The organism is uncultured Psychromonas sp., from assembly GCF_947489755.1.
Lineage (GTDB): Bacteria > Pseudomonadota > Gammaproteobacteria > Enterobacterales > Psychromonadaceae > Psychromonas.
Genome location: NZ_CANLFB010000002.1, coordinates 1 through 230,686, shown reverse-complemented (window position 1 = coordinate 230,686; position 230,686 = coordinate 1). Strand labels below are relative to the sequence as shown.

Here is a 230,686-nt window from a genome sequence, read left to right as displayed (position 1 = left end):
CAAAATGCCTCGAATATTGATATCCCTATTATGGTTATTAAGGGTGGCGCAGACACGGTTGTAACAGAACAAGGCCAAGATGCATTTTTTGCCAATACAAAACATTGCAAGGGTAATAAGTTGATACGTATAGAAGGTGCTCGACATGAACTACTGTTAGAGCAAGACCAATACAGAATACCAGCAATAAACGAAGTACTCGATTTCTTTCAACAATCTCAACAAGGTAAACTGTCATGTATAAAATAGCCATCTCAGATCTTGATGGAACCTTACTTGGACCAGACCATAAAGTGTCAAGTAAAACTACAGAAAGTATTCAGCAATGGAGAAACAGTGGTAGAAAGTTTGTTATCGCCACTGGACGCCATTACATAGAGGCCAAAAAAATTCAAGATGAGTTAGGTGCACCAATTCCTCTGATCACTTCAAATGGGGCGCGTATACATGATCAACACGGCCATATTATTTTAAAGCAGAACTTACCTACTGATATCGCAACGGCTATCTGTGAAAGTAGTTTCGATCCATCGGTACAAATAAACTTATTTACAGATCAAGCATGGTTCGCTAACTTTTCAATACAAGCGTTAACAGGCATGAGCATTGATACAGACTTTCATTGCCAAGCAACTGACTTAAAAGTAATCGACAAATCAAACACTATTAAAATATTTTTTTGGGGAGATAGAGAAAAGTTAGATGTGATTTATAAAACATTACACGCACAGTTTGCAGATAGGATTAACCTGACTTTCTCATTAGATAAATGCTTAGAGGTCATGGAAGCGAATACCAATAAAGGTGCAGCGGTAAATGCCGTTCTGAAGACAATGAATTTAACCACCCAACAAGCAATTGCTTTTGGTGATGGAATGAATGACGTTGAAATGTTAAAAATGGTTGGTAAACCTATATTAATGGCTAACTCACAACAAGATCTTTTAAATGCACTGCCTGATGCCGAAATTACTCAATCATCCAAAGAGCATGGTGTTGCGATTAAGATGGATGCGATTTTAAGCGTTGCTTTAAATTAAATAATTAAGCGCGAATAGTAGAGCATATAAACCTTTAAATACCTAAACGTTTCAATCTAAAATATTAAAGCCCCATTCCGTATCAATAACAGAATGGGGCTTTTCACTAAGCTGCGTACGTAAGCTATAAAACTAATCAGTTATTATTGCTCATCACGCTGAAAAACTAAATCAGTTGCTGTTGAAGCGGCTTCAACAAAGTAATAACCATCAACACTGAAACCTTTTAATTGTTCAATATCAGTTATTTCATTTTCCATAATATAGCGTGTCATTAAACCACGTGCTTTTTTCGCATAGAAGCTAATAACTTTGTACTGTCCATTTTTTTGATCTTTAAAAATAGGCGTTATCACTGTCGCTTTTAACGCTTTAGTTTTAACCGCTTTAAAGTACTCATTAGACGCTAAGTTAACTAAATAGGCAGAATCTTGAGCGGCTAGCTGTTTGTTTAATTGCTCAGTGATTAAATCACCCCAGAATTGATAAAGGTTAGTACCACGTTCATTATCTAAACGAGTGCCCATTTCAAGTCTGTATGCGAGCATTAAATCTAAAGGACGTAATAAACCATATAAACCAGATAGAATGCGTAAATTCTGTTGTGAATATTGCAATGCCGTTTCATTTAACGTTTCAGCATCTAAACCAGTATAAACATCACCTTTAAAGGCGAACAAACATTGTTTAGCATCTTTAGTTAATGAAAAAGGTGTTTTCCATTCTGCAAAACGCGCGACATTTAAGCCTGCAATTTTATCGCTGACTTTCATTAATGAAGCAATATCTTGCATTGATAATTCTTGACAACGATTTATTAATAACTGACTTTGCTTTAATAAATTTGCTTCTGTAAATTCAGAAGTCGTCGCCGGTGTTTCAAAATCTAATGTTTTTGCCGGAGAGATAACAACTATCATATTTTTTCCTAATCTATCAATATCAGTTAATGGTTAAATGACTTAAAGTGTTGGGTGTTGATTCAGTGCCCATTTCCAATTTAATCATTAAACGTAAATCATTTTCTGAATCCGCATGCGCTAATGCTTCAACATAACTTATTCTACCATCTGAATATAATTTAAATAGAGCTTGGTCAAAGGTTTGCATTCCGTGCTCTGTTGATGAGGTCATGATTTCTTTGAGATCATATAATTCACCTTTACGAATTGCATTGGCAACCGTCGGCGTATTAAACAAAATTTCAAAAGCCGCTCTGCTTCCTTTCCCGTCTGGTGTAGGAATTAATTGTTGAGCCACAATCGCTTTTAAATTAACAGACAAATCATACAAGAATTGACGATGAACTTCTTTAGGCACTAAATGTAAAATACGGTCTAACGCTTGGTTTGCATTATTTGCATGTAAAGTTGCCATACAAAGATGCCCTGTTCCAGCAAAGTTTAATGCAAACTCCATTGTTTCACGGGTTCTAATCTCACCTTGAACAATGACATCAGGTGCTTGTCGTAATGAATTACGTAATGCTTCCTCAAAAGAATCTGTATCTAACCCTACTTCTCTTTGCGTAATAACAGAACGAGCATGTTCATGTATAAATTCAATCGGATCTTCAACAGTAAAAATATGCCCCGATGCATGTGTATTACGGTAGCCAATCATTGCTGCTTGTGTGCTTGACTTACCTGCCCCTGTCGCTCCAACAAATAAGATTAAGCCACGTTTAGCCATGCAGGCATCTTTTAATTGTTCAGGTAATAGTAAGTCATTAAAAGTAGGAATTTTTTCTTGGATCCGACGCACCACAATACCAGGGGAGTCTTTTTGCATAAAAGCACTAATACGAAAACGCCCGATACTTGGAATATGCAGAGCAAAGTTAGCTTCTTTTTTACGTTTAAATTCAATGAAGCTATCTTCATCCAATGCGCTTTCTAATAAATCATAAATATCATCGGCCATAAGGTCATCTTCTGATAACGACTCTAACCGACCATTTAATTTAATCGTTGGTGGAAGACCAACAGAAATATATAAGTCAGATCCTTTTGATTTATCTAAGTAACCTAATAATTTCTCTAACATAACAACCTCTTAAAATGTTTTAGGATCCATCGCTTTTGATGCTGCATCTTCATAAGATGCAACTCCTTGAGCAACTAAATCACGAAGACATTGATCAAGTGTTTGCATGCCATGTATTTTACCCGTTTGAATAACCGAGTACATTTGTGCGACTTTATCTTCTCGGATTAAGTTACGAATAGCTGGAACACCAATCATAATTTCATGTGCAGCTACTCGTCCCCCTCCATTTTTCTTCAGTAATGTTTGTGAAATAACGGCACGGAGCGACTCAGATAACATTGAACGTACCATTGCTTTTTCTGCAGCAGGAAATACATCAACAATACGACTAATGGTTTTAGCAGCCGAAGTTGTGTGTAAGGTACCAAAGACTAAGTGACCTGTTTCAGCGGCGGTTAATGCCAAACGAATTGTTTCAAGATCACGCATCTCACCAATGAGAATAACATCGGGATCTTCACGCAATGCACTACGTAGTGCCATATCAAAACTTAACGTATCTTTATGAATTTCACGTTGGTTAATTAATGATTTTTTAGTGGAGTGAACAAACTCGATAGGATCTTCAATGGTTAGGATATGTTCATTTCGAGTCTCATTAATGTAGTCAACCATTGCCGCAAGTGTCGTCGATTTACCCGAACCGGTTGGGCCTGTCACTAATACTAAACCACGAGGATAATCTGAAATATCTTTAAAGATAGCAGGTGCGTTAATGTCATCTAATGTTAATACTTCACTAGGGATGGTACGAAATACAGCCGCTGCACCACGATTTTGATTAAAGGCATTAACACGAAAACGTGCTAGTTCTTTAATTTCAAAAGAAAAATCGGTTTCAAGCTGCTCTTCAAAATCCTTACGCTGCTTATCATTCATGATGTCATATATTAAACTATGTACTTCTTTATGCTCTAATGCAGGCATATTTATTTTACGTACTTCACCATCTACACGAATCATTGGAGGAACACCTGCAGAAAGGTGTAGATCTGATGCTTTATGCTTTACACTAAAGGCTAATAATTCCGTTATATCCATAATTTAAAATCCTAATAATATGACTAATATACCTAACAATATCGTAGCTGTTGAACAAAAAATAGCTCAAGCTAGTATCAATGCACAACGCCAAGACGCTGTGCGGTTATTAGCAGTCAGTAAAACCAAACCGGTTTCATTAATTAAACAAGCATTTGCACAAGGTTTATCTCACTTTGGAGAAAATTATGTGCAAGAAAGTATAGAAAAAATCCAACAAATCAAAACAGATAGTGATTTTGATAGACCAATTCATTGGTATTTTATCGGTCCACTACAATCCAACAAGACTCGCCCAGTGGCGGAAAACTTTGATTGGGTACAAAGTGTAGACCGTTTAAAGATAGCACAAAGATTAAATGAACAACGTCCAGAAAGCCTGCCAGTTCTCAATATTTGCTTACAAGTTAATATTAGCGGAGAAGAAAGCAAATCGGGTACTACTTTATCACAAGTAATTGAATTAGCATCACAAGTGCAAGATCTTCCACGGTTAAAACTTCGTGGTATTATGGCCATCCCACAAAAGAGCGATGACCCAGAAGTTGTCGAGCAACAATTTTTAGCATTACATAAAATATATCAAACATTACAACAGCAGTATCCCGATATTGATACCTTATCCATGGGTATGAGCGGTGACTTAGAAAGTGCAATTAAATGCGGCAGTACGATGGTTCGTATTGGTACTGATATTTTTGGTTCAAGATAAAAATTAATAGTAAGGAATAATAAAATGCAACATAAAAACATTACCTTCATTGGTGCAGGCAACATGGCAGGTAGCATCATTAATGGTTTAGTTAAGAGCGGCTACCCAGCAAAACAAATATGTGCTTCTGCGCCAAGCCTCACTAATACACAAAAACTAGCTGACGATCTTTCTATTTTAAACAGCCAAGATAATAATCAATCTGCGCAATGGGCTGATGTTGTTGTATTAGGTGTCAAACCACAAATGATGGCAGCTGTTTGTCAGACTTTAGTCGATGCAGGTGTTGATTTTGCTAATAAATTAGTTATCTCGATTGCTGCGGGTGTTTCTGTGGCACGACTACAATCAATATTAGGTGAGAATACGGCGGTGATCCGCACCATGCCAAATACCCCCTCATTACTGCAAAAAGGCATGACAGGCTTATTCGCCTCACAACAAGTGTCAAAAGAAGATAAAGCATTTTCTGGTGAATTAATGGCTGCTGTCGGTGAGATAGTTTGGGTAGAAGAAGAAACTCAAATTAATGGCGTGATTGCAGCAGCGGGTTCAGCCCCTGCTTATTTCTTCTTATTCATGGAAGCAATGCAAACTAAAGCAATGGAAATGGGCTTTAGTGAAGAAGATGCACGCTTACTAGTGCAACAAGCCGCGATTGGTAGTGCTGAAATGGTAAAACAAAATCCACAATTGGATTTAGCAACACTGCGTAATAACGTCATTTCAAAAGGTGGCACAACGGCAGAAGCGGTGCGTACTTTTAACGAATTAGATTTGCCAGAAATTGTAGGGAAAGCAATGCAAGCAGCATCAGACCGTGGCGCTGAAATGGAAAAATTGTTTTAATAGCTGTATTTAATGATTCTATATTTAATAGTTCTGACTTTTAAAGTCAATAGTGTGAAAACTTGAGTTTAATGGCATCGTATTAAAAGTGCGGAACTTGATAAATCAAAATATTTAATAGTTGTATAAAAAGGTAGTAAATAAATGAATGCTGTTAATTTTTTAATCGATACTGTGTTTGACCTGTATTTGATGATTGTATTGTTACGAGTTTGGTTACAATTAGCTCGAGCGGATTTTTATAATCCGTTTAGCCAATTTATTGTAAAAGCAACTCAACCTATTGTCGCGCCATTACGTCGTTTCATACCAGGTTATGGTGGTTTAGATATTGCGACTATATTGTTTGCGTTTGTTGTCGCGGCAGGAAAGATATTAGTTTTGAGTGCCATATTAAATTACTCAATTGACCCGATGATTATATTAATCTCAGCGTTGTTTATTTTGATCACAGCAGTGTTCAAACTATTATTCTGGGTATTAGTGATACGCGCAATCTTAAGCTGGGTAAGTAAAGGTCAAAACCCAATTGAAGCTGTAATGATTCAATTAACTGAACCATTATTAAGCCCTGTTCGTCGCATTATTCCTTCAATGGGTGGTTTAGACTTATCAATGCTTGTTGTATTACTGGGACTTCAGTTTGTAGAAAAACTAGTGACTGACTTACTTGCACAGTTATTAGGCTAAATGACAATTAATGTCAAAAGCAATAATAGTCAAAGTATTAACAATCAAATAATTGTAATGAGCACATTTAAATGAGCGACTATTATTCATATCAAGGCGAAGATTTATTGCTTCGCCTTTATCTACAACCTAAAGCGAGCCGAGATCAGTTTGTTGGCCAGCATGGTGAAGAGTTGAAAATAGCGATTACTGCACCACCTGTTGATGGTAAAGCTAATGCACATTTAGTGAAGTTCTTAAGTAAACAATTTAACGTAGCAAAAAGTGCAATTACTGTAGAAAAAGGCTTACAAAGTCGACATAAATTAGTTCGAATTAAACAACCTAAAAACCTACCTTCACTTTTTTCGCAATAAGGGATTATATGTTTCGCTCAATGATGATATTTAAAACGTTATTTTTAAGTCTACTGCTATTAAACAGTTCAATGGTAACAGCTGAGCAGTTTAAAAAGTTTGCAAACCTTGAAGTCCATTATATGGCTATTCCAAGTACCTTTATTCAGCCAGAAACGGCAACACAATACAAAATAACACGAAGCAAAAATAATGGGTTATTAAATATTTCGATACTTGATACGAGACAAAATAACCAAGCGGTTGCTGCCACGTTGAAAGGCACAGGCAAAAACCTAATTGGTCAAACTCATCAATTAACATTCACACAAATAAAAGAAGGTAAGGCCATTTATTATATTGCTGAATACCCTTTTACTAATGAAGAAATTGTTAACTTTGATATTAATATCAAAACAGAAAAAAAATCGAATACGCTTAAATTTCAACATAAATTCTATGTTGATTAAGGAAATATAATGAAACAAAAATGGGTACTTGCCACCGGCAATCAAGGCAAAGTAAAAGAGATGAGCGAATTATTAAATAGCTTTTCTATTGAAGTTTTACCACAAAGCCAATTTAACGTCCCAGACGTCCCTGAAACAGGTACTACTTTTGTAGAAAATGCGATTATCAAAGCTCGTCATGCAGCCAAACTAACAGGCTTACCCGCTATTGCAGATGACTCAGGATTAGAGGTTGATTTCCTAAATGGGCAACCGGGTATTTACTCTGCTCGTTATGCAGGAGAAACAGCAACTGACCAAGACAATATTGATAAGTTACTTAATAAACTTGAAGGCATTAACCCTGAACAACGTAAAGCACGTTTTCAATGTGTTTTAGTGTATTTACGTCATGCATTAGATCCTACTCCGATTATATGCCAAGGGTCTTGGGAAGGCAGTATTACTGAAAGTGTTGTTGGTAAGAATGGATTTGGTTATGACCCTGTATTTTGGGTTGAAAGCGAGCAATCGACTTCAGCACAATTAGAAAAACAGCGTAAAAGTGAATTAAGTCATCGCGGTAAAGCATTAACGCAATTAGTTAATTTATTAAAAGAACAGTTATCAGCTTAGCGCCACAGCTCTTTTCTTTACACTTTGCAGTTTAAAATATTAATTGCATTACATTTTGAAGCGACCATTTAGGTCGCTTTTTAGATTGGATAAATCATGTTACAGCTACCCCCTCTCAGTTTATATATTCATATTCCATGGTGCATTGAAAAATGTCCTTACTGCGACTTTAACTCTCACAAATTACGTGGCGAGATCCCAGAGAAAGAATATTTAACCGCGCTTATTGACGACCTGAGACAAGACCTAAGTTTTGTTCAAGGACGTGATTTGTTCAGTATTTTTATTGGAGGAGGTACACCTAGCTTAATATCTGCTGAGGGTATTAAATGGTTACTGGAAAACGTTCAGAACTTAATTCCCTTTAAAGCCGATATTGAAATAACCCTAGAAGCAAATCCAGGAGCGATTGAGAATCAAAAAATTGCTGATTTTAAAGAAGCGGGCGTTAATCGTTTTTCATTTGGCGTACAAAGCTTTCAGCAAGAAAAGCTGACGAAACTAGGCAGAATTCATGGTGTAGAAGAAGCAAAAACTGCCGCTAAACAAGCGCATCATGTTGGCATGAAAACATTCAACCTTGATTTGATGCATGGATTGCCAGACCAAAGTTTAGAAGATGCGATGAGCGACTTAAACACAGCGATTGCCTTAAAGCCGACACACCTTTCATGGTATCAACTGACTATTGAACCGAATACACAATACTTTTCACACCCACCTACATTACCGGATGATGAAACTCTGTGGGCTATTCAACTGGAAGGAGTGAAACTATTAGCGGAGCATGGTTATCAACAATATGAAATTTCTGGTTATAGCCAAGAGAACTGGGAATGCCAGCATAATTTAAATTATTGGCGCTTTGGTGATTATTTAGGGATTGGATGTGGTGCGCACGGAAAAATATCATTACCACTAGAAAATAAAATATTGAGAACGACAAAGATAAAACACCCTAAAGGATACTTAGATCCACAACGCGCTTATATGGATGATTATAATACTGTACAAAAAGAGGATCTTGTCTTTGAGTATATGATGAATCGATTACGTTTAATGGAAGCAATTCCATTCATAGAATTTGAAGACTATACCGGTTTACCACGCAGTGTCTTAGACAAGCAATTAGAAGAAGCGATTAATAAAAACTTAATAACTGTCGCAGAAGACACCTGCCAAGTAACGCCCTTCGGACATCGATACTTAAATGAATTATTAACCATTTTTATGGAGTAATAAACACTCTCTAAGAAGCCTGTTTCTATACTTCCATCAACTTAGCAAACAGATAACCGTTACTATTTCATTACGTTCTAGTAACGGTTTTAATCATTAACGCAATACGTTAAGCGAAACGCGACCGATCATGAGTTTGCATAAAGTCGACCTCAGGACCAACAGGAATAATTCGAGTTGGGTTAATCGTCTCATGTGAACCATAATAATGCGCTTTGATATAATCAATATCAACGGTGCTTGCAATGCCTTCATGTTGGTATAAATCACGAAGATAATTAGACAGAGAAGGATAGTCAGCAATTCGCTTTTTATTGCATTTAAAATGCCCAACATACGCGGCATCAAAACGTATTAAGGTCGTAAATAAACGCCAATCGGCCTCTGTTAACTGATTACCCAACAAATAACGCTGTGTACTTAAACGTAACTCTACTTTATCTAACGCCTCAAATACGGCATGGACCGCACCTTCATAAGCCGCTTGAGTGGTTGCAAAACCTGCACGGTAAACCCCATTATTAATATCTCGGTATATCCAATCGTTTACTTCGTTAATCTCATCTTGAGCATGTTCAGGATAATAATCCCCTTCAGATGCGCCAACATCGTCAAATGCACTATTAAACATACGAATAATATCTGCAGACTCGTTGCTAACGATAGTTTGTTGCTGTTTATCCCATAAAATGGGCACCGTAACCCGCCCTGAATAAGTCGGGTCTGCCAACGTATATAACTGGTGAGCGAATGAAACATCATTAACACTATCAGCAATAACGCCCGCTCCTGGTTTAAACGTCCAGCCTTCATCTGCCATCAATGAGTTTACTACCGAAATATCAATCATTGACTGGAGCCCTTTTAACTCCCTAAAAATTAAAGTGCGGTGAGCCCAAGGGCACGCTAATGAAATATATAAATGATAACGTCCAGCCTCAGCCTTAAAGCCAGCTTTACCCGTAGGTCCTGCTTGGCCATCTGCTGTGATCCAGTTTCTAAATTGTGCTTCACTCCTCACAAACTTACCATTGTTTGATTTGGTGTCGTACCACTGGTTATGCCACTGCCCGTCTACTAATAATCCCATGACTTACTCCTCATTATCTGTTTTTTAATAACACTTCAGCGATCATTTAAATCACTCGATCATTTAAAGCTTCTGACCATTTAAATGACTAATGCACACTGAGTTTTAAATTTCATATACATGCCAATTCATTGGCTTTTTCTTAAATTAACTTAAGCAAATTTACCTTGATTAAAATCGTCAAAAGCCTGCAATAATTGATCTCTTGTATTCATAACAAAAGGGCCATGACGCGCAATAGGTTCATTGAAAGGTTTGCCAGCAATTAATAAAAATCGGCTCCCCTCTACTCCGCTTTGCAAAGAAACTTGCTCTCCGTTAGTTAAAACAGCTAATTTCAGTGCTTCTATAGCAGTGTTGCTTTGTTCACTTTGAACAGTCACTTCACCTTCGATAACATAGATGAATGCATTATGATTTAACGTAATCGATTGTGTTAACACTTGCCCTGCAGATAAATGAACATCCAAATATAAAGGTTCACTATGAACATTTTTTACTGCACCAGTAGTGCCTTGATTCGTTGTCCCTGCAATAACGTTTATTTGACCACCATTGGTTAATTGTTCACACGCCATCGAATCAGGCAAAAACTCTTGATATTGAGGCTCATTCATTTTTGCATGGCTCGGCAGGTTCACCCATAACTGGAAACCTTTTAATAAACCATCTTCTTGCTCTGGCATTTCTGAATGTAAAATACCTTTACCTGCGGTCATCCATTGCACACCACCCGGCTCAATAACACCTTCATTGCCAGCACTGTCTTTATGGCGCATTTTTCCGTTCAATAAATAAGTCACCGTTTCAAATCCTCGATGAGGATGCGTTGGAAAGCCACCAATATAATCTTCTGCTTGGTCACTTTCAAAACAGTCTAATAACAGGAAGGGATCCAACATATCCAGCTGTGAAGAACCAATAATGCGCGTTAACTTAACGCCATCACCATCAGAGGTTTTAACACCAGCAACAATTTTTTTGACACTACGCTCACTCGGTTTTACTGAGCGATGTTGGACGTTATGCATCGTGGCATTTGTTATATGATTCATATTTCACCTCTGTTACTGTTCTTAGTTATGGTTCTTAGTTACTGTTATTAGTTACTGTTATTAGTTATTGATCTCAGGTATTGCTCTCAGTTATTGAGATAAACAAATCATAGCTGTTGAACTATGGAGAATAAACAGCAATAATTTCAATTTATAATTGCCAAATGGAGAACAATAGATGGGACAAATGGAAAATATGTCACTCTTTGTTAGGATCGTAGAGGCTGGCGGTATCGGTAAAGCAGCAGCACAATTAGACATTGCTAAATCTGCGGTAAGTAGGCGCTTAGTCGAACTAGAAAAACAACTTGATACACAACTCCTTTCTCGTACAACTCGCCAGTCTCATCTCACTGATGCAGGCCGTATTTATTATCAAAAAGCATTAACTATTTTAAATGATGTCGCAGAGTTAAATGCGCAAACAAGTGGTATTAGCACCAATATAGAAGGCACTTTAAAGCTAACTGCTCCTTTGTCTTTTGGATTAACACACCTTGCACCAATTATTGATGAATTTAGTCAACGACACACAAGCCTTTGTATTGATATCGACTTCTCTGATCGTCATGTTGATTTGGTTGAAGAAGGTTATGAATTAGCGATTCGTATTTCAAACTTAAAAGACTCGACGTTAAAAGCCAAGCGTCTGACCAGCATTCGTCATTTTTTATGTGCGAGTCCAGATTATTTAAAGCAACATGGTCAACCTACCAATCTCGACCAATTGAGCCAACACCGTATATTGCAATATACACAAAATGATCATCATAAATTACACATTACAGATCCTCAGCATAAACAACATCAACTTGATGTGAGTGCAAAAATTAAGGCTAACAATGGCGATTTTTTAAAAATGGTCGCAATTAATGGACAGGGTATTGTCGCTTTACCGCTGTTTATTACTCATCAAGCCATTACTCAAGGGCAATTAGTGCCGATATTAACGGATCATCAATTACCGACTCTTCATGCTTATGCGGTGTATCCTCAGACTCGTTTTTTATCACAACGCTGTCGTTTATTGATCGATTTTATCAGCGAGAAATTTGCACAAAAACCGCTGTGGGATAACCTACAATAAAAATGACAATGCAGTAAACGAAGGGTTATATTTGGTCGAGGTTTAACAAAATTCAACCAAAAAATTATTAATGCTTAACCGAAATTTTATTAATAAATAATGGTAGTAATGTATTCCTCATGAGAAGAATACAACTGATATAGATAAGTTTAACTCAGTTTAGCTTAGCTTAATTCGGTCATTTCGCTGACATCAAAGGATTCGATGGCCCCTTCAACCGCAGCGCGATATGTAATCATGTGTGTATTTTCTCTGTGTGTTTGCCATAACTCACGAGACTCCCAACATTCATAAAATAGAAAGTGAGTGGGATTATTATTATCTTGGTGTAAACGATACTGAACACAGCCTTCCTCCAGTAAAGTTTTATCTATCAACTTAATCATTTCATTTTTTACAAAATCGATCTTATCTTGTTTAACATTAATACTCGCTACAATAGTCAGGTTTGTCATTTATGTTCCTTTTTAAAGTATAAGACTATCTATCACTATATAATTTAATTGATTTTATTTTTTTAATTCGCAGATTCAAATTAGCATCATAAATTATTATTTAAACAAGATTCGTTAACTGCTTATGATTTATGTCACTTATCTCTAACAACAGGTCGATATAAATATTCCAAGCGCACTAATTTTCAATGGCAAAAATTTCCTAGATCGATAAGACCTTAGTATCGATAGGTCAATGTCATTAATCAAAACGACTTTAATTGATAATTTATTCAAAAGGTTTTATTAAATCATTCAGCTGTGGTCAAATACTGTCATTATTTTATCAACTTAACCGTGGAGAATATTATCAATCCCCAACAGCTAAAAAAGACCGAAATGAAAGCGGGTTGCAAAGCAGCAATCCCATTGATAATAGGCGGTATTCCTTTTGGTATTTTATTCGGTACATTGGCACCAACGAGTGGTCTTTCGGTTTGGGCAACGATGGCGATGTCATTATTTGTTTTTGCAGGGTCCGCTCAATTCATTGTTTTAGCATTAATTGCAGTACAAGCACCGCTGGAAATTATTTTATTAACGACTTTTGTTGTTAATTTACGTCATCTTTTATACGCAACAGCGTTAGTACCTCGAGTCGCTCATTTACCAATCGCATTACGTTCTTTTTTAGCCTTTGGGTTAACCGATGAAACCTTTGCCAATATGAGTCAACGTTATCAACCTGATTCTCCGTTAGGTAATGATCATCGGTACGCTCATTTTTTCTATATTGGATCATTATTAAGCTTTTATATCGCCTGGTCATCGGCAACAGCAATTGGTTTAGTACTTGGCAATATAATTCCTGATATGACAAGTTGGGGTCTAGAGTTTGCGATGTCAGTGACCTTTATCGGTATGGTGGTGCCTTACATTAATAGTAAAGCGATGTTAAGTGCAACCTTCAGTGCTGCGATAGCCTCTTTATACTTTTCTTATTTACCTAATAAGCTTGGATTGATTCTTAGTGCATTAATAGGCGTTGCCGCTGGCTTATCAGTAATGCAATTGCAAAAAATGTCTATTAATAATCAGGAGAAGAAAATATGAATGAAGTCTGGTTAATTTTAGGAATGTTTGCCATTACATTTGGCATTCGTTTTGTCATGTTTGCTTTTGCAGGGAAAATCACTTTTCCAATATGGATGCAACAATCCTTAAAGTTTGTCCCTCCTGCTGTGTTAACCGCAATAATAGTACCTGCAGTCGTCATGCCTTATGGTGATATTGAAATCAGCTTTACTAATGTTTATTTATTGGCAGCGATTATTAGTGTAGTGATTAGCTTAGTCACGAAGAGCCTTTTAAAAACGATTTTCTTTGGCATGCTCGTATTTTTATTACTTAAACTATTAATAACCTAAAAAATTAAAAAGCTAAATCGAAATATTAAATACGTTGGGGTAATGAGGTAACGAGTAAATAGGTGATAACGAATTACTGATGCTAAATAGCTATTTACAAAATAACTACTTACAAAATAGATAGTTACAAAATCGACAGCAACAAAAAAGGCGTGAGAAATCACGCCTTTTTTGTTGCTGTTTTAGAAACTGGCTAACAAATGTTATGCCAATAAACCATTACAGTAATAAGCTATTACTACTCAGGAGCATCTTGCTCTTTCTCTGCTTCTGGTGTCAATTCAGGCTTACTTAATAATATCTCACGTAATTTAGCATCTAACTCTTTAGCTGAAGCTGGATTTTCATCTAAGAATTTACATGCATTCGTTTTACCTTGTCCGATTTTATTACCGTTATATGAATACCAAGATCCAGACTTTTCAACTAGCTCTTGTTTAACGCCTAAATCGATCAGCTCACCGTAATTATTAATACCTTGACCGTATAAAATTTGGAACTCTGCTTGTTTAAACGGTGGTGATACTTTATTTTTAACTACTTTAACGCGTGTTTCATTACCCGTGATTTCGTCACCATTTTTAACAGCGCCAATACGACGAATATCTAAACGAACTGATGCATAGAATTTTAATGCATTACCACCCGTTGTTGTTTCTGGATTACCAAACATCACACCAATTTTCATACGGATTTGGTTAATAAAGATAACCATCGTATTCGTTTGTTTAATGTTACCCGTTAGTTTACGTAATGCTTGAGACATTAAACGTGCTTGAAGACCCATGTGTGAGTCACCCATGTCACCTTCAATTTCCGCTTTTGGTGTTAAGGCAGCAACAGAATCGACAATCACGACACCAACAGCACCTGAACGTACTAACATGTCACAGATTTCTAATGCTTGCTCACCTGTATCTGGTTGCGAGATAAGAAGATCATCAACATTAACACCTAATTTTTTTGCATAGCTTGGGTCTAACGCATGCTCAGCATCGATAAACGCACAAGTTTTACCTTGTTTTTGCGCTTCAGCAATAACTTGCAATGTTAGCGTCGTTTTACCAGAACTTTCTGGACCGTATATTTCAACAACACGACCGTACGGTAAACCACCTATTCCAAGAGCAACATCTAAACCTAATGAGCCAGTTGAAACAGATTCAATTTCCATTGCTGCAGCACCGTCTCCTAGACGCATGATTGAACCTTTACCAAATTGTTTCTCAATTTGGCCTAATGCCGCCGCTAATGCTTTATCTTTATTTGCGTCCTGACTCATGTTTTCTCCAGTGTTTTTCTTATGTTTTACTGTATATGCATGCAGTATACTGCTCATTTATACAGTATCAAGTTTTTTATTAACAATATGATGATATTTATTTAGTTTAGCATATCAACGTTATCTATAAGCCCTAAAAGTGCTAAACGAATTGCTTGTGTTCTCACTTCAGAGCGATCACCTACAAATAAATAGGTTTCAGTTTTATGTCCACTATGTGCGTTATACCAAGCAATACAAACCGTACCAACTGGTTTTTCTTCGCTGCCGCCATCAGGTCCAGCAATCCCACTGATCGCAACAGCAATATCGGCATCTGAGTTTTTTATGGCGCCAATCGCCATGGCATTAACCACTTCTTTAGAAACCGCCCCACACTCTTGAATCAACAGGTCTTCAACACCTAGCATCTGTGTTTTAGCACCATTACTATAAGTAACAAAACTACGGTCAAACCACAGCGAACTTCCAGAAATTTCTGTAATAGCGTATGCTACACCACCTCCGGTACAGGATTCAGCGGTTGTAGCAACCAAGCCAGCATTAGTCAGTTTTTCACCTAATACTTGCGCCAATTCTTTAACGGTTTTTTCAGTAAACATCATTTTCCGCCTTTTTTTAGAAATAGTTATTAAGTGTATTCATTATGAAGCCAACAGCGCAAGAATTAAAACAACATACTCCGATGATGCAACAGTTTTTAACCTTAAAAAGTGAAGTGCCAGACACCTTACTCTTTTATCGTATGGGTGACTTCTACGAACTGTTTTTTGATGATGCCCGTAAAGCGTCACAATTATTAGGTATTTCCCTGACTCAACGTGGCAAAACAGGCGGTAATGCCATTCCAATGGCAGGCGTTCCTTATCACAGTGTTGAAGGTTACCTTGCAAAATTGATTGCGCTAGGTGAATCGATTGCCATTTGTGAGCAAATCGGCGACCCAGCAACGAGTAAAGGCCCTGTTGAACGTAAGATAGTACGTATCATCACCCCTGGTACGATCACTGATGAAGCGTTATTAGATGATAAACAAGATAACTTATTATGTTCAGTTTACCAACAAGGTGACACCTTTGGTATTGCTTCATTGGATATTGGTAGTGGCCGTTTTATTGTTAATGAACTCAATAAAGCAGAATCACTACAAGCAGAAATACAAAGACTTAATCCTGCTGAATTATTATATCCAGATAACTTTGAATGCTTAGAATTAATTGAGCATTTACCGACAATTCGTCGTCGTCCTGAATGGGAATTTGAGTTAGGCACCTGTAAAAAACTATTAACTCAGCAATTAGGCACTAAAGATCTAGTGGGTTTTGGTATTGAAAAAGCACACTTTGCCATTTGTGCTGCTGGTGCGTTATTACAATATTTAAAAGATACTCAACGTACAGTGCTTACGCATATTCAATCAATTACGTTGGAGCAAAGTACAGACACGGTTATTTTAGATGCCGCCACACGCCGTAACCTAGAATTAACCTTTAATCTAGCCGGCGGGACTGATAATACGCTAGCGCAAATATTAGATACAACGGTAACCCCGATGGGCAGTCGTTTATTAAAACGTTGGATCCACCAGCCAATTCGTAATTTAACGGTCTTAAATTACCGTCAAACTATGATCCAAACATTAATGGATTTTGATTTAACAGACGCACTTTCTATCCCATTAAAGCAGATTGGCGATATTGAACGTGTCATTGCACGTTTAGCATTACGTTCTGCTCGCCCTCGTGATTTAACACGCTTACGTTGTGCTTTTTCTTTGTTACCTGAATTACAGCATTTAATTGCAGAGTTGCCTTCTGAGCTGGTTTCAACACTCAGCCAGGAAATGGGTAACTATCCTGAATTATTAACCCTATTAGAAACCGCAGTGATCGATAACCCACCTGTTTTAATACGTGACGGTGGCGTGATCAAAGCGGGTTATAACGAAGAATTAGATCATTGGCGTAATCTATCCAAAGGTGCCACAGACTACTTAGAAGCGTTAGAAAAACGTGAGCGTGAAAGTACAGGTATTAATACTTTAAAAGTGGGTTATAACCGAGTACATGGTTACTTCATTGAGATAAGCCGAAATCAATCTGAACATGTGCCTGAGCATTATGTACGTCGCCAAACACTTAAAGGTGCTGAGCGTTACATTATTGCCGAACTAAAAGAACACGAAGAGAAAGTACTCTCTAGCCAAGGTAAAGCATTAGCACTAGAGAAGAAACTCTATGAGCAATTAATTGATCTGTTATTGCCACATTTAAAAAACTTACAATTCACAGCAAAAGCATTAGCAGAATTGGATGTATTAAATACGTTAACAGAGCGTGCATTAACCTTAAATTATGTTCGTCCTGTATTACAGGCACAAAACGGTATTCACATTGAAGAAGGCCGTCACCCTGTTGTTGAGCAAGTGAGTAAAACACCTTTTATTGCCAATCCGGTTAACTTACATAATCAACGCCGTATGTTAATTATCACTGGCCCTAACATGGGCGGTAAATCAACCTATATGCGTCAAGTTGCATTGATGGTGCTAATGGCGCACATCGGTAGCTTCATTCCAGCTCAAAGTGCAACAATAGGCCCTATTGATCGAATTTTCACTCGTATCGGTGCATCTGACGATCTAGCAAGTGGTCGTTCAACCTTTATGGTAGAAATGACTGAAACGGCTAATATTCTGCATAATGCAACGCCAAATTCATTAGTATTAATGGATGAAATTGGCCGCGGAACGAGTACTTTTGATGGTTTATCGTTAGCTTGGGCCTGCGCTGAACAGTTAGCAGAGAAAATTCAAGCCTACACATTATTTGCAACACACTACTTTGAGTTAACGCGCTTACCTGAGACAATTCCTGAGCTAGTGAATGTGCATTTAGATGCCGTAGAGCATGGTGATACCATTGCCTTTTTACACGCCTTACAGGAAGGTGCTGCGAATAAAAGTTATGGGTTACAGGTTGCTGCATTAGCCGGAGTGCCTAAATCAGTGTTAGATAATGCGAAGCAAAAACTGGCGCAGTTAGAAGCTTCTTCTAAACAATCTCAGTCTGCAGAAAGCCAAGCAAATGACCAACAAACGCTCAATAATATTGCTGAAGCACAAGTTCAGGCTAGCCTCGACTTCTCAGTTCCAGAAAAGCATAAAGCCGTCACTTTACTTGAAGGAATGGATCCGGACGAGTTAACACCTAAGCAAGCGCTAGCCATGCTTTACCAATTAAAAGAACAGTTATAAAAAGACTCATTATTTATTCGGTTTATTATAAGGGGCATGTTAGCCCCTTTTTCATGCTTATTATTTATAAGCTTAACTCTAAATTACATCTCCCAGCTATTTTTCTAAACTGATTCTTCCATCTATATTTCTAAACTGTATTTTCCAAAATATATTACTAAGCTCCGTTCCTCATTATATTTATTCATTTTATCTATTAACTTTACCAATAATTCAGTCATTCAATCACTGCTCTCATAACCTGACATCATAAAAAAGGAAATGGTATTAAACGTATAATGAAGAAGCAGACGTTTTTTATATAACCTCTTTTACCTATTTAATTTTCTGTGCCTAGATTCGCATAATGCTTGCTCCACTATTAAAAAACGTGAAATATTTCAATTTAACGAATCTTTTATGACAATTGAAATATTTCTGTAACAAAACTCTGTTTTAATCACCGCACTTAAATAATTAACATCATTGCGTAATAGTCGCTGAATTGAATAGGCTTAAAAAATGAATACTCCAAATAACAATACAACAATGAAGCAGTTCTTTAATTGGACTGCCGTCGTTTTTTTAGTGTATTGCATGTTAGTCGCTGTAAGTAGTGTGAGCAGTGGCTTTAAATTATTCTCTGGTGGTGCTGCTGGCGCCGCTGAAATATTTCAGTTTGCAAGCAATCCATTAGTTGCATTGATTTTAGGGACATTAGCAACCGCGTTAGTACAATCTTCTTCAACAGTAACAGCCGTCACTGTTGGCTTAGTAGCAGGCGGTTTACCTGTTTCAATTGCGATTCCATTAATTATGGGTGCCAATATTGGTACGACTATCACTAACTCAATTGTTTCAATTGGCCACGTTCGTAACAATGAAGACTTCAAACGCGCATTCAGTGCAGCAACAGTGCATGACTTCTTTAATTTAATTGCTGTATTTATTTTCCTACCATTAGAATTAATGTTTGGTTTATTAGAAAAAATGGCAGGGGCTGCTTCACATTTACTCGTTGGTAGTGCTGATATGTCGATGAAGGGTTTTAACTTTATGAAACCGTTAACTAAACCAGGTGTAAATATCATTTCAGATATGACGTCGATTATTCCAGGAAAAATGGCTGGTATTGCCATGGTTATTGCGGGTGTTGCACTTATCTTATTCTCAGTGACTTTTTTAGGAAAAGTACTGAAAAAAGTATTAGTCGGTCGCGCTAAAGCAATATTACACAACGCATTAGGTAAAGGCCCAGTTGCAGGTATTACCTCTGGTGCATTAATGACGGTGATGGTGCAATCTTCATCAACGACAACAAGTTTAATGATCCCATTAGCGGGTAGCGGCATGTTTACTACACGTCAAATATACCCTTTCACGTTAGGTGCAAACATTGGAACAACGATCACCGCATTATTAGCAGCAACCGCTATATCGGGACCAATGGCAGAAGCAGCATTAACGATTGCTTTAGTACACTTCTTGTTTAACTTCTTAGCAGTCGTCGTTATTTACGGTATTCCATTCTTACGTGAATTACCGCTAAAAGGAGCAGAGAAGTTAGCAGACGTAGGTACAAAAAATAAATTATTAGCTTTAGGTTATGTTGTTGGCACCTTCTTCATCTTACCTGGACTAATCTTGGTGGGTGTACGTTAATACAAAAATAAAAGCTAGATTATAACTAGCTTAAACAATCTGCATATATAAAAAAAGCGATTCATTGAATCGCTTTTTTTATTCTTTATTTAAGGCTCACGCAGTTAAAAGGCGATCTTAATATACTTATTTAACTATTACTTAATCGTTATTTTTGTCAGTGTTTTAAGCAATAAATTAAAATTTACCTTCAATCTCGCCTTTCACTTTTTGTAACTCTGCTAATACATTATATTGTTCATTTTCAAAATTGATGGATTCATTATTTAAAGCACATACAGTACCTACAACCTTGCCATCTTTTTCAATAGGTACACCTAAGTAAGTACCCAAACCAAACTCAGTTAGATCTTCATTATCTTTCCAATTAGGATCTAGAACCGCATCTTGTACTTCTAACACCTCATTAGTATTAACGACTCGTTCACAATACAGAGCATGCTTCCCTTCAGAGTGAGTGCTTTTTTTGCCCTTATCGCGAGCATGATAAATTTCCTTGCCTGCGTCACCACCGCTCAATACCACTTCCATTTCGTTGTCATGAGACTTCATGACTAAGATTGAACTCATACCTGATTTTTTAGCAATCTCATCAATCTTTTGTTGTGTTTGATTATCCTCAAAAATATCTTCAAAAACATTATCCGCAGTATTATCAATCATGTAATCTCCTTTAAAGTTTATTTTTTACAAGTAGTTCATCATTAAGGTGGTTATTATGTAATCATATTTTTCTAAAATAACATACAAATATGCAATTTTAAGCTCGTCATTAGACTAGTAAATTTAATATCAATACGAATTTAAACGATGAAGCACTTTTAAAAGAAAGGAATCACCTCCAAAATATTTCAATCATTATTAGAAATCGCAGATAAAAATATAATAAAATTCACTTAACCTGCTGTTAACCGTATTATTGTTATTTTATTACGCTAAAATAAAACACTTAAATAATAAGCGAGATACGATAATGGATTTAGATAAGTTGCAGTTATTATTAGTCGAAGATGATATTGACTTAGCGACTGCGGTTATTGATTACTTCGGGCTTGAGAAAATTAAATGCGATCATGCAGCAAATGGTTTATCAGGCTTTAATCTAATAAAGTCAAATAACTATGATGTCGTTATTCTAGATTTAAATATGCCAAAAATGAATGGCTTAGAAGTATGTGAAACATTACGTTCTCAAGGTATCGATGTTCCTATTTTAATGTTGACCGCTAAAGATACGCTCGATGATAAATTGCAAGGCTTCTCAAAAGGTGCAGATGATTACTTAGTTAAGCCGTTTGCAATGGAAGAACTGATTGCGCGAGTACAAGTTTTATCGCGAAGACGTAGCGGAGAAACTAAAAAATTAAATGTATGTGGCCTTGAATTAGACAGTAAACAACAAGTTATTACTCGCGATTCAGTGCCTTTGAAATTATCTCCTACTGGCTTTAAAATTTTAGAGACCTTAATGTTAGCAAGTCCAAATCCAGTCAGTAGAGATAAATTAATGCGCAGTGTATGGGGAGACCAACAACCTGATAGTAATAGCCTAAAAGTACATATGTTTAATTTAAGAAAAGTGGTCGATGGTCAAGCAAGTGGTACTTATACACCCAATAATCAAAAACTAGTCCACACTTTAGTAGGGCATGGTTTTGTATTAAAAATGAGTAGCTAGTATGAAAATAAGGCCAAGTCTAAAAGGCTATTTTTTAATTATGATAATTATCACTGGCGTGACCACGATTTCAATTATGTCAGCGGTAAGCTTTAATTACTTTTTAACCGGTATAGACTTTTCCATGAGCAATGCAATGCGTGCACAAGCTTATAAAAAGCCTGTTTCTGATGGTCATCCTATACAACTTAATGATTTCATTGTAGCAACGCGTTGGGAGGATTTACCTCCATTAATAAAAGCAAACCTTAATCAAGAAGACGTTGTTGATAACCTGCTACTTAAAAGTATTGATGGTAATCCATTGTTTGGACCTCCTGAAGCAGGCTACTTTGTATTGAAGGTAATGCGAAAAAATAAAATCCGTTATATTTCTTCTATGTTTGTCTCGCCAAAGTGGCAAGACTCGGAACCTTCTGTACAAGATAAAATCCCCCCCTTTTTTTACCTTTCTTTAATTGCTTTGGCTCTGATGGCATTATTTGCCTTAGTCCCCTATTTCATCATACGAAAAGTCGCTAACCCAGTTGAAAAACTAATGGCCTGGACTAAAAACTTAAGCAAAGAAAAACTAATACAGCCAATACCTGACTTTCATTTTAGCGAACTCAATAGCTTAGCCAGTATTGTTCAATCTAGTTTACGTTCAGTACAAGAAGGCTTAGATCGAGAACAGCGCTTTTTAGGTTATGCGAGCCATGAGCTACGTACACCTATTGCGATTACGCGTACGAATACTGAGTTATTACGTAAAATGATAGAAAAAGATATCAGTGTAGATAAGCAACTACAGGTATTAGAACGCATTGAGCGTGCGAGTTTTAATATGACAGACCTGACTGAAACCTTGTTATGGTTAAACCGAAAAACAGATAAATCGATTCCATTAATAAGTATTTCTATTGGTAAATTAACAGAACAATTATTAGAAGAACTCACTTATTTATTGAGTGGAAAAAATGTAGAGGTTAAGATTAAAACAGATGAAACGTTACTGTTATTACCTCAAGCGTTATGTCGAATTGTGATCAACAATTTACTTCGTAATGCTTTACAACATACCACTGAAGGTAAAATTAGAATTATTCAAGCAGGGAGCAAATTGATCATTAACAATCGAGAATTTGACTCTCAAGAAATTGAAAATATTGAACAAATAGAAAAAACTGAAAATCAGCTTAAAAATGAACTAGGGTTTGGTTTAGGTTTAGAATTAACAGAACGTTTGATACAACACTATGCTTGGCAATATAAGAATGTAGCGACAGAAGATGGTCATTATGTGGAAATAAATTTTTTGTAATGGCCCATCACTAAAAATTCTAATATGTTAGTTTTTATAGAGAACAGCTTTGACAGAAAATAATTTATTATAAAGAACGGTGATAAATAGAAAATGCTTTTGTAGCGATTGATAAAAAAGCGTTCAGTTAAACCTTAAAAATAGTAGTTTTAGGTTTAACTGAACGCTTAATGAAGTCTTTCAACTAGCAGCTTATAGGTTAACTAAAGGCGCTAAGTCAGCAGGTCGATAATAAACAGATTTTAAGACCTTACCTTTACGCACTAATTTGCTTTCCATCTGTACGTCTTCAGCACATTTAGCGATGATGAACTCACCTTTTACACTGTCCGTTAGCGTCACACCCTGTTTTGCATAAAACGCAACCGTATCTGCGTATTCTTGTTGATTGCGGCAGACTTTGCTCATGTTGCTTGAATGTACTTCATCCCAACAAGTGATAAAATCAATCTTGCGTTGTTTCGCTACATTTAAGAACAAATCAATCAGGTAACTAATGGCAAGGTTATCTTCAACGTTCGTATCACCTAAATGTACTAAACGCCCCATTAATACATAAACGCTATCAACAATTGCATCAGCCTGTTCAACCTTACAAGGCGCTTCAGCTAACTCTGTGAGTTCTTCGATGATTAATGAAGTATGTAACTCATCAGCTTTATCATCTAACGTTTCTGGCGCGGCGCAAGCTAGATCAAAGGTTTCTCTGAACTGAGTGATATCGGCATACAATTTTTCGTAAAGAGCAGTCGATAATTGAGTTAATTTCATGAAATTTCCTACCTGTAACAAAGTTGATTATAAAATTAGTTATAACATCTGAATCTGATTATAACTAAATTATTCACTCTATTATAGGCAGGAAAATGGAGCAGATAGAGTTAATCAGCAGCGCTATAAACTAATTTCCCTGCAACATAGGTTGAATGAATATTTCGTTCATCACCTAACATCATTAAAGCAAATAATTTATCTTGTAAACTGTTTGAGTTTTCAAGGCGTAATGTTTGTAATTCCGTTGCAGCCCAATCTAATACAATAAAATCAGCTTCTTTTCCTTTTTCAAAGTTACCGACTTTATGATCTAAGCTAAGCGATTGTGCACTGCCTAATGTCGCTAAATATAACCCTTTAAATACAGATAGCTTTTTACCCTGTAGCTGCATTATTTTGTAAGCTTCACTTAATGAACGTAATTGTGAAAAGCTCGTACCACCGCCCACATCAGTCGCAAGACCAACAGGCACATTATTATCATCTGCTTTATCTAAATTAAATAGGCCACTGCCTAAAAACAAATTTGAAGTAGGACAAAAAGCAATAACAGAATTACTCTCTGCCATTATTGTCCATTCTTTATCAGTCAGATGAATACAATGTGCAAATACACTCTTATCACCCGTTAAACCATAATGTTCATAGACATCTAGGTAGCCTTCGCGCTCAGGGAATAAAGATTTGACCCATTCAATTTCATCGACATTTTCAGACAAGTGAGTTTGAACATAGACATCTGGATATTCTGCTTTTAACTTTCCTGCTAATTCGAGTTGTTCAGGCGTTGAGGTAGGTGCAAAGCGAGGGGTGATAGCGTATTGTAAACGCCCTTTATTATGCCATTTTTCAATCAATGCTTTAGACTGATCATAGCTTGATTGAGCAGTATCTAAGAGGTAATCCGGTGCATTGCGATCCATCATCACTTTACCAGCAATCATGCGCATATCTATTTTTTCAGCTTCTTCAAATAACGCATCAACAGATTCAGGATGAACCGTTCCAAAAACTAAAGCGCTAGTCGTGCCATTTTTTAATAGTTCGTTAATAAAAAACTGCGATATTTTTTGTGCGTATAATTTATCTTTAAACTGTTTCTCGGTTGGAAACGTATAAGTCTCTAACCATTCTAAAAGTTGCTCACCGTAAGCAGCAATCATTTCTGTTTGCGGGTAATGGATATGTGTATCAATAAAACCAGGCATGATTAATTGCCCACGTTTATCTTCAAGGTGAGGGTATAAGTCTGCACTTTTATCATTAAATGGTGTCAATGACTTTACTTTGCCATTTTCAATAACCAGTAAGCCATCAGCAATATATTGATAAGCATCATCAATGTTTTCTACTTTGGCTGGATCGTTAATAAAATGCAAAAAGCTTGCGCGAAGAACTGTATTTGATTGTTGAATCATAAAGAATGCCCATAGTTAGATTTATTCAGGTTGCGTTAAATAACGTCAAATTAAATGACAACTATGATTTTTGACTCATAAAAACAGAGCCCTTGTTCAAGCGTTTTATTATTAACAACCGAAAATCACCAAAAGCATGAGTAATATAGCCAAAATCATGCCAACCTTAAAGTACTAATTTTAATGAGGATCAATATAAAAATATTCATTTAATGTTAATAAACATGCCATAAAATGGTGCAACTAAGCACTAATACAAAGCAGTTAAGTCCTAATGTAAAAAACATTATTAAAAGTCATAAAATCAATAACAAAGGTTTTATATATAGATCTATTTTAAATAAGAAAAAACGCATAAATTAGTATATTAAAATGTTAGAAAATTACGCTCTTGATCATTACAACGCTTTACAATACAGATATACTGCAGCTAACTAAGGAGGAAAAATTGCCCAACTTCACTTTAAAGCAGGACGAAAAATTATCAATTAAATTGACCCATCACATGAAACAAGGGACGTTTAGGCGTATTGATTTATATTTTTCATTACCAAAAGAGATGGGCATAAATAAAGACACCTTATCAGAAACAGATTACTTCAATGCAGGTATCAATGGGCGTCGCGCCTACCATACCAAAGGCTTACATTTACCTCTATTACACCGTCGTTTTGCAAGCCGTATGAAACGCTCTGCATCAGAGTATAAAAGTAACCTCAACTTATTTGCTTACCAATATATCTCCGCATTAGATACTGATGCCAATGAAGTATTAGCGATTAATGATAGCGAGAGTTTAGCGGATTTTTATGATGCAGCCGTTGAATTGACAGAGCACTGTTTAGACATTTTAAAAAAACATCGTAGCCACCAACCTAAAAGTGCCAAATTAACATCTATCTATGAGAATGTTGATAACTATTTATCATGGTATACCGAACAAACTATCATGCGTATGTTGGTTAAAAAACCTCGCCCAAGTGAGTTTTCTGAAACACGTTTAGCGTTACTCGCCATTTGTGATGAAGAGAGCCAATACCGTAAGAAAAAAGGTTATAACTCTGAAGCAACATTAAAAGATCCTAACCGTATTGCGAATAAAATGCGTTTATTACGACGCTTGATTGAATATGGTGTGATTTTTAAAAGCCGAACCCTTGTGCTTGGCAACCATACAAAGAAATTGGTGACGGGCGTTGCGACCGCTTTATTGATGAGTGTGGTATTAGTGTTAATCATCAAAACGCAGGGAGCATTCAGCCAGTTAACGACGTTAATGATCTTCTTATTAGCGATCATTTATGGGGTACGTGAAGTATTTAAAGATGAATTTAAAAACATGTTATGGCGATGGATACGACGAGGGAAGCCTAAATGGGCTCGTACCTTATATGATTCAACGAGCCAAGTAGAAATAGCAAAGCAGAAAGTCTGGTTAGATTACAGCATTAGCAAAAAACTGCCGCAACAGAGTAAAGATTTACTGGCAGAGCGTCACTCTCAAAACAAACAAAGTGCGCAGTTATTGCATTACCGTATTGAAACACGCGTCAGTAAACAAGGTTTTCAAGCCGGTTACGATACGATGGAAGAAAATATCTTCTTTAGTTTACGTCCGTTAACGCGTTATGCGGAAGGTGGTACCGGTAAAGTCTTCGAGCGTTTAGATACAACAGCGAATAGAGAAAAGATTCAAACCACGTCGATTGAACGACGTTACCAAATCAACGTGATTATTGCCTTAGACCAGGGTCAATATCAAGCGCAATTTGAACGTTACCGAATCACTTTAAATCGTTCAGGTATTATAGAAATAGAAAAAGCAGGCGAAGCAAAAATTAAAGATAAAAAAGATAAGAAGTTACAATCGACGTTGTATTCTTTAATGCACATTAAACGACGCCTTTAATATTTAAGGTTCAAAGTTTAAAGCTTTCTTCATCTATAAAAATGCCGTTTAACTTATTACAGCTAAACGGCATTTTTGTTTAATCATTTTCTGGTTAATAGATTGTCTGGTTAACGATTGCCTGGTTAATGAGTGCTTAATTTAATAAATGCATTAATAACGGGATCTTAACGAATGTCATGTTAAAACAACCATCGTTGAAATGGTTTTTCAAGTTGAATACCTTTACTACCCCAACGGTCGATACTATCAATCACTAATATATTGGTAAAGTTAGGCAATAACGTTTTAAGCTGCTGAGAGACCTTTTTAGTGGTCAGTAGCCACAAGTGCGGTGACTCTGTTAATAGTGTTTTTAACGCTAACTTATCTTGCTCAGTCCATTCCAATTCTTCTTTAAACAGACGTTGCACAACAAACAGTTGATTGGCAGAAGCAAAGTCTTCCAATTGATCTGATAACAACACCACTGAATCGATCTCTTTATCAAATAAGATTTGCTGTTGTTGATTAATAAGCAAACGAACCTGAACTAATAACGCCTGCTGATTCTTCTCAATTAAATCAGCATATTCAGGCCAAATTCGTTTTAGATCTTCACTGACGATACTGAACATCGTACCGATGTTATTTGGGTTGAGCCAAGCATAAATAGAGCTACTACCATCACTTAACTGCACCGTCGCAATGCCACGTGCACGTGGAGATATTGATTGTGACGCATCAATTTCAATTAAATTAATATTACCCTGGCGCGCATAAACAAAGAGCGGATCTTTCGGCCATAATGCCTTTAGCGTAATCGCTACTTTAGCCTTTTTGCCAGCTTCTAATGCGTTAGCCTCTCCCTTCGTCGCGTACCAATTACTTAACCTGTCTAAGCCATAACGTTTTGGTGCTAAGTAAGTAGTTGTGATCGGCGAACCTTTCATTAATTGGGTCGCCATCATATAAGTAACGGGCATTGTCGTTAAAATATCTTTCGCCATTAACTGACTTGGTAATAATGCTAATAAGCTAGCAAACATAACCACATAGCGAGATAACTTACTCAGTCTGCCAAGTGCTTTATATAAAAAGGTTGTAGGTGCTTTATATAAATAGATTTTAGATGCTTTATGTAAAGCGATTTTAGGTGTTTTATGTATCAATGAGTTAAGTACTTGTTTCATTATGAACGTCCACCAATAATGCGATAAATAGTCGCGATTAAAAAGAAACTAGCTGCCACTAAAATAATCGATGCACCAGAGGGAATAGGTAGTTTTAGCTCCATCGGTAATAACGTACCAATTAAGCAGCTCAGCGTCGCTAATAATGAAGATAGCAGCACAAAACTGCCCATACTTTTAGTCATTAAACGTGCCGTTGCCCCAGGGATAAGCAATAACGCCCCCACCAATACTGCGCCAACAATCTTAACCGCAGCAATCGTCACTAAAGTAATCATCATCACAAATAAGTAATCATAGAAATGCGTATTATAACCTCGCACCTTAGCAATATCTGGGCTGATAGAAGCCAATAAAATACGATTAAAAGTAAAAACAAGCCCGACAATAATCAACAAGCAACTCACGCCTAACACTAACAAATCAAAGTCAGTGATCGTCAAGATCGAACCAAATAATACATTTTCTAACATGTGAATATTGATTTTACGAGCAACGTACATCAGTAATGCCGCACCACCTGCTAAAGCAACAGCAAGGAAAACCCCTACTAATGTATCGTAAGGCACTGCGGTGCGATTACGTACAAAATGCAATAACAACGCAAAGATCATGCAGAAACAAAACAAACCAATAATTGGGTTTTCAGGTGGTTCACCTAATAGCACACCAATCGCAATCCCGGTTAAAGCCGCATGGCCAACCGCTTCTGAAAAGAAGGCCAATCGCTTGGCAATCACTAATGTGCCTAACCCTCCTAACAAAGGTCCCACTAATAATGCCGCAACTAATGCGTTAACCATAAACGCATAAGAGAAGCTCTCACTTAACCAACCTGCTTCAGCACCTTGGCTTGCCAATAAACGTAACGTATCCACTATGCCACCTCACTGTTCGTCGATGTTGTCGTCGCTGTTGATTTATTCGCAACATCGGTCATTGGCGTACTACGGTAATGATTAAAAAGCTGCTCTATCTTACTGGTGTGCAATACTTCACTTGCATCACCACTTTCAATTAACACGCCATTGACCACGTGAACTATTGCCTCTAAACGACGCACGGCACTGATATCATGGTGTACTACAAGAATGGTTTTTTGCTCTTTCACTAAATCACTGATCAAAGACTCAAAGTAACGTACACCTTGATCATCCATACCGTTGGTGGGTTCATCTAAAATAAGTAAGTCAGGGTTATCTAATAATGCTTGAGCAAATAAAACGCGTTGCTGCTCTCCACCTGATAGTTGCCCCATACGAAACATCGCGCGATCGGCCATGCCTAAACGGGCTAATTGCGCTAATGCTTTCACTTTGTGTTTTTTATTAAAGTTAAAAAATAGCGGGGAACGGCTTTGATTGAGTAGAATAAAATCGAGAACGGTTAACGGCAAACTCGGTTCAAAGGTCGCTTTTTGTGGCACATAACCTATCTTGCCTTTTTTATCTGTCCAGTTAACATTTATCTCACCTTTAAAAGGTGTTAACCCTAAGATTGAACGTAACAAAGATGTTTTACCGCCACCGTTAGGTCCCATGATCACGTGACATTTTCCCGCATCAAGTGAGACTGAAATATCCTGCAAGACGATATTGTTTTCATAACGTAAAGCAACATTACTCAATGAAATTGAAGGTCCCACTACACACCACCTTTTTGTTGAGCAGTAAACTTCATCGCTTCCACTAAGGTGTTTAGATTCTGACGCATTTCAACTTCTACTTTATCTACTTCATAAGCACCATGCGTCATATGAGAGAAACGATACAATTTAATACCCGTTTCCTTTTCAATCGTATCAACGTAACGATTCGGCATGTTAAGTTCATAGAACAACACATCGATTCCAGATTCTCTGATTTTTTCAATGGTTTCTTGTAATTGACTCGCACTCGGTTCAACACCATGGGCAGGTTCTATAACCGCGCTCACTTCGACACCAAATTCTTGCAGAATATAACCATAAGCATTATGTGTTGTCGCTACCTTCATACCAGCGGTATTGATATCGCTTAACGCTAACATCGCTTGGTGTTTCATTTTTCTAAATTTCAGCGCATATTGACGCGCATTCGCACGGTATTGCTTAGCGTTATCTGGGTCAATTTTTGCCATCTCATTGGCAATGGTATACACCTTCTGAATGGTGGTTGAAACACCCACAAACGTATGTGGATTAACGACACCACTGCCAACAGATTGTCCCATTGCAGGTAATAACGGCACGTCTTTATTGGCCTTTATAATAATTAAATCATCACGGTTAGCGGCTTTAATCACTTTCAGTGCAAAGTCATCGTGACCAATATTATTAATCACAATGACATCCATTTCATTTAAACGACGTAAATCATTAGCTTGTGGTTGATAGTTATGAGGATTAAAGCCTTCATCAACTAACGGGAGTACTTCAACGAGATCACCTACCACAGCTTTTACGTAACTGTAATAAGGTTGTAATGTAATACCAACGGTTAGTTTTTCTGCATAGCTTAAACTGCTGCTTAGCATCAATAGTAAACCTAAAGAGAGTGTTTTAAACATGATAGAGGGTCTCGTGAATGATGTTAATGGGCGTGATCGGATGCATTTTGTTCTAGTTCAAATACCACTTGAGTCCAACCTGCTTTAATTAATGATGTGTTATCAATCGTGTTAGATTGTGCTTTAACATCGCTATTAACTTCTGCATTAACATTTACTTTAATGATGCTTGCTTGTGGTGTTGTGTTTTTAAAATCAATCCAAATATCGAGATCCTGATCTTGGCTATTTAATAAATAACGAGGACCACCCTGTGCCGGGTTACTTTGATAAATACCAGGGGCAATTAGCGACCATTGATGTTCACCTTGATGCGTCCAGCTTTTATCTTTTACAAAAGGGGCAATCCAATCTTCTTCTAATTGTGCAATAGGCAACCAAGATTGATTCACTTCATAGAAATAACGTATTTCTTCATGAGCAAGTCGTAACTCGGCAATCATTGATAAAGGAGGCGGCGCTAGATCGGTAATCAACACTTGATGTGCTTGTAGATTATTATGTTGATGGTTAACGCTGTTATAAGGCAATAACAGCGCGCCCAGCATCAAAATAAGGGCACATAAAAAAGCGATCCACTGCCCTTCATGGCTCTTATTTTCACTGACAACAGGTTGTTGAATTATCATTTGTCTGTTATCTCAACACCGTCAACTTCTACAGGGCTTTCATGACCAGAATCAAACACGATATAAAAATCCCCTGAGGTTTTTTTAAACGTTGCAATAGAACGTTTATCAGTGATTTCTTTAGCCACTAAATTATCATCATAATCATACATGCTAACTTTAGAGTTAACGGCTTTACTGCCGTCACTGTAACCTGCTTCACACTCAATATTGTCACCTTTAAATACGCAATGCATTAAAGGAAAGTGAGCGAAAGCTGCGCTACTTGATAACAATAAAGCAACGCCACTTAAGGTTTTTAAGGGTTGTTTAAACGTCATCGTTAGCCCCGCCACTATGGAAGTATTGCTTCAAAAGTAAGATGTACACTCGCATTCATTTTATCTGCTAGTGGATTGTTAGCAACGGGTGCTCTGTGTGACGCTTTTAAAATATAACGACCAGCGATTTCAGGCGTAAAATCGACAAAGCCTTGCTCATCGCTGACCACGTCAATTTGATCCTGTTGATTACGGTATAAAATACCGTCACGTGTAATTTCAGCTTTTACGCCCGCTTGTGCTTTGCCGTTAAAGAATAACTGAAAGCGTACTGGTTCAGTCGCCACAATGTCTGCAGGTTTCGTAATAGTTTGAAGCTCCAAGTACTTACCTTCTAATGCGAAAGGTTTTTCACTTGGTTTACCCACAGTAATATAAGTTTCAGCTCGCGTGTAGTTTAATGTACTAGTTACATCACGTGCGCCTTCTGGCAATAATGTCGCTCGCTCAACTTTATTCGCACGCATTCTTTTATTTGTATCTCGTTTACCAACTTTATAATTTGTAACATAATTTGGCTCACCATTGATTTGTACTCTGTGCGTGCCTTCTTCTGTAAAGTGAAAATCAAATACAGAGCGGCGCTTACCACGTAGCACAGCATCAGGGCGTTCTTCACGTCCATCAGGCATAATAATACGTGCACTTTCTGCACCTGCAGGCTTGTCTAATACAAACGTACCGTGAGAAGCCGTTACGTCAAAGGCCAGCCAATCTCCACCTTCTTTAGAAATAGTAAAGTGCGATGGTAATACCCAACGAGGGTGTGCATTCGCGACACTTGATAGCATGCCGCCTGCCACTACAGAGCAAAGGACAACCAGTGTGCTTATTTTTTTATTCAACATTTTTCTCTCTCTTAATAACTAGTTTAAAAATAAATTTAAAAATAAAATGGGTTAATCAACATAACGTCATCGTGCATTTCAAAAACAATATTTCAGTAAGCGCTACAGATGGTAATCTAAGGTTATTAACCCTGTTTCTTCGGTAGGTTCTAGCTGTATATTAAAACCCTCCTCTGCTAGCTGTATTTTTTGGCGTATATAATTACGTCCACCGTGCTCTCGCACGACTTCAACATAAAAGGTGTAATCACCTTGCTCTACACGTTTACCTTGCTGATCTAATCCATCCCAACTAAAACGATATTGACCAACAGGTCTTGTGGCAGAGGTAACGGCATCAACCACTGCACGATCATTACGACCTACCTTTCTCCACCAGCTGCGAAGGTCTTTTAGCCATTCATCTTCACCAACCCATAGTTGTATGGTACGGACAGGTTCTCGTTGTTTATCTTCAATCCAAACAGCAACATAAGGTCGTGCATAAATGCTCGCCTCGATATTCGGTATAACAAACTCAATATCCATGGTTGCGGTTTTAGGAATACTTTTAGCCCAGCTGGGTAAAGCGATACATAAACTAAACAGTAAACACGTTAGATTTTTAACTTTCATTAATAGATTCTCGTTTTTAGGTTCTTGTTTTTGGCTTTTTCTACTTTTTTCAACTTTTGTTTTTCAACTGGCGCTTTAAATTATTTAATGCAAATTATGGTCTTTAAATTGCCAGTACTACGGCACAGCAAACAGGTAAATCAATAGCGTGACCATTGAACCAAAAGTCGTCCATTTCAGACCTAAGATAAAGCTCTTCTTTTTAGGGACTAATAAACACACCCCAGTTAACACAAAAAACACCATCAGTAGCGCGCTAATATCAATAAACCAAGTCCAGACCTCACCACTATTTCGGCCTTTATGCAGGTCATTTAATACTGCGATTGCACCGTAATGTGTTATCTCAATTTCAGCTTCTTGAGTCACCATATCAATGAACACAGTACTGTTATAACCTGGTCCTTTATAATCCAGGGAAAGCTCCCCTTCGACTAATTCACCTTCTTCAACTTCGCTAAACATCTGCATCGCGGAAGGTTTTCCTGACAACTTTCCTTCCGTGGTGAGATAATTTAATAATGATGTTTTATCAACACTGAATTTGCCTTCTTCTAATGCAAAGAATCGATCTGGTATTGATAAAATATTACGATCAACTTTCGGAGTGTCACTGACATAAAGTTGTGGACGATTTAACGTGATCCCAGTGATCGAAAAGAACAACACAACCAGTAATAACGCCATCGAAACATAAATATGTAAACGGCGAGCCCATAACTGTACTTTCTTATTTTTGAGCGGATTATTAATGGTATTAGACATATTCATAATGTGGTTGACGATAAAGATGCAAATGTAATTGATTCTCATTTAAAAAATAATGAAACTTACATTCTTTACATTTGCTTTACTTGAATAGATTTATATAGCGAGGTTAATAATTAGGTTTCAGCCCAGAGACGTAATAGATTTGCATGAGAGCGGCTGATTTGATCAAAAGCTGTATTTTTGCCTTGTGTACTCATAATATTACGTCGTGCTAAATCGAGATCACTAAGAATCCCGCGTTTTTCAGTATCTCGGACATAACTCTCTAACCAAGTAACGGCAACACTTCTTACTCCGTCTGTGACAGGTTCAACGCGGTGCAATGTGGTAGAAGGATAAATAATAGCCTGACCTGCAGACAATTTATAACTTAACTCTTGGGCTCCAATAGAAAATACTAATTCTCCACCGTTGTAATCTTTTGGGTCAGAAAGAAAGATAGTACAAGAGATATCAGAGCGAATAATCGCATCAGCCCCCATTAGCGCATCATCAACATGATTTCCATAACCACCAAAATCTTTACTTTCACTAAATAAAAAAGGGGCGATTTTTTTAGCATAAGTTGTAGTGGCAAAATCTGGATGTGTCACTAATTTAGTGGTCATCGTATTAGAAAGAGCAGTTTCTAATTCAGGTTCTGCATACCATTGAAGATTCTTTTTGACTGATTTAGCAGCCCAACCAGCGGTTTCATCACCAGCGTGAAATTTTCCACGACTCAAAGTCTGATGTATTTGTTTTAGTTCATCTTCAGAAAGAACATTTTCAAGAATAGTGATCATTAACGAATAACCTTCCCATAAAAAAAGCGGACACTTATATGCCCGCTTTATTGTTATTTTAAAATACTATTGAGTGCTTTATAACAAGAAACTTATAAGCGGTATTTAAAGTTTAAGTTAAGAGAGCGAGGGTCATTCCCTTCTGCCAACACCCAGTTTGGTGTTGAAGCAACTCGACTTTTATCAAACATATTACGAACAACTAATGAGATATCCCAGTTTTCTAGTTCATAGTAAGTTCCGAAGTCAAATTCAGCATACCCAGGTACTTTGTAATCACCATCATTACTACCTGACTCAGCTCTCATACCTAATGCGAAACGAACTGGCTCGCTATCCATCTTATAACTATTCCAAATAGAAAGAGAGTTATAAGGCGTGTAATCTGCTTGCACACCTTTATCATCACCTGAGGTATCAGACGCATCAGTGTATGCGTAACTTATACGGCTAGAAATTTGGTCAGTAATATGAACTAACGCATTAACTTCAACCCCTGTCGATCTGAACGCTTCACCTGAACGTTGCACTAACGCTCTATCACCATCAATCGTTTCATACTCAGTTTGATTTTTAGTATTAATATAAAATAATGTCACACTGGTGCTTAACTTATCATCGAAAAAGTCACCTTTGAAGCCCAGTTCATAGTTATCACTTTCTTCTGGATCATAGCTAACACCATCTTGCCCATATTGTACTAACGTCGACGTATCAATCGGTTCATAAGCTTGGCTATAAGATGCAAATAAATTCACGTCTTGTGTCAATTTATAAACGACACCTGCATCATAGATAAAGTTAGAAGTACTTTGATCATAATCAGAGTCATCTGAACTTGTCTCTTCACCTTTAAATTTTGTATAACCTAGTCCTAACGCTAACGTGAAATCACCAAGACTGATTCGGTCTTTTAAGTATAAGTTGATTTCATTATCGATTGTTGTTGAATAATTGCCATCTTTTAAAGAGTCAGGCATTAACGTATAGATTTGATCATCTGGGTCATAGACATTAATTGTATTATTACCAATTGCATCATCATTATCTTGGAAGTTACGCATAAATTTAACTTCTTTATTACGAACATTAATACCCGTTAATAAATGGTGTTGAAAAATACCCGTTTCAAATTTCCCTTCAGCATTGGTATCAAGTAAAAAGTATTGGTCTTCTCCTTGAGCATAAACCCACTTTCTCTCTAATGTTGTATCACCAATTACATTACCTAAACCGCTACTATTGCTGGCATACAGATCTTGCGCACTTGATTTAGTATTTACCGCTGCAGCGGTTGCATTTAACGTCCAATTTTGTAATTGATGTTCAGCGCTTAATTCAAAAGTAGTTGATTTATTAGCACCTTTGTCTAACGGGCTACCATAATAAAAACTACGATTAATAATGCTACCGAAACTATCTGTGGTATCGCCTAGTGTTCCGTTTGCAAAATTAGTAGTGACAATGCCATCACCATAACTACTGCCCCCCGTCGTCTCACGGTTAACATATTCAAAGCGTGGTGTAATGCGTGTGTTTTCACCCACTTTAAAAGTTAAAGAGGCATCAATAGCTTGCTCATCTGTAGAACGCCCATTTTGAAACTCTTCACCTTCAGGGGTTAATTCAGCATTGACGCGGTATAACACTTTATCGGCCACTAACTCACCGGTTGAATCAATGCTGACTGAGACTTGATTTCTTTTAAAGTTAGCCGTATCGCCAGACACATAAGATCGTGTCTTTAAACCTAATGTCGTTTCTGATTCTTCTTGAGGTTTTTTAGTAATGACATTCACCATACCGCCACCCACACCTGAGCCATATAAAATAGCATCAGAACCATTAAGTATGGTCACAGACTCTACGTTATAAGTACTAGGAGAACGAGAACCTGAGCCTGCTTCACCACCTTGAAGTGAACGTAATCCATTCACCATAAAGTTATCAAGATTTGTTGATATGCCACGGATAATCACATTACGATCCGCAGAACTGCTGGTATTGATGCTAGTTGCATACTCGGCGATATCTTTAACGTCTTCTGCAGACATATCCTCGATTTGTTCTTTTGTGACTTTTACAACAGAGCGGCCTGTGTCTTTCAAAGATAAGTTCATTTTTGTTGCGGTATTATCGACGGCATTAATGCCTTGCTCAGACTGACCGGTTACCGTTACTACGTCCAACTTAGTCACGTCAGAATCGACATCCGCAGCAAATGAAGCAGGAGATAAAGCTGTAATTAATGCAGATCCAACTGCTAGGTTAGTCATTGATTTTGGTTTTTTAAAAAACTGGTTAGACATCTTCTAATATTTCCTTTTAGATAAGTTTCCACAACAAACTTAAGTACGTAACTGTATTTATTTTCAATACGCTTAAAACGACACATATAATTTGTCGTTTTAAATACTCATCGATAATTTATTTATCATTCCATTGAACTTTTTATAAAAAAGTTAGATGGAAAATCTGGAAGTGGATTCTAGTGATAATAGTTATCAATACCAATAAAATTACATTCTTTACATTTGTTAAAAAGATAAAATAGAAGGAGCGATTGGAGTTAAATAATAGAGGATTAAAATTTTTAACCATTGAAATATGAAAATAAAGATGAAAAATCCATTTTAATAAATAAAATCAATTTGAAATTATCATTAATAAATTATAAAAGGCAATAAATACAAACAGTTAAAAATAATAATTCAGTTAACATATCAGACGAAAATATTCGTTAATTAATTTTTCGTCGTCAATATCAATAGTAAAATAGACGAAATATAGCCACTCTTACTTTTTAGTTAATTTTAAAATGCTACTCAACAATTGAAATGTGCACATTATTGAGTAGCTTATATTGAACAGCGAGTTCCGTTATTATTTACTTATTTATCAATTAGTAACGTACTTGTACAGAAGCGCTAAAATTACGCTCCTCGCCAATCACTACATTTTGTGAACCATTCAATCCGTAATCACCATTAGTTGTCGATCCACCAGCGTAGTAGTCAGTATCTAATAGGTTTTCAACATTGAAACGGAAAACCATTTCTAAGTTTTGGTCATATTGAAAAGAATGTGCAATACCAGCGTCAAAACGTGTGTAAGCGTCTTTTTTAAACGTATTGTCTTTATCACCGTAACGAGAGCCAACATAAATAAGGCCTAAATTCACATCAGTATCTTCTGTTACTTGATAGCGAGACCATAGCGTAGCAGAGAATTCAGGTACATCAGCAGGGCGATTCCCTTGGTAATCTTCATCGACGGTGTATTTAGCATCAAGGTAAGTACCGCTACCGCTTAATGATAGGTCATCAGTTAAGTTACCTTGGAAAGCTATCTCTGCACCTCGGTGTACACGTTCACCTATTTGTGCAACTTCATAAGTACCATCAGAGTAATAAGAGTCAACGGTTGAGTTTTCTTGTGTAATTTGGAATAAAGCGCCAGACAAGAATAGTTGATCATCCATTAGCTCCCACTTACTACCGATCTCGTAAAGCGTACCAGTGACAGGGTCAAGTTCTGCACCAAAGTTCGTCGCTGAACTATCTGACACATCTGATTGTGGTTCAAAGCTTTCAGAATAAGTTAAGTAAATAGACCCATTACTGACAGGATGATAAATAACAGCAAACTTAGGCACAATAGCATCTAACTTTTCATCTGCTTCACCATCATCGCCAGGTGTCACTTTTAAGTCATAACGTAAACCAGCAAGTACTTGCCATTGTTCGTTAAGGGTCACCATATCTTGTACATATAAACCATAAGAATTATATTTACTGCTACTCGTTGACGCAGTATCGGAATAAGTAGCAGCGGCTGTTGCTTCACCTACTGTCGTGTCTTCAACAGAGAGTGTATATTTACTTTGTTCATAGCTATAACCGACCCAGTTTGTACCAATTAATAATGTATGATCAATACTACCTGTTTTAAATTCACCAATTAAATCAACACTCGCCGTTTGAAAAATCCAGTTATCAGTACGATCGCTGGCATAACTTGCATGTGAATATGTTCCACTATCAGCATCGTAAGTCGTTTCATCGGGATAACTTTCTACATCGTTACGTTTGTAATCTTGATTATTAAAACTCGCCTTTACAGCCCAAGTATCATTAAGTTGCGCAGCAATACCCACCCCAACATTTTCAACTTCAATTGACGTATTCGCCCACTGAGCATCCCAAATATAATCGTCGCCAAGTACCGCTTCACCATCAACAATATAAGAGCCAGAATCAGCACCAGAATCATCAGTTGTACGATCATAATGAGCAGAAACAGTGACATCGTCATTGATATCGTATTCAACGAATAACCCACCTACAAAACGATCCGTTGATGGACTTGATCCATCACTGTAACTACGCCAAGAGTCATAGTTGTGTTGAGATAAAACCAAACGTGCACGTAATGATTCTTCTTCATTTAACGAACCACTTACGTCTATACTAGTTCGCGTTTCATTGTCAGAACCGAGGTCTTGACTAAAAACAATATGCGTTTCTTTAGTTGGTTTTTTAGACACCATATTAATTAAACCACCGGGTGCTGATTGCCCATATAATAAGCCAGCAGGCCCTTTCAACACTTCAATAGAGTCTAATAATTCAATAGGTTGTCGGTAATATGAAAAATGTTGCTTACCATCACGTAAGTAACCCGTACTAGTACTGAGATCAAAACCACGTATAGAAAAACGTTCGAAGTTATTATTTAAGCTACCAGTAGACACACTTGCATCATTTTTTAATACGTCACCTAACGTCGTCGCTATTTGATCTTCAATTAATTGTTGATCAAGTACCGTTACTTGTCCTGGTGTTTCAAGTTGTGTCATCTCCATTCGCATAGAGCCGGTATTCGCATCTGCTTTATAATTAGCACGCTCACCAGTCACTACCATTAATTTTTCAGGATCAGCTGCCTCATTATCTGTGGTATCGGCATAAATATTTGATGAGACAAACATTGCCCCTATTAATATCGCTAATTGATTTCTCTTAAACATATTCCATTGCTCCAACGCATTTATTTTTATTATTATTTGATTGTGACTATCGTGTTATCTGTCCTGCTATAACACTCATGGTCTAAGAAAGGCGCACAACCTATATGAGAATAATTATCAATAACAACTAACTTACAATCTTTACATTTGAAGTATAAAAAACATCCAAATTAAAAAAGTGATGGAAGTTAATAAAAATAAGGCGTTGGATTTAAAAAGGAGAAAAAATAGCAGTGTTAATAATAATGGGTTTAGCGAATAAAAACGGCTAGTTTCCTAGCCGTTACATTTGTTAATAACTCAACAATAAAAATGAGTGATGAACTGACAAATCATTAAATCAAATGACTTTAATAACGAACTTGCACCGTGGCCATAAAGTTACGACCTTCACCAACAACAACATTTTGTGCTCCGTTGCTAGCATAATCATCACCCGTTGAACCACCACCAGCGTAGTAATCTGTATCAAGTAAGTTCTCTACGTTAACGCGAAATACCATTTCTAGGTTTTGATCATATTGAAAATGATGAGCAAGTCCTAAATCAAAACGAGTATAACCATCTTTCTTAAAGGTATTTGCAGCATCCCCGTAACGTGAACCGACATAAGTAGCCCCTAAGTTAAGATCTGTATTATGAGTTACTTGATAACGAGACCAAAGGCTAGCAGCGTACTTAGGCACATCAGCAGGACGATTACCTTGGTAATTAGCATCTGTTGTGTATTCAGCATCAAGATACGTACCTGTACCACTTAATGACAAATCATCAGTAATATTACCTTGGAAGGCGAATTCAACACCGCGATGAACACGTTCACCCGTTTGTGTTACTTCATAAGAGTCAGCTGTACCCACATTAATCGTTGAATTTTCTTCAGTGATTTGAAAAATAGCACCAGAAGCAAATAATTGTTTATCCAATAATTCCCATTTAGTACCTAACTCATAAAGTTTACCGTTGACTGGGTCAAGTGACGCACCGTCATTGGTTGCATTACTGTCTGATACATCAGACTGAGGTTCAAAGCTTTCAGAGTAAGTTAAGTAAATAGAACCATCACTAGTCGGGTGATAAATTAATGCAACTTTAGGTACGATTGCATCTAATCTTTCATCTGATTCGCCATCATCGCCAGGTGTCACTTTTAAGTCATAACGTAAACCAGCAAGTGCTTGCCATTGGTCATTAAAAGTCATCATGTCTTGAACGTAAAAACCATAACTATTATAAGTTGTATCAGTTGTTTTCACACTCGCATCTGTATCAATCGTAGCAGATGAATTTGGTTCACCGACTGTCGTTGTAGAGCCAACTAATGAATACTGCTCACGCTCATAGCTATAACCTAACCAGTTACTGCCAATTAAGACTTTATGACCAATACTACCGGTATCAAATTCACCGACTAAATCAGCACTCGCCGTTTGGAAAATCCAGTTATCACTACGATCACTGCCTGCTTGTGTATACGTTGTTCCATCATAAGATGTTTCAACAGGATAACTTTCGACATCATGACGTTTAAAATCTTGATGGTTATAGCTCACGTTTAATGACCAATTATCATTTAACTGTGCATCAACACCAAAACCGACATTCTCAACTTCATTATCGATATTTGACCATTGTGTATCCCAAATGTATTCGTCACCTAGAACTGATTTACCAGCAACAACATAAGCACCAGAGTCAACACCGCCATTATCTGTTGTACGGTCGTAATGTGCAGAAAGAGTCACAGCATCATTGAGATCGTAATCAACAAATAGACCGCCTACAAAACGATCTGTTGAAGGTGATGAACCATCACTATAACTACGCCATGAATCATAATTTTGTTGCGATAACACTAAGCGGCTGCGTAAGGTTTTTTCTTTATTTAAGGCGCCACTAATATCCAGTGTGCTTCGAGTAGAATTGTTTGAACCTAAGTCTTGGCTAAAGACAACATGTGTCTCTGCCGTTGGCTTTTTAGACACCATGTTAATCAGACCGCCTGGTGCTGATTGTCCGTATAACAACCCGGCAGGACCTTTTAATACTTCAACAGACTGTAATAATTCAACAGGTTGACGGTAATGAGACCAATGTTGTTTTCCATCTCGTAAGAAACCTGTGCTACTGCTCAGTTCAAAACCACGTAAAGAGAAGCGTTCACGATTACGACTATCGCCTAATGCTGAAACACTTGAATCATTTTTTAATACATCACTTAATTTCGTTGCACGTTGTTCATCGATAATTTGCTCATCAATCACCGTAACTTGCCCCGGTGTTTCAAGTTGAGTCATTTCCATGCGCATAGAGCCAGTATTGCTGTCCGCTTTATAGTTAGCGCGCTCACCAGTTACCACCATTAACTTTTCAGGATCGGCTTCGATACCTGTATTTTCAGCAGCACTGACATAAATTACAGATGAGGCTAACGTCGCACCTATTAATATAGACAACTGACTTCTATTAAACATTTCCTATTTATCCCTTGCATTAATGCCTGTTTATTATCAATTCCATTTGAGTGATGAATCACACTAACTGATGGAAACACACGCTAAAAATACGTGATAATAATTATCAATAACAACAAAATTACATTCTTTACATTTATTAAAGAAAAATAAGAGAGTGTAATTAATAAGCAAAAATAAGGAGGGCTGAAGTATTTAAAAGAAAGTAAGGAACTTAAAAAAACAACTATATTAAGGTAACTTAATGATTAAATTACCTTAATAGAATCGGAAAAGTATGGGTGAATTAAATAGATTATAAAAAACACATAAGCATGCAAGACAATTGTGCAACTTTCTCGCTAAAAGCATAGCCTTTACCATGGACTGTTTTTATGTGTAATTTGGATAAACCCGCATTACACATTTTACGGCGGATATTACTAATATGAACGTCTAAATTCCGATCGAAAGCTGATAATTCTCGTTTCAACACTTCTTTTTGCAACGTCGCTTTAGAGATAATATCACCATCATTTTTACTCAAATATTGCACCAACTGCACTTCCGTTTCTGTTAATGGCAGACGCGATATTTTAAATGAGAAACGTTCAGTGCAATTATCAAATGTTGCGCGTTGTTTTTCTAATGCGACACGACGTAAGAGAACTTCTATATGTACCAATAAAGCTTGCTCTGAATAAGGTTTATTAAGATATTGGTCTGCACCTGCTTTTAACTTATCCAGTAAATTTGCTTGGTCTTCAGCCTCACTCAATAACAAGATAGGGGTAGCAAAATGTTTACATATTGTTGAAATTAATTTGCGTGTTTCTTTAGCGACCAAGTGAGCATCAAATTGATGACAGTCATCGCGTTTATGTTCAGAAAGGTGAGCAGGTAGTTCATGAGCATTTTCAACATGAGAAGATAGCGTATTAGGAGTGAAAATATCTGTCAATGAACCATTCGAAAACTCATTATCTAATATCACAACATCAGCGCCCTGCTGCTGTAAGTGAGCTAAAGTACTTTTAACATCACTAAAGCAAGTGACCTGATAAGCAGCTTTAGTAAGCACTTGTGTTAATAACCTTCTGCTTTGCAGATTATCACTAACCACCACGATATAAGACATAACAACCTCCCTGGACGATAATGATTCGCATTCTACTTTTAAGGGGTGACTTTATCAATATCTCTTTGGTAACAATCAGACAAATTGTTTACTTCTTTCTGCATTTATTGATTGTTAATCCTACTTATTTTTTATCGTATTTTAAAAAGTAAGAACACTGCGATTTAGCTTGCGTGTAAGGATCCACGTAAAAAGTGAATAAAAGACAAAACGTTATGTAAATACTGGTTATTTTTATAAAAAATAGATGCAGTATAAAATCGTGTTAATGAGTAAAATTAATCAAAGAATGACTGGAATTTAATTTAGGAAATTTTTGAGGAGTTTATTTTAGCAGCTTAGCTAAAAGTTTCATTAAGAAGAATTGATTACTGGAGTGAGTTACATTACCTAATTAAAAAGTATTAATGTAACTATATAACTATATAACTATAGCTTCATGATTTAACGCTTCATGAAGCCATAGTGATGATCAGTTATGGCCAGTTATTGATGGCCAATTAATCATTAAAACGCTTAAGCAGATAATGAAATAGATGACGCAACATTGATATTACTACGACCTAATGCATTCAATACCGCTTGCATAGAGGCTGTCAAGATATCGTGGCAGTTAGAGGCAGCACAGTAACGGTGGCCTTGAATACTAATTTGTACATAAGCCATCGCTTCAGCTTGTTCATTTTCAGAACCTAACTTACTTGGTAAAGCATGCTCAGTGTAATCAATTAATACAATGTCATGGCCAATAGCGGCGCTTAAGCCTTTCACAAAGGCATCCAATACACCTTTACCTTTACCATTTAATTCAAGCGTTTGGTTCTGTGTTGTCAACTGCGCTTGTAATGTATCAATACTACCTTCGCGGTTAAGTTGGTAGCTTTCAATATTGACAGCATGTTGTGGATTTAAGTAAGTACTTGAGAAAATATCATGTATTACTTGAGGCCCGACTTCAGCTTCACTTTTCTCAGCGAACGCTTGAATATGCGGGCTAAAATCAACCTGCATCCAACGCGGCATTTGAATACCGTAGTCTTGCTCAAGTACATAAGCGACACCGCCCTTACCTGATTGACTATTAATACGGATCACTTGCTGATAACTACGACCTAAATCACGCGGATCAATCGGTAAGTAAGCCACTTGCCAATGTGCATCAGGGTCTTCTTTACGTTGCTCTGCATCAATACTCATACACTTGTTAATCGCATCTTGATGGCTACCAGAGAAAGCCGCAAAGACTAATTCGCCAGCATAAGCATGACGTGGATGAACCGCTAATTGAGTACAACGTTCAACCGTAGAAATAATACGGTCCATATCAGATAAATTTAATTCAGGGTCAATACCTTGGCTATAAATATTCATCGCCATCGTTACGATATCCATGTTACCCGTACGTTCGCCGTTACCTAATAATGTCCCTTCGATACGGTCAGCACCTGCTAACACACCTAACTCAGCAGCAGCAACACCACAACCACGGTCATTATGCGTATGTAAGCTAATTCTAACGGCTTCACGATGACTGATATTATCGTTAATCCATTCAATTTGATCGGCATAAACGTTCGGAGTAGAAACTTCGACTGTAGCAGGTAGATTGATGATCACTTTATTATCTGGCGTTGGTTGCCATACATTAATCACGGCATCACACACTTCTAATGCGTAATCCATTTCTGTGCCCGTAAAGCTTTCAGGAGAATACTGGAAAGACCAACGTGTATCAGGCTGTTGAGAAGCCATCTCTTTTACCCATTGCGCACCCTGGATGGCAATGGCTTTAATTTCTTCACATGATTTTTTGAAAACTTGTTCACGCTGCACTGTAGACGTTGAATTATATAAATGAACAATCGCTTTCTTCGCGCCTTTTAATGACTCAAAGCTACGTGCAATCAACGGCTCTCTTGCTTGTGTTAATACTTGAATCGTTACATCGTCAGGAATTAAATCTTCTTCAATCAATTGGCGAACAAAATCAAAGTCAGGGGCAGAGGCTGCAGGGAAACCTACTTCAATTTCTTTAAAACCAACATCAACTAATAGCTTAAACATTTCTAGTTTTTGGCTTGGGCTCATTGGCTCAATAAGTGCTTGGTTACCATCTCTTAAATCAACACTACACCAATCAGGTGCAACACTAATAACATGGTTAGGCCAACGTCTATCGGTTTTTTGAATAGGCGCAAAAGCACGGTATTTTTTATGATTAAAACTAGATGGTTGATTGCTATTCACTGGCATAAGAGATTCCCTAAAACTATTTTTTGATATGATTGTTATCATTATAACGATAAAGCAACAGTAAAGCGTAGTTTATGCGAATTAGCGAGTTGGCTCAGCATGATAAGGTTATTGCCACCCATTTCCGATAAGAAACTTCGCTCGCTATTCATGCTGTAAACTATAGCGAATTATTATGAGTGAATGGTTGCAAAGTTAGCCTTATAACTGCAAAATATTGCAACAAATAACTACAAATACAAAGAAACGTAGTGATTAAATACACATTGAGAAATAACCATGCAATCAATCGTAAAATTAGACCGAATAGATAAACAAATATTGCAACTGATGCAAGGCAATGCCCGCATTAGTAATTTAGAGTTGGCAGATAGCATTGGTTTATCTCCAACCCCTTGTTCTCGTCGTGTTAAACGACTTGAAGAATCAGGCATTATCGACAAACATGTCACGCTATTAAAAAGTGCCGCGTTAGGATTAAACCTCACCGCCATGATTGGTATCAGTATGGATAGACATACTCCTGAGCGATTTGAAAACTTTGAAGCCTCAGTCACGGCGTTACCGGAAGTATTAGAATGCTTAATTGTCACCGGACAATCTGCTGACTTTTTATTAAAAGTCGTGGTACGCGATATGCAACATTATGAGCAATTCCTATTAGGACACATCACTAAGCTTGAAGGTGTTACAGGCGTGCATTCCAGCTTTGTATTACGTGAAGTATTGAAAAAAACAGCCTTACCACTCGACTAGTAATAACGTACTATTTAATTAACCACTATCGAAGTTAATAGATAAGAGAATAGATAAGTTAATAAATAAGCGAATAGATAAACTAAAGCACAAGCTCATCAACAAACAAATACAGGGTCAATATATATGTCTGCAACCTTAGAAAAAATAATCGTTAATCCATCTTCAAAAGCAACATCATGTGTTATTTGGTTACATGGCTTAGGCGATTCAGGCGCCGGGTTTTCTCCTATTGTGCCAGCATTACAATTACCTCAAGATCATCAGATCCGTTTTATATTCCCGCATGCCCCAGAACAAGCAGTCACCATTAACCAAGGTGCGGTTATGCGTTCTTGGTATGATATTAAAAGCATGGATTTACATAACCGAGCTGACATAACAGGCGTCATGGCTTCAGAGAAACGCCTCCATGCACTGATTCAAGAGCAGATTGATAGCGGTATTGCAGCAGATAAAATTGTATTAGCCGGCTTCAGCCAAGGTGGCGTGATCAGTCTATTTTCTGGGTTAAGATACCCACAAAAGTTAGCGGGGATTTTAGCAATGTCATGCTATCTACCCAATCCAGAAGCATTACCGACCGAACTATCAGCAGTAAACCAACAAACACCTATTTTGCAACATCACGGTGAACAAGATGAAGTTGTGCCAATCAGTGCAGGCAAGAAAGCCAATACCTTATTAGTGGCTGCAGGTTATCAAGCACAATGGCAATCTTATGCGATGCCGCATTCTGTCGTCGCAGAGCAGCTAGTGGATATTGCAGCTTGGATTCAAAACGTATTAAAATAAGACTGATTCCAACATAGTTTTATAGTTTAAATTTATAAAATATAGGCTTATAAATTGATGGAAATTAAAGGAGTGGACTCGGTTCTGCTCCTTTAATTTCCATCAATTCAACGATTAACTATTGAATGTTTAACCATTAAAATTTTAACTACTCTTCTTTAAATACACTCTTTCTGGTCTTCCCACCTTTCCATATTCATTTTCTGCGGCCAATAAACCATTGGCAGAGCAGTATTCTAAATAACGACGAGCCGTCGTTTTACTAATACCCGTTTCTTGAACTAAGCGATCAACGGTAAACTTTACGTCAACATTTTGAGAAAAAACCCGTTTAATTGTTTCTAACGTAATGCTTTCTATTCCTTTCGGCAATAATTGTTGGTATTTGTCACGCAGTTGAATATTGAAGAGTTCATCAATTTGACGTTGCTCAAGATTATCGTATGCATTCATTGCCGTGTTTAATGTTAAATAACGATTGAGTGTTTCTTGCAAGCGTTCGTATGACACGGGTTTAAGTAAATAATCAAAACAACCTAACTTCATTGCCGTTTTAATCGTATCAATATCATCTGAAGCAGTAATTAACACCACATTGGTTTTATGCGTCGCTTTATCGGCAATGATCTCACGAAACAAGTCGATGCCCGAACCGTCAGGTAAATAGTTATCTAAAATAATAACATTCGGTTTATGTATTTTTACCATGGTTCTGGCCATTTGCAGATTTTCAGCAATCCCGATAGGGTTAAAACGAGGCGTTTGACGTAAAATTTGGCTGTGAATTTGTGCAATTTTTGCATCATCTTCCACGATTAATACATCAATGAGACTCATTTAATTTACCTTCTATATTGACTGGATTATTTTTACATTTGTTGGGGATAAAGACAGAAAAAATACAACCTTGTAGCTCTGCATTATCAACCAATATAAAGCCATTGGCATGAGTGACATAACGGTGTACTAGATATAAGCCGATGCCATGGTTATCACTGTCTTGTTTATTGGAGACGCCTTTCTTCCAGATTTCATCTATTAAATCAGGTGCTAAACCAGTACCGTTATCACTTATTTCAATCACTAAATCGTCCCCTGCATCAGTGATTAAAACGTCAACAATGCAGTTACTATCAGGATTATGTTGGGTGGCATCGAAGGCATTATCAATTAAATTGCCGAGGATTGCACATAGTTCAGTTTCACTTAATCTAGAATTAAGCGAGTGAAGTTGGCAAGTTGAGTCAAACATCAATGAAATGTTCAGCTCTTTTGCACGTAATGATTTCCCTAATAATAAACCAGCGACTTGTGGCAAATGAATATGCTGATGGATGAAATCTAGCAATTTTTGTTTACTGGTATTTTCCTGTGCAATCAGTTGCTGCACTTCATCTAATTCTCCCATTTGAATGAGACCTGAGATAGTCGCTAAACGATTAGAAAATTCATGTCTTAATACGCGTAAACTATCAGTATGTTGCTGAACTTGTGTAAGTTCATTGGTAAGGGAGTCAATATCACTCTTTTCACGAAAACTAACAACCCAACCAATCAATTCATCTTGTTTAAAAATAGCAACACGGTTAGCAATTAAACGGTGTTCATTCAGACTGATCATTTCATCTTTTAGGCTTTTATTCAGTGGCTTGCGAAAAAAGAATTCTGAGTTTGAAACATATTCAAAGATTTTCCGTGTTTTTAGGTAGTTAATATCATACTCAGCGTCCAATAACTTTCGGGCTGATTTGTTCATAGTGAGGAAATATCCTTCACGATCAATCGCAATAACACCTTCATATACAGAGCTTAAAATTGTGTTTTGTAAATTCAGTGCAAGTGCAATTTCTTCAGGCTCCATCATATTCATTTTATTTTGAATATGATGGGAGAACCCCCAAGCAGCGGCTAAGGTCAGTGCAAACAGACTGAAAACCTCGATAAGTAAGGGGGTCATATACACATCAAGCCATTGATCAAAACGGTTCAGTAAATAACCAACAGAAATAACGCCAATGATATTATGATGACTATCAAAAATAGGCGCCTTTCCTCTCACTCCATAGCCTAAACTACCTTCCCTTAAGGAGATATAAGACTCACCACGCTCTAGTGCACCAGCATTATCTCCCCCTCTCATTGGCAAACCGATACGATCTTCTACTGGGTGTGATAAGCGAATACCATTTTCATCACCAATAACAATAAAACTGGCATCAGATATCGCTGATAATCGATTGATATTGAGATTTAGAGCGACGAGGTCTTTTGCTACAATTTGTTTAATGAGTACAGGATCACTTGAAATTTCTTTAGCTTGGATAAGTGCACGAGTGCCCACTTGATGTTTGATAGATTTAAACAATGTACTTTCGAAATGCCATACCATCACTGGCATTTGCAGAAGAAGTAGACCAAATAGTAATAAAAATATTTTAATGCGAAAGGTCAATTTAAAGAAAGAAGGAAAAGTATTTTTCATAAAGTCTAACCGAAGTGAATACAAAGTAATGAGTAAGAAATAGTGAGTTTAATTTGTAAATCATTTGAAACGTAAATGTTAAATCAAAATGAGTGTGAATACAGTGATACTTTACTCGTTTTAGCGTTTATCTCTTACCGCTTAATGGAGCTTATTCAATAAAAACAGTGTTTTATATGAACAGTACAGTGGTTCACTTTATAAATAAAAAAGAACCCAAATAACGCATCATCATTACAACTTACGTTATTTGGGCAACTTGGGTAATCGTTTAATTTAACAATTTGAGCAGCTGATATTTTAAGCGGCTACCTTTCTTTCAGCGACTTTCGCTCGAATAGCGCTAATAATAGGTAACAATATCGAAAGTAATACCACGACTAATAAGCCTTTAGCAATGCCAGAGTCCATGAAAACACTTAAGTCTTGGTTCGAGATTCTATAACCCTGACGGAAAGATTGTTCCATTTGACCACCAACAATTGCCGCTAAAATCATTGGAGAAGTCGGTATATCAAGACGCCCCATAATAACACCAGCAACACCTAAAATGATTAAGATGTAGAAATCGACAACAGAAGCACTGATCGCATAACACCCCACAAAAGCTAAGCTGAGTACGATTGGATAAAGTACTTTTGGCGGAATCGCTAACAAACGCACCAATACACCTGCAAGTGGAATATTCACAATAGCCAGAATCACATTGGCAACAAACATACTCGCGATTAAGCCCCAAGCTGTATCAGGATGCTGGGCGAACAACAGTGGCCCAGGTTGAATGCCAAGCATTAATAACGCGCCCATCATTACCGCAGTGGTTCCAGATCCCGGAACACCCAGTGATAACATTGGAATCATCGCACCAATAGAAGCGGCATTGTTAGCTGACTCTGGTGCTGCTAATCCTTCAATCGCACCATGTCCAAATTCTTCTTTATTTTTAGATAGTTGCTTTTCATTGTTGTAACACATCAGCGATGCCATCGTACCGCCCGCACCAGGCAGTGCGCCAATAATGAAGCCGACAGGTGCACTACGAAGAATTGGCCATTTTGAACGCTTCCATTCCTCTTTGCTTATCCAAATTCGCTTAAACTTAGTTTGTGCTTTTTTGCCTCCTTCACTCAAGGTTCGGAAACTTTTAAATACCTCACCTAAAGCATAAATACCAATAATAACCACTAAGAAATCAATACCTGTTTGAAGCTCTAACACTCCAAAAGTAAAGCGTTGTAAACCTGACTGTCCATCAATCCCCACGGTCGATATCGCCAGTCCAATACACATAGATAAAAAACCTTTCAGCATATTTCCTTTCGACATAGAGACCGTCATAGAAAGTGCAGCAACCATTAATAAAAAGTATTCAGCAGGGCCAAATTTAATAGCCAAACCAGCAACAGGTTCTGCCATTAATGTCATTAATATAGCCGCAATAGTACCGCCAATTAATGACGCAATAGCAGATATGGCAAGTGCAGATTCTGCTTTACCTTTCATTGCCATGGGGTACCCATCAAAGGTTGCAGCCAGTGCAGCACCATCGCCAGGGGTATTAATTAAAATGGAGCTTCGAGACCCGCCAAACATAGCGCCAATATAAACGCCCATCATGGTGATAAGTGAAGCCGTTGGCCCCATTGAAAATGTCATGGGTAATAAAATAGCCACACCCGTTGCAGGCCCAAGCCCCGGAAGCATGCCAATCACAGTCCCTAAAATACCGCCAACTAAGATTAAAAATAAGTAATAAGGCTGAAGAGCAACGCTAAAGCCATTCATTAAATTCGTTAAAATATCCATTATGATCAGCTCTATTAATTAAAAAATGGGAATGGTGGGAGATTAACTGACAGCAATTCATTAAAAGTAATAAAAATACCAACAGCAAAAATAATTGAAATTAACGCGCTTTTCTTCCAAAAACTTTTACCACAGGTCACCGTCAACGTCGAAAACATAAATAAAGAAGTACTGATCACGTAACCGACATGTTCAAATAACATTGCGTAAAAAAAGCAAATAAGACAAGTAATAGCTATTTTCCTGCGATCCTCTTTTCGTTGTGAGCTTTCATTTAATAATGCCTTGATAGCCACTATTGAAGGCGTTACTCCACCAGTAATGATCAGTAATACGCCAATAAAAATAGCAATTCCAGACACCGCAAGCGGTAAGAAAATAGCCTCTAATGGATTGCCAAACATTGGCTGAGGTAAGCTATATGCATACCCTCCGTATGCGAGACCAAATGTGATACTAAATAGTCCTGTTAGGCCATCCCAATTGGATTTTATATTTGACACGTTACACCTCTAGCAAATAATCGAGTTTATTAAGTTATGCATTGTTAATATGGAAACGGTGGCTATAACGACTTTGTTTCTTGGCATAATCATAAGGAAGTCAGCTTTGTTTTTTACACAAAGCATTATTGTTTTTAAAATAGAATCGTTATTGATTTATAAAAATTCAGTACTGATATCAAACCTGTTTAATGAAAGAGTGCCTACTTGTTTAAATAAATCATCTCTTTCATCTTATTAATACCGGAGGATTATCGACCAAATACTTCTTTAATTAATCCTTTATATTGTTCGTTAGTTTTGCCTAAGAATTTACTGAAATCTTGGTCATTTTGGTAAGCATTGTCCCAACCATTGCGTTTCAGTGCTTCTTTCCATTCAGTTGTTTTAACCATTTTCTGTAAAGCATCACGCCAATATGCAACGGCTTCTTCAGGCATATCTTTAGGGCCAAATAGACCACGCCAGTTTTCAAACGTAACGTTAATGCCTTCTTCTTTTACCGTTGGAATATCCGCGATTAAGCCACTGCCAATACGCTTGTCTGCCGTTTGTGCCAATGCATGTAATTTACCACTTTCAACAAGCCCCGCTACATCGCCTAAACCAGTAGAGATAAGGTCAACATGACCGCCCAACGCTTGTGCTATTAAGCTACCATTTTGAAAAGAGATGTAATCAATATTACGAAGATTCTCAACACCCGCAGCTTTAGCGACTAATAAGAATTGAATGTGATCCATCGATCCTGCGGCAGATGTGCCACCAATCTTGACCGACTTAGGATCTTTTTTAAGTGCGTCCATGACTTCTTTAATAGTTTTGTACTTTGAATCTTCTGGTACCACAAAAGCAGCATAGTCAGTGATAAGGCGTGCAATAGGGGTTGTATCTTTATAACTGTACTGAGTCAGCCCCGTTAGATTCGTTAGCAAAATAGGCGGAGAATATACTGAAATAAGATCACCTTTGCCTTTTTGAGTTTGCATGTAAGCTAAGTTAACAGCACCACCACCACCGGGACGATTCACCACAGGCATATTCGCATCAACAATACCTGTATCCTTTAACACTTTACCTACGGTACGAATGGTTAAATCCCAACCGCCACCAGCCCCTGAAGGCGCAACCATATTAATAGTATGAGGAGGATAATCTGCTGCCATCGCAGAGTTAACCGAGAGAAGTGTAGTGGTTGCAATCACGGCACTTGTTAAAAGCTGTTTTAATTTAATCATCAACTTACATCCTTTGCTTATTTCCTAAATATAAAAAGTATTGAGCGAATAGCTCTTACCCTCGTTTTATTTTTATTATCAGAATAGATCCTTTGTAAAAACCTAATATTCATTGATGCGTTAAATAAATGTATTTTATTTGTTAAATGAATGAACTGATTTTGTAAGCATACTGATAGGCTAATAATGGAAATGTGAGACGAGACAATTAAACGCGATGAATCAATGGCGCTTATGGTTTTTATGGTGTTAATTAATTATTTATAAAATAAAATTATATTTTTTATACTTTAAAACAATTAGTTAGGGTTACATCAGAGGGGGCTAGACATAAATAGAGAACGATTAAAGGACGATCTAACATACGCAATATTGTCATAACTTATGATCAGGTTAACGTCTTGGATATTTCCGCAAAAATAATTAAAGCGATAAATGATAGATAATTAGCATAAAGAATCTAAATGATATCAGAGTTAACATTATCTATTCGCTTAGCTGTAAATCGTTTATAAAAATTCAAAAATCACTTTCAATTTCTCCAATAATATTAAGTAATTTCCATTCGATTGATATAAGACCGTAAATTACTCATAAAGAAATAGCTAAATATTATTCGGACGAACATATTTATTTCGTTTATCTGCAAAAACACAGCTATAGTGTTGGCACTTCATATCAATTTTTTACAAGGAAAATGCCTAATGAGTGTTAAGTTAAAAATGATGTTATTGATGGGGTCGTTAATCACCATCGTCGTTTTAATGATATCCGTTGTTGGATTTATAAATTTCAAATCAGAATCAGTGAACACTTATGATCGTGGTTTAAAAAATGATGCGATGGTAATAGGTAAAGCGGTAGAACAAAAAATCGGTCGCACATTTGATGTTCTTCATGCCGTTGCAGCAGAACTCGCGATTACGAGTGATGAGAAAATAGATGAAGTAGCAACCTTAAAATCACTTAAATCCATTGCAGATAACTTTGATGTTCTTGGCGCACATATAGGCATGAAAAATGGTGATATTTATGCTTCGTTAGCAAATGGTTTTGTCCCTAACGTTAATGCAAAAGAAATGAAACGTGAATGGTATGTCCGTATTTTTGAAGGTGAAAATGAGGTAATGACCAAGGTTTACACTAACGGTGAAGGGAATTCAGCTATCGCGATGTCTGTACCTGTTATTAGAGAAGGTAAACGTGTTGGATTACTTGCCGTTAATATTGAAGTTAACTCAATCGCTAACTTTGTTAAGGGATTATCGGATAACTCGCAAATATACGTTTCTCGTGAAGATGGGTATGTTTTAGTTGCTAAAGATGAAAAGCTATTAGGCGATAACCTGTTTGTTTCACACCCAAGTTATGAGCCTCTCAAGAACTTAGATAAAGCATCTTTAAATTATCATTATGAGGGTGAGAATTACTTTGTTGCATCATCAAAAATGGAGAATTTAGGCTGGAATGTATGGGCTTGGGATTCACAAGAAAACATCAATGCTGCCTCTAATGATAACTTATATACCAGTCTCATCATTGCTTTCATCTTTATCGTCATTGCGCTAACGATTACTTACGCCCTGATTATTAAGCTAATGTACTTGCCAATCGGTGGAGAGCCTAAAGCTATCGAGAATATTGTCCAAAAAATAGCAAATGGAGACCTTTCCCTAAACGCCGAAACAACGGGAAATGAAACAGGTATTTATAAAGCCGTCCTCGCTATGGTTACACAACTAAAAAACACAATCAGTGAAATTAATACAACAAGTACAGCGGTAAATGACTCTTCTGTACGGATTGAAAATTCAGCGAATGGCGTAACAGAAACGACGCAACAACAAATGCATCAATTAGATCAAACAGCTTCAGCGATGAATGAAATGACAGTCACGGTATTAGAAGTTGCTAGAAATGCACAACAAGCTTCATCTTCAGCAAATGAGGCTAAACAGCATTCAAAAAATGGAATGACCGTTGTAAGTGAAATGAATAGTGATATCAGTTCATTATTAAGTGGTATTGAAGATGTGCAAGTCGTTATTAATAAACTCGCTCAACAGACTGATAATATTGGTAGCATTCTTGACGTTATTAAAGGAGTGGCAGATCAAACTAACCTGTTAGCACTTAACGCAGCTATTGAAGCAGCTCGAGCCGGAGAACAAGGTCGAGGCTTTGCGGTAGTGGCCGATGAAGTACGTAACTTAGCGAATAGAACACAAGAAAGTACTGATGAAATTCAACAAGTGATTGCTAACTTACAAGCAGAAGCTGGCCGTTCAGTACATTTAATGGAAGCGAATTCAAAAAGTGCAGAAGCAACAGCCACTAAATCTAATGAGGCTAATTTAGCATTGGAAGCTATCAATACCTCAGTAGAAGAAATTCAAGATATGAATAATCAAATTGCTACCGCAGCTGAAGAGCAAACGGTCGTCGCTGAAGAGATCAATAATAGTATTGTCACTTTAAACGATATGTCTAAACACACATTCGATAATGCTGAAAGCAACTCAACAATGGCTAAGGGTTTAAAAGATTCAGCCGCTTCATTAAACCGCTCAGTAGAGAGGTTTACCCTTTAATTATATTCGTTTGGTATAGTAGCTTGGCTATAGCAGCTTGGTTATAGTAATTTGGCTATAATAGCTGGCTTATAGTAGCTTGATTATAAATAGTAGCTTGATTATAAAATTTAGAGCTTGTAAATAGTTCTGTAGCGACACTCTTCCCTTGGACTGTCGCTATTTTTTTAGCTTTAATATATAAGCTTTAAAATACAACTAATCATATTAAATAAAATCTAATACCACTTTTCTCTCTATTATAATCACCAACAACAGCTCACTTAATTAATGACAATGTTATTGTAAATGTTCCGCAAGGTGATCAATCAATAGCCTTATCTTCGGTGACAAATAGCGATTCTGAGGATACACCGCCCATATCCCTTCCGCAGGTTCTCTGAACTGATCTAAAATCGTCACTAACTGACCTGACTCTATATAGGATTGCACGTAGTAATCAGGCAATTGCACAATACCAATATCTTTTAGGGCGGCATCAACTAGGGCGAGTCCACTATTACATCGTAAATTCCCTTTAACTCTAATGTTCTTCTCTTTATTTTGCTCCGTGAAACGCCAATAGTCGCGTGTTCCTAATAAACAGTTATGATGTTTAAGCTCAGACAGTGAATGTGCTTCACCGTGTTTTTGTAAATAGTGTTCAGACGCACAAACAAAGTTAGATCGTTGACTGAGTTTTTTGGCTATTAGGCTTGAATCTTGTAACTGCCCTAGGCGAATAGCAATATCAAAACCCCCATCAATTAAATCAACTCGGTTATTGGTTAACTCCGTTATCACCTCAATATCACTGTTCAATGCCACAAAATCATTAATTAATGGCAAGACTTTCTGCTCTCCATAAGTGACAGGTGCCGTTAGCTTTATTTTACCTTGTGGTTTACTTTGTAGGTTGGTGACGGCTTGCTCTGCAGTATCTAGCCCATCTAACAAATGACGGCAATGTTGATAAAACAACTGCGCTTCCTGTGTTAGCGAGACTTTACGTGTGGTACGGTAAAATAACTTTACCTGTAGGCGTTTTTCTAATGCAGTGATTTGACGACTCACCTGTGCAGTAGAAATATTGAGATTTTTGGCCGCTAATGAAAAGCTGTTAGTTTCAGCTACTGCCACAAATTCGTTGATGCCTTGCCACTTCATTGTTACCACCTGGTAAAAGTAATTTTCATTTTAGGTAGATTATCATTAATACAGAAACAAATATAATAGACCTATTAAAATGCAATACACACATAACTGGAGTAGATATGACTGACAAATTTATTAAATCAAAAGCCGCGGTTGCTTGGGGTCCAAATCAACCATTAGTAATTGAAGAAGTTGATGTAATGCTGCCTAGAAAAGGTGAAGTACTGGTTAAAGTAATCGCCTCTGGTGTCTGCCATACCGATGCATTTACATTATCAGGTGAAGATCCTGAAGGTTTATTTCCAGTTATTTTAGGCCATGAAGGTGGTGGTATTGTTGAACAGATTGGCGAAGGCGTGACGAGTGTGAGCGTCGGCGATCATGTTATCCCACTTTATACTGCTGAATGTGGTGTCTGTAAGTTCTGTACTTCAGGTAAAACGAACTTATGTAGCGCAGTACGTGAAACGCAAGGCCGTGGCGTGATGCCAGATGGGACTAGCCGCTTCTATAAAGATGGTCAACCTATCTTCCACTACATGGGTTGTTCTACATTTTCTGAATACACAGTATTACCAGAAATTTCATTAGCTAAAGTCAATAAAGAGGCACCACTTGAAGAAGTGTGTTTATTAGGTTGTGGTGTCACAACGGGTATGGGCGCGGTATTAAACACGGCTAAAGTTGAGAAAGGCGATAATGTTGCCGTCTTTGGATTAGGCGGTATTGGTTTATCAGCCATTATCGGCGCGAAAATGGCCGGCGCAAATAAGATTATTGGTATCGATATCAATGAAAGTAAGTTTGAACTAGCTAAACAACTCGGCGCAACCGATTGTATTAACCCTAAAGACCATGACAAACCAATCCAAGATGTGATTGTTGAAATGACTGATGGCGGCGTTGAATACTCGTTTGAATGTATTGGTAATGTTGATGTGATGCGCAGTGCACTTGAATGTTGTCATAAAGGCTGGGGTGAATCAGTGATTGTTGGTGTTGCTGGCGCGGGTAAAGAGATCTCTACACGTCCATTCCAATTAGTCACAGGGCGAGTCTGGCGTGGAACAGCATTTGGTGGCGTTAAAGGTCGTTCAGAGTTACCAGCCATTGTTGAGCAATACTTAGCAGGCGAATTCAAATTAAGTGATTTTATTACGCACACCATGCCACTTGAAGATATTAATAAATCGTTTGATTTAATGCACAGTGGTGAAAGTATCCGCAGTGTTATTCACTTCGACCATAAATAGTGTGACCTGATTAGCCAGATTAAGCGATACAAGCTTAATCTGGCTACATTTCAAATTAAGCCATTTTCAATACGAGTAATAACTCCAACTGAACGGCTTACATTCAAACTAAATCACATTTATAGGGACAACATGATGATCCTTGAAAATATCAGCAGTAATAAACTATTTGAAGGTTGGCATAAACAATACACCCATTCTTCAAGTGTACTTAATTGCGAAATGCGCTTTGCTATCTATTTACCGCCACAAGCAAACAGCAGTAACCCAGTACCCGTTATGTATTGGTTATCAGGCTTAACCTGTAGCGACGAAAATTTTATGCAAAAAGCTGGCGCACAAAAGTTAGCGGCAGAATTGGGCATAGCGATTGTTGCACCAGATACTAGCCCACGCGGCGAGAATGTGGCTGATGATAAAGATAAAGCTTACGACCTTGGTTTAGGGGCTGGTTTTTACCTGAACGCGACACAAGCACCATGGAATAAGCATTATCAAATGTACGATTACATCGTTAACGAATTACCGCAATTGATAGAAGCTAACTTCCCAGTGACTAAACAACGTGTGATCAGCGGTCACTCAATGGGGGGGCATGGCGCATTAACCATTGGTTTACGTAATCCTGATTTATACCAATCAATCAGTGCATTCAGCCCAATCTGCAACCCTATTAATTGTGCATGGGGACAAAAGGCTTTTAACGCTTATTTAGGTGATAATATTGAAGACTGGAAAGCCTATGACAGTTGTGAATTATTAGCACAACAAGAAAAGCATCAACCAATTTTAATTGATCAAGGTAGTAACGATTCGTTCTTACAGGATCAGTTAAAACCAGAAAATTTAACCGCTATTGCGAATGTTAATGCTCAATTAAATGTGTTTCAGCTTAATATACGTGATGGATATGATCACAGTTATTATTTCATCAGTAGCTTTATTGAATCGCACTTACGATTCCACGCGGCCAATTTAGGTTTAATCAAAAACAATTAAAGTCCTATCTTTAAAGCCGATAGAGTGAAGGCAGCATGTGTCTTCACTTACTTTAATCTTCATTTCAAATAATTCATCGATACATAAAAGCCCGTCATATACGATTAAAAAAACCACCCTCAAATATTCGAAAAGCAACACCTTATCAACAATAATCACATGGTATTTTACTCATCTGCTCATTGCCAAACCAGTTAATGGACCTTTTTTGAACGGTTCGTGCGATTTTTATACATAATCTTGCTATTTATTTGCTCTTTATTTGGAAAATATAGCTCACACTTTATAGGTAGTAATGCTACAGTCGAAAAGTCACTTTCCACAATAATGTTTATACTATAAGGATTTAGTTTGAATTTATTTAGAAACCTAACGCTATCATTTAAAATTTCCAGCCTTGTCATACTACTGTTGTGTGCCCTGCTATTTATGTCAATTAACCTGGTTACCAATAGTCGAACGATCGTAGATAACGTCACATTAGATTCAGATATTCGCATGTTTTATACAAGCGTTAATAATAAATGGAAAAACGTTAACAAGTCTTACCAACTATCTGAAGATATAGGCATGTTATTTTCAGCAAAAGCAATCGAACAAGAAGACTTAGAAGATACCACCAATCAAACAAAAGCACTTATTGATGATTATGCCAACAGCTTATCGATAACCAGTGAAGCGTTGCACAATGAATGGAATACGACACTTGAACTAGAAGACAATAAAGGGCTTGTCCAAGTGAGAGATCAACTGATAAAAGAAGTACGTCAGCTTAATAAAGCATTATCTACTCTGACGGATGCTTGGTTAACGCAAGCAACTTTTGTCGTTCGAAAAAAAGCAGAAAAAGAAGTCTCCCAAGCTTTTGTACCTATTAACGACAGCATTAATAACATCAACGATATGCATGACACATTAGTCGCTTTACGCTCAGAAAGAATAATAGCGGAAGAAAATAAAATCGAAGTTCAATCAACTATTTTAGCTATTAGTATTTTTATCATTGTTATTATTGTTTCTGTATTAATGCTCAGAAAGCTCAAAAAAGACTTATCTTCTATTGTGTCAGTGACCTCTTCTTTAGCTAAAGGAGACTTAAGCAGAACCATTGAGGTTGGTGAGAATAAAGATGAGATTAGCGAAATTAAAAGATCGGTTTTCACCATGACAACCAACTTACAAACTATTTTTAAATCCGTTATCTCATTAGCCAATAACTTAGATACCTCAACCGATGGTTTACTCAGCGATAATAAACAACGTATTAATGATGCTGAGTTTCAACGCTCACAAATGGCTAAATTATCAAACTCAGTAGATGAGTTATATGCTGTGTCGACACAACTTTCTGAACATGCCGATAATGCAGTTTCAAAATCAGACGGTGCTATTGAGTCGGCACAAAAAGGCAAAGAAATCGTTAACGCGACGATTCATTCCATTGAAGGGTTAGCGGGCGAGATTGAAAACTCTGTCACCGCGATTCAACAACTCGATACTGAAGCCGATAACATTACGAATATTGTTGAAGTGATTAAAAGTATTGCCGATCAAACTAACTTACTCGCACTAAATGCAGCGATAGAAGCTGCTCGAGCAGGCGAACAAGGTCGTGGTTTTGCCGTTGTAGCAGATGAAGTAAGGAATTTGGCAAAACGAACACAAGATGCTACAGGTGAAATTCAATTAACACTAGAAACGCTTAAACGCAGTACATTAAGTGCCGTATCAGTAATCAATCACAGTCATAGTAAATCATTAGAAAGTGTTGAATATGTGTCAAATACGGGCCATGTCATCGATGAAATTAATGTTTCTGTTGAACAGATTAAAGATATTTCTAAAGAAACGTCAGCCGTCTCATCTTTGCAAACTAATACATTGGATGAAATTCAAACCAACGTACGTGATGTTAACCAAGTGGCCGAAGAAAATAGTAACCGAGCACAAGTCTCCATGGCATCAGCTTCTTCACTCTCAGATCTCAGTAAAGAACTACTGACTTCTGTCAGTTACTTTAAATTAAAATAGTGCTTTTATTACCTATAAATCCTTTAAAAGCAAAAAGCTAACATGAAGCACTAACAAAAAAGGTCATCGAGACGCGGTAATAAAAACGGTGCGGCTATAAATGATGTATGGCTGGGCGTATAGCTGTAACTGTAGGGCTAGATACAAATTAACAGCCATTATTTTGTATCTAGCCCTTTCTTTGTAACTCGAAAAATAACGAGTGACTCACTAATAACGCTAAGCTCTGAATCAATAGGGCTAACACTTAATCAACTTCAATCAACACAATAACCTTCACCCCCTATTCATTTAAAGCATTTAAACCATAATCTTCTATTTGCTATTTACTTAGCGTGCTAAGTAAGTAAAATACTTAGCACGCTAAGTAATAGCTGATATTTTCAATGACATAAATTCAATAGGTAAGATAAATGCCAAAAGACATAGAGCAATTAAAGGAACTATCGCTAGCTGAAGACTTCGGACGCTTGTATCGCATGTGGCGTAATGTTATCGATATTGAACTGAGCCCATTGGAATTAACTTACCCACGCTGGACCGCACTTTGGAAGCTGTTACGTTTGGGTGGCAACGTGAGTCAAAAGGTCCTAGCTAACGCATTGGAAATAGAAGTTTCCTCGCTAATGCGCACCTTAGGGCAATTAGAATCACAAGGGCTGATTGAGCGCCACGCTTGTCGTAAAGATAAGCGAGCAAGAATTGTTACGTTAACGAAAACCGGTAAGGTATTATTAAAAAAAATAGAAGCTCGTATTATTGAAGTGCGTATTGAATTGCTGGATGGCGTCAGTATGGATGAGCTCTTTGAGCTTGAGCGAGTAATAAACATCATTGGCGATAATGTAAATAAAAAATTAAAGATATCAGATAAATCAACAACCGACCTTATATGAGAACGAACATGACACCAGAACAACAATTTTCCCGTCTAGTAAAAATAGCGACTTTAGGCTTCATTCTGATCTTCGGATACTTCTTATTGGCCGACAATACAATCCCTTTAACACCACAGGCGATGGCTACTCGAGCAGTCACTAAAATAACACCGCAAATTAGTGGTAAAATTCAAACAATACGCGTCATCAATAATCAATCTGTCCAAAAAGGTGATTTATTATTTAGAATAGATCCAGCACCTTATCAACTAGCCTTTTTAGAAGCTCAGTTAGCATTAGAGCAAGCGAAACAAGATAATGCCGAACTAGATGCATCGATATTAGCGGCAGAAGCGGACATTAAAGCAAGTCGAGCAACAACCAAACAAAAGCGTAGTGAAGCTAAACGACTTGACTCATTATATTCAAATCATGGCGTATCACAGCAACAAAAAGACCAAGCAGATAGTGATGCAACGACAGCAAATGCAAATTATTTAGCTGCGAATGCTCGTTTGAAAAAGCTAAAAATTAATCGAGGAAGTCATGGTGAAGGTAATTTAAAATTGCGTCGAGCTGAAAATAACCTAGCACAAGCAAAACTCAATTTATCTTACACAGACGTACACGCAGACCAAGCTGGCGTTGTCACGAATCTACAATTAGAAGTCGGTAGCTTTGCCACTGTAGGCCAACCTCTACTCGCGGTCATCTCGAATAAGGTTGATATTATTGCTGACTTTAGAGAAAAAAACCTTCGAAATGTAAAAGCAACTTCTTCTGCATTAATTGCCTTTGATGGTGTACCGGGTCTTTTATACCCTGCAACAGTAAAAAGTATTGATGCAGGTGTGAGTGCAGGGCAATTTAATGCCGATGGGCGTTTAGCAGAACCAGAAGAATCAACTCGATGGGTACGAGATGCACAGCGATTAAGACTGCATTTATCGTTAGATGATTTATCAACTCCTAGCTTACCTGCCGGAGCAAGAGCCACGGTTCAATTATTACCTGAGAATGTGTTTTTTAAGTTCTTCGCCACTAGCCAAATTAAGCTAATCAGCCTTCTGCATTATATCTATTAACTCTGTATTTATTAGCCCTGTAATTTATTAACACTGTATGTATTAGTTCTTTATTTATTAAAGCACTAACCATCATTAATAATCACTAAACGATAAGCAACCTCTCATAGCTAACGAGTAATGAGAAGTTGCTGTTTTAAAACGCTCTGTTTTAAATAAGGTAATTAACATGTCAACGAGATATAACCCGTTATCTGCAAACGATTTACGTCAATGTATACGTATTACCACGGGTGCAACCATTGGTTTTACATTATGTAAGCTATTTAATTGGAATTATGGCATATTTTTTACCATTACACCGATGCTATTACTGGGTTTAGCCCCTGTAATGAGCGCACATGCAATGCGCCAAATAATTGCGTCATCTGCCATGGCTATTATTGAAGTAGGTCTATTAACTACTTTATTAGGCGGCTTTCCAGGCATGATGATTCCGGTGGTTTTTTTATTGTTTGTCTATCGTTTTATTGCAATGTCGAAAGGTAATTCATTTCTATTTGGTGCCTTTGGTGTGGTCATGCTAAGCATCATGCTGAACTTTGCTAGCTATCCCGATACTGATTTAAACAACTTATTATTCAATAATTTTTTCGCAACTTTATTATCAGTCGTCATCGCTTATTTAATGATGGCGCTCTTTCCTGATGTTGAACCTAGAACACCCAGGGGATCTAGCCCTAAAGCGCCACATCGAATGCGTCATGAAACATTATTAGGCGCAACAGTCGCAACCGTCTCATTTATTGCCTTTCAAGTTTTAGACTTACAAGACTCATTATCAGCGCAAGCAAGCACCATTTTAATTTTGTTTCCAATGCATTGGAATGGTGTGCTCGACACTGCGCGAAAACGCGCTATCGGGACTATACTGGGGGTATCTGTTGGGGTTATATGCCAATTTATACTTTATGATTGGTCGCATTTATTACTCTTAGTTATCCCATTATTATGGATAAGTATTTTCTTATTTAGCCAATTTCATTTACGAGAAGGCGGTGGTTCCAGTATCGGTTTTGGCGCAATGACCACCTTAGGAATACTTTTTGGACAGTATTTAAATGCAGATAATGATTTAATATTCAGCGCTATGTATCGAATAAGTAGTATGACAGTCGCCATTATTTTAACGTTATTGTTATGCCATACGGTACACCTATTGTTAAACCGATTTGAGTCAACGCGCTTTGGTTATTGAACACAATAATAACCTTATAATATTGGTACCTTTATGCCCTTCATTTCTCGAATAAAAGAGGCATATAAGATATCTATTCAATAAAAAGCAATGACATATTGGTTTTTTGATATAAATATTAAAAGGATGAAATTATTTATTGATAGCATGGGTCTTTTTGCTAGATGAGTGAACCTTACAGGTTTGAACTACGTATTAATTTTTAATAAATATAATAAGTTTTAAATAAATATAATAAGGTTTCTCAGATGGTAAAAGAAATTCCGTTGCGTTTAGGTGAAAAGGTAATGCCTGAAGCGCCAAAGGTTTTACTGAGTAATGGTAATTACTGTATTCCTCAACATTACTTAACCTACCACCATACTTTACAGAGTGTGGAAGCGATTATTTGTGATATTGAATATGATCCTAGATATGTTGTTTTTGCTGCCCAAGACCTAGGCGATATTTATATTCAAGTCGGTGTTGTCGGGCATGATAACTACCATAAAAAATCATCACAGAAACCAAATCAAGAAAAATTATTATTCGGTCGAAAATGGCGAGTAGAAAAAGAATTACCAACATCAGAGATTATTCAAAGTGTTTTCTTAGCCATTAAAAAATCACGCGAACATGAAGTTAGAGAATTATTTAAACTAACACTCAATGACAGCACAACAACCCCTTTTAATACACATATTGATTTACCGTTAATGGCAGAGTTCTATGAAAGCAAAAGCGATGAGAGTGAAGAACACACAATAGAACCTGAAGCAGAAATACAAATAAGCACTCAAGAAAACATTAATAATATACTTGAAAAAATCACCTACGATCATAGCCACTTAAGCCTTGATGACGTGCAACAACGTCCGAACGGTCTCTGGTTAGTGGATATAAAAGTGCACCAAACTGAGCGTAGTACATTATCTGAAATGACTGATGTAACACTGTATTTAATGCTTGAAACGATATCTTTAAACACATTAAGTCGTGCTTTAATGGACGAATTTGTACGTCTCAGCGATTTACAAGTAGACAAACATTTCAATTATAAAGGCTTTCATCGTTTTGACCCGACTATCGACATTGCAGAGATTGCAGACTTATCTCAACAAAGCCGTAAACATGAATTAGCAGCACACTTTGCCAGCGAGTTTTCTAAAACGAATCAACAAGTGGATTTAACGCGCATTCCTCTTGTAAAAGCAGGTGCATTAGCACAAAAACACAAACAGATTATCGAGCAGTTTCAATTACAAATGCAGTAAGTTTTTACCGATAAATGAGCTTTACACCAGTTAAAGCTTGTTTATCGGCTTTTTATACAATTGTTTTGCATGAACTGTTTTGCATGAACCTAACCAAGTAATACTTTATTCCTCCCCAAGAACCTAAATACTCTGCGACCAACCAAAAGTTACGATTCAGTCGTTAGTTCAGCCACCGAGATAAGGCGTAACATGAAGACAATGGCGAGTTATTTTAAAAGGCAGTAAAGCGGCGTTATGTAGTGGTCAAGCCAACTTTAAAATTAAAGCCGATCGCTTAAGTGTATTCAAACGGAGATAAGCTATAATCCTTAAATAATTTAAGTCGCTTTACCGAAAAATGGGATAGGTAGCGACAGGTTTGTAGTTAAGTTACTTAACACATCACTATGGGTACTATGTTAAATAATGTGGGCGTATAGTAGGATAAGACAATCTATTTATTTGATTTCTAATAATATATGTTGGTATTTGTATAGAGATTTTATTTATGCAAGTATATAGTTGTAATGCACGTTAAATCTATTAAGGGCAATCTATGAAAATAAATACTTCCGGTCACCATGTTGAGATTACTGATAGCATTAAAAAGCACTTAGAAGAAAAATTCGCTAAAGTATCTACTCACTTTCCTTCGCTTATCTCGCTAGATATTATCATTTCCAAAGAGCACGGTGAGTTTAATGTTGAAATTCGCACCAACTATGAAGGAGCCAGCCTTGCTGCTAAAGGTAATGATCCTGTTATGTACCCTGCTATTACAAGTGCCGCTAAAAAATTAGATACCGTATTAAAAAACCGTAAAGGTCAATTAAAAGCAGATTTACATGAAAAGCCTGAATTAATTGAACCAGAAAGTACGGATGAAGTAGAAGAAGAGACTAACTTAAATTAATCCTACTCGATTAAACAACCATCTTAAAACGCAGCTTTCGCTGCGTTTTTTTGTTTGGGTACCATAAAAAGGTCACAGAGCCTTCCATTTTACCTTTTTACCTTTTTACCTTTTTACATAGCTAGCCTGTTTTCTAAAAAATGATGTTGGTGATTATTCTCTAACTAAGTGGTTAAAATTAGTTGCCCACTACACTTTTCATATATAGCCATCTTCAATGACCACAATAAAAATTTGTTGCAATAAATCAAATGGAAGTAAATAAAGAGGTAGACTCACTTGTATAATTTCAATATTTCCCATCAATTACTTTATAAAAATATAATCAAAAAACAACATGGACGCTGTGATCAATCCTATATATCTTAAATACTTAATCGCAATGACTAGATTAAAATTAATATAAACATATAATATATTTTTCTCTATTCTCATATGGAACATTATGACTGAATTTACCAATTTTTTTAGCTCTCCTAATGGCGTAGCCATTGCTTGGGTATTTACTGTAATTGGTGGCTTTTATGGATTAATACAAAAAAAACAAGCAAACGCAATAAAAGTTAAATATGAAATATTAGACGCTTCTAATAATGAGCTTAAAATTCAAACAACTAAAATAAAACTAGAGTGTGAATCGTTGAACGCCTCTAATAATAAGCTTCAAATACGTAACGAAAACCTTACAGTTACCAATACCACCCTTGAACAAAAAATAATCCAAGCAGAAAATAACGATATTCATGACAACTATCAGGAAGTAACCCAGACTGGTAAGAATAATGTCAATCAGGGTGTTGTTAAGGGCGATGTAAGCATCGAGCTATAGCCTATGTCCGGAAATCAAATAACAGTACAGAAAGTAGAAGGTGATTTAATCACAGTTGAATCACCAGAAATAAATGTCGATTCAATTATCAATCTTATTATTAATGAGATTATTTCGATATCCGTGAAAATTGATCTGCGGGACCGTACATTCCCATCTACGATTTTAAAAAAAATAAAACACAATGATCTAGGAAGAAATAAAAGAATTATTCAACAGTATAAATCTTCTTCCTCTCATATTGAGAAAGCATATGCCACAGTCGACCAAAATATAATCAATGGTAAACAATCCGCATTGCTGATGCTTAATGAAATGTATTTTAATGCATTAGAAAAATACCAAATAGATCCATTTGATGTAGACATGGCTAAGATTCGAGAACATGCAGATGATATCGTTGATAACGTCATCAAACAGTTACGTAAGTTTGTTTATAAATCTGCAAATGTTCCTCCATACAAAGAGCAAGTTCAGCTAGGTATTAACATTGTTGTCGCTCACGCGTTTGTCGAATGTTTAATTTTGGAGAACCCAAATGCTACCAATTAAAGGGAATCATCCAGAAATAAACATTTTATACATTGGAGCGCAAATCCTAAAAAAATTGAATGATCGCAAGAACAAGCGCATCAAGACGACCTTGCTATTTAAGACATTAAGTAAAGAGTTATCAGTATCAATTGATCACATTATACTAGCGCTAGATTGGCTCTATATTATTTCAGCCATTAATTACAATGACACAGAGGTTTTCATCAATGAAGCTAAATAGATTTTTTCTGGAAATTGATGGAAAAACTGTTCGAGATATCCCATTTAATGACGAGCTAAACATAATTACTAACGATAAAAACTCTCTTTACGCGGGAAATAGTGTTGGTAAGTCGACACTTGGAAGAGTTCTAGATTATCTATTTGATGGCTCAATTAACCCAATATATATCGATGATGAGTTTCAAACACCAAATGCTGAAATAAAAGACCTATTCACCAATAGCATCGTATATGCGACATTGGAGTATTTAGGTGTAGACAATAAAGATAGTGTTTTAAAAAGACGTTTATCTACAAACACTGAATTGCAAAGCTATTCTATTAATAGCAAAGAAGTTAGCAAGAAAATATACACTTCTCATATTATGCAATCAATCTTTAATGTGTTCTCTGAAAAGCCAACCCTACGGAAACTAGCGCCCAAATTTTTAAGAACCAATCAGCATAGAATGCTTCATACAGTAAAATTTGACAATGGTAGAGGCATTTCTAAATCAGACATCAATACTGTATTTTTATATCTATTCAACTTCAACGACACTGAAATCCTAACCAATATACATAAATTGAAGCTTGCTATTAAGAGGTACAAGGATCAATTAAGCTCTTTTAGTAGTGTTATCTCAGAACAAAAAACTGTCGCCTCCATAACTAAGATTAAAAAAGAAATTAGAATATTAGAAAAATCATTACTATCTACAGATAAAGATGTCGATAAACTTAAACTTGTCAGCGATATAAATGATATTGATGATAAACAAAACACACTATCAGAATCGATCTTATCATTAGAATTAAAGATAAAAAATATCCTGAAAACTAATGAGATACTCCATAGTGAAGACCAGTGCTACCTAATTGATGAACTTCGTGCAGTTTACGAATATGCGAATGTTAAAATTGAATCTGTGATGACTGACTTTAGTTCATCTTTAGACTTCCATAATCAACTTCTGAGCACAAAAAAAGAGTTTGTATCTACTGACCTAGCAGCTTTGCAACAGAAGCAACGTGAGTGCACTATTAAGTTTGAAAAATTAAAACCTAAAAAAGAAGCCCTTTTCGCTGAACTTAAATCCAAGAAACAAATTGAAGACATATCGGAAACAGTTAAGAACATCGGTGAGCTTTCTAAAGAACTGATAAAGCTTAGTGCTATCATTGAACAAAAAGACACAATTGAAACAAAATTCAATGATAAAACAGACTTACTTACAGATCTTTCTAGTGAACTTAAAAGTGAACTTAGTAACGTAGAAATTTTTGAAAAATCATTAATTAAGAATTTCAAAAAATACACGAAAAAATTCTATGGTGTCGAATATAATTTCAGTCTCAATTTAAATAAAGTTAAAGGTGACTGCTCCCCTACTGTTGACGATGTAGAGTCTAACAATGAAGGTGGCCTAAAAAGGCTTGAAGTGATTACATTCGATATGTCATACATAAAATCTGTTGGTGATACAAAGTCAGCAAGGCCAAATTTTGTTCTTCATGATTCTATTGATGATATTGATGCCCAATACATCAAGAAGATGTTTGATGAGTCGATAAAACTGTCTGGTCAACATATTCTATCGATGCTTTCAGACAATATTCCAGATGATAAATATAGAAAACACATAATTTTAAAGCTGTCTCAAGGTGATAAGTTCTTTACCGTTTAAAGGACTCAAGCACACAAAACTTTCAAACGAAGACAATCTATTTCATTTAAATACAATTGGTTAGCAATAAAAACCAAAAAGATTGTCTTCGTTCCATTCAAAACGTCTTCGCTTTAATAGATCGAATACACTACACCTCTTGCCCTGCAGCACCAGCACCATGCAAAGTTAAAGCCTCCAAGCCTGTCACATCCATTGCTTCTCCGACAAAATATAAGCCTTTAACCGATTTATATTCCATGTTTTTAGAGGAGATAACATCAGTGTCAATACCGCCTAATGTCACTTCGGCTGTTCTGTAGCCTTCGGTGCCATTGTTCAGTAGTTGCCATTGCTGGAAGAGTTCAACCACTTGTAATAGTTCTTTTTCATTAAACGGTTTTAACGGGCGGCTTTCGATTTCAGCGAAGCCTAATAAACATTCCACAACACGTTTTGATAAATGGTGCGATAAGACTGTTTTTAACGCTATTTCATGCCATTCGGGTCAGGTCTTTCATTTTGCATTACTTAGTATTTTAGCCACATATTTATAGCTTTCTAACTCGGTTTGTGACCCAAAGCGCCTCAGTGAACTATAAATTTAAGTCCAATTTTTCAACCTAAAAAATTTTGTATTTTTAAATATCTTTCGATTGATTACACCATACAAATGCACTTGATTGTTTGTTAAGGATAGTGACTGTTTCATGCTCATCACAGACCCGACCTGCCAAACCGTAACAAACATGTAATGGCAATAAGTGTTCTTCACGGGGGTGGCAATAACGAGCATGAGGTGCTTTAAACCAATTTATCATTCTTGTATTTCGTTCTGTTTCAGATAATTTTTCATCACTTAGACTGGCATGTAACCAATGTTCGAACTCATGGTTTTTCTTCTGGCTATCATTTGTATTGGCTGAAAAGAATTCCCGCATATTGTGAAATGAGAAACCAGAGCCAATAACCAAAAGATTATCATAATCAAGTGATTGCAATGCTTTGCCGATGGCTAAATGTTGTTGGGCATCTAGATTATTCACTAGTGAAAGCTGGATGCTAGGAATATCAGCTTCTGGATACATCAGCATCAATGGCACATACAAACCGTGATCATAACCCCGTTGATAATCTAATTTTACTGGTATATCCGCTTGTTTTAGGGCTTGTTGGACTTTTACTGCCAACTCGGGTTCCCCAGGACAGGGATATTGCAACTGATAGGTTGCTGCTGGAAAACCAACATAATCATAGATCATTTTAGGTTTTACGTTGGCGGTAATGGTCGCCACTGCCTCTTCCCAATGTGCGCTAATCAACAAAATGGCACTGGGTTTCTGTAGTTTATTAGCCAGTGACTTTAAGTATGTCACTAGTTTCGTATGGCGAGGATCATTAAGCAGCGGCATTGGACCACCGCCATGAGAAATAAAAGCGATATTTAGATTGTTCATTTTTTCTCCAAGCCGGTTTAGGTTTAATGACCCGATTTATTAAATAACAACACGGCATCGTTTTTCTTATTCGAAACAGAGGTTATCAAGACCAAAGGTTAAAGAGCATGAGGTCCAATAGGGACTATGCCACCAGGATTTAACGCTTTGATAGAATAGTAACCCGCTTTGATATGATCTAAGCTTACTGTTTCTGCAATGCCATCAAGTGCTAAAATGCGTTGCATATACTCATGTAATAAAGGCATCTCTTTGATTTGATTGCGATTACATTTGAATAAACCATAATAAGCGGCATCAAATCGTATTAGTGTGACGAATAAACGAATATCACTTTCGGTAATATTGTCACCAAACAGATATTGAGAGCCATCGCCAAGACGCAACTCAAGTTTGTCGAGCATAGTAAACACGTGATGATATGCTTCTTCATAAGCGGCTTGTGTTGTTGCAAACCCAGCCTGATATACACCGTTATTAAGTTGCTGATACAATTCTGTATTGAGTGCTTCAATATCATTAGCTAATTCATCAGGAAAAAGATTCACCTGATTAGGCACTAAATCGCTAAAGGCCGTATTAAGCATACGTATAATATCAGCAGATTCATTATTGACTATAGTATGATTTTGCTTATCCCATATCACTGGAACGGTTGCTCGTCCGGTAAAGTCTGGGTCAACCTTAGTATAGATTTGATGCATAAATTCAGCGCTATTGATGACATCTTCACCTGCGCCATCAAATCCACCAAACTGCCAGCCTTGATTGCCAAGCGTCGGGTTTACTACAGTGATATCAATCATCTCTTGTAAACCTTTCAATTGGCGTACCATTAATGCACGTGATGCCCAAGGACAGATCAAAGCAACATATAAATGATATCGCCCTTTTTCTGCTTTAAAACCACTCTTACCTGTTGGACCTGCTTGACCATCCACGGTGATCCAATTACGAAACGATGAAGTTTGACGAATAAAACGACCTTGCTCATCTTTTGCTTGTACTGGTTGCCAATTATCAGTCCATTTACCATTGATTAACATAATCGTTTTCTCACTTTTATTTATTTAAAATTTCACCACGAACTTGCCTTAGTATTAGTATTAGTATTTAAAAGAATCAGATTAACGGTTTAATTTTTTGAAAATTAAATTATCAATACTGAAACGACCGCCACCTTGTACAGCGATGGCAACCAGAACAACAAAAAGGGTTAACCCGTATTCATAACCGTTGTTCGCAAGAAATAAACCATTACCAATATGGACTGAAAAGATAGCAATCAACATGGCGAATGCGACCACTACTGCCGCTGGGCGTGTAAACAATCCCAATAATAGTGCCAAACCACCAAAAAACTCAGCACTACCCGCGAGTACTGCCATTAAATAACCCGGTGTGAGCCCTATACTTGCCATCCATTGACCAGTGCCGTCTAAGCCGTAACCACCAAACCAAGCGAATAATTTTTGTGCTCCGTGCGCGGCTAAAATCAAACCAATAGGCGCTCGAAGTATCAAGCCAGCGAATCCAGCATTGGATTCAAATATTTTGTTTGTTAGTGAAGTATTCATTGTTTGTTCCTCTATCATTGTTTGGATTGTGTTAGTTGTATATGGTCCCATGCGTTTGGGATGCACAGACTTTACTATCAACAAAAATAAAGAGTAAGATAGTAAATAAGAAATAACTAACAACATAACGTTGATAATAGCGTTAGAGGTGAAATTAATAATGGATAGAATCGACGCCATGCGTGCATTTGTATCGGTAGTAACGGAAGGTAGTTTTAGCCGTGTGAATAAAATTCAAACCGACTGGATGAGCGCAGACGAACCAACACTCAAAAAACGTCAGAAGTTCAGCGCTTACCTTTTACCTAAAAATGAGTTTAACGTGAAAGCGAGGATCAATTTACTTATCAACTATGCATTACCACGGAGGACCGTGGGAACGAGTGATATTTAAAAAATTATTTACAGAATCAAAAAGCAGGATGAATCCTGCGCCCCAAAAAACTCATAGCCACTTTATTGTGACAACAAAAACTAAACTTCTTGCCCTGCAGCCCAACCACAACTCCAGCACCATGCAAAGTTAAAGCCTCCGAGCCAACCTGTGACGTCCATTGCTTCACCAACAAAATATAAGCCTTTAACTGATTTACATTCCATGGTTTTAGAGGAGATAACATCAGTATCTATACCACCCAATGTCACTTCGGCTGTTCTGTAGCCTTCGGTGCCATTAATCAGTGGTTGCCATTGGTGGAAGAGTTCAACGACTTGTAAGAGCTCTTTTTCATTAAACTGTTTTAACGGGCGGCTTTCGATTTCAGCGAAGCCTAATAAACATTCCACGACACGTTTTGGTAAATGGTGTGATAAGACTGTTTTTAAAGCTATTTCAGGACGATCTTGTTGTGTTTGATTAAGTAGTTGGCTTAGATCTTCACCTGGTAAAAGGTCAATTGAGATCGTATCGCCCGCTTGCCAATAGTTAGAGATTTGTAAAATAACTGGGCCACTTAAACCACGATGTGTGAATAAAAGTGCTTCACTAAAACTCATTGGGTAGTCTTTCTTTGTTGCATTCTTCTTGATGGAAGTCGCAGTGGCAGGAAGGCTTATACCTGAGAGTTCTGTTAGCTTGTCTTTTAATACAGGTTGTAATGTAAAAGGAACCAGCCCTGCACGAGTTGGTTTAACGGGTAGATTGTATTTTTCAGCTAATTGATAAGCAAAAGGCGTTGCGCCTAGTTTAGGGAGAGATAATCCCCCTGTTGCTACCACTAATGACTGACACTCGAACTCACCCTGCGTTGTGTTGACGGTAAAATGATTGTCAGCTATTTGCTGATGTTCCGTTACTTCACATTGTGTTTTGATGGTGACGTTAGCGGCTTTCGCTTCATCTAATAACATGCCTACAATTTGTTTTGCGCTATCATCACAAAATAATTGCCCATGGTCACGCTCATGCCAAGCGATATTATGTTTGTCCACCAGCGCAATAAAGTCCCATTGTGTGTAACGGCTTAGTGCTGATTTTACAAAATGCGGATTAGTACATAGGAAGTTACTTGGCTCAACATATAAGTTAGTGAAGTTACAACGCCCTCCTCCACTCATTATTATTTTTTGGCCAATGCGTTTTGCATGTTCAATTAATAATACTTTACGTCCGCGTTTACCCGCTTCAATTGCACACATTAAACCAGACGCACCTGCGCCAATAATAATCACATCAAAACCAATCACATTAACCACCTAAAAGCTTGTAAACAACCGACTAAAAATTATCGCATAGGATACACTATTTGCTTTTTTTAGGTGCTAATATTAGTGCTCATTTACGTTAGGGGTAACGATGACTGACTTATATTTAATTCGCCACGGTGAAACCTTATTTAATCAACAGGGTTGTTTTCAAGGACATTCAGATAGTCCATTAACCGAACTTGGTCAGCAACAAGCTTTACATTTAGTGAGTTACTTTGATTCTATTCCATTACAGCAACTTTATTGCAGTGATTTAGGTCGAGCAATCACTTCTTTAGCGCCTCTCTCAGCAATCAAAAAATTACCGGTACAAACTTGCCCTCGATTACGAGAAATTAGTTATGACTATTTGGACGGACAAGCTAAAAAGCAATTAACGGAAGAAGATAGACAGAAGTTAAATCGTTTATTTTCAGGCGAATTAAACTATCGAATTGGGAAAGGTGAAACGTTAGCAGAAGTACAAATGCGGTTATTTAAGAAGATAAATGAAATTGAAACGTCGCACTCTGGTCAATCTATTGCGGTGATGACGCACGGTTTATCAATTGTGATGTTAATTAAACAGATCTTACACATTCCGGTAGATGCCCCTCGCCAATTTAATATTCATAATGCCAGTGTTTGTCATTTATCATTTAAGTCTGGAAAGTGGCTATTACAAAGTATTGAACGCAATGATCTTTTTTAAAGGTAATCGATTAATAGTAATAAGTTAATAGAGAGACATTAATGCAGTTTTTTATTTAGCTTTTTTATTTCGTTATTTTTATTCATCTTATTTTAGGCATAAATCAGATATAAAAAAGGCCACATTAAGTGGCCTATTTAAGAGAAGAGGGTTAGCTGTTAATTATTCAGCAGCTTCTTCTTTTGGCTCGATACCTAGTAATTCAACTTCAAAGATCAATGTTGCATCTGGTGGAATTGAACCAGCACCTTGTTCTCCGTATGCTAAGTCAGCAGGGATAACAAATTTGTATTTCTCACCAACACTCATTAATTGAACACCTTCAGTCCAACCAGGAATAACGCGGTTAAGTGGGAACTTAGCAGGTTCTCCACGAGCAACTGAACTATCAAATTCAGTACCATCAAGTAGTGTACCTACGTAATGTACTGTCACTGTGTCTTCTGCAGCAGGTTTTGCACCTTCAGCTTTAGTAATAACAGAATATTGTAAACCAGAATCAGTTACTGTTACGCCTTCTACTTTCGCATTTTCATCTAAAAACGCTTTTGCTTCAGCTGCTGCTTTTTCAGTTAATTCAAGCTGCTGCTTTGCTGCTGCTGCTTTTACTTCTGTATCGTAAGCTTTTAATGTTTCGATCATCTCTTCATCAGTTAATTTAGAGTTATCACGTAAAGTATCTGTAATACCTTGTAGGATAATTTCTTTATCTAATGCCATACCGAATTCAGCTTGTTTCTCTAATGTAGTCGAAACGTAACGAGAAAATGAAGCACCTATTGCATAGGCTGCTTTTTCGTTAGCATCTTTAAATGTTGCGGCAGCTGCTTCTTGAGTCGGTGCTGCTTGCTCTTCTTTTTCATTACAACCAACGGTTAATGCAACAGCTGCTGCTAATAAAGAAACTTTAAAAATGTTTTTCATTGTTACTCCAAATATTAAATTAAAACAAATAGCTTTGATTTCACTTCAAAAAATTGTAAAGCAAGTATCTAAAACAGTTAACTTATACTAACCTTAAAGCTGTTTATCAACAAAGACAATTTAATCATGCAATTAGCTAATACTTTTAAATCCCTTTTACTCGTAAGCACCCTATTATTATCTGCTTGTGAGCAATACTCACAACCCTCACAACAGTTTGAACATGCTGTACAGGGCGCGTTTAGTGCCGATATATCTCAAAATGGAGATTATTCGCTTATTTCTTCCATTCACCACGGTATCAGTTTATGGGATAACCGTAACAATAAACTACTATTTAACTGGTATCACCATAACAATCAAAATAATGATGTATTTATTGTTCGTTTATCATCAAATAACAGCGTTGCCTTAACGGCAAGCCGCAATGAATTTGCCCTTTGGGATACCAAAACAGGGAAATCGTTAGGCTTTTATCAAGTATCTGACTCGCCGATACGTGATATTCAATTATCTGAGAATGGCCAATATGTAGTGTATGGACAGGTTAACGGTAAATTAGTTCATATCAACCTAGCTAACGGGCGTCGTTTGGAAGCCCGTTTACACCGAGAAAAAATAAACAGTATTGATATGTCGAACAATGGCCGTTATGTATTATCTGGCGGTAATGATCATCAAGCTTTTTTATGGGACACAGAAACAGCACAGGTAATACAACAGTTTCAATTTGATCAACGTATTAGTATGGTGAGATTAGAAAAGAATGGCCGCTTTGCTTTTATTGCAGATACGCAAAAGGCATCGCAAATATGGGATTTAAAAACAAGAAAGCTTAGAAGCACGCTTATTTATCATGAGCGCCAATCCATTTTTTCAACGGTACGCTTTGTTAAAGATGGCCAATATTTATTAACCGGTAATGCCACTAAATCAGTCACGCTGTGGGATACCAATACAGGCTTAAAAAAACAAGATTGGACAGTTACCCCAAGAAAAGAAACACGCGCTAAAACAGCTGTAGTATACTCTGCAACATTATGGGACGATTCAGCGATTGTGACTGAAAGTTCTGCAGGATTATTAGAGATTTGGCCGTTAGCGCCTTTATAAGAGAGATCATGAATAGCACACAAGTAGAATTAGAAGAGCGTATCGAACAATTAGAAATGAAAATAGCGTTTCAGGAAGATAATATCGATACATTGAATAAAGAAATCTTTGAACAACAGCGACGCACTCAGCAGCTTATTGAACAAGTTGCTTTATTAGCGGTTAAATTAAAAGAAAGTGAGCCGAATCAATTAGCTTCTGAAAAAGAAGAAATGCGCCCACCACATTATTAAAGAAAAACAGTTAACGACTCTTTTATACTGTATCGGTCATGTTGAGTTATTTACTTTCTGCTCAACATATTTAGAGAGTAAGTAATAAAACCTGAGTTGGAGGCGGTGTTAAATAATCGACGTATTCAGCATTAATTTTACTACCGAAACATATTTAGAGAATCAGTAATAAAACCTGAGTAGTAGGAGGCGGTGTTAAATAATCGACGTATTCAGCATTAATTTTACTACCTAAAACATATTTAGAGAGTAAGTAATAAAGCCTGAGTAGGGAGCGGTGTTAAATAATCGACGTATTCAATAAGCACTTTACTGCCTAAACTCATCTCTTGGTTCACTTCAATCTGAATAAAACTCACCGTTTTTGCATCTTCTCGATACATCTTAACGGAACACTTCCCTGATTCACCTTGATGCTGATGATAATTAATATAGTCAGCGGTTGTCGCTTGCTTTCCAGTAATCATATGATTGAATTGTTGTTGTCGGTAAGCATAAACTCTGTCGTAATCCACACCTGATGAGGTGATTGGCAATGATGTTTCGACGGATAATGTTGCGAAGGCAAGTTGTTGTCCGTCCCAAATATATTGGCAAGCCTGTTGTGTTTTATTTTTTTGTGCAGATAAGTCATTATCGAATACACATAACTGGAAGGCTTGATAAACACTTAAATCCATATTTAATAATTGCTGATGGATATCATCAATATGAGACAACAAGTGTGGAATGATTACACCACGACTAACAAAGTTTTTGAAACTAGGGTCAATTTGAGCTTGGTAATAATTTAGTAACGCTAAACTTACGCCACTTTCATGAACGGCAATCCATGTGCCACCGCCAGTCGGGTCGATAGGATAAGCGGATTTTAATAGAGTATTTTTAGTCGGTTGAATGGCTTGAGGTCGAGTACGTTGTTCGTCGCGATTAAAAAATAGCTGGTAGCCTTGTTCAGTTAAACGATAAGTTAATGTGCACATATTTAGTTAACCCGTACGTAAAAAAGTCGCTGTTGCAGGTGCGATACCTAAATCACCCTCTACTTTTATTTCTTGTGCTTGTGCAATATGTTTAATCGTCGCTAAATGATGAACGGCGTGGCTTCCAACAAAAATAACTTCTCGACCAAGTGTTGTATCAACGATGGCTACTTGCTTATCGACCACTGAGATTTCAGTGGATAGTTTCACTGTTTTTTGAAGTTGTTCTGTTGTTAGTGACGTTAGAAAAGTAGATATTTCTTCAATTGCCTTTTGTGCCGCTTTTGGACAGCTTTCAACAACCCCACCACGACTGCGCTTGTCGTAGTCAATTAATCCTTCTGGGAAACCATTTATCACCGAATAATAATGATCTAAAATATGGCGCATATGTGCACCAGCAGAACTCATAAAAGTAGGTGTAATAACTTCAGTATATTGCTGTTCTGAAACAGTGCTCAAGTAGGTATTAGCTTGTTGTAATATAATAAGTTGGCTTTCAATCATTGGCCAAACATTCCTTCAAAATAAGATATATAAGTTAGGGCATTGCTGCTCTTTAATTGTTCAATAATAGCACATTGACAATAGCTTATTTATCACAAAATCATAACATTGTTATTATTTCTAAAAGAGTGACGCTAAGTTACTGTTATTTATTAAATTAGTATCATCTATTGGGCCATAACTTTGCCAACCACCACTGCTAATAAAAAGGCCTGTATTAGGGTCAATAACGGCCAGAGGCGGCTCATTATCAATCGAATAATGAGATGTCGCTTGATATAGTGCACTGTCATAAATAACAAATGCCCCTTCTTGGTACTCTACTTTAGGATCAAAATAAATAATTTCATCAGGTGATAGTTCAGTGGCGATAATGATAGGGAATAGCTTATCAACACTAGATAATAAAGAACCTAAGTTGATTTGCTGTAAATGAGTGAAGTGTTGCAGATCCCCTTGGTTATTAATCCAAGAAATATTCATCTTAACCTGTTTAAAGTCATCTCCTCCATTGTACTCACCCACCACATCATTAATATTCCATAATATGGTGAATGTGGTATTTGCTATCTGTACATTGGTTTCTGACGTTTCATTTAATGCGATTAAATCATCAGGATCAATAATACTGATGATCTGTTCTATCTTAGCGGTAGCCATCGAAATAGCAGATGCATGAGCAATATTATTGCCTTGTTGTTCTGCCACCTTTATTTGTAAACCACTGATACTTATTGCAGTTAAACTTACAACAATTAATGACACTAACACCTCTATAAATGTAAATCCTTTTACTTTTACATGCATTAGAAATCCCTCCATGTACCAGCGACTAATTGGTAATGGCTTTCAACAGGTGTCATACCTAGCTGTTTGTATAATGAATTTAAGACACTTTTATCATAGCGAGTGGAAAAGTGTTTTTGAGCACTGTTATCTACATTGCTAGGCGCACTTGCAGTACAATTATACTCACTCAATAAAGAGCCATTGACTTGCATACCTGCGATATCAATATCTTGCTCTTGTTGAGTTTGTTTAATGCCGTCAATATAAAGCGCATTACCATTGCTATCTACCACATCATAAGTAGCGGGTATTAAGTACAGCATACCAATCACTGTGCTGACTATATTAACTGGAGCGATAAATGCCCCACCTTCGATGAAGACCATTTTAGGATTATCCGTTGAGCCAATCGTAAAATGGTTATCAACAATCATGCTAGAAGCATTGCTCTCTATCGCATCGAGTGAATCGATAACGCAATCTCCCTTGATATAAATAAGGTTAATTTCATCATCAACATATTGCAGTTCTTCAGAGCAACTCACTGTATTTATGCTAGTCATATCGATATACGCAACAGACTCTGAATGACTAAATTGCGCTTTTGCACTTTCCCAAGTCACCCCAAAAGTACTTTCAAACAAAGAACCTGCATTGGCGGTATCTTCGATTGCAGCGATCCCATCAAAAATGGGACTAGTTATTGAAGCAATGGCTCCCCATTGATTATTATTGACCTCCTGAAGTCGAGTTGCTCCTTCTTCATCAACAAGCTGGCCATAAATCGCCTCTAAATTAAGGCTATTTCCAGCGCCTTCAATATCATCAACACAAAGCGTAGAGTTCTGAGTTGTATCAGAATCAATTAAACTAGCAACATTGATATCTGCTGCGTCGCTATTTGCTCCATTAGGCATGGTTTGGTTAGCTGTTATTTGATTAACAACAGGATGGCTAACGATCACTTTTTTCGCGATATTACCAGGGGCTCGACATTCAGAGACCGATAATCCACCACATCCATCATTAATCGAATCTGAGGCATTAATTTTTAACTGTCCGTTACTCAGAAGTGGCGCGATCGGCGTGTCAAAATCAATATAATAATAGACCTCGACGGATATGTTACGTAACGCAGAACCATCTTCTGAGTATCCAATAGAAGAGACCTGTAATTTATTGGTTGTTATTGCAGTGACCGTAACTTGATAAGGTGTCGTAGGAATGACTTGATTAGGATACGTAAAAGGCAGGTTGTCGATCATCTCTGTAGCAACAGTCACCGTATTTAATTTACTCAGAATTAAATTAACGCCTGACTCCGCATTAGCAAAAGCTTCACTGTTACGATAGTAATTAGCTAACACTTTATTATCGATTAATTGCAAATAGGCCATGTGTGTCGTGTAAGCAATACTAGCCACACTTAATATAACGGCCGTTGTTAATACGGCAAAACCCTGTTGTTGTTTTTTCATCCTTCCCCCTCACACTTTAGTCTGTTTATACAAACTAACGCCCTTAGGTTTTCTCCGCTAAAACAACTTTACAGCCACTAAAGGTGTTATTAGAGCTTAGTCGTAAATATCAAAAACGTTAATAAAAAGCCTAACAATATATTTAGCTATCGTTAACTTTTTATTGATGTTGATCTCAAAATTACAGCTAAGCAGGTGAGTTTTAACATTTATTTAACAACAGAGGCATTCCTCACAATAACGATTTAATCTCTGAACTAGAATAAAACGATGATTTATTAAACAGAACCATAGCAACACCTATAACAGCATTATTAGTAACGATACAAACAATAAAAATATGAGCAATTGATTATTATGTAATAACGGAGCGAACAATGAGCGGAAATAATATTTATCCTGTTTCACCAGAACTAGCATCAAAAAGCTTGCTAACCAATGACCAATATTTATCTGAATATAAAGCATCTATCGAAGATCCAGACGCATTTTGGGGTGAGAAAGGTAAAATTTTAGATTGGATGAAACCTTACACTAAAGTCAAAAACAGTTCTTACGCTCCAGGTAATGTCAACATTAAATGGTTCGAAGATGGAGAGTTGAATGTCTCTGTTAACTGTATCGATCGTCATTTAGCGACAAAAGCGGATCAAGTTGCTTTGCTATGGGAAGGCGACTCTCCTGATCAAGATGCAAAAATCACTTATCAAGCGCTTTACACAAAAGTATGTCAGTTTGCTAATGCCTTAAAAGAGTTAGGTATTAAGAAAGGCGATGTCGTTTGTTTATACATGCCAATGACACCTGAAGCAGCCGTGGCAATGCTAGCCTGTACGCGTATTGGTGCTGTACATTCTATTGTTTTTGGTGGTTTCTCTCCTGATGCCATTGCTGGTCGTATCATCGATAGTAGTTCAAAATTAGTGATCACAGCCGATGAAGGTCGACGTGGCGGCCGTACTGTGCCACTAAAAGCAAATGTTGATGAAGCGTTAACACGTGATGGCACTGATTGTGTTGAACATGTCATCGTATTTAAAAATACGGGTGGCGATGTTAATTGGATTGAAGGGCGCGATTTAGATTGGACAACAGTAACACAATCACAACCAACGGATTGTGAACCAGAAGCAATGAATGCTGAAGATCCACTGTTCATTCTTTACACATCAGGCTCTACTGGCACACCAAAAGGTGTATTACACACAACAGGTGGTTACCTAGTTTACGCAGCAATGACCTTCAAATATGTATTTGATTATCAAGAAGGTGATATTTATTGGTGTACTGCCGATGTAGGTTGGATCACAGGACATAGTTACTTAGTTTATGGGCCATTAGCGAATGGTGCGACTACCCTATTATTTGAAGGTGTACCAAACTACCCGACTCCTGCACGTATGAGTGAAGTGGTTGATAAACATCAAGTGACTTTATTATATACCGCGCCTACTGCGATTCGTGCATTGATGGCAAAAGGTGATGAAGCAATACAAGGCACCCATCGTAACTCACTTCGCATTCTAGGGTCGGTAGGTGAGCCTATTAACCCTGAAGCATGGCAGTGGTATTACGATAAAATTGGTAACAAACAATGCCCAATCGTTGATACCTGGTGGCAAACAGAAACGGGTGGTATTTTAATTACTCCGCTACCTGGGGCAACGGATCTAAAACCAGGTTCAGCAACTCGCCCATTCTTTGGCGTACAGCCTGCCTTAGTTGATAACGAAGGTACCATTCTAGAAGGTGCAATTGAAGGTAACTTGGTCATGCTTGATAGTTGGCCAGGTCAAATGCGTACGCTTTATGGTAATCATGATCGCTTTGAACAAACTTACTTTTCAACCTTTAAGGATATGTACTTTACCGGTGATGGGGCTCGTCGTGACGAAGATGGTTATTACTGGATCACTGGTCGCGTAGATGATGTATTAAACGTATCTGGGCACCGAATGGGTACCGCTGAAATAGAAAGTGCATTGGTTTCTCACCCTAAAATTGCAGAAGCGGCCGTTGTTGGTGTGCCACATGAAATCAAAGGACAAGGTATTTATGCTTATGTCACATTGAACTCGGGTGAGTACTCATCTCCAGAGCTATACGCTGAAGTAAAACAATGGGTACGTAAAGAGATTGGTGCGATTGCAACACCTGATATTTTACACTGGGCTGAAGGTTTACCGAAAACACGTTCAGGTAAAATCATGCGTCGTATATTACGTAAGATTGCAACAGGCGAAAGTGATCAGCTTGGTGATACATCTACATTAGCCGATCCAAGTGTGGTTGATAAACTGATTAAAGAGAATCAAGAAATTAACTAAGTGTGATTTTTCTGGTTATACTAAACGCCTCGATAACGGTTCTGTTATCGAGGCGTTTTTTTATGTGGCCTAAATTGAGCAGGAGCAGAAAGTGAAAGTATTAGTATTAAATGGACCTAACCTTAATTTACTGGGTAAACGTGAGCCGGAAGTTTACGGTAGTCAGACCTTAACAGATATTATTGAATCTCTTCACTTAGAAGCCGCTGACTTAAATATTCAACTATCACACCTTCAATCTAATCGTGAATATGAACTCATTGAGAAAATTCATGAAAGTGCTGAAGAGATTGATTTTATTATCATTAACCCTGCTGCTTTTACGCATACTAGCGTAGCACTTCGTGATGCTTTATTAGGTGTTGCTATTCCTTTTGTAGAAGTACATTTGTCTAATATTCATAAACGTGAAAAATTTAGACATCACTCATACTTATCTGATGTAGCATGTGCAGTGATTTGTGGAATGGGTGCTAAAGGCTACTCATTTGCTTTACAAAGTGCGGCACAATTCACTACCTCAAAAGATTGAAGCGCTCACAAAACACTCAAACAACGCCTAAAAAAAGTGGTAATAGTTAAAACTACCCGATCGGGTAGTTACTTTATTATTAGGCTTAAGGCATTGTATATCTGTCTTAAGGAATTGAGGCATAGTAGTACACCCAACTTGATGCCAATTAAATGGATTTTTTATTCAAATTTGTAATAAAAAGACATATTACAGGCGAGCCTAACTTTGTTAGGCTTTTTTTTGTCTGCAATTTATTAAGCAGTTCAATCATTATCCCCATTAATACCTCATATTGAGACCTAAAAACTTGGAAATCAGACTAAATATAGGTATATAAATGTACCACTTAATTAATATTTTTAAATAGAGAGCGTAATGCAGGAAGCAACACCAATAAAAAGCCAACTAAGATGGCAATCGTTACGCCCTTTTAATACCATCATCTTTTGCTCATTTGTTTTCTTTTTTATCATTGGAATAGGACAAAGCTATACTGTATTTGATGCCCCTCCGACATTTATAACACCGTTATTTATTCCAGCAATTATTCTCTTATTATCAATAATAAACTTAATTGGCATCGTCGCTAAAAAAGATAAAATAGTACAAATATTAATGCCCTTTAATTGTTTATCAATTACCTTTTTTGTTGCAGTAAATAGTCACTTTCAAGAACATTTATATGTCAGTAGCTTTCTATATTTATTGCTATTACTACCACTCTTTTATTCTTATTTATTTGCTTACAGCACGAAAAATTTAGTCATTAATAATATATTTTTAGTGATTTGTTATATATTGGCTTCAATCATTGGGAATATGGATTATCTGATTTTTCTATTCAATAGCACATTCTTAATGACCATGTGTTACCTCACTATTTTCACGCAATTACGCAGTAATAAAAGAAGTAAAGAGCCAGTAGAAGTCAAACAAGAACAACCAAAAATGATTGACCCAAAAACAGGTGATTACTTAAAGCGTATCATTCACGATATAAGACAACCTTTAAGCAGTTTATCTTTATATGGCCATTTATTAGAAAATAAACTCACGGGTACCCCTCAATTACAATTAGCAAAAAACATTAAATTAGCTTCAGAAGAGTTAGATAGATGGTTATCTAGCTTATTAGATTTAGCACGTATGGATAGTAGTACTATTGAACCCAAAATAAGTGAGTTCACACTCACATCAACATTACTGCCTTCGATCAAAAAATATCAATTTCAGGCATTTGAACTCGGGATCCAAATCATTACTCGTTTACCCGATTTAACCATTAAAACTGATAAACGATTATTTATAGAGATAGTAGAAACGTTACTCAATAATGCCATCATTCACGGTAGTCAGAAAAAAGGAACGCAGATATTATTAAGCGTTCGACACCACCAAGGTAAAGCATTACTGCAAGTGTGGAATCAAGGCCCACAAATTGAACCTTCTCTTTTTGAACATTTATTTGATGAAATATTATTAGCTGATAATCCCCTACATAATAAAAGCAAAGGTATCGGATTAGGGTTACCTATTGCTCAACGTAAAGCGATATTGTGCGATACAAAAATTGAAGTGATCAGTAACCAACGTGGTAGTCGTTTTGGCTTTACAGTCGACATCGTAGAAAATGCGAAGAAGCATATTGATTTAAATAAACTATCTAATCATTCAATTGATTATAAAATATTATTAATTGACGATGACCAAGGCATTCTTAATGCATTAAGCATGTTGCTTGAAAATTGGGGTTATACCGTTGAGTGTGCTGATACAGCTGAAATAGGATTAGAGAAATTCTATTCAAGTCATTATGATTTAGTTATATCTGATTATCGCCTACCGAATCAAAAAACCGGATTAGATATTATTAAAAAGATTAAAGAGCAAGGTGATATTCCTGCCGTCTTATTAACAGGAGAAGCGGATCCTGGAAAATTACAAGAAGTTCAAGCTGTAGGTAAAGAGATAAATTATAAAATTCTCAATAAACCAGTGAAACCAGCCTCATTGAGATTTTTATTAAAGCAGTTATTAAAATGATAAACGCTAAGATGATGATAGCTAAGACGATAAAACCAAGAGAGTTGTTCATAAAGCAGTTATGATGAAAGTAACACTTATTAAATAATACCGTTCAAATATATATTTAATAAGTGTCTACACAAGATTGACAGTCTCAAAGCAGAGACATAAGCATCATACTAACGACACCTTTCATCCCCCCTTCCTTTGTTCCTATCTGCCAATCTAACAATAAAGCCTTAGGCAAACCTTGAGCTTAGATTCAAAGGCTCTTAGCTTTTGATTAGGCCGATAGAGAGTGCTTTTTCAACCGCTTTAATACGGCTGGATGATCCAGACACTTCTAATGCTGTATATAAGCCTTTTTGATGAAATTTAACCGTATCTTGCGAAATACATAACGCGTCTGCAATTTCTCGATTCTTCTTTCCTTCATGAATCAATTGCAAAATTTGTATTTGTCTTTCAGACAAGTGAAATGTTTGCTTATTTTTTTCTTCTAGCAGTACTATATTTTCAATGGCTAATAATACATTTTCAGGGACAAAAATCTCGCCAGTAAAAATAGCCTCTAAAGCAGCCAACATATCATTAGGCGCATAAGATTTTGGAATAAATCCCATCGCGCCTTTTTGCAAAGCACAATGTACATCCTGATAATCTTCACAGGCAGATAAAATAACCACAGGAGAAGCAATTTCAGCTTCAACTAATGCTTCAATCATTTCTAACCCATTCATTTCTGGCATATATAAATCCATCAAAATGAGGTCTGGTTGAATACTTTTTATTTCAGCCAATGCCTTAATTGGGTTATCAAACGTTATCACCACATTATTTTCATTTTCTAAGGTTAACTTTAAACCATATAAAAATAACTGGTGATCATCAATAATCACTATTTTGTTCATCGAAATACCCTTTTCGTAACAAGCGGCCATTTTTAATGATATTACTAATATTGTTTAATAGTTCTCCATCATACTGAATTATGAACAAACTATTTGTTAAAGTTTTATAAAATAAAACAAGTCCTTAAGTAAACTAAAGTAATAATCCTATTAAAATAGGCTACTTACGATGAGAATAGTCTTTTAGTTATTTTACGATATATAAACAAAAAAAGAGCTACCTAAAAGTAGAAAGCTTTTGCCAAATAAGAACAATAAATACGACTTTTGCGCTAACACACCTCTGCCAGAATACTTTTTCAATCGCTATATTAATTTATTAATTCCCTGTATTCTTGCGCCCTATCTGTTTACCCCAATAAAAAAGAGAAAATCATGCCTTGGATCCAGCTTAAATTAAATGCAAATAACGTAAATGCAGAAGAAATTGGCGAACTACTAATGGACAACGGTGCTCTATCGGCAACCTTCACTGATTCGCAAGACACGCCTATTTTTGAACCAATGCCAGGAGAAACTCGTTTATGGGGTGATACCGACGTAACGGGACTGTATGAAGCAGAAACAGACATGCTGCCTGTTATCGCCGTATTAAAAGGCAGTGGCTTACTAGCTGATGATTTTGCTTTTAAAATAGAACAATTAGAAGATAAAGACTGGGTACGCGAATGGATGGATAACTTCCACCCAATGAAATTTGGTGAACGTTTATGGATTTGCCCAAGTTGGAAGCCCGTCCCAGACGAAAACGCAGTTAATGTCATGTTAGATCCTGGCCTTGCTTTTGGTACAGGTACTCACCCAACTACCGCGCTTTGTTTAGCTTGGTTAGATGCACAAGATCTACAAGATAAAGTGGTTATCGATTTTGGTTGTGGTTCAGGCATATTAGCCATTGCGGCGCTTAAATTAGGTGCAAAACGTGTTATCGGTATTGATATTGACCCGCAAGCAATCACTGCTAGCCGCGATAATGCACAACGCAATAATGTATCAGACCAACTTGAACTTTATTTACCAGAAGATGCGCCTGAAGGCATTATTGCCGATGTCGTGGTTGCTAATATTTTAGCAGGTCCATTACGTGAACTATCAACCAGTATTGAATGCCTAGTGAAAGCCAATGGTAAATTAGCGTTATCAGGTATTTTAGAACAACAAGCAGATGAATTACTGACAGTTTATGGCCAATGGTTTGATATGGACTCAGCAAAAATCAAAGATGAATGGGCTCGTTTGTCTGGAATTAAGCACGCTTAAAGCCACTCTAAATAACTGAGAACAAAGTGTTGCTTAGTTTGCAAGCTAAATAATTTCAAAATGGTTAATTATTAACCTTTATTCTGGTTGAAAAAATGCGTAGACTACGCCGCCTTAACTTAGAGAACGCTTAGAATATGCGCATTGGAAAGTATCAATTAGACAATAATCTTATTTTAGCGCCGATGGCAGGTGTCACCGATCGCCCATTCAGAGAACTTTGCCGCAAGCAAGGTGCTGGATTAGCAGTATCAGAGATGTTGTCATCGAATCCTCGTGTTTGGAATAGCACTAAATCTAAGTTACGAATGGACTACCATGACGAATCAGGTATTCGTTCTGTACAAATTGCTGGCGCAGATCCGCTAGCAATGGCTAACGCTGCACAATTGACTGTACAGCTAGGTGCTCAGATCGTTGATATTAATATGGGTTGTCCCGCTAAAAAGGTGAATAAGAAGAAAGCAGGCTCAGCATTATTGCCACATCCGGAATTAGTGAAAGCTATTTTAGAAAGTGTTGTAGATGCCGTTGATGTGCCCGTGACTTTGAAAATTCGCACTGGTTGGGATCCGGACAATAGAAATGGATTAGAGATTGCACAGATCGCTGAACAAGCAGGTATCCAAGCACTATCAGTGCATGGTCGTACGCGTCAGTGCCTTTTTAAAGGCGAAGCCGAGTACGACACAATAAAAGCAATTAAAGAAAGTATAACAATCCCTGTGATTGCAAATGGTGATATCACTTCAGTAGAGAAAGCCAAGTATGTGCTGGATCATACAGGGGCAGATGCCATCATGATTGGACGAGGCGCACAAGGTGCACCTTGGATATTCAATGAAATTAACCATTACTTAAATACAGGGCAATATGCTCCGTGTTTAGCGCAAATGGAAATTACAGAAATACTGTTGAATCATGTGCAAGCTTTGCACAGTTTTTATGGTGATGTAATGGGCCCTCGAATCGCTAGGAAGCACGTCGGGTGGTATTTACAGGAGCAGGACAAGTTAGGTAATTTTAAGCGTAAATTTAATGCAATAGAAAACTCTAGCGAGCAACTAAATGCATTAGAAACTTATTTAAATCAATTGTAATTAAAAGAGTTAATACCCATGTTTGAACAAAATATTTCTCAAGAAGCACTGACAACAACGACTAGTATTCCTGCTACAGGGCAAATAACTCAACGTCCACTACGTGACTCAGTACGTCAAGCTGTCTCTGGTTATGTGGCAAAATTAAACGGTCAAGATACAACTGAATTATATGAATTAGTATTGGCTGAAGTTGAAGCACCAATGCTAGATATCATTATGCAGTACACTCGTGGTAATCAAACACGTGCAGCAACCATGTTAGGTATTAACCGTGGTACATTACGTAAAAAATTAAAAAAATACGGCATGGGCTAAGCTCTACCGCTATTTAAAATATAAAAAAGCGATTCTATGAGTCGCTTTTTTTATGACTCTCATTTATACCTGTCATCATTCAGTACAAAGCATTCGAATATCGGTGAGTTTAGTTATCGTCATGTTTGACAATGTATAATCAATGACATTAACCATTAAAACGCCTTAAACCTTTCGTCAAAAATCCGCATAAACTTAATATTATTGACATTATATTTTGATAAACAAAAGAAATAATTAAATATCTAAAGACAGTTATTAAATTAGCCTATAATCTTAGCTTCTTTTAAAGGTGCAAATAGGACAACTATGCTATCTCTTCCCATCAATGATCAACTTACAAACTTACAAGCTTGGCAACAAAGTGTATTTTGTATGGCATTAGCTGAGCAAAATATCACTCACTTTAAAATGTTCAGTCAAGCAATTGAAAGTGAACATGATGTTATAGCAGACAATATCTTACAGCTTTTTTGGGAAAAGCTGACGGTAAAAGGCGCAAAAATTAACTTTACTATCCAAGAAGAAAATTTTGATGTGATTATTCCAGAGGCCAGTGATCATGAATTTTATGGTGTTTACCCTGCTGTCGATTATTGTGTTATTACCAATTGTATTTTCAATTCGTTCACCAGTAAGTCTAAAGAAGAAGCATTAAATGCAAGCCAAACGAGTTTTGCAACGATTGCTAGCTTTATAGAATTACAAACAGGTGAAGAAATTGATGAAGCAATATTAATAGAAGAACCGTTATTTATTGAGCAGTTAGACGTACAAAAAACCATCCTTAAGATGCTAGATAATGAGCGATGCCCTGAGCTAATAAAGTCAATTCGTACTTACATAAGATCACTTGAAAGTACTAACATTGGCATATCTACATCATAGAATCAGCGTTGAAATGTTATAATTTTGTGATTTTTGACACAATAAAGTAAATAAATCGCTACTTTCTTCATTTTTAAGCGGATTATGCTTTACTTGCTAGGAATGAATGCAATACATTAATTAAGTGTTTAAATTCTTATGCATTTTTTTATACTAACGGAAGTCAAATAATGAACAAAACTCAACTTGTAGCAGACATCGCAGAAAAAGCTGACCTAACTAAAGTACAAGCTAAAGCAGCTCTAGAGCAAATTTTAGCTAGCGTGACTGACAGTCTAAAAGATGGCGAACCAGTTCAACTAATCGGCTTTGGCACATTCAAAGTAAATCATCGTGCAGCACGTACAGGTCGTAACCCACAAACTGGTGCAGACATTCAAATTAAAGCAGCTAACGTTCCTGCTTTTGTTGCCGGTAAAGCGCTTAAAGAATCAGTAAACAAATAAGTATTTATTTGTCTCACATAAACATGTGATTCTTACAGCAAATTTAAGCCCTTATTTAAGGGCTTTTTTATTTCGTATACTTTTCCCTTCTCAATGACTCGCAACTTTCACTATTCCCCATAACATAACTCCCTTACAGTATTTGCTTCCTAAGCCTTAGATAAATTTGACTCGCCCACTTTGCATTTTTAAGTATCATGGCTAACTATTAGAGATAAATTAACTTTTCTCCATAAGGATCAATCATGCGACAGAAAATAGAGTTTACGAGTGGTAACAACAAATTAAGTGGATTGTTAGAAACACCAGAATCAAACATCCGATTTTACGCATTATTCGCCCATTGCTTCACTTGCAGTAAAGATGTAGCAGCAGCCTCTCGAATTAGCCGAGCATTAACCGCTAAAGGTGTTGCTGTTTTACGTTTTGATTTTACCGGTTTAGGTAATAGCGACGGTGATTTTGCTAATACAAACTTCTCTTCTAATATACAAGACTTGATCGCAGCAGCAGACTTTCTTCGTGAAGGCTACCAAGCCCCAAAACTATTAATAGGCCATAGCCTAGGTGGAGCAGCAGTACTAGGTGTTGCACAAAGTGTACCGGAGTCCGTTGCCGTCGTGACTATTGGTGCACCTTCTGATGCTGCACATGTAGCCCATAATTTTGCAGCACACATTGATGACATCAATGAAAAAGGTGAAGCAGAGGTTAGCCTCGCAGGTCGTCACTTTACGATACAAAAGCAATTTTTAGATGATATTAATAGTTATGGCAATGCACATATTAGTAAATTAAAAAAAGCACTTTTAGTCATGCATTCCCCTATCGATAAAACCGTGAGTATTAAAGAAGCTGAAAAGATCTATCAAGCAGCATTACACCCTAAAAGCTTTGTTAGTTTAGATAATGCAGATCATTTATTAACGAAAAAGGCAGATGCTGAATATGCAGCAGATGTTATTGCAACGTGGGCGAATCGGTACATTGTAAGCGATCAAGAAACTTACCAGAGTAGTGTCTCTAAAGGGCACGTTTTAGTAGAAGAGAAAGATCATAAGTTTACACAACATGTCAGCACATCAAGCCATTATTGGTTAGCAGACGAACCAGTGAAAATGGGAGGCAAGAATGCAGGTCCAGATCCCTATGAACATTTACTCGCTGGTTTAGGGGCATGTACATCAATGACATTGAGAATGTACGCACAACGCAAAAACTTACCCGTTGAACATATTAAAGTAGAATTAACCCATACACGTAATTATGAAGATGACTGCAATAACTGTGAACAGCAAAATGGGATAGAAGCCATTGTTCGTAAAATTAGCTTTGTAGGCAAGCTTGATGAACTGCAAAAAGCACGATTTTTAGAGATTGCTGATAAATGTCCCGTACACAAAACATTGCACAATGACGTTACCGTTATTAGTAAATTAGTAGAATAGCTAGCGGGTAGGTTATTTGAACCAATCCAAGTTAAAGCTAGCTTAGATTCAAATAATAAAACTGAAATAGCCTCACTTATTCCATGACAGAAGAAGTGAGGTTTTAAGGCAACTTACTTATTTTTCATTTTCACGTGCAATCGCACGGTAAGCAATATCGTTACGATGGAACATACCATCCCAACTAATCTCTTTAACTAGCTCATACGCCTTCTGTTGCGCTTCTGTTACCGTATTGCCTAATGCTGTAGCACAAAGTACACGACCGCCGCTTGTCACGACTTGACCGTCTTTCTCCGCGGTACCAGCATGGAACACTTTAAGTCCTTCAGTTGCTTCAGGAATACCTGAAATAACATGACCTTTAGTGTAATCGGCAGGGTAACCGCCAGCCGCTAATACCACACCAATAGCAGCACGTGGATCAAACTCAGCAACCATATCTTCAAGTTCGCCGTTTACGCCTGCTAAACATAAAGTAACAATGTCAGATTTCATACGTAACATGATTGGTTGTGTTTCAGGGTCGCCAAAACGACAGTTGTATTCAATGACTTTAGGTGTGCCATCAGCCATGATCATAAGACCAGCGTATAAGAATCCTGTGTACGTATTACCTTCAGCAGCCATACCTTCAACCGTAGGACGAATAACTAAGTCCATAATACGATCATGCATTTCAGGTGTTACGACTGGTGCTGGAGAATAAGCCCCCATACCACCCGTATTTGGACCTGTATCGCCATCACCAACACGTTTGTGATCTTGGCTTGTTGCCATTGGTACAATATTCTTACCATCAACCATGACGATGAATGACGCTTCTTCACCATCTAAAAACTCTTCGACAACAACACGATGCCCAGCTTCACCAAAAGCATTACCCGCTAACATATCTTGAATCGCATCTTCAGCTTCTTGTAATGTCATCGCAACGATCACGCCTTTACCTGCAGCAAGACCATCCGCTTTAATCACAATCGGTGCACCTTTTTCACGTACATAAGCCAAAGCAGGCTCAATCTCAGTGAAGTTTTGGTACCAAGCCGTCGGAATATCATGACGCGCTAAAAAGTCTTTAGTGAATGCTTTAGAGCCCTCTAACTGCGCAGCGCCTTTAGTTGGACCGAAACAAGCTAAGTTAGCTTCACGGAAAGCATCAACCACGCCAATAACTAATGGGGCTTCTGGGCCTACAATCGTTAATTCAACATTATTTTCTTTAGCAAAAGCTACTAATGCATCGATATCTTCAACACCGATATTAACGTTTTTAACTTTATTTTCTAACGCGCTACCCGCATTACCTGGAGCAACAAATACATTTTTAACTTCAGCGTTTTGCGCCGCTTTCCATGCCAAAGCATGTTCACGACCACCATTACCAATAATCAGTACATTCATTCGTTTTCCTCACGTAAGACAGTCCGTCGCTATTTAATGCTATTTCAGCGTCAAAAGTACTCATTTAGCGCGCTAAACTCCGTGCTTTTTTCTTGAACTAACACTAAATAGCTTAGTTCTGACTCACTGCAATTATTCAAAAGACTAAAAGTTAATTATGTTTTAAAGGACTTTAAAACATAAGAACAGTTAACTCATTAATTTGTTATATCAACGTCTGTTGGTTCGAGGTCAAAGAAAAGGCGCGGAGCTTGCAACTGCAAGTGAGCACCTTTGACGCAGAGATCGAATCTACAGACTAAGATATAAAGATTAATGACGGAAGTGGCGCATTCCTGTGAACACCATTGCCATATTGTGCTCATCTGCTGCTGCGATAACTTCATCATCACGCATTGAACCACCTGGCTGGATAACACAACTAATGCCAGCTTCTGCTGCTGCATCGATACCGTCACGGAATGGGAAGAATGCATCAGATGCCATAACAGAACCTTCAACAACTAGGTTTTCATCAGCGGCTTTAATGCCTGCAATTTTAGCACTGTAAACGCGACTCATTTGACCTGCGCCTACACCCACTGTTGCACTGTTTTTAACGTAAACAATTGCATTTGATTTAACAAACTTAGCCACTTTCCAGCTAAACAATAAATCCGTCATTTCTGATTCTGTTGGTTGACGTTTAGACACGACTTTAAGGTCATCTAATCCAACCATACCTTGGTCACGATCTTGTACTAATAAACCACCGTTAACGCGTTTGATATCAAACTCAGTTGTTTGGTCAGCCCATTCGCCACACACTAATAAACGTAGGTTCTTTTTAGCTGCAATAATAGCAACCGCTTCATCACTAACTGATGGGGCGATAATCACTTCAACAAATTGACGTGATGTAATTGCTTCAGCTGTTGCAGCGTCTAATTCGCGGTTAAATGCGATAATGCCACCAAATGCAGACGTTGGGTCAGTTTTGTAAGCGCCTTCGTATGCATCAAGGATATTTCCAGCAACGGCAACACCACATGGATTTGCATGTTTAACTATTACACAAGCAGGCTCTGAAAATTCTTTAACACATTCTAATGCAGAATCAGTATCTGCGATGTTGTTGTAAGATAATGCTTTACCTTGTAACTGCGTTGCTGTTGATACAGACGCTTCTTGAACGTTGTTTTCAACATAGAAAGCCGCTGCTTGATGCGAGTTTTCACCGTAACGCATATCTTGTTTCTTTTGGAATTGTGCATTGAAAGTGCGTGGGAATTTTGATTCCTCATCACCTTCTTTGTTTTCACCGTAACTTGGCACCATCGTACCGAAGTAGTTAGCAATCATACCGTCGTATTGAGCGGTATGCTCATAAGCAGCAATCGCTAAGTCAAAACGCGTTTTATAAACTAGGCTACCGTCGTTTTCTGTCATTTCAGACAAAATACGTGCGTAGTCAGATGCATTTACAACAATGGCGACATCTTTATGGTTTTTTGCCGCAGCACGTACCATTGTTGGACCGCCGATATCGATATTTTCAATCGCATCTTCTAATGTACAATCTGGGTTAGCTACTGTTGCAGCAAATGGATATAAGTTAACAACAACCATATCAATCGCTTGGATATCATTTGCAGACATGACTGCTTCATCGATACCACGACGAGCAAGAATGCCACCATGAATTTTAGGGTGTAATGTTTTTACACGTCCATCCATCATTTCAGGGAATCCAGTGTAATCAGATACTTCTGTTACTTTGATATTATTTTCAGCCAATAATTTACAAGTACCGCCTGTTGATAAAAGCTCAACGCCTTTATCTGCTAATTCACGTGCAAATTCTACAATACCAGTTTTATCAGAAACACTGATCAGTGCGCGTTTAATTGTTCGGTTATTTTCCATTATCTTCCACATTCCTCGGTTAATGTTTTCATGAGTGAAAAACTCAAATGATTGGAGTTTTCTTAAAAGTTAAACTTGCGCGGCATTCTACCCGAATTGAAAGGACTTTTATTCGTTTTGTTGAATAAAAACACAAAAAATAGCGCTATTTATGCAAAATAATCACTAACTGCCTATTTAATAAGTTTTATGTAAATTACTGGCAATACCTCGACAAGTAATAGTTTTCACTTTTTCGAAGTTTAAATCTGACATTAGTTGCGTACTAAACTGATTATTTTGCGCCACAACAGCTTGTAAATGAGGGAGTTGATAAAAGGAGATTAATTGTTTGATAAAGGGTTGCAATACAGGAAGTAGATCTTGATGCTCATGAAAATCAGGTAAAAGACGTAGAATAAATGAGGGCTCTATTTCTTCGTCAATAAAACAATCTTGTAAACCAGTGCAACCAATGACGGTACTATTGTCTAGATCTTCAATGGCATACATTTTATGTTTTTTATTGCTGATGAACATATTAAAGCAGTCATCGGCCTGTTGTTTCGATAACACTCCTGTGATGCTGTATTTCATACAAGCTTTGTGTTGTAAAATATCGATAAAATCATTTTTATCTGATTCAATAAAAGGGCGAATACTTAATTGATGATGTTTTATAAAAAGCGTCATCTTACCTCCATTTATAGTGCTGACATTGTCGCTTACAAGTGGTGAATAGATATTAGTATATCGTTCATTTTACGTACAGATCTATTAAATATTTAAAACAGTTAAGTTACAGCAAGATGCAAAAAAAAAATATTGCTTCGGAAACAAAAAAACATGCCGGAAGCATGTTTTTCAATTTCTACATTCACCAAAATAAGCCGTAACTTACTTTGTCTTTTTATGTTGTCGCTTGTATTAACAAACTACCCTCCATCTTAGCGATGGTAAGGTACACTTAGCTCATGGACTGCATCAACAAATACTTTTGCGTTTTCAGGTGGTACATCTAAATGAATACCATGCCCTAAATTAAACACATGGCCATTACCTGTACCAAAACCTTCTAAGATAGTCGCCACTTCTTGGCGAATACGTTCAGGTGATGCATATAGCATTGATGGATCCATATTACCTTGTAATGCAACACGCGAACCAACACGTGCTTTCGCTTCTTTAATATCAATTGTCCAATCTAAACCAATTGCATCACAACCTGTGTCAGCGATTTGTTCGATCCATTGACCGCCATTCTTTGTGAATAAAGTAACCGGTATTTTTTGACCATCATAATGACGGGTTAAACCATCCACTATTTTATGCATATATTGTAATGAGAAGTCTTTGTAATCGCGTGGCGATAAAATACCACCCCACGTATCAAATACCATTACAGATTGAGCACCTGCAGCAATTTGTGCATTTAAATAAGCAATCACAGAATCGGCTAATTTATCTAATAAAAGATGCAATGTTTGTGGCTCAGCAAATGCCATTTTTTTAATTTTAGTGAAGAATTTCGAACCACTGCCTTCAACCATATAAGTCGCTAACGTCCACGGGCTACCAGAGAAACCAATTAGTGGTACTTCGCCTTTTAAATCACGACGAATGGTACGGACCGCATTCATTACATACTGAAGTTCACCTTCAGGATCTGGCATGATCAGGTTATCAACATCTTTTTTACAGCTAATAGGACGCTCAAATCGAGGGCCCTCACCTTCAGAGAAATATAACCCTAAGCCCATTGCATCTGGAATAGTTAAAATATCAGAAAATAGAATCGCAGCATCTAAGTCAAAACGACGTAAAGGTTGTAAAGTAACTTCACACGCTAAATCAGCATTACGACATAAAGACATGAAATCACCTGCTTGAGCACGTGTTGCTTTATATTCTGGTAAATAACGACCTGCTTGACGCATCATCCACACAGGCGTTTTATCTACTTCTTTGTTTAGCAAAGCGCGAATATAACGATCATTTTTTAATTCTGTCATTTGTAACCTTATCCTGTTTTAGCTATTGATAGCCTATCGAGTAATCATTTCCATCTATTGATAGAATATACCTTATTTCTTCGCATAAATAAATTTGGTATTACCTATCACTTCGATACCTAATATTAAATTTAACGGCATCGCTTTACTGTTTTTTCAATTAATTTTCGCGCGATTGTCCCATGTTTTGGTATCAGAGGTAAATCATCAATATCGTACCAATTGGCTTCAATCAACTCATTGGGCTGAATATTTATCTCGCCTGACGCATAGTCAGCAGTAAACCCCATCATTAAAGAATGCGGAAAAGGCCAAGGTTGGCTCGTTACATATTGAATATTCTTAACCTTAAGACCAACTTCTTCGAAAACTTCACGTTCTACACAGGCCTCTAGCGTTTCACCTGCTTCAGTAAAACCAGCTAAGGTCGTATAAACGGGATAATTATCTTTTTGATGACGGTTATGCAAAGCCAATAGGATTTTTTTATGCTTACGAATTGCCACAATAATACAAGGCGATACACGCGGATAAGCACGATGTTGGCAGTGATAACATTTCATCGCAATTTCCCAATCGATCTCTTGCATTGGTTTGCCACACTGACCACAATACCGATGAGTTTTATAAAACAAAGCGATTTGAAATGCACGGCCCGCCATTTCAAATAACAGGTCGTGAGCTTTGCCTAATAATGAGCGTAAACTAACATATTCGCCCAACCCCATATCCAAACTGCTTGCCACTTCAACTAAATAACACGGATAATTATTATAGCTTCCCAATAACCGTTTATTATCTGTCGCGTGTTCAGGAAAAGGTAACTCTTCAATGCATCCAAAAGGGATAAGATCCCCTTTATCTAAAGCAACCAATTTACCTTCTGATAAAATAAACCACCATGCGTTGTCGTATAACGCGGTTTTTGACTCTGACATTCTGAATACTCATTGTCGGGAGTGATAAATAATATAGTGCAATATCAAGCAGGTATTGAACAAGTGTTATTTTTAACTTATTAAGGCAACCACACATTAAACTTACCAATTAAAAGTAATGGTAACGATTAATGTAAAATATTTGTATTTCAAGCGATTACATTGGGCATAAGCTCACAGTAATGATGTGGTTACCTATATAAACTAAATTTATATTGACGGATGCCGCTATTTGACTTAATTTTTACCTAGTTAATTTTATAGCTAGTTCATTTAAAAGAGGTTTTTATGCTTAAAAAAATAAAGCAAGCAAAAGAAGAATGGGGTGGCACACTTTCTGTTTTAGATAACTGGTTAGACGAACGCCAAAAACTAGTGATTTTATATTGTAAATTAGCAGGTTTACCGCCATACCAAGAAGAAAAACAAGGCTTACCCAATCAGGCTTTAATCACAGAGTTTTGCCAAGGTTTATTAGACTATGCTTCCACAGGTCACTTTGAGGTTTACGAACAAATCATAGAGAAATCTAAGTTAAGTGGAGAAGAAAATTTAAAAATAGCGCAAGAGCTATACTCTAGAATAACTACGACAACCGACACGGCATTAAATTTCAATGATACTTATGCAGAGAATGCATCAGACCAAGCATTGTTAAATTTCGATAGAGATTTATCTGAGTTAGGTCAAATAATGGAAAGTCGGTTCGAACGAGAAGATCAATTGTTGGAAGTCGTTCACCTGAACCATACTCTTGCATAGTAGATCTAATCGTTTTGTTTTAATGATGAAACTATGATTTAAACAGCAATGACGTGATACTAAAAAACAATCTATATAGATTGTTTTTTAGTATTTGAATTCAAGTAATAAGTTAAATCACTGGAATAAGCTTAACGTATTCTACGACACAAAATAAGTATTCACCTTACAGATGCGGTACTTGAGAATCTAAGCTATTTTTGACTAATAAAAAATATTCTTTAATAAAAAGTACTTGCTCTTCTGAAGCATTATTTTCCCAGCATTTCCCTAGTATTTGCTCCATATCGTCAACAATTCTATCGCTTTCAGCAACGACTATTAAGCGTGTTTCATTACTCAACTGAGGTTGTTGCTGACAAAATGTCATCACTAAATTAGCGACTTCATCTAATACAATATCAGCAATAATTTGCCCATTCCCAGAGCTTGCAGCCCCTTCGAAGATATTTAAATTATCAGCAAAATAACCTATGCAAGATTCGTATGCTTCACTTTTTAATAACATAACTACTAAACTCTATCTGTTATAAACAATTAATAAACAATGCTTAATCATTATTAAGCATTGTCATGTTGTCGTTAAAGTTCACCCATTTCACGTAAAGAAAGATCTCTACGAGCATTAAAGTCCTTTAATTCATTTCTAGGAACTTCTTGTGATAAAGGTAAATCAACCTTCATTGCATCTACTGGTTTATTATTTACATGAAATTCATAGTGTAGATGTGCACCTGTAGAACGCCCTGTATTACCAGACTTAGCAATTAACTGATCTATCGCAACACGCTGTCCTTTATGCACTAATATTTTACTTAAATGTAGGAATCGGGTTGTATATCTACGACTGTTTTTAATCACAATATAATTACCTGCAGCAGGATGATAACCGGCACGCAATACCACACCATCACCAGTAGCATAAACATTTGTGCCCACTCCGACAGCAAAGTCTGTTCCATTATGTGGGCTGACCCTTTTGGTGATAGGGTGCAATCGATGAGGGTTAAAGCGAGAACTAATACGCGGCTTACCATTAACTGGGTAGCGACGGTAAGCTTTACTTAAACCTTTTCCTTTCTGATCATAATAACGACCATCTTCATTTAAAAAAGCAGTGTAATTACGTGAGTGTGTTTTAATAATAATCGCCAATACTTCACTATCAAAACTATACGCGCCTTCAATATACTGTTTAGCGACCAACACATGAAAGGTATCACCAACACGTAATTGTCGATTAAAATCAAATTGTCCTGATAATGCACTTGAAACCTGTTGGATTTGACTCGCTGATAAACCACTTTTTTTAGCGCTGACGTAAAAGCTACCAGTCACACTGCCCTGGTAGTAACTATTACGCCATTCGCCTTCCTTTATTTCTAGATTGGAAGTGTAAACTCCATCCTTCAAAACAAAACTTAAGGTATTAGCTCGGTCAATAATAACTTTTAATGACAACAATTGATTATCGGGACTCACCAATAATTGTACGACTTGACCGGGTATTAAATTAGCAAGGCGCAAATATTCTGTATCTGCTTCTAACAACTCTTGTAAAACAGCGGCTGAAATACTTTCATTAGAAAAAATCTCACTTAACGTATCGCCAGCAGAGATGGTTATATCGACTTCTCGATTGGCTGAGAAGTCTGGAAGTAATTGATTGTTGGCATCACGATTTGCTGTTGAAGGTTCAGCAACTGCATAGTCACCTTTTAATGAACCACTAATTGGTAAGGTTAATTCTTTCTTAATCGTCCCACCATGCTTACTAGGCGGTATTAAACTGACAATTAATAAGAAAAAGAATAACGAAATAATGGCCCAGAAATGCAAACGAGGCAAATTATTGATAAAAGAAAGTACTTTTCTAAACATGTTTTTACATTGAAACAATAAAGGCATAAAAAATCTCGATTAGACAGGGGAAACATAACCGCAAAATTAAAATGGATGCGAGTATAACTCATACACAAATTATCTTTAAGAAAATAAAACAGTAATTTTAATCAGCTTCGACCATTAATATACGGAATCAGTTCTCTCTTATTTAAAAAGAATAGGGTGTTATCCGTCACAAAAAAATGTAAGATAGACGTCTAGATGTAAAAACATCCAAACTAATTTAATAAAATAGCCCGAATAGGAGTTTACATGTCACGTGACTTATTTACTTCAGAATCAGTTTCTGAAGGACATCCAGATAAAATTGCCGATCAAATTTCTGATGCTGTACTTGATGCCATTTTAAAACAAGATACTAAAGCACGTGTTGCTTGTGAAACCTACGTAAAAACCGGCATGGTTATGGTTGGTGGTGAAATCACTACTGATGCATGGGTTGATATTGAACAAATCACTCGTGATACCGTACGTGAAATTGGTTACACAAGCTCAGAAATGGGTTTTGATGCAGATTCTTGTGCCGTGCTAAATGTTGTTGGTAAACAGTCTCCTGATATCAATCAAGGCGTTGACCGTTCAGACCCACGCGAACAAGGTGCCGGTGACCAAGGTTTAATGTTTGGTTACGCAACCAATGAAACAGAAGTATTCATGCCTGCGCCTATTACTTACGCTCATCGCCTTGTTAAAAAACAAGCTGAAGTACGTAAAAGTGGTCAACTAGACTGGTTACGTCCAGATGCAAAAAGCCAAGTTACTTTTGCTTATGATGAAGGTAAAATTGTGGGTATTGATGCAGTTGTATTATCAACTCAACATCGTGAAGATATTAAACAATCAGATTTAGTTGAAGCGGTAATGGAAGAAATCATTAAACCGGTTTTACCCGCTGAATGGTTAACTGAGCGCACTAAATTCCACATCAATCCAACAGGTCGTTTCGTGATCGGTGGTCCAGTAGGTGACTGTGGTTTAACTGGACGTAAAATTATCGTAGATACTTACGGTGGTACAGCACGTCACGGTGGTGGCGCATTCTCAGGTAAAGATCCTTCAAAAGTTGACCGTAGTGCCGCTTATGCAGCTCGTTACGTAGCAAAGAACATTGTTGCTGCTGGTTTAGCAGATCGTTGTGAGATTCAAGTCTCTTATGCTATTGGTGTTGCAGAGCCGACGTCGATCAGTGTTGAAACATTTGGTACTGAGAAAGTAGCAAAAAGCTTAATCGTTAGCTTAGTAAGCGAACATTTTGATTTACGCCCTTACGGTTTAATTGAAATGTTAGACCTAATTAAGCCAATCTATAAAGAAACGGCTGCGTATGGTCACTTTGGTCGTGAGCATTTCCCTTGGGAAGCGCTAGATAAAGTTGACGCTTTAAAAGCAGCAGCATTTTAATTAACCGTTTTATAAAAACGATTTAATATTTAATTATGCTTACGTTTGAAGATAAAAAAGCACTCGCAGTGAAAGGTGAAGATTGTTTCATTTTAGCCGAGTGCTTTTTTGATCGCGCTTTTCCTCGCCCTAGTTATTTATTTAACCAACGAGGCCGTAGTGCAGGTTCTGCCCACCTACAAAAAAACTTGATCAAATTTAACCCTATCTTATACATGCAAAATAAAGCTATTTTTATAGAGCACGTCGTTGCCCATGAGATTGCTCACCTGATCACCTATCAGTTATATGGAAGAGTTCGCCCTCACGGCAAAGAGTGGCAACATATCATGACTCAAGTGTTTAAATTGCCTGCAAATACCACTCATCAATTAGATATTAGCGATGTACAAGGACAATTATTTCCCTATCGTTGCTTATGCACAGAGCACCAGTTGACTATACGTCGACATAATAATATTAAAAAAGGCACTAGTTACCTGTGCAGGAAATGCAAATCCCCTCTTACCCCTTCTAACAACTAAAGGTTATTTAAACTTTAGTTGTTCTGTAAAGGCGAGATTAAAAAAGTAAAGCAATGAGATAGAAGTTAGCAGTACTCAAGGTAAGCGGTAACAAAATAAATAGAGAAAGAAAGTATAGATGTTATAAAAAATATAGAAGATAGAAGATAGAAGATAGAAGATATAGAGAATAGTTAGCAGTATTAAACATGAATTTGATATGGGATTAATATTGCAACTACTCCAACCCCCCGCCTTTATAGCTGCAATATTAATTTTACCATTTTACTTTTTTATCAATAACCGCAAGTGGCTTTTAACCTGCGGTGTGGGTAAACTTTTTCATCATAAAAAGTCTACCGGTAACCAAGCTTTCACTGTGCGATGAAAGTCAGTCTCATCATTCATTATCAACGGCAATAGAAACCGAAATGAATAATGATGGTTTCTGATAGTGAAAAAAGAATAGGACGATTCCTATCACTACCACGGACAAAAAATACTTAATCTTATCTATTCGACACTGAACTATATTCATTTTCACTTCTTCTGGACGAAAGAAATATCAAATGACTGAACAATAATAAATAAGAAAGTATGTCTCTTTGCCAACAACTTAATGATAATAGATATCATTATCACATGTCAACATTTTAGATAAAGTATTTTTAGTAAATCAAAAAAAAAGTGAACACATAACTATCAATAATTTAGTTTAAACAGTCATAACATATTGAATATATTTGTTTTAAACGAAAAAAAATCCGATACTTTAGATCGGATTTTAATATGAATATTTATTGAAGGTGCTAGCTATAAAAGCTTCATTTTTAATAAAAAGACATGTGGATGGTTGATAATACGTTCTGATAAGTTGATATTTAAGACTACCGACTTAATGTCTATTAATTTAATACCTGTATTTTGAAAGTATTTTTTAATATCTTTTTTAATACCTCCCTTTTTAACGTCAGCCCTTTTAACGCTTAAAGTTATCTAAAATAATACCCGTCGCCATGGCGACATTTAACGATTCAGCTTGGCCAAAATTAGGAATCGTTATTTTATCCGTAATGAATTCACTAACAGCAGCAGAAATGCCATGAGACTCACTACCCATTACAATAAATGCACTGTTAGGTAATTGGCTTTTATGGAGATTTTTACCTTCTAAAAAAGCACCGTAGACAGGTTTATCCTGTGTTGATAAATATTCACATAAATCTGTATGACTAACTTGTACACGTACAAAAGATCCCATTGTCGCGGCAATCACTTTAGGGTTATAAAGGTCTGCACAGTCCGTACTACAAATAATATGTTTAATACCGTACCAATCAGCGACGCGGATAATAGTGCCTAAATTGCCTGGGTCACCCACCTGATCTAACACCAAAATGAGTTCATCACCGCTAATAGTTGGCGTTTCATAGGCTTTACACTTCACGACCGCAATCACGCTATTATTGGTTTTTAATGTGCCCGCTTTCTGCAATTCTTCTTCAGTACTTTCAACAGTTAAACTAACCAATTGTTGAGCACTTAATGACGCAGCGTATTTATTAATATATTCCGTTGTTGCAAATATATTCACAATTTCAAAATCAGAATTAAACAACTCACCGACATTTTTCTCGCCTTGTACTAAAAATAGGCCAGATTTTTTACGCTGTTTTTTTTGCTCTAATGAGTGAATAAGTTTTAACTGATTTTTAGAGATCATGAAATTTCCAATTTTAAATAACAGCACATAGCTGTTTATAAGTTACACATACTTTTTATAAATAACACGCATAGTCGTTTATAAATAACAACACATAATAAGGGCATCTTCACGACCATTATGTGTTGGGTAATAGGCAGTTCGCACATCAACTTCAACAAAATCTAAATTTTCATAAAGTTTAATTGCTGTTTGATTTGAGGCTCTGACTTCAAGCCAGATTTCTTCTTGCGATAATGTGCTCGCCAATGTTTTTAAATAAGATAATAAAGCACGCCCAATACCTTGCCCTTGATGAGCAGGAGAAACAGCAACATTTAATAACGTCACTTCACCAGCAACATAACTGGCAATGAAATAACCCACAATTTCTTCATCGAGCATTAACACATGGTTAATATAACGCTTACCAAAATTGCTTAAGAACAACTTTTCTGACCATGGGTGGCTATGCGCAGAAGATTCGATAGCAAATACTGCCGGTATATCTGTCACCGCCATCGCGATAATAGATTGATTACTGTTGATAGGCACAGAACTGCTTCCAAAGTACTTTTTTAGCATGACCATTGACGGCTAGGGTCGCTAAAGAGGGAGAATGTAACAACTGATGTGTTGCTGAAGCTTCTATTTCACCGATAGTTGACCAAATTAAATGAGGCAATGCCCCTTGCTGACTTTCAAATTGAGCAAGCGAACAATAAACAACACTATCCGCATTCATATTAAAGGCGCTGAGGATAGCGGGCATTAACTCATGCTTTTTATCTTCCTCAGTACACACCACCAATAATTTACAAACAGAGAGGTTTAATTGCTTAAGCATTTCCTCTGTTTTAAATAAGGTTGGTTTTCTTACCTGCCAGTGGGTAATGCCCATTTCTTGTAAAAAAACTGCTTGTTGGTGTTTCATAACTAGCCTAAATAAAAATAATCGAGATTTAAAGTGTGAATATAACATTGAATAGTAATGAATCGAAGTTTTATAGCCTTTCACACTATATAGCCCTTCAAACTAATTAGAGACTCAACCTTAACAAGTAAAGCACAAAGATATTTGTAGTTTAAAAATTAAGTAAATAAATAATCTTCGAACTGAATTAATTAACCATTCAGTCAACTTTTGATATAAAAAATCATAAATATCAATAAAAAAAGGTAATTTATCACTTATAATTTTGACCAAACAGTCAAAAGTAGTAATTAATGTTTGTAGATGTTGATCACATAAATTAAGGTTATCGATTGAAAATTATTACACTAAGTTAGATAAAGGGCGTTATAAATGTGTTTTAAATCACAAAAAAGTATAAATATGCAAGGCTTTATCGAACAAAAGCCCTTTAAAATAGTAAGGGATTACTAAGATGGCATTATTAGAAGTTAAAGACTTACGTATAGAATATCCATCACGCTTTGGTACACATGCAGCCGTAAAATCACTCTCATTTTCTATTAATCGTGGAGAAATTGTAGGTGTAGTTGGTGAATCAGGTGCAGGTAAATCTACCGTCGGTAACGCAATCATTGATTTGTTAAGCCCTCCGGGCATGATTGCTGGTGGTGAAGTATTTTTAGACGGTGAAAAGATATCAGGCTTAACGTTAGAACAAATGCGTAAAGTGCGTGGTAATAAAATTGGCTTTATTTTCCAAGATCCAATGACTTCATTAAATCCCCTTTTCACCGTTGAACAACAATTACTTGAAACCATCCACGCCAACTTAAATGTTAGTCATGAAGAAGCCACACAGCGTGCTATTAACTTAATGCAACAAGTGGGCATTCCCGAAGCAGATGTGCGTATTAAACAATACCCACATCAGTTTTCTGGTGGCATGCGCCAACGTGTTGTTATTGCTATCGCATTATCAGGTGAACCTGATTTAATTATTGCAGATGAACCAACCACAGCGCTGGATGTGTCTATTCAAGATCAAATCCTCACCTTGATTCGTAACCTTTGTATCGAAAAAAATGTGGGTTGCATGTTAGTAACACACGATATGGGTGTCGTTTCAAATGTAACGGATAAAGTCGCGGTAATGTATCGTGGTGATTTAGTTGAGTTTGGTGAAACAGCCAAGGTACTTGGCGATCCCGACCATGAATACACACGTAGTCTTATTTCAGCCGTACCTCGTTCAGATAGAAAGCTAGACCGCTTTCCGTTAGTTAGCTACATCGAAGAAGCGCAAGAACATCAAGCCTTAGATATTAAAAATCACTGGCTAGGACAAAGCGAAGAGCAACGTAGTTACGATGGCCCGCTATTAAATGTTGAAGATGTTAGTTTACGCTTTATCACAAAAGACTCTTTTTTTGAAAGTAAACGCGAATACGTTCAAGCCAACAAAAATGTTAGCTTCAGTATAAACGAAGGTGAAACCTTTGGTTTAGTCGGTGAATCAGGATCAGGTAAATCAACGATTGCACGTGTCATTACTGGTTTATATCCGCCTAACGAAGGTAAAATAACTTTTGAAGGAATCGATTTAACAGCGATAAAATCAGAGCGTGAACGACGACCTTTCCGACGTCAAATGCAAATGGTATTTCAAAATCCTTATACCTCAATGAACCCTCGCATGAAGATCTACGACATTATTGCTGAACCTATTCGCTTCCATAAATTAGCAGCCAATGAATCCCAAATACAAAGCATTGTATTCGACCTATTAGACCATGTTGGATTAGGAAGAATGGCTGGTGTTAAATATCCTCACGAATTTTCTGGCGGGCAACGTCAACGAATCTCTATTGCACGAGCACTAGCAACGCGTCCACGTTTATTAATTTGTGATGAGCCAACTTCTGCACTTGATGTATCAGTACAAGCTCAAATTCTTAATTTACTGAAAGATTTGCAAGATGAGCTAAATTTAACCATGTTGTTTATCAGCCATGATTTACCAGTAATACGTCAAGTCTGTGATCGTATTGGCGTTATGCAGCAAGGCAAGCTATTAGAAGTAAATGAAAGTGAACAATTATTTACCCAGCCTCAACACCCTTACAGCAAGCATTTAATTTCATTAATGCCTGAGTTTAAAGGATTAAGAAGCGCAATTTAACATTAACAACACCCATTAAAACAGCATCAATTAAAAACTAAGTATCGACCATTATTTTTCATAAAAGGAGTTATAAATGAAATTTTTAAAATCAAAGTTAGCTATTGCATTACTAGCGACAGGCTTAAGTTTTTCAGCCACTGCTGCTGACATTACCATTGCTTATGATTCAGACCCTGTAACCTTAGATCCGCATGAACAACTTTCTGGCGGTGTGTTACAGATGTCACACATGTTATTTGATCCGTTAGTGCGTTTTACTAAAGAATTTGATTTTGAACCACGTCTAGCTGAAAAGTGGGAACGTGTAGATGAAAATACTTTCCGTTTTACGCTGCGTAAAGGTGTTACGTTTCATTCAGGTAATAAGCTAACAGCAGATGACGTTGTTTGGACATTCAACCGTCTTAAAACATCAGCCGACTTTAAAGCAGTATTTTCACCGTATGAAAAGCTGGTTAAAATTGATGATTACACTGTTGAATTAGTGTCGTTTAAACCGTACCCATTAGTACTACAGACTGCGACTTACCTTTTCCCAATGGACAGCAAATTCTATTCAGGTGAAGCTGATGGTGCAGATAAATCAATTATCATCAAACATGGTAATTCATTTGCTTCAACACATGTATCGGGTACAGGTCCATTCACTATTGAATCACGTGAACAAGGCGTAAAAGTTGTGTTTGATCGCTTTGACGATTACTGGGACACAAACTCACCGGGTAACGTTGATAAATTAACATTGGTGCCTATCAAAGAAAATGCAACACGTGTTGCTGCTCTACTGTCTGGCGATGTTGATTTAATTCATCCAGTGGCACCGAACGACCAAAAACGTGTTACCGATACTAAAAACATCGAGCTAACGACAGTTGCAGGTACACGTATCATTACAATGCAAATGAACCAAAGTTCAAACGAAGCATTAAAAGATGTACGCGTTCGCCAAGCCATTGTTTACGCAATCAACAATGATGCTATTGTTAAAAAAATAATGAAAGGTTTCGCAACAACGGCTGGCCAACAAGGCCCTGAAGGTTACGCGGGTTACGACGCAAGTTTAGTACCACGTTACGACTTGAAAAAAGCAAAACAATTGATGAAAGAAGCCGGTTACGAGAAAGGCTTTAAATTATCAATGATGGCACCTAATAACCGTTACGTTAACGATGCTCAAATTGCTCAAGCAGCGGCATCAATGTTAGCAAAAATTGGTATTACTGTTGACTTAAAAACCATGCCTAAAGCGCAATACTGGCCAGAGTTTGATAAATGTTCGGCAGATATGATGATGATTGGTTGGCATTCAGATACAGAAGATTCAGCAAACTTCTCTGAGTTCTTAACCATGACACGTGATGCTGAAACAGGTAAAGGTGCTTACAACTGTGGCCATTACTCAAACCCTAAAGTAGATAACTTAGTTAACTCTGCGAATGCAGAAACCGATCCTGCAAAACGTTCTGCAATGTTAAAAGAAGTTGAACAAATACTTTATAACGATGCAGCATTTGTTCCTCTACATTGGCAGAATCTTGCTTGGGGTGCAAAATCTAACCTAAACGTTTCACCTATCGTAAATGCATTGAACTTCCCATACCTTGGTGACTTAGTTGTTAAATAAGAGTTGTTAAGTAAAATTTGTTCAATAAAGACGGTTAAATGTAGAGGTCACTAGATAAAAGCCTCTACATAAACAACCTCTGTTCAATCAATATTAATCAAAATAAAACGGTCCAAATTCTGGGCCGTTAATTAATTTATAGGAAACAACTGATGTTTACCTTTTTGGTCCAGCGACTTTTCCAGGCATTAATCGTAATGTTTGTGATCAGCCTAGTCGCATTTGCAATACAAGATAACCTAGGCGATCCACTTCGAGAAATGGTAGGCCAATCCGTATCAGAAGCAGAAAGACAAGTTTTACGTGATGATCTTGGTTTAAATGATTCTTACATTACAAAATACAGTCGATTTATTACCAGTGCAGTACAAGGAGATTTAGGTAACTCTTATTTCTTTAAACGCCCTGCCGTCGACGTTATTTTAGATAAATTACAAGCGACCATGGAGCTAGTATTCGGTGCGACACTAATAATTATAGTGACCTCCATTCCCCTTGGCGTTTATTCCGCTATTCACCCCAAGAGCTTATGGACAAAGCTGATCATGACATTGAGTAGTATCGGTATTTCGATTCCGGTTTTTTTAACAGCTATTATTTTAATGTACGTATTTGCCATTGAATTACAGTGGTTACCCTCCTACGGACGCGGAGAAACACTCTCTGTACTTGGCTGGGAAACGGGTTACTTAACCAAAGATGGATTATTACATTTAGTCTTACCGTGTATCTCACTCGCCTCTATTATGCTGCCGCTATTTATCCGTTTAGTGCGCTCTGAAATGTTAGAAGCATTAAGCTCTGAGTATGTGAAATTTGCTACAGCAAAAGGCTTAGCAACGAATAAAATCTATTATAAACATGCCCTTAAAAATACCATGTTACCTGTACTAACGGTAGGTGGTGTTCAGATTGGTACTATGGTGGCTTATACCATATTAACGGAGACGGTATTCCAGTGGCCTGGAACAGGCTTCTTATTTTTAGAAGCGATTAATCGAGTTGATACCCCATTAATTACCGCTTATATCATTTTTGTTGGGCTTCTTTTTGTAGTCACAAATACTATCGTTGATTTGTTATACGGCGTAGTCAACCCAACCGTTAACATCACTGGTAAAGGTGCATAAAATGAATAGTGTAACTCAACAAAATACTGCGCCATCACGATGGAAGCAATTAAAAAACTCTGACTTTATTTATCACTTTAAACGCGACAAAGTGGCGATGTTCAGCTTTGCATTGTTTTTAACTTTCTTGATTGCGGCATTATTTGCTCCAATTATCGCACCAACGAATCCTTATGATTTAATGTCAATTGACTTAATGGACTCTGAATTACCACCATCATGGTTAGAGGGTGGTGAATCTCGATTTTTACTCGGGACAGATGACCAAGGTCGCGATATCTTATCGACCATTTTGTATGGTTCAAGACTATCGCTAACCATTGGCTTTCTGGCCGTTGCAGTGCAGTTAGTATTGGGTATTGTCATTGGTTTATCTGCTGGTTATTTCGGTGGTCGTATTGATAGTTTCTTAATGCGCTTTGCCGATGTGCAATTATCATTTTCAACGATGATGGTCGCGATCATTATCACCGCTATTTTTAAAGCCAGCTTTGGTGCTGAGTTCTTTTCTGATTACGCTGTTATTATGTTGGTAGTAATTATTGGCGTCGCTGAATGGCCTCAATACGCACGTACTATCCGCGCCTCGGTATTAGCTGAAAAGAAAAAGGAATATGTTGAAGCCGCGCAGGTAATGGGGTTTAGATCGATGCGTATTATGTTCCGTCATATTCTACCTAACTGTTTATCACCGATTTTAGTGATTTCAACAGTACAAGTCGCTAATGCGATTATGTCAGAAGCTGCATTATCGTTCCTAGGGCTAGGTTTACCAGTAGACCAGCCTTCGCTAGGCGCACTGATCAGTATCGGCTTTAAATACATTTTCTCGGGCGCATGGTGGATAACTATCTTCCCAGGGATTGTTTTAATCAGTCTAGTATTAGTAATCAACTTATTAGGGGATTGGTTACGTGATGTGTTTAATCCAAAAATCTATAAAGGCTAATTAATCCTTAACACTAGCTCTTTGTGTTATTTACGCACTGAGCTAGTGACTTACTTTATTGATAGCAAGTTCTCACCAGATAGCGCCTAACCCTACGATTTACTAATCCCAAAACTTAACAACACTATTCAAGCCAAATTACTCAGCCATCATATCCAAGCAACAAGGTCTGACAACTTTTATAAAACGACTCAAACAAGATTATTTAGCAACAACAAACTTCACCTGTTTATTCACATCTTTTAAATTAATGTCCACTACCGCTAGTTTTTTAAAGATCAATTTTTTTAACTCCACATCCTGTTGTTCGCGCTGTAACAGGTCGATAGCCTCTGCTGAAACAAATCCGCAACTAATTTGCAAAGAAGCCGGAAAGGCATCGTATTTCACCGTATGCGTGATCCATTGATAACCAGGAATAGTATCTAACGCGATATCACATACTTCAGTTAATGCGACGCGTAACTTATTATCAATTTTTTTGTCAGTTTTTTTCATGTTTACCCTATTTTATCATTCACTAAGAATGACACTCAATGATGTAGATAGATTCGTTGTGGAAATAAGTAATAGAAAACTAATAATGCAGATTAATTACAGCAGATTGATATTAGTTAGAACAATTTTGTATTATCGTTTTTCACTCAGTTTGTGAATAATAGAAGCTGTTCGCTAAGCGATAGATTAAAATTTTGTCTAAAGCGGCATACGTAAGCAACCTACTAACAACAGCATTTAACACAACTGATAGAAGTATTTATGTTTAAAACACAACTTATCATTACCTTGGTGATCTTATCGATCATCGTCGCTATTTTAAGCCATGGTATTATTGCCGCTGCTTTTTCTTTACTGGCTTTTTCATTGTTATTTTATTTTGTCAGCACACAGAAAAATGATCAATCACCGCACGAATAACCAATTAGAAACAGCGTACATTAATAAACGCTGTTTCTAATTTTTCTACTGTTTTTATCGCTACTGATGACACTAACTTACTGCTTTTTCAATAATGCCTTTATTTCAGCAAGTTCCTCTTTCAATTCAAGTAATGTAGGTTGTTCAGACACTTTATTTTCTATATCAGCTTCTAACTGACGTTCTTGTTCTAATACATTCACTACAATACCAATCACCATATTCAAGAAAGCAAAAGCAGTAAAGAAGATAAAGCTCAGATAGAAGCTCCACGATAATGGATAAACCGCCATCGTTTCGTACATAACATCAGTCCAATCCTCAAAAGTCATGACCCGAAATAATGTTAATAAACTAACCGCAATATCGCCCCATAAAGTAGGATTAATGTTAGCAAAGAAAGTCGTGCCGATAGCCGCGTAAATATAAAATATGATGAACATTAGTAACATCACATAACCTAATTGTGGCAAGGCTTTAATCAAAGAGTTAATAAGAATACGCAGTTCAGGGATAATAGACACCATACGTAACACACGGAAGATACGCACTAATCGACCTAATATAGCCAACTCACTATCTTCGATAGGAATCAAACTAACCAGAACAATGAAGGTGTCAAAGATATTCCAAGCATTATGGAAGAAACGTTTTTTATTGGGTTCTCCAATAAAACGAATAATAATTTCGACTAAAAATATAACCGTAATGGCAATATCTAATACCGATAAAAACTGTAGTGTTGTAGAGGAAACTTCGTAACTGTTTGCACCAATCATTAAAGCAGAGAAAATGATAATCCCAATAACAAACAGTTCAAAAACTTTATTATTGCGAATTTCATAAAAGCGACGCTCTAAGCTACTCAAGCCTGATTCTGGCTTTAGTTCGTTATTTTGTTTATCGTTGCTTTTTTCTATTTTTGTCATGATCCTAGTACCCTAAATAATAATTAGGGCTAGCATAAAATGAATCCTAGTCAGTGTCTAGACATATTATGACGGGTTAAATTGAATATAAGCCAGAACGACTGTTGCTACCGTTACCCATAATAAAATACCTAATAACATCGGTTTGTAACCTGCACTTTTAATGGTTTTTATCGTAATTCCACAACCAATTAAAAATAAGCAAAGCACAAGCAAACGTTTACTAGCAAAAAATAGGTTTTGGTATAAACCATCAAACTGCGGTAAAAAATGTGCCACTGCAATCGCCACACAATAATAGATAATAAACATCGGCACAGTAATCTTTTTGCTATCACCTTTGAAAATAAGTGCACTAATAAAAGCGACTGGGATTATCCATAAAGCTCTTGCTAATTTTACTGTTGTCGCAATTTGTAGCGCTTCATCACCGTAAGCAGAAGCGGCGCCTACAACAGAAGAAGTATCATGGATAGCAATCGCACTCCATAAACCAAAATTATATTGGCTCATCTCTAATGCATGCCCAACTAATGGAAATACGAATAAAGCGATACTATTAAGAATAAACACTGTGGCTAAAGCATGTGAAGTTTGCTCGTTATTAGCTTGAATAGCCGGCGCGACAGCTGCAATAGCACTACCACCACAAATAGCCGTACCAGAAGCGACTAAGTGCCCTGTCTTAGCATCGATCTTAAATAACTTAGTTAATAACATACCTATTAATAACGTACTAAAAATAGATCCTATAATTAAACCAATATTGGCAGAGCTAGCTTCAATCGCTTGTTCTACATTGATACCAAATCCTAAACCAACAATTGATAATGCTAATAACTTTTTAGTCAGCTGACCAATATCGATTTGTGAAGGGACTAAACCAAGGGTCGCAACAGTAAACCCAAGTACTAATGCAATAGGAGAAGAGATAACAGGAAATAAACATAAAGTAGCTAATACACTAAATATAATAAAGTGTTTATTAAATTGTATTTTGCTAATATCAGCTATCATATATTACCTCCTCATTTTGATGATTAGATAATATAAAAACACTAAGATTAAATATATTCGAAAGAATTTAATTAGTTGTTAAGAAAAACTTAACATCAAACTCACGACGTTAGGTTAGCTAGTAGCAAAAACGTAACAGAGCTTATGCGACAATGCATAAAACACTGATCAACACATAGCAGAGCAAGACAAAGCAATGCGACACATCAACGCACTAATGATAAAAGGTTAAATTGCATATGATTTCTAAATGGTCTTTACGATTCATTCAAATGGCAGAGCTTGTTGCATCATGGAGTAAAGATCCGTCGACGCAAGTCGGCGCAGTGATCACCGAACATAATCGCATTGTTTCACTAGGCTTTAATGGTTACCCGCAAGGAATTTCAGATAGTGCTGAAACGGATAATCGCGAAATAAAATTACTCAAAACCTTACATGCAGAAGAAAATGCAATACTTTATGCAAAACGAGATTTAAGTGGATGTGAAATTTGGGTGACGCATTTTCCATGTCCTAACTGCGCAGCAAAAATTATCCAAACAGGAATTAAAGCAGTGCATTGTCCAGCACAAAGCGAAGACTTTTTATCGCGTTGGGGAGACAAAATTAAACTCAGTGAAGAGATGTTTACTCAATCAGGCGTGACCGTAGATTGGTTGCCGCTGGAAGATCAATAATAACTAACACGACAGTCGTTTAAGATTAAGCGACTGTTCGATAAACCCACCTTGATAAGGTAATGCATTCAATATGCAAACAAGTATCGACATTAGTTGGTTACAGCTCGGGCTATTTAGTTTATTACTTTTTATCCCTATTACAATTAACGCTTATTTCAAACTCAGTATTAATAAAAGTACCTTTATTGCATTAGTACGTCTGGTCTTACAACTACTGCTCGTTGGCCTTTACCTCGAATATATATTCAAACTCGATAGCATCCTATTAAATACCGGCTGGTTAATCATCATGATCACCGTGGGTAGTTACAGTATTATCACTAAAAGTGGGTTAAACAATCGCTATTTATTTATTGCGAATAGCATTGCACTTAGCTGTGCAGTGCTACCTATTTTATTAGTCTTATCCTTATTTATTATCCAACCGACTCCTTGGTATAGCACTCAATATATGATTCCATTAGCGGGTATGTTATTAGGGAATAGTTTGAGTGCAAACATAGTGGCATTACAAAACTTATTTAATGCCTTTAACCAACAACAAGATGAATATGAAGGTGCACTTGCATTAGGTGCTTCTCCTTATCAAGCTGCTTTCCCTTTCTTACAGCAATCATTAAAAAAAGCACAAGCGCCAATTTTAGCAACAATCGCCACAACGGGAATTGTTTCTTTACCAGGGATGATGACAGGACAAATACTGGGTGGTGTAACGCCAATGGTAGCAATCAAGTATCAACTGCTTATATTTATCGCTATGTTAATCATGTTAAGCATCTCTCTCACCATCAGCCTATTACTAACATTAAAGATTTCACTAGCAAAAAATGGTCTCATCAAAATCAAGGTTAACAATTAAATATCTTTTTTATAAAAACATTGTTTGAAATTAATACAAATAAAACTAGCTATTTAAAAAGCAATCCATTACTATGTACTTCGCTCTGGAAATTCAGAGTTATTAATGTCAAATAAAGTCCAAGTTATCCTCAGTTACATCGTTACCGTTGTCCTTAGTATTATCTTTAACTTCTCAAACCATTCAATAATTCCAACTTCAGCGCATGCAATTTTTGCACAATAATATTTAATAACTATTCCGTTACTAAAATACCGCATAATAATATGACGGTTACAACGGACATTACCAACACCGAACATTAGACATTCTATTTTAGGTAATTGGTATTAACTCCATAAGGAAATATATGGCTCGCTCTACAGGTAGAAAAAGATTTTGGTTCCAACAGAACAAAGACGAAGATCAGCAACAAGTAAATGAACAGAAAGATACATCAGAAAAATAGTAGAAGTATATCAACGCTTTTAACGAGAGCAGAATAGCCCCGCTCGGTTAACAATCAGGCTGAATAGACAATATCAGTGCTGAATAAATATTTTTATATATGTAAATAAAATAAGGTCCCCTCTAACCTTATTACCTTTCTCAGAAAGACTTATCACGATTCAATATTGATAAAACTCGCACTACCATTAAGGTGCGAGATTAAATGTGCTGCTTACTAAGTGGCACGATTAATACCAACTAAACCTTCCAAGCAACCAAACCTTTAAGCTCTATGAGCTCTCCCCCTCTATAAGCCTAGTAAATTTTGCATTTCACGATCATTCACACACAGAAACTACAACCAGCCTAGCACTAACTAGCCTCAATTCTCTTTAATAAATCGAAATTATATTTGAAATCATAAGATTATATTTTTTGGCTATTTATTTTTTTTGACTATACAGGGCAATTAGTTTTTCATAGTTACAGCTGAATTATCTCTCAATAGCAGGTTATTAATAAATAATTTAACGCATAAATCCGCGGAAATAACGGTGTTGGAAATAGCGGTGTTGTATCGTTTTGCTTATCCACAACTGAGGTTAACTATTAATAACAATTATACTAAATCTTAGCTTTAAAATTTTTTCGTAGAAAAATAATTAAACTTAAATAATTAATGAAGGCAAACAATCTTTCTCTTTGTGAACTTTATAACGAAGGAGTGATTTTTTAGTCAGTAAAATAGATTAGCGACTTATTGTAATTAGTTTAAGTATGCGCTTTGAATTTTGCTCAGAAAAGGCAGGTTCAACTCTGAAGTGCATAACGAAGAAATAAGTTATTTTAATCTAAGAGTAAAATAGATCAATTAATGAGTGTGATTGGTACTAATGAAGATTTACAAAAATGATAGCGAACAAGTGGATTGTTTTAACCAGTAAAATAGGTCAGCTATTTATTGTCATTGATAAAGCCAAAAGCCCTACCTCAATATATTCAGAATTTAGTTTAAACTGTTAGCAGTGATTGCTATGAAGATCTTTACTTTTACTTTTTTAAAGCAAAAAAAATGGCGAATCTTTTCAGATTCACCATTCTCTTAGAATTATTAGTGCTTTAAAACACTAAAATATCATAGCTTATAGAGCTACGATATTTTCTGCTTGCGGGCCTTTAGGACCTTGGCTTACAGTGAATTCTACTTTTTGGCCTTCAGCTAAAGTTTTGAAACCTTCGCTTGCAATTGCACTGAAGTGTGCGAATACGTCTGGACCAGACGCTTGCTCGATGAAACCAAAACCTTTAGACTCGTTAAACCACTTAACCGTACCTTGAACTTTAGACATAATAATATCCTGTAAAATTTAATAAAAATTGCCTTCAATAGGCTTGAATAGCGTAAAATTAGACTGGAACTTAAAAACTTCAGACGAGGTATTATTAATAAGACAACGTAATGGAGAATGTAAACAATAGGCTTTATTTCTGCTGAGTTCAATACTATAGAATTCCTAGATTAAGTCAATAGATCATTAAGATAAAAATCATTAAAAATCAGATATAATCGATTTATATAAGTTGATTTATTCCCTAACTATTTCAACTAAGAGAGTCATCCCACTATTCATAAAGTCATAGAGAGTTATTAATCGGTTTATAGCCATCTCGAAATATTCATTTCCTTTAGATGCACATATCGCTAAAGCAAGTTTAGAGAGCGAGGCTATTCCTGTTCATATAACTGATGAGCACACGATTAATATGCAATGGCTTTATTCCGATGCACTAGGTGGTGTTAAGTTATACGTACCAGAGGAGTTTGAAACTGAAGCAAAGGCTATCTTAGCATTAAACTTTTCAGAAGATGTTGATGCTGCTTTCGAAGAAAAATTAGAGATCTGCGCTCAATGCCAAAGTACTAACTTCATCAACTACACCAAAGGTAAAAAGCCAGCTTTCATTGTATTTATATTCTTAGGATTTCCGCTATTTTTTTGTAAACATGGTAGAAAATGCACTGATTGTGGGTGGTTTAAGGAAACGCAATAAGCGTAAATGAGTGGATACTAAAAGCCGAGCAGAGACTAAAAGCGCACAAAGTAGAAAGTAGGAGTAGGAGTAGGAAGTAAAAACAACTTATCTGTAAATAGACGAGGTAATATCAAGAATGACTACATTACCTCGTCAATAAAAAACTAATTAAACAATGTTTTTATTGCTTAGACTTTTTCTTATTTTTGAAATAAAGCACACCTTTTACTGCAACAACAGCAAATAATCCCCAGAAAACAGCATGGTAAAGTAAATGTATTGCGCCTTCGCCTAGTGCATGGTCAGTATGAGCAAAAGCTTGCGTGCTTAGTAACAAGGTAAAAATTAAAGTAAAAAATTTCATGGTTATTCCTTTCCAACATAATATTATATAAATAGGCTTACTTGAGCATACCTTGTGTTTCAATAAACTCGATGATCTCAGCTAACCCTTGCTGTGTTTTCATGTTACTGAAAATAAATGGTTTGTCACCACGCATCTTCTTCGCGTCTCGATCCATTACTTCCAATGACGCACCAACCAAATCAGCAACATCGATTTTATTAATAATCAACAAATCAGACTTAGTGATCCCAGGGCCACCCTTACGTGGAATTTTATCACCTGCAGACACATCAATCACGTATAAAGTTAAATCGGATAATTCAGGGCTAAAGGTAGCACTTAAGTTATCGCCACCACTTTCCACTAATACAAAGTCTAAGTCAGGGTGACGTTCATGCAATTCATCAATGGCTGCTAGGTTCATTGAGGCATCCTCACGGATAGCAGTGTGCGGACAGCCTCCTGTTTCAACTCCCATAATTCTATCTGCCGATAACGCATCGTTGCGTGTTAAAAATTGCGCATCTTCATGTGTATAGATATCGTTAGTGACAACGGCCATTTCATATTTATCGCGTAATGCTAAACATAATTGGCTTAATAGAGCCGTTTTGCCTGACCCCACTGGGCCACCGACACCAATACGTAATAATTGTTTTTTTCTCATTGTATTTCTCTCATATTTCTTAAATAGTGCTTAAATAGTTTTTATACATGTAAAGCCGATAACGGTTTAACTCTACCCTATTACTTTAAGAGCGGAATAACCGCGTATATTGTGTTTCATGCCAAGCACTCGCCATTGCTAATCGAGGTAGACTCGCTCCAATATCATCATCTTCAATCTGATTCGCAATACTAATAGCGCCTTGCACTTTATCGCTTAATTCAAACAGTAAATTTTGTGCTTGAGTTTGCCCTAATGGTACTAATTTAGTGGCTGCCGCTACTTGGTTATCGAGATACGTCCAGCAATAACCACTTTGCGCTGATATTAAATCTAACTCGAAAAGGTAAGCGGCAATCGCAAATACACTGACAAAACTACTATCGGATTGTGTAAATAATTCACTATAAGAATCGCTATCCACATTATCTAATTGCTTTAATAAACGAATCAAAGCTTTACCCATTGCAACATCCGCAAGACGTAGCTCGCTGCTTTCACGACACGCAATTAAATGTTGGTTATGCAACTTAAAACGTTCAAAATCATTGTTTTCTAGGGCCTGATAAAGTCGTTTCAATAATGCTAAATCAGTACGAGCGATAGATTCATTGAGGTTTAACTCAATCCAATCAAAGGTCGTTTTTTGGTTATTAACCCACTCCATCTCAGTTGCATATTCCAGCCCTTGCGAAAATGAAAAACCGCCGACAGGTAGGTTTGCACTACATAGCTGCAGTAATCGATTAAGCTTAACCGGACTGGCCATATTAATGTTCATGGCTGTGCTCTGAATGGTTATGCTCTGAATGTTCATGAGAATGGCTATGTGAATGCCCACTACGCTTACCATAAGCCCCATTTTCAGGCGCAAAAACGGCAGGTGTTTTATCGATTGTTAATCCATAGTTTTCAGCAAGCTCTTCTAGCACATGGTCAGGTTTAAAACGCACCCATAACTCACCGACTTGTAAGGTCGTATGGCGATTTCCTAAGTGATAGCAGACTTTGCTGAAGGTTAACCAATCTGTGCCAAACGCAGTTGAAACAGCTTCAGCCTGCCCTTTTACTTCAATCAATAATCCACATTCTGTTTTTAATATTTCACCGACTAGCAAAGGATGCCCACGTTCTACAAAGATCCCAATATCAGCGCCTTTATCTGTTACGCCTTTGATACGCGACTTCTTACGCGTGTCATGATCTAAGGTAATCGAATCATTTATTGGATCATGTGTATGATCCAACCTTTCAAATACTTGTAACATTGTTTATCTCTTTTTCTTTTTCGCTAAAACCAATGAAATAACTTTTAATCTACTTACTCTTTTTACACAGTAGGAGGGCTTTAGGCAAAGCCGTCAAACTTTTATTTTATGAGCATATGTTTCATATGTGATTCAAATAAAAGTGCAGACAATGCAGACTAAAGTTCTCCTACGCAGTAAAAAGTTAGAATAAGCAGTATCGCTGTGCAAGAGGTAACTCTGTCGCAGGCTCACAAGTTAATAACTCACCGTTTGCACGTACTTCATAGGTTTGTGGATCTACTTCAATATTTGGCATCCAATCGTTATGAATCATGTCTTTTTTACCGATATTTCGCGTGTTTTTACACACACCCACTAAGCGCGTCATGCCTGCGATTTCAGGAACATTTTTATCAACTGCTGCTTGCGATAAGAAGGTCATTGACGTTTGCGCAGCCGCGCTACCAAATGAACCAAACATAGGACGATAATAAACAGGCTGCGGCGTTGGGATAGAGGCATTCGCGTCACCCATTGGTGCTGCCGCAATAAAACCAGATTTCAAAATCATCGACGGTTTAATACCAAAAAATGCTGGTTTCCATAACACTAAATCAGCCATTTTACCTATTTCAATAGAGCCGACTTCATGGCTAATACCATGACTTATTGCTGGGTTAATCGTGTATTTAGCGATATAACGCTTAGCACGGAAATTATCATTACGGTCTGTATCTGGCGCTAATGGACCACGTTGTTGTTTCATTTTATGCGCAGTTTGCCAAGTACGCGTGATCATTTCACCAACACGTCCCATCGCTTGTGAGTCAGACGAAATCATACTGATTGCCCCTAAGTCATGCATGATGTCCTCTGCCGCGATACTTTCTTTACGAATACGAGAATCAGCAAAGGCCACATCTTCAGGAATAGACGGGTTGAGATGATGGCATACCATTAACATATCTAAATGTTCGTCAATGGTATTCACTGTGTATGGACGTGTTGGGTTAGTTGATGAAGGCAGCACATTTGGCTCACCACAAGCACGAATAATATCCGGTGAATGACCGCCACCAGCACCTTCAGTGTGGTAAGTATGAATAGTACGTCCTTTAAATGCGCCCAATGTATCTTCTAAAAAACCTGACTCATTTAAAGTGTCCGTATGAATCGCAACTTGTACATCATATCGTTCAGCCACTGACAAACAGTTATCAATAGCGGCTGGGGTTGTGCCCCAGTCTTCATGTAATTTTAAACCGCACACACCCGCTTCAATTTGTTCTTCAATCGCTTTTGGCAAACTCACATTACCTTTGCCTAAAAAGCCAAAGTTCATGGCAAAGTCATTAGTTGACTGCAACATTTTATGAATATTCCAAGGACCGGGTGTACAAGTTGTTGCTTTAGTGCCTGTTGCAGGACCAGTACCACCACCAATCATGGTCGTCACACCTGACATTTGTGCTTCTTCAATCTGCTGCGGGCAAATAAAGTGAATATGCGCATCTATGCCACCAGCCGTTAATATTTGGCCTTCGCCTGCAATGACTTCTGTGCCAGCACCAATTTCGATATCAATATTATCTTGGATATCAGGATTACCCGCTTTACCAATAATCGCTATGCGACCGTCTTTAATGCCCACATCGGCTTTTACTATGCCCCAATGATCAAGGATCAAGGCATTAGTGATCACAAGATCAACGGTTTCAGAACAAGCAGCTTGGCTTTGTCCCATGCCATCTCGAATCACTTTACCGCCACCAAAAGTCACTTCTTCACCGTATTCAGTAAAATCTTTTTCGACTTCAATCCATAAGTCGGTATCCGCTAAACGAACACGATCGCCAACTGTTGGTCCGAACATATGTGCGTAAGAATGCTTATCAATACTAGCCATGGTTATTGTTCTCCCTCTTTCTTACCATCAATGTCGCCCTGAATGTCACCACGGAAGCCAAAAGCACGGCGCTTACCGCGATAAGGAATAAGCGTAACATCTCGCTTTTGTCCGGGTTCAAAGCGAACCGCAGTACTTGAGGTAATATCTAGACGATAACCTTTGGTGATTTCACGATCGAAAACTAACGCGCGATTTACTTCGTAAAAGTGATAATGAGAGCCTACTTGGATAGGCCTATCACCTGAATTTGCGACCGTCACTTTTAATTGTTCGCGACCAACATTGAGCTCTCGATTACCGCTATCGGTTTTTATTTCGCCGGGGATCATAAGCGACTCCATTAAATAATTGGGTTATGGATAGTGACTAACTTCGTCCCATCGGGGAAAGTCGCTTCAACTTGTACGTCAGGAATAAGCTCAGCAATGCCATCCATTACCTGATCACGGGTTAATAACGTACGGCCGTAATCCATCATTTCTGCAACGCTTTTTCCGTCTCGAGCACCTTCCATGATCTCCATTGAGATATAGGCCATCGCTTCAGGATAATTTAGTTTTACACCACGTTTTAAACGACGCTCTGCTAATAATGCCGCAGTAAAAAGCAGTAACTTGTCTTTTTCTCTTGGTAATAAATCCATATCATTTTCTCTTTTTATTTAGGCCAAGCTGTTAATAATGAAATCTTTTTCTATACAAAATATTTTTTAGGTATGCCAAATTCTCGGCTGTATCGCCGCTTTATCGACTAATAAAGGCCGTAATACTTCCCACAAACTAATAAACAATTGTTTACATTGTTGTGCATGTGCTCCTAAATAGCGGATCACTAATAAACCATCAATATCACTAATGCTGATAAACGACTGGGCATTTTGTTGATTTACTGTGTCACGTAATAACGAAACTAATTCAGCACGTTGCTGTGGTTGTTGTAATCTTTGCGGTGCATAAGCTAAAAAAGTCGCAAAGACACTGTTGTTTGCTAACCCAGCGGGATGCGTTAAAAGTTGGTTAGCTGGAGATAATGCAATGCGATCATGGTAAATCAAAGTGTCATCGCAATATAAGCGATTCAATTGACAGTATTTACCTTTAACGAAGGGCTCGTCTGAATCAGGTAAGCCAAGACAAGTAATATCCCAACCAAGATAAACACTGCTGCTAGTGAGCTTAATATCAACCGTATTAAACCCATCGGCTCCTTCGTAAACAATGGTTTCCTGTGGAAAGTTTTCACACTTCGCATTTGCTTCTAAGGTTAACTGAGTGATTTGTGCTTGTTTTGTATCGCCGATATCAAGGTTGGTTCGTGCACGATAGAAACGCCCAGCTCCCGGTGTCGTGAACAGTAAATGCGCGTCCTCTTTCACTGCCACACTAATACGTAATTCATCACCAGAAACGATGCCAGCAGGCGGATGTAACAGATAGATATGCGCACAATCTCGCCCTTCTGGGTAAAAGGCTTTTTGAACTGAAAGCGGCCCTTTACGTTGAGTACGAGTTAATTGGGTTCCGACGGGCGTATTACTGAATTCTAATAGCAAATGAGCAAGCCAGTGACTTTTCACTGGTGCTGTTAATGTTGAGTTTATAGGTGCTGCCACTGTTGTATTCATTTTTCCCTTAAACTAGTTTGTATTATACCGCTAAGTATTTACCTACTATATCGTCGTTGAGTTCATCCATTAAACCTGATGCAACGACTTGTCCTTTCTCCATTATATGGAAATTCTCTCCAACTGCACGAGCAAAAGGCAGTTTTTGCTCAACCAAGATAATCGTCATTCCTTCTTCTTTATTTAACTTTAATAATACATCTCGAATTAATTGCACGATGTTAGGCTGGATACCTTCATTTGGTTCATCAAGAATCAAAATATCTGGGTTTAACACCAACGCACGTGCAATAGCGAGTTGCTGTTGTTGTCCTCCAGAAAGATCTCCACCACGTCGGTGTAACATCTCCTTTAAAACAGGAAACAGTTTATAAATATGATGTGGAATGGTTTTACTTTTTTGTCTTGAGCAATTGAGACTAATCTTTAAGTTTTCTTCCACGGTTAACTGCGGAAAAATATGACGACCTTGAGGAACATAACCGACACCAATTTCAGGACGTTGCTCCACGCTGCCTTTACTCATATCCTTATCATTAATCACTAAGCTACCAGCGCTAATAGGTAACAATCCCATAATGGTTTTTAATAACGTTGTTTTACCGACACCATTACGCCCCATGATACAAGTACGAGACCCTTTTTCTATTTTAAGGTTAAGATCCCATAGGATTTGGGTACCACCATATTTTTGATCTACTGATGTTAACTCAATCATATTAATCTTGCTCCTCGCCTAAATAAACTTCTCTTACATCTTTATTTGCTTGCACTTCATCCATTGAACCTTCAGCTAATACTGTGCCTTGATGTAACACTGTCACCTTACGAGCAATTGAACGTACAAAGGCCATATCATGTTCAACTACCACCACAGAATGCTTACCTGCAAGTGACGTCAATAACTCTGCTGTTCGTTCAGTTTCTTGCGTGGTCATCCCCGTAACAGGTTCATCAACTAACAATAAGCGCGGTTCAGCAGCTAATAACATGCCAATCTCTAACCATTGTTTTTGTCCGTGAGATAAACGCCCAGCGGGATAATTACGTTCAGGCTCTAAACCAATGGTTTTTAGCACTTCATCGATTTTATCTTTTTGTTCACCACTTAATTTGTGGAACAAAGACGTCCAGATCCCTTTGTCTCCAGACAGGCTTAACTCGATATTTTCAAATACACTTAATGCTTCAAATACCGTTGGTTTTTGAAATTTTCGACCAATACCAGCACGTGCAATTTCAGACTCATCGAGCTCTAACAAATCAATTTGTTGACCAAAACTCACCTTACCTTTATCTGGGCGAGTCTTACCGGTGATCACATCCATTAAGGTGGTTTTACCTGCGCCGTTTGCACCGATTAAACAACGTAACTCACCATCTCCAATATAAAGATTAAGATCATTAAGTGCCTTAAAACCATCAAAACTAACACTCACATCTTCTACGTATAAAATCATGCCATGGCGCGTATCTGGGCTTAAGTTATCGGCTGATGAAAGCGGTGAACCTTGTTTATCTACTATCATTATTTTTTCTCCGCGGCAGTTTCAATCTTTGATGCTGTAGTTGGCTTACTGTTTGATGACGCTGTTTGTTTATTGCTTGATGATTCAATTTTATCCATCAAGTTAATCACTAAACCCGCTAGTCCTTTAGGTAGTAATAAGGTAACAAGTACAAATAACCCGCCTAAACCAAATAACCAAGCTTCCGGCATAATTGCAGTAAAGCGCGTTTTGGCGTAACTCACTACAATCGCGCCTATCAATGCACCATACAAAGTACCTCGACCACCAATTGCAACCCAAATAACAATTTCAATCGAGTTTAATGGTGAAAATTCACCCGGGTTAATAATGCCAACCTGTGGCACATAAAGTGCACCGGCAACACCCGCCAACATAGCTGATACAACAAATATCCAGACTTTATAATGTTCAGGTTTGTAACCAGCAAAACGCACACGGTTTTCTGCATCTCGAATCGCAGTGACGACACGGCCCATTTTTGAATTAACAATAAAATGACTGATAGCATATCCAATCGCTAACATTACAGCGGTTGCGATAAATAAAGCTAATTTAGTATCCGGTGACTGCAATGAAAAACCAAATATCTCTTTAAAGTCGGTTAGACCATTATTACCACCAAATCCCATCTCGTTTCGGAAGAAAGACAGTAGCAATGCATACGTCATGGCTTGCGTCATAATCGACAAATACACACCACTTACACGTGAACGGAACGCTAACATGCCAAAGATATAAGCTAATAAACCAGGACCAGCAAACACTAATAGAATCATCACCAAGGCGTTATCAGATCCCGCCCAATACCAAGGCAATTCAGTCCAATTTAAGAACACCATAAAATCAGGTAATTCTGGGTTACCGTAAACGCCTCGGTCACCGATTTGGCGCATTAAGTACATGCCCATTGCGTAACCACCTAAGGCAAAGAATGCACCGTGGCCTAAGCTTAAAATACCGCAATATCCCCAGACTAAATCAACGGCTAAAGCCAGTAAGGCATAACAAAGGTACTTACCTAATAAGCTCACCGTGTAATCGCTCACATGCAGCAGCGATCCTTCAGCAAACATTAAATTACACACAGTGACATACAAGGTTGAGACAAATAAGATCGCAATAACAAAATGCAAACTACTCATTTTTTTGGTTATATTGTTCACGCTAGGTGAATTAAGTAAATTTTTCATTATTCTGCCGCTCTCCCTTTTTGCGGAAACAGTCCTTTAGGTCGTTTTTGAATAAACAACACTAAACTTACTAACACAATAATATTGGCAAGTACTGGCCCCATTGATGGCTCTAATATTTTATTAAATGTCCCCATGGTCATCGCTGCTACTAACGTGCCCCATAAGTTACCTACGCCACCAAATACCACCACTAAGAATGAATCGATGATATAAGCCTGTCCTAAGTTTGGTCCTACATTAGTTAACTGACTTAATGCCACACCCGCAACACCTGCGATACCAGACCCTAAACCAAAGGTAATAGCATCTACCCATGAGCTTTTAACACTCAAGGCTCTTGCCATATCTCGGTTTTGAGAAACAGCACGAACGTGTAAACCTAATGAAGAATTTTTCAAAATCATTAATAATGAGAAGAACACCATTAACGCAAATAAAATGATATATAACCGGTTGTAAGTCAGCGATAAGATAGGATTAATTTCTAACGAACCACTCATCCATTGTGGTGCTTCCACTTGACGGTTAAGCGGAGAGAACACCGAACGTACTAATTGTTGTAAGATTAAGCTAATACCAAAGGTAGCCAGTAACGTTTCTAAAGGACGCCCTTTTAAGAAACGAATCACACCACGTTCGATTAATACACCGACAAAACCAGACACAAGGAATGCAGCAGGCACGGCCATTAATAACGAGTATTCGATTAAATTTGGGAAAGTTTGTTGGATAACATAAGTCGTATAAGCGCCTAGCATCATCATTTCACCGTGCGCCATATTGATCACGCCCATCACACCAAAGGTGATAGCCAGACCAATCGCCGCGAGCAATAATACTGAGCCAAGGCTTAATCCGAAGAATAGATTCTCCGCTAAGCTAAACACACTGGCTTGTTGCTCAATGCTGTCTATTGCATTGGTTAATACTGTTTTAAGTTCTTTTGCTTCTGCGCTGCTAGAGTCATTATCAGTAGATGTTGAATCGTTTGATGTTGATTCAGTAGAAAACCTATCTAATTCTTTAACCAACGCATTTTTAACCGTAGGTTCTAAACGATCTCCAAGTTGCTTAGCCGCAGAAAGCTTCTCCGATATTGTGCCTGTTTCTAATTGATCGAGTAATAAAATAACTGACATTAACTCACGAGCATCATCGTCCTTCTCGCTTTTTATTAATTTATTAACCGCACTCAAACCCGCTTGGTTTGGGTTATCTAATAATTGTTTTAAAGCAGCGATACGAGTATCCGCATCTGCATTGGTTAAATCTAAGTTAGCTAATAAATCACGAATTTGGCCACGCAGACGATTATTGGTTCTCACTTTTTTAATCGCTGATTTACTCACCGCTGGCAACACTTCAGCAGTTAATACATCCGTTAATTCATATTGTTTTTGTTGATTTTTAAAGACAGAAACAACGCGTTTATTGGCTTTAAGGTAATATAAATCACCGTCCATCAAAGGTTGTAAAATATCACTGACTTGTGGTGTTGATGTCGCTGCGATTTGTTCAATCAATAGCGCCATTTTGTTTAATTTAGTATTGGGTAACTGCTCAACTAATGCAGGAAGAACTGATTGTTGTGTTTCACCAACAGCAGCAGAGGCGTTGAATGACATAACAAAGAGAAGTAAAAGGGGAAGTAGACGCAACATGAGCTGTTCCTTAATATTGATTTCTTCAGTCCATAAAAATGGGAGGGCTGAGCCTCCCATCGAATCGTTCTTACATTTAGCTACATGAAATTAATGACATGATGTAAATTAATAAGTTAGAACGTTATGACTAAAATTGTTGACCAGAACATTTTGCAGTAGTGACATCAAAGTTGCCGCATTTGATTGGAGCAGTCCAATCAGAGACTAGGTTTTTAGAGCTTGGTAAAAAGTCTGACCATGCATCACCAATCACAGTATCTGGTGTTTCCCAAACCACTTCAAACTGACCATCTTCTTGGATTTCACCAATTAATACTGGCTTAGATAAATGATGGTTAGGGTTCATTACCGCAATACCGCCCGTTAAGTTAGGAATAGCAATACCGATCATCGCTTGCTCAACTGCGTCAACATCAGTAGTACCGGCTTTCTCAACAGCTTTAACCCACATTTTGAAACCAATATAAGTTGCTTCCATTGGATCATTTGTTACACGCTTGTCATCACCAATGTATTTTTTCCATTGTGCAATAAACGCTTCATTCTCTTCTGTTTCAACACTTTGGAAATAGTTCCAAGCAGCTAAGTGACCCACTAACGGTTTAGCATCAAAACCAGATAGCTCTTCTTCACCGACAGAAAATGCAATAACAGGGATATCTTCAGCAGAAATACCTTGGTTACCTAACTCTTTGTAAAATGGAATATTTGCATCGCCGTTTACTGTAGAAATTACAGCAGTTTGTTTGCCTTCAGAACCAAAACGCTTCACGTCAGCAACAATGTTCTGCCAATCTGAATGACCAAATGGCGTGTAGTTAATCATGATATCTTCAGACTTAACGCCTTGTGCCATTAAGTAAGCTTCTAAGATTTTGTTCGTCGTACGTGGGTAAACATAATCGGTACCTAACAAGACAAAACGTTCAGCGCCAATGTCGTTAATAAGGTAATCAACAGCAGGAATCGCTTGCTGGTTTGGCGCAGCGCCCGTATAGAATACGTTTTTAGACGACTCTTCACCTTCGTATTGAACTGGGTAGAACATTAAACCGTTAAGCTCTTCAAGCACAGGTAATACTGATTTACGAGAAACTGAAGTCCAGCTACCGAAAATAACATCAACTTTATCTTTTGCTAATAACTCGCGACCTTTTTCTGCAAATAATGGCCAATTCGACGCGGGGTCAACGACCACAGGCTCAAGTTTTTTACCTAATAAACCACCCTTTGCATTTTGATCTTCAATCATCATCAATACAGTATCTTTTAGTGTGGTTTCACTAATCGCCATCGTACCTGATAAAGAATGTAAAACACCGACCTTGATACTGTCAGCAGCATAAGCAAAGTTAGTCATTAAGCCCGTTGCAACAATCGAACTTGCAACAATTAGTTTCTTCAGTTTCATAGATAGTTCCTTTCCCTTTTTAGCATCCAATGATTAATCTTTTTAACGGAATAAAAATCTCAATCCCAACCTATTTCAAGTGGGATTAGTATCCAGTAATAAGCGCAAGCAATAAATGCGCAAAAGCGCGCAATAGACTACGCAATTATGCGCATATAAAAACAACACCTATTGAAGTAAGGTACGCGCGCGAGATATGCTAAGAGCTAAGTAGTTATTAGTACGGGTACGGATACGGATAGCCAATCAATAGCGAAAGAAGCAGTCATGCAATCAAACCAAAAAATAATTAAAGCACGTAGAACTTACAACAAGCTTGTTGCCAATGAGATGATGGAAGATTTTGCGCTGCGCTTTACTGCGAAACGAGCGCGAAAGTGGTCATTAAACCGCATCTCTATGACTGCGCTTGGGATTGTTTCGTTTCTTGTTTTAGAGGCGATTGGCGGAGCCATCACACTAAATTTTGGCTTTGAAAACTCAGCGTGGGCAATTTTAGCAGTGACTTTGATTGTATTTTTAACCGGGTTACCCATTAGCTATTATGCTGCCAAATACGGTGTCGATATTGACTTACTCAGCCGAGGGGCTGGCTTTGGTTATATGGGCTCCAGCATTGCCTCACTTATTTACGCCTCTTTTACCTTTATCTTTTTTGCACTTGAAGCTGCCATTATGGCGATGGCATTAAAAATACTATTTGGCTTACCTTTACCCGCAGGGTATATCGTCAGTACTTTATTAATTATTCCCTTAGTCACCCACGGCATTACCTATATTAGTCGCTTTCAAGTATGGACATCACCTATTTGGGTAGCATTACAACTGCTGCCGCTATTCTTTGTGTTTACCCACAACGATACACAATTCAGTGACTGGGTAAGTTTTACTGGTGAAGCCGGCGAATCAGGTGGCTCATTTAATCTCTTATTATTTGGTGGCGCTTCTGCCGTATTGTTAGCACTGGTCGCGCAAATAGGAGAGCAAGTCGACTTCTTAAGGTTCTTACCAGAAAAGCCTAAAAAAGGCGCTTGGCGATGGTGGTTAGCACTGATTGCAGGTGGCCCAGGTTGGATGTTATTTGGTGCACTTAAACTATTTTTAGGATCTTTCTTAGCCTACTTTGCATTAAAACAAGGTGTTGCACCACATCTTGCCAGCGATCCCGCACACATGTACCAGCTGGCTTATAGCTATGTATTCGATAACCCTTCTATCAGTGTTTTTATCGCCTGTACTTTTGTGGTGCTATCGCAGCTAAAAATTAACGTTGCGAATGCTTATGCCGGTTCACTCGCCTGGTCTAACTTCTTTTCACGCGTGACACACAATCATCCAGGTCGCGTGGTGTGGATGGTGTTTAATGTTGCCATTGCCCTATTACTGATGGAACTTGGTATATACCAAACTATCGCGAGTATGTTGTCTGTTTATTCGGTGATTGTATTAGCTTGGTTAAGCTCAGTCGTTGCAGACCTCATCATCAATAAACCGCTAGGTATCAGCCCACGCCATATCGAATTTAAACGCTCACACCTTTATGATATTAACCCTGTAGGCGTTGGCTCAATGTTGATTGCATCAGTCGCAGGCTTTACCGCACACATGGGAATTTATGGTGAAACCATTGAAGCATTAGCGTCTTTTATTGCCTGCTTTTTGCCTTTTATTACCGTGCCGTTGATTGGGTGGCTAACCAAAGGAAAATACTATTTAGCAGCCAACCAACAACCTGAAATCAAACAATTTACGCAGTGCCATATCTGTGAAAACAGCTTTGACCATGAAGACATCACTTTCTGCCCTGCTTATGGCAAAGCCATTTGTTCATTATGTTGTAGCCTTGATGTACGCTGCTCAGATCAATGTCGTCCAGACGCCACCCTTTCAGAACAAGCACATGATTTTTTCACGCGTTTTTTAAGTGCTAAAGTACTGAAAGTATTAACCACTCCGCTGATGCAATTCATCGTTCTAACATTAGGGTTAAGCCTGATCGGCGCGACGATCTTAGTGTTGGTATACCTACAAGTTCCACTTGATGACGTAGCGGTAAAACAGGTGTTTGCCAGTACGTTAATTAAGATATTCTTCTTATTAATCATCATTATTGGCATCGTCAGTTGGTTGTTTATTCTTGCACGCCACGGTAATCAAAGTGCCTTAAAAGAATTACGTTCACAAACCAAAGCCTTAGCCAAAGAGGTGGATGCGCACGAACAAACCTCAGAAGCATTACAAAGCGCAAAAGAAGTCGCGGAATCAGCCAATGAAGCAAAAAGCCGTTATCTAGCCGCGTTAAGTCATGAATTACGTACTCCACTTAATGTGTTGTTAGGCTACGCACAACTGTTAATGCGAGACGAAGTATTACCGCTAAAACAACGTGAAAGTATTGCCATTGTGAGACGTAACGGAGAGCATTTAGCCGACTTAATTGAAAGCTTATTAGAAGTCTCTAAGATTGAAGCGGGCAGAGTGACTTTGCAACGTGATGAGTTTAACCTGAAAGCGATTTTGCAGCAGCTGGTGGACATGTTTCAAATGCAAGCCAGCAAAAAAGGTATTAAATTCCATTACATTGCCAGTGCTAATCTACCTGATTATGTGGCGACCGATAAACAACGCTTTAGACAAATATTGATCAACTTGATTTCTAATGCCATTAAGTACACAGAAAAAGGATCCGTTACCTTTAAAGTCACCTACCGCAGTGAAGTTGCCAACTTTAGCATTATTGATACTGGGGCAGGCATCGCTAAAAGTAACCAAGATTTAATATTCAAACCCTTTGAGCAAATCCGTAATACTCACACTCAATCTATCGGAGGGACAGGGTTAGGATTAACGATCTCTCGTTCATTAGCCGAATTAATGGGCGGTGAAATAAGTCTAACGAGCAGTGTTGGCCAAGGCTCAACCTTCAACTTCAAGCTGATGCTATTTAAGCTACACAAAGATCCTAAAGAGCCAGAACTGACTAAATCAGAAGCCGTCGGCTATAACGGAGAAACACAAACCGTATTAGTAGTAGATGACAATAAACACCAACGAGATCTGATGCTCAATTTATTAGATCCAATTGGTTTTAACGTATTATTAGCAGAGCATGCACAGCAAGGTTTCACGTTATTAGAAGAAAACGATATTGACCTAGTATTGATGGATGTACAAATGCCTGACATTAACGGCTGGGAAATGGTAAAAAATATGCGTGAGCAACATTATCAAATGCCGGTATTAATGGTGTCAGCCAATGCGCGTGATGCGGAATACAATCTCCAAGCTGAAGGTTACCATAATGGCTATATTGCCAAGCCTCTCAATTTAGACGCACTATTAGGTAAAATAGCACAATTATTAGACGTACAGTGGCAATATAAAAACACAGATAATGTAACAACCAACAACACCACCAACACCAATAAACCAAGTGTGACTAGCGAGCAATACCAAGCATTAATTGCTCTCGCAGAGATTGGTTACCTATCTGGTTTTAAGAATAAATTTGAAGAGATACAAGCTGAATATCACTACCCAGAAGACAGTGCATCGCAGATACTTGAGTATGTTGAAGTCTGTAATTTCCCTAAAATTATTGAATATTTAAACGAGTTAAACCATGGATCATAAAAGCAGTGATGTTGTATTAGTTGTCGATGATTCACCAGAATCATTAGGCATGCTCAATGTGGCACTGAACAGTCAAGGTTATACCGCATTAGTGGCCTTAAGTGGGCAACAAGCGCTGGCCATCGCAGAAAAAGTACCGCCAGATGTGGTGTTATTAGATGCGATGATGCCAGAAATGGATGGCTTTGAAACCTGCCGCCGTTTAAAAGAACTCTTACCCAACACGCCGATTATCTTCATGACAGGGTTAACCGACGTTGAAGACATTGTGAAAGGTATTGAAGCTGGCGGTGTGGATTATGTCACCAAACCTATTTCGCCCGACGAGGTGATTGTGCGCATTAAACGTCATGTTGAAACCGCCAAACTCGCATTGAGTGCACAAGATGCCTTAGACCACGCAGGCAAAACAGTATTTTGTGTTAGCCAATTAGGTCGCCTATCTTGGGCAACGCCACATGTACATGAACTGGTAGATGATATTTCCAAAGGCGACGCAAGCCCGTGGGCAACCTTAGCGACATTAATCGAAAGTTGGTTATTAGGCGACACGAGCAAAGAATTAACCGTGAACTGTTTTTCAGAAAAGATGAGTATTGCCTACGAACGCCAACAGCAACAAATGCATTTATTGCGCATTGTACAAAATAAGACGCAAAAATCAGCACAGGATTTGAAAGATAATCTCCCGATCACCAAACGTGAGTCAGAAGTGTTGTATTGGGTATCGTATGGGAAAACCAGTTGGGAAATATCGCAAATTTTGGAAATGAGCCCACGAACAGTGAACAAACATTTAGAGCAGATCTATAAGAAGTTAGGAGTTGATAATAGGACGTCGGCGGCGGCGATTTCGATTAGGATCTTAGAGGGATGATGCAGCAAAGGATTGCTGGTTGATCCTTTTTTCTCGTATCCATGGTCTCCGTGGGAGTGTATATTTTAGAACGTTGGTGAGTTTTAAAAGTAAGATTCGTCTTCGCTCATCGAGGCACATTGATATCTCCAGCTTGGTGTTTCGCCCTTGCGGCGACTTTACTTTTTCTGAACAGCAGAAAAAGTAAGCAAAAAGACTGTCACCGGATCGCTTTCTGATCCAAGTAATCCACTCATTTTTATCGTACCGTTTCGGGCGTGCATCCATGCACTAGCCTCAACTAATCCAAACATCCTGTTTGGCTTTACTAAAAATGAATGAATTACTTGGGAAAGCTTAACGGCGGGGAGTTGTAGCCACATTGGGTAATGTTTCGCTGCGCTCGTTGAGGCTGTTTGATTTTTATTAACACTCTAAATAAGCAAGATTCTTTATACGAACAAAGAAAACAGAACCAAAAGAAACTCACCCATATCGTTTTTTAATCTACTCTTTTGAAAATATAATAATAACAGCCCTCTTAACGCACCGCTCATACGCGGCTTCCCTGCCGCGCTCTGAGCTAGCAACGGCATTCCCTGCCTTAGCTTGCTAAAGGCAGTGATTGATTCAGAAAAACTAAAATGGGAAATTGATGCAGCCATATAGAGTTTATTATTACTCCAGTAATAAAATAAAAATCCATGTTAAATATAAACAATAAACCTCATTCTGTCTTTCCGTGATTAATGCGGAATAATCCCACCTATCTACATGATTAATATTTGATTTAAGGTTAAAGGTAACTTTAAACTTTTGATTTACTGTTGCAGTAGCGTATTGTTGAAAAAATTACCAAATTAATATATTCCGTATTCCCACGGAAAATACGGAATTATTCTATTTAATTACACTGTTATGTTTTAAAAAGGCTCCGATACAATGATTCTATATAAATATTATGGTTTTAATGCTGGTCTTGCTGCGCTAAGGAGTCAACGATTAGGGTTTAGAAAGCCAGATAATTTTAATGATCCATTTGAGTGTACATATTTTTCAAATAGCGACAATGAAACGGAAGGAAAAATTGAGGATAAAATCAAAGAAATAAAAAAATCTGTTGATATTCTTTCTTTAACTCGAACTCCTCTTAATCCGTTAATGTGGGCTCATTATGGAGAAGAACATACTGGTTTCGTAATTGGTTATGATGTTGACGATGAATTTTTTACAAGTAGGGAGTTTAATCTGATACCTGTTGATGAAGGTGATGTATTGTACACCAATACTAAGACACCAACTCAGATTACAAATCAAGACGTTCATAATATTTACTTAAAAACTGTTGATGCCCCTTTTGATAAAGAAGAACTTAATAATCTGAGCGTATCTATTAGGAAAATGTTCCTTACGAAACACGCAACTTGGGTGTATGAGGAGGAAGTGAGAATTGTTAAAATATCGGATTCATTTTTTGTTACTAGCGCTGTATTTCAATCTCACCCATTTCGATCATTTAATTCTATCTCTAGATTAATTGCTCCCCAAATTGGATGTAATTATATTGATGGGTTAAAACTATATACAAAAAAGCAATCTATAAAAGAAGTATTTCTTGGAGTTAGAAACCCATTAATCAATTCTAATCCCTCAGAATCACAAGTAACTGATAACAGTTTAAAAGAACTTGCTCAAAATGAGTCATGGCAAGTTTACCAATTGAGCATGGACAGCTCATCATGGTCTTTAAAAGCACAAGAAACTGATACTGATATGTTAAAAATTTCTGCAAAAGAAGGAGGCTTAACCTCTGAGGCTTCTTTGGGTGGAAAAGAAGCTGAAATATTAGCTCAAAAATTATTAGGCAAAAAGTTAACAGATAATGACAAAGTATCAGTAACGACTTTTAACAACGAAGTACACGTGCAGCTTAATGAAACGTTCATTTAAAACATAACAAGGCAACTAAACCTAATTAAAGCAATGGGATACACTTAGTTTCGCTACATACTTTAACCCACTATTTTAGTCTGCTTATTGCAGCGTTATATTTATTAAGGATCGTTATGCGTAATACTGTACTTTTTGGAAATGGAATAAATCGACTTTCTGATAATGCTGTTAGTTGGGATAATTTACTAAATAACATCAAAGGTTCAAACATTTTTGACAATGGTAACCTTCCAAACACGATGGTTTATGAACGCATTTTCATGGAACATCATGTGGCTAACAAGAGCCACAAAGCAGATGAACTAAAAATAAAAAATAGCATCGCTAAAGCGATGAAATCTCAAGGTTCAAATGAAATATTTGAATTGCTAGCGTCAGTGGACGTAGAAAATTACTTAACTACTAATTACGATTATGCTTTTGAAAAAGCACTTAATATATCACCTGAAAAATTGAGTACAGAGGAAATTTATAGCTTGCGTCGGAAGAGGAAATATTCAACCAAGAGTGGTTCTAAATATCTCTGGAATATTCATGGTGAAATAGAGCATCCCAAATCAATAATGTTGGGATTAGATCATTATTGTGGTTCAGTAAGTAAAATCGACTCCTATGTTAAAGGTACTTATAAGCATACCGTTTCTGGTCAAAGCGTTTCTGTAGCTTCTATGCAAGATAAACTGAAATCTGAGAAGTATTGTTTTACGTCATGGGTTGACCTATTTTTTTCTAGTAATGTTCATATCGTAGGTCTGTCTTTAGATTATAGTGAAACTGATCTTTGGTGGGTGCTTAATAAACGAGCTCGCTTTGTAGCCGACGGTTTAGTTTCAAATAAAATATACTTTTACACCAATCAAATAGATGATGAAAAAATGGGTCTTTTAAAGTCTTTTGATGTCGAGGTAGTAATTACAGACGTTGTTGAAGGAGACTATAAGGGTATGTATGAGTCTTCTATAAATAAAATACCAACAAAGACTGAAGGTGTATTGGCAGCATAAAACAAAGTACGGGACATCCAATGGTTGAGCTTAATAATATCAAATAGTTAATAATAAAGTTCGATACTCAATGTGGCTACGGCTACCCGCCGTTGAGCTTTCCCAAGCGATTCGGTGACAGCTTTCTTTAGCTTTTTATAAACATTGTTTTTTATAAAAATGGTTTTCTTTGCTGTTCAAAGAAAGTAGGGGCGCCGACAAGGCGAAACACCCAGCAACAATTATTCATAGAGCCTCGATGAGCATAGACGAACCAACAACACCTAAGCTTAAGACATTAGCAAATGTGGCTACAACTCCCCCGCCGTTGAGCTTTCCGAAACGATTAATTAGATATTTCCTACGTTGGTGCATAATGTTCTATAAATATAGTTTCACTCAGAGTGATAACATTAAGGTATTACATTGATATTTCTCGTGCTAGTCCTCTGTGCATTGGCATTTTTTTCTTATGTGACGGAAGGCTGTGAGCCATTCAATTTTAGACGAATATTAGCCACTGTTTTGATTGCTATTTATGGTGCTATCTATTTTTATGTCCCTCCTTTTATGGGTATGAATAACCGTTCTGCAGGACAGCTTTTTCAACTCTTTCCTGTGTGTTGTTATGCTGTTGTTCTGTATACAGAGGAGTATCCAACCCGAGAGAAAAAGATAATTATGTGGTTGGCTGGCATCTTTTGGTTAGCTATATTCTTATTGTTATCTTATTTTAAAATGTACTATTGGTAAGTCGATATCATTGCTCCTACATCTCATCACAGATGATAGTTTTAGAGAGTAGCTTTAGACAATAAGTATTCCATTTAACATGCATTATGTGCCAAAGAGGTTTTATGAAAGAGTTCGATAAATTACTTGATATTGCGAAGCGTAAAGCTATTTTTGATGAAACCAGTACATGGTCAAATGGTGCTGAGACTTACCTTGCAGAAATTAAAAGTGAAGTAGATGAAGTTATAGAAGAATTACCTAAATCCCGACAGTGTTATTTAGAGGATGAATTAGGGGATGTTCTTTGGGATTACCTTAATATTCTGACTGCGTTAGAAAAAGAGATCGGTATTGATACCAAAGCCGTTTTAGCAAGAGCCTGTCGTAAGTATGAAGAAAGAGTCTCGGGCATCGAAACGGGTAACAAATGGTCTGATATTAAAGAAAAGCAAAAAATAGACTTAGCCGTTGAACATAATTCAAAGTAATAGTACGTATTGTATAGAAGTAGTCTCGCAATATATCTAAGAAAGATCAATGCCGAAAGACTAATCGAGGCTTTGAAAACTTGAATAAAATAGCAATGAATGCCTTTAATAATTTAAACCTAAAACATCACTCAATGTGGCTGCTACAAACCTTCCGTTGAGTTTTTCTGAATCAATAAATGACTTCAGTAAGCTAAGGCAGGGATGCCGTTGCTAGTTCAGTGCGCCACAGGGATGTGGCGTATGAACGGTGCGTTAAGAAGGCAGTTATTGATTCAGAATAAAAAACGAATTGGGAGCCAGTCTTTTTGCTTACTTTATTCTTCTGGTAAGAAAAAGTATGTCGCCGACAGGGCGAAAAAAATGCGAATAAATATCAACATGACTCGATGAGCGCAGACGAATCAATAACACCAAAACATTATTCAATTAAACGTCATTCAACAAAAGCTAAGCTTAATACATTAGCAAATGTAGGTACCACTCCCCCGCCGTTGAGCTTTCCCAAGTAAGTCTCTTATTTTTTAGTAAAGACAAACAGGATGTTTGGATTAGTTGAGGCTAGTGGATTGATGGATTGATGGATTGATGGATTGAACCTACCTCCAAGAAAATGAAGTCGTCAACAGGCTAAATCCCAAGCAAAATATTTTAATAAAGCCTCGATAACCGAAGATGAACCAACCCCAAAGTAAACTATAACCAAAATATCCGACCTGCAATATCAAAAACTTGAGCGTATATATTCACTTTAACCATCATTTATTTAAGTATTTAACTAACCACAATTTATCTTAAATAGCCTTGTTTATGATCATAAAAATATAATTTAATAATGAAAAAGTAGCTATTAAGATATAGTATGTATATAACATCAGTTTTTATTAAATCTAATATGAGCCCAATATATGAGATCGATAGAAATCAGTAATCTACTTGCCAATCAAAATACGACTAATGATACGTTACATCAGTTGTTTGATGCTGTGGATGCTATTTCCGTGCAAGGCTACGATGAAGATCGTCGTGTTATATATTGGAATACCGGTAGTGAAAAGCTTTATGGTTTCAGTAAAGAAGAGGCTTTAGGCACAAAAATAGAAAAACTGATTATTCCCTCTCCAATGTCTGAGTTTGTCATTGCAGCGCATCAAGATTGGGTAAAAAAAGATATAGAAATTCCTGCCTCAGAAATGACTTTATGCGATAAAGATGGTAATGACGTTAATGTATTTTCAAGTCATGTCATGTTTACCAATCAATTTAACAAAAGACAGATGTATTGTGTTGATATCAATCTAACTGATATTCGATATGCTCAAGCTCAAGTTGTCTTTAAAGAACACATGCTTGAAACCATTTTTGAAGCTACGCCAGACTTATTTTTCTTGATGGAAAAAAATGGCACCATCATCGATTACTATGCAAGTAACCACAAAAATTTATATATTCCCTCCGAAGAACTTGTAGGTAGCGCCATCAGCGAAACGTTACCTTTAGATATATCTAAAGTATTTAGTCGTTACCTAAAAAAAGTAATAAATCATACAGGCGCATTAACGTTTGAATATGAATTAACACTACCGCATGGTGTGACGTACTTTGAAGCTCGTATGAGCTATTTACCACAATATGAACAAATACTAACAATTGTTCGAGATATTACCGAGCAGCATAAATCTTCTGAAGTAATACGCAGACACGCTTACTATGATGCATTAACACTGTTGCCTAACCGCTTTTTAGCACTTGATCGTTTATCACAGATGATATTGGACTCTGAGAGAAATAATCAAAACATAGCCGTCTTTTTTCTAGATTTGGATGACTTCAAAAAAGTAAATGATTCGTTAGGCCATGAAGTAGGCGATAAATTATTAATAGAATCAGCACTTAGATTAACCAGAGCAATGCGTAAAGAGGATACAATAGGCCGTTTAGGTGGCGATGAGTTTATTGTCTTGTCACAAGGTTTAAACGATAAAAATGATCCACTAACAATTGCTGAAAATTTACTACAAGTATTTAGAGAACCTTTTCAAATTGATGGTCGAGAGTTGATCCTCACCTTAAGTATTGGTATCGCGATTTCACCCGAAAATGGACAGACGGTATCAGATTTATTACGCAATGCAGATACCGCGATGTATCAAGCGAAATCATTAGGACGTAATGCGTATTCATTTTTTACTAAAGAAATGAATACCGCAATGATACGTCGTTTTGAAATTGAAGAGCAGATGCATGGCGCGCTAGAACGTGATGAATTTGAAGTTTATTACCAACCTCAATTTGATGTAAAAACAAATAAAGTCATTGGTGCAGAAGCATTACTTCGTTGGCATAGTGCCGCATTAGGTAATATTACTCCTGACGAGTTTATTCCGATTGCAGAACATACTGGATTGATCATCGCCATTGGTGAATTCGTTGTTAAACAAGCACTTAACTTTTTAAATGAATGGCAACATGTTGATAATGAGCAATATACTATTGCTGTAAATTTATCTCCTCGCCAATTTAGAGATAAAAACCTGATTGATTTTATTAAAGGATCGCTTGAACAAGCCCAAATTAAAGCAAGTAGTTTAGAGCTAGAAATTACTGAAGGTGTGTTGATGACAGGCCAAGCTTATATTTCAGATGCATTACAAGCATTACAGCAGTTAGGTATTAAATTATCAATGGATGACTTTGGGACAGGCTATTCTTCGCTTAGTTATTTACGCCAATATGATTTTGATGTGTTAAAAATTGATAGAAGCTTTATTAATGGCATCACTAAAAACAAAGAAGATCGCGATCTAGTAAAAGCCAGCATTGCGATTGCTCATAGTCTAGGGTTAGATGTGGTTGCAGAAGGTGTTGAAATAACAGAGCAACTCACTATATTAGAGGAATTAGGGTGTGACTATGTACAAGGTTACTACTTTAGCAAACCCCTACCAGCTGACCGATTTATTGATTTTTCGAGTCACTATAAACAGATCAATGAAGCATAATCCATCTAATAAATATCACTAAAAAGGAGCGAAAAATCTAAGTATAAATTATCCGCTCCTTTTACTTTAATATAAGTAACTGAATATAAACAACTTAATTCATAAATAAGCAAAGCCCCACCTAATTCCGCATTACGCTATTTTACTATTTAAAAAACTCACTATTACAAGCTATTGCATTTTTATAGACGATCGGTCTATTATACTTGCATGGCATCACTTATTGAAACTCTATGACATCAATGACAACAAAACCACGACGTGGTCGACCATTAAAGAATGCACAGGAAAATCGTGATACTAAAGCAGAATTAATTCGCAGTGGTCTTGAACAATTAACTGAAAATGGCTTTGCCTCTTCTGGTATCGATCCTATTTTAAAAAGAGTCGGCGTACCGAAAGGATCTTTTTATCATTACTTTCCAAGTAAAGAAGCTTTTGGTTTAGCGGTCATAGAAAGCTATGCAAATTACTTCGCTAATAAGCTAGATACTTATTTATTAGATGTGAATACTCCGCCTCTTATTCGAATTAAAAACTTTGCTAATAACGCTAAAACAGGATTAGAGCGTCATCACTTTAAACGTGGTTGTTTAATTGGTAATTTAGGTCAAGAGGTAGATCTTTTACCTGAAAGCTTTAGACCTGTATTAATCAACGTTTTTATGGAATGGCAAAATCGCATCGCAGATTGTTTGGAGATAGCCAAAGCAAACCATGATCTATCGCAAAGCACCGATTGCAAAAAGTTAGCAGAATGCTTCTGGATTGGTTGGGAGGGTGCAGTAAGTCGCACACGATTAGTAAAAAGCATCGCGCCATTAGATAACTATTTCGATAACTTCATCGCTAGTTTACCTCGATGAATATCATTGATTTTTAAAGCTTAATATTTCGCATTCCTAGGTTTGCAGCTAGGAAACACTTTTAATTAAGTAGTTCTTTTATTTAAATAGTCCTTTTATTTAAATAGTAGCAATTAAATAATTTTAATTTTTAATAGACGATCGGTCTAAAAGGAGTAAATATGTTCAAAGGTATTTTGATCGAGAAAGATGAACAGGGTTACAGATCTGCAGTAAAAGACATTGATGACAGTGTGTTACCAGAAGGTGATGTCATCATTAAAGTCGCTTATAGCACGTTAAATTACAAAGATGCTCTTGCTATTACAGGTAAAGGCCCAGTCGTTCGCAGTTTCCCAATGGTACCTGGCATTGACCTAGTGGGCACCGTTGAACAGAGTGACAACGAGCAATTTAAAGTAGGTGATAACGTTTTATTAAATGGTTTTGGCGTTGGTGAAACGCATTGTGGTGGTTTAGCAGAAAAAGCCCGCTTAAAAAGTGAATGGTTAATCCCTCTACCGAAAGCATTTTCAGCTCGCCAAGCGATGTCAATTGGTACTGCTGGCTACACCGCGATGCTATGTGTGATTGCATTAGAGAAAAATGGCATCACACCAGATAAAGGTGACATTTTAGTCACGGGCGCAAATGGTGGCGTAGGGAGCTTTGCTATTACGATATTAGCCAAACTAGGTTATCACGTTGTCGCATCAACAGGTCGTCTTGAAGAGTCGGACTATCTTAAAAAACTAGGCGCGGCAGAAGTTATTGACCGAGCAACATTAACAGAACCGGGACGTCCTTTAGGAAAAGAACGTTGGGCAGCAGCTATTGATTCTGCTGGCAGTCATACCCTTGCGAATGTCTGTGCAAGTCTACAATACGGTGGCGTGGTGGCTGCTTGTGGATTAGCACAAGGTATGGATTTACCAACAACGGTTATGCCATTTATTTTACGTGGTGTAACGTTAGCAGGTATTGATAGTGTTATGCGCCCTACTGCCGATAGAATTGAAGCATGGGAACGCCTTGCTACTATTTTAGAGCCTGCTGTTTTTGATGATATCGCCAAAGAAATTACGTTAGACGAGACAATCGACACTGCAGAGCAACTGATCTCGGGTAAAGTACGTGGTCGTGTTGTAGTTAATATTGCAGGATAGCGTAAACGAAAACTTATTATCGCCACTCCCTTGGAGTCAGATCATAAGTGCATAACTTGAAACTGGTAGAAAAACGGTCAGCTGAATATAGGCTTATCGCTTTTTCTCCGGCAAGAGATGCAACAATGAAAACATATAAACAACTGACCTACCAATAACAATGCCAGATTTATGCCCTAAAGAAAATAGGCTGAGTCAAAATAAAATAGCTAAGCAATTTAATGTAACTTGAACTCCATTCATCAGTGCAATTCTCTAATTTATTACTATAAAAAATATAATTACGGGCATTGCAGTGCTAATAACAAAACTGCCTATTTATCGACCTTTTATTATTTAATAAATAGCTTGTAGAGACAGAATATGTATAAATAAATAGTTTAATTTACTCTATTTATTTATTAATTTTAAAATTAATAGATTATGATACTAACTTTTAGTCTTACAGCAGTTAATTACTCTGATATAGAGTTTGGATACAGTCGATGTCACTAGATAGAATTGATCGTAATATATTACGAGAGTTGCAAAAGAATGGCAGGATTTCTAATGTTGAGCTTTCTCATAAAGTAGGACTTAGCCCTACTCCTTGTTTAGAAAGAGTAAAACGTTTAGAAAAACAAAAAGTAATTAAATCGTACACGGCTTTACTTGATCCTCAATACTTAGATGCATCGCTCTTAGTTTATATTGAGCTAACACTTAAACGTTCTAGTGCTGATGTATTTGAGCGTTTTAATGAAGCGGCAAAAAAGTTAGATTCGATATTAGAATGTCACCTTGTCTCCGGTGATTTTGACTATTTATTAAAAACGCGTGTGGCGGATATGTCGGCATACCGCAAAGTACTGAGTGAAACGTTTTTATCGTTACCTGATATAAAAAGCTCTAAAACCTATGTAGTGATGGAAGAAGTGAAATACTTAACTTCGATTAACATTCCAAATTAATCTGTCACGTTTTACTAAAAGCATTTCCTTTTGGTGAGGTTGATATATCGATCAATATATCAACCTTCTTTCTCATTTTCGTGCCGTCAGCACTAAAATCCACAACAATAAACTGCTCTCTAGCATATTAACTATGCCCTACGTTGTGCTTAATTCACTTTTATTGCTTAACGATTTTAAAACTATCCCACGCTTGAGACGTTGGCATAACTTCTAAACTATTAATGTTGATATGCGCAGGTTGTTCAGCAATCCAAAATATAATATTAGCGATATCTTCAGGTTGTATTGCATTCGTTCCTTCATAAATAGAATCGTATTTATCTTGATCGCCATTAAATCTCACCAAGCTAAATTCACTTTCACATAAACCAGGTTCTAAGCTTGTCACTCGAACGCCTGTTCCGGCAAAATCGCTGCGTAAGTTTCTTGAGAACTGGGCAACAAACGCTTTACTCGCACCATAAACATGGCTTCCCGGATAAGGCCAATTACCAGCAATACTCGCAAGATTGATAATCGTTGAAGACTGTTGTGCTTTTAACACAGATAACAAACTGTGTGTGACGTTAACTAAGCCGGTCACATTAGTATCGATCATGGTATGCCAGTCTGATAGTTTTGCTTTATCTGCTGACTCCGCACCTAATGCTAACCCTGCATTATTGACTAAAATAGCGACCTGTTTAAATCGCTCAGGAAGGCTATTAACGACCGTTGTCACTGCCTCACTATCCCTTACATCTAACACAGAATAATGCACATCAGTCAGTGATGAAAGTTCACTACTGAGGGCTTGTAAACGCTCTTCTCTTCGACCCGTTAAAATCACTGGATAACCATGCTCAGCAAACTTTTTTGCCGTTGCTAAACCAAATCCAGATGTTGCGCCAGTAATTAATACTACGGGGTGTTGATTCGCTGTCATATTTTTATTCCTTAATATTAGCCATATGATAAATTCATTACGCTCATATGATTCATTTTAAATAATTGACCTTCATGGAAAGAGAAATTCAAAGCACTCATTTAAACATATTCATTAACTATTTTTACATAAAACCTAACGATATAAACTATTTGAATAAGGTTATGCTTCTTTATCATCTCAAATAATATGCGACCTATAAAGAGATCGTTAGAGCCAGATGTCTTTTTATCTAGTATCGCGGGGAGATTGAACAAACATAATCGTAATATTAAAAAAATACACGTTGTAATGATTAAAGTAAGCAATAACGATTGGTACCAAGGAAACCCTATTCTGGCGCTAACTTAGTAATAAAGCGCGACTTACACTTTGTCTATCACTTTATAATCAGCATTTAAGTATTCTGAGTTCAAACTCAAAAATACAAGAAAGCTGAAATATATTCATATACAGAAATAAGGAATATTGATTATGGCAGCAGGAAATAAAATGGATGTGCACCCAGCGCTTATTGGTTCGCTCAGTCCAACCGTTTCATCAGATAAGGTGATTAACTTTAGTCCTGGTCCAACATCATTACCTAAAAGTGTCGAAAATGAAATAGCAGCAAGCTTTACTAAATCAGGGTTTACCTCTTTAGCACTGTCACATCGTTCTCCTGAGTTTATAGACATTCTTGATAAAACAACGGCAACATTAAAAAGAGTAATGGGCATTCCTGATAATTACGAAATACTATTTACACATGGTGGTGGACATGGCCAATTTGCAGCACTACCTCTTAACCTTTGTCATGAGTTATCAGACGTGGCAACGTATGTAGTTAATGGAACATGGTCCGCTCGAGGAAGAGATGAAGCACAAAAGTATTGTAATGCGGAAACCATTGATGGAAAAGATCCACAAACAGGTAAGTTCACACACTTTCCTGAATTAACAGAAGAAAATATTAACGTTCAAAGTAAATATGTTTACTTATGTTCCAATGAAACAGTCAACGGCATTGAATTACATCGACTTCCTAAGTTGCCAGAGTCACGAAAACACATCCCTCTTGTCGTTGATGCGAGTTCTGACTTTACCACTAAACCAATCGATTGGAATGGTGATAATGTAGGGGTACTTTTTGCTTGCGCATCTAAAAACATTGGCCATCCTGGATTAACAATGACAGTGGTTCGTAAAGATCTTTTAGGGGAAGGGAAAGCCTCTCCTTTATGTCCTGGTGTATTTAATTATACAACGAACAGTGAAGCAGGGAATCTTTGGAACACGCCTGCAACATTCAATATTGAAGTGGTTGGATTGTTGATGAACTGGCTCGACCGAGAAGGTGGTGTTGCAGCTAACGAGCAACGCTCAATTGCAAAATCACAAGTCCTTTATGATGTTATCGATAACTCAAATGGGTTTTACGCGACACCTGTAGCGAATAAGATGTTAAGAAGTAGAATGAATCTGCCTTTTAATATCAAAGGTGGTGATGATACATTAACGCAAAAATTCTTAATTGAAAGTTGGGAAGCCGGCATGGTTGGTTTGCGCACGTTAACACCTTTTGGTGTTGGCGATTACCTAAGAGCAAGCTTATATAATGGCGTGACGGAAGAGCAAGCAGAAACGCTAGCTCAGTTTATGATAGCGTTTGCAACGAACAACACCTAACACCTAAGATGCCAACTATTAATGGTTGGCAATAACTCTTTTTTAATATTTCCGCTAGTTAACGCTACCTATTTTTGTCGATTCAATGGACACTAGATAAATCCTTTATACATCTTACAATACAATTTTTAGCTTGGAAGTCTTACCATAAGTAGTACATGTCAAACCGTTTACTACAATCTAGAGTAAATAACCTCAGTTCCAAATAAGAAAAGCGATATCCCCCCTATTTGAACGAATTTATTCGTTAAATTATTTTCCAATAAGCAGTTATTGCTTCAACAATTTACCTTGAACTACACACAACGAGCAGTATTGTATAATAATTTTTTATAACCAAATGATTTAAATAGACATTTCTCTTCCGCCGACCAGAATTGAGGTTAAATAGAATATTAATAAAAGAGGTAAGGTAACCATTGCCCTTTTCCATTTATAAATAAGACGATAAACGGAAAAGAGCCATCGATAAATTTAAAGAGAGGTTTCTACAAACACGCTATCAAGCGTATCAATAATAAAATCAGCCTCTTCGTGCGTTAGTGTTAAGACAGGACATAAACATAAGGTATTATTAAAATGCTTAAATGAACGATTAGTACGTCCGATAATAAGCCCTTTTTTCATACACATTCCTGCAATATTCATCGCAACAGTTTCATCAACAGGTGTTTTAGCTACAAGATCACTGACTAGCTCAATCCCTAGTAATAATCCTTTCCCTCGCACATCGCCAATGATTGAATGTTTTGTTTTTAATTCTTCGAGTTTTTCTAATAGATAATCGCCCATTATTGCACTATTACTTACTAGATTTTCTCTTTCTAATATCGCTAAATTCGCTAACGCCGCTGCAGGTCCAGCAGTACAACCGGCGTAAGTACTAACATCTCTAAAATAAGTATCACGGTCGCGAGTGTCAGCAAGGAACTCATCAAATATTTCCTCTGTCGTGACCACACAAGAGATAGCAGCATAGCTTGATGCAACGCCTTTCGCTAAAGTGACAATATCGGGCTTAATACCATAATGCTGATAACCAAACCATTTCCCAGTTCTCCCCATACCGCAAACGACTTCATCGATATGGATTAATACATTATATTTTTTACATATTTCCGCTACCGCTGGCCAGTAACCTTCAGGCGGTGTAATCACGCCTCCACCAGCAGTAATCGGTTCAAAAATAACAGCACCAACAGTATCCGGACCTTCTCGTAAAATCACTTTTTCTAATTCTTTAGCGGCTAAAATACCGTAATCTTTAACATCACCAAACTGACTTCGATATTCACAACAATGTGGAAACTCAACAAAACCAGATAAGAACGGGCCGTAATGTAAACGGCGCTCTTCTTGGCCTGTTGCACTTAAGGCGCCTATCGTGGTGCCATGATAATCACGCTCACGGTATAAAATTTTATTTTTTTTGCCCCCGTACTTTTGCTGCGATATCTGGCGAACTATTTTAAAGGCTTTTTCATTCGCTTCAGACCCTGAACTCGCGTAATACACTCGGCTCATTCCAGGCATTTTTTCTAATAGTTTCTCAGCAAAATTAGCACTCGGCTCTGTTCCTGCGGTGCTGGCAAAGAAGTTAAGCTTTTCTATTTGGTCTCGCACCGCATTAGCAATTTCAGTACGTCCATAGCCAACATTGACACACCAAACACCACCAGAAGAAGCATCAAGATAACTATTTCCTTTCACATCCCAAACTCGCGATCCTTCTCCTTTTACCATGATCATCGGGTCTTGTTGCTTTAAAACGTCTTGTTGTTTTAAAGCACTATGTTGGCTCAAATGGTGCCATACATGATTACGATCTTTTTCAATTAACTGCGCTGTTTGTGAGTCCATCATAGTCTTCTCCTTAGTTAAGTCTCCATTGCCGATACTTACACTAACTTACAAATTAGAATCTTATTTAGCACCAGCAATTTTATTCGATAGCACCAATTTAAATAACCTTTAGACAATTTTTCTATAACATTATTTTGGGAAAAGATGGCTCTATGATTAATCTCCTTTGGCTCTAACGTTAGCACTATAATGCGACGATAGTATGTGGGATATTCAATAATTCTAAGGAAAGAACGTGGAACAAATTTGGTTTGTACTCCCAGTAGTCATCTTCGCGGCAGTGGTCAGGGGATATAGTGGATTTGGCTTTGCGGTTATCTCTGTAGTTGGTTTTAACTTCTTTTTTGAACCTCAACAAAGTGTCGCAATTGTTTTATCGCTAGACTTTATTTGTAGTATCAATCTATGGAAACAAGCCGTTAAGCAAGCTGACTTCCCCGTTCTAAAGAAACTTATTTTAGGGGCTATTTTAGGTATTCCTATTGGTTATTGCTTTTTACTATTTATCCCTGCAGAAATATTAAAACTATTAATTTGTATTGCCATTCTTGGCTTAGCACTACTGTTATTTTCTAACTATAGACCTTTTGATGCGAGCAAAAAAAGAACACAAATTGGTTTTGGACTAACTTCTGGTGCAGGTACAGCTAGTGCATCTATTGGCGGTCCAATGATTGTTTATTACATGTTATCAAGTTCATTAAGTACCAGTACACAACGCGCCACTATGATTCTATTTTTTATAGCCAGTGAAGGGTTAGCCATTATTTCATTGATCAGTGGTGGTTTGACTGATAGCACCTTGCCTAAGGCAATATTAATATTGATTATTCCTACACTGTTAGCCGTTCGTTACGGCCAACATTTATTCAACAAAAAACCACCAGAATCTTTAAAAAGTTTTGCATTACCAATCATGGTTATTGTTGCTTTATTAGGGATGGCAAATAGCACTGTAACAATGATGGGGCAATAATAACTGTAGATAACTGTACATAACTTAGATGGCTTGGAGGTATTCAGGCCATCCCCCCTTTTTAAATTTTTACATTATCTTTGCCCCTCCTAACATTCACTTTATATCCCGTTAATCATAACCTCTCTATTATAGAAATTAAGCTCATTATTAGCCGTAAAAACTTTATATGAAGTTACCCTTGGAGTAGAGAATGAAAAGCTGTCAGCCCCTTTTAGGACTTGTATTATTAGTATCTAACTTCAGTTCCGGATAAAAAAGCGATACAACACAGCTATTAAAGCAAATTTCTGCGTTAATTTATTGATACAACAAACACTTATTGCATCAATAATTCACCTGAACTACGTACAACTAACGACACTGGATAGTCAAAAAAGAGAATCTTATGGTGTTAAATATAATGCCGCTTCCGTTAACCAGAATTGAAGTTAACTAGAATTGAAGTTAACCAGAATTGAAGTTATCTAATTTACGATTTAATGGGAAAATAATATTAGCTTTATCCATTTAGCAAAAACAACATAGACGTGAGGAGTAAACTTTATTACAAGCATAAAAAAACCGAGTAATTTAATAACTCGGTTTGAAATGACTTATCTAAAGCGATTATCTTTTTCTTTCTTTCAAAGGCACTACTAAAACAGGAATACGAGAGCGGGCTAAAACATTTCTTGCAACACTGCCTAAGAAGGTTTCTACAAAGCCTTTTTCATGGGTTCCCATTACAATTAAATCTACTTCTCTTTCTCGCGATATTTTTAATATCGCTTCCATTGGAAAAGATTCGATAATATTGATAGATTTAATTTGTTTACGTACTGCTAAATCTTCAGGCTCAGTGACTTGCGCCCAAAAATCTTCTTGTTTAAGTTCTAATTTAACCTTCGCTTGTCGTTTACGTGCAATTAACATGTCAGTTCGAGAAGCATCGTCCATTACATAGCTCTCTAAGGCCATTCGCGCATCACTAGATAGCTTTTCAACAACGTGCAGAATATGTACCTCAGCACCTGTTTTTTTAGCTAAGAATGCCGCATATTTAAAAGACTCGTTCGATCCTTTTGATAAATCAGTGCTATATAGAATTTTATTAAATTTAAACATATCTATTCCTTTGTAATTAATCTGCTTTATTCATATAAAGCAGATTATTTAATAGCCTAATATCCCAATAGCTCAGGTAGCAGTAGAGCAATCTGAGGTACATAAGCAATAATAATAACAGCAACTGTTGATACAAAAGCAAAAGGTAATGCTTTGGCTGTTACTTCTTCTAATGGTGTATCTGAGATACCTGAAGCAACGAATAAGTTTTCACCCAACGGCGGGGTTGAGAAACCAATTGATAAGCTACACACCATTACGATACCGAAGTGAACAGGGTCAATACCAAGCGTATAGGCGACGGGCAGTAATACTGGCGTTAGAATCATGATAGCAGCAAGTGTTTCCATGAACATGCCAACAAACAATAGGAAAGCAATGATTAATAACCAAATTAAATATAAGTTATCAGTTAGGCTTAACATCGAGTCAGCCACAATCGCTGGGATTTGATTTTCTACTAAAATACGCCCAAATGCAGTTGCCGTAAATAAAATTAACAAGACGCGCCCAGATAACCAAGTAGTGGTTTCTAGGGAATGAATCAGGTCTTTTAATTTCAATTCTTTATGTACGAATACACCAATAAACAAAGTATAAAAGATAGCAACAATCGCTGACTCTGTTGGCGTAAAGAAGCCAGAGTAAATACCACCTAAAATAACCAATGGCGCTAAGATTGACCAAATACCATTACGTGCCGCTTTACCTATTACAGCAACCGACCAACCTTCACCGCTTCCTTTGAAGCCATAGCGGCGACATTGAATATAGTTAAGCGTCATTAAACCAACTGACATAACCACACCAGGTAAAAAACCTGCAATAAACATTTTTGGTATCGAAATACTTTGGAATTCACCATGTTGAGCAATCGCATCTAAAGGCACAACAAGACCTAATGCAGAAATACCAAAAATAACCATTGGAATAGAAGGCGGAATAACAATACCTAGGCCACCCGATGATGCAGTAACAGCTGCAGCGTAACCTTTATCATAACCACGGTTTACCATGGCTGGGATCATTAACATACCAACAGCAGCCGTAGTTGCTGGGCCAGATCCTGAAATAGCACCAAAGAACATACACGCAAGAATTGCAGCCGCCGACATACCGCCCGTTACTGGACCCGCGAAGCTTTCCGCTAAAGTCACTAACCGTTTGGATATGCCGGATGCTTCCATTAGTGCACCAGCGAGTATAAACGCAGGTAATGCCATTAATGGGAACGACCCCACTGAGTTAAAAGCAATTTGCACCAATTTAATTGGATTTTCATCTAAATAAAAAAAAGAGGCTAACGCAGCGACGCCTAAAGACACCATTACAGGTGCACCAAGCATTAACAATGCTAAAAATGACCCAAATAACACCATTACAATGGATGCTTCACTCATGATTTTTTCTCCATCTCTAAGGCAGATTCTTCAACCGTTTTATTGTCAGTTTGTTGGTTAATATCTTCTGATATATCAGTATTGATTAATTCATTCATCTCTTGAGATTCAGGATCAATCACTTCAACACCTTTGATAAATTTCAAGTAATTCACTTGCAGGATGCGGATTGTCATTAACGTGAAAGCGATAGGGAGGATGAGGTATATATACTTCATTGGAACGCCTAAGGTTTGCGACTTCCAAAAAAGGTTCATTCGATTAAAAACAAAGTCATAACTGATATAGATAAAGTAGCTATTAAAGCTCACCCAAATCACGTCTGAAAGTAGTTCTAAAAAAGTACTTAATTTGTCAGGTATCCATTTGTATTGAAATGTCACTCGGTTATGTGCGGATAGTTTTGCTGCATAACTTGAACCAAGAAATACAAACCATACAAACAAATAAACCGATAACTCTTCACTCCAAGTTATTGAATACCCAAATAACTCGCGCGCTAGTATTTGCACGAACAAAAGAGTAACAAACGTTACCAATAATGCTCTACATAAATAACTTTCTAAGTTATCAAATATTTTTAAAATTATTTTCATTATGTTCCCTTTTTAGAGATCAGCCTTGGTATTAAAGTAAGTAATCCATACCAATTGCATCAATTTACTGCAATGACAGCTTAAAAAGGTAAGCCTTAAAGGTGAAAAAATTGTAAAATAATAATTACTTTACAATAAGTTTAAACACTAAAGTGACTTACTTAAATTCATGGTATTGAATATTTATTTATACAATTGGTATTAAATACTTATGTCTTACTAGTACACATAAAGCTGAGTGTCTCCACTCAGCTTTTGGGATTATTTTTAGATACTTTTGCGATCTAAAAGTATTAGTAATTCATTAATTTTATCTTTACCGCCAACTTGTTCGTAGAATTCAGGCCACACAGTTGCTTGTGCTTTTTTAACCCATTCGCCTTCATCTTCTAGTTGATCAATTTGCATTTCATATTTAGCCACTAGCTCTTCCTTGATGCTCCCTTCTTTCTCTTTAATCCAAGCAAGGCTATATTCTGTTGCTTCTTTACCCGCTGCTAAGATTGCTTTTTGTACCTCTGCAGATTGGTCTTGGAAAATGGATTCAGACATAATTAACGGCTCTAATGCAAACAAGTAATGCGTTTCAGTTAGGTACTTTTGAATCTCACCAAACTTCATAGAATAAATCGCTGCATAAGGTGTTTCTTGGCCTTCAACAACCCCTTGTTGAAGTGCTGTAAATGTTTCAGACCATGCTACAGGCGTTGGGTTACCACCAAACGATTGATAAGTTTTAATGATTAAGTCACTTTTAGGAACTCGAATACGTAAGTCTTCAAGGTCAGCTAGGTTTTTAACTGGGTGCTTTGAGTTAGTTAACATTCTGAAACCAGAGTAACTCCAAGCCACAATACGTACACCTGCTTGTTTTAATGTTGTATCAGTAATTCTTTCTTCGATACTGCTGTTGATAACAGCTTCTGCCTGGTCAATATTTTCAAAAATATAAGGGAGAGAAAGAAGGCCAACTGATGGGCTGAATGGTGCTAGGTTATTAGCAGCAACAATAGACATATCTAATGTACCGATAGCCACATCATTTACTGTTGCTTGCTCAGAGCCTAATTGCCCATTAACAAATAATGTCGTTTTGTATTTATCACCGGCTTTTTCAGTTAATAACTCTGAGAATTTAACACCTAATGCCTCTTGAGCACTGCCGCCGCCATCGCCAACTGCAATTTTCCAATTTGCTGAAAGAGCATTTGTAGATAAAACTAAACCAGCCGTTAGTGAAAGAACCTTAATAAATTTCGTTTTTTGCATTTCCATTACCTCATTTACGATTATAACTAACCTACATCAAGTTGATGTATCCATTCCAATTGAACCTAAAAGACACGCTTCAGATTCCTATGCAGTCGAACTACTTTAGACTTAATCAGTTAGATATATTTAACTGACCTCGCTTTCATTATTTAAACTACGCGGTGCAAAAAATAAGATACAGGGCCAGATTTTTTAATTGATAGGCCACAATTCTAACGTTAATAACGACACTGCTTTAAAATAATTTAAACTGGCTCAGAAATTGCGTTATATAAAGAAGTCCTGTCAATTACTTTGCTGGAACACAAACAATAATCGGTTCAATTTTTAAACAGGTAATGTAATGGTTGATTTTTTAATGAATATAGAGCTGCACCAAAATAGCACTTACCAACAACAGATCCGTGAAAAATTAGTAGAGTTAATTGAGCAAGATACCTTTGGAGACAAGGCTTTACCTTCTGGACGAAAGATGGCGCAATTACTTAAAGTATCAAGGAATACTGTCGTACTAGTCTATGAAAGCTTAGTGGATGAAGGTTACTTAGTTGCACGTAAACGTAGTGGTTTCTTTGTACATCCAGACTTGCTAATGGTGCAACGCCTCACCAATTCGGTGCAAACGACTTCTGAAGGAGTGCTTCGTACTCCCCGTCAACCTAATTGGTCAAATAGAATACTCAAGCAACCAAGCCGAATGTCTAGCTTAAACAAAGATGAAAACTGGCTACAATACCCTTATCCATTTATTTATGGTCATATCGATGTGAGTGAATTTCCACTTTATCAATGGCGCGAATGTTCTCGCATAGCCGAAAGTAGAGGTAAATTACATGAATGGGTAGAAGGTTTTATCGATATAGACGACCCACAATTGGTGGCTCAAATACGTCAACAAATTCTATCAAAGCGGGGGATTAGTGCAAAACCGGAGGAGATATTAATTACACTTGGCACTCAAAACTCTTTGTTTTTATTGACGAGCTTGTTAGCAGATAAAACGGTGACATTCGGTGTTGAGAATCCAGGCTATGCTAATTTCCGTCATATTATTTCATTATGTGGCGGTAAAATGAAACCTTTAGAACTTGATAACGTTGGATTAAAAGTAGGTAAACAACTAAAAGGATGTGATTATGTTTTCACAACACCTAGCCATCAGTACCCAACAACCGTAACCATGAGTATTGAACGACGTAAGGCTTTACTTGAACAAGCCTGTAAAGATGATTTTATTATTGTTGAAGATGATTATGAAAGTGAAGTAAATTTTATTCAAGAACCTTTACCAGCATTAAAAAGCTTCGATCAAGATGGTCGAGTCATTTATGTAGGAAGTCTTTCTAAATCATTGACGCCGGGTATACGCATTGGCTACCTTGTTGCAGAAAGCTCATTAGTGACAGAGTTACGAAAATTACGCGCATTACAATATAGACACCCTCCCTCTAATAACCAACGGATCACTGCTTTATTTATTAGCCAAGGTTATTATGATAGTCATGTACGACGTATGCGACGCACCTATGAAAAGAAATGGTTGTTAATGCAAGAAGGCATTAACCAATATCTTTCTACCTGCAAAGTACACTCGACTCCAGGTAGCTTTTGTTTTTGGATCGCATTACCGCAGGGTATTAGTAGCCAAATGTTAAAAGACAAAGCAGCACTACATGGCTTACTAATAGAGTCTGGTGATACGCTATTTATGCAGCAAGATGCACCAAAGAACTATATCCGTTTAGGTTTTTCGGCTATCAATACTGAAAAAATATTAGATGGATTAGCAATTTTAGGTGGGATAATCGACCAAGCACCTTCCCTAATATCAAGCCATATAAAACCTCTGAAAAAACGTATGGCTTAGGCTCAATATAGAAAAATAAAGAAGCGTATTAGGCACGGAATTTAATTTTATTGAACTCATCATTTTTAAGTAACGGTGTATTCTGGTTTATCTTCACCTACCATATTATCGAGATGGAAAAACAAATAATATAATGCCAACATAATCAAAAAGGTTGGCATTATATAAATAGCAATCTTAATCTACCTTACTTATTACTTAGTTCATATCCGGTTCAAATAAGTTTCGCTTCATATAAAACTTTACCCATAGCGCACCAATAATACTTAAAAAAACTAATATTCCACCAGTGATACTGTACACAAGTTGTGTCATTTTAGGGCTTGGTGAGTTGTTTAAAGCAACATATAACATGGCGATTAAACCTAATATTTAAGGTATAGGAAAGAAAGGTGTGCGGTATGGTCGAGGGTGATTTGGCATGCGTCTACGTAATACCATCACATTGATATGCGCTACGCTATAAGCTAATAAAAAACGGGTTGTTGCAGCAATAATTAACACAATTAAAGAATCTATACCTAATGATAGGAAAGGGATTGTCGTTAGTACAGCGATCTTCAGGATACCTACCCAAGGTGCGTTGTGCTTATTGGTTACTTTAAGTTGAGGGAAAGGTTGAAATGTTGATAAATAAAAGCCGCAATCCTAGTTCATTAGGTTTGCGGTTTTTTCATCTTAAGACACTACTATTTTTATTATAATATTGGGAAAGCGAAGGTAATATTTTCGTTGTTAATTAATATGTTTAAATAAAAAGTTCTGGAGTTCTTGTAAATAATGATGAATTTCTTCTAAACATCTTGCAGTTTTAACTTCTAATGCGGCTAGTTTTTCTAAATCATGATTCGTTACTTGTGTGATCTCTTTACCGAGTTCATTTAATTTCTCTAATTGATTACCAATTTCTACAAAGGATACATGTGAACGAAAATCAAATTCATTATCTGTTCCTTGGTAATACCAATCACCAAAATTTGTTTCCTTTACTTCTATAAAAGGGTCAACCTCAGTATTCTGTATCTTATTGATAAGATAGTTTGATTTCCATTGGTTAAGCTCAAGTAATGATGTCGCCGAATGCGCAAAAGCCATCGACTTATAACCAGCTTCAACCAACTCACCTGTTTTCTGAACCGTATTTTCAAATGATTCACCTAATAACTCACAGGATTTACTAGCGGCTAATGTTGAATGGTACAGACTTTCTATTTGTTGACTAACGGTTGTAGTTGATTCATCAATGCGGAGAACTAACTCAGAAATTTGTACACTGGAATCCCTTGATTTGGTCGCTAAGGCTCTAACTTCATCAGCGACTACTGCAAAACCGCGACCATGTTCACCAGCTCGAGCGGCTTCGATGGCAGCGTTAAGCGCTAACAAATTAGTTTGTCCTGAAATTTTTTGGATTGTGTCGGTAAAGCCTTTGATTTCATTGGCAATATCTTTTAAACCAATAACATCTTTTAAACTTAAGTCTGTTTGAGAAGCGATACTTGAAAGTTCTATAATAAGCTGTTTAATCTCATTTTTATTGTTTTCAATATCTACATTATTGCCTTCAGACTCTGTCATAGGATCAAATAATAACGCTGATATTTTGTTTATTAATGAGAGGGTATTATTAAGAGTGCTTTGCTGTGGAGATAAAAAACGAAGATCAATCATATCGTGTTTTTGTGTCTCTAAATTTAATTTTTTTTGAAGCTTGAGATCCGACTTTAAAACCTCAATTTCCTCTTCAAGAGTCAAGTTTTTCGTTTTAATTTCGGTTAATGCATTCTCTAATTTTTGGATTTTCTTTTTGCCAAATAACATTTTTTTTCCTCTTATAACCCAATCAAGAAAAATCTTCCCTGACAAATCAAGGAGGATTTTTGATGGATTAATTAATCCATATCTGGTTCAAAGAGATTACGTTTCATATAAAATTTAACCCATAAAGCACCGATGATACTAATGGTTAATAATATGCCTCCAGCAATACTGAAAATCATTGTTGTCATTTCAGGTGCTGGTGAATTATTAATAATGACATATACCATAGCGATGATACCGATCACTTGTGGTAGTGGATAAAAAGGCGAACGGTAAGGACGTGAATGATCTGGTAAACGTTTACGTAAAACCATGACATCAACGTGAGCAGTAATATAAGCCAATAAGTAGCTTGTAGTTGCAGCAATAACTAACACGATTAAAGAATCGATAGTCAACGTTAGAAATGGAATTAACGGTAAGATTGCCATCATAAGAATACCAACCCAAGGTGTATTAAAACGGTTTAATTGTTTTAATTGAGGGAAAGCTTGTTTTTGCTCTGCCATACCTTGAAGCATTCTTGGTAATGCAGCTAAAATAGTATTAATTGTGCTACATGTTGCAGCAAGAGCCATAACCGTTGCAATTAATAAACCAGCATCACCAAATACTGCATTCGCATAATCTAAATAAGGTAAAGGTGAGCCTAGTAATGTTTCTGTGTCTAAAAACACACTTGCGCCAAGTATGAAAGCTAAAAATATACCAAAAATGGCAAATAGTGAAAGATGCATCGCTCTTGGAATATTCTTGATTGGATCTTTTACCTCGTTAATCATTGGACAGATATACTCAACACCAACAAATAACCACATTGCTAAGGCAATCAAACCAATAAAGCTGCCATCCATCACGCCGCCAAAACTCCAATCTACTGGAGTGCCCACAAACTCATGAGTAGGGGTTGAAACCATTCCAACAAGACCAAGTAGAATTAATGCAATCACTAATATGAAAGCAATTACATTTTGCACTTTAGCAAAAACATCTGCTCCTACAAGGTTTGTGATAGCTAAAATTACTAAAATCAAAATAGGTACAGATTTTTCCGGAAACATGCCTGGTAGTAATTCACCGATCATGGCATCGACTAAGAAAAGCTCAACAGGTATTGCCAAAATAGCAACGGCTACATAACCAGCAAAAACAGAAACAATAGCTGGAAAATGACCAATTGCCTTTTGTGTGTAGGTCGCTAAGGTTCCTTGTTGGGGAAACATTAATGATAATTCAGCAAAGCTCATCGCGTTGAATTGCGCTAAAATAAGTGCAACAACCATGGCGGCAATAAAGGCCATTCCTCCAATTCCTAAACCTTGTAATGCTGAAATCATTGCGCCTTGTACGATAACTAGACCGATACAAATCGCCATCATAGTGAGTAAACCTATTTTTTTCATTTTACTAGTGGCCGGTTTCGCAGCCATATTAACGTTATCTGAATCTGTTATAGCGATCATGTTTCTGTTCCTCTTTTGAGTAAAACGTTTTTATGATGTTAAAGTCGGTCGAAGCGATAAGGGCTTGGATCGACAAGTGGAGGGGTATTACAAACAATATCTGCTGCTAACTGACCAGCCGCGGGTCCAGTACCAAAACCATGTCCTGAGAACCCTGTTGCAATAGTTAAACCTGGAATAGCTTTGATACGGTCAATAACTGGATTTGAATCGGGTGTGACATCGATAATGCCAGCCCACTCTTCTTCTATTTCTGCTTTATTAAAAATTGGCCAGGCAGCACTTAAATTAGAGAGCGCTTCTTGATTGATAGCTGATGAAGGCTCAGGATCGTTGGTGCGTACTTCTTCAAAAGGAGAGCGTCTATCGCTTTTCCAACGACGGCCTAATGAAAGATCTTTAAAGAATTCTCGACCTAAAGCTGGACGTAAGAAGCGATGTTGAGTACGAAGTTGTTCGAAATAACGCCAACCAATTAAGAGATGATCCAACGTCAGTGGCGCATCTAATGCTGAACGTTGTGTGATAATAAAACCGCCATCTTGATGTTTTCTGAATGAGAAATCAGGTCCACCTACCGCAATATCAGTTGGTCCTTCCATCGGTTTAGTACGAAGAACAGAACATTTAAGTGGCAGTGTCGGTAATGAAACTCCCAAGTTACTTAAAAAGCGTCTCGACCAAGCACCACCTGCCAGTAACACTTGATCACAACGTATCTCGCCTTGTTCAGTCACCACGCCACACACCTTTCCACCGGATGTTGACAGAGTACGTACAGCGCAATTTTGTAACATGATTGCGCCTTTCTCTATGGCTGCTTTAGCAATATTCGTTGCTGCAATAGACGGTTCAGCACGACCATCGGAAGGGGTATAAATCCCGCCTTTCCAATCGCCTTTACCGCCAGGTGCTGTTTCATCAATTTCTTGAGTGCTCATCATTTTTGAATCTAAATCAAGCCCACTCACTGATTTCAACCATCCTTCATGCATGGCGACTTGTTCTTCTGTTTTGGCTAAAAAGATAATACCAGCCTGTTTGTAACCAACACTTTGACCAATACGCTCTGGCATTTCAGCCCACAGGCGATCTGCAGCCATTGCGAGTGGAACATCCTGAGCATGTCGACTTGTTTTGCGGATCCAACCTAAATTACGTGAAGACTGCTCTCCAGCAATATGACCTTTTTCTAGTAGCACAACTTTAATATTACGTTCAGCTAATGTCAGTGCAGCTGTTACGCCTATAATGCCACCACCAATAATGACAACTGTTGTTTCTTCAGGAAGTTGGTCAGTTGTATTGACTGCATCAAGTGTTTTTGTCATGAGTTTGTTCCTTGCTCGTTGTAAGCATTTCTATTTTAAATAGTGATTTCTTGAATATCTGCTGTTGCTGCTCCGCGATAAGCAGTCACTTCTAATTCCATTTTGTAGACGGTTGAACCTAACGGGGGACAAGTGACTGTCGTAGCAGGATTAATGCCTTTAAATTTTTCACCGATTAATTGCATAACAGCATGAACATCTTCAGGATCTTGAATAAATACACGAGAAAAAACCACATCAGCTAAACTTGAATCAACTGCAGCTAACGCAGCTTCAATATTGCTAAAGACTTGTTCTGTTTGTTCTAAAGCATCTTCAGGTATCACTTTGGTTTCAGGATTTCGTCCTGCTGTATTTGAAACGTAAATCCAGTTATCAACAGCAACTAAACGAGAATAACTGCCTATCTCCTCAAATTTTGAACCTGTTTTTACTTTTACTATTTGAGTTTTTGTCATGTGAATTTTCCGTATTAAAGTTTTTATTAAAATGTCGTATTAAAGCAAAGTCTGCGTGAATGACCTTGATCGGTATTCACGCCTTTATAATCCCTATTGATAGCGACTAGCTAAGCTCAGGCGTTTCCCAAAGATTGAGTTTTACACCAATATCCTGTTTTACTGCGTTATGATAGATTTTGGTTGCCCAAGCGACATCTTCAGTAGGTAAACCTCCTACCGATAACACAATAATTTCTTGATCATTTTTACGACCAGGGGTAGTGCCGGTGACGATAGAGCCTAGATCTTCAAGTTGATCTTTGGTCATTAAACCTTCGTCTATCATGTCCATGAAACGACAGCCAATAATTGGGATGTACATGTGGGCAGGTTTTGGTACTTCTTCATGCCAAGCTTCATAAAGACCAATGTTATCCATCACTTTTCGAACATCATTATCTTCTAAGTCTCGATCTAATCGGCAGTAAGCAGGCATAGAAATGAAAGCGCCTGGTTTGACCCATTCTCGTTTTATTTCTGGATATGAAGAGATATCGCCGGTCTCTCCTGAATTACAATAAGTCACGATATCCGCATCTCGAACAACGTCTTCAAGGGTATCGACAACTTGTACATTGGTAATTTGTGGGAAACTCTCTTTAACCCAACTAAGAAAACTATCGAGACTTTTTTGACCTCGCCCTTTCACTTTAAGCGTGTCGATTTGTGGACATACAGCCATGAAGGCAGCAATTGATGTTTTACCCATAACGCCAGGGCCTAATAGACCGACCACTTTTGAGTCTTTACGCGCTAAATGACGAGCACCCACCCCAGGGACAGCGCCAGTGCGATAGGCAGAAAGTAAGTTTGCAGACATGTGTGCTAACGGAGCACCCGTGTCAATGTCGTTAAGTGTGAACATTAAGATTGAACGCGGTAGCCCTTTTTCTCGGTTAGCAATATTAGAGCCGTACCATTTCACACCACAGGTTTGGTAATCACCACCGAGGTAAGCCGGCATTGCCATTAAACGACGGTCTGGAGTGTGACGAGGCATCGTCGCTATTTCTGGATTTTCAGGGAAAGTTACCATCGCGCCATGAGAATCGTTATTGGCGCCTGCCATACGATAATCACCTTTGTAAAGTAATGCGAACATCTCTTCCATCGCATCAACACAACCTGGCATATCTTTAACGCCCGCTTTGATCATGTCTGGTTCTGAAAGATATATAAAATCGATTTGAGTATTGTCTGACATAACATCACCTTAATTTTTTGAAATAGGATTACTTACAACATTTTATTTTTATGTCTGCTTCATTACTTTAATGACATCCAATGACAGGTTCCTGTTATTGGATTAGCACTGTTCAGCAGCAAGTGATTTTTATCCTAGACCTCTAAAAATTTTCCGTATTGAACTTTTACGACACAGTTTTTTATGGTGTGAATAATTACAAAGATATTAATAAGTATTAAATTTATTGGCATTAGGTTTGCAGAATTGGCATTAGGTTTGCAGACAGGAAGATATCTCTTAGGCATTTTTTATAAATGGAATTTATACATGTCAACCAATTCGCTTGTTAGTCATCTCGCTCGAATTCGCTCTAAGCAACCTTGGTTAGTGATGAATGCGGCGGAGAAATTTTCGATATCCGGGTCTAATCACAAATCGATTTCTCATTTCTATAGTTTTCAACCGAAAGCGTCCGTAGAACAGACTTTTGCGATCCCAGATGGTTGTGTCGATATACTCTTTGATTGTAATGGTAGTAACCCTAATGCAGCGGTTTTTGGTACACCGATGGAAGCAATAACCATTGAATTAAATAAGGATCATCGATATTTTGGCGCTAGATTCGTATCTGGCGTGATGCCCGATTTTTTAGATTTATCTGCCGCTGAATTAATAGGACGTCATTACGATCTGTTAGATGTTGTTCCTCAAGCAAATCAACTACTTGATGGAATAGTAAATAGTACCGATTTCTCTCAACAAGTCGCTGTTTTTGGACGATTTATTGAAGCGCAAAATGAACGCAAACCGTCAATGTTAACTGCGCAAGTCTTACGTAATATTTATGATAGTGAGGGAACGGTTCGTATTAATGAATTAGAAGAGAAAACGGGATACAGTGCACGTACTTTACAGCGCCAATTTGGGGCTGATATGGGCATGTCTCCCAAAGCTTTTTGCCGCATTATTCGTTGTCAGTCCGCTGTTTACGGGCTTAATCATCGAGAAAAAGTCACTTTTTCTGACTTAGCTTGTGATTTAGGTTTTAGCGACCAATCACATTTTTTGAGAGAGTTTAAAAAGCTGGTTCATGCCACCCCATTGGATTACTTAAACCGAGTAAAACATCAAAATTACTTAGAAAGCATCCAATATTTATGATCTATAAAAGTGCAGTGATTATATTTTGTGCACTAAGGCTGTGCTTACCTTGTGTTTTCATCTCACCATTTATAGACGCTTTTTATAAGACTGTTAAACCGTTTTAGATTAAATAACCTCAGTTCCGGATAAGAAAAGCGATACAACACCACTATTTGAGCAAATTTCTTCGTTAAATTATTTCCCAATAACCAATTATTGCTTCAACAATTTTCCTTGAACTACGCACAACTAGCAGTATTGTATAATAATTTTTTATAACTATATGATTTCAAATAACCTTTCGCTTCCGTTAACCAGAATTGAGGTTAAATAAAAATAAATATCAGCTTAAATAAATCCTAAATTTATTCGTGCTAAGCAATTTATTCAAGCATAAACGATAACGCGATGAAATAACCTTAGTGTTTCTCTTCTTTATCCTTTAGCTTTTAACTTTTAACTTTTAACTTTTAACTGCAGTCTCACTATTATTCACCACTAATAAAGCGGCTAGTTTACGCTTCTCAACATACTGACCTAATGAAGCGCCACCAATAATTAAGATTAAAGTAACAAGATGAACTGGTTTTAAGGTAACTTCAGGAATAAAGACTGCCATCCAAATAACTGACAATAAAGGGGCTAAATAAGCCAGCGCGCCAATCACGCGTGTATCGCCATGGCGAATAGCATAATCCCAAGTATAAAAGCTTAGCCCCATTGGCCCAAGCCCTAACAAACCAATCACTAATAAGTCGCTAGTTGAGGGGATCACTGCTTGAATGTCTGCTGTTAATACATAACTGGTTAACGCTAAAATACCCGAGAATAAACAAAACCCAGCCACCGCTGACATTGGCATTTTAGTATAACGACGATTAGATAATGTATAAAAAGCCCATAATAATGCAGCAATAAAGGCTTCACCATAACCAAACAGGTCAGTAACATTAAAGGCAATCGGCTCTTGAGCAAGCGTTAGTAATACTCCACCAAATCCTAAAATCGCGCCAATAACATGACCGAAGTTAAGACGAGATTGACTAAATAGTGGCGTCCCCAACACAATAAATAGAGGCCACAGGTATTGAATCATATTAACGCTCATCGCCGGAGAACGTGAAAAAGCATCAAACAATAAAAAATGATAGCCAAACATACCGATGACCGCACTTAACCAAACTTTCCACGGTAATTTCCATTCACGCCAATATTTCAAACCAGGAATTGAGGCGAAAATCAGCACTAACCCCACTGAAAGTAATGAAGGAATGTGCGTAATAGTCACGGTTAATACCGCTAAAGAAGACCACATTAAAATGGTTAATAATGCACTGATGTAAGCTCTATTCATGTCGTCTCCAATAATTATTTTTTATTATTTCCGTATAACTAGCCAACTGAGATTAATAAACGACTGTATTTCGTTTGAGTTAAGATCAAATAAGCTATTGATGGAATAAATTTTTAAGCGAGACTATCATGCGAAGCTTATGCAAAAAAGCAATATCATAACGACCTTTCTAATTTAATGAATATTCACTTTAAGACATATTTTACAGCCCTCTTTTTAACTAAAAAATATTTAAGACTCTCCATCAATAACAACGATTTTATAGCTAATACTTTTTTATAACGATGGTCGCCTATTCAATCGGCTACCCGTTATTGGTTCAGCGCTATTCTGCGTTTTTATTGCAATAGAAATACAGGTCATATAATATCTTTCCTTACTAATTATCGATAATGATTATCAATGATAAACACTAATAACAATCATTACTTATTCCTTGGGCAGACTCCTCGAGATAAAACCCAATAGTAGGTAATCTAAGTAGGCTTCTTTAATGACTATGTATCATTCCACATTACAACATGATGCACTTACCCCAATGTTTGATTTATGCAGACATGTTATTTCTTATTTAGATGGAAAACTTGAAGATCCTCTTGCGGCAACACAACACAATCAGTTACCAGAAAAACAGAATATCGATTGGCTTATCGGCAACCAACAAGACAAACTAACTATCCAAGCGTTAATCGATGATTTAGAAAAAAGTAATCCAGATGCAGGTCAGTCATACTTTAAAGCACGAACTTGGCACCTGCTTTGTTGGCAACCTATTTATATTGCTTTTATTAGTATCTATGGCTTAAAACAACTCCCTGATTTTACTCGTTTTAAGCAACAACGTCAGCACAACGCCATTGTCGGTTTTACATTCCACAGTGATAAAATAGCCAGTGGACAGGCTGAACAGTTAATCCCATTAGCAGCCTCTCAATTAGCACCTTTGCTTGAACATTACCGCACTCAATTGGATTCATTACAACGATGTCGACCAGGTTATTCAGGTCGTTTTATTGCGGATTTAATATTAGGTAATTTACTTAAAGTGAAAAACCTAGTCCCTGACTTTAGTGATCAAGATGTATTAACACATGCTCAACTATGGATTAAAGCGATGGGGTTGCCCGAGAAATTGCTTAAATCTTTAACAATAAAAGATGGACAAACAATCGACTTCGTACGAACAAGCTGCTGCCTCGCTTATAAAGTGAATAGTAAGCTTTGCTCAACCTGCCCTAAAGCACATAAATAACAGCCATTATAAGACACCTCTAATCATGACAACAAAACCAAACATAAACACTTCGGCTATTAGCTTACGCACCAATAACCTTGTGGTAGGTTATTCAGCACCGATTGTTAAAGGGGTCGATCTTAATATTGAGCAGGGAAAAATAAGCATATTAATCGGCTCAAATGGTTGTGGTAAATCAACATTATTAAAATGTTTAGCACGCGTATTACCCCCACTTGATGGCGAAGTCTTACTGGGTAATAAAAGTATTCATTCGCTACCTGCCAAACAAGTTGCAAAAAGAATGGCCTTATTACCACAAGGACCGATCGCGCCAGAAGGTTTGTCGGTAAAAGAATTAGTGTCGCAAGGACGTTATCCACACCAAAGCTTTTTAAAGCAATGGAGCATCGAAGATGAAGATGCGGTAACACTGGCAATGCAACAAGCTAATGTGAAAGCCTTAGCGGATCGCGCTATTGCCGATTTATCAGGCGGTCAAAGACAACGTTGCTGGATTGCAATGGTACTTGCTCAACAAACGGATATTATTTTGTTAGATGAACCAACCACCTACCTCGATTTAAAAGTACAAGTCGATTTGCTTGATCTGTTAAGTGAGATGGCACATCAACACAATAGAACGTTAGTGATTGTGTTACATGAATTGAACCTAGCAGCGGCTTATGCCGACCATCTCATTATGATGAAAGAAGGTAAAATTTATGCGCAAGGAACACCAGAAAAAATATTTAATGCTGATAATTTAAAAGCGGTATTTGGTCTTTCTTCAAAGGTTATTAAAGAGGCCGAATCTGACTCACTGATTTGCGTTCCTATCCAAAAGATAAAACAAACACAAAAAGCAAAACCAGCATTAAATGCAACGAATAAGGTTGAGCTATGAACCGTCAACAATGGTTAAGCTCTACTGGCATAATAGTGATGCTTGTATTACTGATATTAGCCTTGATATGGCATTTATCGATTGGTACCAAAACCATTTCACTGATAGACATAACACACTCTTTTTATGCGTTTGATGAAGACAATTTTAACCACTTAGTGATCCAAGAGTTGCGCCTGCCTCGTGCCATTATTGCGATATGTGTTGGTGCGTGTTTAGCGGTTTCTGGCGCGTTAATGCAAGGAGTGACTCGTAATCCTTTAGCTGATCCTGGCTTATTAGGCATGTTAACAGGTGGCGCGCTAGCGGTAGTTTATTGGTCAACTTTTGTTCATGCTGAATCATTAGTTTGGTTACCGCTCGTTGCCGCTATTGGTGCATTAATCAGTGCGGTGATTGTTTGGGGTATTGCTTCCAGAGCTCCGGGTGGTACCACGCCTCTTAACCTGATTCTATCTGGTTCGGCATTTACTGCTTTTTCTGCGGCGTTATTAGCAATCCATCATTTACTTGACGAACAAACCTTTCAAGAAATGCGTACCTGGTTAGTGGGCTCTTTATTAGCCAGTGATATTAACGTTTTATATTGGTGTATTCCTTGGATTATTATTGGATTAGGCGGTGCGATTGCCCTTGCTCCAAGCATCACGGCGTTATCAATGGGTGAAGAAGTTGCAACGGGATTAGGCATTAATATTCGTCGTCGTAAATGGCAACTATTAGCTTGTGTCGTGATATTAACATCGGTTGCAGTGGCGCTAGCAGGTCCATTAGGTTTTATTGGTTTAGTGATTCCGCATGTTGTGCGTTTTTGGGTAGGTGCAGATTATCGTTGGATAGTGCCTTATTGCATTCTACTTGGCGCTATTTATCTATTATTTATCGATACATTGGCTCGATGGATTATTCAACCTCAAGAAGTCGCAACAGGTCTTATTACCATCCTGATCGGCGCACCACTTTTTATATGGCTAGTTAAAATGAGGGTACGTTAATGCAGTTAACCATACGCTTATTTGAACAACGGTTCTCGATGCGCTTTATTAAAAGCGCACTTTTATATTCAGTCATTTTGTCACTGGTTTTATTAGCCGTGATGGCGCTGGCAACCAGCACTGGCAGTTATTCAGTATCATTACATGACAGCTTTTTTAGCTTATTAAAGCAAGACCAGTGGCTTAACGATCCGCAAGCTTCACTTATTATTTGGGAGTTTCGTTTACCTAGAAGTTTAGTGGCTGCATTAAGTGGTGCTTTATTTGGGTTATCCGGTGCGCTATTGCAAAATATGACGCGTAACCCTCTCTCAGATCCAAGCCTAGTGGGTATTAGCCAAGGGGCGGCCTTAGCGGTAGTGGTACTCACAATACTATTTCCAGCCTATATCGATAATTATCGAGAAATATCAGCCTTTGTAGGCGCCGTATTGATCGCAGTGATCATCCAATTATTGCGAGGTAAAGGTCACCCTCTTAAATTCATTCTACTAGGGATTGGTGTTGCCGCTTTTATCAGTGCGATTATTTCTACTTTACTGACATATGGCAATCTACAATCTGCGATGACTGCATTATCGTGGCTTGCTGGGAGCACTCATGCAACCGGGTGGCATGATGTAAAAACTCTATTGATTGCCTTTATTGTCTTTATTTGCCTTTCCGTTTATCAAGCAAGAACCATGTCAGGGATAAGCTTAGGTGATGAAGTTGCGATTGGTCTAGGGATTAACCTAAAAAGCGTGATGTATTTACAACTCACTATATCAGTCGGTGCCGCCGCGATTGCAACAGCCGTTGTTGGTCCGCTTGGCTTTATTGGATTATTAGCACCGCATCTTGCACGTAAAATAACTCGCAGTGGACCTGCAAATCACTTGTTATTAACCGCATTGGTTGGGGCCATTTTAGTATTAGCAGCCGATATTCTTGGTAAAATACTATTTGCCCCAACTCAATTAGCAGCAGGATTAGTAACATCATTAATTGGTGCGCCATTGTTTGCTTATCTATTAATTAGAAAGCCATCATAAAGCAGCGATTCACATAGATTGTTATAAAGCGGTATTAAAAAAGCAGTAAAGAAATCATAAAATAAGGAATAAATATGAAATGGATAATTGGTTTATTAAGTCTTTGGGTTAGCGTCAGTGCGATCGCTTTTCCGATTGAATTAGCACATAAATACGGCACGCTAACCATTGATAAAAAACCGCTGCGTATCGTTTCCGTAGGGCATGTAGACCATGATGATATTTTATCTTTTGGTGTAAAACCCTTAGCAATCCGTGATTGGTATGGCAGTCAGTCTTATGGGGTTTGGCCTTGGGCACAAGCGCAATTAGGCGATGCTAAACCGATATTACTCAAACCTAGAATCTTAGATTACGAAGCAATAGCGGCTTTAAAGCCCGACCTCATTATTGGTGTTTCTTCAGCAATGAATGAAAAGGAATATCAAAAGCTAAATGCTATTGCACCAACGCTTGCGCCACCAGCAAAATATGAAGATTGGACAATTCCATGGTATGTTCGCCATTTAATTATTGGTAAAGCGTTAGGTTTTTCAGCATTGGCAGAGCAACATGTCACCTCTTTACAAGCACAATTAGCAAAGACAAAAGCACAACATCCAGAATTCCATAATAAAACAGCAGCCGTTGCTTTTTATTACAATAAACAACCCGGGGCTTATGCGACTAAAGACCTACGCTCGCAATTTTTAATCGACCTTGGTTTTATTATTCCAAAGGAAATTGATCAAATAGCTGGCGATGCTTTTTATGCCTCGTTTAGCGAAGAGCGATTGGATATTTTAAACAATGATGTGGTGGTTTGGCTCGCTTCAAAAGAAACGATTGAGAGTGCGAGTACTGCTGTATTTAGAAAGCGTATGCCCTTCTACAAAAATAAAAAAGAATACTTCACGGGCGACCTTGTTGGCGGCGCATTTTCATTCTTCAGTTACCTCTCGATACAATATCTATTAGATGAAATGGTACCTGAGTTAGCAGTAATAACCGCTAAGGAATAAGCTTCAAAAAGCGACATTAACTAATTAAAGCTCAACCGCCTTTTCTTTGAGTTCAACAGCGAGGCGGTTATCACGCAATAGTCGAACGATGGTGGTGACATTAACGGTAATCAAGGTTGCCTCTAATAATACACCACCTATTGAACCAACCAGTATATTGTTGATTAACCAGCACATCGCACCTAATACAAATACAATACGCATTGGGATACCTTTTAATACAAACACGGCATAAGTCCCTAAACTCATTCCTAATACAGCCCAAAGATCCCAAATGCTATCCGCTAAATAAAAGCCACTACACAAGCCTAAAAGAATGAATAAAATCGCTACTTTGGTAGACGAAATATAAATAGAGGTTGTGGTTCTTATCGCAGAGAGTAAAGCACTTAATGCTGAGACGATAGAGCCTAATAATATGAAATGAACCATGTGGTTTAGGCTAAACACCACCATGATAATCTTTAACTTCTTATCGTCTTTTTGATAGAAGGTATAAATACCTAAAGCAAAACTTAAAAAGCCCAGTATTTGAGCAACAACTTGCTGATCTATCATCTGATTATCTTATATTGGTTGTATCATTAGAATGCTGGAAATAAATCGTACTAATTGTATCAATCGTATTAATACAGCTAACGCGCTAACCAACCGCCATCAACGGCAATCGTATAACCATTAATATAATTAGCTGCATCAGACGCTAAAAATACGCAAGGTCCTGCAATATCGCTAGGTAACCCCCAACGTTGCGCAGGAATACGCGCTAATATTGCCGCATTACGATCTTCATCTTCTCTCAATGCTGTTGTATTGTTTGTTTCCATGTAACCTGGTGCAATGGCATTAACATTGATATTAAACTTAGCCCATTCATTTGCCATTGCGCGGGTAATGCCCATTAAGGCACTTTTTGATGCAGTATAAGATGACACTCGAATCCCGCCTTGGAAAGAAAGCATTGAAGCAATATTAATAATTTTTCCACCATTACCTTGCTTGATAAATTGCTTTGCTACCGCTTGCGACATGAAAAAAGCTGTTTTGCTATTAATATTCATCACGTCGTCCCAATTTTTCTCAGAAAAATCAAGCGCGTCTTCACGGCGGATAATACCTGCGTTATTCACTAAAATATCAATACGACCAAATGCGTCGATAGTTTGCTGAATGATCCCAGGAATATCATCTTGCTTAAGTAAGTCAGCGCGATAATCAATAAACGAGTGACCACCAGCATGCATTTTTTCAGCAGTTTCTGTGGCTGGCGAACGATTAACACCGACGACTTTACAACCAGCTTCAGCCAAGCCAAGCGCCATCGCTTGTCCTAAGCCAGTATTACAACCAGTGACAATGGCGACTTTCTCTTTCAAATGAAACGAATCTAAAATCATATTAAGTCCTCGTTCAGAATGCATAAATATAAAAATCAATATACACAAAAAAGCAAACACCATCAATTACAATTGAAACGCCGTTTCATTAAGTTAATTTTGTTATTAACAATAAAATTTAGAAAGAAACATAATGAGTAGAAATGAATAATGGGTTCTTAAGTAAAAATAGCACTCCTATACTATTGATTTATTACTATAAGAGCGCAAAATACTTCATTTATAAAGTGATAGTGTCCTTAATAACACATTAGAAACAATAATGATTTATTACTATCAAAGGGTACTCAAAGTAGGTTTACAGTATGAAAAAATCATTAAAAGCAGTACTCGTCTCGGCTTTAATTTATCCCGGTTTAGGCCATTTTGTCTTTAAAAAATATGTTGTAGGCATTGCCTTTATTATTAGCTTTTCAATTCCTTTATTATTGCTAATTCAAGGTATGTTGGCTAAAGCAAACCAAGTAGTGTTGCAAATTCAACAAGGTGAGACGGCTTTAGATGTCACTGCTATTTCAAACTCACTGATGACAGGTTCTGATATGCAAACACTCGATACTTATACGTATATTATGTTAGCTATTTGGATAGTCAGTGTATTAGATGTTTATAGGGTTGGTCGTAAAGCGAAAGGATAGTGAATATGGAATTTGAAGTTTGGTTAACTTACGTTGTTGCTTGTTTAGTTTTAACTGCCACACCGGGACCTAGTATTTTCCTAGGTATTGTTCACTCTATTAACTACGGTTTAAAAAGAACAATATTTACCGTATTGGGTGATATCAGCGCCAATTTCATACAAATGATATTAGTGTCAATTGGTTTAGGCTTGGTGATAGCAAACTCTGAATTCGCCTTTGATATTATCAAATGGCTAGGGGCAGCGACTTTATTTTACATGGGGATCAAGATGTTACTTGCCCCCGCTAAAAGTGTTGATAAAAAAGATGATTTAGAAAAAGTACCTAATCTTCGTCTCTATATTTCAGGGTTTATGGTCGCAGCTGGCAACCCTAAAGCGATTGTCTTTTTTACTGCATTCTTTCCTCAATTTATCGATACTAGCCAACCACTCTTCCCACAAATGGCGATCATGTGTCCGACCATGGCGTTATTAGATTTCACCTTAGTCATGCTGTATGCCTTTTCTGCAAAAAAGGTATTAACAACAGGGAAAGCCAAATTACATATTATCAATAAAGTGAGTGGTGGCATTTTGGTCGGTGCGTCTGGCGCATTAGCGTTAACTAGCCGCGCTTAAAACACTTATTGATTCACGACCACTAAGGTTATCTGCAGTGGTCGTATTAAGAATATCTGCAGTGGTCGTGTTAAGAATATCTGCAGTGGTCGTGTTAAGAATATCTGCAGTGGTCGTGTTAAGAATATCTTTGCTAACGGCTGAGGCTCTTTTATTTTTTAACGAGTAAAATATCGCAAGGCAGTTCAGTTAATAAGGCCGTCGTTGTACTGCCTATCCAAAATTGCTCAAGCTTGTTTCTTGTCACTAAACCCATCACTAATATATTGCTACTATTCTTTTTTATATAAGAAGCTAACGCGACTTCAGGCACACCTTCCAACAAAATAGTCTTACCTGTAGGAATGCGATGTCTCTTAGCAAAGTCAGCCAATCCATCGCGATGCATGGACAATATTTTACTTTTATACTTAACCAATACTGACGTCACATGATAACAATGAGCCACTGACCAAGTGGCTTTTAACTGCCTAGCCCAACTTTCACTTAAATCAGCAATATGTTTATCAGTCGTTGTAATGCTGGCATGTTCATGCAAAGGATCAACAGCGCCAATCACGCTTAATGGATATTTCCAAGCTTGCTTATTAAGCAATAAAACTGGTGCTTTGATATCAGTTAATCGCTGGAAAATAGAGTGTCTTTTATCGACGACGTTATCTTCAATCACCACGAGACTCTTTTGATTATTATTAACTTCAGTATTTAACACTTTCAGGTAATCAGCTGATGAATTGATAGTGATTTCAACATCAATTGCATTCATGGTAAAAAATTTAATTAATTGCACTTTTTTAGTTTCAATTTTTTGCATCAATTCATCTGATAACAGTTCTTTGTCATTAAACAAATGCCAGTAACCACGCCCCTTTAATTGCGCACTTGCATCGATGATGATTTTAATCGATTGTTGATGAGGTGGGATGAGGTGAACCATCTTATCCAATGACGTTGTTTGATAATAAAATCGACTGTCAATGAACCAAATAAACTGCTCTGTAATCATTATATAAATCCATATAGGAAAGGGTTAATCGAATATTATGAACAAACACAAAAGTGTCTTGATAGTAAAGAGTAGATGATTAAATACATCTACTCTTATCTTTTCTGAACGAATAAAGCACCTAGCCAAACAACTCATTAAACCTAGACGTCATCACCGATGCTAACAATACGCTTATAGCCAACGTTTTTTCTTAAACAACATCACTAAGCTTATTGAAATGAAGCCCATAAAACTCAATAGATAATAATAGCCATTAGCGACTTTTAGCTCAGGAATATACTCGAAGTTCATGCCGTACAGTCCCGCTAAAAAACCTAATGGAATGAAGATCGCAGTGATCACCGTCAATACTCGCATCGTGGCATTCAGCTGATGTGAGGCAACAGATAAATAACCATTCACTAAATCACTACAAATATCATAATGCATCTGTGACAAACTCAATAAACGTTCAATACGTTCATGCACGTCAGTCACCGTATGAAGATCTGCTTGATTAATAATAGGCGTTTCATCTGTGACTAGAATCTTCAACTCGCTGCCAATATTACTGTGGTAGTTAAAGGTACGTTTTAGTTTGGTTAATCGTGAACGATACAAGGTAATTTCTTGCATCATTTTATCATCCCCACCCATTTGAAATTGATCTTCAATTGATTCTAATTTTTCTTCAAATTCAAAGAGCTTTTGTAAATAAATACCACAGCTATAATGAAAAACTCTTAAGGCTAATGTAATAGGGCTTTTTACTAAATACTTTTCACCTTCTTCACTGAATAACTTATCAATAGAAATTGATTTTTTAGCATGCGATGTAATCACAATATTAGTCCCAACAAACATCGCGATCTGTAAATGATCAAACACGAGATCATCACCAGGATGATAAATACCGCGATAAAGCATAAAGATATAGTTATCAAATAATTCAATTTTTGGGGGATGACGATCGCGTTGCGCATCACTTATTGCTAATGAATGACAACCCAAACTTTTCAATAACTTGAGTTCTTCAGGCTGATCATGAGAATCAAAATCGACCCATAGCGAATCACTTGGGTTTTGTTTCCACATCTCAATTAATGATTCATCACCATAAGTACATGTCTTATCTGACTTTAATAACATACATCTGATCATAACTTTCTCTTTCTATGATTAAAATAGTGCTTAATACGCGGCGTATAGTGATCTACCTTTGGCTGTTAGTCACCTTTTAATATCTTTTACTTATCTTTTAAAATGCCTTTTTATGACCTTTGCATAGCCGATAAATATAAATTTTTTTGTTTCAGTAAAGGTTATAGACTTTATTCCAAATTTATAACAATTATTCGTTGAAATATGTCACTAGACATCATTATTTAGATAGCCATTGTATTATGTATTTTACAATCAACTCTCTTGTCAGGTTTAAATATAGCCTTATTTTCGCTGATCAGGTGACAGCTTGAAGTGAAATCCAGCAAAGGAATATAACTGCGTAATACTTCTAATTTTTTGTTAACCACACTCATTGATATTGATATGAAGAAATAAACATGTATAACAAGCCATCACATATCGATTACCTTTTTGAGTTAACACCTCGAACCAATAAAAGCAGATATTAACGACTTATAAGCTAATATAACAATATCAGTAACAGTACCAATATTCGTATCAGCAACAATGAGGTAGCAAGCTTTAAAGCACTGTTCAATACTCCCAAAATAACGAAGGCTTCCGCAAACTAATACAATTAACTTGTTGACGAATAAAAAGAGCTTAAAGGAACATTACATGGACTTATCACAAATTAACGAAATACTATCTTACAAACTCATTACCATCTCAGGCCAAGCGATTACCTTGTCCCATATATTACTCATCCCTGCAGTTATATTAATAGGTATTCTCTTAACGCGATGGGTGGCTAAATTAATTACCAAACGCCTAATTTCTAAAAAAGTCGACCCTAATGTCGTTCACTTATTGCTACGTGTTTTTTATGTGATAGCGATGGCTATCCTATTAGTCACAACATTAGAATTGATTAACGTGCCGATTACTGCATTTGCCTTTTTATCGGGTGCAATAGCGATTGGTGTGGGGTTTGGTGCGCAAAACATTATTAACAACTTCATCAGTGGTTGGATTTTAATGTGGGAACGTCCAATACGCATCGGTGATTTTTTAGAAGTAGAATCAGCAAAAGGTGTCGTTGAAGAAATTAATACACGTTCAACACGTATCCGCCGTGTCGATGGTGTTCATTTGCTTATTCCGAATAGTAAATTATTAGAAAATACCGTCGTTAACTGGACATTAATTGATAGTTTAGTCAGGACATCCGTCACTGTCGGTGTTGCTTATGGCTCTCCCGCTAAAAAAGTAGCTGAACTTATTATGCAAGCAACAACAGATCAGAAAAGAATAGTAGAAAGCCCTGCGCCTGTGGTTACTTTTGAAGATTTTGGTGATAATGCACTGATGTTTGAAGTCACCTTTTGGTTAGACTCTAACGCTGAAGGTGGTTTAAGGGTAATGCGTAGTAATATTCGTTTTCGTCTTGAAGAGTTGTTTGAAGAACATAATATTGTTGTTGCTTATCCACAAAGAGACCTGCATATAGATGGTTCATTAACTATTAATAAATAAAAAGTAAAAAGCAACTTTGGGTTAATAACCGAGTCTTAACACTCTATTTAATGCCCCTTACACTACGATTCATCTGTGAACGCATGTAACGATATAAGTAACTAGCAGTAGTAATAAAGTAAGTTATTGTTAAAATTAGAAAAATAAAAAACAGTTAGATAAAAAATAATAGAAAATTTAAGCGGATACCCCATTATGTTTGAAAAAATATCATCAATCGATTTAAGTACAAATGCCTTTTTTCAAGCGCTGATCCACAGTAATAGTGTCTTAACTATCGCCCTTATTTTAGTGTTAATGAGCAGTAAAATTTATATTTTAAAATTACTGCAACAAAAAGGTAAATCGAATAAACGCTTAAAAATGAATATTGTAAATAACACCATCACTATCTTAATTTTGATTGGTATTTTTAATATTTGGGCAGATGAATTCCATGAGTTTGCCATCTCTATTGCCGCTTTTGTCGTGGCGATTGTGATTGCAACGAGAGAGTTTATTCAATGCTTTATCGGATTTTTATATATTGTATCTAGCCGCCCTTTTCGTATCGGTGATTGGATACAAGTCGGTGATTATTATGGTGAAGTACATTCAATTGATTGGGCAAAACTCACCTTATTAGAAGTTAATATTGATTCCTACGAATACACTGGGAAAACGCTTTATGTTCCTAACAGTAAGTTAATTACGTCGTCGATTAAAAACTTAAACTTCTTAAAACGTTATGCCATGCACCACTTCACTATCACACGAGATGGCAGTGTTAATCCGTTTATTTTTTTAGATGAGTTATATGAAAAAGCACACGGTTATTGCGCCGACTTTAATGACGTTGCAATCCGCTACAACCAGCTCATTGAAAATCGCTTAGATGTTCATATTGCAGGCCCAGAGCCGCACATACAGGTTGCCACTTCTGACATTGGCGATACACAACTCATCTTTACTATTTTCTGTCCCACTGAGCGTGCATTAGAAATTGAGCAGTGTTTAACAGGTGATTTTATGAGGCTGTGGTTTGAACAACAGCAACTGATAAAACAAAATAATTAATGTAACCGTGTCCTGACCAATCAATATAAATGACTACGTTATAGTCTGAATTAAAAGCCCCAAACAATAAAAAGGAGGGTTTATGTCATTAGAATTATTACCCGATTATATTGAAAAAATTAATAACTACTTTGAAAACGAAACGGATATTAAAGAAGTCATCCTCGAAGTAGAACAAGAATTATCCGACGAACAAATTTCTGTTTTATTAGAATCATTTCCTATCAAACTCAGAATGAGTATATGGGCGACGTTCACTGATGAAACACAACAAAATGTGTTCATTGAGATGAAACCTGAGTCTAGGGAATTAATATTAAATGCTTGTGATGACGAGCTTTGCTTCCCACTTTTAACAAAATTAGACGCGGTTGATTTATTAGAACTATCTGAAAGTTTAAATGATCGATTTATCGATTACGCTGTTAGTAAAATGACAGCGAAACAGCGTAGTCTTTATAAAAAGTCCTGTGATTATGCATTAGATGAAGTAGGCCATTGGCAAAACTTTACGGAAGTTCAAATCCCACAGCAATTGAAACTTTCAGCCGTTAAAAAGGTATGTAGCAAAAACTTACCTACCTTTACTGATGTTATTTATATTGTCGACGATAATGCCGTTTTGATTGGCGAAATAGCCCTTAATGCGGTCTTTAAAGCAGAGAATGAAGAACAATATGAAAGCTTTATTAATACTGATATTGAATACATTTCTAGCAATGATGATATTGCGATTGCATCAGATAAATTAATTGATTCAGATACGTCTGCATTACCCGTTATCGATGAAAATCGCTGCTTAACAGGCCGTTTAGACTTACCGACAGCCTATCGTTACAGAGAACAAATCGCTGAAACACAATTAATTCAAGCAGCAGGTTTAGTGGAAGAAGAAGATCTATTTGGTAATGTATGGCAAAGCTCTAAAAACCGTGCAGTTTGGTTAGGTATTAACTTAGTTACTGCTTTTTTAGCCTCATGGTTTATTGGTTTGTTTGAAGCGACTATCCAACAAGTTGTGGCATTAGCGGTCTTAATGCCAGTCGTTGCATCAATGGGCGGCATATCAGGCAGCCAGACGATTACTTTAATTATTCGAGGGTTAGCATTAGGGCAAATCAATGATGCCAACAAAAAAGATATTATTGCAAAAGAGCTTAAAGTCGGCGCGATTAACGGCGTGTTATGGGCCATTGTAATCGGTGCAATCACCTTTATTTGGTTTGATAATCCACTACTCTCACTGACTATCTTTATTTCTATCTTAGGCAACATCCTTATCGCTTCACTATCGGGCGTATGGGTTCCTTGGATGTTAAGTAAATTTAATATTGATCCTGCTTTATCTGGTTCAGTGGTATTAACCACGGTAACGGATATTTTCGGATTTATTGTGTTCTTAGGGTTAGGTAGTTTATTACTGCTATAGAAAAACGATAAAAAACCTTTAAAGAATTTTAGAAGCCCTAATATCACCTCACATAACACTTAGTTGATTAAATTAAGCGTTATAAAAGAGACTGATGTTAGGGCTTTTTTCATACTATTTAGCGATTAAATAAAGCTAAGTGATGAACAATAGTAGAGCTGTTATAGGCTAGGTTCTTACATGTGGAAAAAGCTGTAAAACTTGCTCGATCATGTCAATTTTTTGATTCTTCGCAAGATAACTTGCATAAATTTCACGCTTAAATACAGGTGCTTCATCAACAAGAAAAAGCTGATTGCTTTTAAGGTATTCAAAGGTAATTTGTCGTGGTAAATAAGCAGCCCCACCAGCATCTAAAATGAAGTTAAGTGCAATTCTAGGCTGGCTCATAAAATGTTTAGCTTCAGGTGCATCTTGAAACTCTCTCAAATACTGTGCAGTAATCGATTCCCCATAATCCACCATAATAAAGTCTGTTAACGCAGCAGAACTATCAACATGGTCAGGGTTAGTGGTGACTAGATGTAAAGGGACTGTGGCAACTTTTTCCGACACAATTTCACCCACAAAAGTCGGATCAAACAAAAAAGCGATATCAATAACGCGGTTCAACAAACTTTTTCTTAACTCTGGTGCACTATAAGTACTGGTTAATAAACTAACATCTTCGACATTAAGATGGATTTTATGTAGCCAGTTTTGCAGAACGATATCCCAAATGGTACTTGTCGCCCCCACTACTAATTGCATTGAATGTTGTGCTGTTATGCCAACATCTTGTTTGGTTTTTTGCCACATAAAGATTAATTCATTAGCATGCTTAATCAAGCGGTGCCCTTCTGGCGTTAACTTTAAGTGTTTTTTACTGCGGTCAAATAACAATACACCTAAGTCTTCTTCCAATAACTTAATACGCGCACTCACTGCAGATTGAGTAATAAATAGATTTTCTGAAGCAATACGAAAATGTAATGAACGGCTTACTTCTAAAAAGGTTTTTAATAACTCTATTTTCATGCACTTACCCACTAATCAAAAATTTTAATCAAAGACCATAAAACAATTAATTTTATTATATAGCGTTTTGTTTATACACTCCACGCACTTAATTTGAGTTCAGATTAAAAACACTTATAACAGTGAATATAGCAGGTGTACTTTGTTGCATAAGTCTTTATTAAACTCAGGTTTTTCGGTATTTGCGATAGTTGCCTTGATGGTTTTCGTCGCCCCATATTAGTGATACTTACACAGGAATTATATTGATGAAAATTGCAATCTTATCTAGAAACCCGAAGCTATATTCTACTCGTCGTTTAAAAGAAGCGGGCGAAGCACAAGGTCATGAAGTCGACATTATCGATACATTACATTGTTATATGGACATCACAAGCAGCCGCCCTACTGTTCGTTACCACGGTGAAGAATTACCACAATACGATGCGATTATTCCACGTATTGGTGCGTCAGTTACTTTCTATGGCACCGCGGTCGCGCGTCAATTTGAAATGATGGGTACTTTTAATATCAATGAATCTGTTGCTATTAGCCGTTCACGTGACAAGTTACGCTCAATGCAATTATTGTCTCGTAAAGGTATTGGTATGCCACGTACTGGCTTTGCAAATAAACCAGATAACATTAAAGATTTAATTAAAAATGTAGGTGGTGCCCCCGTAGTTATCAAGTTACTTGAAGGGACACAAGGCATCGGCGTAGTACTTGCTGATACCGCTAAAGCAGCTGAAAGTATCATTGAAGCCTTCATGGGTTTAAAAGCAAATATTTTAGTGCAAGAGTTCATCAAAGAAGCTGGCGGTGCAGATATCCGTTGTTTAGTGATCGGCGGCCGTGTTGTGGCTGCGATGAAACGTCAAGGTGCAGAAGGTGAATTCCGCTCTAATTTACACCGTGGCGGTTCAGCTGTTGTGGTTAAATTAACCAAAGAAGAACGTGAAACAGCGGTTAATGCAGCTAAAATAATGGGCTTAAATTTCTGTGGTGTTGACTTATTACGCTCAGAAAATGGCCCAATGGTCATGGAAGTAAATTCATCACCAGGCCTTGAAGGTATTGAGAAAGCAACAGGTATGGATATTGCTGGAATGGTATTTGATTTTATTGAAAAAAGACCAAAAACAATCACTAATAAAACACGTGGTAAAGGATAAATACATGAAAACATTACGCATAGGCGATTTTGACATTTTACCGGGTACTCAGTGCAAAATTGAGTTGCCTGTAGCAAAGTTATATACCGATGCAGATGTTTCATTACCGGTACAAATTATTCGCGGCACAAAAGATGGCCCCACCATTTTTATTAGTGCGGCAGTACACGGTGATGAATTAAACGGTATTGAAATCATTAGACGTTTAATTAATAAACCTAACTTTAAAATTATTAGAGGTACCGTAATCGCGGTACCCATGGTCAATGTTTACGGTGTAGTGAACCAAAGTCGTTACATGCCAGATCGCCGCGATTTAAATCGCTGCTTTCCAGGTTCGGCAAAAGGATCATTAGCCGCGCGTGTTGCACATATATTCTTAACACAAATTGTTAAACATTGTGATTACGGTATTGATTTACATACGGGAGCTATTCATCGTTCTAACTTGCCTCAAATTCGTGGTGATATGAACGATGCTGAAACCAAAGAACTAGCACAAGTATTTGCCGTGCCTGTGATTTTGCACTCAAATGTTGTGGACGGCTCTTTACGTGAATCCGCTGTAGATAATGGCACTAAAGTATTACTGTATGAAGCAGGTGAGGCGTTACGTTTTGATGACTTTTCGATTCATGCTGGCATTAAAGGGATAGAGAATGTTTTACGTCACCTTAATATGATGCGTAAAGTTACCTCTAAACGAAAATTAAAAGAACCTTATATTGCTAATAGCAGTGGTTGGTTACGCGCTAATGCAAGCGGTGTTGTAAAGCATTTAGTTGAATTAGGAGACCGTGTCACGATTGGCGATAAACTTGCGGAAATTGGCAGCCCTTATGGTGAGATTTTAGGGATTGTTAAAGCAACTAGATCGGGTATTTTAATCGGTCAGCAAAACATACCTTTAGTACAAGAAGGCGAGGCAATGTTCCATATTGCTTACTTTAAAGAAGATGATGAAGCGGTGTATGAACACATTGAATCAGTACAAGATTTCTTACGTCCTGAAGATGCGCATAACCCTCAACATATAATTGGAGACAAGTAATAATGCAATCTAAAGATAAAATGATTATTGGCCGCTTGGAGTCGATTGCATTACCAGAACTAGGCATTAAAGATATGCAAGTACGTGTTGATACCGGCGCTAAAACATCGTCGTTACATGTTGATAATATAGTGAAATATATGGAGTCTGGTATACCTTGGGTGAAGTTTGATATTCACCCTGATATTCATAACGTGAAAAAGCTTATTTCATGTAAAGCCGTGCTCAGTGATATTCGTAAAATAAAGTCATCTAACGGAACCTCTGAAGAGCGTTATGTAATAGAAACAGCGATGACCTTAGGAAAAGAAACGTGGCCCATTGAGATCACTTTAACTGACCGTACTGATATGAACTATTTAATGTTATTTGGACGAGAAGCCATTGGTAAGCGTTTATTAGTAGACCCATCAAAGGTATTTCTAGCGAAATAGACGTTTATTGCTACGAAGAAAATAAAGCAAAGACTGATCAGAGAGGTTTATATTAATTTATATAAACCTCTTTTTTATTGAGAAACGACCATTTTTATTGATAAACAACCATTATAAAAATGCTTATATGCCACCTATGAGTAACCTCTATAAACAATATTTATAAGAAACATGCATGAATAAAAATGCACATTAACATGATTATAATGACGATAACCTGCATAATAAGCATTCTTTAATCATTTTATTGAGTAGAAAACAGCCCATGGCAGATAAGCGTTTACATTTAATTGTTGTCACTAATGATAATGATTTTTTCTATTGGATAGCTTCAACTATCCGAGTTTCAAACCTTATCATCGAAACAATAAACCAAGTGGCTGTTGATGCTATTTCAGATATAAAAGTCATTAGTGATAGCGACCAACTACTGATTATTGAAGATAAAATCTATTCAAAACACTTCACGAAAATTAGCCAGACTTTTTCCTCTATTGAGCATGAATTGCCATTATTAGTGGTTACCGAAGCTTATAACAATACTATGAGCAAAATTAATGCTTTCGCTATTATTGATACTATCGTAAAACCAAGCTTATCGATCCACTCTTTAGAACACGCTATTTGCTCTTTATTAAAAGACTATAAATTAACGCAAAGACTTAAAAGGCTCGCTCACTATGATTCGTTAACAGGAGCGGCTAATCGCTATTTGTTTGATGACAGAATGTCGGAAGCTTTGAAGAAGGCTAAGCGAGAGAAACAAGCTTTCTCATTGTTATTCTTTGACCTTAATGCTTTTAAATCAGTTAACGATAATTATGGGCATGAGGTGGGCGATTTATTACTTAAGCATTTTGTCTCACAGCTTAATAAAGTCAGAAGAGAAACAGATACCTTGGCGAGGCTAGGTGGTGATGAGTTTTGTATGCTATTACCTAACACCGATAAACCTAGCTTATTAAAACTTGTAGACAGAATTAAAGAAGCCTTTTTATTACCACTAGTGGACTTAGGGATTAAACTACATATTCAATCAGCAATAGGTGGCGTTAATATTCAAAACCAAAGTATCAGTTTATTAAGCCCTAAAGAGATTTTAAAAATAGCAGATAAATGTGTTTATGAAGCAAAGAAAACCTCAGAAACACATTTGGTATTAGAGACTATTTAGTGTGTTTTAATAACACTCACTTTTTAACATTGATGACTGATGTTAATTATTTACAGTTCTGACGAAATGCGTTGTGACCTTGTTTCTGTTGTTGCTTTACTTTAGCTAACAGAGCTTCAATTTCAACTTTATCATTGGTTTCACTCAGTGCTTTAAAAGTTGCGTTCAAATCTTGCATCTCTTTTTGATACAGAGCGAATTTTACTTTTTGATCTGCACTTACTTCACCTTTGCTATCAGCATCATGATGGCTTGCTTTAGAGATAACAACGGGTGTCAACTGCTCTGCCTTTGCACTGAGTTTTAATAACTCATTCGCATGCTCCTTCATCTCTGCTTGGTCTTCAGAATTAAAGCTTTTGTTATACGCTCTTAGCTCACTTTTCATGTACTTCATCATATCGCCTAGCTCAGTATCTTTAATCTCACAATGTTCTTCATGAGCAAAAGCTTGGCTCATTGGTAGTGATAAAAATAATGTTGCCGCTAGAGATAAAGCGAGTTTGTTTCTTTTAATTCTCGTAGTGCTAGTCATCGCAGTTTTAATCATGTTAGTCATGTCCTGTAAAATATGTGTTGTCAGTAAGTCGGCTTAGTCATGGGGGAAACTACAAGTTGAAGCTAATGATTAACAATTAACTTCAACCTAAAATACCAATTTAAGTAATCACTCAGTCTTTAATATATAGCTGATGACGTAAGCTTACTTTTTTCCATTGGAAATATACAGCAGGTAAAATCAATAGCGTTAAAATAATTGCACTGACCATTCCGCCAATCATCGGTGTTGCAATTCGTTGCATCACTTCAGAGCCAGTACCGTCACCGTACATAATAGGCACTAAACCAATCACAACCGTTGCTACCGTCATCATCACCGGACGGACGCGTAAACCAGCGCCTTCCATAACAGCATCCTTTAAATCTACAACAGAAAACTGTTCAAGACGTTCCGATCTTTTAGTTGCTAACGATTGGTTTAAATATAATAACATGATCACACCTATCTCAATCGATACGCCAGCCAAAGCAATGAAACCAACACCAACCGCAATCGAGAAGTTAAACCCAAGTATGAACATCAACCAAATACCGCCCATTAACGCAAAAGGTAAGGTAGATAGAATCAATAAGACTTCGCCAACACGTCTAAAGGCTAAATAAAGCAAAATAATAATGATCAAAATAGTAATAGGGATCACCTTCGCTAAACGCGCATTGGCTTTTTCCATGTACTCATATTGACCAGACCAAAGTAATGAATAACCCACTGGTAAATTAACTTGGTCGTTCACAATATCACGCGCTTCATTAACATAAGAGCCCAAATCACGACCTTCAATATCAACAAATATCCAACCATTTAAACGTGCGTTTTCTGTTTTTATCATCGGTGCGCCCGATTCAATATAAACCCTAGCGACATCATTTAAACTAATGGTCATTTTTGAAGGGGTAATAATAGGCAATGATTTAAGCGCAGAAACGGAATCACGATAATCATTAGGGTAACGTAAATTAACAGGGTAACGTTCTAACCCTTCAATGGTTTCAGTAATATTTTGACCACCAATCGCAACAGCGACTAGCTGCTGAATTTCAGCAATATTAAGTCCATAACGTCCTGCTTTTTCACGATCAATATCCACTTTCACATAACGTCCACCACTAACACGTTCAGCATACACAGAAGCTGTGCCAGGGACGTCTTTTAAGATCTGCTCGACTTGTTTACCTATTTTTTCAATTTCAGCTAAGTCTCCACCAGCGATTTTGATACCAATAGGCGTTTTAATACCCGTTGCTAACATATCGATACGTGTTTTAATTGGCATTACCCAAGCATTGGTTAACCCTGGGAACTGAATTAAACTATCAAGTTCCTGTTTTAACTTGTCTTTAGTCATGCCTGCTCGCCATTCACTTTTAGGCTTAAATTGAATCGTCGTTTCAATCATGGTTAACGGCGCAGGATCGGTTGCGGTTTCTGCACGGCCAATTTTCCCCCATACCGTTTTAACTTCTGGTACGGTTTTAATGAGTTTATTAGTTTGCTGAAGTATTTGACGCGCTTTACCCACCGACACACCTGGGTAAGTAGTTGGCATATACATTAAATCGCCTTCATCTAACGGCGGTATAAATTCACTACCAATTTTATTTACCGGATAGAAACCCACTGCTAATAAACACAAAGCAAAAACAATCAATAACTTAGGAAAACGTAAACCAAAAGTTAAAAATGGTTTATAAATAGCGACCACTAAACGGTTTAAAGGGTTTTTATGTTCAGGGAGTACTTTACCGCGAATGAAATAGCCCATTAAGACAGGAATCAAAGTAATCGCTAAACCAGCGGATGCGGCCATTGCATAGGTTTTAGTGAAAGCGAGTGGTGAAAACATCTTACCTGATTGCCCTTCTAACGCAAAAACAGGTAAGAAACTGAAGGTAATAATTAATAATGAAAAGAATAAAGCAGGCCCGACTTCCGTTGCCGCTTTAGCAATAACCTGCCAACGATTGTCATCGGTCAGTTCCGTTTTTTCCATATGTTTATGCACATTTTCAATCATCACGATCGCACCATCGACCATCGCACCGATCGCAATCGCAATCCCGCCTAATGACATGATATTCGCGTTAATGCCTTGCCACGACATAATAATAAACGCGACAAAAATCCCCACAGGTAAACTGAGTAACACCACGAGTGACGAGCGAAAGTGAAATAGGAAAGCAGCGCAGACTAAAACCACCACAAAAAATTCTTCAAGTAGCTTATCGTAAAGGTTTTCTACCGCTGAATTTATCAGTTCAGAACGGTCATAAGTTGGAATAATTTCTACTCCATCAGGTAAACCCTTTTGTAATTCATTTAATTTATCTTTAACCGCTTCGATTACCCCTTGGGCATTTTCACCAAAGCGCATCACCACTACACCACTGACCACTTCACCTTCACCATTAAGTTCAGTAATACCACGGCGCATTTGTGGCCCTAAACGAATTTCAGCCACATCACTTAATAATAAAGGTGTACCTTGTTCATTAACGCGTAAAGGGATTGTTTTAAGGTCATCAATAGAAGAGATGTAACCAGAAGTCCGTACCATGTATTCGGCTTCAGCCATCTCTATCACACTCGCACCAGATTCTTGGTTGGCACTTTTAATCGCGTTGCTAATAGTGGTGAGCGACAGGTTGTAAGCACGTAACTTATTAGGATCAACACGGACTTGATACTGTTTCACCATGCCGCCAACGGTAGCTACTTCAGATACACCTGCAACGGTTTGTAGTTCAAATTTTAAGAACCAATCTTGTAAACTACGTAATTCACTTAAATCGTGTTGTCCGGTTTTATCAACTAGCGCATAGCTAAAGATCCAACCAACCCCCGTTGCATCAGGTCCTAGCGCTGACCTTGCTTGTGGTGGTAAATTCGGTGCAACTTGTGACAAGTATTCAAGCACTCGTGAACGTGCCCAATAGATATCTGTATCGTCATCAAAAATGATATAAACATAAGAATCACCAAAGAATGAATACCCTCGAACAGTCACTGCACCGGGCACACTTAACATCGCAGTGGTTAATGGGTAAGTCACTTGATCTTCAACTACTTGTGGTACTTGACCAGGATAAGTCGTTTTAATAATTACTTGTACATCGGATAAATCGGGTAAAGCATCAATCGGTGTTTTTTGTAATGAGAAAACACCATAAGCGACAATCACAGCGGTCATCAACAACACCATGATGCGATTTTTTATCGACCAATTAATAACGTGAGCAATCATAATGTCATCACCCTTTCGCTAGTGTACAAAGGAGATGTTTGTAGCGCACCTACTTCTATTGAATCTAAATCTTCTGTGCTATTCAAATCTTCTGTGCTATTCAAATCTTCTGTGCTATTCAAATCTTCTGAGCTATCTAGGTCGTCAGAATCATCTTCTCCATTTAAGTAATCAGATGTTTCTTTAAGACGCATCGCCTTCTGATCCATCTCATTTTGCTCTTCTAACATACGATCAAAATCAGCACTGATGCTCGACTCACTATCTAATAAAAATTGTGCCGAAGTCACTATTTTTTGCCCAACGTCAAGACCAGATAATATTTCGATCGTTTGTTGATTCTCAATACCGACTTTAACCAGTACAGACCTAAACTTACCGTCGCCCATCGCTAATACAACACGATTCATGTTACCTGCATAAATCACTGCTTCACGTGGTATGTATAAACGTTCTTCATCCATTTTAGGCGTGATAACAACCGATGAAAACATATTAGGTTTAAGCATTTGATTAGGGTTATCAAACTGTAATCTGACACGAAGCGTACGATTACTTTCGCTCATTTCAGGATAGATAAATCCTACTTTCCCTACCCACTCTTTACCCGGGAAATAATCTAATGTCATGCTCGCCATATCGCCTAATTTGATCAAAGAGACTTGTGCGGCGAACACTTCAACATCGACCCAAACGGTATCTAAATTAACGGCAGTCATCACCGTGGTAGAAGGCGAAATAAACGCACCTTCATTAACGTTTAAGTTCGTAATAGTGCCTTTCTTAGGGGCATAAATATCAATACGTTGCGCTACTTTCCTAGATTTAATCAATTGATTAATTTGCCAAGTACTAATACCTAATACCTTTAAGCGCGCTTTTGATGAACCAATTAATGCACTACGATTTAATTTAACAGCATTCAACAACGACTCTTGTGCTTTCACTAGTTCAGGCGAATAAAGTGAATATAGCTTTTGCCCTTCTTTTACTTCAACACCAACCGACTTAACGTATAATTTCTCTATCCAACCTGACACACGGCTATTGATTTGCCATAACGCATCTTGATTCGCTTGTACGCTGCCTAAGCTGTTAATATTTAAATCAAACGTACCTTTTTTTACCATCGCAGTACGTACGCCAAGGTTATTTTCTACGGCAGGAGAAATAGTTACAGTGCCCTCTTCGTTATTACCATTATCTTCTTCATACACAGGTACTAAATCCATTCCCATTGGAGACTGACCAGGCTTATCTCGACGGTAGTTTGCATCCATTGGTGCAACCCAGTATTTAATTTTTGGCTCTGCTTTTTCCTGCTCTTCATAAACGGGGACTAAATCCATGCCCATTGGCGATTGACCTGGTTTGTCACGACGATAGTTTGCATCCATCGGTGCAACCCAGTATTTAACTTTAGGTTCCGTTTTAGACTCAGCTTTCTTTTTTTCAGCATAAACAGGCACTAAATCCATACCCATTGGCGACTGCCCTGGTTTGTCACGACGATAGTTTGCATCCATTGGTGCAACCCAATATAGAATGTCAGGTTGCTCGTTTGATCTTGTATCACTCATTCCTAAATGTAATATTCCACTTTGGTTTACAAAAAAACCAATGCCGAATCCTGCTGATAAAACTGCGATCAGTAATAATATAGTGCGCATAATTTATTCCTTAAAGTGCCTGAAAATAACGAATTTTAGAGAGGCTTTTCAGGCCATCAAAATAGAGTTGTTGATATTCAATAGAGAGATTCAATTCATCCATATAAGCTTGAATGACATCGGTAAAGGGACGTGTATTTGATTGATAGCTTTGTACTAAAGCCTGAGCTCGTGACTTGGCTTGCTTTAACAAGCTATTTTTATAACGTAATTGGCGTGAAGCAAGCTGCTGATAATTAACAATTTCAGCTTTAAGCTGGGCATTGAGTTGACGTATTAAAAGGCGATGCTCCGCTTGTTTTTGACCTTTGTTATGTACTGCAGCAATCATTTGCTGATCTTGGCGTTGATCAGTAAAGATCGGCAGGTCCATAGAAACAAAACCACTCAGTAAATCAGGGCGAGCACTGCCGTCATCAAACTCAGATAAACGGTGTCCATAACCTAATTCAACTTTAAAGCTGGGTTTGTAGTTTTGTTTTGCTAAATCAACACCGCTGTCAGCCACTAAAATATTTTGTTTTAACGCTAATACCTTAGGATGCTTAGTTAATAATTCATAATGATCTATATTACGTGTTTCACTGGCCTTGATATAAGTTAAGGTATCAGACCAAACAGGGACAGTAGTTGATAGTTTTTGATAAGCTAGCTGCCCTATCCATTCACTTAATAAACTACGATAAGTTAATGATTGCTGTGACAATTTAGCGAGTTTCTCATCTAATAATCCCAGTTCAATATCGGCATTAATGAGGTCTTCATTTTCAATAAGACCTAATGAATACTGTGATACTAAGTCTTGATAAAGGCTGTTAAATAGCTGTTTATTTTGACTGACTAATTGAATAGATTTTTCAATAAAGAGAATGTTAAACCATAAATCACGCACTGTTTTTTTCACTAACAAACGTCGATCTAATCCTTGAAAAACAACTGTTTCAGACTGTAAATGAAAGCCTTGTTTAGAGATGGCTAATGAATCACCTCGACTAAATTGTTGAGCAATCCCCACGGTTAATTGGGTCATTGCTTCATTCTCGAGTGAAAAACTATCCGTTGGTAAATTGGCAACTCCTAGCTTTATTGTCGGGTCAGCCAATGTTGCACTGCTATTTCCCTTTGCAATTAATGAAGCTTGTTGTGCTTGGTAAACTTGTTGTCCAGGATCGTCTTGCAATGCGACCTGCTGTGCATCTTGTAATGACAACGCGGAAACATGCAATGTAACCACTGTGCATAACAGCACAGATAGATTAAAGATTTTCATCTGTTTTCCTTTTACCCAATGAATGGGTAACTAATTAATCTTTTAAAATATTGAATTGCGCCATCTCAAAAAATAGAGAGATCGCGGCTCAAAAGATTAACTAAATAAAGGAGGACGAAAGAGACTAGTGGGTTGGGAATGAAGAGGTGAAATATTAAATGATGGGTAATTGTATTGACTATAAGCCAATGATAACAATTGATTATTTTCGATAAAATGAGTCACAGAAACAACACTCATCAAGTCACAATCATTTTGACAATCATTCATGCTCATCATCTCTGTATTACAATGACCAGAATCCATCATCATTTTGCAGTAACTAGCTGATTGAGTTTCACCTTTAGACAGCGCGACGGAAGCCATTACTTTTTGTATAAAAGTAACTTGAATCGTCATGATTAAAAGTAAAATAATAAACCGTTTCATTAATTCAATACTGCTCTTTATTTGTCAGTTGTTAAATACTGTCATATTTTCATGGATATAATGATGTCTAGACTCACTTAATAATATTATTAGAGTGATCATTAAACTGAAGATAAAGGTTACCCTAGGGGAAAGGTCAAATAAAATATGAACAAATATCGAAAGTGATCTTAAAATAAACTCCAATGGTATTGAATGCTGTTAAATAGTATTTAATAGTACTGAATAATATCGATTTATATTAATATTTTTACGTTAACAAACGCTTATCTGCTTTATCGCTTTTATTATCATCTCATTCAACTAAACATTAATGGAGTCTTATGAATTCAAACAACCACCCTATGGAATTAGATTTAGGACAAAAACATATTATTACACAACGAAGATATGAAGCTTTAGGTGCAATAAACGATTTTTTTATTGCAGTGTGGTTTTTAATTGGTAGCTTCTTCTTCCTCTCTGATGCTCTTGTTGAAAGTGGTACGTGGCTCTTTATTGTTGGTAGTGCTCAATTGTTGATTAAACCTGTATTAAAACTAATTAGCTTGATACACGTAAAGAAAATTTATGATCAGAAACAAAACGCCAACAAATAACCAAAGCAGAATAAATAACGCAATCAAATTTCAAACAATTAGAGCCTTAATTATTTCTGTTTAGGTTTCTTTTTAGATAATGTTAAATAATATTCAATAACAGCTTAAACAAGCTCAATTCTGGTTAATGAAAGCGAAATTATGCTTTTTTAAAATAATAAGGTTATATTTTTCCTATTTTTTGACTATAAAATCCCGTTATTTTTACGCAGTTCAAGCTGAATTATTGAAGCAATAACGGGTTATTTAGAAATAATTTAACGCAGAAAGAAGGTTAATAAACAATGTATTTTTCCATAACCCAGGGCACTCAGATATCAATTTAGAGATAACAAAAACAAATCAATAATATATTTATATAATACTACAAAACAGGTTAACCAATTTAACAGCAGAAGCGCTATTAAATAAAATATTTAAGCCGACTTATCAAAGTGACTCAGTCCGACCTGATAATACACACCATGAATTGAGGCCGCTATTAGTAAAAAAATTGCTTAATTAACAACTATAGAATTAGGTAAGCACTATCTAAATCAGAGATAATTGAATTTAGCTGCACATTTAATAAAATTGAATGAAGTTAAATATTTTTCATTAAAAACTTGGTTTACCAATTCTCCTTTTTTAATGAAAAGAACAAAAAAATACTCTAAAACAGCCCTTTTCTGTTCAAAAAACCATCGAAAATAAAAGTATAAAATAAGACTATATGAGGTTTATTTTGAAAAATTAGCCTCTAAAATAGTGAAAAAAAACCAATTACACGATCGAGCACACATTTTATCCCCTGCTTTCGTGACCTATGTAATGCTAATAATTTTTTTGTTCCTTTATTCTTTGCTTACTAAAGTTTTAACACAACAGAAACTTTAACGTAACAATTTAAGCTTTATCAAAAATATTTTGATTCAAACAATTAAACGAATTTTCAAACAAATTTGAAATGACTCTAAATATTAAAAGATAACACTAAACCTGAAAATCAATTTTTAGCCCCTAAAAAGGAATGTAACGATGAAAAAACTACTTAAAACTGCATTAATTAGCGCAGGTTTACTGATGTCAGCAAGCTCTTTTGCAGCTGATTATCCTTCAAAAAACATACGTTTAATCGTGCCATTCGGCGCAGGTGGTGGTACAGATGCAGTAGGTCGTACATTAGCAAACAGCGCTAAAGATATTCTAGGTACAAGTATCTCAGTAATGAATAGAACGGGTGGAGCTGGTGCAGTAGGTATGAGTTTTGGTGCTCGTCAACGCGCTGATGGTTACACGCTTACTGTAGTAACACGTGAAATTGCTTCATTACCACAAATGGGTCTAATGCAAAACACAGCAGACGATTTCAAACTAATTCGTATGGTTAACTTAGATCCAGCCGTTATTTTAGTGCCAGCTGATAGCCCATTTAACACTGTTAATGATTTAATTGCAGAAGCTAAAAAAACACCAGGTAAAGTGAAATTTGCTTCAACTGCCGCGCCAAACTTTTACTTAATGGCATTAGAGCAAGACCAAGACATTAAACTTAATGCAGTTCCATATAACGGTTCTTCTGAAGCGATTCCTTCAGTATTAGGTCATCACACACAAGTAACAATGGTAACGCCAGGTGAAGCCATTGCTCAATTACGCTCAGGTCAACTTAAAGCGTTAGGCGTTATGTCGGAAGAACGTATTTCTTACATCCCAGATGTACCAACATTAAAAGAACAAGGCCTTAATGTAACAACAGGTACATGGCGTGGAATTGGCGCACCTAAAGATACACCAGATGAAATCATTGAAATCTTAGGTAATGCATTTGACCAAGCAATGGCTTCAGCTGAATTCAAAGACTTCATGGCTAAAGGTGCAATGACTATTCACCCTCTTAAAGCGCAAGAATTCACTGACTTTGTAAAACAAGATACTGAATTACTTGGTAAGTTTATTAAATAAGCTTCATTAGTTAAATCGTATCAATAAAAGCCAAGGTAACTTCCTTGGCTTTTACCGTTTCATATTACTTAACAAATTTGTGTTTATTAGAGAGTTTATTATGCTCAACCGTAACATTTTCTTCCCAAGCCTAGTGATATTTTTGAGCCTCGCTTTTTTAGTGCTCATTTCGCAATTTGAAGAACCTAGGTACCAAGATGCACCTGTCGGTGCTGGTTTTTTTCCAGCAGTCATCGCTATTATTCAAATAATAATATGTAGCGTTTTAATCATTCAATACAAGAAAAAACAAAAACCACAGCAAGCACCAAAAGAAGAAATAACGCTTGTTTCAAGCCACTCGATCTTTGGATTCACTTTTTTAATTGGTTATGCCGTGTTGATTACGCTTGTTGGTTATTTACCTGCCAGTCTTATTGGCTTCACTTATTACCTTATTTATTATCGCATTAAAAAACCGCTTTATTACGTTACCGCGTGGATATTTGTATTCGCCATTTATTTTCTTTTTAGTGAAGTGTTTATTATTTCACTACCGGAAGGTCTACTCTTTTTCTAGGTTATTATTATGATGGAATATTTACTTAATGGGTTTGCAGATGCTTTTAGTATGGCTGTTTTCCCTGTATTAGTTTTGGGTGTATTAGGTGGTGTTATATTGGGTGCATTACCCGGTTTAACAGCAACGATGGGCGTAGCAATATTATTGCCCTTCACTTTTGGAATGGCCCCTACACCTGCACTTGTTATGTTAATTGGAGTTTACATTGGTGGTATTTACGGCGGGTCTATTGCCGCTATTTTATTAAAAACACCAGGCACGCCAGCTTCTGCTGCCACCGTACTTGATGGTCACACAATGGCTATCAAAGGTCTTGCCGCAAAAGCATTGAGTATTGCCGCCGTAGCCTCATTTATTGGTGGTTTAATTAGTACCATTGTATTAATTGCTATTGCACCAATCTTGGCTGATTTTGCATTACGCTTTAATGCGCCTGAATACTTTGCGCTAGCATTATTTGGTTTAACGATCATTGCTAGTGTTTCAGCTAAAAACATTATGAAAGGTTTATTAGCGGGTACTATCGGGTTGTTAGTGTCTATGGTTGGCTTAGATCCTATCAGCAGTGTGCCTCGTTTTACCTTTGGTATATTAGACCTTTACAGTGGTATTAATATCATCCCTGTATTAATCGGTTTATTTGCGATTTCAGAAGGCTTAAATCAATTAGAAAAACTGTCGAGTGATACACAAGATATCCCACCTAAATTTGATTACAAGTTACTGAGTTTTTCTGATTTTAAAAAGATTTTACCGACAACAATTAAAAGTGGCTTAATAGGTACATCAATCGGTTCAGTCCCTGGTGCGGGTGCTGATATTTCTGCTTTTGCTTGTTATAACGAAGCAAAACGGGTTGCTAAAAAACCAGAAGAGTTTGGTAACGGCTCAATGCATGGTTTAGCAGCAGCGGAATCAGGTAACAATGGTGTAACGGGCGGTTCATTAGTGCCGTTATTGACATTAGGTGTACCAGGTGATGCGGTTTCAGCAGTATTGTTAGGGGCTTTAATAGTACAAGGTTTAACACCAGGTCCATTATTATTCACACAGAACCCTGAAATTGTTTATGGCATTTTTAGTTCGATGATCGTCGCGAATATTGTGATGTTGATTATTGGATTTTTAGGTATTAGATTCTTCTGTCGTATTATAGAAGTACCAAAAATAATCATGATCCCTATTATCATCTTCCTGTCAGTCATTGGTGCTTACGCGATTAATAACTCTATGTTTGATGTAGGTATTGCGATTACATTTGGCTTATTAGGCTTTATATTAAATAAACTAGATATCCCATCCTCACCTATTTTATTAGCGATAATATTAGGCCCAATGGCAGAAACAAACTTAAGAAAATCCTTAATCCTGTATGAAGGTAGTTGGTCGTTCCTATATGATCGTCCGATTGCACTCGCCTTTATTCTATTCGCTATTTTCTCTGTTTACTCAACAGTTAAACTGAAAAAGAAAGAGCGCTTAGCAGAAGAGAAAAAATAACCTTTTACTTCCCTACATGATTAAAACTCAACAAGGGGCATTATTACAATGCACCTTGTTGTATCTGTTCAACTATCTCAACTATCTCAACTATCTCAACTATCTCAACTATCTCAACTATCTCAACTATCTCAACTATTTTAATATCAATATAATTAATTCTAAAACAATTAATACGAATATTACTGAGGCGCTAAATGCTTATTCCTTTGTGGCAAAGTTCTTATAAAAAAGCATGTAAAAAATCATCTCTACTCACCTTTAAAGCCAGTATTATTTAATTAAAAAAACAGTATTAAGGTAAGTAATCTCAGCTCTAGATAAGCAAAACGATACAACACCGCTTTCATTAACCAGAATTGAGATTAAGTAACCTTTCGCTTCCATTAACCAGAATTGAGGTTATATAAACTTAATCAAACCAGATTATTGTTCAATATTGAGTTTTAACTTCTTTGAAAGAGGTTCAATAGCCGCGCCTTGAAAGAAAACTGAAATAAGTACAATAAAGAACACCATATTAACTATTTCTAATGAACTGCTCACACCAGCCGCAGCAGGAATCAATGCGAAAACGATAGGTGTTGCTCCTTTAAGACCAATAGAGGAGATAAATAAGCGTTTTTTCCAACTGGCTTTAGGGAAGAATAAATAACAAATCTGTACCGCTAATGGCCTTGCAACAAAGATCAATAAGGCAGCAGGTAATAATGAAGAATAAAGCACTTCAAATAAATGATGAGGGAATATTTGTAACCCAAGAGCAATGAACATTAATGCCTGAGCTAACCATGACAAGCTATTAAAAAAGTGTTTTGTCATCTCCTTTCCACGTTTAATGCCATTACCCATAACAACACCAACAACATAAGATGCTAACAAGATATTACCGCCAATAAACTCACTGCCGTAAGTAGCCAAGACAAAACTGGCTAAAACAAACACTGGAATCAGGCCATATTCTTCAAGCTTAATATGATTAAGTAGCCATACTGCAATACGCCCAACAACAAACGCAACAACCAGTGCACTGAATATTTGTGTAACGAGCTCAATGCTAATTTGACTAGCAGAAACGCCATTATCTGGGGCAAGTGCAAGTTGTGTTAACAACACAACTAAAATAAGTGCAATGGGGTCATTGGTTGCAGATTCAAATTCTAATACCGTATCTGTTTGCTCTTTCAATTTAATTTTTTTAGATTGAAGAATTGAAAATACGGCCGCAGCATCCGTTGAGGAAACAATCGCAGCAAATAATAAACAATGAATAAAGGAAAAGTCTAAAGTATAAGAAAGCAAGACAGAGAAAAACAGCGTGGTTAATAACACCCCCAATGTTGATAGTATTCCCCCTTCCCGATAAGCCACACGTACGCTCTCTTTGGATGTATTTAAACCGCCTACAAACACTATAATATTAAGCGCAATGCTACCGACTAAAGATGTTAAAGCAAAATTGTCATATACAAAGTTGAACTCTCCATTACCAAATAATAAACCGACCCCCATAAAGATGAGTAAAGATGGAATACCAAAAGTCCGCGATGGATGATGTAAAAGAATACCAATTCCAATCAAAGCGGCGATACAAATTAGTATAAGTTGATATGACATTATTTCTTTATTTTCCTTATTTGTTAGATACTTACTGGGTATTTATTAACGATTTATTTTCTACTCTTTTTATTAACATTTGTTAATACAGCTTTATTCATGATATGGCTAAATTTATTGTATTGAAAATAGCTTCGACAACATAATTTAGACGTTTAAATAGCACAGAGGAAAGTAAAAACTAAGCAGTGATATAGATCAAATTTATTATACATAATACTGAGTTAACTTATATTTATAAAGTGCTTTATTTAACCAAAATATATTTACATAAAAGACCTTAATACATAAAAAACAACAAGTTAAAAAATAAATTATTTTATGTATTTAACATAAACATTAACTACTTTCTATGCCTATTAATTAACCTTTTTATTAAAAAATAACTTATCTCACTCAATAAATACAAGTATAACGTTAAACTATTTATTACCACTTTTAAAAGCGATCTTCGTAAGATTTTATATTACTACGTCATATCATTCTGACTTTAAAAAATAAGGTTCTTCATCAAAGTTTTTAACAACAAGGAGTGCGATTAATCACAAACGAATAAGGAAAATCATGAGCTTGTATTATTAATACTTAAAATTAGATATAGTCATCTATACCTTTAATTCATTAATTTATCATTTAATTATATTAAGTCCCCAACATTAGCACTATAAACTTAGGAATAGATGTTATGACAATGGCTTCTATCATAAAATTTACAGAAAGCCCGTTTGTAAGTGAATTAAGTAAAGCAATAAATAGCGTTATTGAAGAAGGCGCTAAAACGGTCTTATTATTAACGTGTATTGATAATAATTATGAGCTGGATGAAACAGAGCAAATATTAAAAATGTGTACTCTTCCATTATGCGGAGGAGCTTTCCCTAAAATTGTCCATAAAAATAAAAGCTATTCACAAGGCGCGATTGTTTTGGGGTTAACGGTTAGCAGTAAAGTCGTCAACTACTCAATGCACGCAGATTCAGATGCCCATTTAAAAAACTATATTCAAACTGAAAGTAAACAAATAGAACATTACCAAAACTTCATTATCATCTCTGATGCATTTTGTAATCAATGCGAAAACTTTACCGATCATTTTTATGATTATATGGGCTCTGGTATTTCTGCTATTGGTGGAGGTGCAGGCTCTATGGATCTATTATCCCATCCTGTTATTTTTACCAACCAAGGATTAGTGAGTAATGTAACGCAAGTCGTCGCACTTCCTTGCTCTATAAGTAATAGCATAGGGCACGGTTGGGAAATTTTAGAGGGGCCTTATTTAGTCACCTCTTCTGAAGGGCATTATGTCCACTCATTAAATTACCGACCTACTTTTGAGTTATACAAAGAAATTATCCAAAACAATATAAACTCACCTTTAGAAGATGATTTCTTTAACCAATATGCCAAATGCTTCCCTTTAGGCATTATGTCATTAGATGGCGATATATTAGTCAGAGATTCATTACAAACAAATGGTGCTTATTTAGAGTGTGTAGGTAATGTCCCTGTAAATTCGATGATTTACTTATTACACAGTGATTTACATAAAATGACACTCGCCAGCGAAAAGGCAGCACAAGAAGTAGCAAGAAAAGGCGTTTCAAATACTGTTTTATTATTTGACTGCGTTACTCGCGATCTATTATTCGGTGAACATATTGGCGATGAACTTGAAGTAATACAACGCCCTTTCCCTAATACTCCCTTAATTGGTGTAATGGCCTTAGGAGAAATAGCCAATACGGCTAACGGGTCAATCCGTTTACTCAACAAATCAACAGTGCTTGGCTCCTTTTAAACAGCAGGAAAATTTATGAATATAGCGATGCATATAATGTCGATTCAGCATCAATTAGTATTAGCAATAGACAAAGATCCTGATTTAAAAAAAATGCTACACCAATTCCTAAGCCTTTGTAGTCTTTCGTTAAATTCAACGAATAGTCATATTTTCCTTATAAAGGACAATAATAATAATCCGACATACCAATTAGATATAAACCATGAAATACAATTAAAACACTATGTCAGCTTTCCAATGAAAAAAAATGGGTTATTATCGAGTGAAGATACGAAATTATCTAGTTTAGTTAACCATTTTTTTAAAAATAATCGTGATCAACAAGAACAAAATTTTGGCTCTACGTTATATCATTTTTTTAAGATAGGTGACTTTGGCGTATTAACAATTGAACGAGAAAAAAGTTTAGACCCAGCGATTCAAAATGCCCTTCCCCCAGTATTAAATAAGCTCGCTATTAGCACCATTGCCGCCATTAACTATCACTCTCTTGTGATTGAGATAAAAACACGTCAACGTGTAGAAGAAAAAATCAGCTATCAAGCCTCTCATGACTTTCTGACTGGCCTCTACAATAGGATGAAAATACAAGAATTTTTAGCGAGCGCAATTGATGATTGCATACACCAAGAACAAACTGGCGCCATATTATTGATTAACTTGACAGGGTTTAAAAATATCAATGATGTAATGGGCTATCACGTAGGAGATGAAGTATTAAAACAAGCGGCGGTTAGGCTCAAAGTATTAATCAAAAACATGGGGATCGTGGCTAGATTTAACGGACATGAATTTATTATATTGCTAAGAAGCTTACCTGTAGATAAAAGCACTGTTCAATCAATCGTCAATGATGTCATTGCAGATATTATTAATGCGATGGAAATTCCTTTTGAATTCATTGAAGGTCGATTTTCTTTATCTTGCTTCATTGGATATGAGACTTTTAACAACGCATCAAAAGGAGTCCAAGATATCCTTAAAAATGCAAGCATCGCAGTCTATGAAGCTTTTAAAAGAGGAAAAGATAAAGCATTACCTTACAACGAAATGATGTCAAAGCAATTGAATGACCACATCAGTTACACCAGAGAAATAAAGCAAGCTTTAGCGCATGATGAGTTTGAATTACATTATCAGCCTCAGTACGACCACTTAAACAACATGATTGGTGCTGAAGCTTTATTACGTTGGAACAACCCTTTGCGAGGTTATGAGTCCCCTGCTATTTATATTCCTATAGCGGAAGAAAGTGATCTGATTATGCAGATCAGTAGCTACGTCTTACAACAAGCATGTGAAGATATTAAAAAGTTACAACAACTTCCTTTACCAAGCTCATTTAAACAAGTGTCTATTAATATCAGTGCGAAACAATTAGCAAAGCATGATTTTGCGGACACCATTATTTCGGCAATAAAAGAAAATCAAATATCTCCAGAACATCTAAAAATAGAAATAACAGAAAGCATGATGATGGGAGATATTGAACTATCAATAGCATGTTTAGAAAAGCTACATCTGTTTGGAGTGGAATGTGCGATTGATGATTTTGGTACAGGTTACTCTTCACTCGCCTATTTAAAACGTTTACCTGCAAGCTTACTTAAAATTGACCGCTCTTTTATTACCGATATAAATGCCGACATCAGTAACCTTGCCATTGTGAGCATGATTATAGAATTGGCTAAAAGTGTCAATATGCAGGTAATCGCTGAAGGGGTAGAAACGAAACAAGAATTAGCATCTTTAGTTGCTTTAGGCTGTTATCAATATCAAGGGTTCTATTTTAGTCGGCCTTTAACTTTTAATAAATTAGTGGAGTGTTTCGAACCATAACCCAACCACTTTCCTAAATAACTTCAATTCGACCCTGTAAATAATTCTGGTTAATGGGGCTAAAAAAGCGATGAGGCTATAACCTCATCGCTTTTTTCAAATCTACTTATAAAGATATTAAACCTAATATTAGATTAATAGAACTCAATGAATCAGTTAAATTTATTATCTTTTGGCACTTCAAATTTTTGTACAATATCTTTGATTTCTTTACGCTCTAACACATAGTCAATACTGCGAATTAATAACGGTTTTGATAAATCGTCTTTACTAATTACATCAATAATTTCATTTGATAAAAACTCTTTATCCATTATCGATTCATTTTGCCCAGATAATAATATAATAGGCGTATCTACATTTTTATCTTTCATTGCTTTAACAAAGTCTTCAGCTGTATTGGCACCTAATTGATAATCTAATAAGCACACGTCAACTTTCATTCTTCCAGCAAGTTCTATCGCTTCTTCTAATGTTTTAGCTTCTACAATCGTATATGAGCGATCTTCAGACTCTTTGAAGTACCTTTGTACTCGTAACCGGTCAATTGCATCATCATCAATAACCATCACTGTCACATGCTGGTTCATTTCGATACGGTGATGTAATCGTTTAGAGCGATTAAGTAATAACGTTTTAAACTGTTGTTGTGCCTTCGTTAATGCATTTTCAACAAACTTCAATCGAGATATGTTAGTAATAGTAATTAACACCCCCTGTTGAGAGACTGATTCATCATCATTAACGGTATAAGGTGCCATGCGTATTAGAGCCGGCTCACCTGATTTAGTAAGAATATCTTGCTCTACAATCACACCATTAATACTGACATTACCAATTTCAGTCAAGAAATCACTATAATCCAATTCATGTGAGATATGATGAATTGGACGCCCGATATCTGACGTACGTAGGTTAATATAATTAGCTGAATGAGGCGTATATTTACGAATAGTTAAATGCTCATCTAAGAAAAGAATACCAATATTAGTCGAGTTGATAACATTATCTAAATCCATATTAGCTTCTGTAAGCTGAGTTATTTTTTCTTGGTATTCGCTGTTTACTGTATACAATTCTTCATTAACAGACTGTAATTCTTCATTAGTACTTTGTAACTCTTCATTTGAAGACATCAACTCTTCATTTGCCGATTGTAACTCTTCATTAGTGGTTTCTAATTCTTCAACCGTAACTTGCAAATGCTCTTGTTTTTTAATTAACTCTTGTTCTAAATCATAGATACGCTGAAGTGATTGCTCGCCTCCATCAAAGGTAATCGATTTAGGTGACTTCCTAGCCATCCCCACTTTATCTTGCATAATAAATTGAAGAATATATGAGCGAGGAGATGATTGGTGGTCACTTTGTTTAACCATAAATACAGCTAAGTCGATAAACGTAGAGACACCATCCAACGTACAAGCTACATCACTATAAAAAACATCTTCTTGATTTTTTTCACTACGGTATAACGCAGTAGAAACAGCGACCGCTAAATCATCACAGATCATATCTTTAATATTAATACTTACCTTGCCACGTCCTAAACCTTTAGTGTAACGAGTGACCTCACCATAAACATGTACTGCATCAAAGTTATCATTTAATACAATACTATCAGGTGAATAATGCTCTATCAGACGCTCCATGACCGTATTATATTTATTATTAATAACCATTCGAGCAGGATTAGCATGAGCAATAGAATTCTTGGAAATAATAGGCGCACTAATAGTATGCTTAAGTGTCGAAGGTTGTTTTAATGGAAGCCTTGCCGCATTCACTTTTTGAAAAATACGCGTACGCTCGTCAACCACTTCAAAGTGAACAGCCATTTCACCCAATGACTCAGAATTGCCTAAGAATAAAAATCCATGTTGTTGTAATGCAAAATAAAAAGATAAAAATACTTTTTGCTGAGCAGGATGTTGAAAATAAATTAATGCATTACGACAACTCAATAAATTAATATTTGAGAAAGGTGGATCTTCAATCATATTATGTTGAGCAAAAATAACCATTTTACGTAATTTAGATGACACCACATAAGCATTGCCAGTCGGTTCAAAATATTTCTCTATTCTTTCCTTAGAAATATCTTGAATGATTTCAGCAGCATAGACACCTGCACTTGCTTCAGCGATAGCATCTTCATCAACGTCAGTTGCAAAAATTTTAACGCGGCGATCTATTTGATACTTTTCTTTCGCTTCATCAAATAATATTGCGATTGAATACGCCTCTTCACCAGACGAACAACCAGCAATCCAAAGACGAATCGGGTCAGTACCATTTCCAGAAGTTAATACTTTATGTACTGCAACCGTTGTTAATTTGTCAAACGCTTCATCATCTCTGAAAAAACGAGTTACGTTGATTAATAATTCTTTACTTAAAGTCGAGACTTCACGGGGTGAGTCAATAAGTAAACGCAGATAAGCATCTAAGGTTTTTAATTGATTAATACCTAATCGTCTTTCAATTCGGCGAGAAACGGTTGATGGTTTATATAAAGCAAAATTAATTGATGATTGTTTTTTTAATAATTGAAAAATTTCGCCCAAGGTTTCATTATCACCATCCGAGGCAGTAAAAGAGCTAACAGGTAAATCCCCTTTTATTGAAGGATGATTTATAAAATTAACTAAATTTTTCCCCATCTCTCTTGGCGTTAATACCATATCCGCTAAACCTGTTTGATAGGCATTGGTTGGCATACCATCAAATTTCGCTGAATCTGGTTTTTGAACAACCACTAAACCACCTGCTTCTTTCATAGCACGAATGCCACGGGTACCATCAGTCCCAGTCCCTGATAATATGATACCAATCCCTTTATGTTGCTGATCTTCGGCTAGCGAGCGTAAAAAAACATCAATGGATAAATGAGGTAGTCGATCAGGCATTTGATCCGAGAGTAATAACTTACCTTCAGTGATCAACATGTTTTTACGTGGAGGCATTAGATAGATAGCGTTAGATTCAATGACAATACTGTCTGCAACTTCAAAAATAGGCATATCTGTATGTTTGGTTAATAACTCAGACATCATACTTTTATAATCAGGTGAAAGATGTTGTACAACTATATACGTAGCACCAGTATCACTCGGTAGATTACCAAAGAATTCCTGTAATGCTTCCAATCCTCCCGCAGAAGTACCAATACCAACAACATGCGATGGAGGTAAGTTTTCTTTCTTTTCTGTCTGGGTCACATGTCTCTCACTATAAATAATTTAGATTAACTAACTTGACGAACAATGCTTAAAATAATGTCGTTCTATATAACAAATACTACTACTAATTTGGCAATAATTCGATTTTTTGATGATATTTTAATAATTCACTTGTCTTGTTTATTGATAAGGGTTTATGAAAATAATAGCCTTGGTGGCATATGCAGCCTTGGGCTACTAACCATTCTTTGGTTTTTATATCTTCAACGCCTTCTGCTATTAGGCCTAACTCCAACATTTTCCCTAAACTAATAATAGCTAAAACAATTTTTTCTGCTTCGTTATCATTAAGAATATCCTGTATAAAACTGCGATCTATTTTTATATAGTTAAGCGGCATTTGTCGTAATAATCCCAATGAGGAATAACCCGTACCAAAGTCATCCAATGCAATTAAAAAACCTGCAGCTTTCAAGGTTCTTAAATTTTGTCCTGCGATGGCCGGATCCTGTATAAAGGCAGTTTCAGTGACTTCTAGCGTAAACCAACTAGGGTCTATTTTTTCTTTTTTGAATAAAGAAAGAATAGAATCAGCAAATTCAATTAAATGTAACTGCTTCACAGATAAGTTAATGGCTACTTTTTGAGGTGAAGAAAGTAACCCCTCAGCGATCCACAATTTAACTTGTATAATGACTTCATAAAACAACCATTCTGAAAAATTTTGTATTAAGCCATTATCTTCCATTGTTTTAATAAAAATATCTGGCCCGATGATACCCATTTCAGAATTTGACCATCTTGCTAAGACTTCAAACCCCATAATACTATCGTCTGTTGCATCCATTAATGGCTGAAAAACAAAAGAAAATCCGGTTTTTTGTGGATGATTTAAGTCATCAGTCAAATAATGTAATAACGATAAATCTTTCTCAAGAACAGGATCATAAAAACAAAATTGATTTCGTCCTGAGTCCTTTGCTTTATATAAAGCTAAATCCGCTTTTCTTAATATATCTGCTGGCAGTACATTATGCTCAGTCGCAATTGACACACCAATACTGCAAGATAAAATCATATTTTTACTTTCGATAGTAAAAGGTAAATTAATAGCACTAACTATTTTAGCGGCAATGGGAGAGATAACACTTTCAGATGAGATATCGGTAAAAATAATAGCGAACTCATCACCACCTAACCGAGCAATTGAATCTTCGTCTCTTACTACTGTTTTTAAACGTTCAGCCACCTCTTGAATAACAATATCGCCAACGTGATGCCCTAATGTATCGTTGATATTTTTAAAACGATCTAAATCTAAAAACATCAGTGCAGTGATGCCATGACGAGGTACACGCGCTAATGCTAAGGTTAATCTATCGGTAAAAAATGCACGGTTAGATAATCCAGTCAAATGGTCATAATTAGCCATTTTTTGTAGTTTTTGGGAGTTTGAACGCTCATCTGAAATATCAGACATAGTCAAAATTAAACCGGTTAATTCAAAGCGATCATTAAACAACCCAACTGCGTTTATGGAAACCCACAACCCTTGTTCTGCAACAGTAATTAACTCAATTTCACCTTTAAAACTATTTGAGTGAGAAATGGATCGAATCACTTCGGATAATATCTCATCTGCATCTAAGGTCTTTATAGATGATAGCCAGCCTTTTCCTAGTGATTGTTGAGTATTTTGGTTAGTATATTTAGCCCAGGTTTTATTAACATATGAACAATTGAAGTCTTTATCCATTTGTAATATAGCCATCGGTACAACACTCGTTAACGCATTAAAGCGCTGTAAACTTGCGTTATAGACTTCATGATTCACATCGACTTCTGTTTTTTCGTTAATCATTAAACCAAAACATTGACGTCCAAAGTAAACGATATCAAACAAATGAATATCGACGGTAACAGACTGATATGAATTTAAGACTAACGTAACATTTTGCCATTGTTGCTTATCAAGATGCCCTAAAAAAGAGAGTTTACTGATAGAAGTTAATAAACGAAATGCAATACTAGGTAATGTGTTGTTGATCAGTTTATCCATCACTGGCCAACCACGTTCTAAATTTGAATTAAATAAACGATGAGCAGCCAGATTTGACTTTAAGATTTGAAATTCATCATTAAAAAGAAACGCAGGGTGGAATGTATTTTTTAGCATAGAGTCTAAGATCTTTTGTCCTTGATCTTGGAACGTCTTTGATGTGAGATCATTACGCGCTTTAATTGGTATTGCTTTGGTAGCACGCTTTTTATTTTTAAGTAAAGTAATAGTGGCTAATAAAAAAGGAGTCACATCAATGAGATCTTTTGAACGCACAGAAAGATCTACATTGATTAAAATAACAATCGCATATAGCTCACTACCTTCACCAATTGGAATATAACGTAGGTTATCAATGTACTCATTATTCAATAAGTCATCATAGAGACTTTCATGCCCTTCATAACAAAAAAATCGTTTAATAAACACGGTTTGTCTGAGAAATAATCGATTAAATCTTTATTCAATTTATGTTTGATAGGCTCAAAGAGTAACTCAGGGGCAGAAACTGTTTGTGAATCAACATTGATTAAATAAGGAGATGAATTGTCATCAACTAAAAAACCAATCGCATAATCTGAATTGTTTATTCTTGCTAATTTATCAACACAATGTTCAAGGATGTAGTTATCTGATTTACTTATTTGTTGTGATTTCACACTACCTCTGACATGTTAAGAAATTTATAATATTTTTAACGAAAAATTGTATTACGATAAGACTATCAATAGTGACAATACGAACTAGATGAAAAAAAGATCAAATTAACGTTTTAAAATCTATTTTTATAAAAATTTATAAACAATACTAGCTAGCAATATTTTTGTCGCCACTCAAATCATTTTGGCAGCATCACAACGCGCCAATAACAATCAAGTAGTTGGATTACTTTATCAAATCCACCTTTCACATCTGATTTAACAATATATCCAGCTATATTTTCGTTGTATGCAGCGACCAAATCTTCGTCTGCAGATGAGGTTGTCAGAACAAAAATAATCGTATTTTTTAAGTCTTCATCCTGGCGTATAATTTTTAGAAACTCTATGCCACCCATAATTGGCATATTAAGGTCTAATAAAATTAAATAAGGTCGCTGTACTGAATCTGGATCTCTCAATAGTTCTAGTGCTTCTAATCCATTTTTTGTTCTAACGATTGGGTTAGCTAATTTAAGCTTCTTAAAACCTCTTTCAACCGCTTTAGCATCAATATCATCGTCTTCTACTAATAATATGCTGACTTCATTATAATCTGTGCTCATGATGTTTAACCTCTGCGTTTGTTAATGATGTCGCTATTCTTTCATTTCTTTTGGCCAAGTAAAATAAAAAGTACATCCCTGACCTTCATTAGATTCTATATCGACCTGTCCTGAGTAGTGCTCAACAATTTTTTTAATCAACGCAAGTCCCATACCACTCCCTTCAGCTTCATCACGCGGCCTTAAGGTTTTAAACATTTTGAATATGTCTTCTTGGTATTGTAATGAAATGCCAGGGCCATCATCTTTAATACTAAATCGGTAAAAGTCCCCTGCATCGACACAATCGACTTCAATACTTCCTTCGTCTTTATGATGATGTTTGATGGCATTACTCAATAAGTTTCTTATCACCTGTTCAAAAGGGGCTCGAAATGTTGAAAACGCAGGTAGTTGCCCATGAATAGTGAGAGTAAAGCCATTTAATGGGGCCACTAACATAAATAGATCATTGACCAACACATGCGTGTTGATGTCAGAAAAACTATTTTTTTGATGGTTAGCTTGAGAATATATTAACAAGTCGCTTAATAATGTTTCTAAGCGCCCTATACGGCTTCGCATCATTTTAAGGTGATCAGGTATTTCTTCTAAATTACCTTCTTCAATATCTTCAACCACCCACGTTGCTAACTGGTCAATACCACGTAACGGTGCTTTTAAATCATGCGATGCAACGTAGGCAAAATCATCTAGGTCTTTATTTGAACGAGCAAGATCAATAGAACGTTGTTCAGCTAATATTTTAGCACTTTCCGCTTCTTTCATTAAACGAGACAATAACACTCTCTGTGATTTTAATTCAACAACATTCACTTTCAGCTCTGTATTTTTATCCGCCAAAGATTGTGTTCTATTAACGACTTTCTTTTCTAATCGATTGTTTTGATCTTGCAATTCATTACTTAGAATCGTAATGTTTTTAGCTCTAAGAATAGCAACTTGTAAGGCGTAAACGGCAAATGCTAATAATAAACTAATGATGATACCACTGGCTAAAATCCACTTAATAACTGAAGGAGATTCTATATTGCTTAGTAAATCGTCATTCAATGAGATATTTAACTGCCACTTTCGATCTGGAATAGTTAAATCAAAACTAAAGAAAGGATTATTATCTTCTTGCCCATACAGTAAACTGCCATTTTCTTTATTAATATCTAATAATGTTAATTCTAAACCTTCTGTGTCTGCTCGTGCTTTGGCTTTTTCCATCAAGGTAGCAATTCTGAATACACCAGTTGCATAACCCAATAAAGCATCAATGCGTTGCTCAACACTATCAGTAGGAAAACCTTGTTTATAAACAGGTGCAATAATTAAAAAACCGGCTGAATCAGTTGATTGTTGCAGTAATTGAATTTTTGCAGTTGTCACCATCTTCCCACTATTTCGAGCTAACTCCAGGGAATGCCGGCGAATATCATTACTATTTAAGTCAAATCCAATAGCCTGATTATTGAAATCGTAAGGACTAACGTAAGAAACGGGGGTGTAATAAGGTTTAACTTGACTAGTCACTAATCCCTTTTCACCATTCTTTTCAGTAATGTTGAAGTTTGTCTCTTGAGTTCTTAATAACCTTTCAAATTCCTCTCTCTCACCATCTCTCACTAAAGGAACCCAGCTAAGTGCTTGAATATAATCACGCTCTTTTATATTTAACACTTTCATATATTGATTAAATTGATATTGAGATAGATGTTCTTTATTTGCACTATAAAAAGCTTGTAGTCCCTGTAAATCATTAACTGACTTATCAATTGCATCCTGAAAACGAATAGAAATTTGCTCTGCTATGTTTTCTATTTTTAAATAGCTTTCTGTTTTCAATTGACCCGCAACTTTTAACGAAATCGAATAAGTACTTAATATCCCTACACAACTTATAATAATCGTTAATATTAAAGACTTAATGGAAAATGTGTTCACGTTTAAAATCCTTTAAAGTACATATTTTTTATATCTATCATGTTAATTACCATAGGTAATACGTCATGAAAGAGACGTTATATCGAATGAAAATGACCTATGCACTTTTCATATAAATAATTGTTTTTTAATAAGAGCGGTATACTTTTATTTATCAAGTATTTCTTTCACACTATTTATTCTAGTTTTAATTCGTAAGTAAATATAGTTATTATGTGAATATTTTTTTGATGTGAAATTAATTTTTAAATTAAAAAATTAAAAAAAATGAGTCTATAGAGTGCGCAATAATATTTAAAATGCACGAAGGAGAGTAAGCGTTAGAGAGTGATTAAATAAGAGCGATATGAATATGATATTGTTTAAGTAAAAGAAAAACACCCCTAACGTATTAGGGGTGTGATAATTATAAAGTAATATTAACGTTCAACAGCTACTTTACGAGTTTCTTCGATATTGATTTCAATACGACGATTCATTTTACTTGCTTCAGCAGTGTTGCTTGTATCAAGTAAGTTTGTTTCACCGTGACCAATAGCAGTAAGACGTGAAGCATCAACACCGTATTCAGATGTTAGTAAAGCAGTAATCGCATCAGCACGTTTTTGTGATAATGCTTGATTGTAGCTCGCTTTACCTGCTGCAGAAGTATAACCATCAACAGTGATGTTTACGTGCGGGTATTGCTTAAGGAAAGAAGCAACTTTAGCAAGTTCAGAGTAGTATTCAGATTTTACAACAGCTTTGTTGTTATCAAAGTTAACTAACAAACGGTAAGAAAGACGTTCTTTTTCAAAAATAGTACAACCTACTTCGTCAACTTTATCGTTCATTGGTGTAGACGCACATTGGTCTTTACCATCAACAACGCCATCTTTATCAGTATCGATTGCAACTGGTGCAACGTAAGCAACTGGCTCTGGTTTAACTGGAGCAACTTTCTTATTAGTATCAAAGAAATAAACAACACCTACTTGAGCGATAGCATCAGTGTACTTGTCATCAAATTGGTAGTTTGCTTTACCTTCAACATAACCAGCAAATTGGTCAGTGAAGTATTGACGGTAACCAACACCAGCATTTACAGCGGCTTCAGTATCAGTATTAAAATCTAAAGCGTTAACACCCGCTAAAAGATAGATATTTTGTTCTGTAGGGAAGAAAAGCGCATCTAATCCGTATTTGTTAATACCTTGGATGTTTGAACCACGCTTAAGCTCAGCTTCAAAGCGAGTGTAAGATAAACGAAGTTCTACAGGAGCAGAAAGACGGTAACCTAACTCAGCGCCTAAACCACCAGCACGATTAAACGTACTACTACCTAAACGATCGTTATCAGCTTTTAAATAAGCTCCGTGTATACCACCATAAACATTACCTACTAACGTTTCTGCATCAGGTTGTTCTGCGTTAACAACAGAAAATTGAGTAAGTAATAATGTGCTAACAAGAAGTGAGGTTTTATGTTTCATCATATCGGTGTTCCATTTGATTAGTTAATTGAGCAAAAAAAGCATCTTATATTCAGATAAGAGTACTTAAAAAACACAATAAAAAATAATTATTTTAGCAAAAAATATCATTCTGATATTTAATTTGCAAATTAAATACAGGAAAGCTTATAAAGATATAAATACTTTCCAAAGGTTCTTCAAAAACTGTCCTTTATTTCCAATAAATTTAACAACATCAACTGAAATAAAGCCAATTAAAAGTCAAATTAAAGAAAACCAAAACATGAAATTACCCCTCTAGAGGTACAAGAATTTCACTCTTTAATCATTAATCTCATTTGAGAATAATAGTAAGTAAAATAGCTTACATCTACTAATACAGGATAAGCATTCCAAGAACAGTCTATTATAAAGCAAATTCTATAAACGTATAATACTTTGTTATATCTCTACTTAGAATTTTTAAAGCAACTAAAATTAAAGTCTATAAAAGGACAGCCAATAAAGGACAATAAGATTACTCCAAACACAATACGTAAATAAGATTAGATAAGATCACTATTTAATTAAAAATAATTGAAAGTTAGATATTAGACTGATTAATATCACTTTTTTTGTGAGATAAAAGAATGTTTTTATACTTACATTTAATGAGTATAAAAATATCTTCATTTTTTAGAGGAAACTATTTACAAGTACAACTTGCCAAAAAACAGGCTAAGTTAACTTTTGCTATAAAATTTATTTTTTATAAAAAATATTTTTGAAGAGATTTAACATCTGATTTAAGATGTATATTTATAAATAAAAGTCAAAAAAGACGTTTAATTCGGTGTGGGTTAACAATGATAGCAAACAATATAATGACTAAATATTGTTCACTATCTTGATGTCGGTTTAAAGTGACAGCTAATTGATATGAGCTGATTGATATCACAGTCAATAAACTCATTTATTCTCAGGCAGGTTCAACTCTGAAGTTCATACTTACTTAAGAGTCACCTCATTCAAGCTTAGCTTTTAACGTTTTCTTAATTCAAATAAATCAGTTCGTCTATCTTTTAGGTTTTTCACACTACCAAACTGATGTAACTCTTTTAATAAATAAAGATCCACATCGGCAATTAATATCATTTCAGTATTCGGTGTTGCTTCAGCTTTAATACCGTTGGAAGGGAAGGCAAAGTCACAAGGTGTAAAAACAGCAGACTGCGCATATTGTATATCCATATTATGTACTTTTGGTAAGTTACCTACCCCACCTGCAATTGCCACATAACATTCATTTTCAATCGCTCTTGCTTGTGAGCAAGCTCTTACACGAGAATAACCATTTTGTGTATCTGTTAAGAAAGGAACAAATAAAATATCCATGCCTTCATCTGCTAAAATTCGGCTTAACTCAGGAAACTCTGAGTCGTAACATACCAATACACCAATTTTTCCACAGTCAGTATCAAAGGCTTTAAGTTGAGTTCCACCTTCCATTCCCCACACTTTGGTTTCATCGGGTGTTACATGTAGCTTTTCAAAACGTTCTTTAGTCCCATCACGACGGCATAAATAACCGACATTATAAAGTCTATCATCAACGATTTCAGGCATGCTGCCGGTAATAATATTAATATTATAACTGATTGCGAGGTCAGTAAATTTCTGCACGATCGTTTCAGTGTATTTAGCGAGTTCTCGAATAGCTTGAGGTTCGCTGAGGTGATTGTGCTCAGCCATTAACGGCGCATTAAAAAACTCAGGGAAAAGTGCGAAATCAGCATGATAACTAGCCACTGCATCAACAAAATATTCAACTTGTTCAATTAATTCATCAAAGTTTTTATAGGGACGCATTTGCCATTGTATTAATCCAAGACGAACCAATTTTTTAGTAGGAATTGTTTGTTTATTGGGCTTTTCATAATAAATATTGCTCCATTTCAACAATACCGCATAATCATTAGAGCCTGTATCCCCTTCCAAATACCCTTTAATAATCCTTGCTGGATAAAAGTCATTAGATATTTGAAAATTCAACACTGGGTCGTGTATTTCTTTACGTTTTACTTTCTCAATATATTCTTTTGGCGACAGTTCATCTGCGAATTTATGATAGTGCGGTATTCGGCCACCAAAGGTTATTCCTTTAAGATTTGCTCTTTCACAAAGCTCTTTACGGTAGTCATATAAACGTCTACCGAGTCTTAATCCTCTAAAGTCAGGCTTAATAAAAACATCAATTCCATAAAGCGTGTCACCATAACTTCTATGGGTATTGAATGTATCGTTACCTGTGATTTCATTGTAAGTATGAGTATCATCAAATGCGGCATAATCAACTTTAATAGACAGTGCACACCCTGCAATCTGATCATTTACCTTAATAACTACTTGCCCTTCAGGAAAATTACTGATCAAAAATTTAATTTGGTGCTCTTCTCGATATGGGTCTTCTAAATTCGTATAAGCTTCGATCATAATTTGCTTAAGTTCTTGATAGTCATCAAGACTTAACAATGATAATTCTACATTCTCTATGTTTTGCATTAAAAAAACCTACAGTGACTATAAAGGTCTGAGTATATTTTAGTTTTTCATTTGTTTACAGGGAATAAGAATATAAAAAATAAGAACAACCTTATCCATATACGACCAAACATAAGCTCTCTACAAACCATGATGCTTCACGATAAAACGTTAATATGTTGCTCTTTTACAGTGCATGTTTTGCACTAAGAAAGAAAAAATAACGTTAAAAACTTATCTCATACTTCAAGAAAAAAAATAACCTATTGTTTTATATGAAAATTTATCTAATTCAAAATATGGCACGTTCGTTGCAAAAATAACAAATAAAGTTTCGATCGTTTCACTTTAACTTACTATAACGATATAATCTCAAACGCAAGTCAGCCTTTGAGCAATAAATATCGACCTAAATCACTTATCAAAAATAGGCTAAGACATAAAGCATTATCTCTGAAACAGAAGCACAGTAAATGTTCTGACTTCTTTGAAGTAATATAAAAACAAAAGGACCTAGAGTGAAAGGAAAAGGAATGAGAAATGACACACAATAGCCATTCATTAATCGATCGTATTAATCATCATTATTCGGAATTAACAGCGAATAGCCGTCGATTAGCTGATTATTTACTACTTAACCCAGAAAAAATACTGATTATGTCCACCAATGAAATTGCTGAAGTTTGCTCTGTCTCTAAAACCAGCGTGAGTCGTTTTATTCGCCGTTTAGGTTATGCAGATCATCAGTCATTACGTAGTGAACTCTTACAAGTACGAGAAAGCGGCGAACCGGTATTAACAAAATCATTGGAAAACTGTGATTTTCACCAAGAGATTCAAGCGTTAGAACTTCTACGAGAGCAAATTAATAGCACAGATCTTGCTCCACTTATTGATAATCTAGCTAATGCTCCACGCATTAAAATTATTGGTTATCGCAACAGTTATCCACTAGCAATGCATTTTAGACAACAACTAATGCAATGTCGTGGCAACGTAGAACTACTGCCTTTACCCGGCCAAACCATCGGGGAGGATTTAGCCGCCATTGAAGAAACTGATTTTGTGATTGTGATAGGCATCCGTCGACGAGTCAGTCATTTTTCTAAAATAATTGAACAGTTACAAGGTAATAAAATATTATTGATCACTGATCAATCAGGACAAAAATATGCATCGAGTGCAAGTCATCTATTGATATGCCATATGAATAATGAAACACCATTAGATAGTTATTCAGTGCCAATGAGTTTAATTTCTCACTTGGTTAATAATACTTATCAAGTGTTAAAAGGAAACGCCACTAAAGTTAGTAGCAAAATAAGTGTCAATTACTCAAAACTCAATGAGCTAGAGTAGTTAATTAAATTATAAAACGGATCGAAAGAGTAAATAAATAGATGATAAATATTATAAGTAAACTTAAAAAAGAATGGTTTTTAGTGGGCATGGTAGTGGCGATTGCACTAGCGGCTATTAGCGCAGACGTTGGAAAAAGTGGTGGTTTAATTCATCTCGATAAAATCACAGGTATTGGTGTCGCGATTGTATTTTTTCTACATGGTTTAGGGCTATCACCCTCAGCTATTAAAGCAGGCATCAGCAACTGGCGCATGCATATTTATATTCAGATGGCGACCTTTGTTGCTTACCCGTTACTTTGGGTTATTTTTGGTGATGTTTTCTTAGCTTATATGCCTGCTGCATTAGCGTTTGGATTTTGTTACCTATTTGTTTTACCAAGTACGATCTCCTCTTCAGTCGCAATGACCAGTGTTGGTAAAGGTAATGTACCGGGCGCCATCTTTAATGCATCACTTTCAAGTATTTTAGGGATCTTTATTACACCATTGTTAATTCAAGCCTTTATGGGATTTGAAGGCGTAGAACTAGACTTAATGGCGTCGATTATTTCTATTTCAAAATTATTATTATTACCAATGATTGTTGGCCAATTAGCGCGTCCGTTATTATTGAAGTTCGCCCAAAAACATAAATCTGTCGTCAGTAAAGTTGATAAATACGTCATCTTATTAATTGTTTATAACGCTTTTTGTGACTCAGTAGCAAACGGTATATGGAGCACATTCACCATAGAAATGCTGATTACCTCAATCGTTATTTGTATCGTAGTGCTGTTATGTATGGTGCACCTTATTCAATGGGGAGCACGCCGCAGTAAATTCGAACGAGCAGATGAAGTTGCAGTTGTTTTCTGCGCGACTAAAAAGACGCTTGCTGCTGGTATTCCGATGGCCACAGTTATTTTTGGCAGTAACCCAGACCTTGGGATGATCTTGTTACCTATCATGTTATATCACCCAATTCAGATCTTCTATTGTGCAATATTAGCTAGCCGCTATGCAGCACAAAGTGAACAAGCGAAACCAGCTTCAAGTAACTAGTCATTTAGACACGCGAAATATTAACAACATTATATAAAAGGAACTTTAAATATGAATGAAACAACAGCTAAAGACACTCGTGTTTATTGCATACAGGGCCCAAGCAACTTAGCTGCAACGGCAGAAGGTGTGCTTAGTAAATTAACATTTGTATTTAAAGACCTATTTGATGTGAAAAGTTATGCCACAGGAGCAGGTAACCCAGCTTGGTTAATAAGCCATCAACCAGCACAACAAACAGCGAGTGTAATTAAAAAACTATTAGCGCAAGGTGCGAATTGTGTAGGGCGAGTACAAACCGATGAATTAGCCTACAGCTTAAATGGTCAAAATATTCATTACGGTACGCCAGTTAACCCTCTTGCGCCAGGTTGTTTACCAGGCGGTTCGTCAAGTGGTAGCGCAGTTGTAGTTGCTAACGGTGAAGCTGACTTCTCAATCGGTACTGATACCGGTGGTTCGGTACGGGTTCCAGCTAGTTATTGTGGCTTATTTGGCTTGCGCCCGACACTGGGGAAATTAGCGTTAGACAATACTTTTGAGCTTGCAAAAAGCTTTGATACCGCAGGTGTTTTTAGTAAAGACTTAACCATGTTATCCAATGTTTTTAACGTGCTAGCAGAACAAAAACAGCAAGGACAAAAAGCGACAACACTTTACCTCGATAACACCTTAGCAAACCAACTTAGCCAACAAAGATTAAGTGGACTCAAGCATTGGTGTGAAGAAGCGAATATCGAATTATTAAGTTGTAACCTATTAGCCGACACAGAACAGACTCTGGATGGCTTAAGTTTATTATTCCGCACTATTCAAGGCTTTGAAATTATTGAAGGACATGATGCTTGGCTAAAAGAGCATGGAGATTCATTAGATCCATCGATTATGCAACGTGTCATGTGGGCTCGCAGTATCACTCAGCAACAGTATGTTGAAGCAAAAGCACAACAACATCTATTCCAACAAAAACTCATTTCTCTATTTAATGAAATGCACGGGTTATGGATACTACCTACCACACCTTCAGGCCCACCAGCTCTGACCATGGAAGGCGATGAATTAGCAGAATATCGTTCACAATTAATGGGATTAACCAGTATTGCTGGTTTAGCCGGTTTCCCGCAATTACATCTACCGATGCAAGGTTTAACGGAAGGTCCTTGTGGTTTCTCGTTAATGAGTATTGCAGATAAAGAAGCAGACTTGATCGAAACGGGTCTTAGTTTATGGCAAGGAGAGCAACAATAATGGCATTTCAAACTTCATTCACCGCCCCTCATTATAAAGCTGCTCAAGCAGGACAAGCGATATTAGACGCAGGCGGAACCGCTAGTGAAGCAATGGTAGCTGCAGCAGCGATGGTAAGCGTACAATATCCACACATGAACAGTATTGGTGGTGATGGATTCTGGCTAATTTGTAAAGCAGGAGAAAAACCAGTCGCGATTGATGCTTGCGGTGCAGCAGCACTGAATATAGATATTGAAAGCTATCGCCAACAAGCGGATGAACTACCAGAAGGTGGCGGTAATGCTGCGTTAACGATGGCAGGCACGATTGCGGGTTGGCAACAAGCGTTAACGTTAAATGCAGGTAACCACACACTAAACGCACTACTTAAACCCGCTATTGATGCCGCTGAACAAGGTATCGACATCACGCAAAGTTTAGTCGATGCCAGTGAAAAAACCTTTTCTCGTTTAAGTCATTTAAGTGCCTTTGCAGAACGATTTTTAAATCAAGGTGAAGTATTAAAAGTAGGTGAAAAACTCACTAATCAACCGTTAGCAGATACTTTTAAACACTTAGCAAAAGTAGGTTTAGATGATTTCTATCGTGGTGAACTGGCGCAACAAATGGCCGATGAATTGATCGAAGCTGGTAGCCCCTTAACCCTAGACGATTTTCATCAATACCAAGCAACAGTATCAACGCCGCTGACGGTAGATATTTCAAAAGGCAGCTTGTATAACCTAGACGCTCCTACTCAAGGTTTAGCTTCGTTATTAATCTTAGCGATTTACGATCGTCTCGTTGATCAAGTCACTTCTGAGGTTGAACATATTCACTTACTCGTAGAAGCCAGTAAACAAGCTTTTATTATTCGTGACCAACAAATTACAGATCCCGCTTGTTTACAAAAACCTTTGCAAGACTGGTTAAGTGAAGATGTTATTGCACAATGTGCGGCCAACATCTCTTTTAAAAAAGCCTTACCTTGGCCACATTTAGCCAAACCCGGTGACACGGTTTGGATGGGCGCAACGGATCAATACGGCACCATGGTCAGTTTCATACAAAGTATTTATTGGGAGTTTGGTTCAGGTGTTGTGCTACCGACGAGTGGCATTACTTGGAATATTCGCGGTAAAAGCTTCACGTTAGATGCCAATCACCACAATGTGCTTGCCGCTGGTAAAAAACCATTTCATACCTTAAACCCTGCTTATGCTGAGTTTAATGATGGTCGCCGCATGGTTTACGGTTCAATGGGCGGCGAAGGTCAACCACAAACCCAAGCCTGCTTGTTCAGTCGTTATATCTATCAAGATATGAATTTATCAGATGCAGTGGCTTCCCCTCGTTGGCTATTAGGCCGAACATGGGGCGACAGTACCAATAACTTACGTTTAGAAAATACACTTTATCAACAACATGGTGCAACACTTCAAGCACTCGGTCACGACATAACAACAGTCGCAGATAACAATGAATTAATGGGGCACGCTGGTGCCATTATGCTCGGTCAAGACGGGAAAGTAGTTGCAACTAGCGACCCTCGTAGTGATGGACAAAGTCTACTCGGAGAAAAAAATGACAACTAATACTTTATTTGAAACGCTTAATCCACCTGTTCGTCTATTAATGGGACCAGGCCCAATCAATGCATATCCTCGTGTGCATCAAGCGATTTCATCTGCCTTAATCGGTCAATACGATCCCGTAATGACAGGTTACATGAATCAAGTGCAATCACTTTATCGTGGTGTGCTTGAAACAAATAATAAACAAACTATGTTGGTTGATGGTACTGCACGTGCAGGCATCGAAGCGGTATTAGTGTCAATTCTCCAACCGGGCGATAAAGTGTTAATCCCAGTAATTGGACGCTTTGGTCACTTATTGTGTGAAATTGCACAACGTGTTGGTGCTGTGGTTAAAACTATTGATATTGAATGGGGTGAAGTTTGCCCACCAGAATTAGTAGAGCAAGCAATTAAAGAGTTCCAACCAAAATTATTAGCAACGGTACAAGGTGATACTTCAACCACCATGAACCAACCGCTGGCTGAAATCGGCGAAATTTGTCAACGTCACGGCGTTTTATTCTACTGTGATGCAACCGCTTCAATTGCTGGCAACGAATTAAAAATGGACGAATGGCATTTAGATGCAGTTTCTGTTGGCCTACAAAAATGTTTAGGCGGCCCATCAGGCAGTGCGCCAATCAGCTTAAGCGACCGATGTGCAGAAGTGATTAACCGTCGTAAACACGTTGAAGCAGGCATTAAAGCAGACCACCATACTGCAGGTTCAGATATTAGAATCCAATCTAACTATTTTGATTTAGCGATGGTCATGGATTACTGGGGACCTGAGCGTTTAAACCACCACACTGAAGCCACTAGCATGTTATACGCAGCGCGTGAATGTGCACGTATTTATCTTGAAGAAGGCAGTGAAAACGTGATTGCTCGTCATAAACAAGCGGGTGATGCAATGGCGATGGGCTTAAAAGCAATGGGCTTAACACTGTTTGGTAACCAACAATACAAAATGAATAACGTGGTTGGCGTGTATATACCAGATGAAGTCGATGGCGATAAAGTACGTGAAGAGTTATTGCTTTGTTTTGGTATTGAAATTGGTACTTCGTTCGGTCCGCTACACGGCAAAATTTGGCGTATCGGTACAATGGGCTTTAATGCACGTCAAGAATGCGTATTAACCACTTTAGCGGCACTTGAATCTGTTCTATTAAAATACAAAGCGCATATTCAACCAGGTCAAGCAGTCACAACTGCAATGCAGTATTACACTGTTTAAAAGGAGAATTCATGCCACAAAATAGTAATGAAGCGGCCACTAAAATTATGCAGTGGGCAGATCACCTCGCTACTTTCACGGCAATGGAAGGCGGTCTACTTCGCGCTTATTTAACACCTGAGCATAAATTGGCGCATCAACAAATTGAAAAGTGGATGCAACAAGCTGAACTACAAACATGGGAAGACAGTGTAGGTAACCAATGGGGACGAAAAGTATCATCAAACCCAACATTACCGACGCTATTAATCGGCTCTCACAGCGATACCGTCGCGAATGCAGGTAAGTATGACGGTAATCTAGGTGTATTACTGGCTATTGAAGCCATGTTTCAATTAGTCGGAGAAGAGCTGCCCTTCCATGTGGATATTGTTGCGTTTGCCGATGAAGAAGGGACTCGCTTTAACACCACCTTAATTGGCTCGAGTGCGGTTGCGGGTTGCTTCCAGCAAGACTGGTTAGCGATACAAGATAGCCAAGGCATTAGCATGGCAGAAGCGATGCGTGACTTTGGTTTGGATCCCGCGTTAGCAGGTCAAGATCAAAAAACCAAAGAAGACACGCTCGCCTATTTAGAAGTGCATATCGAACAAGGCCCTGTGTTAGAAGATCTCGACTTAGCAGTCGGTGTCGTCACCGGTATTGCTGGCGCAAAACGCTATCAATTTAAGCTTAAAGGAATGGCTGGTCATGCTGGTACAGTGCCTTTAGCTTTACGAAGAGATGCGATGTCTGGTGCAGCACAAATGATCAGTGCTATCGAACAATTTGCCTTTGAACATCAAATTGTTGCAACCGTCGGCCGTTGTGATGTTTTCCCTGGTGCAGTGAATGTGATCGCAGGTGAAGTGCATTTCACAGTAGATATTCGCAGTCAATCTCAATCAACATTAGAAAACTGCTGCACACTACTGTTACAGCAATTAACTGATATCGCTGAAGCGCGTCAACTAACCTTGCAACATGAAAAGTTGTATCAAGCAGAAGCGGTTTTATGTAGTGATGATTTACAACAGAAATGGGGTGAAGTCGTTGAGCAACATACGCAAAAAACACCTTGCTTTCTCTCTAGTGGTGCAGGACATGATGCGATGGTGATGACCAACATTACCGATATCGGCATGTTATTTGTACGCTGTGAAAAAGGCATCAGCCATAATCCAAGAGAACAAGTAATTGAGTCTGACGTTGCCGTTGCTTTGGAATGTTTAACTGACATGATCAGAAAACTAGCAGTGTAAAGAACCATTACAATAATCAGTCAATAAACTTAAAAATAGTCTTTAAAATAACGTTCAAAAACACTGACAAAAACGGCGCTTAAATAATGTATTTAAGCGCCGTTTTTTATATCAATTCATCAAACAAAAAAACTGTTTGAATTAAATAAAAATCACTTCGAATATTACTCCGAGTAAGGGTGATTTTCTATCCAATGTTGTGCAATTTCATCTCGACGTGCAATCCATACATCATCATGTGACTGTACGTAATCTAAGAATTTTTTCAGCGCCATAAAGCGGCTAGGCTTACCAATCACACGACAGTGTAAACCAATCGACATCATTTTCGGTTCATCATTACCTTCCGCATACAAGCAATCAAAACTATCTTTCAAGTATTGAAAGAACTCTTCGCCATGGCTAAAGCCATAAGGTGATGAAAAACGCATGTCATTATTATCTAGCGTATAAGGAATAACTAAATGCGGACGCATATCTTCGCCATCTTCACAGCTTGGTACTTGTGACCAAAAAGGTAAATCATCACCATAATAGTCTGAATCGTAAGTTAAACCGCGCTGCTCTCCAACTAGTGAGCGCGTATTAGGCGAATCGCGCCCGGTATACCAACCCGTTGGACGAGTACCGGTCAGTTTTTCAATAATATCTAACGCCTGATGCATGTGCTCACGCTCTTCTTCAATCGGCGTATGTTGATAATGTAGCCATTTCAAACCATGACACGCAATTTCATGGCCGTCTTCAACGATGGCTTTAGTGACTTCAGGGTTGCGTTCTAAAGCAGTGGCAACGCCAAAAACAGTTAATGGTAAGTCACGTAATTTAAACTCATTAAGAATACGCCACACGCCTACTCTAGAGCCATATTCATATAATGATTCCATACTCATATGGCGTCCAGAATAAGCTTCTGCGCCCGCAATTTCAGATAAAAAGGTTTCGGAATGAGCATCGCCATGTAGAACACAATTCTCACCACCCTCTTCATAATTCAGAACAAACTGAACGGCTATTTTAGCTTTATTGGGCCAATTAGCATCAGGCACATTATCGCGACCATAACCAATATAATCACGTGGGTTATCACTATTCATTATTAACTATCCTTAATTTATTTTTATTAATTTAGCAGGAGTCATAAACAATATACGATCTTTTTTTGATCAAATATATCCTCCTGTCTGATTGTTCTAAAATACTTTTTCTCTTATCTTTTTGCTCATTTAAAGTGCGCTACTTGCACCAAGAAAGAATCTACTTACTATTTAATAATGCTAAATTAACTTTAAAAAAATAATAAGCCAATGTTTTATATGGAGTTTTACAACTCTACATTAAATGGCACGATCGTTGCAAAAATAAATTATACAGCCCCAATCGTTTCATGAATGAATAAGGAAATACACATGAGTCAAGAATCAGAGTTAATTTATAAACTTGATGATAACCCATCAAATAAAGAATCCTTTTTTGCTGCAATACAGCATGTATTAGCGAGCTTTATTGGTGTTATCACGCCGACACTGATCATTGGTGGTGTACTTGGCTTAGGTGATGAAATTCCTTATTTAATATCGATGGCATTAATGGTGTCTGGTGTGGGCACTATTATTCAAGCTAAAAAGCCAATGGGGATTGGCGCAGGTATGATCTGTGTTCAAGGCACTAGCTTTGCATTTTTAAGTTCAGTATTAGCGGCAGGCTTTATTGCTAAGGCAAATGGCGGCGGCCCGGATGAGATCCTATCACTTATATTTGGGGTTTGTGTTTTAGGTGCTTTTGTAGAGATTATTGTTAGTCAATTTATTGGTAAGTTAAAACGAGTCATTACCCCAGTCGTTACAGGTACGGTTATTACTATTATTGGTATTAGCTTAATCAAAGTAGGCTTTACTGATTTAGCGGGTGGTCAATGGTTATTAACCAATAAACCAGAACAGTTTGCGAGTTTTGATAATCTATTTTTAGGTGCCCTTGTGATGGTCAGTATTATTGCGGCACATAAATATGGTAATCAATGGGTACGCTTATCTTCAATTATCATTGGTATGATTATTGGCATGATTGCCGCAATGATGATGGGAAAAGTTAACTTTAGTGCGATTACGAATGTTGAGTCGGTGATCAGCCTTCCTATTCCCTTTAAATATGGTTTTTCATTCGACATCGCCGCTTTTATTCCTATTGCACTTATTTATTTGATTACAGCAATCGAAACATCGGGTGATATCACGGCTAACTGTATGGTGTCAAAACAACCAATCGCAGGTAAGTCATACCTCAAACGCATTAAACAAGGTATTTTAGGCGATGGTGTTAACTCATTAATTGCAGGTGTATTCAATACGTTTCCGAATACAACGTTTAGCCAAAATAATGGGGTTATTCAACTAACGGGTATTGCGAGTCGCTTTATTGGTGTGTGGATTGGCGCTATCTTAATCATTATGGGTTTATTCCCACACGTTGGTGCATTATTCCGCGCTGTTCCTAACTCAGTATTAGGTGGCGCGACCATTATTATGTTTGCAACAGTCGCGGTAGCCGGCGTAAAAATTCTGACGCACGTTGAATTAAACAGAAAAAATATGCTGACGCTAGCGATCTCATTCGGCATGGGACTAGGCGTGTTATTAGTGCCTGAAGTAGTCAATACTATTTCTAGTAATATCGGTGGCGACTTTGGTGCAATTGTTAAAAGTATCCTTGGTTCTCCTGTTACAGCAAGTGGCTTAAGTGTGATTTTACTAACGCTATTTTTAGGCGAATCCACAGAACAGTACAATCCTATTATTCAAGACTTTCCAATTGATGAAGAGATGCCTAAAGGGATTAAAAACTAGCACATAAATATATGAATTGGTTATGTAGTTAATCAATTCTCCTTTTCTCATTATCAGAATGGGCTGTGTGGCTCAATTGAAGAACTTTCGTGTAAGGCGAAAATTCTTCAATTAATTTTTAGATAGTGTGATAATTGTCTTAGCAATTTATGCGACGACATTAAACTTAGTAAGTAGTATGAATAACTATTTGAAATTTATATCTAAAATAAAAAATTCAGGTAATTATGTTCAAATAACTATGGCGTTATTTAGTACTTGGCGTATTTTAGTAGATAGCTTTTAGTGAATAGCTCTTATTAGATAACTTTTACTAAATAACTTTTGCTAAATAACCTTCATGGTAGGAAACCTATAATACAAATATTAATAAGAACACTTTATTATAGGAAACTAATAACTGAAGTTTCAAATAGTTAATGAATAACTTTTATCAACCATCAATATATATATTAAGGACAATTTATGAAAAAAATATTAACCACCACTGCGGCAGCCGTCTCAATCGCGCTTTGTTCACTTGTTGCCAATGCAGCTGATTTCAAACCGGCTGTTGCTTATGATTCAACAGGTAAATTTGATAAATCATTTGGTCAAGCGGTTGCAGAAAATGGTGTTATTAAGTTCATGGAGCAATCTGATACTAAAGTACGTGAATTAGTGCCTTCAAGTGATGCTCAACGTGAACAAGGCCTTGAACGTCTAGCGCGTAAAGGTTTCAGCCCGATTCTTGTTGTAGGTTTCCTATACGCAACACCACTACAAAAAATAGCCGCTAAATACCCTGATAGTCACTTCATTATCATTGATGCCGTTGTTGACCTACCAAATGTAAAATCAGTGCTATTTAAAGAGCAAGAAGGTTCATTCCTTGTGGGTGCACTTGCTGCAATGAAATCTAAAACAGCTAAAGTTGGTTTTGTTGGCGGCATGGATATTCCACTCATTCGTCGATTCGCTTGTGGTTATGAGCAAGGTGCTAAATTCGTTAATCAAGACGCTGAAGTATTCCAAAACATGACGGGTTCAACAAATGCAGCATGGTCTGATCCAGCGCGTGGTGCAGAACTAGCAAAAAGCCAATTTAGTAAAGGTGCAGATATCGTATTTGCTGCTGCTGGCGGAACAGGAACAGGCGTTTACCAAGCGGCTGCTGACGAAGGTAAATATGCAATTGGTGTAGACTCTAACCAAAACTACATTCACCCAGGTGTTATGTTAACGTCTATGGTTAAACGTGTTGGTGTCGCAACGGTAGAGGCATTTAATGCAGCTGAAAAAGGTAACTTTACTGCTGGTATCCAAAATCTTGGCTTAAAAGAAAATGGCGTAGATTGGGCATTAGACGAATTCAACCGTGATTTAATTACGCCTGATATGGAAGGTAAAATTGCCGGTATCAAAGCACAAATTGTTTCTGGTGAAATCAAAGTACACGACTACATGAGTGATAACACTTGTAAGTACTAAATCTCCTCGAAAAAATAATTATGCCTCCTTATTAGCAACTTTTTGTTGCCAATTCTTTACTGCGAACTCTTCGCTGCTAAAGTAAGGAGGCATTTTTAGCGATCTATATCAACGGACAGAATAGAGAAACTTAATTTATGTCTCAGCCTCACAATCAACAAAATATTGCCTTAGAGCTCTGTGGTATCGATAAAAAATTCGGTGCAGTACATGCTAATTGTAATATCAACTTAAAGGTACCTGCAGGCACGATCCATGGAATAATTGGTGAAAATGGCGCAGGAAAATCAACCCTAATGAACATCATTTATGGGTTTTATATTGCTGATTCTGGCGATATAAAGATATCAGGTAAAACACGTAAATTAACCAGCTCTAAAGAAGCAATCCGTTACGGCATAGGCATGGTTCATCAACACTTCATGTTAGTTGATAACTTCAGTGTATTAGAAAATGTTATTTTAGGTGCCGAAGACGGCGCGTTACTAAAGCCTAGTTTAAAAAAAGCACGTACCGAATTAGAACGTTTAGCAACAGAATACCGATTAGATGTCCCATTAGACGCCCTAATTGAAGACCTACCTGTTGGTTTACAACAACGAGTAGAAATCCTAAAAGCCTTATATCGTGGTGCCAAAATTCTTATTCTTGACGAACCAACCGGTGTGTTAACACCTCAAGAAACTGATCACCTATTTAAAATATTTGATGCGCTACGTGATAAAGGCGTCACCATCTTATTGATCACGCATAAATTAAGAGAAATCTTAGCAGCAACGAATAATGTATCCGTCATGCGCCAAGGTGAAATGGTCGCACATCGTAAAACGGCTGATACCAATAAAGAAGAGCTTGCTGAGCTAATGGTTGGCCGTAAAGTACGACTTAAGGTAGAGAAATCACTAGCTACGCCTGAAAACGAATTATTATCTACCTCAAAGGTAACTTACACCGATGAAATGGGAGTCGATCGCTTAAAAGACGTTTCTATCTCAATCAAATCCGGTGAAATTGTTGGTATTGCAGGGGTTTCTGGAAATGGCCAATCTGAATTAATGAGCTTATTAGCAGGTCTTATCAAACCTAATTCAGGCCAAGTCAATATTGGACAAACTTGTATTGATTCAATGCATCCGAGTTCTGCAGCACAAATGCGAGAGCTAGGTGTTGGACATATCCCAGAAGATCGCCTTGTAATGGGCTTGATCAAATCATTTAGTGCAGAAGAATCGGCTATCTTAGGCTATCAAAATTCGCCAACTTACAATGGAAAACTACTTAACAAACCCAAAGTAATTAACCAAGAATGTGCACGATTAATGGAAGAGTGGGATGTACGTCCTCGCGATCCTAAATTACGCAGTTCATTGTTTTCTGGTGGTAACCAACAAAAATTAATTATCGGGCGAGAAGTCGATAAAAACCCAGATGTATTATTAATTGGTCAACCTACCCGTGGCGTAGATATTGGCGCGATTGAATTAATTCATAAACGCATTATCGAATTACGCGACCAAGGCAAAGGCATTTTGCTTGTGTCAGTAGAGCTAGATGAAATAATGGCGTTATCTGATCGTATTATTGTGATGTTTGATGGTCACATCGTGGGTGAAGTGAGTGCAGAGCAAGCCAATGAAAAAATCCTCGGCATGATGATGGCAAATATAATGCCTGATGAACTTCTATCAACCACACAACAAACAACCACTGGAGAGCCAATATGAACGACTCAAAGATTCCAGCATGGGTAAATATTATTGTTCTTCCTTTGATTAATATTCTTTTTGCCTTTGCTTTTTCTGCCATTATTTTTATTGCCGTTGACGTAAACCCTATTGAAGCAGCAAAAACCATGATCAGTGGTGCCTTAGGTTACCAAGAAGGGATTGGCTATACTTTTTATTATGCGACTAACTTTATCTTTACTGGTCTTGCGGTTGCCGTCGCCTTTTCTGCTGGTTTATTTAACATTGGTGGCGAAGGACAAGCTTATATTGGTGGGTTAGGTGTGGGTCTGGTTTGTTTAGGCTTAGACCATACTTTACCGTTCTGGGCTATTTTACCGATCACCATGTTTGCCAGTATGGCCTTTGGTGCATTATGGGCGTTTATTCCAGCCTATTTACAAGCTTATCGTGGTAGTCATATTGTTATTACCACCATCATGTTTAACTTCATTGCCTCTTCATTAATGGTTTATTTAATGGTGAATGTACTGAATCAAAAAGGACAAATGGCGCCCGTATCTCGCCTCTTTGAACCTTCAGCTGTCTTACCCGGTTTCCATGAAATAGTAGGATGGTTTGGGTTAAGCTTTTCTGAATCACCAATGAATTTAAGTTTTCTTATCGCCCTCGTTTGTTGTGTATTAGTGTGGTTATTACTATGGAGAACACGTTGGGGTTACGCAATTAGAGCGATGGGTTCAAGCCCTTCAGCGGCTGAATACGGCGGTATTAATCGTAAACGCTTAATTATTATTGTAATGCTAATTTCTGGTGCATTATCAGGCCTATTAAGCCTTAATGAGGTACAGGGTTACGGACAACAACTTAAACTAGGCTTTGTTGCGGGTTATGGTTTTACCGGTATTGCGGTTTGTTTAATCGGTCGAAACCACCCTTTTGGCATTATTTTAGCAAGTGTTTTATTTGGTATTCTTTATCAAGGCGGTGCAGAACTTTCCTTCGATTTCCCAAATATAGACCGAGAAATGATCCAAGTAGTACAGGCGTTAGTCGTTCTATTTAGTGGTGCATTATCGTTAATGTTAGTCAAACCGACTGAGCGATTATTTGTGTACCTTGATGCCAAGAAAAAATCTAAAACCCAATTAGCAGCGGAGGCTTAAATTATGTATGAAAGTATCATTTTAATACTCGATGCGACCTTAAGGGTATCGGCTCCACTTATTCTTGCTGCATTAGCAGGTTTGTTTTCTGAGCGTTCAGGTATTGTTAATATTGCACTGGAAGGGAAAATATTAGCCTCTGCCTTTGCAGCTGCTGCAACGGCATCGATGACAGGTTCAGTTACATTAGGATTATTAGCAGCAATGGGTACATCAGTGCTGTTAGCGATGTTGCATGGTTTTGCATGTATAACGCATCGTGGTGATCAAATAGTATCAGGTGTCGCTATCAACATGCTTGCTGCTGGCTTAACCGTTACATTAGGACGTTACTGGTTTGGTTTGGGTGGACAAACGCCGCCTTTATCGCAAGGTGAACGCTTTACGTCGATTACGTTACCAGGCGCTGATGCCATTGCAGATGTACCCGTCATTGGATTACTTTACAGTGAGCTAATATCTGGACATAACATCTTAGTGTATCTCTCAATATTAATCGTGCCTGTTTGTTGGTGGATCATCTTTAAAACACGCTTTGGTTTACGTTTGCGTGCTGCAGGTGAAAACCCACATGCAGTAGATACTGCGGGCATCTCTGTTGCTTGGTTACGTTACCGTGCATTGATTTGTGCAGGGATCTTAACTGGCATAGCGGGTGCTTATTTATCCACTGCACATAGTGCTGGGTTTGTGCCTAATATGAGCGCGGGTAAAGGTTATATCGCATTGGCAGCACTTATATTTGGTAAGTGGAAACCTGTTCCAGTGTTGTGGGGCTGTTTACTGTTTGGCTTCTTAGACGCGATGGCTATCCGCCTACAAGGTGCGGAGTTACCATTTATTGGTGAAATACCAGTGCAAGCAATTGAAATACTGCCTTATGTGTTAACGGTATTACTACTTGCTGGCTTTATTGGTCGTGCAGTTGGGCCGAAATCAATTGGTGTGCCTTACGTTAAATCTCGTTAGGTTTATTGTCTAGATTGCTGTTTTTTAGCAGCAATCTAGACTTCTTCACTAAACGCTCATAATTTGCCTGTTTTACCCTGCTCTGTTCTGTTTTATTCTGTTCTATCCGGCTCTATTCTATTGCTCTGCTTCATTTTAAAAGTATCGACTTCATTTTAAAGTACTTATCTTTCAATGCCTTTAATTTTCTCGCCAACAACCTACTACGGGCTGCTATGAATTTCCGAATTAACGAATTAACGAATTAACGAATTAACGCTAGCGGTTCATCAAGCAACGCCAAGTCAATCAAGTGATAGAGAAATAGACAGAATTAAATTATATTAATCTACGTCGCTTGCCTGATGTATCAGGAGTGGCTTATTACTTCACATTTTTTAGCTCTATAAGGCGACATTCCACTCGTTATTATAGGGATTCCATTTAGATTATACCATTCCGCCTAATTATGTGATCTAATGTATTCATTATTAACTAATTATATTCTCTTGGTGACGTATGAAAAAACATGACTTTTCTGAATTGGCCAAAACACATAAAAGTGTGCGTATGAGACTGCGTTATTCTGCATTAGCACACTTTCAAGAAGGCCGCTCTCGTACTGATATTGCTAAATTTCTTAAAGTGAGTCGTACTAGTGTTAATAAATGGGTATCTCAATATCATCAAAATGGATTGGTTGGATTAGTTGATAAAAAGACAACGGGTCGTCCCTTACGATTATCTGAAGCCCAATCACATCAACTAATTGAATATATTAATGAATATACAAAAAATGATAAGGGGGGCCGATTAGTAGGCACTGATATCCAGTTGTTTATTGCTGAGAATTTTGACCACCAATATCATCTTTCAAGTGTCTACAAATTACTTCACCGCTTAGGCTTTTCATGGATAACCTCTCGCTCTAAACACCCAAAACAGTCCCTTGAAGTTCAAGAAGATTTTAAAAAA

The 230,686-nt window shown here is 37.1% G+C and carries 203 protein-coding genes (1 of these 203 cut by a window edge); 102 read left to right on the top strand and 101 right to left on the bottom strand.

The genetic code is table 11. The features are described 5' to 3' along the window. Positions 1-249, top strand: partial view of an alpha/beta fold hydrolase gene (locus tag Q0794_RS02245; protein ID WP_298939878.1) — the 3' end only. Its footprint begins 879 nt before the window's first position; 249 of the gene's 1,128 nt are visible here — the last part of the coding sequence; its start codon lies beyond the left edge, outside the window; its stop codon occupies positions 247-249. After that, positions 237-1,040: a Cof-type HAD-IIB family hydrolase gene (locus Q0794_RS02240; RefSeq protein ID WP_298939877.1), complete on the top strand. Its 804-nt coding sequence runs from the start codon at positions 237-239 to the stop codon at positions 1,038-1,040. Before Q0794_RS02245 ends, Q0794_RS02240 begins: the two co-directional genes overlap by 13 nt. Before the next feature lie 143 nt (positions 1,041-1,183). On the opposite strand, the gene yaaA is transcribed toward Q0794_RS02240, so the two are convergent. From yaaA to Q0794_RS02225, 3 genes are read right to left on the bottom strand one after another with little or no spacing between them, the layout of a single operon-like run. Beyond that, entirely contained in the window at positions 1,184-1,960 is a 777-nt protein-coding gene (yaaA, locus tag Q0794_RS02235; RefSeq protein ID WP_298939876.1) for a peroxide stress protein YaaA, read from the bottom strand. Between the two features lie 22 nt (positions 1,961-1,982). Beyond that, positions 1,983-3,086 carry a PilT/PilU family type 4a pilus ATPase gene (locus Q0794_RS02230; protein WP_298939875.1) on the bottom strand — a complete coding sequence of 368 codons (1,104 nt, stop codon included), beginning with the start codon at positions 3,084-3,086 and terminating at the stop codon, positions 1,983-1,985. A gap of 9 nt (positions 3,087-3,095) precedes the next feature. After that, positions 3,096-4,130, bottom strand: a complete 1,035-nt coding sequence (locus Q0794_RS02225; protein WP_298939874.1) for a type IV pilus twitching motility protein PilT — start codon at positions 4,128-4,130, stop codon at positions 3,096-3,098. Positions 4,131-4,149: 19 nt separating this feature from the next. On the opposite strand from Q0794_RS02225, the gene Q0794_RS02220 reads away from it, so the two are divergent. From Q0794_RS02220 to hemW, 7 genes are all read left to right on the top strand, one after another. Then, on the top strand, positions 4,150-4,842 hold the full coding sequence (locus Q0794_RS02220) for a YggS family pyridoxal phosphate-dependent enzyme (protein WP_298939873.1): 693 nt from the start codon (positions 4,150-4,152) through the stop codon (positions 4,840-4,842). 24 nt (positions 4,843-4,866) lie between these two features. Then, positions 4,867-5,691, top strand: a complete 825-nt coding sequence (gene proC, locus Q0794_RS02215; protein WP_298939872.1) for a pyrroline-5-carboxylate reductase — start codon at positions 4,867-4,869, stop codon at positions 5,689-5,691. A gap of 144 nt (positions 5,692-5,835) precedes the next feature. Next, positions 5,836-6,381 carry a YggT family protein gene (locus Q0794_RS02210; RefSeq protein ID WP_298939871.1) on the top strand — a complete coding sequence of 182 codons (546 nt, stop codon included), beginning with the start codon at positions 5,836-5,838 and terminating at the stop codon, positions 6,379-6,381. Between the two features lie 71 nt (positions 6,382-6,452). After that, entirely contained in the window at positions 6,453-6,737 is a 285-nt protein-coding gene (yggU, locus tag Q0794_RS02205; RefSeq protein WP_298939870.1) for a DUF167 family protein YggU, read from the top strand. A gap of 8 nt (positions 6,738-6,745) precedes the next feature. Beyond that, entirely contained in the window at positions 6,746-7,186 is a 441-nt protein-coding gene (locus Q0794_RS02200; protein WP_298939869.1) for a DUF4426 domain-containing protein, read from the top strand. Between the two features lie 9 nt (positions 7,187-7,195). Continuing rightward, positions 7,196-7,801 carry an XTP/dITP diphosphatase gene (locus Q0794_RS02195; protein WP_298939868.1) on the top strand — a complete coding sequence of 202 codons (606 nt, stop codon included), beginning with the start codon at positions 7,196-7,198 and terminating at the stop codon, positions 7,799-7,801. 96 nt (positions 7,802-7,897) lie between these two features. Further along, positions 7,898-9,040 (top strand): radical SAM family heme chaperone HemW, encoded by a 1,143-nt coding sequence (gene hemW / locus Q0794_RS02190; RefSeq protein ID WP_298939867.1) that lies wholly within the window; start codon positions 7,898-7,900, stop codon positions 9,038-9,040. A 109-nt stretch (positions 9,041-9,149) separates the two neighbouring features. On the opposite strand, the gene Q0794_RS02185 is transcribed toward hemW, so the two are convergent. Together Q0794_RS02185 and Q0794_RS02180 are read right to left on the bottom strand one after the other, a co-directional pair. Next, a complete protein-coding gene (locus Q0794_RS02185; protein WP_298939866.1) occupies positions 9,150-10,130 on the bottom strand; it encodes a glutathione S-transferase family protein in 981 nt (326 codons plus the stop codon). A gap of 152 nt (positions 10,131-10,282) precedes the next feature. Beyond that, on the bottom strand, positions 10,283-11,185 hold the full coding sequence (locus Q0794_RS02180; RefSeq protein ID WP_298939865.1) for a pirin family protein: 903 nt from the start codon (positions 11,183-11,185) through the stop codon (positions 10,283-10,285). A gap of 178 nt (positions 11,186-11,363) precedes the next feature. On the opposite strand from Q0794_RS02180, the gene Q0794_RS02175 reads away from it, so the two are divergent. Then, positions 11,364-12,272, top strand: coding sequence for a LysR family transcriptional regulator (locus Q0794_RS02175; protein ID WP_298939864.1), 909 nt, complete (start codon positions 11,364-11,366; stop codon positions 12,270-12,272). Positions 12,273-12,436: 164 nt separating this feature from the next. Here the strand turns inward: Q0794_RS02175 and Q0794_RS02170 are convergent, their stop codons facing one another. Then, a complete protein-coding gene (locus Q0794_RS02170) occupies positions 12,437-12,727 on the bottom strand; it encodes a putative quinol monooxygenase (RefSeq protein WP_298939863.1) in 291 nt (96 codons plus the stop codon). Positions 12,728-13,105: 378 nt separating this feature from the next. Between Q0794_RS02170 and Q0794_RS02165 the strand changes: the two genes are divergently transcribed. Together Q0794_RS02165 and Q0794_RS02160 are read left to right on the top strand one after the other, a co-directional pair. Next, positions 13,106-13,819, top strand: coding sequence for an AzlC family ABC transporter permease (locus tag Q0794_RS02165; RefSeq protein ID WP_298939862.1), 714 nt, complete (start codon positions 13,106-13,108; stop codon positions 13,817-13,819). Next, positions 13,816-14,133, top strand: a complete 318-nt coding sequence (locus Q0794_RS02160; protein ID WP_298939861.1) for an AzlD domain-containing protein — start codon at positions 13,816-13,818, stop codon at positions 14,131-14,133. Before Q0794_RS02165 ends, Q0794_RS02160 begins: the two co-directional genes overlap by 4 nt. Positions 14,134-14,371: 238 nt before the next feature. Here Q0794_RS02160 and recA read toward each other — a convergent pair whose 3' ends face one another. Beyond that, complete coding sequence (recA, locus tag Q0794_RS02155) at positions 14,372-15,415, bottom strand: recombinase RecA (protein ID WP_298939860.1); 1,044 nt, start codon at positions 15,413-15,415, stop codon at positions 14,372-14,374. A gap of 101 nt (positions 15,416-15,516) precedes the next feature. Continuing rightward, entirely contained in the window at positions 15,517-16,017 is a 501-nt protein-coding gene (locus Q0794_RS02150; protein ID WP_298939887.1) for a nicotinamide-nucleotide amidohydrolase family protein, read from the bottom strand. A 44-nt stretch (positions 16,018-16,061) separates the two neighbouring features. On the opposite strand from Q0794_RS02150, the gene mutS reads away from it, so the two are divergent. Both mutS and Q0794_RS02140 read left to right on the top strand, forming a co-directional pair. Further along, positions 16,062-18,671: a DNA mismatch repair protein MutS gene (mutS, locus tag Q0794_RS02145; RefSeq protein WP_298939859.1), complete on the top strand. Its 2,610-nt coding sequence runs from the start codon at positions 16,062-16,064 to the stop codon at positions 18,669-18,671. Positions 18,672-19,172: 501 nt separating this feature from the next. After that, positions 19,173-20,312, top strand: a complete 1,140-nt coding sequence (locus tag Q0794_RS02140) for a Na/Pi cotransporter family protein (RefSeq protein ID WP_298939858.1) — start codon at positions 19,173-19,175, stop codon at positions 20,310-20,312. A gap of 177 nt (positions 20,313-20,489) precedes the next feature. Here Q0794_RS02140 and Q0794_RS02135 read toward each other — a convergent pair whose 3' ends face one another. Beyond that, on the bottom strand, positions 20,490-20,975 hold the full coding sequence (locus Q0794_RS02135) for a GAF domain-containing protein (RefSeq protein WP_298939857.1): 486 nt from the start codon (positions 20,973-20,975) through the stop codon (positions 20,490-20,492). A gap of 310 nt (positions 20,976-21,285) precedes the next feature. Between Q0794_RS02135 and Q0794_RS02130 the strand changes: the two genes are divergently transcribed. Both Q0794_RS02130 and Q0794_RS02125 read left to right on the top strand, forming a co-directional pair. Further along, positions 21,286-21,990: a response regulator transcription factor gene (locus Q0794_RS02130; RefSeq protein ID WP_298939856.1), complete on the top strand. Its 705-nt coding sequence runs from the start codon at positions 21,286-21,288 to the stop codon at positions 21,988-21,990. Positions 21,991-22,030: 40 nt separating this feature from the next. Beyond that, positions 22,031-23,293, top strand: a complete 1,263-nt coding sequence (locus Q0794_RS02125; protein ID WP_298939855.1) for a HAMP domain-containing sensor histidine kinase — start codon at positions 22,031-22,033, stop codon at positions 23,291-23,293. A 192-nt stretch (positions 23,294-23,485) separates the two neighbouring features. On the opposite strand, the gene Q0794_RS02120 is transcribed toward Q0794_RS02125, so the two are convergent. Both Q0794_RS02120 and guaD read right to left on the bottom strand, forming a co-directional pair. Further along, positions 23,486-24,064, bottom strand: a complete 579-nt coding sequence (locus tag Q0794_RS02120) for a nucleoside triphosphate pyrophosphohydrolase family protein (RefSeq protein WP_298939854.1) — start codon at positions 24,062-24,064, stop codon at positions 23,486-23,488. A 110-nt stretch (positions 24,065-24,174) separates the two neighbouring features. Continuing rightward, positions 24,175-25,485, bottom strand: coding sequence for a guanine deaminase (gene guaD / locus Q0794_RS02115; protein WP_298939853.1), 1,311 nt, complete (start codon positions 25,483-25,485; stop codon positions 24,175-24,177). Positions 25,486-25,933: 448 nt separating this feature from the next. Here guaD and Q0794_RS02110 point away from each other — a divergent pair, with 448 nt between their 5' ends. Further along, complete coding sequence (locus Q0794_RS02110; protein WP_298939852.1) at positions 25,934-27,394, top strand: hypothetical protein; 1,461 nt, start codon at positions 25,934-25,936, stop codon at positions 27,392-27,394. A 182-nt stretch (positions 27,395-27,576) separates the two neighbouring features. On the opposite strand, the gene Q0794_RS02105 is transcribed toward Q0794_RS02110, so the two are convergent. From Q0794_RS02105 to leuA, 15 genes are all read right to left on the bottom strand, one after another. Then, positions 27,577-28,566: an ABC transporter substrate-binding protein gene (locus Q0794_RS02105; RefSeq protein WP_298939851.1), complete on the bottom strand. Its 990-nt coding sequence runs from the start codon at positions 28,564-28,566 to the stop codon at positions 27,577-27,579. Continuing rightward, positions 28,566-29,444 carry a metal ABC transporter permease gene (locus Q0794_RS02100; protein WP_298939850.1) on the bottom strand — a complete coding sequence of 293 codons (879 nt, stop codon included), beginning with the start codon at positions 29,442-29,444 and terminating at the stop codon, positions 28,566-28,568. Before Q0794_RS02100 ends, Q0794_RS02105 begins: the two co-directional genes overlap by 1 nt. Next, positions 29,444-30,211, bottom strand: a complete 768-nt coding sequence (locus Q0794_RS02095; protein ID WP_298939849.1) for a metal ABC transporter ATP-binding protein — start codon at positions 30,209-30,211, stop codon at positions 29,444-29,446. The genes Q0794_RS02100 and Q0794_RS02095 overlap by 1 nt, the downstream gene beginning before the upstream one ends. After that, positions 30,211-31,113 (bottom strand): zinc ABC transporter substrate-binding protein, encoded by a 903-nt coding sequence (locus Q0794_RS02090; protein WP_298939848.1) that lies wholly within the window; start codon positions 31,111-31,113, stop codon positions 30,211-30,213. The genes Q0794_RS02095 and Q0794_RS02090 overlap by 1 nt, the downstream gene beginning before the upstream one ends. A 23-nt stretch (positions 31,114-31,136) precedes the next feature. Next, a complete protein-coding gene (locus tag Q0794_RS02085; protein WP_298939847.1) occupies positions 31,137-31,742 on the bottom strand; it encodes a hypothetical protein in 606 nt (201 codons plus the stop codon). Further along, a complete protein-coding gene (locus tag Q0794_RS02080) occupies positions 31,739-32,062 on the bottom strand; it encodes a hypothetical protein (protein ID WP_298939846.1) in 324 nt (107 codons plus the stop codon). Before Q0794_RS02080 ends, Q0794_RS02085 begins: the two co-directional genes overlap by 4 nt. Positions 32,063-32,076: 14 nt before the next feature. Further along, positions 32,077-32,910, bottom strand: a complete 834-nt coding sequence (locus tag Q0794_RS02075; protein WP_298939845.1) for a DUF4198 domain-containing protein — start codon at positions 32,908-32,910, stop codon at positions 32,077-32,079. 102 nt (positions 32,911-33,012) lie between these two features. Next, positions 33,013-33,525: a DUF2271 domain-containing protein gene (locus Q0794_RS02070; RefSeq protein WP_298939844.1), complete on the bottom strand. Its 513-nt coding sequence runs from the start codon at positions 33,523-33,525 to the stop codon at positions 33,013-33,015. A gap of 117 nt (positions 33,526-33,642) precedes the next feature. Further along, positions 33,643-34,290 (bottom strand): PepSY-associated TM helix domain-containing protein, encoded by a 648-nt coding sequence (locus Q0794_RS02065; protein ID WP_298939843.1) that lies wholly within the window; start codon positions 34,288-34,290, stop codon positions 33,643-33,645. Between the two features lie 119 nt (positions 34,291-34,409). Further along, positions 34,410-35,081, bottom strand: a complete 672-nt coding sequence (locus Q0794_RS02060) for a Fe2+-dependent dioxygenase (protein ID WP_298939842.1) — start codon at positions 35,079-35,081, stop codon at positions 34,410-34,412. A gap of 92 nt (positions 35,082-35,173) precedes the next feature. Continuing rightward, a complete protein-coding gene (locus tag Q0794_RS02055; protein WP_298939840.1) occupies positions 35,174-37,390 on the bottom strand; it encodes a TonB-dependent receptor in 2,217 nt (738 codons plus the stop codon). Positions 37,391-37,983: 593 nt separating this feature from the next. Beyond that, positions 37,984-40,110 (bottom strand): TonB-dependent siderophore receptor, encoded by a 2,127-nt coding sequence (locus Q0794_RS02050; RefSeq protein ID WP_298939838.1) that lies wholly within the window; start codon positions 40,108-40,110, stop codon positions 37,984-37,986. A 350-nt stretch (positions 40,111-40,460) separates the two neighbouring features. Further along, positions 40,461-42,584 (bottom strand): TonB-dependent siderophore receptor, encoded by a 2,124-nt coding sequence (locus Q0794_RS02045; protein WP_298939836.1) that lies wholly within the window; start codon positions 42,582-42,584, stop codon positions 40,461-40,463. Between the two features lie 295 nt (positions 42,585-42,879). Beyond that, positions 42,880-43,701, bottom strand: coding sequence for a response regulator transcription factor (locus Q0794_RS02040; RefSeq protein ID WP_298939834.1), 822 nt, complete (start codon positions 43,699-43,701; stop codon positions 42,880-42,882). A gap of 516 nt (positions 43,702-44,217) precedes the next feature. Further along, positions 44,218-45,954: a 2-isopropylmalate synthase gene (gene leuA / locus Q0794_RS02035; RefSeq protein WP_298939832.1), complete on the bottom strand. Its 1,737-nt coding sequence runs from the start codon at positions 45,952-45,954 to the stop codon at positions 44,218-44,220. 288 nt (positions 45,955-46,242) lie between these two features. Between leuA and Q0794_RS02030 the strand changes: the two genes are divergently transcribed. Both Q0794_RS02030 and Q0794_RS02025 read left to right on the top strand, forming a co-directional pair. Next, a complete protein-coding gene (locus Q0794_RS02030; protein WP_298939886.1) occupies positions 46,243-46,710 on the top strand; it encodes an Lrp/AsnC family transcriptional regulator in 468 nt (155 codons plus the stop codon). A 126-nt stretch (positions 46,711-46,836) separates the two neighbouring features. After that, a complete protein-coding gene (locus Q0794_RS02025) occupies positions 46,837-47,505 on the top strand; it encodes an alpha/beta hydrolase-fold protein (RefSeq protein WP_298939830.1) in 669 nt (222 codons plus the stop codon). A gap of 144 nt (positions 47,506-47,649) precedes the next feature. On the opposite strand, the gene Q0794_RS02020 is transcribed toward Q0794_RS02025, so the two are convergent. The 5 genes from Q0794_RS02020 to Q0794_RS02000 all read right to left on the bottom strand — a co-directional run bounded on the left by Q0794_RS02020 (position 47,650) and on the right by Q0794_RS02000 (position 53,534). Then, on the bottom strand, positions 47,650-48,342 hold the full coding sequence (locus tag Q0794_RS02020; protein WP_298939828.1) for a response regulator: 693 nt from the start codon (positions 48,340-48,342) through the stop codon (positions 47,650-47,652). Continuing rightward, positions 48,329-49,987, bottom strand: coding sequence for a sensor histidine kinase (locus tag Q0794_RS02015; RefSeq protein ID WP_298939826.1), 1,659 nt, complete (start codon positions 49,985-49,987; stop codon positions 48,329-48,331). Before Q0794_RS02015 ends, Q0794_RS02020 begins: the two co-directional genes overlap by 14 nt. Before the next feature lie 300 nt (positions 49,988-50,287). Further along, on the bottom strand, positions 50,288-51,793 hold the full coding sequence (locus Q0794_RS02010; RefSeq protein ID WP_298939824.1) for a tripartite tricarboxylate transporter permease: 1,506 nt from the start codon (positions 51,791-51,793) through the stop codon (positions 50,288-50,290). A gap of 14 nt (positions 51,794-51,807) precedes the next feature. Continuing rightward, positions 51,808-52,296 (bottom strand): tripartite tricarboxylate transporter TctB family protein, encoded by a 489-nt coding sequence (locus tag Q0794_RS02005; protein WP_298939822.1) that lies wholly within the window; start codon positions 52,294-52,296, stop codon positions 51,808-51,810. 251 nt (positions 52,297-52,547) lie between these two features. Beyond that, positions 52,548-53,534: a tripartite tricarboxylate transporter substrate binding protein gene (locus Q0794_RS02000; RefSeq protein ID WP_298939820.1), complete on the bottom strand. Its 987-nt coding sequence runs from the start codon at positions 53,532-53,534 to the stop codon at positions 52,548-52,550. A gap of 704 nt (positions 53,535-54,238) precedes the next feature. Between Q0794_RS02000 and Q0794_RS01995 the strand changes: the two genes are divergently transcribed. Beyond that, the gene (locus Q0794_RS01995; RefSeq protein WP_298939819.1) at positions 54,239-56,125 is read left to right on the top strand and encodes a methyl-accepting chemotaxis protein; all 1,887 of its coding nucleotides are present in this window, start codon (positions 54,239-54,241) and stop codon (positions 56,123-56,125) included. 279 nt (positions 56,126-56,404) lie between these two features. On the opposite strand, the gene Q0794_RS01990 is transcribed toward Q0794_RS01995, so the two are convergent. Continuing rightward, positions 56,405-57,271, bottom strand: a complete 867-nt coding sequence (locus tag Q0794_RS01990) for a LysR family transcriptional regulator (RefSeq protein ID WP_298939818.1) — start codon at positions 57,269-57,271, stop codon at positions 56,405-56,407. Between the two features lie 107 nt (positions 57,272-57,378). Here Q0794_RS01990 and Q0794_RS01985 point away from each other — a divergent pair, with 107 nt between their 5' ends. From Q0794_RS01985 to Q0794_RS01935, 12 genes are all read left to right on the top strand, one after another. Further along, positions 57,379-58,512 carry an S-(hydroxymethyl)glutathione dehydrogenase/class III alcohol dehydrogenase gene (locus tag Q0794_RS01985; protein WP_298939816.1) on the top strand — a complete coding sequence of 378 codons (1,134 nt, stop codon included), beginning with the start codon at positions 57,379-57,381 and terminating at the stop codon, positions 58,510-58,512. A gap of 135 nt (positions 58,513-58,647) precedes the next feature. Continuing rightward, on the top strand, positions 58,648-59,511 hold the full coding sequence (fghA, locus tag Q0794_RS01980; protein WP_298939885.1) for an S-formylglutathione hydrolase: 864 nt from the start codon (positions 58,648-58,650) through the stop codon (positions 59,509-59,511). Between the two features lie 429 nt (positions 59,512-59,940). Beyond that, the gene (locus Q0794_RS01975; protein WP_298939814.1) at positions 59,941-61,542 is read left to right on the top strand and encodes a methyl-accepting chemotaxis protein; all 1,602 of its coding nucleotides are present in this window, start codon (positions 59,941-59,943) and stop codon (positions 61,540-61,542) included. A 413-nt stretch (positions 61,543-61,955) separates the two neighbouring features. Next, positions 61,956-62,438, top strand: coding sequence for a transcriptional regulator SlyA (gene slyA, locus Q0794_RS01970; RefSeq protein WP_298939812.1), 483 nt, complete (start codon positions 61,956-61,958; stop codon positions 62,436-62,438). A gap of 8 nt (positions 62,439-62,446) precedes the next feature. After that, complete coding sequence (locus Q0794_RS01965) at positions 62,447-63,505, top strand: HlyD family secretion protein (protein WP_298939810.1); 1,059 nt, start codon at positions 62,447-62,449, stop codon at positions 63,503-63,505. Between the two features lie 169 nt (positions 63,506-63,674). Next, positions 63,675-64,703 (top strand): DUF2955 domain-containing protein, encoded by a 1,029-nt coding sequence (locus tag Q0794_RS01960; RefSeq protein WP_298939808.1) that lies wholly within the window; start codon positions 63,675-63,677, stop codon positions 64,701-64,703. Between the two features lie 248 nt (positions 64,704-64,951). Further along, entirely contained in the window at positions 64,952-65,956 is a 1,005-nt protein-coding gene (locus Q0794_RS01955; protein ID WP_298939806.1) for a hypothetical protein, read from the top strand. Between the two features lie 538 nt (positions 65,957-66,494). Beyond that, complete coding sequence (gene raiA / locus Q0794_RS01950; RefSeq protein WP_298939804.1) at positions 66,495-66,851, top strand: ribosome-associated translation inhibitor RaiA; 357 nt, start codon at positions 66,495-66,497, stop codon at positions 66,849-66,851. Between the two features lie 445 nt (positions 66,852-67,296). Beyond that, the gene (locus tag Q0794_RS01945; protein WP_298939802.1) at positions 67,297-67,680 is read left to right on the top strand and encodes a hypothetical protein; all 384 of its coding nucleotides are present in this window, start codon (positions 67,297-67,299) and stop codon (positions 67,678-67,680) included. Between the two features lie 3 nt (positions 67,681-67,683). Next, positions 67,684-68,232 (top strand): ABC-three component system protein, encoded by a 549-nt coding sequence (locus tag Q0794_RS01940; RefSeq protein WP_298939800.1) that lies wholly within the window; start codon positions 67,684-67,686, stop codon positions 68,230-68,232. After that, positions 68,219-68,455, top strand: a complete 237-nt coding sequence (locus tag Q0794_RS18265) for an ABC-three component system middle component 6 (RefSeq protein WP_366522484.1) — start codon at positions 68,219-68,221, stop codon at positions 68,453-68,455. The genes Q0794_RS01940 and Q0794_RS18265 overlap by 14 nt, the downstream gene beginning before the upstream one ends. Next, a complete protein-coding gene (locus Q0794_RS01935) occupies positions 68,442-70,124 on the top strand; it encodes a DUF2326 domain-containing protein (RefSeq protein ID WP_298939798.1) in 1,683 nt (560 codons plus the stop codon). The genes Q0794_RS18265 and Q0794_RS01935 overlap by 14 nt, the downstream gene beginning before the upstream one ends. A gap of 130 nt (positions 70,125-70,254) precedes the next feature. On the opposite strand, the gene Q0794_RS01930 is transcribed toward Q0794_RS01935, so the two are convergent. From Q0794_RS01930 to Q0794_RS01915, 4 genes are all read right to left on the bottom strand, one after another. Next, the gene (locus tag Q0794_RS01930) at positions 70,255-70,551 is read right to left on the bottom strand and encodes an NAD(P)/FAD-dependent oxidoreductase (RefSeq protein ID WP_298939796.1); all 297 of its coding nucleotides are present in this window, start codon (positions 70,549-70,551) and stop codon (positions 70,255-70,257) included. A 193-nt stretch (positions 70,552-70,744) separates the two neighbouring features. Then, positions 70,745-71,560, bottom strand: coding sequence for a class III extradiol ring-cleavage dioxygenase (locus Q0794_RS01925; RefSeq protein WP_298939794.1), 816 nt, complete (start codon positions 71,558-71,560; stop codon positions 70,745-70,747). 98 nt (positions 71,561-71,658) lie between these two features. Further along, positions 71,659-72,606, bottom strand: a complete 948-nt coding sequence (locus Q0794_RS01920; protein WP_298939792.1) for a glutathione S-transferase family protein — start codon at positions 72,604-72,606, stop codon at positions 71,659-71,661. A gap of 81 nt (positions 72,607-72,687) precedes the next feature. Then, on the bottom strand, positions 72,688-73,137 hold the full coding sequence (locus Q0794_RS01915; protein WP_298939790.1) for a DoxX family protein: 450 nt from the start codon (positions 73,135-73,137) through the stop codon (positions 72,688-72,690). Positions 73,138-73,297: 160 nt separating this feature from the next. On the opposite strand from Q0794_RS01915, the gene Q0794_RS01910 reads away from it, so the two are divergent. Next, positions 73,298-73,531 (top strand): hypothetical protein, encoded by a 234-nt coding sequence (locus Q0794_RS01910; protein WP_298939788.1) that lies wholly within the window; start codon positions 73,298-73,300, stop codon positions 73,529-73,531. 80 nt (positions 73,532-73,611) lie between these two features. Here the strand turns inward: Q0794_RS01910 and Q0794_RS01905 are convergent, their stop codons facing one another. Beyond that, positions 73,612-74,823 carry an NAD(P)/FAD-dependent oxidoreductase gene (locus tag Q0794_RS01905; protein ID WP_298939786.1) on the bottom strand — a complete coding sequence of 404 codons (1,212 nt, stop codon included), beginning with the start codon at positions 74,821-74,823 and terminating at the stop codon, positions 73,612-73,614. A 109-nt stretch (positions 74,824-74,932) separates the two neighbouring features. On the opposite strand from Q0794_RS01905, the gene Q0794_RS01900 reads away from it, so the two are divergent. Further along, positions 74,933-75,535, top strand: a complete 603-nt coding sequence (locus Q0794_RS01900; protein ID WP_298939784.1) for a histidine phosphatase family protein — start codon at positions 74,933-74,935, stop codon at positions 75,533-75,535. Positions 75,536-75,697: 162 nt separating this feature from the next. Here Q0794_RS01900 and fkpA read toward each other — a convergent pair whose 3' ends face one another. After that, positions 75,698-76,459 carry an FKBP-type peptidyl-prolyl cis-trans isomerase gene (gene fkpA, locus Q0794_RS01895; protein WP_298939782.1) on the bottom strand — a complete coding sequence of 254 codons (762 nt, stop codon included), beginning with the start codon at positions 76,457-76,459 and terminating at the stop codon, positions 75,698-75,700. Between the two features lie 126 nt (positions 76,460-76,585). Between fkpA and Q0794_RS01890 the strand changes: the two genes are divergently transcribed. Both Q0794_RS01890 and Q0794_RS01885 read left to right on the top strand, forming a co-directional pair. Then, positions 76,586-77,572 (top strand): hypothetical protein, encoded by a 987-nt coding sequence (locus Q0794_RS01890; RefSeq protein ID WP_298939780.1) that lies wholly within the window; start codon positions 76,586-76,588, stop codon positions 77,570-77,572. Positions 77,573-77,580: 8 nt separating this feature from the next. Continuing rightward, positions 77,581-77,805, top strand: coding sequence for a SlyX family protein (locus tag Q0794_RS01885; protein ID WP_298939779.1), 225 nt, complete (start codon positions 77,581-77,583; stop codon positions 77,803-77,805). A gap of 242 nt (positions 77,806-78,047) precedes the next feature. Here Q0794_RS01885 and Q0794_RS01880 read toward each other — a convergent pair whose 3' ends face one another. The 4 genes from Q0794_RS01880 to Q0794_RS01865 all read right to left on the bottom strand — a co-directional run bounded on the left by Q0794_RS01880 (position 78,048) and on the right by Q0794_RS01865 (position 81,562). Then, positions 78,048-78,788: an NRDE family protein gene (locus Q0794_RS01880; RefSeq protein ID WP_298939778.1), complete on the bottom strand. Its 741-nt coding sequence runs from the start codon at positions 78,786-78,788 to the stop codon at positions 78,048-78,050. Positions 78,789-78,794: 6 nt separating this feature from the next. Next, on the bottom strand, positions 78,795-79,295 hold the full coding sequence (locus tag Q0794_RS01875) for a DinB family protein (protein ID WP_298939777.1): 501 nt from the start codon (positions 79,293-79,295) through the stop codon (positions 78,795-78,797). Between the two features lie 120 nt (positions 79,296-79,415). Then, the gene (locus Q0794_RS01870; protein ID WP_298939776.1) at positions 79,416-80,102 is read right to left on the bottom strand and encodes a prepilin-type N-terminal cleavage/methylation domain-containing protein; all 687 of its coding nucleotides are present in this window, start codon (positions 80,100-80,102) and stop codon (positions 79,416-79,418) included. Next, entirely contained in the window at positions 80,102-81,562 is a 1,461-nt protein-coding gene (locus tag Q0794_RS01865) for a hypothetical protein (protein ID WP_298939774.1), read from the bottom strand. Before Q0794_RS01865 ends, Q0794_RS01870 begins: the two co-directional genes overlap by 1 nt. A gap of 377 nt (positions 81,563-81,939) precedes the next feature. On the opposite strand from Q0794_RS01865, the gene acs reads away from it, so the two are divergent. The 3 genes from acs to Q0794_RS01850 all read left to right on the top strand — a co-directional run bounded on the left by acs (position 81,940) and on the right by Q0794_RS01850 (position 86,446). Beyond that, positions 81,940-83,889 (top strand): acetate--CoA ligase, encoded by a 1,950-nt coding sequence (acs, locus tag Q0794_RS01860; RefSeq protein ID WP_298939773.1) that lies wholly within the window; start codon positions 81,940-81,942, stop codon positions 83,887-83,889. 91 nt (positions 83,890-83,980) lie between these two features. Next, positions 83,981-84,421 carry a type II 3-dehydroquinate dehydratase gene (aroQ, locus tag Q0794_RS01855; protein WP_298939772.1) on the top strand — a complete coding sequence of 147 codons (441 nt, stop codon included), beginning with the start codon at positions 83,981-83,983 and terminating at the stop codon, positions 84,419-84,421. 357 nt (positions 84,422-84,778) lie between these two features. Further along, positions 84,779-86,446, top strand: coding sequence for a hybrid sensor histidine kinase/response regulator (locus tag Q0794_RS01850; RefSeq protein WP_298939771.1), 1,668 nt, complete (start codon positions 84,779-84,781; stop codon positions 86,444-86,446). A 254-nt stretch (positions 86,447-86,700) separates the two neighbouring features. Here the strand turns inward: Q0794_RS01850 and Q0794_RS01845 are convergent, their stop codons facing one another. Continuing rightward, positions 86,701-87,339 carry a response regulator transcription factor gene (locus Q0794_RS01845; protein ID WP_298939769.1) on the bottom strand — a complete coding sequence of 213 codons (639 nt, stop codon included), beginning with the start codon at positions 87,337-87,339 and terminating at the stop codon, positions 86,701-86,703. A 375-nt stretch (positions 87,340-87,714) separates the two neighbouring features. Between Q0794_RS01845 and prmA the strand changes: the two genes are divergently transcribed. From prmA to Q0794_RS01815, 6 genes are all read left to right on the top strand, one after another. Further along, positions 87,715-88,599: a 50S ribosomal protein L11 methyltransferase gene (gene prmA, locus Q0794_RS01840; RefSeq protein ID WP_298939767.1), complete on the top strand. Its 885-nt coding sequence runs from the start codon at positions 87,715-87,717 to the stop codon at positions 88,597-88,599. Positions 88,600-88,736: 137 nt separating this feature from the next. Beyond that, positions 88,737-89,699, top strand: a complete 963-nt coding sequence (gene dusB / locus Q0794_RS01835) for a tRNA dihydrouridine synthase DusB (RefSeq protein WP_298939765.1) — start codon at positions 88,737-88,739, stop codon at positions 89,697-89,699. Between the two features lie 18 nt (positions 89,700-89,717). Next, positions 89,718-90,017, top strand: coding sequence for a DNA-binding transcriptional regulator Fis (fis, locus tag Q0794_RS01830; RefSeq protein WP_025563271.1), 300 nt, complete (start codon positions 89,718-89,720; stop codon positions 90,015-90,017). A gap of 309 nt (positions 90,018-90,326) precedes the next feature. After that, positions 90,327-90,905, top strand: a complete 579-nt coding sequence (locus tag Q0794_RS01825; protein WP_298939758.1) for a YjaG family protein — start codon at positions 90,327-90,329, stop codon at positions 90,903-90,905. 170 nt (positions 90,906-91,075) lie between these two features. Then, entirely contained in the window at positions 91,076-91,351 is a 276-nt protein-coding gene (locus Q0794_RS01820; protein WP_025563269.1) for an HU family DNA-binding protein, read from the top strand. A 245-nt stretch (positions 91,352-91,596) separates the two neighbouring features. Beyond that, positions 91,597-92,799, top strand: coding sequence for a bifunctional alpha/beta hydrolase/OsmC family protein (locus Q0794_RS01815; RefSeq protein WP_298939751.1), 1,203 nt, complete (start codon positions 91,597-91,599; stop codon positions 92,797-92,799). Positions 92,800-92,916: 117 nt separating this feature from the next. Here the strand turns inward: Q0794_RS01815 and purD are convergent, their stop codons facing one another. From purD to nudC, 5 genes are all read right to left on the bottom strand, one after another. After that, the gene (gene purD / locus Q0794_RS01810; RefSeq protein ID WP_298939749.1) at positions 92,917-94,203 is read right to left on the bottom strand and encodes a phosphoribosylamine--glycine ligase; all 1,287 of its coding nucleotides are present in this window, start codon (positions 94,201-94,203) and stop codon (positions 92,917-92,919) included. Positions 94,204-94,515: 312 nt separating this feature from the next. Next, complete coding sequence (gene purH, locus Q0794_RS01805) at positions 94,516-96,108, bottom strand: bifunctional phosphoribosylaminoimidazolecarboxamide formyltransferase/IMP cyclohydrolase (RefSeq protein WP_298939748.1); 1,593 nt, start codon at positions 96,106-96,108, stop codon at positions 94,516-94,518. Positions 96,109-96,285: 177 nt separating this feature from the next. Continuing rightward, positions 96,286-96,780 (bottom strand): GNAT family N-acetyltransferase, encoded by a 495-nt coding sequence (locus Q0794_RS01800; RefSeq protein WP_298939747.1) that lies wholly within the window; start codon positions 96,778-96,780, stop codon positions 96,286-96,288. A gap of 254 nt (positions 96,781-97,034) precedes the next feature. Continuing rightward, the gene (gene hemE, locus Q0794_RS01795) at positions 97,035-98,099 is read right to left on the bottom strand and encodes a uroporphyrinogen decarboxylase (RefSeq protein ID WP_298939746.1); all 1,065 of its coding nucleotides are present in this window, start codon (positions 98,097-98,099) and stop codon (positions 97,035-97,037) included. Between the two features lie 131 nt (positions 98,100-98,230). Beyond that, positions 98,231-99,037, bottom strand: a complete 807-nt coding sequence (nudC, locus tag Q0794_RS01790) for an NAD(+) diphosphatase (RefSeq protein ID WP_298939745.1) — start codon at positions 99,035-99,037, stop codon at positions 98,231-98,233. Positions 99,038-99,325: 288 nt separating this feature from the next. Between nudC and rsd the strand changes: the two genes are divergently transcribed. Then, positions 99,326-99,799, top strand: a complete 474-nt coding sequence (gene rsd / locus Q0794_RS01785) for a sigma D regulator (RefSeq protein WP_298939744.1) — start codon at positions 99,326-99,328, stop codon at positions 99,797-99,799. Positions 99,800-99,965: 166 nt separating this feature from the next. Here the strand turns inward: rsd and Q0794_RS01780 are convergent, their stop codons facing one another. After that, positions 99,966-100,307, bottom strand: a complete 342-nt coding sequence (locus tag Q0794_RS01780; RefSeq protein ID WP_298939743.1) for a DUF3802 family protein — start codon at positions 100,305-100,307, stop codon at positions 99,966-99,968. Positions 100,308-100,381: 74 nt separating this feature from the next. After that, positions 100,382-101,680, bottom strand: a complete 1,299-nt coding sequence (locus tag Q0794_RS01775; RefSeq protein WP_298939742.1) for a peptidoglycan DD-metalloendopeptidase family protein — start codon at positions 101,678-101,680, stop codon at positions 100,382-100,384. Between the two features lie 276 nt (positions 101,681-101,956). On the opposite strand from Q0794_RS01775, the gene metK reads away from it, so the two are divergent. Both metK and Q0794_RS01765 read left to right on the top strand, forming a co-directional pair. Then, positions 101,957-103,105, top strand: coding sequence for a methionine adenosyltransferase (gene metK, locus Q0794_RS01770; RefSeq protein ID WP_298939741.1), 1,149 nt, complete (start codon positions 101,957-101,959; stop codon positions 103,103-103,105). A gap of 35 nt (positions 103,106-103,140) precedes the next feature. Continuing rightward, on the top strand, positions 103,141-103,629 hold the full coding sequence (locus Q0794_RS01765; protein WP_298939740.1) for a SprT family zinc-dependent metalloprotease: 489 nt from the start codon (positions 103,141-103,143) through the stop codon (positions 103,627-103,629). A 958-nt stretch (positions 103,630-104,587) separates the two neighbouring features. Here the strand turns inward: Q0794_RS01765 and Q0794_RS01760 are convergent. The 3 genes from Q0794_RS01760 to Q0794_RS01750 all read right to left on the bottom strand — a co-directional run bounded on the left by Q0794_RS01760 (position 104,588) and on the right by Q0794_RS01750 (position 106,244). Beyond that, the gene (locus tag Q0794_RS01760; RefSeq protein WP_298939739.1) at positions 104,588-105,331 is read right to left on the bottom strand and encodes an RNA methyltransferase; all 744 of its coding nucleotides are present in this window, start codon (positions 105,329-105,331) and stop codon (positions 104,588-104,590) included. Positions 105,332-105,409: 78 nt separating this feature from the next. Beyond that, entirely contained in the window at positions 105,410-105,865 is a 456-nt protein-coding gene (gene rimI / locus Q0794_RS01755) for a ribosomal protein S18-alanine N-acetyltransferase (protein WP_298939738.1), read from the bottom strand. After that, complete coding sequence (locus tag Q0794_RS01750) at positions 105,849-106,244, bottom strand: DNA polymerase III subunit psi (protein WP_298939737.1); 396 nt, start codon at positions 106,242-106,244, stop codon at positions 105,849-105,851. The genes rimI and Q0794_RS01750 overlap by 17 nt, the downstream gene beginning before the upstream one ends. A gap of 454 nt (positions 106,245-106,698) precedes the next feature. Here Q0794_RS01750 and Q0794_RS01745 point away from each other — a divergent pair, with 454 nt between their 5' ends. From Q0794_RS01745 to Q0794_RS01730, 4 genes are all read left to right on the top strand, one after another. Then, on the top strand, positions 106,699-108,405 hold the full coding sequence (locus Q0794_RS01745; RefSeq protein WP_298939736.1) for an ABC transporter ATP-binding protein: 1,707 nt from the start codon (positions 106,699-106,701) through the stop codon (positions 108,403-108,405). Between the two features lie 76 nt (positions 108,406-108,481). After that, positions 108,482-110,032 (top strand): ABC transporter substrate-binding protein, encoded by a 1,551-nt coding sequence (locus Q0794_RS01740; RefSeq protein WP_298939735.1) that lies wholly within the window; start codon positions 108,482-108,484, stop codon positions 110,030-110,032. A 152-nt stretch (positions 110,033-110,184) separates the two neighbouring features. Beyond that, positions 110,185-111,162, top strand: a complete 978-nt coding sequence (locus Q0794_RS01735) for an ABC transporter permease (protein WP_298939734.1) — start codon at positions 110,185-110,187, stop codon at positions 111,160-111,162. 1 nt (position 111,163) lies between these two features. Further along, positions 111,164-112,111 (top strand): ABC transporter permease, encoded by a 948-nt coding sequence (locus tag Q0794_RS01730; RefSeq protein WP_298939733.1) that lies wholly within the window; start codon positions 111,164-111,166, stop codon positions 112,109-112,111. A gap of 201 nt (positions 112,112-112,312) precedes the next feature. Here the strand turns inward: Q0794_RS01730 and Q0794_RS01725 are convergent, their stop codons facing one another. Further along, entirely contained in the window at positions 112,313-112,609 is a 297-nt protein-coding gene (locus Q0794_RS01725) for a Fis family transcriptional regulator (RefSeq protein WP_298939732.1), read from the bottom strand. A gap of 261 nt (positions 112,610-112,870) precedes the next feature. On the opposite strand from Q0794_RS01725, the gene Q0794_RS01720 reads away from it, so the two are divergent. Beyond that, positions 112,871-113,029, top strand: a complete 159-nt coding sequence (locus Q0794_RS01720; protein ID WP_298939731.1) for a hypothetical protein — start codon at positions 112,871-112,873, stop codon at positions 113,027-113,029. Positions 113,030-113,106: 77 nt separating this feature from the next. Here the strand turns inward: Q0794_RS01720 and Q0794_RS01715 are convergent, their stop codons facing one another. Together Q0794_RS01715 and Q0794_RS01710 are read right to left on the bottom strand one after the other, a co-directional pair. Further along, positions 113,107-113,958, bottom strand: coding sequence for an ion transporter (locus Q0794_RS01715; RefSeq protein ID WP_298939730.1), 852 nt, complete (start codon positions 113,956-113,958; stop codon positions 113,107-113,109). A 66-nt stretch (positions 113,959-114,024) separates the two neighbouring features. Beyond that, positions 114,025-114,975, bottom strand: coding sequence for a putative sulfate exporter family transporter (locus tag Q0794_RS01710; RefSeq protein ID WP_298939729.1), 951 nt, complete (start codon positions 114,973-114,975; stop codon positions 114,025-114,027). Between the two features lie 239 nt (positions 114,976-115,214). Between Q0794_RS01710 and Q0794_RS01705 the strand changes: the two genes are divergently transcribed. Together Q0794_RS01705 and Q0794_RS01700 are read left to right on the top strand one after the other, a co-directional pair. After that, positions 115,215-115,655: a cytidine/deoxycytidylate deaminase family protein gene (locus tag Q0794_RS01705; protein WP_298939728.1), complete on the top strand. Its 441-nt coding sequence runs from the start codon at positions 115,215-115,217 to the stop codon at positions 115,653-115,655. A 73-nt stretch (positions 115,656-115,728) separates the two neighbouring features. After that, positions 115,729-116,517 carry an ABC transporter permease gene (locus Q0794_RS01700; protein WP_298939727.1) on the top strand — a complete coding sequence of 263 codons (789 nt, stop codon included), beginning with the start codon at positions 115,729-115,731 and terminating at the stop codon, positions 116,515-116,517. Positions 116,518-118,088: 1,571 nt separating this feature from the next. On the opposite strand, the gene Q0794_RS01695 is transcribed toward Q0794_RS01700, so the two are convergent. Beyond that, positions 118,089-118,295 (bottom strand): cold-shock protein, encoded by a 207-nt coding sequence (locus Q0794_RS01695; RefSeq protein WP_025566132.1) that lies wholly within the window; start codon positions 118,293-118,295, stop codon positions 118,089-118,091. Positions 118,296-118,593: 298 nt separating this feature from the next. Here Q0794_RS01695 and Q0794_RS01690 point away from each other — a divergent pair, with 298 nt between their 5' ends. Continuing rightward, positions 118,594-118,998, top strand: a complete 405-nt coding sequence (locus tag Q0794_RS01690) for a DUF2007 domain-containing protein (protein WP_366522487.1) — start codon at positions 118,594-118,596, stop codon at positions 118,996-118,998. Between the two features lie 163 nt (positions 118,999-119,161). On the opposite strand, the gene Q0794_RS01685 is transcribed toward Q0794_RS01690, so the two are convergent. From Q0794_RS01685 to urtA, 13 genes are all read right to left on the bottom strand, one after another. Next, the gene (locus Q0794_RS01685; protein WP_025566131.1) at positions 119,162-119,344 is read right to left on the bottom strand and encodes a hypothetical protein; all 183 of its coding nucleotides are present in this window, start codon (positions 119,342-119,344) and stop codon (positions 119,162-119,164) included. Between the two features lie 37 nt (positions 119,345-119,381). After that, the gene (gene ureG, locus Q0794_RS01680; protein WP_298939719.1) at positions 119,382-119,993 is read right to left on the bottom strand and encodes an urease accessory protein UreG; all 612 of its coding nucleotides are present in this window, start codon (positions 119,991-119,993) and stop codon (positions 119,382-119,384) included. An 85-nt stretch (positions 119,994-120,078) separates the two neighbouring features. Next, on the bottom strand, positions 120,079-120,774 hold the full coding sequence (locus tag Q0794_RS01675; protein WP_298939717.1) for an urease accessory UreF family protein: 696 nt from the start codon (positions 120,772-120,774) through the stop codon (positions 120,079-120,081). After that, a complete protein-coding gene (gene ureE, locus Q0794_RS01670) occupies positions 120,764-121,261 on the bottom strand; it encodes an urease accessory protein UreE (protein WP_298939715.1) in 498 nt (165 codons plus the stop codon). The genes Q0794_RS01675 and ureE overlap by 11 nt, the downstream gene beginning before the upstream one ends. A gap of 184 nt (positions 121,262-121,445) precedes the next feature. Then, positions 121,446-123,149: an urease subunit alpha gene (gene ureC, locus Q0794_RS01665; RefSeq protein WP_298939713.1), complete on the bottom strand. Its 1,704-nt coding sequence runs from the start codon at positions 123,147-123,149 to the stop codon at positions 121,446-121,448. A 2-nt stretch (positions 123,150-123,151) separates the two neighbouring features. Then, complete coding sequence (locus Q0794_RS01660) at positions 123,152-123,481, bottom strand: urease subunit beta (protein WP_298939710.1); 330 nt, start codon at positions 123,479-123,481, stop codon at positions 123,152-123,154. Between the two features lie 11 nt (positions 123,482-123,492). Then, positions 123,493-123,795 (bottom strand): urease subunit gamma, encoded by a 303-nt coding sequence (locus Q0794_RS01655; RefSeq protein WP_298939708.1) that lies wholly within the window; start codon positions 123,793-123,795, stop codon positions 123,493-123,495. 66 nt (positions 123,796-123,861) lie between these two features. Then, positions 123,862-124,776 (bottom strand): urease accessory protein UreD, encoded by a 915-nt coding sequence (locus Q0794_RS01650; protein WP_298939706.1) that lies wholly within the window; start codon positions 124,774-124,776, stop codon positions 123,862-123,864. A gap of 22 nt (positions 124,777-124,798) precedes the next feature. Further along, on the bottom strand, positions 124,799-125,494 hold the full coding sequence (gene urtE / locus Q0794_RS01645) for an urea ABC transporter ATP-binding subunit UrtE (RefSeq protein ID WP_298939704.1): 696 nt from the start codon (positions 125,492-125,494) through the stop codon (positions 124,799-124,801). A 1-nt stretch (position 125,495) separates the two neighbouring features. Continuing rightward, positions 125,496-126,305, bottom strand: a complete 810-nt coding sequence (gene urtD / locus Q0794_RS01640; RefSeq protein WP_298939703.1) for an urea ABC transporter ATP-binding protein UrtD — start codon at positions 126,303-126,305, stop codon at positions 125,496-125,498. Further along, the gene (gene urtC, locus Q0794_RS01635) at positions 126,305-127,498 is read right to left on the bottom strand and encodes an urea ABC transporter permease subunit UrtC (RefSeq protein ID WP_298939701.1); all 1,194 of its coding nucleotides are present in this window, start codon (positions 127,496-127,498) and stop codon (positions 126,305-126,307) included. The genes urtD and urtC overlap by 1 nt, the downstream gene beginning before the upstream one ends. Further along, positions 127,498-129,162 carry an urea ABC transporter permease subunit UrtB gene (urtB, locus tag Q0794_RS01630; RefSeq protein WP_298939699.1) on the bottom strand — a complete coding sequence of 555 codons (1,665 nt, stop codon included), beginning with the start codon at positions 129,160-129,162 and terminating at the stop codon, positions 127,498-127,500. Before urtB ends, urtC begins: the two co-directional genes overlap by 1 nt. 130 nt (positions 129,163-129,292) lie before the next feature. Further along, positions 129,293-130,576 (bottom strand): urea ABC transporter substrate-binding protein, encoded by a 1,284-nt coding sequence (gene urtA / locus Q0794_RS01625; RefSeq protein WP_298939697.1) that lies wholly within the window; start codon positions 130,574-130,576, stop codon positions 129,293-129,295. Positions 130,577-130,843: 267 nt separating this feature from the next. On the opposite strand from urtA, the gene Q0794_RS01620 reads away from it, so the two are divergent. From Q0794_RS01620 to lrp, 10 genes are all read left to right on the top strand, one after another. After that, positions 130,844-134,209: an ATP-binding protein gene (locus Q0794_RS01620; protein WP_298939695.1), complete on the top strand. Its 3,366-nt coding sequence runs from the start codon at positions 130,844-130,846 to the stop codon at positions 134,207-134,209. Further along, positions 134,199-135,086 (top strand): response regulator transcription factor, encoded by an 888-nt coding sequence (locus Q0794_RS01615; RefSeq protein ID WP_298939693.1) that lies wholly within the window; start codon positions 134,199-134,201, stop codon positions 135,084-135,086. The genes Q0794_RS01620 and Q0794_RS01615 overlap by 11 nt, the downstream gene beginning before the upstream one ends. A gap of 921 nt (positions 135,087-136,007) precedes the next feature. Further along, positions 136,008-137,015 (top strand): DUF2971 domain-containing protein, encoded by a 1,008-nt coding sequence (locus tag Q0794_RS01610; protein WP_298939691.1) that lies wholly within the window; start codon positions 136,008-136,010, stop codon positions 137,013-137,015. Between the two features lie 116 nt (positions 137,016-137,131). Continuing rightward, the gene (locus Q0794_RS01605) at positions 137,132-138,022 is read left to right on the top strand and encodes an SIR2 family protein (RefSeq protein WP_298939690.1); all 891 of its coding nucleotides are present in this window, start codon (positions 137,132-137,134) and stop codon (positions 138,020-138,022) included. A 405-nt stretch (positions 138,023-138,427) separates the two neighbouring features. Continuing rightward, positions 138,428-138,754 (top strand): hypothetical protein, encoded by a 327-nt coding sequence (locus tag Q0794_RS01600; protein ID WP_298939688.1) that lies wholly within the window; start codon positions 138,428-138,430, stop codon positions 138,752-138,754. Between the two features lie 104 nt (positions 138,755-138,858). Then, complete coding sequence (locus Q0794_RS01595; protein ID WP_298939686.1) at positions 138,859-139,224, top strand: MazG nucleotide pyrophosphohydrolase domain-containing protein; 366 nt, start codon at positions 138,859-138,861, stop codon at positions 139,222-139,224. A 908-nt stretch (positions 139,225-140,132) separates the two neighbouring features. Then, a complete protein-coding gene (locus tag Q0794_RS01590) occupies positions 140,133-142,226 on the top strand; it encodes a bifunctional diguanylate cyclase/phosphodiesterase (RefSeq protein WP_298939684.1) in 2,094 nt (697 codons plus the stop codon). Positions 142,227-142,459: 233 nt separating this feature from the next. Further along, positions 142,460-143,092: a TetR/AcrR family transcriptional regulator gene (locus Q0794_RS01585; RefSeq protein ID WP_298939682.1), complete on the top strand. Its 633-nt coding sequence runs from the start codon at positions 142,460-142,462 to the stop codon at positions 143,090-143,092. A gap of 161 nt (positions 143,093-143,253) precedes the next feature. Further along, positions 143,254-144,237, top strand: a complete 984-nt coding sequence (locus Q0794_RS01580; RefSeq protein ID WP_298939680.1) for an MDR family oxidoreductase — start codon at positions 143,254-143,256, stop codon at positions 144,235-144,237. Positions 144,238-144,722: 485 nt separating this feature from the next. Next, positions 144,723-145,187 (top strand): leucine-responsive transcriptional regulator Lrp, encoded by a 465-nt coding sequence (gene lrp, locus Q0794_RS01575; protein WP_298939678.1) that lies wholly within the window; start codon positions 144,723-144,725, stop codon positions 145,185-145,187. A gap of 160 nt (positions 145,188-145,347) precedes the next feature. Here lrp and Q0794_RS01570 read toward each other — a convergent pair whose 3' ends face one another. Further along, positions 145,348-146,115 carry an SDR family NAD(P)-dependent oxidoreductase gene (locus tag Q0794_RS01570; protein ID WP_298939676.1) on the bottom strand — a complete coding sequence of 256 codons (768 nt, stop codon included), beginning with the start codon at positions 146,113-146,115 and terminating at the stop codon, positions 145,348-145,350. A 474-nt stretch (positions 146,116-146,589) separates the two neighbouring features. Here Q0794_RS01570 and serC point away from each other — a divergent pair, with 474 nt between their 5' ends. Continuing rightward, positions 146,590-147,783, top strand: coding sequence for a 3-phosphoserine/phosphohydroxythreonine transaminase (serC, locus tag Q0794_RS01565; protein WP_298939674.1), 1,194 nt, complete (start codon positions 146,590-146,592; stop codon positions 147,781-147,783). A gap of 474 nt (positions 147,784-148,257) precedes the next feature. On the opposite strand, the gene Q0794_RS01560 is transcribed toward serC, so the two are convergent. Further along, entirely contained in the window at positions 148,258-149,646 is a 1,389-nt protein-coding gene (locus Q0794_RS01560) for an aminotransferase class III-fold pyridoxal phosphate-dependent enzyme (protein ID WP_298939672.1), read from the bottom strand. 235 nt (positions 149,647-149,881) lie between these two features. On the opposite strand from Q0794_RS01560, the gene Q0794_RS01555 reads away from it, so the two are divergent. Next, positions 149,882-150,622 carry a sulfite exporter TauE/SafE family protein gene (locus Q0794_RS01555; protein WP_298939670.1) on the top strand — a complete coding sequence of 247 codons (741 nt, stop codon included), beginning with the start codon at positions 149,882-149,884 and terminating at the stop codon, positions 150,620-150,622. A gap of 609 nt (positions 150,623-151,231) precedes the next feature. Here the strand turns inward: Q0794_RS01555 and Q0794_RS01550 are convergent. The 4 genes from Q0794_RS01550 to Q0794_RS01535 form a co-directional block, all read right to left on the bottom strand. Further along, on the bottom strand, positions 151,232-151,729 hold the full coding sequence (locus tag Q0794_RS01550) for a universal stress protein (protein ID WP_298939668.1): 498 nt from the start codon (positions 151,727-151,729) through the stop codon (positions 151,232-151,234). 56 nt (positions 151,730-151,785) lie between these two features. After that, positions 151,786-153,129 (bottom strand): TRAP transporter large permease, encoded by a 1,344-nt coding sequence (locus tag Q0794_RS01545; RefSeq protein ID WP_298939666.1) that lies wholly within the window; start codon positions 153,127-153,129, stop codon positions 151,786-151,788. Next, positions 153,126-153,725 carry a TRAP transporter small permease gene (locus Q0794_RS01540; RefSeq protein ID WP_298939664.1) on the bottom strand — a complete coding sequence of 200 codons (600 nt, stop codon included), beginning with the start codon at positions 153,723-153,725 and terminating at the stop codon, positions 153,126-153,128. The genes Q0794_RS01545 and Q0794_RS01540 overlap by 4 nt, the downstream gene beginning before the upstream one ends. 267 nt (positions 153,726-153,992) lie before the next feature. Beyond that, positions 153,993-154,994, bottom strand: coding sequence for a TRAP transporter substrate-binding protein (locus tag Q0794_RS01535; protein ID WP_298939662.1), 1,002 nt, complete (start codon positions 154,992-154,994; stop codon positions 153,993-153,995). A 346-nt stretch (positions 154,995-155,340) separates the two neighbouring features. On the opposite strand from Q0794_RS01535, the gene Q0794_RS01530 reads away from it, so the two are divergent. Further along, positions 155,341-156,864 (top strand): PLP-dependent aminotransferase family protein, encoded by a 1,524-nt coding sequence (locus Q0794_RS01530; protein WP_298939660.1) that lies wholly within the window; start codon positions 155,341-155,343, stop codon positions 156,862-156,864. Positions 156,865-157,599: 735 nt separating this feature from the next. Here Q0794_RS01530 and Q0794_RS01525 read toward each other — a convergent pair. The 5 genes from Q0794_RS01525 to Q0794_RS01505 all read right to left on the bottom strand — a co-directional run bounded on the left by Q0794_RS01525 (position 157,600) and on the right by Q0794_RS01505 (position 163,183). Next, on the bottom strand, positions 157,600-158,685 hold the full coding sequence (locus Q0794_RS01525) for a methyl-accepting chemotaxis protein (protein WP_298939658.1): 1,086 nt from the start codon (positions 158,683-158,685) through the stop codon (positions 157,600-157,602). A gap of 71 nt (positions 158,686-158,756) precedes the next feature. Then, on the bottom strand, positions 158,757-160,148 hold the full coding sequence (locus tag Q0794_RS01520; protein ID WP_298939656.1) for an APC family permease: 1,392 nt from the start codon (positions 160,146-160,148) through the stop codon (positions 158,757-158,759). A 38-nt stretch (positions 160,149-160,186) separates the two neighbouring features. Beyond that, positions 160,187-161,479 (bottom strand): FAD-binding oxidoreductase, encoded by a 1,293-nt coding sequence (locus Q0794_RS01515; protein ID WP_298939654.1) that lies wholly within the window; start codon positions 161,477-161,479, stop codon positions 160,187-160,189. Between the two features lie 35 nt (positions 161,480-161,514). After that, positions 161,515-161,937 carry a RidA family protein gene (locus Q0794_RS01510; protein WP_298939652.1) on the bottom strand — a complete coding sequence of 141 codons (423 nt, stop codon included), beginning with the start codon at positions 161,935-161,937 and terminating at the stop codon, positions 161,515-161,517. A 106-nt stretch (positions 161,938-162,043) separates the two neighbouring features. Beyond that, entirely contained in the window at positions 162,044-163,183 is a 1,140-nt protein-coding gene (locus tag Q0794_RS01505) for a tyramine oxidase subunit B (protein WP_298939650.1), read from the bottom strand. 309 nt (positions 163,184-163,492) lie between these two features. Between Q0794_RS01505 and Q0794_RS01500 the strand changes: the two genes are divergently transcribed. After that, positions 163,493-164,326, top strand: a complete 834-nt coding sequence (locus tag Q0794_RS01500; RefSeq protein ID WP_298939648.1) for a helix-turn-helix domain-containing protein — start codon at positions 163,493-163,495, stop codon at positions 164,324-164,326. Positions 164,327-164,771: 445 nt separating this feature from the next. On the opposite strand, the gene Q0794_RS01495 is transcribed toward Q0794_RS01500, so the two are convergent. Further along, positions 164,772-165,662: an EamA family transporter gene (locus Q0794_RS01495; protein ID WP_298939647.1), complete on the bottom strand. Its 891-nt coding sequence runs from the start codon at positions 165,660-165,662 to the stop codon at positions 164,772-164,774. A gap of 493 nt (positions 165,663-166,155) precedes the next feature. Between Q0794_RS01495 and Q0794_RS01490 the strand changes: the two genes are divergently transcribed. The 5 genes from Q0794_RS01490 (at position 166,156) to Q0794_RS01470 (ending at position 170,833) form a co-directional block, all read left to right on the top strand. Next, complete coding sequence (locus Q0794_RS01490; protein WP_298939646.1) at positions 166,156-166,914, top strand: siderophore ferric iron reductase; 759 nt, start codon at positions 166,156-166,158, stop codon at positions 166,912-166,914. Between the two features lie 25 nt (positions 166,915-166,939). After that, positions 166,940-167,803, top strand: a complete 864-nt coding sequence (locus Q0794_RS01485; protein ID WP_298939645.1) for an ABC transporter ATP-binding protein — start codon at positions 166,940-166,942, stop codon at positions 167,801-167,803. Beyond that, complete coding sequence (locus tag Q0794_RS01480; RefSeq protein ID WP_298939643.1) at positions 167,800-168,798, top strand: iron ABC transporter permease; 999 nt, start codon at positions 167,800-167,802, stop codon at positions 168,796-168,798. The genes Q0794_RS01485 and Q0794_RS01480 overlap by 4 nt, the downstream gene beginning before the upstream one ends. Further along, positions 168,798-169,832 carry an iron ABC transporter permease gene (locus Q0794_RS01475; protein WP_298939642.1) on the top strand — a complete coding sequence of 345 codons (1,035 nt, stop codon included), beginning with the start codon at positions 168,798-168,800 and terminating at the stop codon, positions 169,830-169,832. The genes Q0794_RS01480 and Q0794_RS01475 overlap by 1 nt, the downstream gene beginning before the upstream one ends. 74 nt (positions 169,833-169,906) lie before the next feature. Next, positions 169,907-170,833 carry an ABC transporter substrate-binding protein gene (locus tag Q0794_RS01470; RefSeq protein WP_298939641.1) on the top strand — a complete coding sequence of 309 codons (927 nt, stop codon included), beginning with the start codon at positions 169,907-169,909 and terminating at the stop codon, positions 170,831-170,833. Between the two features lie 24 nt (positions 170,834-170,857). Here Q0794_RS01470 and Q0794_RS01465 read toward each other — a convergent pair whose 3' ends face one another. Both Q0794_RS01465 and kduD read right to left on the bottom strand, forming a co-directional pair. Next, positions 170,858-171,391, bottom strand: a complete 534-nt coding sequence (locus Q0794_RS01465; protein WP_298939640.1) for a YgjV family protein — start codon at positions 171,389-171,391, stop codon at positions 170,858-170,860. 77 nt (positions 171,392-171,468) lie between these two features. Continuing rightward, the gene (gene kduD, locus Q0794_RS01460; protein ID WP_298939639.1) at positions 171,469-172,230 is read right to left on the bottom strand and encodes a 2-dehydro-3-deoxy-D-gluconate 5-dehydrogenase KduD; all 762 of its coding nucleotides are present in this window, start codon (positions 172,228-172,230) and stop codon (positions 171,469-171,471) included. Positions 172,231-172,535: 305 nt separating this feature from the next. Between kduD and Q0794_RS01455 the strand changes: the two genes are divergently transcribed. Then, positions 172,536-172,868: a hypothetical protein gene (locus Q0794_RS01455; protein WP_298939637.1), complete on the top strand. Its 333-nt coding sequence runs from the start codon at positions 172,536-172,538 to the stop codon at positions 172,866-172,868. A 5-nt stretch (positions 172,869-172,873) separates the two neighbouring features. Further along, entirely contained in the window at positions 172,874-173,491 is a 618-nt protein-coding gene (locus Q0794_RS01450) for a LysE family translocator (RefSeq protein WP_298939635.1), read from the top strand. 151 nt (positions 173,492-173,642) lie between these two features. On the opposite strand, the gene Q0794_RS01445 is transcribed toward Q0794_RS01450, so the two are convergent. Further along, positions 173,643-174,497, bottom strand: coding sequence for a universal stress protein (locus Q0794_RS01445; protein ID WP_298939634.1), 855 nt, complete (start codon positions 174,495-174,497; stop codon positions 173,643-173,645). 174 nt (positions 174,498-174,671) lie between these two features. Next, positions 174,672-175,640 carry a magnesium transporter CorA family protein gene (locus tag Q0794_RS01440; protein WP_298939632.1) on the bottom strand — a complete coding sequence of 323 codons (969 nt, stop codon included), beginning with the start codon at positions 175,638-175,640 and terminating at the stop codon, positions 174,672-174,674. Between the two features lie 642 nt (positions 175,641-176,282). Here Q0794_RS01440 and Q0794_RS01435 point away from each other — a divergent pair. The 3 genes from Q0794_RS01435 (at position 176,283) to Q0794_RS01425 (ending at position 179,625) form a co-directional block, all read left to right on the top strand. Then, positions 176,283-177,140 carry a mechanosensitive ion channel domain-containing protein gene (locus Q0794_RS01435; protein WP_298939630.1) on the top strand — a complete coding sequence of 286 codons (858 nt, stop codon included), beginning with the start codon at positions 176,283-176,285 and terminating at the stop codon, positions 177,138-177,140. A 195-nt stretch (positions 177,141-177,335) separates the two neighbouring features. Continuing rightward, complete coding sequence (locus tag Q0794_RS01430) at positions 177,336-178,196, top strand: mechanosensitive ion channel domain-containing protein (protein WP_298939628.1); 861 nt, start codon at positions 177,336-177,338, stop codon at positions 178,194-178,196. An 82-nt stretch (positions 178,197-178,278) separates the two neighbouring features. Further along, on the top strand, positions 178,279-179,625 hold the full coding sequence (locus tag Q0794_RS01425) for a magnesium transporter (RefSeq protein ID WP_298939626.1): 1,347 nt from the start codon (positions 178,279-178,281) through the stop codon (positions 179,623-179,625). A gap of 168 nt (positions 179,626-179,793) precedes the next feature. On the opposite strand, the gene Q0794_RS01420 is transcribed toward Q0794_RS01425, so the two are convergent. Then, on the bottom strand, positions 179,794-180,642 hold the full coding sequence (locus Q0794_RS01420; RefSeq protein WP_298939624.1) for a LysR family transcriptional regulator: 849 nt from the start codon (positions 180,640-180,642) through the stop codon (positions 179,794-179,796). Positions 180,643-180,890: 248 nt separating this feature from the next. Between Q0794_RS01420 and rimK the strand changes: the two genes are divergently transcribed. The 4 genes from rimK (at position 180,891) to Q0794_RS01400 (ending at position 184,455) form a co-directional block, all read left to right on the top strand. Beyond that, on the top strand, positions 180,891-181,796 hold the full coding sequence (rimK, locus tag Q0794_RS01415) for a 30S ribosomal protein S6--L-glutamate ligase (protein ID WP_137297433.1): 906 nt from the start codon (positions 180,891-180,893) through the stop codon (positions 181,794-181,796). 4 nt (positions 181,797-181,800) lie between these two features. Then, on the top strand, positions 181,801-182,847 hold the full coding sequence (locus Q0794_RS01410; protein ID WP_298939619.1) for a succinylglutamate desuccinylase/aspartoacylase family protein: 1,047 nt from the start codon (positions 181,801-181,803) through the stop codon (positions 182,845-182,847). Positions 182,848-182,849: 2 nt separating this feature from the next. Further along, entirely contained in the window at positions 182,850-183,281 is a 432-nt protein-coding gene (locus Q0794_RS01405) for an ATP-dependent zinc protease (protein WP_298939618.1), read from the top strand. Positions 183,282-183,546: 265 nt separating this feature from the next. Continuing rightward, positions 183,547-184,455: a GGDEF domain-containing protein gene (locus Q0794_RS01400; protein WP_298939617.1), complete on the top strand. Its 909-nt coding sequence runs from the start codon at positions 183,547-183,549 to the stop codon at positions 184,453-184,455. Between the two features lie 46 nt (positions 184,456-184,501). Here Q0794_RS01400 and Q0794_RS01395 read toward each other — a convergent pair whose 3' ends face one another. The 5 genes from Q0794_RS01395 to Q0794_RS01375 all read right to left on the bottom strand — a co-directional run bounded on the left by Q0794_RS01395 (position 184,502) and on the right by Q0794_RS01375 (position 191,627). Next, the gene (locus Q0794_RS01395) at positions 184,502-185,005 is read right to left on the bottom strand and encodes a cytochrome b562 (protein ID WP_298939616.1); all 504 of its coding nucleotides are present in this window, start codon (positions 185,003-185,005) and stop codon (positions 184,502-184,504) included. 121 nt (positions 185,006-185,126) lie between these two features. After that, positions 185,127-188,258, bottom strand: coding sequence for an efflux RND transporter permease subunit (locus Q0794_RS01390; RefSeq protein WP_298939615.1), 3,132 nt, complete (start codon positions 188,256-188,258; stop codon positions 185,127-185,129). Continuing rightward, on the bottom strand, positions 188,255-189,928 hold the full coding sequence (locus Q0794_RS01385) for an efflux RND transporter periplasmic adaptor subunit (protein ID WP_298939614.1): 1,674 nt from the start codon (positions 189,926-189,928) through the stop codon (positions 188,255-188,257). Before Q0794_RS01385 ends, Q0794_RS01390 begins: the two co-directional genes overlap by 4 nt. 10 nt (positions 189,929-189,938) lie before the next feature. Further along, entirely contained in the window at positions 189,939-191,198 is a 1,260-nt protein-coding gene (locus Q0794_RS01380) for a TolC family protein (protein ID WP_298939613.1), read from the bottom strand. Between the two features lie 96 nt (positions 191,199-191,294). Then, positions 191,295-191,627, bottom strand: coding sequence for a hypothetical protein (locus Q0794_RS01375; RefSeq protein WP_298939612.1), 333 nt, complete (start codon positions 191,625-191,627; stop codon positions 191,295-191,297). A gap of 323 nt (positions 191,628-191,950) precedes the next feature. Between Q0794_RS01375 and Q0794_RS01370 the strand changes: the two genes are divergently transcribed. The 4 genes from Q0794_RS01370 to Q0794_RS01355 all read left to right on the top strand — a co-directional run bounded on the left by Q0794_RS01370 (position 191,951) and on the right by Q0794_RS01355 (position 196,232). Beyond that, positions 191,951-192,226, top strand: a complete 276-nt coding sequence (locus tag Q0794_RS01370) for a YrhK family protein (protein ID WP_298939611.1) — start codon at positions 191,951-191,953, stop codon at positions 192,224-192,226. A 1,017-nt stretch (positions 192,227-193,243) separates the two neighbouring features. Beyond that, positions 193,244-194,170: a tripartite tricarboxylate transporter substrate binding protein gene (locus tag Q0794_RS01365; RefSeq protein ID WP_298939610.1), complete on the top strand. Its 927-nt coding sequence runs from the start codon at positions 193,244-193,246 to the stop codon at positions 194,168-194,170. A gap of 100 nt (positions 194,171-194,270) precedes the next feature. After that, complete coding sequence (locus tag Q0794_RS01360) at positions 194,271-194,729, top strand: tripartite tricarboxylate transporter TctB family protein (protein WP_298939609.1); 459 nt, start codon at positions 194,271-194,273, stop codon at positions 194,727-194,729. A gap of 9 nt (positions 194,730-194,738) precedes the next feature. After that, positions 194,739-196,232: a tripartite tricarboxylate transporter permease gene (locus Q0794_RS01355; protein ID WP_298939608.1), complete on the top strand. Its 1,494-nt coding sequence runs from the start codon at positions 194,739-194,741 to the stop codon at positions 196,230-196,232. A gap of 426 nt (positions 196,233-196,658) precedes the next feature. Here the strand turns inward: Q0794_RS01355 and Q0794_RS01350 are convergent, their stop codons facing one another. Beyond that, positions 196,659-197,849: a potassium/proton antiporter gene (locus Q0794_RS01350; RefSeq protein ID WP_298939607.1), complete on the bottom strand. Its 1,191-nt coding sequence runs from the start codon at positions 197,847-197,849 to the stop codon at positions 196,659-196,661. Between the two features lie 691 nt (positions 197,850-198,540). Here Q0794_RS01350 and Q0794_RS01345 point away from each other — a divergent pair. Further along, positions 198,541-199,650 carry an FIST C-terminal domain-containing protein gene (locus Q0794_RS01345; RefSeq protein ID WP_298939606.1) on the top strand — a complete coding sequence of 370 codons (1,110 nt, stop codon included), beginning with the start codon at positions 198,541-198,543 and terminating at the stop codon, positions 199,648-199,650. A 15-nt stretch (positions 199,651-199,665) separates the two neighbouring features. Beyond that, positions 199,666-201,492, top strand: a complete 1,827-nt coding sequence (locus Q0794_RS01340) for a bifunctional diguanylate cyclase/phosphodiesterase (protein ID WP_298939605.1) — start codon at positions 199,666-199,668, stop codon at positions 201,490-201,492. A gap of 152 nt (positions 201,493-201,644) precedes the next feature. Here the strand turns inward: Q0794_RS01340 and Q0794_RS01335 are convergent, their stop codons facing one another. The 7 genes from Q0794_RS01335 to Q0794_RS01305 all read right to left on the bottom strand — a co-directional run bounded on the left by Q0794_RS01335 (position 201,645) and on the right by Q0794_RS01305 (position 213,924). Beyond that, positions 201,645-204,713, bottom strand: a complete 3,069-nt coding sequence (locus tag Q0794_RS01335) for a chemotaxis protein CheB (protein ID WP_298939604.1) — start codon at positions 204,711-204,713, stop codon at positions 201,645-201,647. A gap of 85 nt (positions 204,714-204,798) precedes the next feature. Continuing rightward, on the bottom strand, positions 204,799-207,105 hold the full coding sequence (locus Q0794_RS01330) for a bifunctional diguanylate cyclase/phosphodiesterase (RefSeq protein WP_298939601.1): 2,307 nt from the start codon (positions 207,103-207,105) through the stop codon (positions 204,799-204,801). Continuing rightward, positions 207,102-207,392 (bottom strand): hypothetical protein, encoded by a 291-nt coding sequence (locus Q0794_RS01325; RefSeq protein WP_298939599.1) that lies wholly within the window; start codon positions 207,390-207,392, stop codon positions 207,102-207,104. Before Q0794_RS01325 ends, Q0794_RS01330 begins: the two co-directional genes overlap by 4 nt. Positions 207,393-207,571: 179 nt before the next feature. Continuing rightward, complete coding sequence (locus Q0794_RS01320) at positions 207,572-207,997, bottom strand: response regulator (protein ID WP_298939597.1); 426 nt, start codon at positions 207,995-207,997, stop codon at positions 207,572-207,574. A 33-nt stretch (positions 207,998-208,030) separates the two neighbouring features. Continuing rightward, positions 208,031-209,929: a CHASE domain-containing protein gene (locus Q0794_RS01315; RefSeq protein ID WP_298939595.1), complete on the bottom strand. Its 1,899-nt coding sequence runs from the start codon at positions 209,927-209,929 to the stop codon at positions 208,031-208,033. Positions 209,930-210,348: 419 nt separating this feature from the next. Beyond that, the gene (locus tag Q0794_RS01310; protein WP_298939594.1) at positions 210,349-211,404 is read right to left on the bottom strand and encodes an OmpA family protein; all 1,056 of its coding nucleotides are present in this window, start codon (positions 211,402-211,404) and stop codon (positions 210,349-210,351) included. 999 nt (positions 211,405-212,403) lie between these two features. Further along, positions 212,404-213,924, bottom strand: a complete 1,521-nt coding sequence (locus Q0794_RS01305) for a carbon-nitrogen hydrolase family protein (RefSeq protein ID WP_298939593.1) — start codon at positions 213,922-213,924, stop codon at positions 212,404-212,406. 519 nt (positions 213,925-214,443) lie between these two features. Here Q0794_RS01305 and Q0794_RS01300 point away from each other — a divergent pair. The 6 genes from Q0794_RS01300 to Q0794_RS01275 are packed head-to-tail and all read left to right on the top strand — an operon-like array spanning position 214,444 to position 221,596. Then, positions 214,444-215,262: a MurR/RpiR family transcriptional regulator gene (locus tag Q0794_RS01300; RefSeq protein ID WP_298939591.1), complete on the top strand. Its 819-nt coding sequence runs from the start codon at positions 214,444-214,446 to the stop codon at positions 215,260-215,262. Between the two features lie 41 nt (positions 215,263-215,303). Continuing rightward, complete coding sequence (locus Q0794_RS01295; RefSeq protein ID WP_298939590.1) at positions 215,304-216,308, top strand: bile acid:sodium symporter family protein; 1,005 nt, start codon at positions 215,304-215,306, stop codon at positions 216,306-216,308. A gap of 51 nt (positions 216,309-216,359) precedes the next feature. After that, the gene (locus Q0794_RS01290; RefSeq protein ID WP_298939589.1) at positions 216,360-217,556 is read left to right on the top strand and encodes an amidase; all 1,197 of its coding nucleotides are present in this window, start codon (positions 216,360-216,362) and stop codon (positions 217,554-217,556) included. Continuing rightward, positions 217,556-219,133, top strand: a complete 1,578-nt coding sequence (locus tag Q0794_RS01285; RefSeq protein WP_298939588.1) for a gamma-glutamyltransferase family protein — start codon at positions 217,556-217,558, stop codon at positions 219,131-219,133. The genes Q0794_RS01290 and Q0794_RS01285 overlap by 1 nt, the downstream gene beginning before the upstream one ends. Continuing rightward, the gene (locus Q0794_RS01280) at positions 219,123-220,355 is read left to right on the top strand and encodes an alanine--glyoxylate aminotransferase family protein (protein WP_298939587.1); all 1,233 of its coding nucleotides are present in this window, start codon (positions 219,123-219,125) and stop codon (positions 220,353-220,355) included. Before Q0794_RS01285 ends, Q0794_RS01280 begins: the two co-directional genes overlap by 11 nt. 11 nt (positions 220,356-220,366) lie before the next feature. Continuing rightward, a complete protein-coding gene (locus Q0794_RS01275; protein ID WP_298939586.1) occupies positions 220,367-221,596 on the top strand; it encodes an allantoate amidohydrolase in 1,230 nt (409 codons plus the stop codon). 164 nt (positions 221,597-221,760) lie between these two features. Here Q0794_RS01275 and puuE read toward each other — a convergent pair whose 3' ends face one another. After that, positions 221,761-222,693, bottom strand: a complete 933-nt coding sequence (puuE, locus tag Q0794_RS01270; protein ID WP_298939585.1) for an allantoinase PuuE — start codon at positions 222,691-222,693, stop codon at positions 221,761-221,763. A 312-nt stretch (positions 222,694-223,005) separates the two neighbouring features. On the opposite strand from puuE, the gene Q0794_RS01265 reads away from it, so the two are divergent. The 6 genes from Q0794_RS01265 to Q0794_RS01240 all read left to right on the top strand — a co-directional run. After that, entirely contained in the window at positions 223,006-224,442 is a 1,437-nt protein-coding gene (locus tag Q0794_RS01265) for a nucleobase:cation symporter-2 family protein (RefSeq protein ID WP_298939584.1), read from the top strand. A 465-nt stretch (positions 224,443-224,907) separates the two neighbouring features. Continuing rightward, a complete protein-coding gene (locus tag Q0794_RS01260; RefSeq protein WP_298939583.1) occupies positions 224,908-225,912 on the top strand; it encodes a BMP family ABC transporter substrate-binding protein in 1,005 nt (334 codons plus the stop codon). Between the two features lie 137 nt (positions 225,913-226,049). Next, the gene (locus tag Q0794_RS01255) at positions 226,050-227,636 is read left to right on the top strand and encodes an ABC transporter ATP-binding protein (protein WP_298939582.1); all 1,587 of its coding nucleotides are present in this window, start codon (positions 226,050-226,052) and stop codon (positions 227,634-227,636) included. Next, positions 227,633-228,763 (top strand): ABC transporter permease, encoded by a 1,131-nt coding sequence (locus tag Q0794_RS01250; protein ID WP_298939581.1) that lies wholly within the window; start codon positions 227,633-227,635, stop codon positions 228,761-228,763. Before Q0794_RS01255 ends, Q0794_RS01250 begins: the two co-directional genes overlap by 4 nt. Before the next feature lie 3 nt (positions 228,764-228,766). Then, entirely contained in the window at positions 228,767-229,732 is a 966-nt protein-coding gene (locus tag Q0794_RS01245; protein ID WP_298939580.1) for an ABC transporter permease, read from the top strand. Between the two features lie 498 nt (positions 229,733-230,230). Next, positions 230,231-230,686 (top strand): winged helix-turn-helix domain-containing protein (locus Q0794_RS01240; protein WP_298939579.1); only part of this gene is annotated, 456 nt, incomplete at its 3' end.

Coding starts and splice junctions, on each gene's coding strand:
- Q0794_RS02240 (WP_298939877.1), top strand. CDS start 237: ATGTATAAAATAGCCATCTCAGATCTTGATGGAACCTTACTTGGACCA.
- yaaA (WP_298939876.1), bottom strand. CDS start 1,960: ATGATAGTTGTTATCTCTCCGGCAAAAACATTAGATTTTGAAACACCG.
- Q0794_RS02230 (WP_298939875.1), bottom strand. CDS start 3,086: ATGTTAGAGAAATTATTAGGTTACTTAGATAAATCAAAAGGATCTGAC.
- Q0794_RS02225 (WP_298939874.1), bottom strand. CDS start 4,130: ATGGATATAACGGAATTATTAGCCTTTAGTGTAAAGCATAAAGCATCA.
- Q0794_RS02220 (WP_298939873.1), top strand. CDS start 4,150: ATGACTAATATACCTAACAATATCGTAGCTGTTGAACAAAAAATAGCT.
- proC (WP_298939872.1), top strand. CDS start 4,867: ATGCAACATAAAAACATTACCTTCATTGGTGCAGGCAACATGGCAGGT.
- Q0794_RS02210 (WP_298939871.1), top strand. CDS start 5,836: ATGAATGCTGTTAATTTTTTAATCGATACTGTGTTTGACCTGTATTTG.
- yggU (WP_298939870.1), top strand. CDS start 6,453: ATGAGCGACTATTATTCATATCAAGGCGAAGATTTATTGCTTCGCCTT.
- Q0794_RS02200 (WP_298939869.1), top strand. CDS start 6,746: ATGTTTCGCTCAATGATGATATTTAAAACGTTATTTTTAAGTCTACTG.
- Q0794_RS02195 (WP_298939868.1), top strand. CDS start 7,196: ATGAAACAAAAATGGGTACTTGCCACCGGCAATCAAGGCAAAGTAAAA.
- hemW (WP_298939867.1), top strand. CDS start 7,898: ATGTTACAGCTACCCCCTCTCAGTTTATATATTCATATTCCATGGTGC.
- Q0794_RS02185 (WP_298939866.1), bottom strand. CDS start 10,130: ATGGGATTATTAGTAGACGGGCAGTGGCATAACCAGTGGTACGACACC.
- Q0794_RS02180 (WP_298939865.1), bottom strand. CDS start 11,185: ATGAATCATATAACAAATGCCACGATGCATAACGTCCAACATCGCTCA.
- Q0794_RS02175 (WP_298939864.1), top strand. CDS start 11,364: ATGGGACAAATGGAAAATATGTCACTCTTTGTTAGGATCGTAGAGGCT.
- Q0794_RS02170 (WP_298939863.1), bottom strand. CDS start 12,727: ATGACAAACCTGACTATTGTAGCGAGTATTAATGTTAAACAAGATAAG.
- Q0794_RS02165 (WP_298939862.1), top strand. CDS start 13,106: ATGAAAGCGGGTTGCAAAGCAGCAATCCCATTGATAATAGGCGGTATT.
- Q0794_RS02160 (WP_298939861.1), top strand. CDS start 13,816: ATGAATGAAGTCTGGTTAATTTTAGGAATGTTTGCCATTACATTTGGC.
- recA (WP_298939860.1), bottom strand. CDS start 15,415: ATGAGTCAGGACGCAAATAAAGATAAAGCATTAGCGGCGGCATTAGGC.
- Q0794_RS02150 (WP_298939887.1), bottom strand. CDS start 16,017: ATGTTTACTGAAAAAACCGTTAAAGAATTGGCGCAAGTATTAGGTGAA.
- mutS (WP_298939859.1), top strand. CDS start 16,062: ATGAAGCCAACAGCGCAAGAATTAAAACAACATACTCCGATGATGCAA.
- Q0794_RS02140 (WP_298939858.1), top strand. CDS start 19,173: ATGAATACTCCAAATAACAATACAACAATGAAGCAGTTCTTTAATTGG.
- Q0794_RS02135 (WP_298939857.1), bottom strand. CDS start 20,975: ATGATTGATAATACTGCGGATAATGTTTTTGAAGATATTTTTGAGGAT.
- Q0794_RS02130 (WP_298939856.1), top strand. CDS start 21,286: ATGGATTTAGATAAGTTGCAGTTATTATTAGTCGAAGATGATATTGAC.
- Q0794_RS02125 (WP_298939855.1), top strand. CDS start 22,031: ATGATAATTATCACTGGCGTGACCACGATTTCAATTATGTCAGCGGTA.
- Q0794_RS02120 (WP_298939854.1), bottom strand. CDS start 24,064: ATGAAATTAACTCAATTATCGACTGCTCTTTACGAAAAATTGTATGCC.
- guaD (WP_298939853.1), bottom strand. CDS start 25,485: ATGATTCAACAATCAAATACAGTTCTTCGCGCAAGCTTTTTGCATTTT.
- Q0794_RS02105 (WP_298939851.1), bottom strand. CDS start 28,566: ATGAAACAAGTACTTAACTCATTGATACATAAAACACCTAAAATCGCT.
- Q0794_RS02090 (WP_298939848.1), bottom strand. CDS start 31,113: ATGTTTAAAACACTCTCTTTAGGTTTACTATTGATGCTAAGCAGCAGT.
- Q0794_RS02085 (WP_298939847.1), bottom strand. CDS start 31,742: ATGATAATTCAACAACCTGTTGTCAGTGAAAATAAGAGCCATGAAGGG.
- Q0794_RS02080 (WP_298939846.1), bottom strand. CDS start 32,062: ATGACGTTTAAACAACCCTTAAAAACCTTAAGTGGCGTTGCTTTATTG.
- Q0794_RS02075 (WP_298939845.1), bottom strand. CDS start 32,910: ATGTTGAATAAAAAAATAAGCACACTGGTTGTCCTTTGCTCTGTAGTG.
- Q0794_RS02070 (WP_298939844.1), bottom strand. CDS start 33,525: ATGAAAGTTAAAAATCTAACGTGTTTACTGTTTAGTTTATGTATCGCT.
- Q0794_RS02065 (WP_298939843.1), bottom strand. CDS start 34,290: ATGTCTAATACCATTAATAATCCGCTCAAAAATAAGAAAGTACAGTTA.
- Q0794_RS02060 (WP_298939842.1), bottom strand. CDS start 35,081: ATGATCACTATTCTTGAAAATGTTCTTTCTGAAGATGAACTAAAACAA.
- Q0794_RS02055 (WP_298939840.1), bottom strand. CDS start 37,390: ATGTCTAACCAGTTTTTTAAAAAACCAAAATCAATGACTAACCTAGCA.
- Q0794_RS02050 (WP_298939838.1), bottom strand. CDS start 40,110: ATGTTTAAGAGAAATCAATTAGCGATATTAATAGGGGCAATGTTTGTC.
- Q0794_RS02045 (WP_298939836.1), bottom strand. CDS start 42,584: ATGTTTAATAGAAGTCAGTTGTCTATATTAATAGGTGCGACGTTAGCC.
- Q0794_RS02040 (WP_298939834.1), bottom strand. CDS start 43,701: ATGTCTTATATCGTGGTGGTTAGTGATAATCTGCAAAGCAGAAGGTTA.
- leuA (WP_298939832.1), bottom strand. CDS start 45,954: ATGCCAGTGAATAGCAATCAACCATCTAGTTTTAATCATAAAAAATAC.
- Q0794_RS02025 (WP_298939830.1), top strand. CDS start 46,837: ATGTCTGCAACCTTAGAAAAAATAATCGTTAATCCATCTTCAAAAGCA.
- Q0794_RS02020 (WP_298939828.1), bottom strand. CDS start 48,342: ATGAGTCTCATTGATGTATTAATCGTGGAAGATGATGCAAAAATTGCA.
- Q0794_RS02015 (WP_298939826.1), bottom strand. CDS start 49,987: ATGAAAAATACTTTTCCTTCTTTCTTTAAATTGACCTTTCGCATTAAA.
- Q0794_RS02010 (WP_298939824.1), bottom strand. CDS start 51,793: ATGGATATTTTAACGAATTTAATGAATGGCTTTAGCGTTGCTCTTCAG.
- Q0794_RS02000 (WP_298939820.1), bottom strand. CDS start 53,534: ATGATTAAATTAAAACAGCTTTTAACAAGTGCCGTGATTGCAACCACT.
- Q0794_RS01995 (WP_298939819.1), top strand. CDS start 54,239: ATGAGTGTTAAGTTAAAAATGATGTTATTGATGGGGTCGTTAATCACC.
- Q0794_RS01990 (WP_298939818.1), bottom strand. CDS start 57,271: ATGAAGTGGCAAGGCATCAACGAATTTGTGGCAGTAGCTGAAACTAAC.
- Q0794_RS01985 (WP_298939816.1), top strand. CDS start 57,379: ATGACTGACAAATTTATTAAATCAAAAGCCGCGGTTGCTTGGGGTCCA.
- fghA (WP_298939885.1), top strand. CDS start 58,648: ATGATCCTTGAAAATATCAGCAGTAATAAACTATTTGAAGGTTGGCAT.
- Q0794_RS01975 (WP_298939814.1), top strand. CDS start 59,941: ATGTCAATTAACCTGGTTACCAATAGTCGAACGATCGTAGATAACGTC.
- slyA (WP_298939812.1), top strand. CDS start 61,956: ATGCCAAAAGACATAGAGCAATTAAAGGAACTATCGCTAGCTGAAGAC.
- Q0794_RS01965 (WP_298939810.1), top strand. CDS start 62,447: ATGACACCAGAACAACAATTTTCCCGTCTAGTAAAAATAGCGACTTTA.
- Q0794_RS01960 (WP_298939808.1), top strand. CDS start 63,675: ATGTCAACGAGATATAACCCGTTATCTGCAAACGATTTACGTCAATGT.
- Q0794_RS01955 (WP_298939806.1), top strand. CDS start 64,952: ATGGTAAAAGAAATTCCGTTGCGTTTAGGTGAAAAGGTAATGCCTGAA.
- raiA (WP_298939804.1), top strand. CDS start 66,495: ATGAAAATAAATACTTCCGGTCACCATGTTGAGATTACTGATAGCATT.
- Q0794_RS01945 (WP_298939802.1), top strand. CDS start 67,297: ATGACTGAATTTACCAATTTTTTTAGCTCTCCTAATGGCGTAGCCATT.
- Q0794_RS01940 (WP_298939800.1), top strand. CDS start 67,684: ATGTCCGGAAATCAAATAACAGTACAGAAAGTAGAAGGTGATTTAATC.
- Q0794_RS18265 (WP_366522484.1), top strand. CDS start 68,219: ATGCTACCAATTAAAGGGAATCATCCAGAAATAAACATTTTATACATT.
- Q0794_RS01935 (WP_298939798.1), top strand. CDS start 68,442: ATGAAGCTAAATAGATTTTTTCTGGAAATTGATGGAAAAACTGTTCGA.
- Q0794_RS01925 (WP_298939794.1), bottom strand. CDS start 71,560: ATGAACAATCTAAATATCGCTTTTATTTCTCATGGCGGTGGTCCAATG.
- Q0794_RS01920 (WP_298939792.1), bottom strand. CDS start 72,606: ATGTTAATCAATGGTAAATGGACTGATAATTGGCAACCAGTACAAGCA.
- Q0794_RS01915 (WP_298939790.1), bottom strand. CDS start 73,137: ATGAATACTTCACTAACAAACAAAATATTTGAATCCAATGCTGGATTC.
- Q0794_RS01910 (WP_298939788.1), top strand. CDS start 73,298: ATGGATAGAATCGACGCCATGCGTGCATTTGTATCGGTAGTAACGGAA.
- Q0794_RS01900 (WP_298939784.1), top strand. CDS start 74,933: ATGACTGACTTATATTTAATTCGCCACGGTGAAACCTTATTTAATCAA.
- fkpA (WP_298939782.1), bottom strand. CDS start 76,459: ATGAAAAACATTTTTAAAGTTTCTTTATTAGCAGCAGCTGTTGCATTA.
- Q0794_RS01890 (WP_298939780.1), top strand. CDS start 76,586: ATGCAATTAGCTAATACTTTTAAATCCCTTTTACTCGTAAGCACCCTA.
- Q0794_RS01885 (WP_298939779.1), top strand. CDS start 77,581: ATGAATAGCACACAAGTAGAATTAGAAGAGCGTATCGAACAATTAGAA.
- Q0794_RS01880 (WP_298939778.1), bottom strand. CDS start 78,788: ATGTGCACATTAACTTATCGTTTAACTGAACAAGGCTACCAGCTATTT.
- Q0794_RS01875 (WP_298939777.1), bottom strand. CDS start 79,295: ATGATTGAAAGCCAACTTATTATATTACAACAAGCTAATACCTACTTG.
- Q0794_RS01870 (WP_298939776.1), bottom strand. CDS start 80,102: ATGCATGTAAAAGTAAAAGGATTTACATTTATAGAGGTGTTAGTGTCA.
- Q0794_RS01865 (WP_298939774.1), bottom strand. CDS start 81,562: ATGAAAAAACAACAACAGGGTTTTGCCGTATTAACAACGGCCGTTATA.
- acs (WP_298939773.1), top strand. CDS start 81,940: ATGAGCGGAAATAATATTTATCCTGTTTCACCAGAACTAGCATCAAAA.
- Q0794_RS01850 (WP_298939771.1), top strand. CDS start 84,779: ATGCAGGAAGCAACACCAATAAAAAGCCAACTAAGATGGCAATCGTTA.
- Q0794_RS01845 (WP_298939769.1), bottom strand. CDS start 87,339: ATGAACAAAATAGTGATTATTGATGATCACCAGTTATTTTTATATGGT.
- prmA (WP_298939767.1), top strand. CDS start 87,715: ATGCCTTGGATCCAGCTTAAATTAAATGCAAATAACGTAAATGCAGAA.
- dusB (WP_298939765.1), top strand. CDS start 88,737: ATGCGCATTGGAAAGTATCAATTAGACAATAATCTTATTTTAGCGCCG.
- fis (WP_025563271.1), top strand. CDS start 89,718: ATGTTTGAACAAAATATTTCTCAAGAAGCACTGACAACAACGACTAGT.
- Q0794_RS01825 (WP_298939758.1), top strand. CDS start 90,327: ATGCTATCTCTTCCCATCAATGATCAACTTACAAACTTACAAGCTTGG.
- Q0794_RS01820 (WP_025563269.1), top strand. CDS start 91,076: ATGAACAAAACTCAACTTGTAGCAGACATCGCAGAAAAAGCTGACCTA.
- Q0794_RS01815 (WP_298939751.1), top strand. CDS start 91,597: ATGCGACAGAAAATAGAGTTTACGAGTGGTAACAACAAATTAAGTGGA.
- purD (WP_298939749.1), bottom strand. CDS start 94,203: ATGAATGTACTGATTATTGGTAATGGTGGTCGTGAACATGCTTTGGCA.
- purH (WP_298939748.1), bottom strand. CDS start 96,108: ATGGAAAATAACCGAACAATTAAACGCGCACTGATCAGTGTTTCTGAT.
- Q0794_RS01800 (WP_298939747.1), bottom strand. CDS start 96,780: ATGACGCTTTTTATAAAACATCATCAATTAAGTATTCGCCCTTTTATT.
- hemE (WP_298939746.1), bottom strand. CDS start 98,099: ATGACAGAATTAAAAAATGATCGTTATATTCGCGCTTTGCTAAACAAA.
- nudC (WP_298939745.1), bottom strand. CDS start 99,037: ATGTCAGAGTCAAAAACCGCGTTATACGACAACGCATGGTGGTTTATT.
- rsd (WP_298939744.1), top strand. CDS start 99,326: ATGCTTAAAAAAATAAAGCAAGCAAAAGAAGAATGGGGTGGCACACTT.
- Q0794_RS01780 (WP_298939743.1), bottom strand. CDS start 100,307: ATGTTATTAAAAAGTGAAGCATACGAATCTTGCATAGGTTATTTTGCT.
- Q0794_RS01775 (WP_298939742.1), bottom strand. CDS start 101,680: ATGTTTAGAAAAGTACTTTCTTTTATCAATAATTTGCCTCGTTTGCAT.
- metK (WP_298939741.1), top strand. CDS start 101,957: ATGTCACGTGACTTATTTACTTCAGAATCAGTTTCTGAAGGACATCCA.
- Q0794_RS01765 (WP_298939740.1), top strand. CDS start 103,141: ATGCTTACGTTTGAAGATAAAAAAGCACTCGCAGTGAAAGGTGAAGAT.
- Q0794_RS01760 (WP_298939739.1), bottom strand. CDS start 105,331: ATGATCTCTAAAAATCAGTTAAAACTTATTCACTCATTAGAGCAAAAA.
- Q0794_RS01750 (WP_298939737.1), bottom strand. CDS start 106,244: ATGAAACACCAACAAGCAGTTTTTTTACAAGAAATGGGCATTACCCAC.
- Q0794_RS01745 (WP_298939736.1), top strand. CDS start 106,699: ATGGCATTATTAGAAGTTAAAGACTTACGTATAGAATATCCATCACGC.
- Q0794_RS01740 (WP_298939735.1), top strand. CDS start 108,482: ATGAAATTTTTAAAATCAAAGTTAGCTATTGCATTACTAGCGACAGGC.
- Q0794_RS01735 (WP_298939734.1), top strand. CDS start 110,185: ATGTTTACCTTTTTGGTCCAGCGACTTTTCCAGGCATTAATCGTAATG.
- Q0794_RS01730 (WP_298939733.1), top strand. CDS start 111,164: ATGAATAGTGTAACTCAACAAAATACTGCGCCATCACGATGGAAGCAA.
- Q0794_RS01725 (WP_298939732.1), bottom strand. CDS start 112,609: ATGAAAAAAACTGACAAAAAAATTGATAATAAGTTACGCGTCGCATTA.
- Q0794_RS01720 (WP_298939731.1), top strand. CDS start 112,871: ATGTTTAAAACACAACTTATCATTACCTTGGTGATCTTATCGATCATC.
- Q0794_RS01715 (WP_298939730.1), bottom strand. CDS start 113,958: ATGACAAAAATAGAAAAAAGCAACGATAAACAAAATAACGAACTAAAG.
- Q0794_RS01710 (WP_298939729.1), bottom strand. CDS start 114,975: ATGATAGCTGATATTAGCAAAATACAATTTAATAAACACTTTATTATA.
- Q0794_RS01705 (WP_298939728.1), top strand. CDS start 115,215: ATGATTTCTAAATGGTCTTTACGATTCATTCAAATGGCAGAGCTTGTT.
- Q0794_RS01700 (WP_298939727.1), top strand. CDS start 115,729: ATGCAAACAAGTATCGACATTAGTTGGTTACAGCTCGGGCTATTTAGT.
- Q0794_RS01695 (WP_025566132.1), bottom strand. CDS start 118,295: ATGTCTAAAGTTCAAGGTACGGTTAAGTGGTTTAACGAGTCTAAAGGT.
- Q0794_RS01685 (WP_025566131.1), bottom strand. CDS start 119,344: ATGAAATTTTTTACTTTAATTTTTACCTTGTTACTAAGCACGCAAGCT.
- ureG (WP_298939719.1), bottom strand. CDS start 119,993: ATGAGAAAAAAACAATTATTACGTATTGGTGTCGGTGGCCCAGTGGGG.
- Q0794_RS01675 (WP_298939717.1), bottom strand. CDS start 120,774: ATGAACATTAATATGGCCAGTCCGGTTAAGCTTAATCGATTACTGCAG.
- ureE (WP_298939715.1), bottom strand. CDS start 121,261: ATGTTACAAGTATTTGAAAGGTTGGATCATACACATGATCCAATAAAT.
- ureC (WP_298939713.1), bottom strand. CDS start 123,149: ATGGCTAGTATTGATAAGCATTCTTACGCACATATGTTCGGACCAACA.
- Q0794_RS01660 (WP_298939710.1), bottom strand. CDS start 123,481: ATGATCCCCGGCGAAATAAAAACCGATAGCGGTAATCGAGAGCTCAAT.
- Q0794_RS01655 (WP_298939708.1), bottom strand. CDS start 123,795: ATGGATTTATTACCAAGAGAAAAAGACAAGTTACTGCTTTTTACTGCG.
- Q0794_RS01650 (WP_298939706.1), bottom strand. CDS start 124,776: ATGAATACAACAGTGGCAGCACCTATAAACTCAACATTAACAGCACCA.
- urtE (WP_298939704.1), bottom strand. CDS start 125,494: ATGATTGAGTTAACATCAGTAGATCAAAAATATGGTGGTACCCAAATC.
- urtD (WP_298939703.1), bottom strand. CDS start 126,305: ATGATAGTAGATAAACAAGGTTCACCGCTTTCATCAGCCGATAACTTA.
- urtC (WP_298939701.1), bottom strand. CDS start 127,498: ATGAAAAATTTACTTAATTCACCTAGCGTGAACAATATAACCAAAAAA.
- urtB (WP_298939699.1), bottom strand. CDS start 129,162: ATGTTGCGTCTACTTCCCCTTTTACTTCTCTTTGTTATGTCATTCAAC.
- urtA (WP_298939697.1), bottom strand. CDS start 130,576: ATGAAACTGAAGAAACTAATTGTTGCAAGTTCGATTGTTGCAACGGGC.
- Q0794_RS01620 (WP_298939695.1), top strand. CDS start 130,844: ATGCAATCAAACCAAAAAATAATTAAAGCACGTAGAACTTACAACAAG.
- Q0794_RS01615 (WP_298939693.1), top strand. CDS start 134,199: ATGGATCATAAAAGCAGTGATGTTGTATTAGTTGTCGATGATTCACCA.
- Q0794_RS01610 (WP_298939691.1), top strand. CDS start 136,008: ATGATTCTATATAAATATTATGGTTTTAATGCTGGTCTTGCTGCGCTA.
- Q0794_RS01605 (WP_298939690.1), top strand. CDS start 137,132: ATGCGTAATACTGTACTTTTTGGAAATGGAATAAATCGACTTTCTGAT.
- Q0794_RS01595 (WP_298939686.1), top strand. CDS start 138,859: ATGAAAGAGTTCGATAAATTACTTGATATTGCGAAGCGTAAAGCTATT.
- Q0794_RS01590 (WP_298939684.1), top strand. CDS start 140,133: ATGAGATCGATAGAAATCAGTAATCTACTTGCCAATCAAAATACGACT.
- Q0794_RS01585 (WP_298939682.1), top strand. CDS start 142,460: ATGACATCAATGACAACAAAACCACGACGTGGTCGACCATTAAAGAAT.
- Q0794_RS01580 (WP_298939680.1), top strand. CDS start 143,254: ATGTTCAAAGGTATTTTGATCGAGAAAGATGAACAGGGTTACAGATCT.
- lrp (WP_298939678.1), top strand. CDS start 144,723: ATGTCACTAGATAGAATTGATCGTAATATATTACGAGAGTTGCAAAAG.
- Q0794_RS01570 (WP_298939676.1), bottom strand. CDS start 146,115: ATGACAGCGAATCAACACCCCGTAGTATTAATTACTGGCGCAACATCT.
- serC (WP_298939674.1), top strand. CDS start 146,590: ATGGCAGCAGGAAATAAAATGGATGTGCACCCAGCGCTTATTGGTTCG.
- Q0794_RS01560 (WP_298939672.1), bottom strand. CDS start 149,646: ATGATGGACTCACAAACAGCGCAGTTAATTGAAAAAGATCGTAATCAT.
- Q0794_RS01550 (WP_298939668.1), bottom strand. CDS start 151,729: ATGTTTAAATTTAATAAAATTCTATATAGCACTGATTTATCAAAAGGA.
- Q0794_RS01545 (WP_298939666.1), bottom strand. CDS start 153,129: ATGAGTGAAGCATCCATTGTAATGGTGTTATTTGGGTCATTTTTAGCA.
- Q0794_RS01540 (WP_298939664.1), bottom strand. CDS start 153,725: ATGAAAATAATTTTAAAAATATTTGATAACTTAGAAAGTTATTTATGT.
- Q0794_RS01535 (WP_298939662.1), bottom strand. CDS start 154,994: ATGCAAAAAACGAAATTTATTAAGGTTCTTTCACTAACGGCTGGTTTA.
- Q0794_RS01530 (WP_298939660.1), top strand. CDS start 155,341: ATGGTTGATTTTTTAATGAATATAGAGCTGCACCAAAATAGCACTTAC.
- Q0794_RS01525 (WP_298939658.1), bottom strand. CDS start 158,685: ATGTTATTTGGCAAAAAGAAAATCCAAAAATTAGAGAATGCATTAACC.
- Q0794_RS01520 (WP_298939656.1), bottom strand. CDS start 160,148: ATGATCGCTATAACAGATTCAGATAACGTTAATATGGCTGCGAAACCG.
- Q0794_RS01515 (WP_298939654.1), bottom strand. CDS start 161,479: ATGACAAAAACACTTGATGCAGTCAATACAACTGACCAACTTCCTGAA.
- Q0794_RS01510 (WP_298939652.1), bottom strand. CDS start 161,937: ATGACAAAAACTCAAATAGTAAAAGTAAAAACAGGTTCAAAATTTGAG.
- Q0794_RS01505 (WP_298939650.1), bottom strand. CDS start 163,183: ATGTCAGACAATACTCAAATCGATTTTATATATCTTTCAGAACCAGAC.
- Q0794_RS01500 (WP_298939648.1), top strand. CDS start 163,493: ATGTCAACCAATTCGCTTGTTAGTCATCTCGCTCGAATTCGCTCTAAG.
- Q0794_RS01495 (WP_298939647.1), bottom strand. CDS start 165,662: ATGAATAGAGCTTACATCAGTGCATTATTAACCATTTTAATGTGGTCT.
- Q0794_RS01490 (WP_298939646.1), top strand. CDS start 166,156: ATGACTATGTATCATTCCACATTACAACATGATGCACTTACCCCAATG.
- Q0794_RS01485 (WP_298939645.1), top strand. CDS start 166,940: ATGACAACAAAACCAAACATAAACACTTCGGCTATTAGCTTACGCACC.
- Q0794_RS01480 (WP_298939643.1), top strand. CDS start 167,800: ATGAACCGTCAACAATGGTTAAGCTCTACTGGCATAATAGTGATGCTT.
- Q0794_RS01475 (WP_298939642.1), top strand. CDS start 168,798: ATGCAGTTAACCATACGCTTATTTGAACAACGGTTCTCGATGCGCTTT.
- Q0794_RS01470 (WP_298939641.1), top strand. CDS start 169,907: ATGAAATGGATAATTGGTTTATTAAGTCTTTGGGTTAGCGTCAGTGCG.
- Q0794_RS01465 (WP_298939640.1), bottom strand. CDS start 171,391: ATGATAGATCAGCAAGTTGTTGCTCAAATACTGGGCTTTTTAAGTTTT.
- kduD (WP_298939639.1), bottom strand. CDS start 172,230: ATGATTTTAGATTCGTTTCATTTGAAAGAGAAAGTCGCCATTGTCACT.
- Q0794_RS01455 (WP_298939637.1), top strand. CDS start 172,536: ATGAAAAAATCATTAAAAGCAGTACTCGTCTCGGCTTTAATTTATCCC.
- Q0794_RS01450 (WP_298939635.1), top strand. CDS start 172,874: ATGGAATTTGAAGTTTGGTTAACTTACGTTGTTGCTTGTTTAGTTTTA.
- Q0794_RS01445 (WP_298939634.1), bottom strand. CDS start 174,497: ATGATTACAGAGCAGTTTATTTGGTTCATTGACAGTCGATTTTATTAT.
- Q0794_RS01440 (WP_298939632.1), bottom strand. CDS start 175,640: ATGATCAGATGTATGTTATTAAAGTCAGATAAGACATGTACTTATGGT.
- Q0794_RS01435 (WP_298939630.1), top strand. CDS start 176,283: ATGGACTTATCACAAATTAACGAAATACTATCTTACAAACTCATTACC.
- Q0794_RS01430 (WP_298939628.1), top strand. CDS start 177,336: ATGTTTGAAAAAATATCATCAATCGATTTAAGTACAAATGCCTTTTTT.
- Q0794_RS01425 (WP_298939626.1), top strand. CDS start 178,279: ATGTCATTAGAATTATTACCCGATTATATTGAAAAAATTAATAACTAC.
- Q0794_RS01420 (WP_298939624.1), bottom strand. CDS start 180,642: ATGAAAATAGAGTTATTAAAAACCTTTTTAGAAGTAAGCCGTTCATTA.
- rimK (WP_137297433.1), top strand. CDS start 180,891: ATGAAAATTGCAATCTTATCTAGAAACCCGAAGCTATATTCTACTCGT.
- Q0794_RS01410 (WP_298939619.1), top strand. CDS start 181,801: ATGAAAACATTACGCATAGGCGATTTTGACATTTTACCGGGTACTCAG.
- Q0794_RS01405 (WP_298939618.1), top strand. CDS start 182,850: ATGCAATCTAAAGATAAAATGATTATTGGCCGCTTGGAGTCGATTGCA.
- Q0794_RS01400 (WP_298939617.1), top strand. CDS start 183,547: ATGGCAGATAAGCGTTTACATTTAATTGTTGTCACTAATGATAATGAT.
- Q0794_RS01395 (WP_298939616.1), bottom strand. CDS start 185,005: ATGATTAAAACTGCGATGACTAGCACTACGAGAATTAAAAGAAACAAA.
- Q0794_RS01390 (WP_298939615.1), bottom strand. CDS start 188,258: ATGATTGCTCACGTTATTAATTGGTCGATAAAAAATCGCATCATGGTG.
- Q0794_RS01385 (WP_298939614.1), bottom strand. CDS start 189,928: ATGCGCACTATATTATTACTGATCGCAGTTTTATCAGCAGGATTCGGC.
- Q0794_RS01380 (WP_298939613.1), bottom strand. CDS start 191,198: ATGAAAATCTTTAATCTATCTGTGCTGTTATGCACAGTGGTTACATTG.
- Q0794_RS01375 (WP_298939612.1), bottom strand. CDS start 191,627: ATGAAACGGTTTATTATTTTACTTTTAATCATGACGATTCAAGTTACT.
- Q0794_RS01370 (WP_298939611.1), top strand. CDS start 191,951: ATGAATTCAAACAACCACCCTATGGAATTAGATTTAGGACAAAAACAT.
- Q0794_RS01365 (WP_298939610.1), top strand. CDS start 193,244: ATGAAAAAACTACTTAAAACTGCATTAATTAGCGCAGGTTTACTGATG.
- Q0794_RS01360 (WP_298939609.1), top strand. CDS start 194,271: ATGCTCAACCGTAACATTTTCTTCCCAAGCCTAGTGATATTTTTGAGC.
- Q0794_RS01355 (WP_298939608.1), top strand. CDS start 194,739: ATGATGGAATATTTACTTAATGGGTTTGCAGATGCTTTTAGTATGGCT.
- Q0794_RS01350 (WP_298939607.1), bottom strand. CDS start 197,849: ATGTCATATCAACTTATACTAATTTGTATCGCCGCTTTGATTGGAATT.
- Q0794_RS01345 (WP_298939606.1), top strand. CDS start 198,541: ATGGCTTCTATCATAAAATTTACAGAAAGCCCGTTTGTAAGTGAATTA.
- Q0794_RS01340 (WP_298939605.1), top strand. CDS start 199,666: ATGAATATAGCGATGCATATAATGTCGATTCAGCATCAATTAGTATTA.
- Q0794_RS01320 (WP_298939597.1), bottom strand. CDS start 207,997: ATGAGCACAGATTATAATGAAGTCAGCATATTATTAGTAGAAGACGAT.
- Q0794_RS01310 (WP_298939594.1), bottom strand. CDS start 211,404: ATGATGAAACATAAAACCTCACTTCTTGTTAGCACATTATTACTTACT.
- Q0794_RS01305 (WP_298939593.1), bottom strand. CDS start 213,924: ATGCAAAACATAGAGAATGTAGAATTATCATTGTTAAGTCTTGATGAC.
- Q0794_RS01300 (WP_298939591.1), top strand. CDS start 214,444: ATGACACACAATAGCCATTCATTAATCGATCGTATTAATCATCATTAT.
- Q0794_RS01295 (WP_298939590.1), top strand. CDS start 215,304: ATGATAAATATTATAAGTAAACTTAAAAAAGAATGGTTTTTAGTGGGC.
- Q0794_RS01290 (WP_298939589.1), top strand. CDS start 216,360: ATGAATGAAACAACAGCTAAAGACACTCGTGTTTATTGCATACAGGGC.
- Q0794_RS01285 (WP_298939588.1), top strand. CDS start 217,556: ATGGCATTTCAAACTTCATTCACCGCCCCTCATTATAAAGCTGCTCAA.
- Q0794_RS01280 (WP_298939587.1), top strand. CDS start 219,123: ATGACAACTAATACTTTATTTGAAACGCTTAATCCACCTGTTCGTCTA.
- Q0794_RS01275 (WP_298939586.1), top strand. CDS start 220,367: ATGCCACAAAATAGTAATGAAGCGGCCACTAAAATTATGCAGTGGGCA.
- puuE (WP_298939585.1), bottom strand. CDS start 222,693: ATGAATAGTGATAACCCACGTGATTATATTGGTTATGGTCGCGATAAT.
- Q0794_RS01265 (WP_298939584.1), top strand. CDS start 223,006: ATGAGTCAAGAATCAGAGTTAATTTATAAACTTGATGATAACCCATCA.
- Q0794_RS01260 (WP_298939583.1), top strand. CDS start 224,908: ATGAAAAAAATATTAACCACCACTGCGGCAGCCGTCTCAATCGCGCTT.
- Q0794_RS01255 (WP_298939582.1), top strand. CDS start 226,050: ATGTCTCAGCCTCACAATCAACAAAATATTGCCTTAGAGCTCTGTGGT.
- Q0794_RS01250 (WP_298939581.1), top strand. CDS start 227,633: ATGAACGACTCAAAGATTCCAGCATGGGTAAATATTATTGTTCTTCCT.
- Q0794_RS01245 (WP_298939580.1), top strand. CDS start 228,767: ATGTATGAAAGTATCATTTTAATACTCGATGCGACCTTAAGGGTATCG.